Consider the following 230,686-nt stretch of genomic DNA (forward strand, 5'->3'; position numbering starts at 1 on the left):
GTTTGACCCCCACTTATCCTCCTTTGATTCCTCTGAGTCTTGAATGGGGGTCTTACTGCCCGTTAGACTGCGATAAAGCTGGGAAATCTGGAAAAAGAATGTACGTTAGAACAGCGGACAAGGGGGTACACATGGGGTATGCAAACAAATAATAATGCGCAGTTTTTATACATCTAGTGAAGTGGAGGTCTTCCCATGTTTGGGTATGATGATTTTTTGAAGTTCATGCAAGCCTTTTTTGTGGTATTCCCAATAGTGACACTCATTCATTTATTGGGTCATATATTCTTTGCAGCCATTTTTGGCGGGAAAGGGATCCGGGTTATAATTGGCACAGGTAAAATACTATTCTCAATGAGGTTTTTGGAGGTTAGGCGGTTTTACTTCTGGTATGGAGGGTGTGAGTACACTTCTTTAACATACAGCAATAAATTGACCAAATCGCTTATCTTTTTAGGAGGATCTATTTTTAACATTGCCAGTATTTTTCTTGTGAATTACTTGATCCGAATCGGCATTCTGGATGCTAATATGCTATGGTACCAATTTGTCTATTTTTCCTTTTATTACGTCTTTTTCGCCCTGCTGCCAATGGATATGGCAGATGGAACGCTTAGTGACGGGAAGGCAATGTACAAGCTCTGGGTTGATAAAAATGAAGATGATTCCTCAGCAGACTGCCAGCTGGTTGATGAAAAAAAATAATATGCATTCAAAAGGAAGCCCCAATCACCGGAGCTTCCTTTTTTGTCTGTTTTTCATTTCATAATTGCTTCTTACAGCAAGGGCCAATGGTGATGAAATTGCCTGATAAACAGTTTTTTCGGCACATGAAAGAATTCTTTCCTGCCAATACTAATGGCGGAGGTGAAGTGTGATATGTATTTCTCATGGATATTAGGGGTTATGTTATTAGTTCAAACACAGACTGCTGGACTTCCAGAAGGTTTATCCATCGAAAATAACGGCGAATCCATTTCAAATATCAGCAGAATAGACTATCAAATACCTTTTCCCGGACTCCCTCTGGTAGATAGTGAACGGTTCATTCAGCTGCTTGAGAAATTGGATCGTCAGACGTATATTCCGCCTATGAACGCTTATATAGGTGATAGCGGGCGGATCGTTGCGGAGAAACCCGGCAGAATACTGCATCGTAAAGCATTCACAGATATTTTTTATTCATATTTTTATCATAAAGGGCCGGCCAGAATTGAAATTCCGATGCTCCCCGTTTATCCACGAGTCGATCGGGACCTTCTTTCCCATATCCGGGTTAAAATGATCGGCCAGTATGTTACATATTTTAATCCAAATAACACCTCACGCTCTCATAATATTCAGCTTGCAGCCGAAGCCCTTGATAATACAGTTGTTTTTCCGAATGAAGTATTTTCTTTTAATCGTGCTGTCGGCAAAAGAACGGCGGGGAAAGGCTATATGCGCGCTCCAGTGATCGTTAGAGGGGAGTTGTCGGAAGATATCGGAGGCGGGATCTGCCAGGTATCCTCCACTCTGTTCAATGCAGTTGACCGGGCAGGCGTGAAGGTGCTCGAGCGTTATTCCCATAGCAAAAAGGTTCCATATGTACCGTCCGGACGGGATGCAACGGTAAGCTGGTATGGCCCTGATTTCACCTTTAAGAACCGTTACAGCTCACCACTGCTTATACGGGCAAAAGCCCTGCACGGTCAGATGGTGATCAGAGTATACTCATCTGATGAAATAGATTATGAGCCCCGCCAGGTACCAAAGGCTTCTACAATGCTGCCGGAAGAAATCAGCATTGAAAAGGAAGCGGTTAAAGAGGATTGAAAGCCTTCATTTCATTCGAAATTACGACAGTCTATAAAAAAAGACCAAGGAGCATTATTACCAGCCCAAAAATCGCAGAGACCCGCTTCACGCTTCTGTTCTGCCGGGGCTTCAGGAATAAACTGATCACAAAACCAACCGGCAGAACAATGCCATTAAAGCTAAAAGTAAATGTCCCTAATAGATAATAGCCAATCAGCTTCAGCACCAAGTGTTCTTCTTCCTCTTTCCTGCTGCGGAACAAAAGATAAATGCCGGCTGCCCATAAAAGCAAAAAGATTATAATCATGTTATGCACCCCCTTTAGATACGGTATTCTGTGTTAAGCAGGAAGGTGCCAAAGATAGAAAACACCCGCTCATAAGCGGGTGTTCATCTTTAAATAAGTGGTACAGAAGAGACAATCACTCCATCTTCATCTGCATATACATAATCACCCGGCTTCCAGTCAATCCCGCCAAATGTAACAGGAATGCTGCGGTCCCCTTTTCCCTCCTTTCTGCTTTTTAAAGGGTTGCTGCCAAGTGCCAGGATGCCTGTATCGAGGCTTCCAAGCTCCACAGTATCCCGAACGCATCCATAAACAATTACACCGGCAAGCTTTCTTGATTGAGCTATCTCACCAAGCCTGTCCCCCATTAGTGCACATCTTTTTGAACCTCCGCCATCCACCACCAGCACACTTCCCTCCGGAATGGACTCCAGCGCCTCTTTGACCAGCACGTTATCTTCAAACACTCTAACAGTAGAAATGGGACCGGAAAATTTGCTTTTTTGCCCATAAGATTTAAACTCCTGCTGGCAAATACGCAGCTCCTGGCTATGATCATCACATAAGTCCGCCGTTTTAAAATCCAAAAGAGATCTCCTCCTTTAGCGTTTTTGGCTGTAAACCTCTTTATGCCATCTTTCAATACTTCGATATGCAGCAGCCTGTTCCCTTCCTTTTTTCATAATCGAAAGGGAAAGATTGCAGATTTCAGGCATATATCTTTTAGTAAGGAAACTCTGCGCTAATAGAAAAGGGAGGTTAAAGGATGGCTTTAATGTGGGCTATTACAATCGGTTTTATTGTTTCATTGGGGCTTGTCGGATTTATGCTTGTCCATTTTCTAAAGGGTGCAATGGATTCCCGCGATTCCACGACTGTTGACAGGATTCAGAGTGATTCGAAAGAGTAGTGAAAAGAGGCTGCCGGAATGGGCAGCCTCTTTTCTAGCTTTGACAATTTGCACAATAGAACGTTTTTCGTGAGGATATTTCTTCTTTGACTATAGGGCTGCTGCAGCGGAGGCATGGTTCTCCTTCTCTGTCATAGACCCTGCACTGCTCATTATAACCCCCGGTTTTGGCATCTCCTTTAAATAAGGGCTCTTCCATATAGCCCCCAAACTGAATAGCCCGGGTTAATACGCCCTTCATGGACTGATACAGAATTTTTATTTCATCCTCATCCAATTCATCTGCTTTTTTCATTGGCAGCAGTCCGGCCTCAAAACAGATTTCATCGCTGTAGCAGTTGCCGATTCCGGAGAGAAACTTTTGATTGACAAATGTCGTTTTCAGCATTCCTCTTCTGCTTCCGATCAGTTCCCGGAAGGCCGGAAATCCCAATATGTGATCCAGAGGCTCCGGCCCCAGATGGGAAAGCTCCTTATCCACCTCTGCGTCTGTCAGCAAATGCAGATAGCCAAGTCTTAATCCAATAAAATAAAGCTTTTTATCACCAAAAGAAATAATAACCTGTTTGGTTCGGTCAGGATTGTCCGCTTCGCTGCCGATATACATCCATCCCCCGAGCATAAGGTGCAGCAGCAGATTTTTACCGGAGCTCAACTTAAAAATAAGGTACTTGGCCCTTCTTTGGATTTGCGTTATTTGCACATTAATCAGCTGACTTTTGAATTGGGCAGGCTGCACATTTATTGATTTTTCGCGGTTTACCTCTACATCAGTAATGACTTTAGGGACCAGTTTCTCCGTTAACAGCCTTCTGTAGGTTTCCATTTCCGGAAGCTCAGGCATGGTGTGTCAGCTCCTTCCTAAAATACTGTTACCTTAGTATTTAATGGAAGGATTCACTTCATTCCTGAAAACTGCACAATCCATTTTTTTCGTTTGTTCAACTTTCCGTAACAATAGTTTCCAATATTTTGATGTTAGAAATGGTACGATGATGATATAGGGAGGTTTTTCCATATGCAAAAGAACCATTCCAGCAATCAGGCTTTAATGTTTTTTATCATTTATATGGCGTTATTAGGAAGTTTAATTTTTGCGGCTGTCACATTCAAACCCACTTTTCAACAGGAACAGCCTTCAGAAATTTCTTCTGCTTTCTCCAAAGAACTCCAGATTCAAAAGCACAATCAGGAAAAGAAAGCAGCTGAGAACGAAGGAAAATGGCAGCCATCCAATACTTTTGTGATCACAGCCATTTCCATCGGCTCATGTCTTGATATCATCGTTGTACTTCTCTGGGCCCGGCATGAAAATAAAAAGAAGCAGCAGGGGCATTTCTCCAATCTGAATAGGTTGGCCAATAAGAAGTGGTTCTGGTACCTGGTTTCAATGGGCATTGTTTTGCCCAAGAATGGCAAGTTGACTTTCAGTCTGAAAAACTTCATCTTAACTGTTATTTTTTTGGTTTTATTGAAGTTTTGGCTGTTTGACCAGCTCGAGAATATCTAAGATCCTCACAGACTCCGATTAACAGCCTCATTCAGCTGTGCAATAATATCATCCGCATGTTCAATGCCAATGGATATCCTTACCACCTGCTTGGTAATGCCGAGCTCCCAGCACACTTCAGGAGGCAGTGCCCGGTGGGATGTTGTCAGGGGATGGGATACGGACGTTTCAACGCCTGCAAGTGTCGGCACAATTTTTATCCATCCAAGCTCTTTGAAAAATTTATTCACATCTGCACTCTCACACAATTCAATTGTGACGATGGCGCCGAACCCTTCTTCACCGTGCTGAAAAGGATAATAGACTTTGTTTACTTCCTGGTTTTGCTCTAATGCGCTTGCCACTCTTCTGGCATTGGCAGACTGCTGCTTCATTCTGAGAGCCAGCGTTTTCGCTCCCCTGCAGGTCAGCCAGGCTTCAAACGGACTTAGATTTGCCCCGAGGTTTACAATTTTGCCGCGCGCTTTTCCAACCAGCTCTTCATCTCCCACGAGGACACCTGCAGTGATATCACTGTGTCCGCCTATGTATTTGGTTGCACTGTGGACGACTAGATCAATGCCTTTCAAATAGGGCTGGCAATGATACGGAGTGGCAAATGTATTATCAATCAGGGTAACGAGATGATGCTTCTTCGCCAGGCGGACGACTTCTTCAAGGTCTTCCACTCGCAATAGTGGATTTGTGATGCTTTCTGAGTATAGAAGTTTTGTATTTTCCTTAATGGCCCCCTCCACCTGATGAGGATCAGAAAACGGCACAAAGGTAACTTCTATACCGAGATGTGTCAGCTCTTCCTTAATTAAATGGAAGCTGCCTCCGTACAGGTCATCGGCGGCCACAATATGGTCTCCGCTTTTGACCACAGCAAGCACTCCCGAGAGGATGGCAGATAAACCGGAGGAGGCAGCTGTCCCGGCCGGTGCTCCTTCAAGTCCGGCAATTAATTCACCAAGCTCATCTGTATTCGGATTTCCCACCCGGGAATAAAGATAATTGCCGTTCCCCTGATAAAATCCCTCCAGCTCATCAAGATCGCTGAATGCAAAAGCGGAAGTTTGATAGATGGGTGTGACTTTACTTTTAATTTTGCGATTGCTGTTATTCTTTTTATGCAGAACAGAAGTTTCGAAATTCATTTGGCCTTTCCCCTTTAAAAGAAATAAGTCTGGAGAAGCGCCCAGACCTTTTTAATAATAATTAGCTGAATTTATAAAAAAATTATATCAATACAGCTTTTATGCGTCAATGAATGAAAGGATCGCTATTCTACTTGACTTCCTTCAGAAAGCTTTTAGTCCTGATGCCCGTCCGTCGAATGATTAATGTTGTATCTACATGTATATCTGCATCAGCAAATTTTTCATCCCAGTTATTCTGGACTTTTTTGAAATTCTTATAATCCTGTCTCAGCACAAATTCACCAAAACCAAAAATATCGGTGCCATATTCCTGCTGAACCTTCTCAATCGTTTTTCCAACCATAGCATTAATCTGCTTTTGGGCCATTTCTCCATTTTCAACATATGTCTTTGCCTTATCAAACTGATCGTTGCAATGAGTCCCGTCAATATACGCCTCTGCTCTGATTTTTATATCTATCTTTGCTTTTCCATTTTCGAGTTTACCTTTAACCTTTGTCCTTGTATCATATACTCTAAGCCCCATATACTGGCTTTCATTGCACTTAACGGTAATGGATGTTTTATTAATTTTATTCTGAATCCATAAGTAATTTCTTGAATCCGTCAATGTCAGAAACCCTTCCAGCTTATCACCTTTGAATATTGCCAGTGAGTCCAGGACGACAAGCGCATCCGGGGTGACCTTCATCATATTTTCCGCACTGGCGCCAGCTTCCGGGTCACCCTTAATCCTGACAGCGGCCATTACAGGCTGGCGTCCCGGGGCGGTCCAGGCTGTAATAACATCATTCATCCTCACTCCTGGGTCTCCACCCCAATCCTTCATCATGGTGTCCAGCTGCGTGTGCAATTTTAAAGAAGTTGATTTCTGGAATTGATACGTCACTTTTAGAACATCAGAGCCCTTGGCCCCTCTTGCAATCAAAATATTAAAATCATCCCGAATTTCTCTGTTTCTCTCCAAGAAATCAATAAAGTCAATAATGCCTTCTTCTGCAAGCTCTTCTCCGATAATCAGAGTGCGCATGTGGGAATAGATCAAATGCCTGGATATCCCTTCGTTCACTCTATAAGTCAGTTCAGCCAAAGAGTTTCCTTCAGCAGAATAAACAATGGATGGAGCATAGCCGCTGGCGGTGCGGTTATTCAACTCTGTTGCATTAATACCTTCAACAGTCAGGGTATATTTACCATCCTCGCCCTTATCCACAGCCATTCCTGTCACAACGGTTATTTCACCCAGCTCTCTCTGGTCCCAGCATCCAGAGAGCAATATAACCGTCAAAACAATGGCGGACATCACACCAAATTTTTTCAATTGGGCTGCTCTCCTTTCATTGGGGGAGGAGAAGGCGACCCTGTCTTTGGAAATTTTTCAGGATTCTGCGTTTTTAAATAAGCAGGCCTCTTCCTCATGCTCCAAATCGGGAATCGGAAAAAGACATCTTTCTGCTGCTCAATGATAAATGGAGCAACTGGTGATAGATACGGAACACCAAAGGATCTGAGAGAGCTTAAATGGGCGACAATAAAAACAAGAACAATCAGGACTCCATACAGGCCAAGGAAAGCCGACACGATAATCAGCAGGAATCTTAGCAGCCTTGCTGCAGCAGCAAAACTATAAGTGGGTGATACAAAATTGGCTATGGCTGTAATGGCCACAATTATGACCATGATATTTGATATAATCCCTGCTTCTGCTGCTGCCTGTCCGATGACGAGAGCGCCTACAATTGATACTGTCTGCCCGACAGCCCTTGGCATCCGGACACCTGCTTCCCGCAGAATCTCAAAGGTAACTTCCATCAAAAGCACTTCAATGACTGCCGGAAAGGGCACTCCTTCCCGCTGTGCAATAATCCCGAGAAGCAGTTGTGTCGGAAGAAGCTCATGGTGAAAGGTTAAAATCCCGACATATAAGGATGGCGTAATCAATGCGATCATAAAAGATAAATACCGGATCATTCTTAAAAAGCTTCCCATCATGAAGTTTTGATAATAATCTTCTGCAATGGAAAAGAAATCAACCAGAACAGCCGGAACCACCAGCACAAAAGGAGTCCCGTCAACAAGGATGGCAATTTTCCCTTCAAGCAAATTGGATGCCACCGCATCAGGCCTTTCTGTATTCAGCGCCAGCGGAAAGGGTGTAGCGGATTTGTCTGCAATCAGCTCTTCAATATTTCCAGATTCAAATATGGCGTTTACTTTAATTTGGCCAAGCCTTTTGCGGACTTCCTGGACGATCTTCTCATTCGATATCCCTTCCATGTACCCGATGTATACAGAAGTATTAGTCTCAGATCCAATGATAAATTTTTCAAAGCGAAGCTTTCTATTTTTAATTCTTCTCCTCAGCAAACTAACATTTGTTGATATCGATTCCACAAAACCATCCTTAGGCCCCCTAATAACCGTCTGGGTGCTTGGCTCTGTAATGGAACGGTCTTCACCTGAGGCCATAGAAAGGGAAAGCGCTTTTTCCATATCTTTAAAAATGATAATGATGTTGCCATAAAGAAGTGCAGTAATGATATCATCGAATGACTCAACCAGCTGGTAGCCTGCCCCTCCGAATTTCTCTTTGCATAGCGATTTCAAATCGTCCTCCGTTGTTAATTCAATGCCATCCTCCTTCCCGCTGAGCGATTGCAGGATCGTTTCTTTTAATAATTTTGTATCAATCATTGTTGTAAGATAGATGAGTAAAGCATCTTTTCCTTCTGTTTTCAGCTCATCCATGCTTAAATCAACCGTGCTGCCGAACTCTGCATTTATTCTTTTTTTCAGCTGTTCCAGACTCATGCTTTTTAAGTCTGGGCCAGTGTCCGCAGCTTCCGCAGGCTGAACAGGATATTCTTTCTTTTTGTGCATTTTTAAAAGTGATTTAAGAATACTCAAAACTTCATCCCCTTCACGCCGGGTTTAGCCTTTTTCTTTCTCCGCTTCCATAAAACTGCAATCAGCAGAAGTGATGGCAGTCCAAACTGCAATGGCAAGTGCAGGAAGTATGGGACCATCTCAAGACCCTCCTGCCAATGATCACCGAAATTTACTGATATTAATATAGAAAAAGATGAAACAATCATGGCTACCGGCAATGAAAAATACCGGTAAGGAAGCCGGAAGGTATACTCCAGGCCTTTCAATCCAGCAAACAAAAACACCGATCCCTTGACCAATATCCCCAGCATCATAATAAAAACAACGAGTGCATCTATTCTTTCAATAAAATTCCCGATGGAGACTTCGCGTGCAGAACTGAGCATAGGAAAATTGGAACGCTGCAAAGCATCAGCTCCAAGTGTGACAATCATCAGAAACATCGCAAATAATAAAAGAGCACCTGCAATTCCCACTCCCATCAATGAAACACGCAAACAATATTTAAAGTTGGTTACAACCGGAAGAATGAGTGTAAAGGCAATTAGCTCACCAAAAGGGAACACGATCAAAGTGGGAAATAGTGCATTCAAAACAGGCTTTAGACCATCTCCAAGTACAGGCTTAATCTCATGTAAATTGGCATTGCCGCTTGCAAATAATAGGATGGTTAGAAGAAACAAAAATCCGAATAAATACGGAGTAAAAATTTCCGATGTTCTGCCAAGGACTTCAAGTCCGAGATATAAAATATAAGCCATCAGCAGACAGATGGTCAGCGAGATAATTTCTATTGGTGTCGACGGCAGAATGGCCGAAGCAATCAATTCTCCAAAATCACGGACCACCCTGCAGGCAAGGTATAGGAAATAAACCACGTAAGAAATAGAAAAAATGATTGCAAGCGGCCTTTTAAAGCCAAACTCCATCAGCTCGAAAAAATTTTTTCCAGGCACCCGGCTTATTAAGAAATAATAGAAAAGCATGATACCAAATCCAATCAGTATGGCGGCTGCGATTGCAATCCAGGCATCTTTTTTGGCATCCCCGCCTACTCCGACAACAATGGCGCTTCCTAAAAGGAAATTGATCAACAATGTCAGCAGCTGGCTGAGAGAGATATTCTCTTTTAACATTCCATCACCAATCCCTTTTAAAATGTATGTTCTTTTAAGCATGTCCAAGCTTTCTCCGCCAACATATCATCGGGATGATCCTGATTTTTTCTTTGCTTTAAAAAGACGAAAATCAATGACTGCACTTGAAAGCATTCCAATAAGTACAGAAACAATAATGATCATTCTTCCAGTGGCAATCTCCGTAAACAGTAAATTCCTCAAAGCTTCCCAGATCGTATAATCAAATATTTTCATATCAAAAAGTGCAGCTAATATAGTCAATAACAGAAAAATGCTCAGATAGCTAAATGTAATCATGACTGTACCCCATTATCATTCAATACTGTATATCCTTTCTCAGCCTGCACATTTTATCCAAAAATGATGGAAAAAACAGCAGAGAACCGGATTTATCATTCCCCTGATTAATTAACAATTTAATGGGTATGGTTAGAGAAGGAGAAATTGTATAGAAATAGGGTTTGCAGGAAAAATTATGTACGAATATAACGTAGGAGGACAAATATGACGACATCCAACCACAACACACCCCAATATCCTGAGCCATATTGGAGGGAAGAGGAACTTCCTGCCTTTGACAAGCTCAGAGAAGATGCTCATACGGACATTGCGATTGTCGGCGGAGGCATTACCGGGATAACGGCAGGGTACCTTCTTGCCAAGGAAGGCTTTAAAGTGGCGATTCTTGAAGCAGGCAATATCCTGAACGGCACCACTGGCCATACAACAGCCAAAGTGACGGCACAGCATGGCTTAATATATGATGAATTGATCAGCCACTTTGGCGTGGAAAAAGCCAAGCTCTATTATCAGGCTTCGGCTGATGCACTGAATTTCGTCCGGAACACAGTAACTGAAAAACAAATTGAATGCGACTTCAGTAATGAAGAAGCAATCATCTACGCTGTATCGGAAGAGTATGCACAAAAAGTCGATAAAGAGCGGCAAGCCTATGAAAAACTCGGAATCCCACACGGAATGAAGGAGAGCATTCCGTTTAACATCAACACGACTGCCGTGCTTTCCATGTTTGACCAGGCCCAGTTCCATCCGGTTAAATACTTGAAAAAGCTGCTTAAAGACTTTGTGGATTTGGGAGGAATTGTATATGAAAATACAACAGCAGCAGATATTGAAGAAGGCAGTCTTCCTGATGTTGTAACAAGAGATGGGCATCGCCTGAAATGCAAATATGTCATTGCGGCTTCCCACTTCCCTTTTGCAGATATGAAAGGGTTTTATTTTTCCAGATTATCTCCGGAAAGATCTTATGTACTTGGCGTAAAAATTAAAGAGGACTTCCCTGGAGGCATGTATTACAGTGCCGATTCACCGACCCGCTCGCTGAGGTACACACCCTTTAATGGAGACAAGCTCATTTTAGTGAGCGGCGACAGCCACAAAACAGGACATGGGCCGGATACAATGAAGCACTACGACGCCCTGGAAGTCTTTGCAGAAGAGGTGCTTGGTATTACCGATTATCCTTATCGATGGTCTGCCCAGGATTTATACACACTTGATAAGGTCCCTTATATCGGCCCGATCACGTCCAAACAGAAGAATATCTTTGTCGCAACAGGCTACCGGAAATGGGGTATGACAAACGGGACAGCAGCTGCCATGCTGATAAAGGATCAGATTATGGAAAGAGACAACCCTTATGCCGACCTGTTTACGCCATCCAGATTCCAGGCTGACCCAAGCATCAAAAAATTTATAGCAGCCAATACAGATGTTGCCGGACAGCTGATCAAAGGCAAGCTTGAATTCGTGCCAAAAGAAACAGGAGATCTGTCAAAAGATGAGGGCGGCGTCGTGATGATCAAAGGCAAACGGACAGGGGCATACAGGGATCCTGAAGGCAGCCTTCACCTTGTGGATACAACCTGCACCCACATGGGATGTGAATGCGAATGGAACCATGGTGACCGCACATGGGACTGCCCATGCCACGGCTCCCGCTTTTCCTATGATGGGACCGTTGTGGAAGGTCCGGCGGCCAAACCGCTGAAGAAAGTGGAAGAATAATAATATTTTATAGACAGTCTCCTATGGGAAACTGTCTTTTTTGTGGAATTTGCGGTAATTGATCGGATTCCCATCCATTTATGTGCGGAAAAACGTATTTTCTGTGAGGATAGCTGAATTTTATGTGCGGATAAGATTTTTTCTGTGCGGATAGCCCATTATTATGTGCGGTTAGACATTTGGGCTGTAAATATGGCTTCCTTATAGATGTTGAACTGCTGGAGCCCGCTTTTACCTTCTGATAACTGGATATTACTTGCAGATAGCTCATTTTTATTTTCGGATAAACCGTTTTACTACCGTATAGCTCATTTTTATTTTCGAATAGCGGCAGCAAAAAAAATCCCCCTTTAAAAAGGAGGATTGTTCATCAGTCCTGCACGTTGTTTTCTTTCTTTTCTTTACTGCCGGTTGTGAATTCAACAAGCTCTTCGCTTGTTCGCTGCGGTCTGTGTTTATTGTTATTGCGCTGTGCATTGCCATTTCCAAGTTTGGTTCTGCCCATATTCTCATCTGCTCCTTTTTTGTTTTATCAGGAGTAGTATGAGTCAATTATGAACCAGTTATTCTGATGCCGGCACTCCAAGTTCAGGTGCTTTCCTATGACTCGTAGCCTGTTCAAAGGCATAAGCAAGTTTGATCAGGAGCGGCTCACTATAGGCAAGCCCTGTAAATGTAATGCCCACCGGCTCTCCTTCCGGGGTATACCCGGCCGGTACTGTGATGGATGGATATCCCGCTTTTGCCGGGATGCCTGCTCCATAATTATTCGGGAACACGATGGCATCCAGATTATGCTCCTGCATTACATAGTCAATGCCCTGCTCCCCGGAAAAATAGATATCCTTCTCAAGTGCTGATATATAGGCCATTTCTTTTAAATCTCCGCTTGTTTCCTCCGCTTCAATCAGAATGGATTGACCGTATTTCAAGCACTTTTCACTGTTTTTTTCATTAAACTTAATGACATCGGACAGGGTGCGAATATGAAGGTGCGGGGCGACAGTCCGCAGATAGGCATTCACATCCGCTTTAAATTCATAAGTCAGGACGTCATAGCTCCACTCAGTTTTTGTGGAAGGAATCACTATTTCGTCGACCACCTCTGCCCCCAGTTCATTTAACTGGGCTACAGCTTGATTCATAACGGCGAGCTTCTCAGAACTTAAGTAGTCAAAATAGGTCTCTCTGGCAATGCCGATTCGTGCGCCATGCAGTCCATTTTCATCAAGGAAAGCGGTAAAATCCTTGCCCTGCAGATCCTGATTTGTCAGGGTAACCGGATCATTTTCATCAGAGACTGCCAGCACGTTCAATAATAATGCTGCATCCTTTACCGTTCTTGCCATAGGCCCTGCAGTGTCCTGGCTATGGGCAATTGGAATAATTCCGGTTCGGCTGACAAGTCCCACTGTCGGCTTTATTCCAACGAGAGAATTCTGGCTGGCAGGGCTTAGTATGGAGCCTGATGTCTCCGTTCCAATGGCTGCAGCTGCAAAATTAGCGGCAATAGCGGCTCCGGATCCTGCGCTCGAACCTCCTACATCAAATTTCCCAGGCCCATAAGGATTTAAGGTCTGTCCGCCCCGTGAGCTGTATCCGCTCGGCATCCCTTCTGTCATAAAATTGGCCCATTCTGTCATATTCGTTTTTCCGATAATGACGGCTCCCGCTTTTCTTAATTGAAAAACCACAAATGAATCACTTTGTGCATAGTGATCCTTCAAAGCAAGTGACCCGGCAGTTGTCTGCATCTTGTCTCCTGTATCCATATTATCCTTTAACAATATAGGTATTCCATGAAGAGGGCTGCGCGGCCCCTTCTTTTCTCTTTCCGCATCAAGAGCAGCTGCAATATGCAGTGCATCCGGATTGAGTTCCAAAACAGAATGAATGTTTTGATCCAGCTGACCAATTCGGTTCATATACATTAATACAATTTCTTTGGAGGTGATTTCCCCATTCTGCATTTTTTCCTGCAGTTCTTCTATCGTGGCTTCAAGCAAATAATCATCATGAAAATTCTTTAGCCTTGGATTCTCCATCATTGATTTCCCCTTATTCTTTAGTGAAATAAAGTTCCACTTACTAATTCGCTTAGAAAAGGAGAAATTCCTTTTTATAAAAAAATGCCAGGCACCAATTGATATAGGTGCCCGGCACTTTATTTTTAAACGATTTGGCCGCCGCGCATGACTTTCTTTTCGGCAGTGAGGCCCAGTTCTTTCGCCATTTTTTTAAGTTCTCGCTCTTCTCTTTCAGTGACGAGAGAAATAACGGTTCCGCCTGCGCCGAATCTTCCTGTTCTTCCCGAGCGGTGGACATATTGATTCATATCCTTCGGGAAGTCAAAATGTACGACATGGGTGACTCCCTTGATGTCCAGCCCTCTTGCCGCAACATCTGTGGCAATCAGCATATTCGTTTTGCCCGTGCGGAAGTTCTTGATGGCTTTCTGCCTGTCAAATTTGCTCAGGTCGCTGTGCAGAGTGCTTGAAGAGATATTTTTAAAATCAAGCTTTTCGGCCATTACCGTGAGGTTGCCGATATCCTTGACAAATACCAGTGCCTTTATATCTTCAAGCCTTGAGACCTTTTCGAGCATTTTGATTTTGTCCCGCGCTTCTGCCACAAAATAAATATGGTCCACACCCGCAGCCTGAATGGTTTCATCCTTCTCGACACGAATGACTTCAGCATCAGCTGTCAGTTCTTTTGCAAGCTGCTCAACAACCGGCGGCAGTGTCGCTGAAAACAGCAGGACCTGGCGTTCTTTAAGTGTAGATTTAACAATGTTTTGAACCGTCTGAGTGTGTTCCTTAACGAGAAGCTGATCACCTTCATCCAGGACAACGGTTTTGACTTCATGCATTTTCAGCTTTTTTTGTTTAATCAGCTCGAGCACCCGTCCCGGCGTTCCTAAAGCAATGTGCGGATGCTTCTTTAATTTTTCAAGCTGCCTTTTCACATTGGCTCCGCCGATAAAAGAAGCTGCTTTAATTCCGCTGCCTTCAGCCCATTTTTGGATCTCGCTTAATATCTGCATCACAAGCTCCTGTGAAGAGGCTAAAATGACAGCCTGTACCGCCTGTTTATCCGGATCAATTTTTTCCAGGACCGGCAGCAGGTAAGCAAGTGTCTTGCCTGTTCCAGTCGGAGACTCGGCAATAATATCCCTGCCCTCCAAAGCCGGAGGAACCGCTTCTGCCTGAATGGTCGTCGGCTGAGTAAACGCAGACTTTTTCCATGCCTCCAGGATAAATGGTTTCATATTTTCAATAAAAAATTGTGTCATATGTTACTCCTTTAACTTTATTGCGTGTAATCAGATAAATTATTTTTAGTATAGCCGAAAAATCGGAAAAAACTAGTATCGGTAATGATACTAGCTTATAGGCAGGAAGTTGTCCACCCTTAACAGGAAAAGGCACGAAGCCATTTCTGGCATCCGTGCCTTAATACTTACTTATGAATCCATACAGCTCCGGCAGAGTTGTCCTTGGCTTCACCGACCACTTGGAATTTCAAGCCGTGTTCAGGAACAATTCGTCCTGCATCAGGAATCAGACTGTTGATGTACTTGTTGGAATCATCAAAAACTGAAATTCCTTTAAGGCCAGGGTAGTCATAATCCCCGCGGGTTGGCGAACTTACTTCCCATGCTGGTGCTTTGTCCAAGGAGAACGCAGCATCCGCAATCTGATATCTTGTGCTTTGAGATACTGTTTCTTTGCCATCTAACAGACCGGTAATGGCTTCCGGATGTGAATCCACCACTCCAAGAAAACCTTCTCCCGGATGAACGCCAACCCAGTTGTCTGTGTGGCTGTCATCAGCATACCAAACAACTAAACCAGTGTTGTATTTTACACCTCTTGATTGGGCAAGGGCTGTATCGGAGCCTGCGTAATTTCTCCATTCAAGGTAATAATGGTTCTTCGCAAAGCTGATTCCGTTGGAAACAATGAATCCGTCAAGTGCCATCTGAGAGGCGCCTTCAGCATCGTCTGAGAAAATCACATTTCCATCAGCTGTTACAGTGATTTCATCCATCGCAAATCCGTCCAATGCTAAGCCGCCATCTGTTACATATTCGAATTTCAGGCTAACTTTTTTACCGGCAAATCCGCTTAAGTCATATTCCTTATCCACCCATTGTCCTTTTGAAGATTCTGCACGGGCATCGCCGTCTGTATCTTCATCACCAATTGTATCAATTACTGTTTCTGTGCCATCGGATGTTGCAGTAACTGTCAGATAATCATAATCAAACTCAATATCATAATAAACTTTCGCATTGAAGACAGCAGCTTCCGCAGTTGTTAAGTCGAATTCAGGCGTCGTCAAAGTGGTATGAAGGTCATCACCTTTCGTGCTGTAGTAATATTTCTCTCCAAACGCAGGTTCAATTCCCTTCACTTCTTTTTCAGGAAGATTTACTTTTACAATTCCCGGGTTTTTAGATTTGGTTACACTTTGGTCAATAACTGTTGCCAAACCTTTTTTATCAATATCTTCATAATTTACTTCCATAATATTGGCCCAGTTTCCGCCCATTCCTTTTTGGAAAAATTCTTTGTTTTGCGGTGAGAAGCTGGTTGGCTCTGTACCAGCTATTTTGCCGTTCCAGCTGCCTCCGCTCATGATGGACCAGGAAGCAACCGGCTCACCTTGACCGGTGTATTGCGTATCATACTCGTCCGGCAATCCTAAATCATGTCCGAACTCATGGGCAAACACCCCGACAGCTCCATCTTCAGGCTGAATCGTATAATCAAATGCGCCCATTTTTCCGCCCCAATAATCTACCTTGGCAGTTGTATTCGGAACTGCAAATACTCCGCCAAGCGTCCAGCGGTGAGACCAGATGGCATCATCACCGAGCGCACCTCCGCCAGCTTCCTGTCCTGTACCAGCGTGGATAATCATTAGATGGTCAACCAATCCATCAGGCTCGTTAAGGTTTCCATCTCCATCTAAATCATATAGATCAAATTCATCGTATTCTGAAAGATCCATCCCAGCGTCTACAGCTGCTTTTAAAGCCTCTTTTACTAAGTCGCGAGGTCCTAGAGGAGATAAATTGTCATGGCCTCCGGTAGGGTTATCATCACCATAATCGCCCGCTTTTCCAGGGACCGTCAGCCATTCAGACACAGTGCCGTCCACCGTATAGCTGCCTCCGGACTGCTCTTCATAGAATTGCTTAAATGTTTTTACTTTATCTCCATTAAATAATTCAAATTCAGTATCGCCAAACATCAGTTTTTCATAGTGCTCTTTGCTGAAATCATCAGCGTACATGTAGCCCTCTTCCTGTGTTACATTGTTATGCTTGAAATCTTCAAATTCAGTTAAAAGCACAAGCACTTTGTCTGTTCTGACATCACCATTGTAGTTTGCTTCTTTGGCCGGATCTACTTTTACATATCCGTCCGGTTTGCCCTTTTTAAAGTTTTTATGACCCTTATTCAGCTGCTTTGACAGCTTGTCTTTTTGTTTGGTTAAAAAATCTTTTGTTTTTTTGTCAAACTCATCCTTATGGTCATGGCTATTTTTTGTACTTCCAGGCTGCTTTTCACCTTGCTTTTCTTTTATGTACTCCTTAACTGCCTTTTCTATTTCTTTAGAGGAAGCATCCTTTTTAACCAATCCTCTGTCTTTTAATGCCTTCCCCAGCCGGTCTTCATTCACAATGTTCAAATCAATCGGTGCTGAAATTTCTTCTGCTGAAGCTTTTGAAGGAGCTGCTGTTGTCCCGGCAAAAGATCCCGCAAATAGTGCAGCTGCCATCATCGTGCTGGCTGTAATGGAAGATACAACCTTAAAAGGTTTATTCTTATTACTCATCTTATAGCCTCCTATTTAGTTTTTCTGAATTTTCGAAGTGCGAGATTAATTCTATCAAACTAACATAAAGTTTTTAATAGTCTAACAATACTGTTATTTTAATATTTTGATAACATTTTAATAGGTAATTGTGTTCAATTTATTCAGCGCAAAAAAATAACTGGGTATTAATGCTTATTCATGGGTATAAAAAAGAGAGCATCAGACTGCTCTGATGCCCCCTTGCTTTTATTTATTCAATTTGGTAATTCTTCCTTCAACCACTGGGTTTACTTCTTTCTGTTCTTTGATGTAGTTGAGTAAAGCATCAAGGTCGACGATATCCACAGTGCGGTTCTTGCCGTTTAACAGGGCGCTGTAACCGTCTCCCCCATCAGCCATATAATTGTTTACTGTCACAGAATATTCTTGTTCTGCAGTGATTGGCGTTCCATCGGTTTTTACTAAAGAAACGATGCGATCTCCAGCAGCTCTCGAAGAATCATACGTCACCTTTAAACCGGAAACATGCATAATTCTTTCTTTTGAACCCCACTGCTGTTCGAAAAGTTCTTTAATCTGCGCACCGGTCAATGTCAATGTCACAAGGTCATTTCCGAAAGGCTGTACTGTAAAAGCTTCTTTCCACGTAATATCTCCTGCATCAATGCCTGCACGGACGCCGCCTGAGTTCATGAAGGCAAAGTCAGTATTGGTCTGTGCAATCATGGAGTCTGCAATCAGGTTCCCCATCGGAGACTCTCCGTCAGCATTTACATCCCTCGAAATACCAGTTGAAGTATGGCCGATAACCTCATTTAAAATTGGAGCTGCATCAGCAACATAAGCATCCAGCATCTCCTTGATTACAGCATCTGGTTCAATATCACGTGCAGCGTTTACGATCTCAGCTTTTTTAGCAACAATATCTCCGGAAACCGGATCAATTGTTAAATCTACATCAGAGAAAGCTGTACCATATGAATAGGATTGAACAAGCAATTTTCCGTCTACTACAGTGTTTGTGTACTTATGATTGTGCCCGCCGAACATCACATCCACTTCATCATCAACCGCATTTGCAATTTCTGCGAGTTCTTCTTGAGGATTAGCCCCATCCAAATCAGACACTGCAGGATTGTGAGTAATGACCACAATCGATTTAACGCCCTGCTCCTTCAGATCTGCCGTGTACTTGTTGATCGCTTCCGCTTCGTCTGTGAATTCTACTCCAGCTGTTCCGCTTGGCGTTACGATTCCAGGAGTATCGGAATAGGCAATGCCAATAAAGCCGATAGGCACTCCATTTACTTCTTTAATAACATATGGATCAAGGATTGGTTCCTTTGTTGTTTCATCGACTACATTTGCTGCAACATACGGAAAGTCTGCTCCTTCAAACTCACCATACTTCTCCACCGTTTTAGGATGGGCACCGCCATTGATGAGACGGAGCATTTCATCTACCCCTTCATCGAATTCATGGTTTCCGACTGTACCTATATCAAAACCGATCTCATTAAGCATATTAATGGTAGGCTCGTCCTGAAGAAGGGCAGAAACAGGGGAGCTCGCCCCGACTGCATCACCGGCATGCAGCATGATTGTATTGGGGTTCGCTGCTTCTCGCTGTTTTAAATGTGCAGCTAAATATTCGACTCCGCCCGCATTCAAGCCGGCATTAAATGTATCAAGCTGGCCATGGAAATCATTGATTCCCAAAAGCTGGACTTCAAAAGGCTTTGGCTCCGGAAATTGAAGCGAATACTTCGAAAAGCCATTGCCTGCTTCACCGGCGTAGCCGATTCCGCTGCCTTCAGCAATTGCATTCTTTGCATCCGGTGAAGATTCAAACGTTACATTTACTTCATCGGCAACCGGTGCAAATGACCAATTGGCATCTGCAGAAGGATCGATGGTTTGTTCTTCACGGATATAATCAATGATTGCCTGGCGGTTTTCATCCGGATAAAGCTCTACTGCTGTGTTGTTTCTGACTCCAGGGAAAGTGCCGCTGGCCCGATAATTATTTGTTACAACGATGAATTCCTGATCTGGATCAATAGGTGCTCCGTTATACTGAAGATTTTTGATTCTGTTTGCATCAGCATTAATCTGCTTGCCATCCTTATCATACTTAGCAGGTTCTGTTACATCGATCTCATATGTCACACCATCGATTACATCATAGTTATAAGTAGGGAAATCATTATTAATGAGAGACTGTTCTCCTGCTTCATTTTCTTTTATCTGATTGAACTGCCCTGCAGACATTTCAAGCCATTCTTTCACATCTGCACCTTTAATTTTTACCGTAGCGACTGTATTGGGATACAAATATAGATCAGCTACATTTTTGATGGCGATTGTGCCTTCAGGGATATATGTGTAATAGCTCGCCCCGTTGCGGCCGCCTGCTTTAAAAGGGGCTCCCGCTGAAAGCACGGGTGTATTTTCATCCGGTGTTCCTATTAATTGCTTCTCGATATACCACTTTTGTGCATTCGTTACAATTTGAATGGAAGGATCATCTTTTACAAGTGCAAAATAGCTGTGGATATCCGCTGTTGTTTCCCCGACAGGCTGGCGGACATAATTCACGGTTCCTTCATGCTCTTCCTTTACAGCTTTCAAAATAGCAGGATCTGCATCTGCCAGGCTTTCCTTGACGGTCGCGCCGGATTCATTTTTATAGCTTCTGAAAATAGACCTTAAAGATGACTGGGAATCCTTAACCTGCCACTTGCCCTTTACCTTGGCAATGGTCAGGTCCATAACGCCAAGCTGGTTGCCCCAGCTGCCCGGCATGATGAACGGCACCCCGTTGACCGTTCCCTTTTCTGTATCTACTCCAGGAAGATCGGTGAAATCTCCCGGAAAATTCTTATGGTTGTGTCCGGAAATGACCGCATCAATGCCTTCTACTTTTGTTAAGTCGTAGGCTGCATTCTCTTCCATTTCAGCATATGCTGCATCCCCCATGCCGGAGTGTGCAAGCGCAATGATAATGTCCGCACCTTCTTCTTTCATTTTAGGAATATTAGCTTCTACTGATTTTACAATGTCTTTTGTGATGATTTTTCCATCAAGATTGGCTTTGTCCCATTGTGTAATCTGCGGAGTCACAGCACCGATAACCCCAACCTTAATAACCTGGTTTCTGCCTTTTTCATCAACCATTTTTTTCTTGATGATTTTATATGGCTTAAAATAATTTTTATCATTTTCCGGATTTAGATCGTGGTCATCTTTGTAGACATTGGCATTCACATAAGGAAATGGCGAATCATCCAGGACCTCATCCAGATAATCGAGCCCATAATTGAATTCATGGTTTCCTACCGTAGCGGCATCATAATCTAATAGTTCCATAGCCTTGAAAACAGGGTGCACTTCCCCATCCTCAAGCTTATCTACTTTTGCTTTATAATCGCCAAGCGGATTTCCTTGAATTAAGTCGCCATTGTCGAATAATAATGTATTCTTTGCTTCTTTTCTTGCCTGTTTGATTAAGGTAGCTGTTTTAGCCAGACCAAATTCAATGGTTTCTGCATCTTTATAGTAATCATAGTTATAAAGATGTGTATGTATATCTGTTGTTCCCAGTATCCGCAGGCTTACTTCATGGCTGAATTGATGTTCAGGTTTTCCTGTATGATCAGGCTTTGCTGCCATTACAGAATCATATGAAACAGGAGCTGCCAAGACAGATAGGGACATAGTTGCAGCAAGAATTGTTTTACCTAATTTGCGCGCAGGATTTTTCAAATGGATACATCTCCTCGATATTAGTAGATTAGGATGATAACATTCATAATTCTATCTATTTTTAGACTTATTTGAGAATGAGCAATTAGTCGGAATTAACATGGAAAAATTATTAAATTTCTGTAAAAAAGTAGCCTATTTACCTAAAAAAATACAGCACCCTCATAGGGTGCTGCACAATTTCGGATTGTATTATCATAATATCAGTTACTATTTTCCGGGTCTGCCCTGTACATGGAATGACATCCCTTAAATTCGCTTATTGGGTTGGCTGCTCTATAGGAATAGTAAGGTTTACAATTGTCCCTTTCCCCTTTTCACTTTCAAACGTGATTCCCGCCTTGTGTTCATCCAAAATTTGCTTGGTAACCATCAGTCCTAAACCGGTTCCATCCGGTTTAGTTGTATAAAATGGATCCACGACCCGTTCCATATTTTCTGCTTCTATCCCGCAGCCTTCATCTTTAATGCTGATCAAAACCTGATCATCCTCCGCCACTTTGGCCGAAATCAGGATCGTGCCGCCTTCTGTCATAGATTCCATTGCATTCTTGACCAAATTAATAAAAGCCTGCTTCAGCATATTTTCGTCGCAATGAACTTTAGGAACAGATTCCAAATTTTTTGTTTCAAGACGGATGTTCTGGTTGGCTGCCTGTTCATGTATGATTGAGATGACATAGTTAATCACTGCGTTCAGTTCAACTTTCTTAAACATAGGCAGCCTTGGTTTGCTCAGGATCATAAGGTCATCGGCAATCAGATTAATGCGGTCGATCTCCTCAATCATAATTTTATATCGATCCCTATCTTCAGTGTGCTTTTCCATCTGCAGCTGAGTAAACCCCCTTAATGCTGCTAAAGGATTTCTCACTTCGTGGCCCACTGCCGAAGCCATCTGTCCGACAGCAGCCAGCTTTTCCGTCTGGCGGAGTTCCTGGAAAACATGTGTCAGCGAGTGAATATATGAATAGAAGCGGTTCAGCAGAACATATGAAACACTTGAAAAAATGATCAAAAGCACGATTGGCACCATTACCTTCTGGCTGCTCAGTATCAAACCAGCCAGAAGATACTTCGCAACCATCCCCCCGGTTACAATCCAAAAATAGCGCTTATTCACAAAAATCGGTGCAAATATAATAAACAAAAGTTCTACTGCGCTTCCGCTCTGGAATTCCTTCGATTCACCAAAATAAATCAGCATGCTGCTGCTAAAATCAATCAGGGAAAAACCTGCAAAAAATAAGTATTTTACGAGAAAAGGCCGTTTCGTCCTGATAAAATAAAGCCCAAACGGCAAAAGACCGGTAATAGCCAGATAATAGCCCCATCCGAGCCCTCCATCCGGGAGCCCGGCAGTGCCGCCTGTATTAAGTGGAAGCAGATAATAATAAAATAAATCATAAAGCGTTAAAATAATATAAAACAGCCAGATAAAAAGGGTGACTGCTTTTGTTTCTTCTTTTATCAAAGTATCTTGATTAAAGCCTTTCATTTACATGCTCCTTGGTTAACTCTATTAATTGTATGCCTTTAGCACTATTATATACGTTTGTGTCGAAACATGTATATTATGTTATATTCTTAAACTTCAAAAAACCGGCCAAGGTATTTCCTGGCCGGTTTGTGTATTATAGCTAAGGTTTTAAGATGACTTTGATGCAGTCATCTTCATGGTCATTAAAAATCTTATATGCACGATCTGCTTCTTGGAGGGGAATTTGATGAGTTATGATCGACTTTGGATCAAATTCCTTGTTCGTGATTTTTTCGAACAGCTCAGGCATGTAGTGAACAACAGGGGCTTGTCCCATTTTAATCGTAACATTTCTCGAGAAAAATTCCTCCAGCGGGAACATATTATAAGTCAGCCCGTAGACACCTGTCAGCTGGACGGTTCCAAATTTACGGACGGCTTTTGTCGCAATTTGAATCGGGCCAAGCGTTCCTCCCTGCAGCTTCAGCTTCTGTTCGATTTTTTCAACTGCGGATTTCTTTCCATCCATGCCCACACAATCGATGACCACATCAGCTCCACCCTGGGTGATTTCTTTCAGATAAGCTCCCATGTCATCATATTTAGTGAAGTCATAGACCTCTGCATCATTGGTGAGTTTGGCATGGTTCAGACGGTAATCAAGATGATCGACCGCTATTACCCGCTTAGCACCTTTCATCCAGGCAAATTTCTGGGTCATTAACCCGATGGGGCCGCAGCCGAGGACGACGACCGTGTCTCCCGCTTTTACACCTGAATGCTCCACACTCCAATAAGCTGTCGGCAGCACATCTGATAAAAAGAGCAGTGACTCATCCTCCAGCTCGCATGATTCCGGTATGACAAAGGGCATAAAATTGCCAAATGGCACCTTCAAAAACTCTGCCTGGCCGCCAGGATGATTTCCATATTTCTCTGTATAGCCGAAATAGCCGCCTGAATCATTATGCGGGTTCGAATTATCACATTGGCTCTCCATATCATGCTGACAGTAGAAGCAATGCCCGCACGACACATTAAATGGAATGACCACCCTGTCGCCTTTTTTGACCCGTGTCACATCAGGGCCTGTTTCCTCAACGATTCCCATCGGTTCATGCCCGATAATATACCCGGGCCGCAATGGCATGTTTCCCTGATATAAATGAAGGTCCGATCCGCAAATGGCTGTTGACGTGATTCGGACAATAACATCATCCCGTTTTTCAATTCTGGGATCCTCCACATTTTTCACTTGAATATCTTTTGCTCCCTGGTAAGTTACAGCTCTCATGCTTCACACTCCTTTATTGACTTAATAGGCTATACCCTCCTCCGTGCTCAAATAACTCCATTTATATCCAATTTATAAGTTGAAATATTTACCTCAAAAGTTAATTTTCTTTTAATTTAGAAAAATAGTACAAAAGACCAGTTTAACTATTCTGAATTTTGTAAATATAATAGAGTCACAGCTTTTCCGGCTGTGGACAATACATATTTTGAGAGGAGATTTTGGATGAAGAAAAAAAGAATAATTGGATCAGCGGTATTAAGTGTCGCAATGGGGCTTTCTGTATTTGCATCAGGGGCTTTTGGCCAGCAGGTTGAGAGCAATGAAACCTACCGGGTCGTTATTCAGGGACCAAGTGCGGAAAAGGCAAAGGCAAAATCGAACTACGGAGTACGGTGGGATTTTGGACAGAAAGGTTTTACTACAACAGTCAATGCTAAACAGTATCAGGCACTTTTAAAAAATAAAAACTTAAAGATTGATAGAGTAGATGAAGTTAAGAATGCACCTGTGACAGCTGCAAAACCTGGATCGGAGGCTGCATCAGCTCCAACAGACGGTACACCTTGGGGAATTGAGGCCATATACAATGACAGCTCCATCCAAAGCACTTCAGGCGGAACAGGGGTAAAAGTTGCTGTGCTGGACACTGGGGTAAATACAACGCATGCTGATCTTGCTGGACAAGCTGAACAGTGTAAAGACTTTACACAAAGAAAGTCACCTTTAATTGACGGAAGCTGCGGGGACAAGAACGGACACGGCACACATGTTGCTGGTACTGTACTGGCTCATGGCGGTGCTAACGGACAAGGTGTTTATGGGGTAGCTCCAGACGCAGATCTCTGGGCATATAAGGTGTTAAATGACAGAGGATCAGGGTATTCTGATGACATCGCCGGAGCTATTAAGCATGCGGCCGATGAAGCGGTCCGCACAGGATCTAAAGTGGTCATTTCCATGTCATTAGGTTCAAGCTCTAAGAGCACGCTGATTGCAGATGCAGTTGATTACGCCTACAGCAAAGGTGTCCTGGTAGTTGCTGCTGCCGGAAATGACGGTCCTGCCGATAACACGATTGGCTATCCTGGCGCACTGGTGAATGCTGTTGCAGTGGCCGCTCTTGAAAATGTTCAGCAGAATGGTTCATACCGTGTTGCAGATTTCTCATCAAGGGGCAACCCTGCAACTGATGGCGACTACCTGATCCAGGAGCGTGATGTCGAGCTGTCTGCACCAGGCAGAGCAATTGAATCCACATGGTATGATGGCAGTTACAGCACAATCAGCGGCACATCCATGGCAACTCCTCATGTATCCGGATTGGCTGCTAAAATCTGGGCTCAGAATCCATCCATGAGTCATACACAGCTTCGCACCGAGCTTCAGAACCGGGCCAAGCTGAATGATATTCTTGGTGGAACAGGCGCTGCAGCTGGTGACGATTATGCGTCAGGCTTTGGCTTCCCGCGTGTAAAATAAGAGAATAATAGAAAAGCTTGGACATTTACGGTCCAAGCTTTTTTGTGCTTTGGTTTTAATTAAAATTACTGCAAAACAGCCTGCTTTTTCTGCTTTCTGTTATATATGATTTTGGACAGGCTCACACTCGCCTCGTACAGGAGCAGGAGAGGCAATGTGACCAGTATATCTGAAATAAAATCAGGCGGTGTGACTAGGATCGCAACCACAATCAGCACGAAATAGGCATACTTCCTTATCTTCTGCAGCGAATAGGGATTGATAATGCCAAGGCTGGTCAGGAACATAATCACAACCGGAAGCTCGAACAGAAAGCCGAATGGCAGTGTTAAATGCAGCACAAATTGAAAGTACTTTTCTGTTGTAAAAAAGGCGGTGAACATCTCTCCGGATAAGGTCATTAAAAAATTCAGAACCAGCGGCAAAAGGATGAAATATCCGAATGCTATACCGGTAATGAACAGGAAAAATAACGCGGGAATATAGGATAAGGCCACCTTTTTCTCCATTCCGGTAAGCGCCGGACTGACAAACAGCCAGATTTGATGGGCAGCTACCGGGATGGCGGCTGCAATGGCTACAACAGACGCAAGCATAAAATAGACCCATAGAATTTCAGATGGACCGAGAACAGCTAATTTAAAGTCCAGATCCTTAACCAGCCACTGGTAAATGTCGCTGACGAAAATAAAGGATAGTGCCAAGAACGCGATAAAGACAGCAGCTATAATCATAAGCCTCTTCCGGAGCTCCTCAAAATGCTGGAGAACATTTACTGCCTCATTGTTCATATTAATCACCTCAATAGAAAAGCGCAAGCGCCTTGCCCACCCCCGACAAGCACAAGACGAGCCTCCCGGAAAGGCGTTCTTTGCCTTTTTGGGAGGATTGGCTTGTGACCTCGAGGGGGTAGGCGCTGGAGCTAGACACTTATCGACGTTCAAAAATTATATGCTTTCTTATCTTTATATAAAAGGAAGGAAGATAACTCTCCCTTCCTATTCATTCTTACAGCAATTCTTTTTTCTTATCTTCCGGCTGTTCGTCTGAAACAAGTTCGCGTGTGGATTTCTTGAATTCCTTCAGGGTGGTGCCGAATGCCCTGCCGATTTCAGGAAGCTTGGATGGGCCGAAAATGATCAGCGCCAGCACTAGAACAATAATCAATCCTGGTATCCCGATATTTGATAGCATAGTAACCTCCTAGTATTTGAAGCCTGTAATTGCCACAACTCCCGGACGCGGCATGGTGTCTCCCTTGCGGTGCGGCCATTTGCTTGTCAGATTGTTCAGGTCTTCCGTCTCTTCTCCCGGGTGCTGAATGGACAGGAACAGGGTTGTCTCGTTTGGTGTAAAAGAGGGTCCAGTCAGTTCTGCTTCAACGGGAGCTGAAGCAAATTGAAAGGCTTCACCTGTATTTTTTCCGATCGTCGGGATAACAAACATGCCATTGTTGGCGAAATGTGTGTAGATTCCTGTATTCAGCTTGCTTGATGACATATCTGTTACAGTCCAGAGATTGCCAAGGCTATCGAAAGTCAGATTGTCAGGTGCACTGAAGCCGCTCTGTTTTCCGCCGGCTGCGAAGATTTCAAAATCAAAAGTAAGTGCCCCCAGGTCATCTCCCTCTTCGATAAATCTGGTAATATGGCCGTGGAAGTTGCCATGTTTATCATTGTTGGTGTGGGCAATGAATACCGTTTTATCGAACGGGCTGATTTCCACATCTTCCGGCCGGTCAGTAGGCGTTCCGCCAACAAGCAGAGCTGCTTCATGGCAGTGAACAGCCACATCGGCCTGTGTTTGGAATTTCTTTAAAAGATCTGCATCCCCCTTGACGGCTTTCTGCACATTTTCGATCGTTAATGGCACCCATTTTCCGCTGCCCATATTAGCCGCATAAAGTGTCCCTTCTTCCAGAAGGTCTGCGTTGGCTTTTCCGCGGGACTTTACATATTTATTTTTGCTGATGAACTTATACACGCATGCATCTTTCTTATCATCGCCCATATAAACCACAACCCGATTGTCATTGGTCAGGCCGACTGCTGCATTTTCATGGTTGAAGCGACCAAGAGCAGTGTGCTTGCGCGGCTTAAAATTCGGATCAAACGGATCGATTTCCACGATCCAGCCATAATGCGCATCATTTAACCCTGCATCCTTTGAGGTAGATTCGAAATTTTCCTCAGCTGATAAGACCGTGCCCCACAATGTTTTGCCTCCGGAACAATTGGCAAAAGTCCCCTGTACATTTGTTGCACTGCCCACTGCTTTTGAACCTTTGGCAGGACCTGTCAGCTGAAACGGAGTCATGCCTGTAATACGGCGCGCATATTTGGAATCCGTGTCCAATTTCCAGGTGCCCTCTTTATCACGGTATACTTCGATAATCGATCCGCCCTGGTTGTAAAGCATTTTTTGAATTTGCGCTGCGGAGTACTTGCCATTTGCCGGCCTTGCACCATGAACAAATAGATCGCTTGAATATTCATGATTCACCCATAAAAGACCGCGCTTGTCCCCATCAATTGGAAAATATAAGGTAAAGTCATTGTTAAAGCCGAATGTATCACCTTTTTTATTAATGACATCTCCATAGGCTGCCACAACATCGTATTTGTAACCACGCGGCAAAACAAGGTCATCCTTGTCTGTCGGGTCAATAGGCTTAAAGTTTAATCCGGATATTTTCTTCTGAAATCCGAATAAATGGGAGGCTGCTTCAACGCCCTTAGCTTCCGCTTTTGGAACCATTGCCCCCAAACCTGTCGAAGCTACAGTTAAAGCTCCCACACCTGTACCTACATACGTTAAAAACTTGCGGCGATTCAATTCTGACATCCTTAGCACCTCTTCTTTTATATTGTTTGCAGCGTTTATATGTATCAAACCCAAGTACAATACTAAAAGATGAATATTAAGAGAATGCTAAGAAATAACCTGAAAATTGTAAAATTAGTATAAAGATTGTAAAAAAAATGCCCGGCATCAGCCGGACATCCCTTATCTTTCTATTAAGATACTTTTTCTTCCTGCGGCTTGTATTCCTCTTCCCAATACTCAGCATTTTTAATGCCTAGCTTCTTGGAATTGAATACTGGATCAAGACCTTGTTTCTTCTGGGCCTCATAATCTTTAAGTGCAATCAGAGCAGGTTTTCTTAGAATCACGATGGCAATTAAGTTCAGCCAAACCATTAGTCCCAAGCCAACATCTCCGAGTGCCCACGCCAGGCCTGCTGTTTTAACAGCACCATAGAATGTTGCGGCAAGCAAGACTATCTTCAGAATAAACATCGCCAGCTTGCTGTTCTTGCCGCTAATCAGGTAAGCTACGTTTGTTTCAGCCATATAGTAGTAGGCCATGATGGTTGTGAAAGCAAAGAAGAAAAGAGAAACAGCAACAAATCCGGCACCGAAGCCTGGAAGCACAGATTCAACAGCTGCCTGAGTATATCCAGGTCCAGCTTCCACTCCTGGAAGGTTTTCTACAATTGGAGTCTTTCCATCAGCGCCGACTGTATTGAACATTCCAGTAAATAGGATCATGAAAGCTGTAGCGGAACATACGAATAGCGTATCAATATATACTGAGAATGCCTGTACAAGACCTTGCTTAGCAGGGTGGGAAACCTCAGCAGCTGCAGCAGCATGCGGGCCTGTACCCTGACCAGCTTCGTTTGAATAAATTCCGCGTTTTACACCCCATGCGATTGCGCTTCCGATAATTCCCCCAAACATGGAGTCTGCGCCAAAGGCACTGCTGAAGATTAACGAAATTACGCCAGGCAGCTCACCAATGTTCATGGCAATAATAATTAAAGCGACTAAAATATAACCCACTGCCATAAAAGGAACGGTATATTGAGCTACAGTTGCAATACGCTTAACACCGCCGAAAATAATCAGGGCAAGTAAACCGATAATTATAAGGCCTGTTACTGTTTTGTCTATGCCAAACGCATTTTCCATTCCAAGCGCAATTGAGTTTGACTGGATGCCAGGCATTAAAAGTGCCATAGCAAGCAAAGCAGAAATTGCGAAAAGGACGGCAAACCATTTAATTCCGATTCCCTTTTCAATATAATAGGCCGGACCGCCTCGGTATAGCCCGTCTTTTTTCACTTTGTAAATCTGAGCCAGCGTTGATTCAACGAACGCACTGCCTGCTCCGATAAAAGCAATGGCCCACATCCAGAATACAGCACCAGGTCCACCCATTGCGATGGCAGTGGCAGTACCTGCAATGTTACCAGTTCCTACACGGCCGGAAAGAGCAATAGATAAGGCCTGGAAAGACGAAACGCCCGCTGCGGAACTTTTCCCTTGAAACATTAACAGTACCATATCCTTGATATGGCGGACCTGTAAAAATCGAGTTAAGACTGAGAAGAACAACCCTATTGCAAGACAGATGTAGATAACAGGTGTACTCCATAAAATACCGTTTAGCTGATTAACAAAAGCTTCCAAACAACTTCCCCCTTTTTAATATATATTCTGAATCTTTTTCCTATTAGGAATTATAGAATAAATCCTGTTATAAGACAATGTTTTTTTAACGGACTATGGTAATAATGTCATAGAATTTTCTGGATTCCCTGAGTAAAGCGGTTTTTATCATATTTGAGAGGATATATAAAAATTAGAGTGATAGCATAACCCTTCCTATTTTTTGTAATTTTCGTTATTATATATTTAGGGAAACGAAACGTTGACCGGAAAGAAGTGTTTCAAATATGGTAAAACAGACGAAAAGAAATTTAATGATTATGTGGTTTGCCAATTTTTTTGTGGCAGGCAGCATGACGATGGTCCTTCCCTTTATTTCGTTATATATAGAAAGCTTTGGCGACCATTCTCCAACCTATGTGCAGCATTGGTCAGGGTGGACGTTTGCGATCACATTTGTGACTGCGTTTCTTTTTTCACCTGTTTGGGGAAGAATCGGGGACCTTTTTGGGCGCAGGAAAATATTGATTCTGTCCGGAATCGGCATGGGCATATCCATATTCCTGATGGGGTACGTAACAAATGTCTGGCAGCTGTTTTTTCTCAGGCTGTTTACGGGAATTTTTACAGGCTTCATCGGAATGTCACAGGCGTTTATTTCCACGCAAACTCCGAAGGAAATTGCCGGCAGGGTGATGGGGACACTGCAGACCGGAAGCATCACAGGTTCATTGATGGGCCCTCTTCTCGGCGGAGTCCTTGCAGATTTATTCGGATTTTCAGATACCTTCAAATGGACCTCCATCGCCATCTTTGTTTCCGCTTTTCTTGTCTTTTTCACAAAAGAACACAGAATCCAAACTCAAAAGGGCGAGAAAACGCGGTATTCAAGCAAGGCGGTCATTCAGCATATTATCAGTAATCCCATCCTGCTGACAGTTATGCTGATATCAACGCTTGTTCAAATCGCCCACTTCAGCATCCAGCCTATCCTATCCCTATATGTCAGTGAATTGCACGGACCGGAAAATCTGGCGTTTTTTGCGGGGATTGCTTTTTCAGCTGCAGGGCTTGGCAACTTGCTGATGGCCAGGCAATGGGGAAAAATTGGGGATCAGTACGGCTATATTAAAACATTGGTTGTTCTCCTCCTTCTTGCAGGCGTGTTTTATCTGCCGGGAGGATTTGTCTCAAACATTTGGCAGCTTGTTCTTGTCCGCTTTGCACTTGGTGTCACCATCGGAGGCATAATTCCTGTCCGGATCGCCTATATCCGCCAGGAAGCGCCGGTTGCTATGCAGGGTGAAGTGCTTGGGTACAACACAAGTCTTCGCTTTTTCGGGAATATAATCGGACCCGTTATCGGCGGTATGATCTCCGGCTATTTGGGTTTTTCTGCCGTCTTCGTGGTCACAAGCCTTCTGCTTATCCTGAGCGGACTGATTCTTCTTGGTGCCATGAACCGCCACCCGAAGCTGGCGAAGGACTCTTATTAATAACTGTAAAAGCTGCCCTAAAAAGGCAGCTTTTCCTTACTCCTTAAAATGGCATACGCCAAGCTTATTGCCGTCAGGATCTTCAAACTCAAACCACTTTACCGTCCCATCATCCTGGATTGGACTTGTTTTCACTTTATGCCCTGCCAGATGCTGATGTGCTTCTTCAATATCGGGAACATAAAAGTTAAATGGCATATGGGAGGAGGGAATTACTTTTTCAGAATGGACAAGGGTTAAAGGCGTTTCCCCAACCTCCAGGGCTGCATATCCTCCCTGCTCATCCTTCCACCTTACCGGGAAACCCAGCACTGTGCTGTACCATTCAATGGCTTTTCCTAAACCAGTTACCTGCAGAAAAACTGTATCAATTCTTGTAAACATTTCAGCCTCCATAAAAGGGATTGGATATGGACTATATTCAACACCTTCTTACAAAAACCTCCTGCGAAAATTAAAAAGCCAGCGAATTCCGCTGACTTTAATCTATTACTTTGCTGCATTGCTTGCGATATGGACAGCATCCCAGACACCCGCAAACGGCGGAGCATAACAAAGATCCACCATGCCAAGCTCTTCTGCTGCCATCTTATTGTGGATGGCAACGGCAAATACATCAATTCGAAGGACCACTCCTTTATTTCCGATGGCGTGGGCTCCGAGTATTCGGTTTGTTCCTTTCTCACATATCAGCTTGATCCAGATAGGAGTCTGATTCGGGTAGTAGTCCGGATGATCGGCCGCTTTTACAAATTCAGTTGTGTAGCCAATATCAAGCTTTTTGGCATCCTCCTCGGAAAGCCCCGTTCTCCCAAGCTCCATATCAAAAATTTTAATCGCGGCACTCCCCAAAGTTCCCACATATTTTTCATGACTGCCGGCTATATTGGCCCCAGCCAGACGGCCGCATTTATTCGCGTTTGTACCCAGCGGAATATAATCATTTTCTTCAAGCACCTTGTGATAAACCTGGGCGCAATCCCCTGCAGCATAAACACCTTCAATATTTGTCTTCATTTCACGGTCGATGATGATGGCTCCATTTTCCGCCATCTCTATTCCCGATCCTTCAAGAAACTTCGTAGCAGGCTTTACACCAACAGCAACAAGCACTAAGTCTGCTTTATAAGTGCCTTTATCCGTTTTGACGCTCTCCACTTTCCCATTACCGCTGAAGCTCTCTACCTTTTCACCCAGATTCAGTTCTACTCCGTTATCACGGATTTCTATTTCAGCTATATCGGTTATTTCCTTGTCAAATGGAGCCAGGATTCTCTCCCCCATTTCAATAACACGGACATTTTTACCGAGGGTTTTCATCGCTTCAACCACTTCAATACCAATATAGCCACCGCCGACGATAACAACATCTTCCACTTCAGGTTTGTGGGAAATTTCTTTTAATACCATCCCATCTTCGAGTGTCTTCAGCACATGAATGTTCTCGAGTCCGGCTCCCGGAAATGGGGGCATGATCGGAAACGTGCCTGTTCCGATCATCAGCTTGTCGTATGTATCCGTAAAGGTTTTGCCTGATACAAGGTCTTTAACCGTTACTTCCTTTTTGTTTGTATCCACTTTTAACACTTCATGCTGCAGATGTGTTTTAATGTTCCTCTCAGAAAATTGCTCCTGTGTTCTAGCGATCATTTTCCGGTAATCATCATTTTCTCCGGAAATATAATAAGGAAGACCGCAGGCACCGTAAGATAAAAACTTGCCTTTTTCATACACGGTAATCTCCGCTTTCTCATCCATTCTCCTTAATTTCGATGCGGCTGACATACTTGCAGCCACCCCGCCAATTACCAGCAATTTCATTCGGAATCTCTCCTCACGTTCAATAAGGTATTCTAGATAGGTTTCGTTAAAAGGTTGAAATTATACAGAATTCTATACCCTTATAGCTATCCTAAATTCGCTATTTTAAAACGTTTCTCAGGACTTCTTCCGTGACTTTCCGAACGATATTTTCGATCAATTCTTCCGGCAGCGCGGAAGCTGTCCAGATTTCCTTATCACTTTTCGGTACCGGTATTCCACCCGTATGAATGCCCATTTTTTCGCGGATTGTGATCAGCTCTGCAATTTGTTCTGTACTAAGTTCGTTTGACTTTTGAATGATGTGTTCAGAATATATCAGCATGAGTGCATAGTGTTCCAATGACTCCATCCGAAAAAAGGCCTCAGTTATGTTTCTTCCCCAGGTTAGCGCGCCATGATTCGCTAAAAGGACAGCATTGTAATCCCTGCAGTATGGAGCAATGGAATCCGGTACTTCCTGTGTTCCGGGGGTGGCATACGGGGCTACCGGAACTTTGCCAAGCAAGACTATCGCTTCCGGTGATACGGGTTTTTCAAGGCTGATTCCGGCTATGGCAAATGAAGTTGCAACAGGCGGATGGGCATGGACAACAGCCTTTGCTTCAGTATTTTCCTGATACACTCTAAGGTGCATCTTAACTTCTGAAGAAGGCTTCAGCTCTCCTTCCAGGACATTACCTGAAAGGTCCATCTTAACCATCATATCCGGTGTCATAAACCCTTTGCTCACTCCGGTTGGTGTTGTCCAAAGTTCACGGTCGTTCACTTTAATAGAAATGTTTCCGTCGTTTGCAGCAACGAAGTTTTTATTGTATATTCTTCTGCCGATTTCGCAGATGAATTCCTTTGCTTCCTGGTCATTAAGATATGTATTATGAACAGCCATGGCTGCCAGCTCCCTTCCTATTCATCCACTCCCTATTGTATATTCAAAATAAATTTGTTTCAGCATTTTCTATTAGTTTTCTTGTTTCGCCAAAATTTGATCATTTCCGCGGAAATATTAAAAAAACCGCCTGATGAGAGATCAGACGGTTATCGGGGGTATGATTCTGTTCGTTTATTTTACACGTGGGTATCCGAAGCCTGACGCATAGTCATCACCAGTTGCTGCTCCGTATCCGCCTTTTATGTCATATTGCTTGGCACGATTTTGAAGCTCTGTGCGAAGCTGAGTGTGGCTCATGGATGGGCTGGAAGACCAAATCTTTGCGGCAAGGCCTGCTACGTGAGGTGTTGCCATGGATGTTCCGCTGATCGTGTTATAGCCTCCGTTATACCACGTAGACTCGATGCTTGCACCAGGTGCAGACACTTCCACGTCTTTTTCCTGAATGATATAGTCACCGTCCGTGTTAGGATTTCCGCGGGATGAGAAGTTGGCTACACGGTATGTACCGTTTTGCTGAACGTTTTCAAGAGCTGCAACCGCGATCGCATTCTTTAAAGCTCCAGGATAGCCGATTGTATTAGCGCTGTAGCCTGAGTTTCCTGCTGCAGCAACAACAAGGACACCTTTGCTGTATGCGTAATCAACCGCACTGCTGATGAGGGAGTCCTTGCCGCTTGAACCAAGGGACATGTTGATGACCACTTTAGAACCAGTACGGGATGCTTCGTCCGCTACGTGGCGGATTGCTCCTGCAATATCATCTGAATATCCCGAACCATTATCTCCAAGGACTTTATATGCCCATAACTTCGCCTGTGGAGCAACTCCATAAATCCCCTGGCCATCATATCCTCCATGTGCCAAAACCGTCCCGGCTACATGTGTTCCATGGCCCTGGCGATCCGTACAAGAACCATTTACAAGCGGAGTGGATTGAGTGAAGTCTTTACATTGCTCCGCAGAGCCTTCCAGGTCAATATGACCGGTATAAACGCCCGTATCAAGAACTGCAACCTTAATGCCGCTTCCGCCTGACGTACTCGTAATGCTGCTGTTATTATAGATTGAAGCAATTCCCCATGGTGTTTGATCACTAGGATACCCTGCTGCCTGAATAGAAACTGAATCTTTCTTGGACGCCTCTGTTCTGGCAGTATCAAGAGTAACTTCGCTTACCTTTTCAATCTTTAAGTTCTTATTTTTCAGAAGTGCCTGGTATTGCTTTGCATTGACTTCTGCAGTCATGCCATCGCTGCCAAAATCCCAGCGCTTGTCCACCTGTGAATTCACAGATGCTTTAGCGTTTGATGGCCCCTGGATCAATACCCGGTAGGTTTCGTTTTGAGTATCTGGTTCTTTTGCAAATGCCCCCGCTGTGAAAACTGATAAACCCATGGTCATACTTAGAAGTGCTGCTCCTAATGCCCTTTTTTTCTTCATCCTTTTTCTCCTCTCGACTCTATATTTTTTCTGTCGTTTCTTGTTGTATTTAAAGTATATTTAAAATATTCAAACTCTAACAATATGCTAAATTATTTAATTATCAGACTTTAGAATCAGGCACAGAAACATAGTTTCTCAAAAAGTATCAGGCATTTTGGAGGGTTTACAAATAGTTTCTACTATTCACATATTGTTTTCTTCATAAAATTTCCATAAATAAAAGAATTACCCCAAATAAAATAGTACATTTGATTGATAAAAAGAGTTAAATTACACTCAATTTTTATCGTAATCAGGGATATTTTCCTAGTTAAACGCTTTAAAGATATGAAGTATAGAAGTGCAAGCATGAAAATGCCTCCTGACCACTTGGCCTGGAGGCAGTATTCTTCCTATTTAAACATCTTTGACAGACTTTCATTGAACGGTGCATAAGCTATGCCATTCTCCGTTATTATGCCTGTGATCAGTTCATTATCTGTTACATCGAATGCGGGATTATAGGTTCTTACACCCTCTGGCGCCATCGGCTTTTCGTACCATTTAGAAGTAATCTCTTCCGAATCTCTTAATTCAATATGGATGTCGTCCCCTGTTTTGCATGCAAGATCAACTGTTGACAGCGGAGCACAAACATAGAAAGGTATATTATAATGTTTCGCGAGAATCGCAACGCCGGATGTTCCAATCTTATTGGCTGCATCACCATTGGCTGCAACACGGTCACAGCCGACAAGTACAGCTTGAATCTTGCCTTCTTTCATGACGATGCTGGCCATATTATCGCAGATCAGCGTGACATCCACACCTGCTTCTTCGAGTTCCCATGCGGTCAGGCGGGCCCCCTGCAGAAGCGGGCGGGTTTCATCGGCGTATACTTTAAAATCATATCCCTTTTCCTGCCCTAAATAAATCGGAGCAAGAGCTGTCCCATATTTAGCTGTGGCAATCGTACCGGCATTGCAATGCGTTAGAATGCCCCATCTAGGCTCAAGAACAGAAAGCGCGTGCTGTCCGATCGACTCGCACACCTTTTCATCCTCAGCGCGTATTTTTTCTGCTTCCTTTTTTAGGGCTTGCTTTATTTCAGCTGCTGCTTTGCCTTCTTCCTTCTGGAAACGGGCTTCCATGCGGTCGAGCGCCCAAAAAAGATTAACCGCAGTTGGCCGTGATGACGCCAGGTATTCCTTCGCCTTTTTAAAATCCTGATAAAGTTCTTCATAGCTCGCTGCCGCTGATTGCTTTGTGCCCAAATAGACACCATAAGCCGCCGCTATTCCAATGGCAGGTGCACCGCGGACCTTTAAATGATAGATTGCATCCCAAATATCCTTTAATTCTTTCAAATGCAAAAAGTTCTTTTCATTCGGCAGAACTGTTTGATCTAATAGAATGAGTGTGTCGTTTTCATCGTCCAATCTGACAGACTGGATGACATCCACTGGTTTTCCCATCATGCTGCCTCCTTTAGAATCTTTTTTCACAGTCTTTTAGAACACGTACAAAATCCGCTCCTGTTTTAAAAGATTCCCTATCCATAATAAACATTTTTCCGGCTGCCAGACAAATTTTTTCCGCTGCAGCTCTGCTGCTGTACTCTTCAATGGATGTGACATCCTTTACAGATGCCAGCCCGATAATTCTCCTGCACAGTTCAAGTCCTGTGACTGCTGCTGTCTCACGCAGAATTGTATCAAGATAGTATTCCTTAAAGCCTTCATAGCTGGCTGTTTGTTCAGTTGCTTTCTCATCCCAGGCCTGCAGGAATTTCGTTTGGAACAAGTCGATAATATCTTCTATTGTGTTTTCAAGATAACCAAGCTGATCGGTTCTTGCTTCATCTTCAGTGATGGTATATTTCGCATTCACATAGGCGAAAATCAGGTTGGCAATCACGTTTCCGACATCGTATCCGGCCGGGCCATAAAAGGCGAACTCAGGATCAATAATTTTAGTAGAATCTTCTTTTACAAAAATTGAACCTGTGTGCAGATCGCCATGCAGCAGGGACTGGGCATTGGTCATAAACTCAAATTTAAGCTTTGCCGTTTCAAGCTGAAGCTTTGGATCCTCCCAAATTTCCTTTTTGGCAAATTCCCTGGTGCCTTCAAACACTTCATTTCTCACACAATCGTAAAACGGTTCTGTGAAGACGAGGTCCTCTGAAATTTCGCATAGTTCCGGGTTGATAAACTTTTTGACGAGCTCTTTCTTTTCCTTATGCCCCATTACGACATCTGAAGTAAGCAATAAGGTATTTACCAGAAAAGTCGAGATATGGTCAGCAAACAGCGGGAATTTTTCATGCTGCATTAAGGCTGTTCTCATAATAGTGTAATCTGACAGATCCTCCATTGCGGTACAATTCATTACTGGATCGTAGTTAAACACTTGTGGCACGAAGCCAGAAGCGAGCTTGTTTTGCAGATCAAGAATTTCATATTCAATACGGTTGCGGTCAGGAGACAGCTTAAATTCATCTGATATCCTGGCAACCGGTCCGGCCTGCTTGATAATCAGCGACTTCTTGTGTTTATGGTCAGTCAGCCTGAAAACATAGTTCAAATTGCCATCGCCAATTTCCCTGCAGTCCAATTCAGCATCTGGAGCAAAATAATTCAGCCTTGTCTTGGCATATTCAATGGCTTCCTGTTCAGTCATTGTAAAATAAGCGGATGTAAAAACAGTCATGCAAAAAGCCTCCCATACGAATCTTTTTAATAGTATCTATAATTTTGTTAATTTAATATATTGGAAAATATCTAAATACTATCATGTGACTTGGGGTTCGACAATTGTTTTTTAAATATTCTACTTTCTAATTTTATAAAAAAAAGCCGCTTTATGAGCAGCTCCATTCATTACCATTATTTAATGCTTCTAATCGCCTGCAGGACGTTCGTGTATACTTCAAGGGATGACAAGTCAATGCCAAGGACAACGGCATTTTTTGCTAAATCCGGTCTCACACCTGTTGCAATGGTCTTAACACCTATTAGTTGGAGAATATTCCGGATATCAAAAATATGATTGGCAATTTCAACATCTATATTCACCGTGCCGGAAAAATCGATAATTAGGGTTTCAATTCCCAGCTGACTGACCCGAGGGACTGTCTTCTCAATGATGATTTGAGCTCTGTCATAGTCTATGCTGCCGATCAATGGAAGGATTGCAATGCTGTCCTGAATCGGTACAATGGCTGCAGCAAGCTCATTTACCTGAGATTGCGTCTCTCTCAGTTGTTCCTCGGAGTGCCGTTCAAAGGCAAATACGGTCTCATTGATGCTGATATCCAGCATAAAGTTCACTTTTTTAACAATAGAAATAATCTCATCAGCCGTTAATTCAAACTTCTCGCCAATATTCTTTAATCTATCAGTAAAAACGAGGCGGGTGTCCGGATACCGGATGACGATATCAGAAATTTTCCCTCCCTCGGAGGCAGCCCGTTCGCCATTTCCTTTGCTCCATTCAACCAGCCCTTCAGGAACCATGTCACTGCTGCTTGCAATCATGGTTCCCAGGAACTTCATAAACTCCAAATACATCGAAACGGCAGCCTCAAATTCCGGTTTGGGGATTTCGAAACCAAATCGCTTTACGATTTCTTTAACCAGTTCTCTAGATAAAACCTCTGCATTTTGAGTAAGATACGCTGAAACTTTATGAATAGGCTCCATTTATGTATATATCTCCCCTCTTATGTCTTTCTTCGATTATATCGTACTATAACTTCAAAATGACAGAATGGGAAATAAATAGGAGGTTTTCCCTAAGAGGGAAAGTCATTAGCTATAGTTTTTAAAACCACTCCTCATAATCCTCTTCCCTTATATCACTGATCAGAATTGATTCAAACCTTTTGTAAAGCTCCTGGATGCCGGGATCGTTGTTAATCAGCGGCAGCTTGCTTTGATAGTCCTCTTCCGACTTAAAAAAACTGATTTCTGTCCACTTTGTCTCATCTTTTTTATTTTTTAACATTTTAGTCTGAGCCTCGATGTAATTCCGGTAGATTTTACCAGATTTCCGTTGGACCAGCATCAGTTCCTGTTCGTTTTCCGGGCGGATATGATATTGATAGATTTTAATGTACATGGCAGCTCCTTTGGTTATTCGCGTTATGGGCGGAATTTGGGATGTTATGAGCAATTTTTGTATTTATGGGCGAAATTCCTATTTTATGAGCGATTTTTTTGTGTTTATGAGCGAAATTCCCATTTTATGAGCGAGGTTTTTGTGTTTATGAGCGAAATCTCCATTTTATAAGCGAATCCAGTTTTTGAGTGACATTCAGATAAAAAGGTTCTCAGCCGGCATCAGTTATTCAATCTCCCAGCTTTTTATAGAAGCCCAATGATTCTATTAAAAACTCCCGATTATACCCTGTCTTTTGATGAATACGGTCTGCCCATTCTTCAATAGATTCAGCAGGGACATCATGGTACAGGCCTTCTGTGGTACTGAGGAAGCTTTTCCAATTGTAAAATTCCCAGTGAGCGGTTTCGTTTTTATAGAGAAGCCGCTGCTCCAGTAAAGCTTTAGGATAAATAGAGTTTTGCGATCGTTCTGCTGCTTCCAAAAAGGAATTCAGTTCAACCGGATCCGTATCATAACTCTGCTGCGATATTTTTCCGTTGGGGCGGTGATAGATAATTTCCAGCTGCCCGCTTTCAGATGAAACCTGGACATCTGCTGCCGGGAAAAATCCGCTTATTTTTTCGGGAGTAAAATCCCGGGCCTTTGAATCAATTAATATGGGCTGCAGCCATTGGTCGCCCAGATCACATAGAAAGCGGCGGCCTTCTTCATCCACCGCCACCACTGCTGCATGTGCAGAAGGTGTTTTCAAATCGTGGCCAACTGGATAGGCCTGAATTCCTGCCTCCTTAAATTCATGGAGAAGCCAAATCGCGAGGTCAAAACAGTTTCCGGCAATGCCATATTGGGCACGGTGCTCCTTCATTAAAGAAACATCTCTCTGCTTTTTCGTTCCTGCTTTATCGTAGTACCATGCTTTTGTCAGTGTTTCCATCGGAAAACGATCAAAGATTTTCCAGACTGACAATATCGAATGGGGTGCGTTCAACCTCATCATCCTCTCCTATATGTACCTTTTACTATTCTTTTTCCCATGCAAAATTCCTCTTCCTTTTGTTTAGAAGGCAAATTATGATAGAGTATTTTCAGGAGAAAACATATAGAGGAGGCTTCATATGACCAAGTACAGAGGATACATAGGCACATACACAAAGGGTGAAAGTGAAGGGATATATTCATTTGTTCTGGATACAGAAGCAGGTAAAATTTCCGATGTCAGGACTGCAGCACAATTGGATAATCCCACCTACCTGACAATCAGCCGGGATAATCAATTTTTATACTCGGTAGCTAAGGAAGGCGAATCCGGCGGAGTGGCTGCGTATCGTCTTGAAAGCAGCAGCGGTTCACTTGAGAAAATCAACAGCCAGGTTTCTGCCGGATCCCCTCCATGCCATGTCAGTGTGGATTCTTCCGTGCGCAATGTTTTCAGTGCAAACTACCATAAAGGGACAGTCGAGTCTTACTTAACAAATGAGGACGGCTCATTAAATCCTGCTGTTTCGGTTATGGAGCATAGCGGATCAGGTCCTGACAGCAGGCAGGAAAAACCGCATACTCACTATGCCGGGCTGACTCCGGACGAAAAATACTTAGCTGCAGTTGACCTGGGAACAGACCAGGTGATTACGTATGAAGTGAATGAAGGAATCCTGAAGGAAAAAAGTATCCTGTCTGTAAAGCCGGGCAGCGGTCCCAGACACCTTGTGTTCCATCCAAATGGAAAGTATGCCTATGTGATGACCGAGTTTAGCTCTGAAGTTCTTTTGCTTCAGTATCATGGAGATGGAAACTTCGTACAAAAGCAGGCTATAACCACGCTTCCGGAAGGCTTTACGGAAAATAACCAGGGAAGCGCCATTCATATCTCTTCAGACGGCCGCTTCGTTTATGCGGGCAACCGCGGGCATGACAGCATTGCTGTTTTCTCCGTCAATCAGGATAATGGAGAGCTTGCATTTGTGGAGCATACCTCCACAGAAGGAAACTGGCCGCGAGATTTTGTACTCGATCCATCTGAAAAATTTGTGATCGGCTCGAACCAGAATTCAAGCAATATTGTTTTGTTCTCGAGAGATGAAAATACAGGGAAGCTAACATTGCTTCAGTCTGATGTGAAAGTGCCGGATCCGGTTTGTGTGAAGTTTTTACATGTATAAGAAAAGGGTGAGATTCTGCTTTTTGCAGGATCTCACCCCTTTTTTTATTCGCTGATTTTGAAAGCAATTTTCCCCCATTGCTCCGCGTTTGCGATTTTTTCAAAAGCTTGTTCATATTGTTCCAGGTGAAATGCCTGATCCAAAACCGGCCTGATTTGATGTTTTTCAATAAACTGGAGCATTTCATGGTATTCCTCTGCACTTCCCATTGTTGAACCAAGCAGGTTTTGCTGAGCGTAAAAGAGACTGCGGAGATTGAGCTCCAGCACATCCCCTGTAGAGGAGCCAAATGTTACGATGGTACCGCCACCCCGAAGGATTTCCAGAGATTTATTAAATGTAGCCGGGCCAACAGATTCAATGACAAGATCCACCTTTTCCCCGCCAAGGGTTTCCGTCCACTCTTCGCTGCTGTTTAAGGCTTTATCTGCACCAATTTCTAAAGCTCTTCGGCATTTTTCCTCTGAACGTGAAGCCACATACACAGATGCCCCTGCCGCTTTTGCGAATTGCATTAAGAAGGTTGCCACACCCCCTCCAATTCCGGGAATGAACACCTTCATGCCTGCCTGAAGCTTTCCTCTAGTGAATAATGCTCTGTAGGCGGTTAGTGCTGCCAGGGAAAGGACACCCGCTTCCTCCCAGGTTAAATACCCTGGCTTGGGTGCAGCGTTTTCAGCCGGAATTATGATGTATTCCGCAAATGTCCCATGAAACGGCAAGCCGACGATTTCAAAGCCGGCTGGGGGTGCCTCGCTTTTTTCCTTCCAGCCGAGTCCGGGATTGATGATAACTTCATCGCCTGACTTCATGTCTGCAACGCCATCTCCGACTGCGTCGATAACTCCCGCTCCGTCTGAACCGATGACAAGCGCAGGATCTTCCGGCTTGTGGCGGTTCAGGACAAATAAATCCCGATGGTTCAGCCCTGCCGTCTTTAATTTCACCCTGACTTCGCCGGCACCCGGCTCAGGCTTTTCAATTTCACCATAAGATAACCCGGCAAGACCGGCTTTACCTTCATGAATGACCGCTTTCATTTCCTCCACCCGCTTTTCTTTAAAAATTTCGTCTATTCTATCATATCTTGAAAAGGATTGGGGAAAAAAGAGATTTGCCTAGTTCAGCCTCAGTTTCACATACTTCCTTTTTCCTGCCTGTAGAACTAATCCGTCTGTAATTTTCACGAGCAGCTTTGCATCGCTGACTTTTTCTCCGTTTAAACGGATGCCGCCTCCTGCAATCATTTTTCTTGCTTCTGTTTTGGATGAAAGCAGGCCAAGGCCGGCAATCAGGTCGGTAATGAGCATTTCACCCTCACCCCTCCATTCGGTTTCCGGGATCTCATCCGGCATGGCTCCTTTTTGGAAAATGGTTTGGAAATGCTGTTCGGCTTTCTCGGCTTCAGCTGCACCATGGTACATGCGGACAATTGTTCTTCCCAAGAGCATTTTGGCGTCACGCGGATGAAGAGTTCCGTTTTCCAGTTCTTCCGCGATTTGCTGTTTTTCGGTCACCGGCAAATCCGTTGCGAGATTGAAGTATTTTACAATCAGCTTATCCGGTATGGACATCGTTTTGCCGTACATATTATTCGGATCCTCATCGACACCGATGTAATTGTTTTTCGATTTGGACATTTTCTCTTTGCCATCCAGGCCCTCAAGGAGCGGCATCAGGATGACGACCTGCTTTTCCTTTTGAAAATGTTCCTGCAGATGGCGTCCCATCAGGACATTGAAATGCTGGTCATTTCCGCCAAGCTCGATATCACTTTCGAGAACAACCGAGTCGTGGCCCTGCATCAGCGGGTAGAAAAACTCATGAAGCGAGATCGGCTTACCTGTGGCCAGGCGCTCTGAAAAGTCATTTCGTTCGAGCAGGCGGGCAACCGTTATGCTTGCAGACAGGCGGATAACGTCTTCAAGCTGGAGGTCAGAAAGCCATGCTGAGTTGTAGTGAAGATCGACTTTATCCATGTCCAGCACTTTGCTGAATTGCTCGAAGTAGGTTTTGGCATTATGCTTCACTTCTTCATCTGTGAGCTGATTTCGGGCTGCCGATTTCCCTGTCGGGTCGCCAATTTTTCCTGTAAAATCGCCAATGATCAGCTGAATGACGTGGCCGTTGTCCTGAAACTGCTTTAATTTATTCAGAACGACCGTGTGGCCGATATGGACATCCGGAGCAGAAGGATCAAGACCCAGCTTAATTTTTAAAGGCTGATTTTGAAAAATGGATTTGGCTATTTTATTCTTCAATTCGGCTTTTGGCAGAATCTCCTGGACACCATTGCAGTACATCTCAAGCTGCCTCTCTGTTTCAAGCTTTTGCTGGGCTGTTAATTTTCCAAAAAAATTGTCCATGATTTCCATCCTTTCTGTTTTTGGAATACAAAAAACCACGCCCCTAAAGAAAGGGACGTGGTTAACGCGGTACCACCCTTATTGAAGATTGCTCTTCCACTCAGCGGATTAACGGTCCGAGCCGTCCCCTGCTACTTCTGTTCACAGAGAAAGTTCAAGAAGGTAATTCACTGTTATCTATGTGCTGATTTTCACCGGGCATCAGCTCTCTAAAACAGGGAGAAAACAGCTACTGATTTCTGTCATTACATTAAAATTTGAAATTTTTATTATTCTAGCGGAATGCTTTGGAATGTTCAAGTGTTTTTTTAAATAAATCTTAAAGTAATAAAACCAGGAACATACGATGCCCCTGGTTCATGATTATTTCGTTAAGATAATGGGTCCTTCTTTTGTGACAACAACGGTATGTTCACATTGGGCGACATGGCTTTTATTAGGTGTGACAAACGTCCAGCCGTCGCTCATTTCTCTTACTTCTTCATCTCCGCTTGAGATAAACGGTTCGAAGGCTACAACCATTCCTTCTCTTAGCAGCTGCTTATCCCATGGATCAAAATAGTTCAGGATATGGTCCGGCTTCTCATGAAGGGAACGGCCTACACCGTGGCCGGTCAGATTCATGATTACGTTGAATCCATTGTTTTTTGCGACTTTATGAACCGTTTTACCAACGAGGCTCAGCTTGCCGCCCGGCTTTAATTTTTTCAGGCCTTCGTCAAAAGCTTCCTGTGCCGCATCACATAACTTTTGCAGCTTCTCGTCTTCACCAACGACAAATGATAGGCCTGTGTCTGCGAAATAGCCATCCTTTGATCCGGAAACATCAATGTTTACAAGATCGCCTTCTTTTATTATGCGGCTTCCGGGAATGCCATGAGCCACTTCCTCGTTCACGCTTATGCAAGTAAAGCCTGGAAAGTCGTATTCTCCTTTAGGGCCTGAAATCGCTCCGTGCTTTTCAAACAGCTCTCCGGCTAAATCATCAAGCTCTTTGGTTGTCACGCCTGGCTTGGTTTTTTCAATCATCGCATCGCGAATCTCCGCGACAATTTTACCGATTTCCTTCAGTTTTGCTAATTCTTCTTGGTTTTTTACAATCATACATAATCCTGCCTTTTCTTTTGTTGTATTTCTCTATTATAATCTAAATGCAGCGCGCTTAATAAGATTTCGGCTTTTCTCTTGATAAAAACCTAATAATTAGCAGGAGAGTGATAAAGCCAGTTAAGGAAAACAGCAAGATTTCAAACATATAGCCTTCACTTTCATTTTCTTTAACAGGGCTTGGTATTCTTGCTTCTTCTTTTATTATTTTTCCGTAATAGTCCTCATGCCCTGATACAATTCTGTCATCCTGCACTTGAACCATTCCATTGGGGCCAGCAACGGGAACAAGAAAGCGTGCTTCCTTTGTTTTTTCCAAAAATAACAGAAACTTTCCGCCATCCTGCTGAAATTCCTCAGCCCATCCATCATCGAATATTTCAATGCCTGCCGTGATGTTTTCTGCTGCTTCTCCTTTATAAACCTTTTCAACATGAAACTGGCTTCCATAAAAATTACTCTTGCCTGATTTTGGTTTACTTTTAAAATTATATGTTCCCAGCACAATGACTTGTGAGCGGGATTCGACCTCTTCCGGATTTAGTTCCGCCCATTTTGTTGCCATTATTGGCGAACCGCCTGACAGCGTAAGCAACATCAGTATTATAAACACCTTTTTCATTGGTTTCTTCCTTGAATTTCTTCGATCCCTGGCCATAATAATTTCCAGTTCTTTTTTTCAATTCGCTCCAGGTAAACTCCAAATAACTTGCTGTCTTCAGCAAACATAGGTGTTGGCTTTATTTTAAGGGCAAGCAAGTCCTCGATCCCCCATGGAGCAGTTAATATAATATTGTTTTTGTCATCAAGCTTTAATCCAAGGGCAGTCGCCGTTTCAGGAAATTTTGAGATCGCATCCACTGATGATATATATGGGGAAAGGTCATTAATGAGATGCATTCTTGCCTCAATTTTCACTGACCATGGCACTTTGGGCAGAAGGTATTTAAGCTTAGACTCCAGTTCTTTTTCCGTTTCTTCGCTAAGGTCACACTTGTTATAATAAACGACATCCACATCCGGCAAGTGAGTTCTTTTACTGAATCCATGAAGAGTATCCCAGACTTTTGCCCTCACAAAGCCGGCACAGACCCACCAGTCAGGGAGGTCTAGAGACTTTGCAGCTGTTAGGATGGCCATCATCCATTTGTCCTGCTTTACCATCTTCACTATATCTTCTTCAGTCTTAATCAGCATGTTCCCTCTCCATCTCCCGAATTGAATGCAGTACGCGCCTGTAATAGTAATCCTCATGCGGAACAAAGTCCTCTTTGCGCACTGTAATGGCAGAGGTGATTCTTTCGTCTCTTTCAACCTGAAACCCTTCTGCCTTAATATGTTCTCTTGCTTCAAACCAAAGCTCATAGAAGTCCTCCAGAGCAATCCGGTAGATTCCTGTTACCTCTTCCAGCTGCGGGTTGAACTCCTCCAGTGCATGGACGCTGTCATAAAGAAATACATGCGCCAGTTCTTTGTCGATAAAATTTTCTTTCTCTGCAATATATTCAATGACACCCAGCGGCACCAAGTCCGCAAAATCAACATGAATCCCCAGTTCTTCCTCCACTTCCCTCATGCCGTCCAAGACAGATTCATGACTCATAAGGTGGCCTGCAGCGGTTATGTCCAGAAGTCCGGGGTAATCCTTTTTGTCAATGCTGCGGTATTGAAAATAAATATATTCCTGTTCATGCTCCCTGCTAACAAACCAGCAATGGAAAGTTTCATGCCAGTGGCCTTTTTGATGGACCTCTTCACGAGAAGCTACACCGATTTGTTTTCGGTTATCATCAAAAATATTGAGAATTTCTGTGTCCAATTAATTGGCCTCCTCTTTTTAGATAAACTATATTGAAGGGATACCCGGCTTCCAGTTTCCCCTGTTACTGCTTTCCTGATTGATTATGATAATTACGCTGCACCATTCCCGAAGATTTGATCATTCCGAACTTTTCATAAAACGGCTGTAATTCAGGGTCGTACATAATATCGATCATGTAAATGCCGTCCAGCTCTTCAAGCATTCGGGTGACCAGCTTTTGGCCGATTCCCTGCTGCTGGTATTCAGGCAGTACTTCAAGCAGGGGAATGTAGGCAGATAGCACTCCATCGCTGATTGCTGTGATGAATCCGGCCACTGCATGTTTATCGCGGTCAACAGCAAGCACAATCTTCGTGCTGTTTTTTAAAAGCTTCAGATGTTTTTCAGGGCTCGGCGGATTTGGCCCCCCGTCAAAAAATCCGTCCAGCATATCTGGTGATATTCCTTCTATATCCACTTTATATTCGATCATTTTGTCAGCTCCATTATTATCGGAAAGAAGCAGTCAAAAAGCCTGCTAACAAGATATTTTCGACAATTATTTATAAAAAGCCTGCGATTTTTTTGAAAAATTCAAACAGGCCATTTTTCATTTACACTTTAATCTATTAGAATGATGATAATAGACTTGGTTAAAGGGGCATAAGGGATGCTTGAACTGCTGATTACAATGCTGGAGCGGCTTGGAATCATTGTCACGATTGCGCTGGTTCTGACAAGGTTCCGCTTTTTCAGAGAGATGATTTATGGTGAAAGATTAAAACGGCAGCAAGAGTATAAAGCCATTCTTTTTTTTGGTTTCTTTGGCATCATTGGAACTTATTCCGGGCTAGCATTTAATACAGACACACTCCAGTTTAACCGCTGGGCATCCGAGCTTGCTTCTGATGAAGCCATTGCCAATTCCAGGGTGATCGGGGTCGTGCTCGCCGGATTGCTTGGCGGCCCTAAAGTAGGAATTGGCGCAGGAATTATAGCAGGATTCCACCGGTTTACGCTTGGAGGCTTTACCGGGATTGCCTGCGGGCTGGCGTCCATAGTGGCAGGGCTGCTTGCCGGCTTTTTCCGCCGAAAGAACGAACATGTGAAGCTATCATCGGCCTTCTTCATTGGTGCTGCGGCTGAGGCTGTGCAAATGCTGATTATCCTTGGAATATCACGGCCCATGGAAAAGGCAGTGGCACTTGTCGAAATGATTGGAATTCCTATGATAATAGCAAATGGGCTTGGCAGTGCCTTATTCCTGCTGATAATAAAAAATGTCATAAACGAAGAAGAAAAAGCAGGTGCTTTTCACGCACAGAAAACGCTGCGGATTGCAGACCAGACCCTTGCTCACCTTCGGGAAGGCATCAATCATAAGTCCGCTCTGGCAGTCTGCCTGATTTTACATAAGGAACTTCAGATGAAAGCAGTTGCAATCACCAATCACACTGAAATTCTTGCCCATGTCGGCTTTGGAAATGACCACCACCGTTCCGGAAGCCCGATTCAGACCCGGATCACACGGGATGTCATTCAACACGGAGAAATTGCGGCTGCCAATGACCAGTCCATTCACTGCCGGCAGGAAAACTGCCCTCTTGGTGCAGCCATTGTCGCTCCTTTAAAGCTTCGCGGCGAAACGATCGGAACATTGAAGTTTTACTTCACTTCTGAAAAAGAAATGACAAACCTCGTGATGGAGCTGATTTCAGGACTCAGTGTACTGCTCAGCAATCAGCTTGAGATCGCTGAAGCTGACAAAGCCTTCCAGCTGGCAAAGGAAGCTGAAATTAAAGCGCTGCAGGCGCAAATATCACCGCACTTTTTATTTAATTCATTAAATACGATCATTTCCCTTGTGCGGATTGAGCCTGCCCAGGCACGGAAATTGCTTGTATCACTCTCCCATTTTTTGCGGCAGAACCTGACGGCCACAACTGTCAGCTGTACAACCCTTGAACAGGAGCTTAGACATGTAAAGGCCTATCTATCAATTGAGGAAACCCGGTTTGTGGATCGGCTCCAAGTTATATATGACATTGAAGAAGATGCCCTTTTGGAGAGAATCCCGCCGCTCACTCTGCAGCCGATTGTGGAGAATGCAGTAAAACATGGGATTCAGAACAAGGAACAAGACTGTATCATTATGATTAAAATTCAGAAACAGGACGGAATGACTATAGTAAAAGTGAAGGACAATGGACAGGGCATGAGCAAGGAGAGAGCTGAACAGATTGGGAAGGAAACCCTGCAGTCAAAAACGGGATCAGGACTTGCATTGTACAATGTAAACCGCCGGCTGACCATGATGTTTGGCGAGGAAGCTTCGCTGCAAATTGCAAGCACGCCAGGCATAGGCACTGACATTCAATTCGCCATTCCGAAAACGGAGGAAGAAAGCTGATGGAAAAAACGATCCGAGCCTTAATCGCTGATGATGAACGCTACAGCAGAGATGAATTAAAGCATTTACTGGAGGAATTTCCTGCAATTCAGGTTATCGGCGAGGCTGAATCAGGCGAAACAGCGGTGATGAAAGCCATCCAGCTTCAGCCGGATGTTGTTTTCCTTGATGTCGAGATGCCTAAAATGAACGGAATGGAAGCGGCCAAGTCCCTGCACGAGCTGAAAAAAGTACCGCTTATCATCTTTGCAACGGCCTACCCGCAGTTTGCTGCTGAAGCCTTCCGCTATGAAGCAACCGATTACTTACTGAAGCCCTACGACGAGGAACAGCTCGAGCAGACCATCAGGCGTGTGGAAAAATTGATTGGCGCCAAAAAAGAAAATGACATCGGCAAGCCGGCCGGCAAACTGGCTGTTGAAGAAGATGGGGAAATTTTATACCTGGAGCCAAAAGAGATCCTCTATATCGGCCGGGATGAAAAAGTATCCCGGATTATCACCAGGACCGGAGAGCATGAAACCAAAACCCCCCTGAAGGATTTGGAGAGCAGGCTTTTACCCTTCTCTTTTTTCAGGATTCACAAGAGTTACCTGGTGAATCTGGATTATGTAACTCGATTGACCCCCTGGTTTAACGGTGCCTATCAGCTTGAGATGGAAGGCCGGGAAGAACTCTTGTCTGTGAGCAGGAACTATGTGAAAGCACTGCGGGTGCGATTGGAATTGTGAAAAAGCATCGGGACGGTGCTTTTTTGTTTTTTTGCTGCTTGGGGATGCGAGTGCACTTTGAATTAGGTTTGTACTGATCTCGAGGTTAATTGCGCTTGATCTAAAATATGCACCCTACCCTTTTTCCAATCATAATATAATGAATTTTCAAACACACTTACGTTTTTCCATGCATCTTAATCCCCCTTCATTGCCTTTTAATCTTCATTTTTTACATGTTGAACACAAATTGTTCAAATTTTCTCCTTCTTTTATATAATTAATGTAAACGCATTCATAAAGGGGGATTAATATGATTACTTTTTTAGTCTGTATTGCACTTTTAATTGTAGGTTATTTTACGTACGGCAAGTTTGTTGAAAAAGTTTTCGGTGTGAAGGAGGCACGTACAACACCTGCCTATACACATGCTGACGGTGTGGATTACATCGCCATGAGTACGCCAAAAAACTCGTTAATCCAGCTGTTGAACATTGCTGGCACCGGCCCGATTTTCGGTCCGATCATGGGAGCTCTTTACGGGCCTGCAGCTTTTATCTGGATCGTGGTCGGCTGTATTTTTGCCGGTGCTGTTCATGACTATTTAACAGGAATGATTTCTATCCGCAACCGCGGCGCACATTTGCCCGAGCTTGCGAGCAAGTTCCTCGGGAAAGTCATGAAGCATGTTGTGAACGCTTTCGCTGTACTGCTTCTGTTATTGGTTGGTACGGTGTTTGTTACGACTCCGGCTGATCTGCTTTATGTGGTGATGGATCAGAAGGTATCTGTAACCCTCATCATTGCTGCAATTTTCATTTATTACATTTTGGCGACTTTACTGCCTGTTGATAAAATTATTGGCCGCTTATACCCATACTTTGGAGCATTGCTTTTAATCAGTGCACTTGGTGTTGGTATCGGTTTAGTTGCGACCGGCGCTAATATTCCCGAAATTTCACTGCAGAATTTCCACCCGGCTAATGCACCTATTTTTCCATTGCTGTTTTTCACGATTACTTGCGGTGCTCTTTCCGGCTTCCATGCAACACAGACACCGATTATCTCCCGTACAACTCAGAATGAGAACCAGGGACGCAAAATTTTCTATGGCATGATGATTGCAGAAGGAATTATCGCGATGATCTGGGCGGCTGCTGCAATGAGCTTGTTTGATGGCTATAACGGATTAAGTGATTTCCTTGCAAACGGAGGTCCTGGAGCAGTCGTCAGTGAAGCTTCCACTATGATGCTTGGTGCGATCGGCGGAACACTTGCTGTCCTTGGAGTTGTTGTCCTTCCAATCACTTCAGGAGATACGGCTTTCCGAAGTGCACGGATGATTATTGCTGATTATATTAATTTTGCTCAGAAGAAATTCTCAAGCCGTTTGTGGATCGCCATTCCTTTGTTCGCGGTTTCACTGGCACTAACGCAAATCGACTTTAACATTTTATGGAGATACTTCAGCTGGGCTAACCAATCAACAGCAGTTATCGCACTGTTTGTCGGTGCCATGTACTTGTATATCGCAAAGAAAAATTACTGGATTTCGCTTATTCCTGGCACATTCATGCTGCTGATGGTCTTAACGTATATCTTAAACGCACCAATCGGTTTCGGATTATCCTGGAGTACTGCCTGGATTGGCGGTGCAATCGGCACAGTTGCTCTTGTAGCCCTGTTCTTCTCCGCGGCTAAAAAAGCTCGGGCGAATAATCTGCCGCTTGAAGAGGATATTTCCGGCTGGAAAAGATCTGCTTAATGGGCTGCTGCAATCCCAAATACCGGGAAACGGTAAATGAGGAAGAGAAGAGAATAAACGCGAAAGGCGAGGATTCACTCTCTCATTCTGCCAAATTAATTTTAGCAGCAGTTATGTTATCAGGAACAGGCATCTTCTTCTATTTAACTTAACAATCTGGCAAAGGTGCACGTACATGCGTGCACTTTTCCATTTAATCAAAGGGAGGCACTATTGTATGAGAATATTGGTTGTTGGAGCCGGAGCCATTGGGGGCTATTTTGGCGGAAGACTTTTGGAAAAAGGTGAGGATGTTACGTTTTTGGTAAGGGAGACAAGAAAGCAGCAGCTTGAGAAATATGGGCTGCTGGTGGAAAGTGTTTATGGGGAAATGGTGTTTTCGGGACCAAAAACGATTCAGGCTGGAGAAAAGGCAGAATCATTCGACGTCATCCTGCTCTCTACCAAAGCTTATCATCTTGAGGGAGCCATCAGGGATATCCGTCCATACACAGACAATAAAACTTTGATTCTTCCTCTCTTAAATGGAATTGCTCATATGGATCAGCTGACAGCTGCTTTTGGAGAAGAGAACGTTCTGGGCGGCCTATGCTTTATTGAAACCACTCTTGGTGAAAATGGGAAAGTGGTTCAGACCAGCCCTGTCCATGACTTGGTTTTCGGGGAGCGTTCCGGTGAGAAAACGGATCGGATTCTGCAGCTTCAAGAAGTTTTTTCAGGTACAAAAGCAAACTTCCGCCTCTCTGAAAATATTGAACAGGAGATGTGGCATAAGTACCTGTTTATCTCCACACTTTCCGGCGTAACCTCCCTGTTCCGCTCACCTATAGGTCCGATCCGCGAGCAGGCTTTCGGATTAAATTCGATTAAAGAGGTACTAAAAGAGGCATCTGCCATAATGAAAGCGCTGGGTGCTCCGCTAGCTGAAGGGATTAAAGAAACTCAGGTTAAAAAAATACATGAAATGGGCTATGAAATGAAATCTTCCCTGCAGCGGGATATGGAAAAGCAGCAGGCTATTGAAGCGGATCATTTCTTCGGATACTTGCTGAAAAAGGCTGAACTGCTGAATTTAGATGCTCCTGTTCTTGGAGCGATTTATGCAAACTTGCAAGTATATGAGAAAAATAGTCTTTAAACAAAAATCCGAGCAGGGTAGCCTGCTCGGATTTTTAGTCTATTATTTTGTACTGCTGTTCGAATTATAGAAGAATTTCGCTGTGATAGATCCATCCGCATTTTCTTTAATGTCTGTTACATGAATTCCGGAGTCAGCCGGTGTTGAGCTGTTGCCCTTCCAGAAATAGTAAGAGCCAGTATGAACATTTCCGGAGACAGGTGTGATTTGGCTGCCTGATTTGAAGAAATCGCCTGCATCCCCGCGGTTTAGATTTTTCTCCAGGTCATACTTGCCATCAGCCTGCAGAACAGATAAGCCGTAGTGTGTTACGACTGTTCCGTCACTAGCTGTTTCCGATTGGTTGTACTGGAAGCGTTTGTTCATCCAGTTTTCCACATTGTTTGGACGGAAGCCGGCTGTCTGGTACAGGTTGATGATGTTCTCATCTACATGCCATGCCACTAAGCCTTTAGCGTCTTCACCCTGACGGATAAACCCTTTGTTAAAGCCGTCCTGCTGAACGTTTTCAAATAGGAAGTATTCAGTTCCGTTTGAGCCTGGCACTTCCATTTTGACAATGCCGTTGTCAGCATCCGCTTTATTGATTGGAGGCAATGTAATAGTTTTCGTGTCCCCTGGCTTTACTTCAACCGGATTTACCCACCCTAAGAAAATCTTAGAGAACGGGTCAAAGTGTGCCGGAGAGTTTCCGCCATATTCAGGTTTATTCGGATAGCGCAGCCATGATCCGCCTGCCATCATCGAGTAGTTCCCTACCCCCTCAGAGCTATAGACCGTATCATAGAAGTCAGGCAATCCCAGTGCATGTCCAAATTCATGGGCATAAACCCCAGTTTGTGCCGGAAATGGACCTGTTTTTGCTTCATCTTTATACGTATTTGTTGCTGCATCAAATCCCGCCACGTTACCGCCGATTCCTGGCTGGATGTTGTAGTTGTTGACTACTACCCCATCATATGTCATATCTTCAGCAACTGTTTTGTTAATCCATTCACCTTGGGACATGCCAGCATGAACATCTGCAGGTTTGCCAGTTTCATAGTATTTTCCGTAGTACAAAGCACTTAGAAGGCTCCACTTATGAGACCAGAACTGTGCCGGGTCACGGCTGAATTCAGCTCCTGTACCTTCATGAATGACGAAGATATTAGGCACTTCCCCGTCCTCGGCATACATTGAAAAATCAACCTGCTCGTCTGCTGCTTTCAGTAAGTCACGGATGAACTCGCCTGTATGGGCATCACCATTAACGTTTCCAAGCTTATACTCTCCGCCCTCGGCATATGTTCCCTCTTGGTCTAAGTAATAGGAAGCTCCTCTTGGCATCTCAACCCATACAAATTTGGTGTTTTCTTTGCGGACAAGATTTGTCTTTCCATAACTGGATTCTTTGTAAGCATTTTGCATTGTACGGTCTTTTGGCACATCTGGTCCGTCATATTTCTTGAATTGCTCAAGTTCATACGGGTTGTATTCTGTACCAAAGATTAAATCCTCATAATATTTAGCCGGAACTTGTCCAGGCATATCGCCGACCGGCTCATCGCCTTCCGGATACTTTGCCAGAAGAACCAGAACTGGAATATCCCCTGTTGCCTCTTTATACGCAACATGGTTGTCGCCAGGCTGCTGGAACTTTGCACCTGCCTTAGCTGCTTTTTCAGCCGGGTCAACCTTCGATAGGTCAATTCCCAATTCTTTAGCTTTTGCAGCAAGCTCCGGAGACGCACCGACATGATGTGCAAGATTGATTTGATACTTGCTTTCCTGCTTAGCCTGAGGATCTTCCGGCCCTGCTCCTGCAAAAACGGCACTTCCTGCTAAAGCAAGGGTTAAAGCTGAAGTTGATAGAACTTTTAACAATATACTCACTCCCTATAATCTATTTCTGTAATCTAAATATTATAAAATATTCAGTATTTTCTAAATAGGAGGAAAGCATGGTTTCGTATAGAATTTCGTGATACTAAAGACTTATTTTTCAGAAAAGTTACAGGTGAAAAGATTATTTCTCTGAGAAATTTCCTTTAATAGGTTAATGATTTATAATAGAGGGATATGTAAATAAAGGAGACTATAACATGACTCATATAGAAGATAATGCACCAAAAAAGATCAGCCTTAAAGAAGCAATGAAACAGCAGCTTATGAATAAAAAGCAGGGGCAGTCAGGCGGAACGTTCAATAATGCCCCAGTTAAATCGACGAAAGCGCTGAAAAGCCAGCAGACAAAGAAGACCAATAATCAGCGGAAACGGACGGGTGTGTAATGGAAGGTCAGAATCGCGCTGCCATAGCGCCAGGATTAAAGGTGAAGATCGTTCTTAAAAAAGATCAGCGGACAGGTGCGCTGACAGAAGGAATCGTGAAAGACATTTTAACGAAGTCCCCTTCCCATCCGCATGGCATTAAAGTAAGGCTTGAAGATGGTCAGGTTGGCCGGGTAAAACAAATCCTGCGCCCATAAGGAGCGGCCTTTTAATTTGATAACTCACGGAGGAGACTATTGGTTACACTGATTAAACCTTTACTGGTAAATATAACGATACTATTTTCATTTACGTTTAACGGAAATTTGCTTTTTCCCTATCAGACAAAGGCCCCCCTTACCTTTAAGCAAAAATTGATTTACGGCCTGCTTGGCTCATTCGGGGCACTTCTGTGTATGTTTTACCCCATTGAAACACTGGGGGAAACCCATTTTGATTTGCGCATGGTCGCGATCATGATTGTGACACTGTATGTAGGGTGGCTGCCGGGATCCATTGTGATGCTGAGTACCGTCATTGCCCGCTATGTAATAGGCGGCCAGTTTATTTATATTGGAATATTGGTTTCTATTTTATCCTTTGTGATTACATTTTCCTTAAGAAGAGTGTTTCTTAATTCTAAACACCGGTTGATAACAGGTTCATTTATTCTCTTTTTTTATTTTTACTTATATATAGCCATTCTTGCGACAGCCGTCATGTTTCTGGACACTTTTTTTTATCTGACCTATTTCGCGGCGTTTTATCTGACATTTATTGCTCTTGTTTTTATAATCGAGAGTCTTTTCAGAACGAATAAACAGATCAGTGAAATGGTATATATGGATAAGCTTACAATGGTCGGACAGCTGGCAGCTTCGATTGCCCATGAAATTAGAAATCCTTTATCCACTGTGAGGGGCTTCATTCAATATTTGAGCCAGGATACTGCGGATGAGAACTTTAAAAAGTTCTCCCCTCTCATAATTGAAGAACTGGATCGCACAAACAGCATCATTACCAACTATCTTAAAGTTTCAAAGCCCGAACAGTTCCAACTGGCTAATGTCCCCCTGCATGAGGTGATTCAGGATTGCGTTCTGCTCATGAGGCCGCTTGCCTCTTATTCAAATGTAGTGATTGAGTACGGGAATAAAGGGCCATTTTATGTGAGAGGTGATGAAGACCACCTAAAACAGGCCCTCATGAATATAATCAAGAATGGAATTGAATCGGTTCAGGAAAAAGGAAAAATCTCAATCATTACTTCAGCAGATTATTTTCATAATACCGTTAAATTGACAATTACGGATAACGGACGGGGCATGACCTCCGAGCAGTTGGAAAATATCGGTTTGCCTTTCTACACAACGAAAACAAAGGGTACAGGCCTGGGGAGCATGGTTACGAACAAAATCATCCGTGAAATGCAGGGAACAATAGAGTATGATAGCGAAATCGGCAAGGGGACGACAGTGAACATCATACTGCCTTTGTTGAAAAATGAATAAGAAAAAGAGTGCCAAAGGATGCACTCTTTTTCTGTATAGACTTTTAGCCAAGCCGGCCCTGAGCTGCTGGCTGGTATTTTCTCATTGGTCCTTTTGCAAGAACATCACGCATATAGAAGTCACCGGCCGGATTTCTTTTTTTCAGCAGTTCTAAGAGGTATGTAATATCATCCATGGCGCGGTGTGTCTGACTGTCTGCGATCCGGTGGGATTGAATAAGCGTCAGCAGCCTGCTGTCTGTAAAGCCATATTCTTTCCAAGGAACACTTCTCATCGTGCAGTACCATTTTAATTCGTTAATATCTTCAGGATACATCCGGTATAAAAAGCTGCGGTCAAAGGATGCATTATGAGCGAAAATCGAATCAGCGTGAAAGAAGTATTTTTTTATTTTGATATCATCAAAGCTTTTTCCGCTGACAGCTTCATAAGGAATCCCATGGACTCTGAATGCACGGCTGTAATTGTTTTTGGCGGATTTGCTGATGGGTTCCCGCAGGAATGAGGATTTATCCTTTATATCAAGAATCTCCCCTGTGTCGCCACGGTATGAAAATAGCTTTAATGCCAGTTCAATGATTTCATCGGAATTTGGTCCTAGCCCCGTTGTCTCCACATCCAGCAGCAATCCCATCTTTTCCTGGTTTTTCATTGCCTGCCTCCTCTATTGATTTTAAATTAAGCATATAATAGAGGAGTGCTGAATGCCAGCGGAACCGCTCTTAGATCTTTTTATCGTTTTTCAAGCGGTCCACATAGTCGGCATGGTAATTCTGATGCATGTATTCGCGGTTTTTCATGGAATAGAAATATCCTGTTGAAAGCGAAAGAAATGCGAACAGAAAGCCTACCCCAAAGCCGAAGTTGTGGTAGCCCATGACAATGCTGACAACGGTAGTGATCAAGAGCGCTACTAATATATAGAATAAAATGTTTTTGTTTTTCAAGGGTGTGCCTCCTCTTACTTGAAACTAAAAAGCTGTCTTATTATTATACCAAAACCGAAACAAAACGGCCGCTTTATCCGTAAAGAATAACAAGGAGGTTTTTGCCATGATTGGACTTGTCATTACACAGATTTCTGTGATTCTGCTCTTCCTGATTCTGGGATAGGCTGTACGAGTCAAAAAAGCTTACTGGCTCATTTCCGGATTCGCCTCGCGGCCGGAGATTGAACAAGAACAATTAATTAACAGCGGTTATCCGCAAAAAACCGGCAGCCTGCTCATTGGCACTGCTATCGGGATGCTGGTGCTACTGCCTTTATCATTCACCGGATTCAGATTTGCAATGGAAGTGCAGTTCGGCTTTATGATGATTGTTTTGCTTGGGGGATTCATCTACTTATCGAAATATGAAGTGCCGTCTAAAAGAAAACGAAGTTATATCATCGCTCTCATTCTTTTTATTGTGACACTTGGCCCCCTCATTTACCTGACTGTCTCCAGCCAGAAAGGCTATGAAATGGCATTAACAGAGGATTCATTTGAAATCTCCGGAATGTACGGAGACAAATGGGATTATCGGGATATTCAGTCTGTTCAATTATTGGAGGAGATGCCTGAGGTAACCTGGAAGCAGAATGGAATCGGCCTCCCCACCCTTTCACAGGGGCATTTTAAAGTGACTGGCTATGGCAGCAGCTTATTATTCATACAAAAAGGCCATACGCCGATTCTATACATTGAACTTAAAAATGAGAAAATCTTTGTGAACAGCAAAGATTCCGCAGAAACAGAAAGCTGGTATAAGGTAATGAAAGAAGAGGCGGATATCAAATGAATCCGCAACGGCTTTTAATTGAATCCATAATTGGGTAATCATAGTAAAAACAGGAGGTGACTCGTTAAGGTGTCATATATACTTTTAATTATTGGATTTTCTTTATTGATTGCAGGGGCAAACTTTTTTGTGGATGGCGCTTCAAAAATTGCGGGGTTCCTAAAGATTTCCCCGCTGCTGGTTGGGCTGACAATCGTTGCATTTGGAACGAGTTCACCTGAAGCCACTGTCAGCATTCTGGCTGCGCTGGATGGAAATGCCGATGTGGCTATAGGAAATGTTGTCGGCAGTAATATTTTTAATATCACGCTGGTGGTCGGTGTGACCGCCATGATTTTTCCTTTAAAAGTCGAAAGTGCAACCATCCGCAAGGAGATTCCCTTTACTTTGCTTGCCACAGCTGCTCTTATGATTTTCATCAATGATGCATATCTTGACTCTATCAGCAGCAATATGGTTTCCCGCAGTGATGGTCTCGTGCTGCTGCTGATATTTGCTGTATTCATGTACTACTTATTTGAAGTGGCCCGGGAGAACCGAAGCAGCACAGGGTCTTCTCCTGTCAAAACAAGTACTGCCCAATGGACAAAGCAAAGTCTTTTGACGATTGCCGGATTGGCTGCCATTATTTTTGGCGGCGACCTGGTTGTTAAAAGCAGTACGGAAATTGCTTTATCATTGGGGATGAGTGAAACATTGGTCGGCTTAACGATTGTAGCCATCGGGACTTCTCTGCCCGAGCTGGTGACATCTGTCGCCGCAGCCATAAAAAAAGAGAGTGAAATTGCTTTAGGAAATATCGTAGGAAGCAATATCTTTAACATCCTTTTCGTCCTTGGGGCATCGGCTTCCATCTCCCCGCTTCCTGTAGACCCTAAAATGTTCATCGATATTACAATCTTAATTCTAATTACATTCGTGCTCCTTATCTTTTCAAGAAGCCATTATGCCGTGGGAAAATATGAAGGGGGTTTTCTCGCAGCCTCTTACATTATGTATTTGATTTATATCATAATGCGTAATTAATATCAGTGCCGGTCCTTTTGGGTCGGCGCTTTTTTTTAAGCGGACGTTGTTTCTGAAAAATACTGCTGCTTCCCCGGCTTTAAAAGCTGCAAGCAGACATATAGAGAAAGAAGTAAATTCAGGGCTGCCAAAATGACAATCGTATAGCGGAGCGGAAACAGATCACCAAGAACACCGATACCGATGAGCAGGAAAATCTGGGCAATGCTTTGAATGACACCGATCACGCTGGTCATTCTGCCCATGATTTCAACAGGCACATTATTTTGGTAAAAGGTTTGATATCCCGCACTTAAAAAGGCATTAAAAATGCCGAGTACAGTAAATCCAATAACAACCATCATAAAGGAGTCTGCCACTGCATAAATCAGATAACCTGCCGCTGTCAAAAGCATGCCATAGCCCATGAGCTGTTTGATGCTGAGCATTTTTGAAACGATGGTGATAAAGAGAGCTCCGAGCGCAAAGCCAATTCCGCTGATGCTGACAAGGAAACTATAATCCGCTTCTGTCAGCCCCACAACATCCTGAATATAAACAACCTCCTGGGAATCCATTGCGAGAGAGAACAAACCAAATGCCTGGAAGCAACCGTAGACAGAGATGAAAAAAGCCTCTCTCCTGCCAAATGCAATGACCTGCTTCCAATCATCCCGGAGAGTTTCATAGGCTGATGTTTGTACTGAAGGGGACTTTAACTCTTTATCCATGTCCGGCAGCAGCCATATGATGACAGCTGAAAAAACAAAGGAAGCCGCATTTAAAAAGACAGCTGTGTCAATGGTTCCAATCAGAAATAATCCGCCTGCGATGGCTGGTCCCACGATAAAAGCACCTGAAGCAACAAGACTGTTGATAGAGTTGAACCTTTTTCTGCTTTGAATCGGAACCAGCTTGGCTATATACGTGGCGGAAGCCGGCATGAATAGTGCCTTCGCTATACTGATGAGAAAAAGGGCTGCATAAATGAAGCCTATGCTTCCGAGAAATGGTATCAGAGCTACACCCAGGGCTCTGGCCATATCAGTCCAAATCATAATGCTCTTTTTGTTTTTCCGGTCAATCATGCCTCCGCTCCATGAATTGGTTATAACGGAAGTAATGGGACCTATAATCCATAATCCTGCCACAGCAGCTGCTGATCCGGTAATGTCATAGACAATCAAATTAATAGCAATCAGGTAAATAAAATCTCCTAATTTGGATATCCCTATTCCCGCCAGCAGCATTGACGCCAATTTCCAGTTAAATTGTTTCATAGATCACCTGTATAATTTTAGAATTTTCCCAATTATTAGTGTACCATAAAAAAACCCTGAAGAGTGATCTCCAGAGCCTCAATCATCAGCCAGCTGCTGATTTTTTATGATAAGGAACTTTTGTGCCGACACTTCTTAACCCGGCAAAAAACCTTGCGGTGAAGATGATCGCAGCCAGAACGATAAAGATTCCGCTAACGGCGCCAACCTGATCGGACAGCACCCATTGCGGCAGGTGCTCTGCCCATCTTCTTGGTGCACTGATTCCGCCGGCATAAAGGAAAGAGCCTGCCAGACCTGTAAAAAATGCAAAATAGAGCGCAATGGTGAATGTATCGATTCCCCTATGCTGCTGATTGCCTTCGGTTTTATTGAAATAATACATAAATCCGATAATCATAGCGACTACTCCCATTCCCATATATGTATGGAAATGTCCAGGAACCCATTTCGTATTATGCATTACATGATTGACAACAATGGTGGCATCAATGATGGCCGGAATGGCTCCTGCCACCCATCCGAACATGGAAAGGAAAAACAGGCTTGAGGCAAAGTCCCACTTCATCCGCGAGCGGTAGACAATCATAAGCGCACCGTAGGCCGTTACGACCATAACGGGCAAGCCGTTAGCATAGGAAAACACCTGCCCGATGATGAGCATCCATTTTGGCACCGCAAAGTCCATCAGCAGATGGTGCGTATAAATCATTAAGGTGAAAAGTGTCGAGCAGTTCCAAGCAATTAGAAAAACTTTATTAGCTTTCCACGGCCGTTTTGTATATTCTGACAGGACCTCATAGACGGCAATAACAGCCATATAGATGGTGCAGTTGGCAAAGATATGGCCAAACGCATAGGTAAGATGCTTGGCAAGCAGCGGATCTATCGTAATGGCCGGATTGATAATATTCACCAATGATGCAGCCAGCACCGTGGCACCTGCCAGCAGTGCAGTCGAGTTGGTGATGATAACCATGGCCGTCGCCACGACAGCAGCAGGCGGCCCGTATCCTTTCTTTCCCCTGAAAATGATATCCCACCCGAGCGCCTTTCCGAGGCCTCCATAAACTGCTGTCAGCCTTGCAGCCAGATACATGTACAGAAGCAAAAAGCCAATGCCGAGAATCAGCATGCCTGATAAGAAGAATACTGCCCCTGCTGCCCCGTACATTTTTGCTGACTGGGCAGGAAGCGGATATAAGAACGTCCATCCATCTGAAAAGTCAAAGACAAAAATAGCGATGAGTACCATCGTGACTCCGGTTAAAAAAAGGCCGAAGTTTACAATGAGGACTGCCGGGTTCAGTTTTACGTATTTAGACAGGAAGTACCATAGAATGGCCGTTCCGCCCAATGCCGCGATGCCAACCATGCCTGTACCGTGTGCAGTCATGATTTTATAGAACCACTGCGGTGTGATGCTGATCATTTCCCCCTGATTCATCAGCATGATAACACCAAAGATCATCATAAGAATTATAACAAGTGCCGTCACCGCCAGGTGCCATATCACTGCTTTCCTTGCTAAAGGGTGAATCGCTTCATTCATGAGATGCTCCCCCTTCCGGTTCGACAACAATTTCTTTGACCATCACATGATGGCCGGATGAACAGTATTCAAGACATAATATCTGATATGTTCCAGGCTCTTCAAAGGTATAGTAAACGGTATTTGTATATTCAGGCATGGCCTGAGTTTGTGCGACAAGCTCCATTTTTTCATTGTATAAGCCGAAACCATGTGTAACATCCGAGGCTGTAACATTAAATTGAACTTTATCCCCAACCTTAAACCTTTCCTCACTCATCTCCCACGCATATTGGATTCCAGTTACCTTCACTGCCTTCGTTTCACTAAACCCTTCCGCTTCTGCCTGATTGCGGTCATACGGCAGCCTGCCAAGCGTCACAACAGAGGCAAAAGCCATAATGGCAACAAGTCCGAGAAAATAGAATTTCCTGATTTTATATCCTTTTTCCTGAATGGCGCTATATTCACCGCTGCGCTTGGATTCGCCGTAAACAAACGCAAAAGCCAGCGCCAGCAGAAAAACAAAGAAAACAGTCGCATACATGGCGATAAGCTGATACATTTCTACCCCTCCCATAAAATATTCAACAATCCCCCAAACCCTATTTTATGGAAGCTTAAAAATTTATTCGGTGATATATGTCCTATTCGACGAATTTTTTTGAAATTTCCCCACAAAAAAATGCCCTGGATTATCAGGACATCTTTTTCTCTATCGTGTACATCATCCAAAAACCTATATCTTCAAATCCGATGCGTTTATAAATGGTACCTGCTGCCGGGTTATCATAAAACAGGCACAGCTCTTTATTTTCCGAAAGAAGCTGGCGGCAGAGCTTGACCATGCACTGAGTGGCATATCCCTTCTTCTTGAGTTCACTGTCTGTTGCTACGCCTACAACCATGGCTGAAAGGGAATTTTCAGCTGTCGTTGAAGCAGTGCTGACCATCTTCCCATCCTCTTTAATAAAAAAGGAACGGGATGAGCCATCCTTTAGCACCCTCCGCTTGCGTTCAACTGTAATGGCGGAATCGCTGAATTCCGGAATGCTGTTCAGAAGCTCAACAAGCTGTTCTGCATCTTCAGGAACAGCCTGGCACACTGCTGATACTTCAACACCTTCTGCATTTAACTTGGTACATTTTGCATAATAGGTTTCCCGCTTTCTTTTTATGCGGTGTGATACAAAAGGTTCAATTTCCGCCGTTACAGCTTTTAAGCCGGACATCATTCCAAAGTTCGGGTCCTCAAGCATTATCTCCGCAAATCCCTTGGCGTCAAAGTCTCCTGCTGTATATGGGATGAAATTTTCTTCATATTTTAATAAAACGGCCTTTAATTTGCCATCTTCCCCAAAGTCCCCCCACACCTTTTGAAAGTCCTGTTCATAGCCGTATGCTTCAATATCTCCAATAATGAACAGATTCTCAGCCGGCTGCTGTTTTAAAAGACTGAAACACATTTCATGATCTTGTTCAGTAAGTTGTCTAATCATATTTAATTAATCTCCTTCCGATCAAATTGGCTGATACAGGCGGGAGATTCAGGTCCCTTGCCCAGACTGACAGCTGTCCAATGTGATGGATTTCATGGGCAATCACATGGTTCAAGATGTCTCCCTTTTTATATTGCTTCTCCATCCATGGCGGTGTAACAAACTCATTGTATGGAACTGGCCATTCCTCCTGAAAAAAGCGTTCTAATCCCCTGCGGTATTCTTCAGAAAGTGCCATTACTTTATCCAATTCAGCATAGTCGGAAAACAGGGGATCTTTCACTTCCTTGCCCTGTAATACACAAATCCAGCTGTATTCTACATCTGCGATATGAAAAAGGGTTTCCAGTATGCCCCCAACTCCTCCAGTCCGGCTGGCTTTCAACTCTTCGGCTGAGAGCTGACGGCACCATTCAAACCACTCATCACGCACTTGCCAGTTATAGCGGAATAATGTCAGCAAATCCACTTACCTCCTTGTCCAGATACCTATGAATTTCGCCAGCATATGGGAATTTCCTGCAAATTTATGTTTCAGCCGCATAATTACTGGCTATATATTTAATCCTAAAGGAAGCAGCATGAGAAGAAAGGGGATTGCATGTGAAGAAAAGCTTAATGGTTTTCTATATATCGGCCGCCATTTTATTATTGCTTGTTTTATTCGGTGTTTTTGTCCCGGATTCACTGGAGAGTGTGACAGCAAATGTACAGGCCTTTATCACCGATAAATTCGGCTGGTATTATTTGATTCTTGTTTCGTTTATTGTCATTGTTTGTTTATATTTTTTAATCAGCCCTTTAGGAAGAATCAAGCTTGGGAAGCAGGATGATAAACCGGAATTTACCCGCCCTACCTGGTTTGCGATGCTGTTCAGCGCGGGGATGGGAATCGGGCTGGTTTTCTGGGGTTCAGCAGAACCGATTTATCACTATGCAGTGGGGTCTCCTACCGGCGGAGCAGTAGGGACGGACGAGGCGATTAAGAATGCGATGAGATATACGTACTTCCATTGGGGGATACATGCCTGGGCCATATATGGAATTGTCGCACTTGTGCTGGCTTATTTTAATTTCCGCCATGGGGAACCTGGTTTAATCAGTGCCACTTTAAAACCCATATTGGGAGACCGTACACAGGGGATGACAGGAAAAGTCATTGATATTCTATCAGTAGTAGCAACTGTTATCGGTGTGGCCACGACACTTGGGTTTGGAGCTGTGCAGATTAACGGAGGATTGTCATATCTATATGGCCTTCCTGTTAATTTCACCGTACAGCTTGTGATTGTCGCTATTGTTACAGTCCTGTTTATTATTTCGGCCCTGTCCGGTCTTGGAAAAGGCATTAAAATTTTGAGTAATGCCAATATGATTCTTGCGGGTGCTCTATTTATTCTGACGTTCTTTCTTGGACCGTCATTATTCATTCTGAATCTGTTCACCAATACGCTTGGAAGCTATCTTCAATATTTGCCGGGCATGAGCCTCAGGATTGCCCCTCTGAATCCGGAGGTCAGGGAATGGATTAATGGCTGGACAATTTTTTACTGGGCCTGGTGGATTGCCTGGGCGCCGTTCGTTGGCATTTTCATTGCCCGTGTTTCCAAAGGAAGAACCATCCGGGAATTTGTCTTTGGGGTCCTGCTTATTCCGTCGCTAATTGGATTTATCTGGTTTGCCACGTTTGGGGGAACCGCCATTATGCAAGAGCACCAAGGCACAGCGAAAATCTCGGAATTGGCTACTGAAGAGGCACTATTTGGCGTATTCTCCAACCTTCCAATGGGTACAGTCCTCTCGATCATCGCCATTTTGCTCATTTGCACGTTCTTTATTACTTCTGCCGACTCCGGCACCTATGTCCTGGGAATGATGACGACTAATGGTTCACACCATCCCGGCAACAAGATTAAATTAGTGTGGGGAATATTGCTTGCTGCCATTTCATTGGTTCTGCTCTATTCCGGCGGGCTTCAAGCTCTGCAGAATACGATGATTGCAGCAGCTCTTCCCTTTTCCGTTATTATGGCTTTAATGACCTTCAGTCTGATCAAGGCTCTGCAGAAAGAAGCGAAGGAGCTTGGTATTGGGAAGATCCCGAAGAAGAAAGTGTAGATGAAGAAACCTGCAGATCTGGCATCTGCAGGTTTTTTGATGGTTATTTTACCGGAATCCAGATCTCTGAATAATAATCCGGACTGGACGCATCACCTGATGTATAGACCTCCAATTCAGGTGCATCAGCATGTTCATAGCCGCTTGATGGAAACCATTCCGAAAAGATTTTTTTCCATGTGTTTTGCATGGCATGCGGCATGGCGCCATGTACTTCAAACACCGCCCATTTGGAGGCCGGGACTTCCATGCTCTCGAAGCTGTCAGGCTCATCACCTTTGAAGCTTGCGGCAATCCAGTAATCCATGCTGTCAGGCTTCTGGCTGCGGTTATCCACACACACACCTAGAATTCCTTTGATATCCCCATTATTCAGCTTGAATAGCTTACCGGAGGTGCCGTTACTGTTTACTTCATCCCACAATTTCGGGATGCCGGCCAAATTTTCTTCATTGACCAAAGAGAACTCCTTTTTGATGCCCGCTACTTGAAAAGCTTCTTTTTCGACAATTGCATATTGCATTTGTTCCGCCCCTTTCAGACTCACCTGGATCACCAGGCGGTTATATGATTTCAGCTTTCCGGAAAAATTTCTGGCTTCCGTCGGTGTCATGCCATGCTGTCTGCGGAAAGCCTTTGTAAATGCTTCGGGAGTGTCATAGCCATATTTATAGGCGAGGTCAATCACTTTGAGGTCTGTACAAACCAGGTCCTGTGCGGCGAGCGTTAATCTTCTGCCCCGGATATATTCTCCCACCGGCATATCTGTCAGAATGGCAAACGTGCGCTGAAAATGAAATACGGAGGAGTTCGCTGCCTCCGCAGCTCTCTGGACTGAAAAATCCTCATCCAGCAAATGCTCCTCTATATAATCAATAGCCTTCTGCAGCGATTCAATCCATGACATTACTGATCACTCCCTTATGTATATCCTATCTTTATCTCTTTTTGGCTGCCTGTCATTTTTTGCTTTGTTTTGGCAGGCAGATATTAAAGAATTCTTATTATAGGCGGAGAATCCTGCTTATTGGGGAATCTTTGATTCGGATGCTGGCGGGCTTGGGCAGAATCAGGAAAATACCGGCCGAAATGAGGGATATACAGGCCTATTTGTGGTTTCGCCGGCCAAGGTGGGGCATTTACAGGCCATAATTAAAGATTTATCGGCCAAACTCAACGATGGCCGAACAATTTTCCGTTTATCGGTCACTTCATCAGCTTTATCGGTCATTATTTTAATTTATCGGTTTCTTTTCAATTTTGTCGGTCAGTTTCTGCATTATTTCGGCCACTTTTGAAATTTAACGGTCAGTCCTTATTCTATCAAGGAATCAGAAAAAAACCAGCCGCCCGATAACGGGCAGCTGGCATTGATTTTATATAGCACGGCCCCAATGACGGTGCATGGCAATGCTATTAATTAAATTCTCACTGGAGGAAGCATCGCCGCTTTTGATTTCGACGATTCCCATATCGGAAAGAGTTTGGGATTGCCCCAGCAGGTTTAAAGCTTCTGCAGGCAGCAGTTCGGCTCCTTCACCGCCAAACGCAATGGTTTTGAAATGCTTATAGGCTTCGCTGATGAATTCCTTTGCCTGCGGCATCATTTTCAGAGCATTGGCACTTTCTTTTCCTCCTGCCACATAGATGGCATCATACATAACGGAGTGTGAAGTCAGGAATGTTTTCATAACTTCCAGTTCTCCGCCGTCTCCTTTGATCATACCGAGGTTTTTGCTGACAATTTCAGGCATAATCCCAGCACTTTTCAAAGCTTCCATTACGCTATTGACTTCAGTATAGCTGAAGCCATTATCAGCAAGGATGGCGACTTTTCGGGTCTTAGGTGATTTGGCTGTGTTCATTTGGCTTAATGCTGGTGACGAGAGCGTCACTTTGGATTCATTTGCAGCATCAGGCACGATAGCGCCAACTCCTAAGGCAATTTGCTCGGCCAGGAAATGATCCACATTGCTGAACATGTCGACAACCTGCTGCTTCACATCTTTGTTCTGAACCTTTCCGACTTCAAAGCGGAACGCCTCGATCATATGCTGTTTTTCCACTTCAGACATGCTGTTCCAGAACAATTTCGCCTGGCTGTAGTGGTCTTTGAAGCTGTCGCTGCGCTGGCGCACTTTGCGCCCTTCGATCTTTTCCTGATAGTGAACATAGCCGCCCTCTTCTGCTGTGGCAGGGCTTGGATCATTATTCTGCATCGAGTTTTTATGATAAGCAACCGGCCCTTTGTTGATCGTCATGCGATGATAGCCGTCATACTGATTATTGTGGAATGGACATACAGGACGGTTGATCGGGATTTCATGGAAGTTTGGACCGCCTAGGCGGATCAGCTGTGTGTCTGTATAGGAAAACAGGCGGCCCTGCAGTAATGGGTCATTTGAAAAATCAATGCCCGGCACCACATGCCCAGGGTGGAACGCGACTTGTTCTGTTTCAGCAAACACATTATCCTGATTGCGGTTCAGGGTCATTTTTCCTATGATCTTCACCGGAACCATTTCCTCCGGCCACAGCTTCGTGGCATCCAGAATATCAAAGTCAAAGGAGAATTCATCTTCTTCATCAATCATCTGGACACCCAGTTCAAATTCAGGGTAGTCCCCCATTTCGATGGCTTCCCAAAGATCACGGCGGTGGAAATCCGGATCCTTTCCGGCGAGCTTTTGGGCTTCGTCAAAAACCAGGGAATGCGTGCCCAGAACAGGCTTCCAGTGAAATTTCACAAAACGCGCCTTCCCCTGCTCGTTCACAAATCGGAACGTGTGAACACCAAAGCCCTCCATCATGCGGAAACTGCGCGGAATGGCACGGTCTGACATCGTCCACATGATCATATGGGCTGTTTCAGTATTGTTGGCGGCAAAATCCCAGAACGTATCATGGGCCGTTGAAGCCTGCGGCATTTCGTTATGCGGCTCCGGCTTGAATGAATGAACGAGATCCGGGAATTTGATGGCATCCTGGATGAAGAATACCGGGATATTATTGCCGACTAAGTCGTAGTTGCCCTCTTCCGTGTAAAACTTGGTGGCAAAGCCGCGGGCATCACGTACAGAGTCTGCCGAGCCGCGGGAGCCGGCAACGGTCGAGAAACGAACAAAGACCGGGGTCTTGACAGATGGGTCCTGCAGAAACTTAGCCCTAGTGTATTCTGCCATGGATTCATACACCTGGAAATAGCCATGTGCGCCAAACCCGCGGGCATGAACAACCCGTTCAGGGATGCGCTCATGGTCAAAGTGCGTCATTTTTTCCCTGAAGTGAAAGTCCTCCATCAAGGTCGGACCGCGGGAACCAGCTTTTAACGAATGTTCATCCTCCGAAACCTTGACTCCCTGGTTCGTTGTCAGCTTCTTGCCTGTGTTATCCATGCGAAACTCCTCAAGCTGCTTGTCCTTGCTGTGCTCATTTACGCTTTTATTTTGCGGATCTTGTTTCAAATGTCCTTCCTCCTTATATAAAGAAGCAATTGCTTCGGGGTTACGATGTTATCTATGTATCTATAAGTTGAAATACCCCAGAATAAAGGCGGTAAACGGCAAAATAAAAGAAAGCAGCGGAAAACTGCTTTCTCTCAGGCTTGTGGGCTAATCTCAGTTTTAGGCTGATCCGCGTCTCTCAGCAGCTGGATAAAGGTTCTTTTTTGCAAATGATACAGGATTAGCACCAGAATACTGCCGCCGGATGCAGCCATTAGGATCCAGACAGGCAATTTTTCGAGTAAAAATCCAAAAAAGATAAAGCCCAGTGGTGTCATGGCACTTGCTCCTGTTTCAAGGAGTGACAAGACCCTGCCCCGATAGGCATCAGGCGTGCCTTTTTGCAGCAGAACCATTACTGGAATGTTGATTACCATGATAACTGAAGATAGCAGCAGGACCAGACCTATTAAAAAAGGAAACATGATGCTGTTTGAAATGCCCATTAGGCCAGGAAAATTCGGGAGGCCAAGCAGAGCAATGATAAGGGACATGGCCATTACGCCCCCAAAAATGGTCACTTCTTTTCTCTTTACCTCGGGACGGGCAGATAGAACGACCGACATGATCAGCATCCCGACGGAAAAGGCTCCTTCAATGATGCCCAGCTGGAGTGAACTCATTTCCAGCACAGTCAGAACCAGATAAGGCATGGCAACGGGAAAAACCGCAAACCAAAAGTTCAGCCAGATGCTAATGATAATGAGATTTTTTATAAACGGCTGATTTTTCACATATGAAATACCCATTTTCAGATCGTAGATCATTCCATTTTCTTCTGGTCTTTCTTTTTTTTCTGCAAATAGATTGTATTGAATAAGCAAACTGGTGATGCCGGAGACTGTGAAGGCGATGATGTTAATAAGCATGAAGACTGATAGATGAAAGATGCCAAAGAAGACGCCCCCAAGAACGGGTCCCAAGATGGAGGATGATGAAGCTGCGGCCTGATTAAGTGACATTGCTTTTTGCAGAGTATCAGGACCGACCATGTTGTAAATTGCTGAAGTGACTGCCGCTGAATAAAAAGTATTCAAAATGCTTAAAACGGCTGTGGCTGTGTAAAGGAGCCAGATTTCCTGTGTGACCAAAAGGTACAGAAGAAAAATGGCAATAAGCCAGACGGCACAGGCGAAATCGGAAATAATGATGATTTTTTTGCGGTCCCATCTGTCACTGAGTGCGCCGGCAAAAGGAGAAAGCAGGATTCTTGGCAGTGCACTAAGAATGAGGGTTATGGCAAAATTCAGGCTGGACCCTGTTTCTGAAAGGATATATAAGCCAATAGCAAATCCGTAAATGGAGGAACCGAGCACCGCTGTCAATTTCCCTGACAGAAACAGTGTTATATTTCTTTTAATCTGTGCTTCCATCTATTCTTCCTCCTCGAAATCAAGCAATTTGAAGCTGCAGGAAACCTCATAAGAATTGCGCTTTAGAGCTCCCTTTACGCTCTTTTCCATGTATTTAACCATCAAATCATAAAAATCGTCCTGAAATCCCTTTAATTCTTCTTCTGTGAGGGAGATGTTTATTCCCATGGTGCTGCAGCTTTCTCCTTTCTCCTGTCCGCTTTCTTTCAAGTTGAATTGGGTCGCTTTTGAACGGTAATACTTTTCGATAATTCCCCTGTTTTCTTTCGTCTCCTCAATCTCGAGTATTCCGCCTTTATAAAGCTGCTGAATATGATAATGAATGCTTCCAGCAGACTTCCCAAGCTCTTCGGCAACCTGTTTGGCTGTCATGGGACTTTTAGCAAGAAGATATATAATTTTAATCCTTAACGGGCTGGATATCAGCTTCTGCTGTTCAAGATTGATCTCCATCGTTTTCTTGATTAAATCCAAGATGGTTCACCCTTTCTAATTCATATATTCTAATTTTATTATACGTTCTAAAAAATTAGAATGATACATTTTTTTTAAATGAAAAATACAAATCCGTTGCAACAGTTTATCTTTTTACATGAATTCTTCGTCCCACCCTCCACAATTTCGTATTTTCTGACAATATTATATAAAAAAAGCAAATGAGTATTGTCATAAATAGTAAAACAATATAGAATTTTCTTATAACCTCACGAAGAGGCAGGTGAAACGATGGAAATTACAAAGCATCTTTTCTTTAATCTATCGCTCTTGATCGTTATCTTGTTTGTTGTGCTTGTATGGGCGGAAAAAAGTTCTAAATTCCGATTTTCCAAAGGCTGCTCTTTTGTATGGCTTTTGTTCATGATCTGGATATGCTTTCAGTTTTCCTTTCAGACAAGCCCCCATTATTTTTTTGATTTACGATTGATACCTGTCATCATCGGCGGTTTATATGCCGGGCTCGGTCTCACCTTGGCCGGGACTGTGATCTTGATGAGAAGTTTTTATGGAATAGAGCCTGGGTTTTATTCTAATATTCTTTTATATTTGCCCCTGGGGATCATTCTTTGGAAGCTCTATCCCTGGTTTTGGAAGCAGGTGCCCCGAAAAAGGATTCGCTTTTCGGTTTTCATTACTCTTATTTTAAGTGTGCTGACCGTTGTGGTAATGGAATTAACGGTGCCGCCTCAGAATCGGTTTGATGCCTGGTTTGCCTACCTGGTGATTCCGCCATTGGGTGTCTTCATGATTTCATATGTTTTTGAGTTTGCCAAAAGAAATCTGGATATCCGTGAAAATCTCGTCCGGGCAGAGAAACTTGAAGCTGTCGAGCAAATGGGAGCAGCCATCTCACATGAAATCCGCAATCCCCTGACGGCTGCAATTGGATTTGTGCAGCTATTGCAGGAACAGCGGCTGCCACCGCGAAAAAGGGTTGAGTATTTGGCTATCGTGAAAGCCGAATTGGAATCGGCGGAGCAGGTCATTCAAAATTATTTAACCTTTTCCAAGCCATCCTTAGATAAGATCGAAGAAATTAATGTAAAAAAAGAACTAATGCAAGTCATGAATATATTAAAACCGACTGCCAACCAGAATTCCGTAGAGATCAATGCCCATTTTGCCCTCCTCGGATCGATTAAAGGTGATCGGCAAAAATTCCACCAATGCTTTTTGAATGTGATAAAAAACTCAATTGAGGCCATGCCGCGCGGCGGGCAATTATACATAGAAACGCACTATAGCAGCAGCCAGATCACCATCGAAATAACAGACACCGGTGTCGGCATGACGTCCGATCAGCTTCAGCGTTTAGGCGAACCCTACTATTCCACCAAAGGCTCCAAAGGGACCGGCCTTGGAATGATGGTCGTATTCAGTATTGTAAGAGCTATGGATGGCAATGTCCGGGTCAAAAGCGAAGTCGATAAAGGAACTGTTTTCAGCTTTACTTTTCCGAATTATAAATCGGAACTACATAAGGATTAACAAAAAACAGCAGGGGCAACACTGCTGTTTTTCTTTTTTCCAGTTTTTTTGGAACCTCCAGCCAGTACCCCTCGTCTAAGTGTTACCAACGAAAGGAGCATAAACATGCTGGTAAAAATAACAGACAATCAAGGGCCGCCCCTTCAATCCGATACAGAGTCCAAAGAAGAGAAGCTTATTTGGCTCATGGATAAATATGGGGACATGGTTATCAGGGTTGCCTTCTCCTATTTAAAACAAAAGCAGCTGGCTGAAGACGTATCTCAGGAAGTTTTTATTAGCTGCTATCAGAACCTTGAAGGTTTTCAGAAGAAAGCTGCCTATAAAACCTGGCTTTACAGGATCACTGTCAACAAATGCAAGGATGTTTTAAAAAGCTGGTCTTATAAAAATTTATTTTATAAAGAATGGATTGGATCCCTGCTTGCAGACCGAATGGATTCTGTTGAAACTGAGCTGCTTCATATAGAAAATAACGAGTATCTGTATAGCAGAGTTCTTAGGCTCCCTTTGAAAATGCGTGAAGTCATTATCCTTCACTATTATGAAGAACTAACGCTTGCCGAAATTTCCGACCTCCTGAGCATAAATATGAATACAGTCAAAACGCGGCTTCACCGGGCAAGAAATTCCTTAAAAGACGTTCTTTCAGAGAAGGGAGATGAACAGACATGACCAATCATTTTAAATACCCTGATAATCAAATTCGATTCGAGGATAGACAGAAAGAAATGGTATTAAAAGCTGTAAGACCTAACTCATATTCTTTTCAAAAGAAAGAAAGAATAAGCCGGAAAAAGAAATGGGCTTATGCAGGTACAGCTGCAGCAGCTTTGTTCATTCTTTTTATCGGGACAGCTTATTTTTCTCCCGGAATGGCAAAGGTAGCCGCCAAGATTCCTTACTTTAGCGTATTTATAAAACAGGAAGAATACAAATATGCTTTATATGATGTCATTAGTGATACTGCTAATAAGCATCGCTATGACTTGAGAAGAATGGATGCCTCCATCCCAGATAAAGAGTTAACCGTCTGGCTTGGAGGAACAAAGGAGGATGTAAACAGCATTAAAGGAGATGTAAAAAAAACCTTCAGCCACTCATTAAAAGATCATAACTTTGGTGCGTATGATATCAGAATAAAAAGGGACAAACATGATAACACGATACCAGAAGAAACCCCTGAAATGAAAAAGCAGCAAGCTGACAGCCTGGAGCTGGAACAAAAAATCATTAAAGCGCTTGAAGCGAATAATTTCACGATGGCCTTCCCAGTTCAGGCAAGGATAAATGAAATTGAGAAATACATTTTTGTAGCTATTCCGAAGACCGAAGAAAGGACTGACGAGCTTAATAGTTTATTGAATTCCATTTCAAGTGAATATGGAAAGGGGTTCAAATATGACATTAGAAAGATTGATATTGAAGCTAGAGAACAGGAACAGCGTTGGGATGAAACCGGAGTCATTCACGTGATCGCAAGCGGCTTGATGGAAAACAAAGAATTCAAGGTAAAGGGGTTTTCATACTCTTTCCATCCTCTCCCGCTGCAAATCAAGGTGAAAACATCCGTGAAAGCAGATGACCCGGATGCAAATGTGCTGGCAGAACGTATAGAAGAGGAAATCAAGAGCTTCTTACAAACACATGAAAAAGCAGAGGATATTCGAAATGACCCATATGAGCTGACGATCTTAAGTAAAGATAAAAAGAAAATAAATTAAAATATGTACAGGTAAGCTTTATTTAGAAGATGCCTCCCGTTTCGGGGAGGCTTTTATTTTTTCTCCCGGGAAAAGCCTGCGATTCCGCCTGTCCGGCCTCTATGGCTTATGCTTCTTTCATTATGATTCGATCTGCTCCGCCTCCAGATGCTTCGTGCAGTTATACAGCTCACAGTTCCACTTGCTTTCTTTTATTAACAGTTCCGTGATGGAAGTGTTCTTCGGCGGAGTGGAAAGGTCTGTATGCGGAACCAGTTCTCTTAACAGATGACGAATAAAGGCGCCATGGCTTACGATCAACACGTTTTCACCCGGATGCTTTTCTGTAATCTCCTGCAGGAAACCAAGCCCTCTTTTTATAACACTTTCTTTCGGCTCGAAACCAAGGTCCATTTCACGCCAATTCTTGCCCCATTTTTCAAGGCGTTCGGCTTCGGTTGTGCCTTCAATCATCCCGCCGCCTACTTCTCTAATCCTCGGATCGAGGTGAAGGGGAATGGAGCCGATTTTCTCCTGGATTGCTACTGCCGTCTGCTTTGCCCTTAAGAGATTACTGGAGTAAATAACATCCCATTTTTCGCCGTTAACTCGTTCGGCTAGGCGTTCTGCCTCAGCCAAACCTTCTTCATGAAGGGGAATATCCGAGCTTCCCTGTGCCCGTCCCTCCTTATTCCAGGGTGTGATTCCGTGCCGGATTAATCCGATTCTTGTCATATGTAAAAACATCCTTTCTTTTGAATAGATTGTTATGAGTTGCCTTATCTAAGTAAAAGAGCGGTCTTTGCGCCCTATCTAATCTACTTTTCTCATGCTTGTAAAAGGATACCAGACAAATTCACTGACGCCGATGATGCGCTCTTTCTCAATAAAACCGAGCCCATTTCGGCTGTCCAGGCTGACAAGGCGGTTGTCCCCCATAACGTAATAGTGATTACTCGGAACCGTGAGAGGGCCGAAGTCACCGGTCAGTTTGCTGACAATTCCATCTGCTGCTTCGCGATTTTCGTCAAGGTAGTCTTCATTCCATTGCTGGCCGTTAATATACAGCTGGTCATTCTTCATTTCCAGTTCATCGCCAGGAAAGCCTATTAATCTCTTTACATAGTTCTTTTCATCGCCCCTGATGATGACAATATCGCCTCTGTTCAGTTCTTCAAATTTATTAACAAAGATTTTTTCCTCGTCATGAAGGGTCGGATCCATGGAGGCTCCTTCCACATAGTAGGGTGAAAAAAGAAAGACCCTGATGACCAGTGCGATTCCAAAGGCAATCAGAAGAGACTTGAGCCAGCTCGCTATTTCATGCTTATTCATGTGCTCCTCCGAAGCTTTTAGCACCCATATACCGGTCTTTGATTAAGGTGCGGTGGTGAAGTTCATGTCCAGCAATGATATAGGCAATGGCCCGGGCAGTTACCCCAGTGCCGTTCGCATTTCCTCGCCCAAGCAGTGCCTCATCATCCAGGCTTTTCAGTAAAGAAATCGTATTTTGGCGAACCTGGGACAGCTGTGCTGAAAGCTCCCCAATGCTGAAGCGGTTGAATTTGCCATTCTTTACATACTGGTTATCATCATAGCCCGGCAGCTCAGCCATCTCCCCTCTTCCAATGCAAAGCAGACGGTAGCTCATGATGCGTTCAGTATCTGTAATATGGCCGATCACTTCCTTAACCGTCCATTTTTCCGGAGCATAGCGGAAATGCGCCTGATCTTCATTCAGATCTTTTACCAGATTGATTGTCTCCTTCATTTGTTCATCAAGGATCTGCAGAAGATCCCCTTCCGGTACAGAGCTGACATATTTCTTATAATACGGCGCATACTCATCCAATCCAGGTTTCTTTAACATCTCGTTCCCTCCCATTCTATTCCCTTATTTTACTAAATTTTCATATAAAGAGCCAACTTCAGGTCTGAAAAAGCTCGCCCTTGATTGCTTTAACATACCGTTCGGCTGACCGCTGCACTGCAAGGTCTGCCTCTTTTTCTACCACTCTGTGAAACGCATTGTAAATCCGGTCAAATGACAGCGGTTCGATTTTGCCGGCCATCCTTTCAACCGTTTCAGCGGGAAGCGGAATGAGGTTTGGGTAGCTGTACATGAAGCTGACCCATTCCCTGTCCGCAACGACCTGAATGATGTCGCCGGTAAGCATGACGCCTTTGCCCCCATTCCCCTTTTCCCAATGAAGGACAGCACCGCCTTTAAAATGGCCGCCGATGCGGTGGATGACCAGGCCATCATGAATCTTAAAACTTTCTCCGCTCCAGAAAATGATGTGGTCACTTTCCCTCATCACCCACTCCCTGTCGTCTTCATGGATATAGATCGGCGCATTAAATGCTTCCGCCCATTCAACTTGTGCTGAATAATAATGAGGATGGGACAGTGCGATCGCGCTAATACCGCCCAGTTCTTTTATGGCTTCAATCGTGCACTCATCCAGGTAGGTGATGCAATCCCACATCAGATTAAAACCGTTTTGCTGAATAAGATAGGCTGTCTGGCCGATGGCAAATTCCGGAGCTGTTTTCAAGCTGTAAAGATTGGATTCCTCCCGCTTTATTTCATTCATATAATTTTGGCTTTCCGTCATTTCATGTAAAGTAGTCCACTCCTGGCCGCCAGGTCTAACATACTGGCGCTCTTCCATGCAGATCGGGCAGCTTTCAGGCTGATGATTGCATGGTGGAAATTGCGTTCCGCACGTTTTGCATATATATTTTTCCATAGATATTGCCTCCGTTTCTCATATTGGTTATATTAACCATTTTACTATTGGAAACGTACTGTTAAATCGCCGTTTCGGCTGAAAGCGGCTACAGCTTTAGACTGAGGACTTATACTTTAAGCTTTATGTGAAAACCTCAGCCAGCTTCAAAAAGTCATTCCAGCCGTCATTTTCATATAACTGAAACAACTGAGCCTGATCCGGTATAGCCAATTCATATTTGATCATAAAAAAACTCCTTCGTAAGGCAATGCTAATCCTATTCTGGCTCGGGGCGAAAAAGTCCTCTTTCTTTTAACGATTATCCAGCATCGAGATACAGGCTTCTTCGTTATGTTCCGTATCCTCCATTACAAACTCATATGTGGCAGCGTCCTCTTTTTCACAAAACTGAACGACATCTCCAAACCACTTCTTTTTTCCATAGTAATAAATGATGTTCGGTTCATCCTTGAAAATGACATAATAATGGGTATGGTAGAAGTCATGATTGATGTCCATATTAGGTAGGTTATAGCTGTGCTTTTGAAAATCACTTTTGCTATAGCCTGTTGCATCCAGATGCGCCGTCACTTCATGTGTTATCCACTTGTTCATGACCGGATTTCCATTATTCAATACATATAGAAAAAGGGCGGGTGAAGTCAGAAATAACAAGCTCGCTAAAATTAACAGTAATTTTTTCATATATTTGACACTCCCATTTTCATTATAGTGTAATTTTACACTAATAGAAACTTAAAGTGGTAGTTTTTTCTTTATGAAACTTTTTTGCTTTCCGCCCGTATTAAATACTAACGAACTAATTTTAGGAGAGATTCATAATGGGAAATATTTTTATTTTTTCACTGATTGCCGGACTGGCGATTTCGATCCTGCTGATTCCGTTCAGCTATAAACCGAAGGCGAAGGAAAAGGAAGGCAGGAAACTGGGAACCGGAATCATGGCTGCCACTGCCGCTGTATCTGTGCTGCTTGTTTTTGCCGTGTATTACTTCACCAGCTTGGACCGGAACTTGACCAGTTTGTGGCTGTTTGCGGTTATCGCTTCTGTAATCGGTGCAGTTTTTGCGACTGGCCGAGAGCGTATGATCAAAACGGGTGTGTTTGTCCTTAGTTTAGCTGCAGGGGCTTTCTTTCTGACAGCTTTCCTGTTTAATGCGGACGATAAGTATGAAAGTGCCAAAATGAAGGAAAAAACGGAGATTGAAACATTTGATGAAAAAGAAACACCGGCTAGCGTTCCGCCTAAGTTTGCGCGCAATAAGATGAAGAAAGCTTTCGGGCAGGTTCCGAACACAAGTTATTATGAACTTGGCAGCCTGCAGATCCAGAAAGTCAATGGAGAATATGTTTATATTGCGCCTGTAGAGTTTTCGGGCTTTTTCAAATGGTTGAATGGGGATAAGACACCAGGCTATTTTACAATTAGCGCGACTGATTCCTCAGCTAATCCAAAATTCGTGAAGAGCGATATGGTGTACACACCATCCTCTTATTTTAATAAAAATATAGAGCGCCATATCCGGATGCAGTATCCGCAGGCCATCTTTAACGGAGATGTTCAGCTGGAAGTGGATGACGAGGGCAAACCATTTTATATCCGTTCGTATGGAGAATTTATTTCGGCGAGAAATGGCTTTGACGTTAAGGGAGTGGTCATGGTTGACCCGCTGAGCGGACAGACGAAGTCTTATAAACTCGCGGATGTGCCGGTCTTTATTGATGGAGCAGTTTCCCCTGAAACGGTCAGTCTGCAGAACAGCTATTTCGGAAATTACGTCCATGGCTTCTGGAACAGCAAATTCGGAAAGTCAGATGTAAGGCTTCCATCGGATGAGGGAACAGAAGCCAATGTGAGTCCGATTTTTGATGAAAATGGCGACATGTACTACTTCACTGATTTTACAAGTCCAAAAGAAGGTGTCGATTCGATGCTGGGCTATTCTTTGACAAATTCAAGGACGGGCGAAGCCACCTTCTTTACAGGCAATCTTGAGGAATCTTATATGGATTCGCAGGGTGCCCTCCAGATTATCGAGAAAAAATTCATCGAGAAGAAATGGAGCGGGGAAATGCCTGTTCTGTATAACTTCTACGGGGAAGCGAGCTGGCTGACGCCTGTTCTTGACGCCAACGGATTCCTGCAGAACTACTTCATTGTATCAGCTGCCAATCCGGAAATATCCGCTTATGGAACGACGCCAAATGAAGCATTGCGCTTGTACAAAACCGCTCTGCAGCGGGGCGGAGGCACTGTAGACGGAAGCTCGAAAGCAGAGGAAAAACAGATAAGCGGCAATGTGGTGCGGGTGTACAAGGAGAAATCTGGTGACTTCACTGTCGTGTCATTCCTTCTGGACAACCGGCAAAGCTATGTGGTTTCATCCGAAACCGTGCCGATGGCCATTTATCTGCAGGAAGGCGATCAGGTCGACGTTAACTATCTGGATACAGGTGAGGCATTCCTGCCTGTGAAGGAAATGAGTATTAAAGGATTGGAATAGATGCAAAAACACGATGAAGACTGTCTTCATCGTGTTTTTTATTAGCCTGCTATTATGTTCGCTGATTTAATGGCGCTCGATAGCGTGGATTTGATGCTGACATGTTCAAAGGACAGCCCGAGCTGTACTGCTGTCTGGGCAATTTCCGGTCTTAAGCCGGAGATTGTAGTCTTTACGCCGATCAGGCTTAGCGCTTCGATCAGCTGGAATAGCTGATGGGCTACCATGGTATCAATCATGACTACGCCTGAAAGGTCAAGGAACAGCTGGTTGACGCCTAATTTATTGCATTGCTGAAGTGTATTTTCAAGCATGATTTTCGCTCGTGCTGTATCAATATCCCCGACAAGCGGCAGAAGTGCGATATCTGCTGTCAATGAAATAACCGGAGAGCTGAGCTCAAGGATTAAAGCCTGCTGAGCCTGCAGCCTCTTCTGGGAATGTTTATTGTACTCTTCCGTGAACCAGGTAACCACTTCCCCAATGGTTCTGATGATCATTCTGCGCCATAAGGCGATTTGTTTTTCATTATAATGACCCTGATTGATTGCAACGAACTGCTCAAGCAGATTCAAATACTGTTCCTGGGTGTTAAAGAACTCCTTCAGTATCATCTCAAGAGGTGTGCGGAGATGTTCATCATCCTGCGCCACTTTGACAATCCAGCCTTCCAAATCATTAAAGAACGCTTCTTCTTCTTTATGGAAGACTTCGGAGAACTGCTTGTGGAATTCATAATTCTGCTTTTTGACTTGTTCAATTACAGCGGGGTCTTCTGAGGTATAAATCCCGCCGCTCTCTTCTTTGTTTACATTTTTATACCATTCTTCTGTTAAGTCCCATGTTTTCTCAAGGAAAAATTGATATAGATCATGATTACGATGCATGCCCGTCTCCCCTAACCGAACTGTTATTTCAATATTTATATTTTAACCGAAGAGAAATAAAGTGTCATTTTTAAGCTCCTACCTATTTTAGGCCAATTCCCTGCTGTTTGCATACTGATAGTCTGCCCCCTGCCTTGGAAGCATTATGCTTAAGGCTGATGCGAATACCAGAAGAATGATGGATGCAATGAAAGAACTGTCATAGCTGCCTGTCAGATCAAATAATACACCAGGGACGAATGAACCGAGAGCTGAACCCAGCTGATGGCTCAAATAAATCCAGCCGATTACGGCTCCTGCGGACAGATGTTTGAAATATTCTGCAGCCAATTTCATGGTTGGTGCGACGGTGGCAAAATTGACAATCCCAAAGCTGATGGCAAACAGAATGAGCAGATGGGACTGAGTGACGAAAAAGCCAAACAATGACGCATCATTTACGATGATGAGCAGAAGAACAATGGTTAACGCCCGTACTCCATAGAGAAAGGCAAGGATTTTTCTGCAATTCCACTTGTCTGCGAGGAACCCCGAAACGACAGTTCCAAGAATATTAAAGCCGGCCAGCAGGCTGACAGCAGCTCCCGTTACACCAGGCGAAAATCCGCAATATTGAGCAAAGGGAATCAGATGCGTATCCATCAGGCCAGTGGTAGTGACGCCGCACACGAAAAACGGGAGCATGAGAAACAGGAATTCTTTCCGCTTTAAGAGCTGAAATATGGAAAGCGTTCCTTTTGGTGCTTCCTTTTTTCCCTGCCTCCCCTTTTGACTGTCACTCACGTTTGCCCCATAAGCATCGATTTGCAGATCGGCCGGTTTCGAGCGGATAAAGAGCAAAAGCAGCGGGAAAATGATTACAATCAAAAAGAAGCCGAGCACAAGTACGGTTGTCTTCCAGCCCAGCAGATCAATCAGGAATAAGGACAGCGGGACGAGAATAAGCTGTCCTGCGGCTGTGCCTGCAGACATCAGTCCCATTGCCATACCCTTTTTATCGGCAAACCAGGTCGCCACTGCCATCGTTCCTGCAACATTGGATGCACCGCCAAAGCCAACGGAGGCAATCACACCATAGATAATCATCAGCTGGACGGGATTGGCGGTAAAAAAGGTCAGAAGTGTTGAAAAGCCAATAACCAGTATACTGAAAGACAGAATATAACGGATGCCGTATTTATCAATCAGCCGTCCGACATACGGCTGTGAAATGGCAAAAACAATATAGCTGACAAAGGCTATAAACGATATAACACTGCGATTCGCGGAAAACTCATGCTCCCATGGCGCCATAAACGCGCCGAACGACAATCGGACACCCTGCGCGGCAAGCAAGGCCAAAAAAGTCAGCACTAAAATTATCCACGCATAATGAACCTTTAAGCGCTTCACGATGTGAACCTTCTTTCCGGTGACAGGCACCTATACCATTTGGACCAACTGGTAGAGGTGCCTGTCACTGTTTTTTTAAAATAATATACCATATAATTTTTAAAACTTTCTAAATTTTGTTTTCCTTTCGTGTTTTTTCAACAATTTACTTTTCAATCAAACGTTTGATTGAAATCAAATGAAAGTATCCTCATATCTGATTTTTTCCCGGGAAATAGCTGCAGGAATTGTCGTCAGCTAAGCGGTGGTTTCGACAATTAATGAGGAAAGGCCATTCCCCTTATCGGAGAATAGCCTTTTCATTTATACTGCCTGCTTTTGCTGTTCCTGCTTCATTAATTTCATTTCACTGATGGCTCTCTTCGCCTTATTTTCATCAAACTCATTTTCGCTCTTTGCTACAACCATCGTTGCGATTCCATTTCCGATCAGGTTCACGATTGCTCTTCCTTCACTCATGAAGCGGTCTACGCCAAGGAGAAGCGCCAATCCTTCAAGAGGAATAACCTGAAGGGCTGCAAGCGTAGAGGCCAATACGATAAATCCGCTGCCTGTTACACCCGCGGCACCTTTTGAAGTCAGCATGAGCACTAATAGAATGGTAACCTGCTGGCCGATTGTCAGATCCACTCCGAATACTTGTGCAAGAAAGACAACTGCCATTGACAGATAAATGGATGTACCATCCAGGTTAAAGGAGTAACCTGTTGGAATGACGAGCCCCACAACCGATTTGGAGCAGCCGATCCGCTCCATTTTATCCATCATTCTCGGAAGCACTGATTCTGAAGAACTTGTGCCTAATACGATTAGTATTTCATCTTTGATAAATCTTAGATAATTCCATAAGCTAAATCCGTACATTTTGCAGATAATATTTAACACAACAAAGATAAATAAAAACATTGTCACGTACACGGAAATCATCAGTTTGCCAAGCGGAACAAGTGATGCCAATCCGAAATGGCCAATTGTATAGGCCATGGCGCCAAAAGCACCAAGCGGAGCTGCCTTCATGACATAGCCGATAATTTTAAAGAAAACTAATGATAGCTTATCCAAAAACTCAATGACGATTTTGCCTTTGTCCCCAAGAGCCGCCAAACCGACACCAAATAGAACAGAAAAGAATAATACCTGCAGGATATCTCCTTTTGCAAAGGCATCTACCATGTTGGAAGGAACAATATGTGTCACAAACTCAATCCAATTGATGCCCTCTCCGCCATTGGCTGTGTACTGTGAAACATCTCCTTTTTCCAATTCATTAAAGTTCAGGCCTGCACCTGGTTTAATGACATTAACGACGATCAGACCGATCATTAAAGCAAGTGTAGTAACCACCTCAAAATAGATGAACGCTTTTCCGCCCACTTTGCCGACTTTTTTCATATCGCCCATTTTAGCGATTCCTAGGACGATGGTCAGGAAAATAATCGGGGCGATGACCATTTTGACTGCGTTGATAAAGGTGTCGCCGACCGGCTTCATTTCTTTTCCGACTTCCGGCCAAATCAGCCCGACCATAACACCGATAAAAATAGCCGTTAACACCTGAAAGGTTAAATTCTTATAAATCCGCTGCTTCTTCACTTTTATCTCAGCTCCTTTTTTCTAACTATTCATTCTATTAGGAATGATAGCGTTTTCAGATAAAAGAGAGAAGTTTATGGTCATAACGGATGTTTTGTTCATTTTGGTCTCAAGGAATGCAGCTAAACGATGACATACCGATTAACTGGCCTGCCCACGCCTCCGTACTGTACATCCAGCCGGATCGCACCTCTTTTTTCCAGATAATCAAGATAGCGGCGGGCGGTGACTCTGGCAATACCGATGCCGTTCGCCACTTCTTCGGCAGAGCGGGGTTCGGTCTGCTGTTTCATAAAGGCGGTAATTTCATTTAAAGTGAATTCATTCAGCCCTTTGGGCAATACGTTTTCTTCTTTCTTCGCCTGCTTGGCATAAAGCAGAGCATCGAGCTGCTCCTGTGACAGAGTGCCCGATTCCTTCAGGCTTTCCCTGTAATGGCGGTATTTTTCGAGGGCCTGCTGGATCCTGTTCAGCTTAAAAGGCTTGATAATATAATCCCTGGCGCCGTTTTGAAGCATCAGCTTAATGGTTTCCTTATCCTTTGCGGCGGATACGACAATGACATCAGAATCAAGGTTTTGCTTCCGGAATTCCTGCAGGGTTTGGATTCCATTTTTTTTCGGCATGAAAATATCCAAAATCACAAGGTCAGGCTGCAGCTTTTTCGCCAGGGCAATGCCTTCCTCCCCATTCCCGGCCGCTGCGATAATCGTAAATCCGGGCACACTTGCAATAAATTCCTTATTCACTTCCTGGACCATTGGATCATCTTCAATCAGCAGCACACTGATTTCTTCTTTAACCGCCATATGTTTCTCCCTCCGCTTCCATCGGAAAAACGATTGTAAAAGAGGTTCCTTCATCCCTGTTTGTTGAAACCTCGATCGCTCCCCCGCCTTTTTCTGCAATTTGTTTGACAAGGTAAAGCCCGTAGCCTGTCCCGCCAGATTTATTGGCGGTAAATCCTTTTTCATATATTTTCGGCAATATCGCTTCCTCTATCCCGCTTCCGTTATCTTCCACCAGAACCGCACAAATCTCCTCGGTCTGTTCAATGCTGATGTCAATTTTTCGATCTTCCCGGTCAATATGCTCAAAGGCACCGAAAGCATTTTCAATCAGATTCCCCAGAAGCAGAACAAAATCATGATGATCCAGCCGGTCCGGGAACTCCTCTAGGCTGCTCTTTGGGTCGATGACCACCGAGATGCCCAATTCCTTTCCGCGCCTTACTTTGCTTAATAAAAGCCCTGCAATGGCATCGTTCCTGATTTTATCGCTGAGGAAATTCGAGAGGTTTTCCTGCTCTTCAGATGCATCAAACGTCAGCTGGAGTGCTTTGTCAGCTTTCCCGAGCTGAATCAATCCTGCAATGGTGTGAAGCTTGTTCATATGTTCATGGTTCTGCACCCTGAGCGCCTCAACAAAGCTTTTTACACCGGTCAGCTCTTCTGCAAGCTTCGTAACTTCCGTGCGGTCCTGGAAGATGGCCACAGCTCCGATCTTCTCATTGTCTTTCCGGATGGGAATTCTGGTGCTCAGGATGACCTTGCCGCTTACAATGATCTGTTCATTATAGACGGCTCGATTACTTTCTACAATTTCCGGAAGCCTTGTGTCTTTTAGCACGTCTCTGATTTTTTTGCCTGCGACTTTGCCTGATACATTAAAAATTTTCTTTGCCTTTTCATTGAAAATCGTAATGTTTTCCTGGTTATCGATTGCAATTACGCCTTCATTGATCGAGTGGAAAGTGGCTGTCCTTTCCTCCAGCATCCGTTTGATTTCATGGGGCTCCAGCTGGAACATCTGCTTTTTAATATGATTGGCGAGCATTAAAGAACCGATCAGTCCAAATATGAGCGTCAAAAGCACAATGATGCTGATCTCATCTGCCAAATCTGTGATAATTTCCGTAATCGAAGGGATCTTATTGCCGACAACAACCACACCGATTTGATTGAGGCTTTCATCTTTAATCGGTATGAATGCGCGTATAAAGGTGCCGACCTCTCCCTCAGCCTTGGAAAAATAAATATGCTCGGCAAAAGCAGGTTTCTCATCCTCACCTGATGAAGGCCTGCCGATCAGCTCCCGAACCGGATGGGAATAGCGGATACGCTCCATATTCATGATCACGATATAGTCGGTTTCATTGATAATCCGGATTTCCTCAGCAACTTTGTTAACCGTCTTCCAGCCCAGCGGCTGCAGGATTCCTTTTTTCACATCTGACAGCTCTGCCACCGTTCTGGCCGTATTCATCGAGCGTATCCTCAGTTCTTTTTCTTCCTGCTCCTGGATGTTTGCAATCACGACAATTCCGCCAATCAATAAAGAAAAAATAACGACTGCATAAGACAATATGGTAATCTTCCAGCGGATGGGCAGCTGATTCACAAAGGGTCCCTCCCTTCTGTCTTTACGGATAGAATTCTTGTAAGTATGATAACATTAATAGTTTTAAAAAGGAGGATTCAAATGAAAAGCTATGTTCTCCTTGCCGGCATGGTTTTGCTGCTGGCTGCCTTCTTTGGCTATCGAAGCTTTTTTCCGGGGGAAGAGATGCCCTACGATGATGACCAGGAAGGGCTCAAGGATCAAATTGTCTTCAAGTTCAGCCATGTGGTGGCTGAAAATACGCCGAAGGGCCTTGCCGCTCAAAGGTTTGCAGAGCTTGTCGCCGAAAAATCGGATGGCCATATAAAAATAGAAGTGTTCCCAAACGGCAGCCTCTATTCTGATATTGAAGAAATTAATGCGCTTAAGGAAGGGCAGGTTCACTTTATTGCCCCTTCCACCTCTAAGCTTGGGATGCTTTCCCCAAAGTGGGCCGTGCTGGATTTGCCTTTTGCCTTCCCATCGCGCAAAGCGGCTCTTGAAGGCCTGAATGGGGATATCGGCGAGCAGCTGCTGGATTCACTTCAGGGGGACGGCATTAAAGGGCTCGCCCACTGGCCAAATGGATTTAAGCAGCTCACCACGAATAAAGGGCCCATTCAAAAACCCGAGGATCTGAAAGGGCAATCCTTCCGTATCATGCAAAGTGATGTGATATCGGCCCAATTCAGCCGCCTGAAGGCAAAGGCTATTCAGGATTCCTTCAATTCCACTTACAAGCTGCTGGAAGAAGGTGAAGTGGATGGTGAAGAAAATACGGTTTCCAATATCTACTCAAAGAAATTTTATAACCTTCAAAAACATATGACAATCAGCAATCATGGCTATCTGGGATATGCGGTGATGATGAGCGGGAAGGTCTGGAATGAGCAGAGTGAGGAAACAAAGAAGATTCTGCTCGAGGCAATGGAAGAAACAACTGCCTGGAACAGCCGGATGGCCTTTGACATGAACGAAGAACTGCTTGAAAAAATCAGGCAGAATTCCTCCATTCAGATTCATGAACTTACACCGGAAGAAAAACAGGAATGGCAAGCTGTGCTGGATCCCATCTATGAAGACTTTTCACAGGATATCGGGAAGAACCTGGTGGAAGAGATGAAGGAACTGCGGGGTAAATATGAATAAAAAGGTGACAGGTACCTATAGCAGTTGACTGAAGTGGTATAGGTGCCTGTCACCCCTTTTTTACAGCTTCTGTATGAATGCTACTTTAAGGTAGTCTCCTTCTTTGAATTCCTTAATGGTGCGGAAGTCTTCAGGAAGGGTGAATTCCTCAAGAATTTTGTAGCGGTCCCCAGTCTGTGCGAATGCTTTTTTGATAAAGTCTTTGAATTTTTTCATGTTGAATGTGCTGCAGTTGGATGAGGCCACAATGATTCCTTTTTTTTCTGTAATCTGAATGGCCTGCGCAAGCAATTCCGGATAATCTTTTCTGGCGCTGAAAGTATGCTTTTTGGAACGGGCAAAGCTTGGAGGGTCCAGGATGACCATATCAAATGTCAGCTGCTTCCGGACAGCATATTTGAAGTAGTTGAACACATCTTCCACAATGATATCCTGTGCCTCAAAATCAATGCCGTTGACGCTGAACATTTCAATGGTTTTGCTTTTGCTGCGGTTGGCAAGGTCGACACTGGTTGTTTTCACTGCCCCCCCTAATGCGGCAGCAGCTGAAAAAGCGCCCGTATAAGAGAACGTATTCAGGACCTTTTTTCCTTTTGCATACTTGTCCCTGATCGTCTTCCGGACATGCCTCTGATCAAGGAATACACCTACCATGGCGCCATCATTCAGATAAATGGGAAAGCTGATTCCATTCTCCTTCACCATCAGCGGAAAAGAGGCCCGTTCTCCTGCTGCAAAATCATCGTCCTCTATATAAGTGCCTTTTACAGCAAACCGTTTCTTTTCATACAATCCTTTTACATCAGCACTGTTCATGAATGCCTGAATCACCGTATCCCTGAACGTATAAATGCCTTCACTGTACCAGCTGATCACATAAAAGCCATCATAATAATCAATCGTGATGCCTCCGATTCCGTCTCCTTCTCCATTAAAAACCCGAAAAGCGGTTGTATCGGGATCACGGAATAGAGCTTCCCGTCTCCTTAACGCTTCTTGGAATTTCTTCGCAAAAAATGCTTCATCAAAGTTTTCCTGAGGATTTCGCGACAGTATCCAGCCCCTGCCTTTATTCTGCTTTCCATAATATCCTTTGCCGATAAACCGGCCGCTCTCGTCGGTCAGCTCAATGACCGCACCCTCTTTGATGCCATTCGGAATCCGCAGCACCGACTCCTCCGTCACAAGCGGATAGCCATCCCTAAAACTATTCTTATATTTAGAAGCCGCGATTAATTTGATAGCATTACTCATAAATTCACCCAATCATTTTGTTAGTATAGCTATCATTGTAACATTAAAAGTGACAGGTACCTATACCACTTGGTTGAAGTGGCATAGGTGCCTGTCACCATCTCTTCACTGACGGGCAGAAGCTGCCGCTGTTTCTTTCAGCATGGTTCCATTTTTTGCAAAGTCTGTGTGCCAGGAGAGTGCCTTTTCCAGTACGTGCGGTGTTTGGCCGCCTCTTGTGAGAGCTTCCCGGTAATAGTCGCGAAGCTGGTCGCGGTATAACGGGTGTGCGCAATTTTCGATGATCAACTCCACGCGCTGCCTTGGAGCCAGCCCTCGCAGGTCTGCATAGCCCTGTTCTGTTACAATGACATCGACATCATGCTCGGTGTGGTCGACATGGGAGACGAATGGGACGATGCTTGAAATCTTGCCGTCTTTGGCAATAGACTTCGTCACGAAGATCGCCAGTCGCGCATTTCTGGCAAAATCGCCGGATCCGCCGATGCCATTCATCATTTTCGTTCCAAGGACATGGGTGGAGTTCACGTTTCCATAAATATCAAGCTCCAGTGCTGTATTGATCGAAATCAAGCCGAGGCGGCGGATGATTTCAGGATGGTTGGAAATCTCCTGAGGACGCATGATTAAGCGGTCCCTGTACCGGTCAAAGTTCGTGAAAACCTCTTTCATCTTTTCATCTGATAATGTGATAGAACAGCAGGAAGCAAAGTTCACCTTTCCGGCATCCATCAAATCAAATACGGCATCCTGAAGCACTTCTGAATAGACTTCCAGATTCTCAAACTCAGAGTCAAGCATTCCATGAAGCACAGCATTCGCCACAGACCCAATCCCCGACTGCAGCGGTGCCAGGCTATTTGTCAGCCTTCCTGCTGCAATTTCCCCGCGGAGAAACTGAAGCAGATGCTGTGCCATGATGGCGGTTTCTTCATCCGGCGGCACGATCGTCGAAGGCGAGTCCTGCTGATTCGTGAATACGATTCCCCTCACCTTATCCAGATCCACATTAATTCCTGGAGCGCCGATACGGTCGTCCGCTTTCGTCAGCGGGATCGGATTACGCTCCCCCTGCCTGCCAGGTTCATATAAATCATGCAATCCTTCCAGCTGTGTGGATTGGGCCAAATTGATTTCAACAATGATATGTCTCGCATTTTCAGCGAAAGACAGTGAGTTTCCGATAGAAGTAGACGGAATGATCAGCCCGTCCTCCGAGATAGAAACCGCTTCCAAAATAGCGAAATCAATAGGATCCATGACATTAGCGCGGATAAGCTCTGCCGTGTGAGATAAATGCTGATCGACAAATAGAAAATCCCCCTGGTTAATCCCTTTTCTCATGGTCGGATCGGCCTGAAATGGCAGCCTTTTTCCCAAAATCCCTGCTTCCGCAAAAAGCTTATCCACATCAGATCCCAAAGAAGCGCCCGTGTAGACATTCACTTTAAAACTCTCATGTTTGGCACGGTCTGCGAGCGCAAATGGCACCGCTTTCACATCACCTGCACGTGTAAAGCCGCTTAGCCCCAGAGTCATGCCATCCTGAATCCAGGATGCTGCTTCTTCGGGTGTAACTACCCGGTCATGCAGGCGGCTATCGCGAATCCGTTCTAAATGTTTCTCCATGATGCTCATCCCCTTTATCAAAGATATATGTAATCATTTTACCTGGATAAAGAGGGAGCCAGGATTTTTCCGGTTATCTTACGGAAAATTCCGATAAAACAGCGAATTTCACCACTGAAACAGAAAGAATTTTCTAAAAACCGAGTAATTTCCTGAAATAACTGGAATAGGACTGGCTGACAGGCACCCGGTCCCCATTTTTCATGACGAGGAGAAAGGTGGAATGGGTATCAGGAAAGATTTCCTTGATATGATTAACATTTACAATGAATGAGCGGTGGCAGCGAATGAAACTGTCCTTAGGCAGCGAATACTCAAAATCCTGCAGCGAGTATTTATGGGTGCCTGAATGGCCGCCTGTATGTACATAGGTCTTCTTATCCTTTGCCTCCAGGCAGATAACCTCGGAAAAAGGAATCGGAATCCAGCCATCATTCGTTTTCATCGTCACAACCGATTTGCCGTCCGTCAAAGCCGGGAAAATCGCCGTTACACAGCCTTCCAGCTTCCCTTCATGCAAAAATGGCACAGCCATGCCGTGATACGGAACACCGAACACATCACGGTCTATAAACTCCGACACCCTTTGCTGTGTCCCTAAAGCCTTATAGGCGATGGTCCCTTCCTTTACCATGTCCCCCGGCCTGATTTTCAAATCGATGCGCTTGCTCGGCCTGTAATAAATATATTCACTCGTATTGGAAACCGCTATGGAAATCTCATCGGAAAACAGCTCTCCAATTACATCCAGCAGCGATACAACTGTAATGCTTTCCACGTTCTTTTCAGCACCTTTCATGATGATTGCTTTTTCTTATTTTACAAGTTTTCGGAGGGGGATTCACTTAATTTCTTATCATTGCCGAAAAGGCACCGGCATAGAATAGAGAAGGTTATGGGGTAAAGGAGGATGCTCGTATGCTGATTCGCCATCAGATGGTGGAGAAAAAAGATGTTCGGTTTTGTGATGAAACCTTTAATTTGGAACAGGCACTGCAGTTTTTAAATGAAACTGGCTACCGCTGTGTCCCTATACTGGATGCGGCACATACAAAGTTTGTCGGCAATATTTATAAGGTTGATATTTTAGAATACAAGGAGAATCATTCTTTGGATGAGCCGATTACGGCACTGGCTAAAGACCAGCAGACCATAATTGATGAGGATGACTCCTTCATGAAAGCCTTTTTCACGCTGAAGAGATATCCTTATCTTCCGGTTGAAAATGACCAGGGGCAGTTTGTCGGATTGCTGACCCATGCGGCCGTACTGGAGCTGCTGGAGGAAGCGTGGGGATTGAACCGCGGAAGCTATACGCTGACTGTGGGCAGCTATGGCACACAGGGAACATTGAAAAAGATAAGCAGTATTATCAGTAAGTACAGCGATATCCAGGGAGTCATCTCATTGGATTCATCCAACTTCCATGTCAGTCTGATCCGCCGTATCCTCTTTACATTGCCGAAGGATACGACTGAAGAAACCCTGGATAAAATCAAGAAAGAATTAGACGCAAATGGCTTCCGTGTGATCGGGGTCGAGTGTCATAATGGAGAGTGCTGATAAAGTGAAACTTCAATCAGTGGGGGTTTTCCTTATCCCCACTGATTGTTAGTCGCGTTCTAGTGTCGCTAAGATCTCCGCTAGCGCTTCGATCAATCGACACTACGAACCCGATTGGTTCAACTAAGCCTCTGCCTGCGCCTCGGCAAGTTTCACTGTATCTCACCAATCGGGCCTTTACGGGCAGTTTGACCCACACTTATCCTCCTTTGATTCCTCTAAGTCTTGAAGTGAGGGTCTTACTGCCCGTTAGACTGCGATAACAGATGAAAAGCCGTTCCTTGATGGAGCGGCTTTTTCTTACCTGTGATTCCTATGAAAGAATTCCTGATAGCCATAAATTATCCATGCGTAAGAGGTGAAGAACAGGAAAATATGTTTGGGCTTAAATTTTACGAGCTTGTACAAGTTAAACCTTTGATACAAGTAATTAAGCGGGTATGCAAACAGCAGATCCATGATGGCATTTACTGCCAGGTACTTCTTGAAACTGCCGAAGGTGAAATGGAAGATCCAAAGGGTCCCAATAAAGAATGGTCCCATTATGAAGGTTAGATCATTAAGCAATTTCTTGAAGTGTCCACCCTCCACTGTCCACCATTTAAAGGGGATGGCCAGTGTGCTTAAAATCAACACTAAAATACCTGCAAAAACCGAAACGGTTGAAAATTTATTGAATGACTTTTTAGGCAGAAAAACGATGGTCAGCCAGGGTATGACCAGGTGCATCAGCCTTATCACAGTTGTGGCTTTCATATAAAAATCCCCCTTCTTCCATATTATGGTTTAGGAGGATTTGAATTATTCTCCATTTTTTTATTAAACAGCTGATTCCATCTTAAACATTCCGTCCATCTTCCTCACGATCTCTTTTCCGATCTCTATGGACGCCGTCGCGGCCGGAGATGGTGCATTTAAAACATGGATGGAGCGCTTGCTGGGCACAATGAAAAAGTCATCGACTAATGAACCATCGTCCTTCAAGGCCTGCGCTCTGACACCGGCAGGCCCGGGTACAATATCATCCTTCTGAATGTCCGGCATAAGCTTCTGGACATTTTTCATGAAAAGCTCTTTGGATGCAGAGCGGATCATTTCTTCCACTCCCTCTTTCATATATTTCTTTGCAAGCTTCCAGAAGCCTTTATAAGCCATAACCTCCATCAGGTCTGCCACATTCAGGTCTGTCTTTTTATAGCCTTCCCTTTTAAAGCTTAGAACGGCATTTGGCCCCACATCAATAGCTCCGTTAATCATGCGGGTAAAATGGACCCCAAGGAACGGGAAGTTGGGATTTGGCACCGGGTATATCAGATTTTTGACGAGACTGCTTTTCTCCGGTTTGAGCATGAAATACTCGCCCCTGAATGGCACGATTTTAACATCCGTCTTCAATCCGGCAAGCTTGGCAATCCGGTCTGACTGCAGGCCGCCGCAGTTTACATAGTAAGCTCCCCTTACCTCTCCCCTGCTGGTCTGAACGTTAACTTCCTGAGTATTTTCATCAATAGCCAAAACTTTATGATTCAGCAGGATGTCCCCGCCTTTTGCTGTAATGATCTCCGCCATTTTTTCCGAAACCTGCTTATAGTTGACAATTCCGGCCATTGGCACATGGATGGCCTTTTTTCCGTTCACATGGGGCTCGATTTCATGCAGCTCCGACTGGTCAATCATGCGTATTCCAAGGCCGTTGTCCAGCCCGCGCTGATATAAATCGTCCAAAAGCGGCAGCTCGAAATCTTCGCTCGCGACAATGACTTTCCCGCAGATATCCACTTCAAGCCCATGCTTCCGGCAAAATTCTGTCATGGACTCACTGCCCTTTTTGGCAAGCCTGGCTTTATAGCTGCCAGGCTTATAATAGATTCCGGAATGGATGACTCCGCTGTTATGGCCCGTCTGGTGGGCCGCAACGTGGCTTTCTTTTTCCAGGATGGCCACTTTTGCTGATGGAAACCGGTTCAGCAGCTCCATTCCTGTTGACAGGCCGACAATGCCCCCGCCAATAATGATGTAATCATACATGATCCTCCATCCTTTCTCTTATTTATGATAAAGTGAAACTTCAATCAGTGGGGGTTTTCCTTATCCCCCACTGATTGTTAGTTGAACCATCGGGCCTTTACGGGCAGTTTGACCCCCGCTTATTCTCCTTTGATTCCTCTGAGTCTTGAAGCGGAGGTCTTACTGCCCGTTAGACTGCGATTAATCCCGCAGGCTTCTGCCAGTAATTCGATGATATGGACCACACGCACCTTGTCTTCAACCCCCTCGCGTTTAACCCCGAGGCACATCTGCAGATGGCAGCCAGGGTTGGACGTTACGATGGTATCAGGCGATATTTTTTGGACATGTTCCATTTTGGCGTCGAGTATTTCCATGGACTCTTTATAGTGAACAATATTATAGATTCCGGCCGATCCGCAGCACATATCCCCTTTCGGAAGCGGAACATATGTAATGCCTGGTATGCTTTCGAGGAGCTGAACGGGATCATCCGCCACCTTCTGCACATTTAACAAATGGCAGGATGGCTGATAGGTCACAGCACCTGAGAGTTCCCGGCTGAAATTGATTCCGAGTTTGTTCAGTATTACACTTACATCTTTATTCTTTTGTGCGAACACCCTGGCACGCTCTGCCCATTCCGGGTCTTCTGCGAGAAGGTGATCATATTCAACGAGCATCGCACCGCAGCCGCCAATCGCATTAACCACAAAATCAAAGTTCCCTTTTTCAAAAGCTGCAATATTTTCCTTCGCCAATTTCCTGGATGTTCCCGTATCTCCGCTATGATTCTGAAGTGCCCCGCAGCAGGTCTGTTCCTTGATTACGGTGACTTCGCACCCGGCATGCTGAAGCAGCTTGATGCTAAGGTCATTGATTTTGGCAAAAAACACATCCATAATACAGCCTGTAAAAAATGCAACACGGGCTTTCGGCTCGCGCTCTGGCAGAAGGATGCCTGTTCTCAGCTGTTTATTTGGCATTTCCACAGCCGGAGCGATCTCTTCAAAAGCCCTAAGCTGTTCTGGAAGAATGCTGAGCGCCTTGCTTTTGCGGGCAATCGAATCCATGCCTGTTTTCTGATAGGCCCGAAGTGAAGCTCTCATGGATGCGAGCAGCTTTTTATTGGGCAATGCTTTTTGCAGAGCCATGTTCTCCATGAAAGGAGCTGGTGCGTCAGCCCTCTTTACTTGCTTAAAAGACTCGAGGATTTTGCCGTATTGAACATTGGTTGGACATGCCGTCTCACAGGCGCGGCAGCCAAGGCAGAGCTCCAGCGATTCGGTAATTTCATCGATGGTTATTTTTCCTTCCGACGCCATTTGCACAAGATTGATCCGGCCCCTTGGTGAGTGCCTTTCTTTCCCCAAGCTGGCGTATGTGGGGCATGCAGGAAGACAATAGCCGCATTGGACACAGTCAAACGTTTCTTTATAGGCGAGCTGGCTAGTCATGGACTAACACCAGCCTCTGTCCTTTTGTCTCGGGAAAAATTTTGCCCGGATTCATAATGTTGTTTGGATCCCAAGCTTTTTTCATTCGTTTCATCATGTCCAAGCCCATTTCACCAAGCTCCATTTCCATAAACGGTGCCTTCATTGTCCCGATTCCATGCTCGCCTGAGAGGGTTCCTCCCAATTCAATTGCTGCCGTAAAAATCTCCTCCACCGCTTTTTCCACGCGCTTCATTTCTTCTTTATCCTGCTTATCAGTTATGATATTCGGATGCAGATTTCCATCACCCGCATGGCCGAATACGACTAAGTCGATTTCATATTTTGCTTTAATTTCCTGAAGCCTTCTAAACATTTCAGGTATCTTGCTTCTTGGAATGGTGGCATCTTCGGAAATTTTCGTTGGCTTTTTCCTGACGATGGCCGGCGAAACAAGTTTTCTCGCTTTCCATAGATTACCGGCAGATTCTTCATCCCTGGCAATGATGGCTTCTCTCGCCCCAACTTCCAGGCACACCTGCTTCACCTGCTCGCTTTCATCCCTGATGGCAATTGGATGGCCATCAAGCTCTATCAGGATAATGGCATCTACATCTGTCGGGAGCCCGATCGGCTGAAACTCTTCCACCGCCTGGATAGAAGCCTGGTCCATGATTTCCATTTTGGATGGCAGGATGCCTGATGTGAGTACCGCCGATATTGCTTTTCCGGCATCAATAATGTCATCAAAAATAACCATCATCGTCTGAGTGGCCTGGGGTCTTGGTATCAGCTGAAGGATGGCCTCTGTGATGATGCCGAGCGTCCCCTCGGATCCAACGATCAGCTTCGTCAGGTCATAGCCTGTAACGTTTTTGACCGTCCGTCCGCCTGTCCGAATGATGTCCCCTTCCGGCGTGACGATCTCCAGACCCAGAACGTAATCCTTTGTTACCCCGTACTTTAAACCGCGTGGCCCGCCTGCATTTTCAGCGAGATTCCCTCCAATTGTGGAAACATGGGAGCTGCTTGGGTCTGGCGGATACATCAGCCCATGCCGCTGTGCTTCACGGTCAATATCAGCAGTAATAACACCTGGAGATACAATCGCGACGGTATCCTCCGGGTCAATGATCAGCTTTTGGGTCCATCTGGAATAATCAAGGACCATCCCCCCGTGGACAGGGAGCGGACCTCCGCTCAGACTTGTACCCCTGCCTCTTGGATAGACGGGAATTTTCAGTTCATTAGCGAGCTTTACAATACCAGCCGTTTCCTCTGTCGAAACCGGCTGCAGGATGATCTCTGGAATATAGGCTCCAAATGAGCCGTCGTATGAATAAGAAACCAGGTCCGCTTTTTCAAGCAGAATGCGTTTTTCTGATCCCATGATGCTTTTAAGCCGTTCAACAATCTGTTCGGTAATCACAACGGCACCTTCTTTCCTTCCCTTTCGTTCACCTTCAATTTATTTGTCACATTCTCAAGATGAACTTGCATCGCCTTTGCTGCTTTTCCTTCATCCCGTTCTTTTATAGCCGTAAAAATGCTCATATGCTCCTGAAATACCTGCTCGCGCTTTGCCGGAAGACCCACGTTTTTCTGAAGGGAAAACGCAATTGCTTTCCGGTACAGATCATCGATGTTTTCCATTACCTGTATCATGAAGCGATTTTTCGTTGCTGCAATCAGGTGTTTATGAAAATTCACGTCAGCCTGGTCGCCAACTGCTTCAGGGTTCGTCAGTGTGATTTCAAATTGATCAAGCGCCATTTTCATATTTTTCAGGTCGTCCTCATCACGACGCAAGGCAGCAATTGCTGCTGCCTGTGTCTCCATAACCATCCTCATTTCCAATAGCTCAAATACCTGTTCCACGGGAATGTATTCAATCGCTAACGAACCAAGCATCTCTGCCATATTAACCTCTTTAACGAAGCTTCTGCCGCCTTGCCTGGACTCAATGATTCCGCTGGCAGATAACACACTCAATGCTTCTCGAACAGGCGCACGGCTGACGCCAAATCGTTTGGCCAGTTCATTCTCGGATGGCATGGGCTCATTTGGCGGGAACTTGCCTTCTTTTATCATTTCCTTCAGCTGATCCAGCACCTGGGCCGAGATTTTTTTCCGCTCGATTTTCATGGATGTTAGCTCCTTATATGGTGATTTCGACTGAACTGCTTTTCTTTACTCTGATGATATGGAAGAGAATCGCAAACACGCAAAGCCCGAATCCGGCAATATCCGTGATCATGCCAGGTTTAATAAGCATTAGTGCCCCTGCAAACATTAGGACTCTTTCAACAATCGTCAGCTTGGCATTCAGGTAGTTTCCAAGTGAACTTGCCAGGGCGTAAATGCCCAGTGTGCTTGTGATGACCACAAGCGCTACCGATAAAATGGATATCGTTTCTCCCTCTGCTGCCTGAAGCAGAATGATAGGATTATAGGCAATCATGAACGGGATGATAAAGCCCGGCAGTGAGATTCTAAGCGCTTCCCATGATGTCTGCATCGCATTGGCGCCGGCCAGTCCTGCTGCGGTATAAGATGCCAATGCCACAGGCGGTGTAATGTTGGATAATGCACCAAACCAGAACACAAAGAAGTGTGCCGCGATCGGGTTAACGCCAGCTTCTACAAGGGCAGGAGCTGCTGTAACGGCAACGACGATGTAAAGTGCTGTGGATGGAAGCCCCATACTTAAAACGATACAAGTGAGCATGACGACGATTAAAATCAGCCAAAGCTGACCGCCCGTTAATTCAACAATATTATAAGCTAATGTAGATCCAATTCCCGTCATGGTGACAACGCAGATGATGATTCCGATGGCGGCACAGGCAATCCCGACCTGAATCGTTCCTCTTCCGCCTTCAATGAAAGCTTCAATAGTTTTAGAGATCGTGATCCTAGAAGATTTATCTTTTGCCAGCCAGCTCGCAATGATGACCGCGCCGATCCCGGCAAATCCGGCAAACAGGGCTGTTTTTCCCATTAAGAGTGTGGTGATAACAACGATAATTGGGATAAGGAGAACCCCGCGTTCCTTCAGGATTTGGACGACATCCGGGATATTCTCTTTGCTGATGCCTTTTAGGCCTTGCTTTTTCGCTTCAATATCAATGGCAAAAATCAAAGCAATATAGTATAGAAAACTTGGAATGATCGCTGCCAGGATGACTGTCGTATAAGAGATTCCTAGGAAACCGGCCATGATAAAGGCCGCAGCGCCCATAATCGGCGGCATAATCATTCCGCCTGTTGAAGCAGCCGCCTCTACTGCACCGGCAAACTTTGGCTTAAGGCCAATGGATTTCATCAAAGGAATCGTAAAAGCTCCTGTTGTCGCAACATTGGCAACCGCACTTCCGCTCAAAGACCCTGTCAGCGCACTGGAAATGACCGCAACCTGAGCCGGGCCTCCGCGCTTTCTGCCTGCAATGGCAAGGGCGAGATCATTGAAAAGCTGGGTGGCACCGCTGACCGACAGGAAGGCACCAAAGAGGACGAACATGACGATGAACGTAGATGCCGTCGAAAGCGTTAATCCCAGCACGCCCTCAGTCGTCATATAAAGACGGTACAGCAGGCGTTCCAGTGAAAAGCCGGCATGTCCGAAGATCCACGGGAAGTAGGTGCCAAACAGGGCATATACAATAGCGCCTCCGCACAGGATAGGAATAAAGATCCCAACAGCACGTCTCGAAGCTTCAAGGAGAACGATGATCGTAATGGCTCCAAAGACATAGTCGATCATAATCGGCTGGGAGCCCCGGTCCACATGAATTGTTGTGTAATTCAGGAGCAGGTAGCCGAGACCTGCAATCGCAAGTGCCGCAAAAACATAATCAGGGGCTGTAAACCTTTTTTGATTGGAAGACTTTCCGGCAGGATAATAGAAAAAAGTCATTACCAAAAGGATGCCCAGGAAAATGAGGTTTCTATAAATCTCTTGAATATTGGATAATCCATTGGAATAAATGGCAAAAGCAGAAAACAATACAGCAATGATGGCAGCCGCTTTTTTGTATGGACCCTCCAGCAGCCGCATGCCGCCGCCAGCTTCTTTATCAAGATCAGCTGGCTGTACAATGGGTTCGCTTGTTGATTTTGTCATTCTTTTCCCTCCTTTATTTCGCTTCCGGCGGAATTAGATTTTCAGGTATATCAAGGCCTGCTTCTTTAAAATATCTGTAGGCTCCGGCATGCAATGGCACAGATACGCCATCAAGGGCCGTTTCCAAAGTCATTTCCTTGGCAGAGCTATGAACCTCATACATTTCATCAAGATTCTCATAAAGTGTTTTGGTTAGAATATAAATCGTTTCTTCATCCATTTCTTTAGTTGTGGATAATAGGTTTGGCTGAGCAATCGTGTTGATATCTTCGTCAATGCGAGGATAAGTGCCTCCAGGAATCACATAACGGTACCAGCTATCCGATACTGCATTGATGGCATCCAGCTGCTCATCAGTTACTTCCAGTATCGATGCTTTGACATTACTTGCATACATATCTGTTATAGCGGAAATCGGGATACCTGCCGGAAGGGAACCTCCATCCAATCTCCCATCACGCATCGCGGAAACCGTGTCACTGTAGCCCAGATACTCAGGAGAAATATCCTTTTTCGTAAGACCGAGACCATCCATCATCACGACTGTGGATTGCTCCGTACCGCTGGCCTGCGGCCCAACAGAAAATTGCGTTCCTTTTATATCGTCGATAGTTCCGCTTTTGATCTTATTGTTCATCAGTACGAAATGTTCCACATTGGGCCAGAGCATGGAGATTGTGCGCAGATCCTCATAGCGCTTTCCTTCAAAAGAGTCGTCACCTGCATAAGCTTGAGAAGATATTAATCCCTGAAGAATAGCAAGCTGTGCTTCCCCTTCACGCAGAAGTTCGATATTTTCAATGGATCCGGCAGAGGACTGGCCGCTCGCCTGGATTTTCTCACCCTTTAAATGGCTGCTCCATACATTGGCCATTCCAACCCCAATCGGGTAATATGTACCTCCTGTTGAAGCGGTGGCAACGGATACGAACTTTTTATCCTTGTTCTCGGCTGCTGTCCGCACGCCAACAATGGCAATAAAGACAAGTGTCAGAACCGATATGATAATCTTCCACTTTTTTTGAATCATAAAATCCTCCCTTTCCAGATAATTATGTAAGCGCTTTTTCGAACTTGTATTACAAGTATACAAGATTACGTGTTTTGAATTCAATTAAAATTCTGATTTTTCTTTTTTGTTTTGTGGAATTGGATGCTGGATTCCTTGAGAATACGGGGGTTTCTGAAGTGAAAATAGGAAAATTTACCTTGTAGGATTTAAAGGTTTATTCTATTAAGTTATATGGACGGCGGGTTCGTGCTTTCTTTGTTTAAAGCGGGAAGGGGTTCGGACTCTGGGTGCACGGTTTCGGCTTTCTCTGTCCAAAGTTGAGCCGGGTTCGGACTCTGGATGCCCGGTTTCGACTTTCGCTGTCCGAAGTTGGGCCAAATTCGGACTCAAACTCCCAGAAATCTTCTATCATTGTCAGAAGTGCCACCTGGGTTAAGACTGCTCCCTATAAAAAAAGGCCATTCCCCTTGTTAAAAGAAAATGACCTATCTGTTATAACAGCTTACCCATATAGTATTCATCGACAAATTCACCGTTTATCAAAAGCGAATGTTTTTTAGTGCCCTCAATCTTAAAGCCGGCCTTTTTGTAGAGTGCGACACCCGCCTGATTGTGGATAACTACTGTGAGTTCCAGCCTGTGGATTTCGTGTTTACTTGCCCAACAGTCAAGCTCTTCAAACAGCTTTGTGCCGATTCCCTGGCCTCTGTGTTCGCTGAGGATGCCTGCAACGAGATAGGCTGAGTGCCGGTTTCTCCGTGCAGCACCGCCAATGGCCATTAAGAAGCCGACCAATTGATTATCTTTTTCCGAGATGATGATAGTCGATTGGTCTTCTTTTTGTATGGCTTCTATTCTTTTTCTTTGTGCCTCGGCTGAGGTCTTTCTTTCACCTGGCTCGAAAAGCATGTATTCTGATTCGTTTTCTACTTGTGTGATCAAGTCGGCCAGGGCCTGGGCGTCTTCTGGTTTTATATCGCGGATGATCATGCGATTGCTCCCTTTTACTATTTTTTCATAAGCCCTTCAACAAAATGTTTCAAAACATGTACACCATATACACAGTCATTTAATGACGTCCATTCCCGCGGATTGTGGCTGATGCCATCCCTGCTGCGGACGAACAGCATGGCGGCCGGCACTTCGGTTCCGACGATCATGGTGTCATGGCCGGCACCGCTTGGGATGTAAACGGGGGTTATATCGAACTTCTCAAGCGATTCTGCAATACCAGCCTGCAAAACTTCACTAATTGGCAGAGGTTTAATTTTGGCATTCAGGTTCATTTGCACTTCAATACCTCGTTCCTCTGCAATTTTCACCGCTTCAGTCTTAATTAGATCAAGCAGCTGATCACGGGTTTCTTCAAAAATATCCCGGATATCCACTGTTAATATTACTTCCTGTGCAATGACATTAAAGCCATTTGGATGCACGTCCAGCTTGCCGACAGTGGCAACAGCTGTATCACTGATCTGCTTTGGAAAATTCTCGATGGCCGCTACAAATAATGAGGCAGCCACTAAGGGATCTCTGCGTCCAGCCATCGGCGTATTTCCTGCATGTCCAGCTTCTCCTGTAAAGGTAACCTCCAGCGAGGCTGGCCCTGCAATGCCATTTACCACTCCAACTGGCTGATTCTCTCTTTCCAGCACCATTCCCTGCTCGATATGGACTTCCACAAAGGTTTCGAATTCACGCCCGTATCTTCCTGCCTTTAAGCACTCTTCCGCACTGCTGCCATATTCGGTCAATACTTCCCGAAACGATTTGCCATTTTCATCATGCAGGCTATCCATTTCCTCCGGCTTCAGCTGACCCATAAATGCCCGGCTGCCTGTTAAGCTGCTCTTGAATCTCGAACCCTCTTCATCTGAAAAAATAACAATCTCGTACGGCTTCTCCGGTATGAATCCTGTTTCTCTCCATGACTCGGCAACTTCCAATGCTGAGAGAACCCCTAACGGCCCATCGAAGTGCCCTCCATTTGGAACACTGTCAACATGGGAACCGGAAGCGATTGAGGGTCCTGCTGTTTTGCCTTCCAATCTGCCGAATACATTTCCTGCTCCATCTTCAGTCACAGTAAGACCAGCGTTTTTCATCCACTTGATTACCAGCTCTTTCGCTTCTTTCTCTTCGGCAGAATAGCCCGGGCGGGTCACCCCGCCGCTGTCCATGAGGCCTATCCTTGAAAGCTCATCTAGTCTTGAGGCCAATCTTTCGCCGTTTACACCCGAATGAGTAAGTTCTTGGTCATAATCTTTTAATAACTGTTGATAAAGGTTCATGGGTTTCACTCTTTCTTATTTTTTTGGATACTGTTAATACTGTGAGATTATTGGAATGTTGACTCTGCGCGAAGTGACCGATATATAGGAAAACTGACCGATAAAATAGAATTTTGACCGATATATCAAAAAAGTAACCGATAAATTATTAATCTGACCGATAAATCTGTTAAAGCGGCCGATATCTTTAGAAACAGTGCCCAAATAATGACTTTATGCCTGATTCAGAGCAAAAAACCCGGCAGATATCCACCTGCCAGGCCGCAAATCATTAAATAATTCCCTGCATCCGCAGAATAATCTCGGCAATTACTGCAGATCCAATGAAGGTTCCGAAGAACACGAAAACTGCGACAATAATGCTTCTCCAGCCCAGCTTGGAAAAGTCAGCCCAGTTCTTTCCGATTGAGATGCCTGCATAAGCGAGAATCGGGGTAGCAAGAGCGAGGATATTCACCTGAGTTGTCCATTCGACAACATATTCAGATCCCGGTACTCCCGGAATGGAAACAATGATTCCAATAATTCCGATATATCCGACGCTCGGGATATTGCCTGGCAGCACTTTTTCTAGAATCAGGCCCAGCACACTGATGACAATTAAAACAAGCATGCCAGGAATAGCTGCAGACGGCAGGATATCGTAGCCTACCCAGTTTCCGATCAGCGCTGAAAGACCAAAAATCGCCAATATCAAAAACCATTCAGTGATATTTTTAAGCATGGATATCTCCCCCTTTGTCCGAAGCCTTTTTCTCTTTGCGTTTCATCATGATGCTGTACAGCTTCTCAGTAAGAGGCAATCCAATAAAAATACTGGCATACAGACCCGTTGAAAGTGAAAGCAGGTTACTGGCGCCTGCGAAGGCAACAATCTGCGCCTCCATTTCAGGGAAGGCAGCGACGAGCGATCCGCTGGCTGCCGCCATCATGCTGCCGCTTCCTACACCCGATGCCATCGCGAATGACAGCGGATGGAGCGGGGTAATGGTCGCCAGGAATCCGGAAATCAACCCCAGGAAGGCAGCACCAAACACAGTACCGAAAATATAAATAGCCATTACTCCTCTGCCTTCTGGCGAATCAAATCCGTATTTATTCATAATCAGCCCGACGTTCGGCTCCCGGCCAATCGAGTGGGTCATGCCAATGGCTTCTCTTTTAAAGCCAAGAAAAATGGCCACTGGCAGTGCAAATAAGATCGTTCCCAGGTTACCAAGTTCCTGCAGCAATAAAGATGGCCCCGCTGCAATGATTGCCTCGATTTGCGGCCCAATTGTTACGCCAATTTTTGCAATTAAAAGAGTAACCCCAAGCACGATGAGGGGCTCTGCATTTTTAGCCTGTTTTTCCTTAATAAGCGGAGTGAAGTAAAGACCCAGCCCCAGGAAAAAAGCATAAAGCATAGGCAGCAGCAGAATAACCCCTGCGCCTACTTTAAAGCTGATCTGTCCAATCGCTTCGGTAGCCGCAACCAGAACCAGCACAACGGCATGCAAGCGCCAATCTTTTAAAATTTCTGTCTTTTCATTTTTCATGTTTTCCCCCCTAGATTAAAAGATTACAAGATAGATCCGCACACAGCGGAAGAATCAAGCTTGCCCTTCCCTTGCTCCATCGCCTTTTCATAGATATCGCACACCAGCTGACCCAAAGGAGAGTCTTCGCTATAAAATTCGGCTGTTTCTTTGTATAAGTGAATATCCTTATTCATGTGCTCCAGGCTGAACAGCACATTCCCGTATGTATGCTGAAGGATATTCTCACCGAATACGGTCAGAACGCGATTATGTGCAGACCCGCTTTGAATGACTTCCGCCAGCTGAGATCGGCTGACACCTGCTTTCTCCCCCACTGCAAGGACCTCCCCCAGGCCTGCAGTCGTTAAAGCAACCAGCATATTGTGGCACAGCTTCGCCACCTGGCCTGATCCTGAAGGACCGAGCAGAAAAATATCTTTTCCAACACTTTCCAGGACCGGGCGAATGTCCGGCAAGTATTTATCGTCTCCCCCAACCATTATGGTCAGCGTACCGGCATCAGCACCCTTTGGTCCCCCGCTTAACGGACAGTCATAAAAATGGATGGCGTTCGCCTTTGCAGCCTGATTCAATTCCTGGGCTGTTTTTGGGTCAATGGTGCTCATATCCAGCACAAAACTGTGAGGCTTTAAAGCAGAAAAGACTCCGCTTCCACCCATCATAACATCCTTCACAATACTTGGTCCAGGCAATGAAGAAATTACTAGATCTGCCTGACTTGCTGCCTCGAAAGGAGAAGGCTGGGGAATGGCCCCCAGCGCCTCGCATTTCGCAAGTGCATCCTGACTTGGATCATAAGCATACACCTTATACCCGTTTTTAATTAAATTTTTCACAAGGCCCTTTCCCATGGCCCCGCAGCCAATTACGCCTATGTTTTTCATCCTCTCCCTCCTTAAGGTTTGATATAAACTGTTTTTGTATCAAGCCAGAAATCCAATGCCGTACTGCCCTGTTCACGCGGCCCGATGCTGGACGTTTTTTTGCCGCCAAACGGAAGCTGGTTTTCATAATGGTTGGATGGGATATTCACGTGCGTGACGCCTGTTTCAATTTTCCGGACAAAATCGAATGCTTTTTGAAGGTCATTCGTAAAAATGGCAGATGACAGGCCAAAGTCCGTATCATTTGCAAGCTCAATCGCCTCGTCATAAGAATCCACTTCCATCACAGCCACAACAGGACCGAAAATCTCTTCCTGGGCGATTGTAAAATCCTTTGTCACTTTACTGAAAACTGTCGGAGCAACGAAATAGCCATTTGCCATATCGCCATCTGTCAGCTGCTTTCCGCCATATTCAAGCACAGCTCCTTCTTCGATGGCGCTATTCACATAATGGAGATACGTATTCAATTGATGCTTATTAGCAACCGCACCGTTGTCATATCCTTCCCGAACCCCATTGCCGACTTTTACTTGCTTCGCTTTTTCAACTAATAACTCAATGACCTTTCGCGAAATGGACCGGGGCACAATCACGCGGCTGGTTCCCGTACAGCTTTGGCCGTTATTGTAAAATCCGCTGATGACCACACTCTGGACAGCCTCTTCCAGATTGGCATCCTCCAATATGACCGTCGCGTTCTTCCCGCCCATTTCGGCCTGCATTTTTCCGCCATGTGCTGTCACAAGCTTGCCAAGATGGATCCCCACATCAGAGGAGCCTGTAAATGAGACTGCCTTAATTTCCGGATTGGTTCCAAGCTCTTCTCCTACGACAGAACCCGGGCCCGTGATCATATTCAGCACGCCCGCTGGCATTCCAGCCTTTTCGAACAGCTCGACTACCTTCACTGCGATAAAAGACGTGTCACTTGCGGCCTTATAGATGATCGTATTTCCCGCAAGCATGGAAGGTGCAATTTTATAAATGGCGATTCCGAGCGGAAAATTAAATGGCGTAACGACAGCCACCACTCCCAGCGGCTCCTGAATCGTGCAGGCAAAGGTTTTCGGATCAATTGCAGGCACAGTTTCACCTGAAATCCGGTTAGCCTCACCGCTGAAATGCTTTAGAGCCTGAACCGTTGCATCCACTTCCTTTCGGGCTGCCTCGATCGTTTTGCCTACTTCCTTCGTAATAATTTCTGCTAATTCCTCTTTTTCCTGCTGGATGAGAAAGATCAGTTTAAAAAGGATGTCCCCCCGGCTGATTGGAGATGTATTTTTCCATTCGGGAAATGCTCTCTTTGCACTCTCGACTGCTTTTTGCACATCAATCTCATTCGATTTCTGAAAGTAACCCAGTACCTCGTCTGTATGGGCAGGATTCAAACTGGAATACGTTTCCCCTGTCACAGAAGGAACCCATTCCCCGCCAATATAATTGTAAAAAGTTTCTGCACCAGCATTCCCTTCCACAGTTTTCTGGCTATTAATCTCTGTACTCATCCAATCTCCCCTTATCCTTTTAAGTTGAGATTATTATAATATTTAGAATATTCCATGTACACGTGCCGATAGACAAATATTCCTCCCATTCTTTGTGGCAATCCCTAATTAAGGATTTAAAAAGTCGAAAATCTGGAAGGCCAGGACCACTGTAATCCAATCTTCTTTCCGGGAAAAATCCAGCTGCAGCTCGCTCTCGATTTTTTTCAGCCGGTATGCAAGGGTATTGGGATGGATATGCATCTCTTCTGCTGTTTGTTTATGGCTTTGATTATTTGCCAGAAAGGCTTGCATCGTTTTTAAATATTCAGGCTCCATTCTTAAAAGAGGGCCTATTTTATCGGAGACAAATTTATTCAGCAAACTGCGGTCGGTGTTGAGCCACAGTCTTTCAGCACCAAGCTCAGAATAAGTGATGAAGGTTTTGTGCTGATGGTTTTTAGCAAATGATAAAGCTTCGGCAGCTTCCTGATAAGTATCTGTCATATCTGTTAGAGCAACCTCTCTGCCCAAACCAATGATAGCTCTGCTCACTTTTTTCTGAATATCAGCAGCTAGAAACTGGTCATACTTTTTTCGTCCATTCACCAGGAGAGCAATGATCTGGTTTGATTTCGTAAAAACGATTGAGGTTTCACAGTATTTATTCAGGGTCTGCTCGATTGACAGGATAAGCTTTTCTTTCTGAAGGATGGAAGCAGCATCCCATAGAAATCCAGACTTGCAGTCCACCATCATACAGGAGATGCTGCTTTTCTCATTCATGCGAAACTTTTCCAGAATCCTTGCATTCAGACGTCCGCCATTAATCAAATCATGAAAGACCTCTTCTCTTAGGTGCATCTCTTTTTCAAAAAGCGTATTCTGCCTGACAAACTCCAGTGACAAAGCCGTTGAAGCGTGTTCAAGAGCAGCCTTCTGTATATTTGTCAAACGTTCAACTGGCTTATCAAGGAGAAAATATCCGAAGAGTTCGTTGGAGTTTATGATCGGGAAAGAACTGGATGGATTTATTGGTGACTCTGCAAAGATTACAGAGGAGCCCAATATGTGACTGATCGTATCCAGGATATAGGAAGTTCCCCTCCCCTCCAGCAGAATCTTCGTGAATTTCCGGTGGATTTCAAGGGATTGGCTCAGTTCCTCATTTTTCCGCCTCACTTCTTCGTAAAGCTTCGAGTTCATGATAGCAATAGCCGCCTGGTCTGCCACCACCTCCAGCACTTGAAAGTCGGCTTCAATAAACTGTACATCCTTGTCGAAGTTATCCACCACAAGCACACCAATACAATTCTCCTTATAAACCAATGGGACGACGATACCGCTCTTCACTTCACGTCGGTAGACTCCATTAAAAAAATGAACATAATTTGTCTCAGACATACGGCTCATATGCTCCCTGAACTCATTTCCTGATGCAATTAGGCCCTTTTTAGTCAGAAATACCTGCCCCGTCAAGGATTCACCCGGCTCAAACTTCACCTGGCTCATAAAGCCTGTCTCCACCCCAACCCCGCTGGAAAAATGCAATAATCCATCTTCCTTTAATGTGTAAAGAATGGTTGTGTCAGCATGATCTACTAAATCAAAGGCTGCTTGTACCAGCCTCTTTAGTATCTCCTCCAGTTCAAGAGACTGGGTTAAACTGCGATTAATTTCCAGGAGGCTTGAGATCTTATCCTGCATGATGGTCATAGCAGTTCTCCTTTCTAATAGGCTGGTGAATGTCATACAATCTATTATTGTTCAACCTATCTATTTTTCTGACAAACTATCCTTTTTCAATTAACTGCCTCTCTATTGTCCGCGCCAATATCGCCCCCGCAACAAGTCCCCAAACAGGAGCGCTTATATGAAGAAAGCTCACGCCTGATAAAGTGACGATGAAGGCTGCGAGGGCACTTAGCCTGTACCGGTTTCCGGAAAAGCCCGTTTGCAGGCTGGAATGGAGGACGCCAATCAGGGCGAACCCGGCGAGCAGTGAGACAAATGCCTGCGGAAGCGACTGGATAAAGGGCACGATTTTCCAGGCGAATATCCCAAACACAATCGTAATTACACCTGACACCACTGCTCCCATATACCTTTTCTCCCTGGGCCCTGAATCCGGTCCGGCACAGATGGCGCTCATCATGCCGGCGATATTGGCACACTGTCCGCCAAAGAAGCTGGTGATTACGGAGAAGACGCCGCTTGATGAGACGATTTTCCGAATAGGGGGCTTGAAATCTTCGCTTTCCAATGCCCCGATTCCTGGTGCTGCATCATTGCTCAGAATCAGCATCGCGAGCGGGAGGGCAATGGTTACAATCCCCATCCAGCTGAATTCGGGCATCTGAAGAGACGGCAGAAAATACGCTATCTCTTTGGCCGGATGTACATCGGCTGTCAAAAACAATGCGGCAAAGGCGGCCGCAACTGCTGCGAGCACAGGAGGGAACTTTTTCACATATCTCGTAAAAAGCAGAAAACTGACTAACGCCGCTCCTCCGACAACAGGCATTTCCTGTATGGCAGGCACGAGCTTCACAACATACCCGGCAACGAGCCCGCCAAGCATGGAGGCAATGACTTCTTTCGGCACCCAGCCAATGATTTTTGTAAACAGACCTGAAATGCCTACCAGTAAAATCAGCAGCCCGGACATTACATACCCGCCAATCAGCTCAGGATACGAGTATTGCGCAGTCACCGTCGCCAGAAATGCTGCACCTGTAATCGAATGCCCCCCAGTAATCGGAATACGATATAGAAGCGGCATGAGGATGCTGTAGACACCACCGAAAAAATAAACCGCAAACATCCAGTTAATCGTCTGCTGATTCGTGAATCCACCTGCTGATGCTGCCTGCAGGATGATCAGGGCCGGCCCCGTCATGACCAGCGTACTTGCAATGATTCCCGATGATATGTTTTCAGCATTTAAATCCCTTATAAAGGAACCCTTTTGTTCCGCCTGACTGTATCCGTTATGCCTCTCCTTCGGCAAACCCATTTTTTCTGCCCCCGACTTTCGAATATTTTACTTACTATCATGATTTTAAACGGGGTAATTGTCAAACTATTTAGTTTTCAGAAACAAAAAAAAGAAATACCCTCTCAAGGATATTTCTCTGTTTCGACAAATTTCGGGTGGTGCCTGTCACCCTATATGAGATTTCTGCGTTCTTCCATTTGCGGGGGTTCTTCCATCCAGCCGTTTTGGATCATGATTTTGGCGCCGCGGTGGGCGTATTCGAATATGTCTTTTGTAAAGATGGCGGCTTTGGCCGGAATGTCGTTTCTTAAACTGAAGGCTGTTCCAATGGCATTTTTTCCGATCGAAAAGCTGCAAAACAGGCTGATGCAGTACATCATGAGCTTATCGGAGAACGGGGCAGCAGTAGAACGGGTAGCTTGGCCGCCTGGACCAAGGGGGGTTTGAATTCCATCTTCCAGCAGCATGTCCGTGAATTCGCTAATAATCCCTTTTGCCAGTTCCACGCCTTCTGAAAAAAACTTCCTTACTTCTTTTTCCTGGGCACATTGTGCAAAGCCCGTAATCATCTGCATGCCCATCATATTGGCTTCAATCGTAAAATATAACTGGCTCAGCTCAACCGTATTGATTGTCCGTTTGCTTCCCAGTAAGTTTGTACCCTTTAAATAATTTGTATCCTTTACAAATTCAACTTTTTCAGGCATGGTCACAAAAGGCGCACGGATCAGCAGACCTTTTCCCAGTAAGTATTGGGTGCATTTTTTGGAATATTCCTGGGTCATGGCGGTAAGCTCTCTATACAGTAAGATGATATCTTCCCGGTAAGACATGCTTAAATGCAGAGTGTGCAGCCCCATGCTGATCGATTTCATGAGACGCACAAACATGATATCAAACCCGTTGGCGAATAGGGCCGGAGCATCAGGCACAACATCCTGTTCGGTAAATCCGACAGGAATGGCCGCACCTTCTTCCTTTAATATTTGAGCAATCTTTTGAATAACAACCTGAACTTCTCCTCTTAAATCGGCCATGATTTTCTTGGCCTCTTCTTCTTCCGCTTTTTCAATAAAGTAATCGAGCATTCTAAATAACATGGTTTTCTGCTGATATGTCATCCAGAGTGTAGCCAGTTCATTAGACGTAATTGGTGGTCTTTCAGGCATGATTTTTCCCCCATCATTTAAGTTATTACTATGCTCCCTTCATTTATAAAAATCATGCATTTTTCTGCAAGAAAAAAAGACCCCTTAAGAGGCCCCCAGCTCGTTCCGATTAAAATAGATATTTAAGACCTGCTTCAGGGATTGATCGATCTGCACCCATTCATCAAGCTTATAGTTATTCAGCACTTCTGCCAGGTTTGGCTTTATGCCAATCAATTTGATGATACTGCCTGTCATGAAATTCAATGTTTTAATCAGCTGAGTGAATTTCTCGATGCCTTTCCCTTCAATTTCCCCAACAGCTGTCAGATCAAAAAGAATTTCGTCATATTCGCCTGCAAAAACAGCCTTTAGGCAGCTTTCAGAAATAATGTTAATTTTATCTGCAGTTATATCGCCAAATAAAGGGATCAGGCAAAGTGTTTCAGACAGCGGGATAAACGGCCCGGACAATTGATTCAGGCGGGTCAGCACCTGCTCCAGCTCTTCCTTTTTCTCCAAAAGTTCAAAGTCGGTGGAGGTGAGGCGCTGCTGCAATTGCATCAGTTTATCCATCAGTCCTTCGTTTGAACTGTCCTTGGGCAGAAACAGCATATTGGCATAATCCTCGCTGTCCCATTGGATATGAACCTCAAATAAACAGAGAGGCATTTCCCTGGTTTTCATATTCAGTTCCAGTTTCACAGGATTCACACCGGGCTCCCAGCTGTACTGAATAAGCTTTTCAATGCTTTCTTCATCGATGATCCCTTTTAGGTGCCCCCCGCTCAGGTCAAAGCTTTCCCGTGCGATAGTGGAGTAGCTTACTATTTTTCCGTTCCTGTCAGCTTTTAAAAACGCTAGCGGAAGTGCATGATTAAAATATTGCATTTTGCTGTCCTCCCGCTTCATAATTTTGGAGCCATTTCTTTGTTTCCGGCAAATCTTTAAGGATAACTGTACGATCGGAACAATACGGCAGCAGGTCATACTTCCCTGCTAATCGCCCGCCAAGGATAACAGCCGGCTTATGCGGAAGTTTGGCAAATGCCTCGGCATATTCCTTCAGCTTCGGCAGGTGATAGACGATGGTGACTGACAGGCCGATTACGCTTGGCTTCCAGTCTTTTGCCGTCTTAAGCGCATATTCCAAAGGCAGGCTTGGACCAAAATACTTCGTCTCCCAGCCATGCTCTTCAAAAAGGCTGTTGACCATTTTTAGGCCAATATAGTGCTGTTCCCCATCCAGACAGAGAAACATGGCTTTTTGGCTTGATTGTCTTTTTTCACTTTGGTAAGCGAGTTTGGACAATACAAAATCACATGTAGCTGTTGCCAGATGCTCATCCGCCACTGTGATTTGATTCGTCTCCCACAGGTGGCCGATGTGCTGCATCGCAGGTGTAATCAGATTTTGATAAACCTCGATACGAGACAGCTGCGGGTATTTTCGGATATTTTCCCAAACTTTCACGGAATTACCTTCAAGTAATAAGGAAGCAAGTATTTCTGCCTGCTGCATCCTACGCGCCCCCTTCCGCTGGTTCACCCTTCAAGACAGCGATAGCTTCCGCCAGGTAAAGATGGAACCGTTCTGCCTTCTCCGCAGACTCTTTTTCTTTAGCCAGCACAGTCTGAATGATTTCGAAGTTGTCGATTAGATGCCGGGTTTTCATCCCATGCCTGGTTAATATGCCATTAAGCCAGACTGCATAATCATTGAAAAAAGAGGACTGATCCAGCTCATAAGCTGTCTCCAAATGCTTCATATGATGATGATTATCTTCACGGCACTTCTCTTTCCCCTGTTCGCCAAACCGTTCGAGAAGGGAAGGCTCACGCTCATAAATTTTCTCGGTTACACTATTTACGACCCTATCATGATTCACTTAGCCACCACCTTGTATTGCGCTACTTTTGGAATCACAGCAGCCAGTTCCTGATCCGGATATTTCTTTTCCAAATCATGGATTCTTTTAAAATCCTCGCTCCGGACCCAGTTTAAATAGTTTTCTTTTGTATCAAAAATGAGCTGCACAGTCAGTTCGCCGGCGCGTTTATCATTCTGCAGCAGCAGAAAATCGACAAACCCCTCTGCCTGGTCGACCGACCGCGAGCGATTTTTATATATGCGAATGACTTCTTCCGATTTTTCATCGGGAACGTCAAATGTTGAAAAAACAGTGTACATGAACTCTCCTCCAATTTTGGGAGTTTTATGGCTTCTTCAGTATAACACACTGTTTGTGATTGTCATTTTGAGAGGGTTATGAGTTGGGGGGAGCGGGGATATAGCTGATGTTAATTTACATTTTCGCCATCTGCTTTTGCCACTCCCCTCCGCTCTCAAGTTTGTCGTCCTTAAGCTTCTTATCAGCCTTAAGTCTGATAGCAAGATATGTCTCTGGCTCGTTATGCCTTCTCTTGATCCCGATTAAGATAGTATCTGTAAGAATTGTTAAGTTTTTCCTGCAAACAAGATCGCATTTTGGCGAAATAGGTCGGACGAATTATTGGAAAATTTAAGAAAAAGTAGTTATTACTACCTACTAACCTCTGTATAATTAGATCTTGGGTGCAAATTTTCACTATTAGGGAGTAAGGAGAATGTTAATGAAATTCTTAAAATTGATTGTGCAGAGAAAGATTTTGGTTGCCCTGATGACGGTATTAATTCTCGCTATCGGCAGCTATTCCATTATGGACTTGGATAAAGAGCTGATGCCGCCTGTGACGATGGATGGCGCCTATGTAGAGGTCAGCGCCGGGGAGATGGCAGCGGCTGAAGTGGAGCGATCGATCACCATTCCCCTGGAGCAGCAGATCAGGGGGATTGACGGAGTCGAGTCGGTAGACTCTACAACTGCGATCGGACGGAGCTCACTTCAAATTACGTTCGATGAAGGCCTGGGCGATGAGCTTTTTAATGAAGTAGAGGCAGCTGCCAACGCAGCAAAGGGCGACAATGCCGCGATTACAGATGTTACAGCAGGTCAGTACGGTACCACTCAAAGCTATGAATTTTATATGGATGTATCCGGCGGCAGCATGGAAGAGATGACGGCTTTTGCTGCTAAAGTTCTGGAGCCGCGCCTGGAAGCATTGCCGGAAGTCCGGGATGTATCGCTTGCAGGGGTTCAGGAGCACGAGGTACTCATTGAATTGGACCGCAGCAAATTGGCTGAAAAAGGACTGGATTCAGCAGCTGTGATCGGAGCTATTCAGCAGGTTAACAGCGAAGCCACACTGGGAGAACTCAGCAGTGATGCCAGCTCTCCTTCCCTTCGCTGGAATACGAAGCTGGAAAATGCCGCAGATGTACAGAATATCACAATCCCCTCACAAAATGGATTTGTTGATTTGAAAGATGTGGCAGATGTTAAATTTCAGCCGGTTGAAAGCTCATCCTTTGTATGGAAAAACGGCACGAAAGATTTCATTTTTGTCCAGGTGGGACGCGCAGCTGATTCCACACAAATTGAAATGGCAGCCGCGGTCCGTGATGAGGTGAAGAACATTCGCAAAGACGGTCTGGTAAAAGGCTTTGAACTGAATGAAATGGTGGCACAGGCAGATTATGTGCAGGAATCGATTGACGGCGTGACCGGCAACATTTTAATCGGCGGCGTCATTGCCATTGCCATTCTGCTGATCTTTTTAAGGAATGTAAGGGCCACCTTTATCATCGGTCTGTCAATCCCGACTTCCATCCTGCTGACATTTACAGCGATGTGGGTTTTTGATTACAGCTTTAATATTCTGACACTGATTGGCCTAGGTCTCGGGATCGGAATGATGGTGGATTCCTCTATTGTCATTATAGAGTCCATCTATCGAAAGAAAGAACAGGGCCTTGGCAAGCTTGAGTCCGTGCTGGAAGGAACCAAAGAAGTATCCTCAGCTGTCATTGCTTCGATGCTCACCACAATTGTGGTATTCCTGCCAATCGGCCTGATTGGCGGTGATGCGGGCACATTCATGATCATGCTGTCTGCTGTGGTAGCCATTACGCTCATCAGTTCGGTTATTGTCTCGTTTACATTAATTCCTTCACTTTCGGAAAAAATGCTGAAGCTCCGCAAGCCAAAGAAAGAGCACAAAGAAGGACCGATTATGCGTATGTATAGCCGTCTTGTAGCCTGGGCCATCCGGAAAAAACGCTACAGCTTTGCAGTCATTGCGATTTTCTTCCTGATGTTTGCCGGTTCCTTAACGCTTGTGACGAAAATTCCGATGACGATCATGCCGGACATGTTCAACCGCTACACAGAGCTGATGGTTACCCTGGAAACAGGGCTTTCTCCTGATGAAAAAGAAGACATCGCTCAAGGCATCAACCAGAAACTGCAATCCATTGAAGATGTTGATTCCAATTATGTCATGGACGAGGGCGGGATGTTCTATACGATCATCAATATGACAAAGGGCGATGACATTACAAGAGAACAGAAAGATGTCAATGAAGAGATTATGAAAGAACTTCGCAGCCTGTCCGATACTCTTCCAGTGAAAAATGTTCAGAGTGCGATGTCAGCTGGCGGAGGCTCTCCAGTTCAGGTAACTATCAAGGGAGAAGATTTTGCAGATTTGCAGAACCTTGCCGGGGATTTTACAGAGGATCTGGAAAAGATTGACGGCATCGTCGGTGTGACCAACTCAATGGAACGCACATCAAAGGAGCAGGTTGTTGTTTTAAAAGAAGAAGCAATTGAAAAAGCAGGCTTAACCCAGCTGCAAATCAGGCAGTTTATCGAACAGGCTTTCATGGAAATGCCTGTCGGAGTAATGAGCATAAATGAAGAAAATGTGCCGCTTGCTTTAAAGTGGGCTGAGAAAACAGATTCCAAATCAGCTCTGCTGGACTTAAAAATTCCGACTGCCGAGGGAGAAAAAGCATTATCTTCCTTTATTGATTTAAGAAGTATCGATACACCGAATGAAATTTCCCATAATGACGGGGAGCGCTTCATCTCCATTTCGGCTGACATTGAAGGCAAAGATCTTGGGGCTGTGAATCGCGAAGTTCAAAAGCTGATTAATGATTTTGAAGCCCCTGCCGGCTATAGTGCTGCAGCTGCCGGGGATCTTGAGCAGCAGCAGGAATTAATTATGGATATGGTGTTTGTTTTAGCGATTGCCATTTTCCTTGTCTATCTGGTGATGGCTGTCCAGTTCAACCACCTTGGACATCCGCTGATCGTTATGTCTGTCATTCCGATGACCATCGTCGGTGTCATTCTTGGATTATTCCTGACACAAATGGAGCTGAGCGTGATGTCTGGAATGGGTATTGTTATGCTGATTGGGATCGTGCTTAATAACGCCATCCTGCTGATTGACCGTACGAATCAGCTCCGGAAGGAAGGATTCTCTGTTGAAGATGCACTTATTGAAGCAGGTAAAAACCGCATCCGTCCGATTTTCATGACTACTCTCACTACAGTTGGCGGAATGCTTCCCCTTGCTTTGGCTTCGGGAACTTCCGGCAACTACCAGGCGCCGATGGCAACCGTCATTATTTCCGGACTGCTGTTTGCTACCTTTATTACGCTTCTCCTGATTCCGGCGGTTTACCGCTTGTTCTCTGTTTCCAGTCTCCGTTTTGGCTGGTTAAAGAAAAAGCAGAAAAAAGTTAAAGTGATTCCCGAAACCGTTAATTAACTGTGAACAGCCCCCTCAATAAAGTGAAACTTCAATCAGTGGGGGTTTTCCTTATCCCCCACTGATTGTTAGTCGCGTTCTAGTGTCGCTAAGATCTCCGCTAGCGCTTCGATCAATCGACACTACGAACCCGATTGGTTCAACTAAGCCTCTGCCGCGCGTCGGCAAGTTTCACTGTATCTCACCAATCGGGCCTTTACATTATAAAGCGAGGCGACTTGCCAGGGGTGACAAGCATAAGACGAGCAGCTGGAGGGAAGTGCCTTTCTTCCCACCAGCTGATTGGCTTATGACCTCGAGCCCCTAGGAGCCGCAGCTGGATTGGGCAGTTTGGCCCCCGCTTACCCTCCTTTGATTCCTCAGAGTCTTGAAGCGGGGGTCTTACTGCCCGTTAGACTGCGAAAAATGAGGGGGCATTTGCGGAAATTTTAAGCAATATGGACAAGGGCTCTTTCCTTCTGGTTTCCCCTTCATATATTAGTAGGAGAAAGGAGTGAAACCCATGTGCCATTATTGTGTTGAAGAATATTATTACAAGAAAAAGGTCTGCTGCAAAAAGAAAGAAGAGCCTAAACATCACGGCTGCAAGAAATGTACAAGCGATTTTAAACACCACTGTTCCTGCAAAAAATGTTCCTTTGAGCATAAGAGCTGCTCCTGTAAAAAATGCACACCTGAAATTCATCATTGCACCTGCAAAAAATGCTCATTTGAACGGCATTACAGCTGCTGTAAAAAATGTTCCCACAGCTCCCACTATTAATCCGGTAAAACAGCGGCCAGCACTGCTGACCGCTTTCTTTATTTTTTTGCTGCGCCCTTCAAACCCATCATCAAAAGGCGAATAACCAGAAAAAAGAGGATAAAGCCTATGAACGAATATGTATGCTTCCAATGTATGAGCACAAACATATTTAAGAAGCTAAATAACGGTTCAATGATATAAGCAAACAGGATTCCCAGGACCACTGCTGCAGCCGCATAGCTTTTCCATGTGCTGAAGTACTGATAGATCAGCATTCCTGACACTGGAATGACCACAAAATCTGCCGGCACTAATGGAGGTAAAAAGTGAAACAGTTTATCCGGATATCCCCATAACAGAAAGCTCACTCCCACAACATCGAGGAAACAGGCGAAGATCGCACAGATTAAGCCGAAAGTCAGAATTTCAAATAACCTGGTCTTATCCACCAGCCTCCACCAAATAAAAAATGGCAATATGCTCGCAGCCAGCAGCAGCCACCAATGAAAACTGAACAAATCCTCATGTACCCAATGTTCAAGAGAAATATCTCTTAATTTCTCCCTAAGGGTTTGCTCATCTTTATATGAAGGAATGCGGCTCATCTCATCACCTGCCATTTTGTGTTGGTATCTTGTTACACATTTTCCCCTATGTAGGAAGTTACATACAGTAAGCAGATGGTTTTAGTGAACTATTGGCGAAAAGGGGTATACCAAACTTAGCGATCATATGAATCCTCATTAGCTTGGCGGACGGAGCAAACTTCAGTCCCATAAAAAAACGGCCGGCAGAGCCAGCCGCTTTCACACCTATTGCTGTCCAGTATAGATCTTGATTGCATCCCTTAAAAACTCAGCGGCACCCGGCTGAATTTTATCATAATAAGCTTTAAACCTTTCATCTGCCACATACATTTCCGCCAGGCCGGCGTGGGCCTCTTTGCTGTATTCGCTCCAATAATATGTGATCCATTGCTTATGCAGGCCGGCTGCTTTTTGAGCAAGCTCTCCTGCCGGATCATCCGTTTCCATGGCCTGCTCCAAGGTGCTGTTTATCTCTTCAGCCAGTTTGGTAACGGCCTCATGCTCCTCCCGCGTCATGTTCATAAGTTTGGCATTCGACTTCTCAACCGTCTCCTCACCATATTTTTCGCGGATTTCCTTTCCGTATTGCTTCTCATTATCTTCAATCATTTTCTTTTTGAACCCTTCAAACTTTTCTTTATCTGACATGGTCGTTCTCCCTTCCGCTGACGCGATCGTTTTTTCTACATTCGTAATAAGCAGATCGAGCTGCTTTCTTTTCTCAAGGAGTTTCTCGCGGTGCTCCTTCAGTGCATCCGCAGCATCGAAAGCAGGTGCTGTGATGATTTCCTTGATCTGATCAAGGCTGATGCCAAGCTCTCTATAAAATAGAATCTGCTGAAGTCTGTCAACTTCCTTTTGGCCATAAATCCGATATCCCGATGAATTGGTTCTTGCCGGCTTAAAAATCCCAATTTCATCATAATACCTGAGGGTCCTCGAGCTGACCCCGGCCAGCTGCGCGAGCTTCTGCACTGTGTATTCCATGCGATGGTCCTCCTTTCTAGAAAAGCGGAAGCGCCTTCAGATGAACTTCAACTAAAAACCGCCACGTCCTGTGGCGAACGTTGAAGTCAGCACATCCTGTGCAAGCCCGGCAGGCATAAGACGAATCACGCAGGAAACCTCCCAAAGCAAGCTTTGGTCGGGCGATGCAACGCTGCCGAAGCTTTCCTTGTCCTGATTTCTGGAGTGATTTGGCTTATGACCCCGAGCTGCTCAAAGCATCATTCTTCGAATCATGCTCCTCGCAAGTAATTCAGGGGAGGAAATTCATGAAGAAAATACTGGCTAGGCGCTGCAGCTAGACAATGAAGTTATAGAAAGTACTTTCTGTTACTAACGATACACCTTTACGCAGCGTGAAGGTCAACCATATTTTTTAAAAAATTAATCCAGCTTTTTAATCAGGAGAGCGGCGGTTGTCCTGGAGATTCTGCATCCTTCCAGGTCAGCTTCCTTAATCAATCCAAGATCCATCGCGGATTTTATTTTTCCTTCATCCGGACGCTTTTGAATCAGATCGATAAGATTCAGCTCCTCGAGTTTGTTAACAGTTGGAACTGGGTCGAATTTCTCCGTCCTTCTAATCTGCCTCTGCAATTTGTAGCTATCAATCTTAACTTCCCCTTTTTCATTCTGTCCTACAGCTGTATCGAAATACTGATGAAACAGGTCTTTCAATTTATCCAATTCTGCTTCCAGGTCCTTTTTCCTGCGGTTCAGTTCATCAAAACGGACCAGCATCTCTTTTGTAACCATGGTTGAATCGCCTCTTTTCTTGGATGATACTTCATCTTATTTAGGAAGCGGAGGATTTATGCATATTTAAAGAACGTATGTTCTTAAATACATACTCATTAGAGATGTTGTAAAATGGAATTAACTAGGAGGAGACTTAATGTTTTTGATGATTTTTTGGGGAATTGTCGGATTGTATGTTTTGTTTTCACTTCTCATTCTACCCATGCAATACCGTTTTTTGGTCAACCTTAAAGAGATGGAGGCCAAAAATAAAGCGAAGGGGAAAACACAGGGAGAAATGTATGACAGCATGAGAGTGGATGAACTGGTTCTGCATGAGAACATGCAGGGAAACCCGATCTTTTTTCTGGCCAATTTGCTGGCATCGGTTATCTATCGAATTAAGCATTAAATAGCCTGGCAGGCTTCCGCCAGGCATTTTTTTATTGCAATTCCTCCAGCGCAATCGTCTGGTAGGCTTGAAAAAAGGAATCGCAGAACATATCCCACTCTTCAGCCGCTTCCATGGAAGCTTCGCTCACTTCCCCGCACACCGGGCGCTGCAGGAGATCCGTCAGCTGCTCCGCAAATCGATCAATCGTTTCCTTAGGAGCACCTGCAAGCACATTTGACACGAATTCACCCGGCGGATACCAGTCAGCCACTCTCTGAATATCCCGGTAAATTTGCGTCAGCAGCAGATTGCGCGGGCCTTCCCACTGCTCATTGACGACGACATCCCGGAAGATGCGCGGCAATGACGAGAATTCCTCCATGACACCATGGCCGGCAAAGACAGAGATAGCATCGCGCAGCACCTCTGCTCCTTCGTTTGTGGCACAGATTTTCTGCAGCAGCACAATCTCCCTCAAGTTAAAGAGCTGTTTTCTCCGTTCGAGCGGCTGATCCACCGGAATCCCGGCATTCAGCGGCTGGTCAAGGCGGAGGAATAGATCATAGATTTTAAAAGCGCCTGCAGCTGTCCGATGGGCGGCATTTTCTATTTTTTTCAGCGTTCTCGCTGATAACGGGTAATCTTTTACCTTTTTGCCAAAAACAGTCCGGAAATCGCCATAAAGATTGGCTTCCCGGGCTGCACGGAGCATAAAGGCGGCACAGGCGATGCCGATTTCAAGGCGGGATAGGGTCAGAACGATGCCGGCTGCAACGGCCACCCCTTTTCCTGCCGAGCCAACCGGGTAAGCAAGAGCCCCATTATACTGAAATTCCCCTGTCGGCAGCTCGGCCGTACCCATTTTCCACTTGATCCGGTTGATTTCATAGACATTGCGCTTTTCCTTCTCCTTATCACCAGGCAGCCAGGACGGCACAATGAAGGTGGACACTTTATCAGTGCCGGATATCTTTGCAGTGACCACGGAATAGTCGGCATGTGCAACCGAGCAGAAAAATTTATTGCCATAAAGGCGATAGTTTTTACCATCTGGGTCCGCCTCAAGCACATTGGCAGGCAAATCGGATCCTCCCTGTATCTCCGTCATGAATTGGGCACCGATGGCAAAATCCCCGTCAAGTCCCTCTTTCGTATGCTGTAAAATTATCTCCAGCTCAGGAATATCTTCATTCGGATATTGTTCAAGGAGTGCAATTAATCCAATCGTGCATGTCAGCGGACAGGCGACACCCGCTTCCCCCAGCTGGTGAATCAGCATCCGCTTCACGAAACTTTCCCAGGACGGCATGCGGCTTGAAAAAAGGCCCTCCCCAAACACTTCTTTTTCCAGCTGATGCGTTTCCATTGGTCGGACGACACGGTCAATGCGGTGATTGAAGGCATCAAAATGAAGCATATACGGACGGGATTCAGGCCTTGCTGCACTTTCTGCAAGCGTGTTCCATCTGGACGAAACAGCCGGAGAAAAATCCTGCAGTTCATTATGTATCTGTTCATATTGCGAGCCTGCATATTTTTTTAAGGCCTTTTGCAAAAAGGGATCATCCTTATACCAATCCTGGTTGGCACGCCGATCTAAAAACTCATCAAATGTGTATGAATTCCTGCCTCTTATCTGCTGGTCCCGGGAAGTTATCGTCATGGAAAAATCACTCCTTTTTTGATTGACAAATAGTAATTTTCAGAATTATTAACTAAGCTAACGTTAACGTCAACTAGGAGGATAGATAATGCCAGAAGAAAAGATTTTTACCATCAGCGAGCTTGCGGCAATGTTTGACATCAGCTCCAGGACGATCCGCTATTACGAGGAAATTGGAATGCTGACTTCGGAAAACCGTGACAGCATGACCAAGCAGCGCACCTATACCAATCGGGAACGACGGCGCCTGAAGATGATTCTGCGGGGGAAAAAACTCGGCTTCGGCCTTCAGGAAATCAGAGAAATGATTGAGCTGTATGAATCGAACCCGGAAGGCGAAGCGGAGAAAAGCAGAATTATTGCATTTGCTGACAGCAAGCTGAGGGAAATCGAAGAGCAGATCATGCAGCTGCAAATGCTGCGGGAAGACATTTTGACGTACAAAGCAAAGTATGAAAACAGCCGGGTGAAGACATAAATTCATTTTTAATAAGGGGCTGAGTATAGTGGGAGCAACCATTCACGGAGTATTGGAGAGAAATGCAAGGAAGTTTCCAGAAAAGGACGCCTTTATGACGGTGTCGAACCGCCTTACATACGGAGACATGAACCGCTTATGCAACAGGCTGGCACGTTATCTTCAGAATGAAGGAGTCCGGAGGGGCGATCGGGTTGCGGTAATGTCCCGCAATACGGAGCACTTCTTTTATGCTTTTTTTGCCTGCATGAAGATCGGCGCGATTCCGATGCCGATGAATATCCGCCTGACACCGAAAGAATTGTCGGCTATTTTCCAAAGTGCGAATGCTTCAGGAATTCTATATGAGGATGAGCTTGCTGAAACGGCTGCGGCGTTAAAAGAGAATGTAAATTTCTATTTTTCGATTCAGGATGCAGTTGAAGCTTCTGCTCATTTTTCTGAGGATAATCTTGATGTGCCGATTGATTCGCGGGACGTCTGTGAGATTCTTTTTACATCCGGAACAACCGGGACGCCAAAGGGAGTTGTGTTCAGCCATGAACGCATTCTGGCGATCGCTTCAGCTGTTTCGGTTAATTTTAGCTTGTCGCATAATGATTCCATGCTCACCCTGATGCCGCTCTCCCACTCTGCTCCTTTGAATACCTTTTTCATGAGCGGGCTTTATTGCGGAGCATCCCATGTGATCGGCGACTTTACTCCAAAGGACTTCCTGAACTGGATTCAGCAGGAAAAGACGACCTTCTCATTTGCGGCACCTGTTGCCTATTTGCTTGCGGCCAAGGATCCGGATTTGGCTTCCTATGATTTGTCCGCCATGCGTGTCTTTGCCTATGGCGGCGGCCCGCTGGCTCTTGCCTCCTATCACCATGTGAAAAAGGCGTTCCGCAACGAAAACTTCTATCAGGTATACGGACTGACGGAAGCGGGACCAAATGGCATTCTCTTATACCCGGAAGAGCACCTGGAGAAGGCTGGAAGCATCGGCAAAAACCCGACGGTGAACATGGAAATACGGGTCGTCCGGCCGGATGGCACCGATACGGCTCCAAATGAATATGGCGAGATTCTTCTGACTGGCGACAGCCTCATGCTTGGTTATGACAATAATCCGGCTGAAACGAATGCTGTGCTGAAAGGCGGCTGGCTCTATACCGGCGACATTGCCTACCGGGATGAGGATGGCTACTTTTACATCGTGGACCGTAAAAAGGATGTCATTATTTCGGGCGGCGTCAACATTTATCCGCGTGAAATTGAAGAAGTACTCGCGAAGCATGACGCGGTTTTGGAATCCTGTGTCGTCGGTATGCCTCATGAAGAATGGGGTGAGACCGTCAAAGCAGTCGTTGTGCTGAAGGGCCAGGTGTCTGAGGAAGAATTGCGGGCGTTTACAGCCGAACATCTCGCAGAATTTAAGTGTCCGCGGATCTATTCCTTTGTGGATGAACTGCCGCGGAATGCGAGCGGAAAGATTTTGAAGCAGCAGGTGAAAAAATTGGTGCATGCTTAATTGCGGCGAAAATCAGGTGCTTGGGATGGCGCCTGATTTTTTAGATTCACCAGCAGGAATCCGCCCCTAAAAAAAGTAACTTAATAGTATAACCAAACAATCAGGAGGCCACATGAAGTCAAGAACCGAAACCGAAATGATGAATCTGATTCTATCAACTGCCAAGAATGATGAGCGGGTTCGTGCGGTGATTCTTAATGGGTCGCGCGCGAATTCTAATCTAAAGAAAGATATCTTTCAGGATTATGATATTGTGTACATCGTGAGGGAAATGGAGTCCTTCACCTGTGATCATAGCTGGGTGGATGTGTTTGGCGAGCAGGTGATGATGCAGATGCCTGAGGAGAAGGTGCTGCCGCCTGCCGATGGAAACGGCCGCTTCCCTTATCTGATGCAGTTTGTGGACGGGAACAGGATCGATCTGACGCTGATTCCGGCTGAAAGGATAGATGAGCTGCTGGAGCCTGACAGCCTGAGTGTGCTGCTTCTTGATAAGGATGGGCTGATTGGGTCCCTGCCGCCAGCCAGTGATCGGGATTACCACATCAAGAAACCTGATGCCAGAGAGTTTGCAGATCTGTGCAATGAGTTTTGGTGGATTACGATGAATGTCAGTAAAGGACTTTGGCGCAGGGAGCTGACTTACGCGATGTTTATGCATGAGCAGATCAACCGCAATGTGCTGATAACCATGCTGGAATGGAAGGCCGGCATCACAGCAGATTTTACAAAGAGCGCAGGCAAGGCCGGCAAGTATCTTCCCGATTTTCTTTCTGCCGGGGACTGGGAACAGTTTCAGGCTACGTACTCAGACGCCGAATTTGAACACATTTGGGATGCCCTTTTTACCATGTGCTCCCTTTTCAGAAAAACAGCGGTCGAGGTAGCCGAGAAACTCTGTTATGAGTACCCATTTGAAGATGATAAGCGTGTGACAGGATTCTTAAAGCATATCCGCAGCCTGCCTGCAGACGCCCAATCCATCTATTAAAAAAAATCCCCTAGGCTCAGGGGATTTTTCTAGTTGTTCTTTAATTCCAACTGTTCGAACGCAGACCAGTTCACCATTTTTTCCAAAAGAATGGAGATCAGGACGCCCATCAGCAGCCCGTTTGAGATAAATGGCTGAATCAATACAGGGAATTCCGCGAACACGGCAGACGGTGTATTCATCAGGCTGATGCCGATCAGGACGGGTGCCGCTAAACGGAAGATGGTGTCTGAGTTGAACACTTTTCCGCTTAAGCTATTGAAAGCAGTCCCGAACAGCTGCAGATACGCGACAAACAAAACGGCGTTCCCGACTGTTACCGGCATGCCGGCGAGCCATGAGCCCAAGTGCGGGACCAGGCCAATTACAGTTAAGAGCGCTCCCCCAATGAAGAAGGGTGTTCTCATCAATACTCGGGTACTCTGCAGGAATCCGATCGATGAGGTGAATGGCGTATACGGCACAAGGCCAAACCCGCTTCCAATTACTGTGAAGACCGAGGTAATAAAAATCGAGCCGCGGTACTCGCGCTTCCCGGATTCCTTTTTAAACAAGAGGTCACCGGAACTGATCGAAGCGACTGTGTTGCTAAGGTTCATCAGACACGCAAAGAAGGCTACTGCCACAATTCCGATTTCCAGGTTAGGCTGTCCCAGCGGAAAGAGTGTAAAGCTCACATCTTCGGATGCCGTCGCCTGTACCGCTTCACCGGCAAACAGGAGATCATAGCCGATCCACCCTGCCAGCAACCCTATTAAAATAGAAAAATTACTGATGAGGGCATTCCCTTTTAATTTTAATAAACTCACAAAAATGACGAGAGCAAAGGAATAAAGCGTAATCGGCACATCAATGGTGCCCTGCTCGCCGACCTTCATCATGCCTTTAAAAAAAATGAAAATCAGCTGGAAGGTTAATAGAAACAAATAAACGGACATCACCATCGGGCTGAAGATTGACTTCAGCAGTGAAATGCCGTTGAATGCTGCGAGGATTAGCGTGACACCCGAAGCGAGCATTACCCCTGTCGCAATTCCGCCTCCGATTTCTGTAAAACTCATGCCAAGGGAAGATGCGGACAGGCCAAGGTTCAGGATGACTCCCCACAGCAAGCCGGAATGACCTTCCATAAGCGGATAGCGATGCCCTTTCCAGCCCTGAAAAATGGTCGCCAGCCCCGTAAAGATAAGCGAGGCTCTCAGCATCATCGCAATCGTTTCACCCGGAAGCCCGAAGACGGTTCCTACTGAAATCGGGACCATCACGGTATTTGCAAAAATAAAAAATAGCCATTGAACAGAAGAAAATATCGTCACGGTACCAAACCGTTTATCCAAGATGCCAACACTTCTTTCTATTATTTCGTTTCTCTAAAAATAACTAGCTACTATTATAGTACAAATTTCGAGAAATTTCTTTGGGTTTATCTTGAAGAAAAGTAGAAATAGGGAGAAAGTGGAGGCGAATAGGAAAAGCCCGCAAAATCTTGCGGGCGCTGCTCCATTTTTATATAAGTCCGGAAAACCATAGTCCAAGCGCAGTGCCGACATAGTTGCCGATGATATAGCCCAGTGTTCCTACTACGAGAATCGGTCCAATCAGGTCCTTCCAGCCCTTGGCGATGGCCATGGCGGCAGCGGTGGTTGGGCCGCCGACATTGGCATTGCTGGCCAGGAGGATTTCTTCGAGATCATATTTTAATAGTTTGCCTGCCGTTAAAGATACAGCCAGGTTCACTACGACGATGATGAACACAAACACCAGCAGCAGCGGGGCATTCTCGATTATGAGCGGGATTGATGCCGGAATGCCGATCACGACAAAGAACAAATAAATCAGGAACGTTCCGATTTCCTGGCTTCCATTAATAGACTGAAAGTATCTCGGGAACATGGCCAGAGCCAGGAATGTCAGAGTAGTAAGCATCAGATACTTGTCTCCAAACAGCCCATTTACAAGATTTATAAAGAAAGAGACTTCATCCCCGGAAGGAATGGCCTTATCCAGGAATTCAGCAATCTTAAAAGCTATAATCACCAGTAAAAAAGCCGTTCCAGCGGATAAAGCGATATCCTTTAATGAAATGTCCTTTCGCTTCCAAAAGCTTTCCGCAAGTGTCTTCCCTTCTTCTCCTATACTTCCGCTTTCTACCTGATCTGCATGCGGCGTTTTAAACCGGCTCCGGAAAAATCCAATGGCTGGCACCATCATCAGAACAACGAAGTAAACCGCCATCATTAAATTATCGGCGACAACTGCGGCGGATACCATTTCTCCAGGCGTCTCGAATTTCGCCGCCATGGCTGCAAAGTTCACTCCGCCGCCAATATAGGATGCGCTGAGCATCGCTCCCAGTTTATCGAGCACGGGAATATGATCTTTCAGCAAGAAAAAGCTGATGATCACACCTGCCACTGTTCCAATGGAGCTGATCAGAAAGATAATCAGCAGACGGCCGCTTTCCTGCCAGATTCTTTTAATATTCACATGAAAAAGAAGCAATGGAATTGCGAGCGGAATGATAAATGTCCAGACTGCATCGTAAACCGGTGATGCTGTCGGAATAATTCCCGTATTAGATAGAATGATAGCGCCAATCAGGGCAATAATCGCCCCTGAAATTTTCGCAGCTAAAGCGTATCGCTGCTCCAGATAGATGCTTGCCGAAGCCCAGACCACAATAATTCCCCAAAGTGTTACATAATCATCGGCTTTAATAAGTGACTGCTCCAATAACATTTCCTCCTTTTTTCAGTAGCACTCCCCACCATATTAGCTCTATCTCTTATAAAATTCAAAATATTCAAATTGAATAGGCTGATTCGACAAAATTCGAGTGGTGCGTGTCACCAAAAATTATTTTATTAATTTTTGAATCCGAAAGTGCCCTTTCGTACGTCTAGATGGCAGACACTTTTTTAGAAGGAAGGTTATTGCGTGATAGAAGTTAGAGAGTTAAGCCATGCGTTTGAGATTGGCAAGAAAGAAAAGAAGACGGTTATTCCTGTATTGGAGAATGTTTCTTTTTCAGTGGAAAAAGGCGAGATTGTTACGATTGTGGGCAGGAGCGGTTCCGGGAAGTCGACACTCTTGAATATCATCAGCGGGTTTATTAAGCCAAAGCATGGAGAGGTCCGGATACATGGCAAGAAGGTCAGTGACTATAACGAAGGCAAATTCGCTGATTTCCGCCTGGCGAATCTCGGATTCATTTTCCAGAGCTTTCAGCTGATTCCGAGCATGACGGCTTACCAAAATGTCGAGCTCCCTCTCATTCTCAAAGGGATGGCTGAAAAGGAAAGACTGCAGAAGACGGAAGAGACGTTAAAGCGGGTAGGCCTTATCGAATATAAAGATCATTACCCAAGTGAGCTTTCCGGCGGACAGCAGCAGCGTGTCAGCATCGCCCGGGCGCTTGTCGTGAATCCTCCCCTCATTCTGGCGGATGAACCGACTGGCAGCCTGGACAGCGAAACAGAAAACGAGCTGCTGCAGTTCATTCAAGAGCTGAACCGTGATCTGGGCATTACGTTCCTGATTATTACGCACGACGAAAAAGTGGCAGCCATCGGCCATAAGACAATTGAAATCACAGATGGAAGGGTTATGGAGGGTGTATTGGCATGAATGTAAAAGATCAATTCCGATTTGTAAGGCAAAATATGAAGAAGAATAAAACAAGGCTGTTTATGACAATTTTAGCCACAGCGATTGGATGTACCTTCCTGATTGTGCTGGCATCGGTCGGATTCGGTCTTCATAAATCGATTATCCAGGATGTACTGGAAGACAGCCTTGTGACGGAAATCCAGGTTCACGGCAAGGAAATGGGCGAAGAAAATTTCCAGGGCATAAAAGATGAGGATATCAAACATTTTCAAGAAATCACCGGGGTAAAAGCAGTCACCCGCAGGCAATCTCTGCAGCAAAGCCCAATCTTTAAAACAGATGAATATACCGCTCAATCAGAGACCGTTTCGGCTTATTTTCCGGAAGAAGTGAAAGCAGGATTCGAGCTGTCTGAAGGAAGACTCCCGGAAAAAGAGAATGAAGTCGTGGTTGGCTCCTCCTTTGCGGATGGTTTGTCTCTGGAGCCGAAAGAAGAAGAAAACACCTTTAATGAGGATGGCTCTATAAAAGAAGAATACGCCTACAAGGGTGAGTTAGTCGGAAAGACCATTGAAATGGAAGTGGTCAAAATGGAGGATGGCAAGGAAATCAAGAAGTCCATTCCGCTAACCATAACCGGGGTCACGAAGAAGCCTTCTAAAGAATGGATGCAGATCCGCACGGTTTTCATTTCTGAAGACATTTTTAAGGAAGTGGAAGCATTCACCGGTACACCTGGCGGCAGTCCGGAACAAGTGGAAGGAGCATCCGAGGATACCGGCCGAATATACGATAGAGTCAGCCTTTACGCTAAAGATGTCGAGGCTGTTACAGGGATCAATGACAAATTGAAAGACGGCAATTATATGGTTTATTCTATCGTGAATGAGATGAAGCAGATTAATATGGTTTTTACGATTCTAAAAATCGGCCTTCTCTTCATCGGAACCATCGCTTTAATTATTGCTTCCATCGGCATTTATAATACAATGACGATGGCCGTTACGGAGCGCGCCCCCGATATCGGCATCATGAAAGCGATCGGCGCCCATCCGAAGACGATTAAGCGGATCTTTGTCCTTGAAAGCAGCTATATCGGACTGCTTGGCGCCCTGTTTGGCACGATTGTTGCTTATGGAATCAGCTATGCGGTCAACCTGGCACTTCCGCTCGTGCTGGAAAGAGTATTTGAGGAAGCTCCGCCTGAGGGCCTTATGCTTTCTTACATTCCATGGTCCCTTACTCTGATCAGTGTGGCGATTTGCCTGACTGTCACCATCTTCTCCGGCTGGCGTCCGGCCAAGCGCGCGACACAGGTGGATGTGCTGAAGGCAATGAGACGGGAAGTTTAATAGAAAAAACATCGCTGGTTTTAGCCGGCGATGTTTTTATTATAGCTTGAACGCTTCCTCGCGAACCTTCTGCAGGAATTCCTCTACCACCTTCAGGTTGTTTTTATCGCCGCCAAGCTTCAGCATGGCCCTTCCAACGAAGTTGACCCCTTTATTTTTCCCTTCATAAATAAACCTGGTGTGGGAGTCATCGATTTTGACCAGTGTAAATGCCAGGGTAATTTCAAAAGCCTTTCCCAATACAAAATGGATCTGCTTATGCTTTTTATCCTCTGAGTTCTCATAAGCCAGTGTTTCGACAATATAAGTCTCCAGGCGCTTGCCTTCTCTGTAGGTTTGCCTGTGTTTTGCCCCTGCTTCATCTTCCCTTTTTTCGATCAGAGTGTGCTCTTCGACCTTGGGCATGATTTTCTTTATGTGCTGGTCGGAAAACAAGATCCACACCTTTTCAATATTTCTTTCAATCATGATTTCTTCTTTCCATTGAATCACAATTCTTCCTCCTTCCCCGAATCCAAAAAGGCATCAATTTCATCTATTTGACCTTGAAGCTCCTCCATCTGCTTCTTGATCAGCTTTCTTTTTTGATCAGCAATGCTTCCAGATTGGCGAATGATTCATCCTCCATCACAGAAATCATTTCCTGAATGGTGAAGCCTAATCTTCTTAGCTTTAGTAAAAGGATAGCCAAAAAGTAGCTGCCGTCATCGTAATACCGGTAATTGTTTTTTGAGTCAATAAAAGCGGGCTCCAGCAGCTTTACTTCTGCGTAATATCGCAATGTTTCCTTCGTTAACCCGGTCATTTCCGAAAACTCGCTAATCTTGTACATCGCTTCCTCCTTACTATCTTAAAGTGTGGGGTGCACCACATGGTCAATGTTTTTTTAAATAATATTTCGTATTATGTATATCACAATGCACATCAGATAGAAAGAAATAGAAAAAGCCTCTGGCGGCATGATCCGCTGAGGCTTTTTTCCATTATAGATTTCAACTAGTCTCCAGGAAACGCATACTTCGTTCTTCCTAATAGTTTTTTGCTATGCTCGCCATTATAGGATTAGAACAAGAACATAAAAAAACATCGCCCTCAAGCGGCGATGCTTCCCGGCTTACCCATTTAAAAACAAGGTAGCCGTTACATATTTCTTTGTCAGCGACTTGTAGTAGGCCGATAATACGGTGAGGGAGGCCGTTACAAGAATATTCGAGACGATGTCTTTCTGCTGATCCGTAAAATCCTGAAAGCTATCCAATGCCTGCAAGGCTTCCTGCTTGATGCATCTCTCAATGCCATCATGCATGTTTTCGCCTAATATATTATGATGATGGGCTTTTTCAAAAATAGCCGCGTAAGCAGAATAAAATGGGATCGGCTCAATTAAATCGTCTGACCTGTCATCGAGATCATTAAAAAGGAGAGCCAGAATTTTCCGGATAGAATCGAAATCGAGTGTCGCTTTCAGATCCTCCACGATAAAAAGCATGGCAGCTTGGTCTACTGAATATTTCTTGCCGATCTGCGGACTGCCAATCAGGTTCTTCACATCCCGCTTCACCCAGTTTTGAACGGCAGTCGATGATAACTGGGTGAATTCAATCTGGTTCCCCAGTGCGACAATTTCATTGATGGAAAAGCCGATTCTCTGCAAATCTGCCCGCAGCAATTTTTCAAATATGGCCGGCATTTTCGTATCGAGAAAAGCTTCCGTTGATATTCCTTTTTTTGCATGAGCGGCTGCCCATGCCTGCTGAAGGATTTGTTTGGGTGAAAGCTCCCCATCCCCCTTCAGCGACAGCAGGAAATCAGCCATGCTTTTCCTTGATAGCTGGAATAATTCCAAGGTAATCAGCCCCTGCGTTCTCTATTCAATGCTTTCATCCTAATCGTTTCAATGATTACAGTCAATGTCTATTTCAGCTTAGCCTAGTTATGACTTGCCATTTTTATAGAAAAATTATATTATATAGTCAGATGACAAGTTCACATGAACTCAAAATAGATAAAAAGGGTGAGGAAATGGGTAAACGTATTTTTTACTTTTTATTGACGAACGTGCTTGTTCTTTTGACAATCAGCATTATTTTCTCGCTGATTGGCGGGGGTAATTACATTAATGCCCAGGGCGGCATTGATTTCGGCTCATTGCTTGTATTCAGTGCGGTCATTGGCTTCTCTGGCTCCTTCATTTCTCTGTGGATGTCCCGCTGGATGGCCAAGAAAATGATGAATGTCCAGGTGCTGGATCCGAACGGGGCCCTTTCAGGAGCTGAACGGGACATCGTGGAGAAAGTTCACCGTCTTTCAAGAGCGGCAGGCTTAACACATATGCCGGAAGTCGGGATCTACCACTCTCCTGAAGTAAACGCTTTTGCGACAGGTCCTTCGAAAAAACGCTCGCTTGTGGCAGTTTCAACTGGACTGCTGCAGGAAATGGACGACGATGCCATTGAAGGTGTCATCGCCCATGAGGTGGCACATATTGCGAACGGGGATATGGTCACAATGACCCTTCTCCAGGGGGTTGTCAACACATTTGTTGTCTTCCTTGCCAGAATCGCGGCGTGGGTAGCATCCCGTTTTGTCAGAGAAGAAATGGCACCAATTGTGCATTTCATCGCGGTAATCGTGTTCCAGATCGCCTTCTCAATCCTTGGAAGTCTTGTCGTCTTCGCTTACTCCCGCCACCGTGAGTTCCATGCGGACCGCGGCGGTGCTGACCTGGCCGGCAAAGACAAAATGACTCATGCCCTGCAGATGCTGAAGGCCTACTCGAGCCGCATCAAGGGAGAAGAACAGACAGCGATTTCCACATTGAAAATTAATAATAGAAGCAAAGCTTCCCTATTCTCAACCCATCCGGATTTGGATGAGCGCATCAGACGATTGAGTGCGAAGTAAGTAAAAAAGCGCAAAGTGCTTTAACCGGAAATTTAAAAAGCTATCCTTTTTCGGGATAGCTTTTTCTCATTTTTGTGAATGTTTTCCTCTAATTGGAGAGGTGTTTCCCTAAATTACTGAGTCTTTACCTCAAATTAAGTGTTTGTTTCCCCAATTTCACTATTCTTTTTCCCAGGTACACATTTTGGGCATCCTTTTTATTTCTCCAACTCTCTAAAAATTGTTTGCCCCTCCAATAAAAGGGTAATTTCTTAATATATAGCAGAAAATAGCATCGGAGTAAGGCTGTGACGGTTTGTACCGATGCGGGCACGCTGTATGATTACTCATATTAAGGAGGACTAGAACATGAACGGATTCCAGCGTATTGCACTTGTACTAACGATTATAGGAGCCATTAATTGGGGGCTGATTGGATTTTTCCAATTTGATTTAGTTGCCAGCTTATTCGGAGGACAGGATGCAGTGTTATCAAGAATAGTCTATGGATTAGTGGGAATTGCCGGTTTGATCAATCTCGGTCTCCTCTTTAAACCAAGCCGCGAATATGACAGAGAACCTGAATCAAGGCCTGTACGATAAAGTGAAACTTCAATCAGTGGGGGTTTTCCTTTCCCCACTGATTGTTAGTCGCGTTCTAGTGTCGCTAAGATCTCCGCTAGCGCTTCGACCAATCGACACTACGAACCCGATTGGTTCAACTAAGCCTCTGCCTGCGCGTCGGCAAGTTTCACTGTATCTCACCAATCGGGCCTTTACGGGCAGTTTGACCCCCACTGATCCTCCTTTGATTCCTCTGAGTCTTGAAGTGGGGGTCTTACTGCCAGTTAGACTGCGATAAAAAGAAATTCCCCCATCCTTGTGGCAAGGGGGATTTTTCAATCAAACGTTTGATTGAAACGATAGACCAGGAAACGCTCGTTATCATCACCCTTAAGTGCCACCTCTTTGATCAGCTCAAAGGGGGTGCTGTTTTCCAGATAAAATAAATAATCCTCTGAAGGGTAGTAAAGAATAATATCCATTTTGCGCGGGCTGCCTTCGGCTGAGCGGAGTATATTATTGACGACTTTCATAAAAATTTGCACCGAAAACGGATTGAAAAAGTAAAAATGAGTGTCCTGCTGAGTGATTTCATACTCCTGAGCCAGGATGTTATAAAAGCTGATTCCTGCTTTTTCCCCTTTGTACGTCCGGAGATTTTTCATAGCCTCATGGTAGAAGTCATCACTCATTTCCACACCTGCAGCGGAAGCCCGAAAGGTATGGTGTATGTAAAACGGAAGCCGGCCCTTTCCGCAGCCGAAGTCCACGAGGCGGTCACTGCTTTTCAGCGTGTATTCACTGAACAGTTTTTCCAGGCCCTCATAAGGAGTAGGTTCGTAGCGGTGATAGTGAAAGGATTTGTGAAACCCTTTTTGGTCGCCGTGTGTTTGGATATCCAGCCAGTCGTCAAAGTCCTTCATCTTGGGCTCCTTTTAAAAAATGCCTGCCGCGTTCCAAAAAGGACAGCGGCAGGCAGATTTATATGTACTATTTTTTAGGTTCAATCACTAAATATTCCCGTAAGGTCTGCTGCAATGTTCCCTTTGTTTCCGCCTGGCTCTCGAACGAAACACCAGCATGGATCATTTTGCGGACAAGCTCAGCTCTAAGACCGGTAATTACTGCATCACAGCCCATCATCCTAATGCCGCTCAAAATCTTTTTGAAGTGGACAATAACATCAACTTCCATATCTGCAATTCCGGAAAGATCCATTATTAAGGTCTGGATTTTAATCGATGAGATATCCATCAGAACTTTCTCTTCAATCGTCTGAATCCGGTACGAATCAATCATGCCAATCAGCGGCAGTACAGCGACAGACGTGCTGACCGGAATAATCGGCACGGACAAATGCTCCACCAGTTTGCGCTGTGATTTAAGCATTTCATCTTTATAATCAGAATAGCTGATGAAGAAGTTATTTAAAAATTGGTCAACATGGTCATTTACATTCTTTTCCAGATTATAAAATTCCTCTCCTACTTTTTGCTTCCCTTTAATTCTGTCATATTGGAATAAGAAGTGCCACAAAGTACGCCGGATCGCCTGCACCCATTCCAGCTTAAATGCCAGCGTCAGGGAATGCTCCGCCCAGGCAACGCCTTCCTGTCTGGCAAAAGCAATCAGCTCTTCTTCTTCATTTTCGACAACATATAAAGCCAATCTCTCAGCATTTTTTAAAAGATCGATATTTCCTCTCTGGAGGATTTCATTGATTTTTGAGGCTACATTCACAGCCTCGGATAATAATTTTTGCTGAAAATTCTCACGATTTGCGACAATAAACCCTGCTATATCTTTGGTATCCTTGTAAGTTGCTTCCATTTTAAGCATACGCCCCTTTGTTTTATATACTATACACTTTCGTTTTTATCTCAAAAAGTCCTTCTCTTGAACTTAAATATGGAAGATATCATCATCATGCTTCCAGACCCCAAAGTTTTTATACCCTTTTTAATTTGCCCATAAACCTTTAATTTGATTTTTTTATAACGAAAAAAAGCGCCGGAATTGGCGCTTCTTTTTAAAAAATTCCGGATGTGCTGATAAACACAACAACAATCGTTGCAGGAACCAATACTTTCATCAGGAGGCTCCAGGCTGTGTACATGGCTGGCGAAAGATCGCTGCCAAGCAGAAACTCCTCTTTTACAAGCTGTTTTTCCATTCTAAAAGAAATAAACAGGGCAATCAGCAGGCAGCCTAGCGGAAGCAGGATATTGCTGACCAGGTAGTCGGTCGCATCAAAGATATTTTTCCCAAAAATGGTGAAGTCCCCAAGCAGGCTGAACGACAGCGCAGCAGGAATTCCGGCGGCAAACATGACAATTCCGGAGATCCAGGAGATTTTTTTCCGGGAATGCTTTCCGTTCTCGATGAATGCAGAAACGATGATTTCCAGCATGCTGAACGATGATGTTAAAGTGGCAAATAAGAAAAGCAGCAGGAAGATTGCCAGGAACATTTCTCCTAATGGGATCTGTGAAAAGACGGCAGGCAGGACCATGAACAAAAGTCCTGGGCCTTCCGCAGGTTCAAATCCGAATGCAAACACAACCGGGAAAATCGCCAATCCTGCTAAAATGGAAATTATGATGTTCATGATGACAACTGAGCCCGCTGAATTTGGGATGCTGACTTTTTTGTCCAGATACGAGCTGTAAGTGACCATGCATGAGAAGCCGACTGCCAGTGCAAAGAAAGACTGTCCCAATGCATAAAGGGCCGATTCCCCTGTGATTTTGCTGAAGTCCGGGTTCAGGAAGAACTTGACTCCTTCCATTGCTCCATCCAGTGTCAGTGCGCGTACCACAAGCACGATAAAAAAGATGAATAATAGCGGCATCATATATTTGCTTGCAGCTTCAATCCCGTTTTGGATTCCGAATGTGATGACCACAATGTTAATTAGCAGAAAAGCAGCCAGTCCCATTAGTGTCCAGCTTGGTGTAGATGTAATCATGCCAAACAGTTCCGGATATACTGCACCTGGCGTGATGATTTTGCCGCCAATCGACAGTACTGTATAAATCAGCACCCAGCCCCCAACAACCGAATAAAAACTCAGCAGCAGGAAGCAGCCGACAACGCCAAGCTTGCCGGTAATGGTCCACGGACTGTTTGGCGCCAGTTTATAATAAGCAGACACCGCTTCTTTCTGTGCCCCTCGCCCGATAATAAATTCTGAAATGAGCATCGGAAGACCAATCAAAATCGTAAATGCGATAAACATCAGCAAAAAAGCGCCACCGCCGCTCGTTCCGGCCACATACGGGAACTTCCAGATCGCTCCCAGGCCAATCGCGGCACCGGCTGAGGACATGATAAAGCCGAATTTAGATGACCATTGCTCTCGATTTGTACTCATAGTACCCCCCTGTTCTCTATTTTTATGTAAGGCCCGATTCAGGAAGACTTTCGGGCCCCGATTCCCCTTTAAATCCCAGATTACAGCTCTGTGCGGATATCCCAAAGTTCAGGGAAGAAGCGCTGATCCAATACTTTTTTCAGATAGCCGACACCTGATGAACCGCCTGTGCCCATCTTGAAGCCGATGATTCTTTCCACCGTTTTCATATGGCGGAAGCGCCACTGCTGCAGCCAGTCTTCAATATCCACAAGTTTTTCCGCAAGCTCGTATAACTCCCAGTACTTTTCAGGATTTTTATACACCGTCATCCAGGCTGCACGGACCGAATCATTTTCTTTGTATGTTCTGGTTACATCTCTGTTCAAAATGTCTTCATCAACCGGTAGGCCAGCTTTGTGAAGCGCGCGGATGGCTACATCGTATAGGCCGGGCTTTTCGAAAGCTTCGGTTAATTTCGCATGAAGCTCGGGATCTTTTTGATAGATTTTCAGGACATGCTCGGTTTTGTAGCCTAACGCAAATTCTACCATACGATACTGGTAGGATTGAAAGCCAGATGCCTGGCCAAGGGAATCACGGAACTCCATATATTCGGAAGGTGTCAGGGTGGACAGCACATCCCATGCCTGAATAATCTGCGATTGTGTCTTTGAAACGCGTGACAATCTTTTCTGTGCTGTGGATAAATCATTGTTTTCAATTGATTCGATGGCTGCGCCCATTTCGTGAAGAATCAGCTTCATCCACAGCTCGCTCACCTGGTGGATTACGATGAACAGCATCTCATCATGATGGCCGGAAAGCCTGTTTTGCGCGGATAAGATTTTATCAAGCTGAAGGTATTCACCGTATGTCATGTTATTAGTAAAGTCTGTATGGATGCTTTTTTCAGAGGTTGTTGCGTTTACGTCCTGGTGTTTTTCGTTGATCATGTTGGTTCCTCCTTGGGATTGGTTCTTATCGTTCTCGATTCGGCCGGTATATCAGCAGCTGACCGATATATCTGGAAAGTGACCGATATATCTGGAAAGTGACCGATATATTGAAAATCTGACCGATATTGTTATGTGATTGACCGATATATTATTTTTTTGCCGATATACCCGCTGCTGCTTGCAGCCGAACTTCAATTGGCCGGTAAATCCCGCAGTTTGGCCGGTATTTTATTGAAATTGGCCGGTAAATGTAACAGTTTGGCCGGTATTTCTTTAAAATCGGCCGGTAAAGGCTGGCCCTGCTGTTCCTGCAAGGCAAAAATTTAGCAATTTGCCGATAAACCTGGCCGTTCGGCCGTTAAAAATGATAGTTTGGCGTTAAATTTCCGTATTGGCTGTTAAATACAGGATTTGGCCGTTAAATTTAAATTTCCGTATCGGCCGATAAATTCAGGATTTTGCATTCCCCGCTTAAATCGGGCGAATAACTGCCCGCACCGGGCTCCCGTCTCCGTCTTTGATCGGGAGCGGCAAAGCAATTAGTTCATAATTTCCTTCTTCTACCTCATCCAGCATGATATTTTCCAGTATATGAATGCCATTCCGATATAAGGCATGATGCGTTTCCATCTCTTTGCTGTCGAGCTGATCGACAGATGGCACATCCACTCCGAGCAGGCGCACCCTTTTGCTGCCAAGGTAGTCTGCCATATCCGCGGTCAGTTCAGGGATCCGATTCGGAAACACTTCCGAATCATTCGGAACCGAAGTCCTAAGGAGCACACGTTCTGTGCCTTCGAGATCAAACTTTTTCAGAACCTCCGAATCCACCTTTTCATACCCAGATACATCGATCACCCTCGCTGGCCCGATATACAGCTCAATGTCCAGATCCAGAATCTTTTCGCCTTCATCATTAAAATGGAACGGCGCATCGACATGGGTGCCGGTATGCAGGCTTGTCGTAATCCGGCCGATATTGACAGAGCCGGTTTGTTCTTTTGTAAAAGCCGTTTCATAGCTGAACGGGGTATCTCCGGGCCAGTGGGCGATGCTATTAGTCAGCGGCTGTGATATATCGATCCATCCCTTTTTCGTCATGCTACGACTCCCCGCTTATTTTCGAATTGCTTATATTTTTCCTCTTCCATGATGCCTTTTAAAATTTGTACGGTTTTCCACACATCTTCAAACGTGTTGTATAGTGCAACCGGCGCCAGCCGGATACCATTTGGCGCGCGAAAATCCGGGATGACTCCCTCAACCTTCAGCGCCTTGCAGATTCTTGCTGCTTCAGGGTGCTCCAGATAAATATGGCCGCCCCGCTTCTTTTCATCAAGCGGATTGCGCAGGACAAGACCATGTCCTTCAAGCTCATGCTGAATCAGCTCGATCATATAGCCTGTCAGCTGAAGAGACTTTTCACGGATTCGTTCCATACCGACTTCATTAAACATGCTTAGTGAGCCAATAATTGGCGCCATGCTGAAAATATTCGGTGTACCGATCTGGTAAGCCCCCGCATCCTCAGCCGCAGTCAGCACATGTTCCATATCAAACTGCTTATCCTTGCGGGAGCTGAACCAGCCGGAAAGTCCCGGAACCTTTCCAAAGTGGCGCTTGTTCACAAACAGCCCGCCCGTTGAGCCTGGACCGCCATTCAGATGCTTATAGTTGCACCAGAACGCGAAATCGACATTCCAATCACTTAGGGAATGGGGGACAGATCCAACCGAATGGCATAGATCAAAGCCGATCTCAATCCCGCGTTTATGCGCCTCAGCAGTCAAATACTCCATATCCAGCACCTGGCCGCTACGGTATAAAACACCAGGCAGGACAATCAGCGCGATTTCATCCGTCATGGCCGCGACAATGTCTTCTTCCCTCAATGTATGACCATCCGCGCTTTTCACCCGGACAAGATGCTCATCGGGATCAAAGCCCTTCAGCTTCACCTGGCTTTGCAGCGCGTAAATATCACTTGGAAAATTGAGCTCGTCTGCCAGTATCTTTGTTCTTTTTCCTTCCGGCTTATAAAAAGTGGAGACAAGCTGGTGAAGGTTAACAGTTGTGGAACCGCTTACAACTACTTCCTCCGGATTTGCCCCTACGATTGGCGCCAGCTCTCTACCCAGTTTTTCAGATAGATAGAACCAGGGATTATCCCCTTCTGTCCAGCCGTCAATGGCATGGTGTTTCCAGGATTCAAGCAGGTCAAGGAGTGATTTCTCCGCACGTTTTGAAAGCAGGCCAAGTGAATTGCCATCAAGATAAATTCCATCTTCTTTTATATAAAACTCTTCCCGGCAGGACAGGTCATTTTGTTCATCAAGTCTGACTGCATACTCTTTTGTTATATCCATATATTTCCAACCTTTCAGAATATTTATTATTTACGAAAATTATATTGTTTGATTGACACTATGTCAATGATATAATGTCAGTAATAGTAGAAAATATAAAAAGGAATGAAATAGATGAAAAATTCCATAGATCAATTGCCTGCGAGACAGCAGCAGGCCCTGAAAACACGCCAAAAGCTTCTCCAGGCCGGAAAAGAAGTTTTTCTCGAAAACGGCTTTCAAAAAGCGACCATCTCCCAAATGATCAAAAAAGCCAAAACAGGCTACGGCACGGCGTACGTCTATTTTAAAAATAAAGACGAGCTTTTCATTACCATAATGGACGATCTCATGAACCAATTTTACGAAGTGGCAGAGATGCCCTTTAAGCCGCAGGCCAAAGAAGAGGCCTATGAAAATATTAAGAAGCAGGTCAGGCTGTTCCTGCAGCTGGCCTTGGATGAGCGGGACATGATGAAGGTCGTAAAAGAGGCGATCGGCATCTCCCCTGAGATAGAGGAAAAATGGTATGGAATTCGCGAACGCTTCATCGAGCGCATTTCCGTCGATATCCGCTACGCCCAGTCACAAAGGCTTGCCAAAGAGAACCTTGACCCTGCCCTCACCGCGAGAGGCTGGTTTTATTCGAATGAGATGTTCATGTGGGAGCTGGTGATGAACAAGGAGAAGTATCAGATGGATGATGTAATTGTGAACTTGACGAGGATGTATACAGGCGGATTGTATGAATAGAGAAGAATTTTCCGCGGACAATTAGGGGCATTTTACATTTATGCACCACTTTCATAGATTTGTGCATCACTTTTTCGATTTATGCTTCAGGTTTGTTCATTTATGTACCACTTTTCGATTATATGCACTACTCCCTATTCTACCGTCTTTCTTAAGAAACAAATAATGTTAGCCAAAAAGGTGCCTCTCCCAAGAACTGCAATGGGCAAAGCACCTTTTTTACAAGTTAGGCTGCATACGATTATTTACTAGCTTACGGTTTAAAATATTCTCAGAAAGTTCCGTCCCAAAATCTTTTCTATATCTTCCGTCTTGTACCCTCTATCTGCCAATCCCTTAATCAATTGACCCAGGTTTCCATGTCCGTCAATCACGTCGAACGGTTTCCGAGGCATGCTGGCTAAATCCTCTGCGGACACATATTTGAAGAAATCATCACATAAATCAAGACCTATTCCGACATGATCAATGCCAACTAGCTGAACCATATAATCAAGATGGTTAATCAGCTGGTCCAGATTACTGTTTTCGTCTTCTGCCGCGACAATGATGCTGACCGCGTTTATTCCGATAACACCGCCTTTGGAGGCAATGGCTTTCATTTGGTCATCCGTTAAATTGCGCATCGTATTCGAAAGAGCCCTCGCATTTGAATGGGAAGCAATAATAGGCTTTTTTGAAATTTCAATGACATCCCAAAAACCTTCATCATTCAAATGGGAAACATCAATCGTCATTCCCAGTTGTTCTGCTTCTTCAATTAACTGGACACCAAAAGAGGTTATGCCGCCTTTCCTGCCTTCCCTTATTGGGCTGAAATGGCTTCCATCACCGACAGCATTTCTTCTGCTCCACACCAAGCCCATGTTTCGGACACCCAATTCATAGAATATCCTTAACAGGCTTAAGTCGGTCCCAATTGGTTCTGCACCCTCAAGAGAAAGCAGGAAACCGATTTTGCCTGATTTCCGGGCCAGCAGCATGTCTTCACTATTTTTGCAGATCATTAACTTATCTGGTGATTCCTGTACTTCATCATAAATTGCACTTACTTGATTCAAGGCTTTCCGCAAGGCCATTTCCGGCAAAAAACTGCTATCAATAAAAATAGCAGCAATGATGATATTCACGCCGCCTTGTTTAAAACGCGGCCAATAATCTGTTTCAATCACCTTCCTTCTGCCGCGTTCCCTTTGAATTGCCACGTCCATCAATAAGTCGAAGTGGCCATCAATAATAAGAGCATGATTTTTAATCTGATCTATATATGTTTCTGTTTCCATTTGATCTTCCTCCATACTAAATATTACTGTTCCACCTGTCCATCCATCATGAGTAAAAAGCTCTAGCGATAGACTAGAGCTTTTACAATATCGGCCAATCCTACACTAACTCATTCACTTCCAGACGGGCTAAATCTCCTGCAGCTTTTACGCGAATACGGGTTGCATTGCCAGGCATGTAGGCAAGCGGAACATCTTCTATATCTACAATGACCAGACTATCAGGATCAGCGCCAGCATTGATTGCTTCCGACATAGCCTTTTCTTTAGCGAGTTGAAGCGCCTTTTCTCTTCCGATTTCAGCCAGGGCATATACCTTTTCAATTTGTCCGCTGACTTGGGAAATCGCTGCTCCGATGGCATTTGCTACTCCTGAATGCTCAGGCCGAATGACCTGTGAAGCGCCTTTTAAATTTTCCGGCAGTAAAATGCTTCCTCCGCCAACAAGGATGACCGGTACCGGCGCCGCACTTGTTTTCATCTTATCAATCGCTTCTTCAACAAGCTCGACCATTTTATCATAGACTTTATTCAATAATGTTTGGTCAAGATGTGCTACCTTTGAAGAATCGCCAAGATTCACTTTGCCTAGTGCTACTGCAACATCTGTGGCGGTTAACGTGTCCCCTCCAAAAATAAGGCTTTTTTCCGGTAGCCGATATCCGACGCTGTCAGGTCCAACTGTGAAGCCTCCATTTTCTTGAATTCTGATAATAGTTCCGCCGCCAAGTCCAATGGAAATCAGATCCGGCATCCGGAAATTCGTGCGGGCTCCTCCAATTTCCACAGCCAGGGAGGATTCCCTAGGGAATGACTGAACCAGAACCCCGACATCAGACGTTGTACCGCCAACATCCACAACGATAGCATCTGAGGAATCGCTTAAATAAGATGCACCGCGCAGTGAATTCGTTGGGCCGCAAGCAATTGTGAAAATCGGGTATTTCACCGCATACTCAACAGACATCAGGGTGCCATCATTTTGTCCGAAAAAGACTTTTGCCTCGATACCTTCATTTTTTAAAGCATTGATAAATCCGTCCGCGGCTGTTTTAGCAACATTGACAACAGCAGCATTCAGAATGGTTGCATTTTCCCTTTCCAGCAATCCTACTGATCCAATTTCGGATGATAAGGAAACAGAAATATCTTCTCCGAGCACTTCTTTCATGATTTCACTTGCTCTTTGCTCATGTGCTTGCGAGACTGGCGAGAAAACAGAAGTAATGGCAACAGAATCCACATTCCCTTTAATTTCCTCTGCAATTTGATATAAATGCTCTTCATCTAAAGAAACGATTTCGCGTCCATCAAATTCATGTCCTCCCCGGATCAGGTAAACATATTTTCCGAGTGCATCACGCAGGTCATCAGGCACTCCGATCAGCGGCTTAACCGCGAGGGTTGCAGGGGCACCAATACGTATTGCGGCAATTTTATTCAGTCTTTTTCTCTCAACGATTGCGTTTGTACAGTGTGTTGTTCCCAGCATGGCATATTTAATTTCTTCCCGCGGAACATTTCCATCCTGTATAATTTTTTTCATTGCTGTATAAATGCCCGTTGCCACATCTTCTGTTGTCGGTGATTTTGTTTCCGAAATGACTGTATTATCCTGATTTAAAAGCACTGCATCTGTATGGGTTCCCCCAACGTCTATTCCAATTCGATAAACACCCATTATGCTGTCACTCCTTTTTTGGCTAGTTCTTCAACAGGGACATATTCCACATCATATCCAAAATACTTTGGACCAACTGTTTCAATCCCCTTCCCTGTTCTCCATTTTGGATGGCAAGGCATTCCGATAATGACACATCTCGCACCGTATCTAATTCCCTCCGTTGTGATCGGAAGGCCAGTTTCTGCATCAAGTACCGCAATCAGGTCAGGTGTGACACAAAGCAGGCGCTGATCCGTCTGGGCAAGAAGATGTTCATTCTGGAATCGAACCTCCAGAGTCTCGCCTTTATACTCATTGATTCCTTCGAAGGTTGCCACTCCTCTTGCAAAACCTGTTTCTGTCTTCCGATTAATGTCGCTGACTTTGCCGCGGAACAGTTCAAACCCTTTAGCCTTTTTCAGGACTTCGCTTATCGGGTCAGCATTATATTCCTTAGCAAGCCGGATCGCTCTGCCGATTTCCTCTTCAAGTTTTAAGATATTGCTAATACCGCTTTTCTTAATCTCCTTGCCGGTCATTGGATAGATGGCAATCATGGAAGAACCGCCCATTTCAATCGTTGCAGCCCGGGCTATCCTTTCTGTCCAGACATTATTGATCGTCGACAATAGTGTTGTGTTTCCTTTTTCATCTGCGATCACCATAGGAGTAGCAGAAATTCCATCCAAGTAGAATGTGACCATCTGCAGTTCAGGGAACGCTCGTCCCATCCCATCCACATCTACAACCGGAAGGCCAAGTTTGGCAGCAAGGGCCAAAGGCAGCATGGAATTTAATCCCCCAGCTTCAATTGGCATAGTCGCATAAATCTCTTTCCCTAAATACGATTCAAGGTTTTTGAAAGCTGCAGCTGCCTCCTCACCGCTTGGGGCCTTTTCAAGCATAACGGTTGGCGCTCCCATCATGGCCGATGGGACAATTAATGCATCATCCGGCACCTCATCTGGATCTAAAAGTGTAATTTCCCCATATTCTTCGATCGCCTGCAATGCCATGAGCTTTCCAATGTAAGGGTCTCCCCCTCCGCCGGTTCCAAGTAAGGCGGCACCTACTGCTATATCTTCAATCTCCTGCTTGCCTAATTTTCTCATTTTTTAAAACCTCCTAATATTCCAAAAATTTATGATGCAATATGTTCTTTAACCTCTTTATTGCCGGATATGGTTTTCATAGCTATTACACCGAGGTAATAGATGATAGCGCTTATTAACAGCGAATTAATGGATGGTATTCCTAGCGTTATATAATACCCGCCTGCAAATCCTGCAGCCCAGGCGAATAAAGTCACTGGATTTAATTTCTCCGGCTCTGATGGCAAGATGCCTTTTTCCCTGCTTTCATCAAGTGCTTTACGATATGTTTTTAACACGAAGTAATCCACCACCATAATACCGGCAATAGGAGGAATCATGATTCCAAGCAGAACGAGGAAATCCACAAATCTGTCCAGGATGCCGAGAATGGATAACAGTGTTCCGACCGCACCAATGATAAGGGTAATGAGCCCGCGATTTACTTTCACCTTGAATACGGAATCAATGATATTTGTAAATCCCAGTGAAGAAGAATATAGATTTAAGTTATTAATTTTCACGGTTGAAAAAACAACAACTGCAGCTCCAAGCCAGCCCGATGTTTGAAGCATAATGCTGACAACATCACTTGTTTTGGCTGCATGGGCCATAAGAACCGCGATCATTCCGACACCAAGCTCGCCAACAAGGGTTCCGATGGTGGTCATCCAGAATACATCCTTGCCGTTTCGGGCAAAGCGGCTGAAGTCAGGTGTGATGACTGCACCAATCATGAAGCCTCCCGCAACCATTGTTGCACCTACCCCGATGGAAAGTCCTTCTCCGGGAGGAGGAGTACTCATAAGGTTAAATATGGAGTGGTCGCTTAATACTTGGTAGATTCCCACTCCTACTACCAATAGGAAAGCTGGTACGGCAATTTTCGCAGTCATGCTCAAAAGCTTAAATCCAAATATAACCAATACCGTCACACCTAATCCCGTGATAGCAGCTGCGACTGGCAGACTCAATTTTCCATCTGTCGCCTGAACCAGTCCATTGGCAAAAACGGAGTTCTGCACACCAAACCAGCCAATTGTGCAAATGGCGATGACAGCTCCGATAATGGTCGAACCGTATCGGCCGAATCCTGTCCAGCGAGACAATAGACTCGTAGAAAGCCCTTCACGCGCCCCCGCATAACCGATTAGAAAGCTTACGACCTGCAATATAACACTTCCGAGCATCATGGCCCAAAACGCCTGCCAAAATGTCATTCCGTATCCCAAAGCAGCCCCAAGCATAAATTGAGAGAGTGTCGCCAGAGCACCAACACGGACAAGCATGATATCCCACATTGGCAAACGTGCTGACTTCGGAACTCTGGACAGAGAGTAATCGTCTCCTAACTTTGAATGATCTTCCATGAATTTCAACCTCCTTTTTAAATTATTTCTCCTCTGCCTTGCATGTTTTTGTTCGATTTAGAGAAAAAGTAAAATGCGATATAACTAAGCTCATTTTTCTTATGAACTTTTCACTCGCTTTTTAGATGGAGGTGTCATGTAAGTCAGGCGGCTTTGTTTTACTCCCATCGAAATCAGGCTTTCAAGTAGTTTCGTAGCGGCAAACACCGGATCGATGACCGGAACATCGTACCCGTTCTGTTTTAAGCGTTCCTGCAGTTCCGCTGCCACCCCCATAAAGCCTGTACAGCCTAATACAAGTGCGTGTGCATGATCTTGCTCGATTGCTTTAATCATTTCCTCGTATAATTCTCTTTTTAGCCTATCTTTATCGTGAACTTCCAAAACGGGAATATTCACATAGCGTACTGAAGCCAAATTTCCGTTTACCCCTAAAGTCTTGCTGATATTCTCAATCATTGGGACAACATTCGGAAGCACAGTTACCACTGAAAAAGATTTTGCAAGAGAGCTTGCGAACAGCATAGAGGCTTCACATGCACCCACAACCGGAATATCCAAAATCTCTCTGGCAGGCTTTACACCCGGGTCTCCGAAGCAGTCGCTAATAACGCCTTGAAACCCTTCTTCTTCTGCCTCTTTTGCTTTTTCTAAGAAATTAGGTACACATAAGGCCTCATCATATTCGCTTTCAACAGAGGCAGGCCCATAATCCAGACTTGTAACTCCCACTTCAGTTGTATCGCTTGCATAGTATTTAACTTCCTCTTTAATTTCCTCATTAAAAATATCCGATGTAATAGGCATGATCACTTTGATTTTCATTCATGTACACTTCCTTTATTAAATTTGACATTGTCTATATTTAAAATGGAGAGGACACATCCTATCAGGCCAATTCTCCTAAAGCCTTTAACCGAACTCTTAATACTTCGCCTTCCAGATAATCAAATGGGAATTCTTCCAATGAAACAAGCTCTATGCTTTCTTTTTTTGCTCCTTTTTGCAGAAGCTGCTGAAAAAGCTGTTCTTTTGCCCGGTCAATGACTTCTTGTTTAGTAATGCCATTTAACCAGAAAACTTTATCTATTTCTGCAGATAGAGGAGCAAAGCATGCTCCGACAGCATTGCAAATATGGTAGCCAGCCGGATGCAATACCTTCTTATATCTGCCAATTAACCGATTAGCGAGAAGCGGACTTCCGCCTCCAACAAGAATGACAGGCAGATCCTCGACACTTGGCTGGAGTCGTGAGATTGACTCCTTTATATCTTTTGTTACCATTTGAATAACTTTTCTGCAGTCTTCTTTTGATAAAAGGTCCAATCCTTTCAGCTGTAAAGTTTCATCTTGAAAAGAATCGGGAAATAGTTTAAGAAAGGAGTCGGTTAACGTCCATGTATGGCCTCCCCATGCCATCCCCTGCTGTTCGATATCATTTGCAATCGTTTCCTTGATTTCCGCTAATTCGTTTTCAACCGTGATAAGACTCCCGCCCCCATATGGCAAAGAATGAATTTGCGGAACACGGACATTAACTTGAATATCAAAAATAGAAGAAGAACCTACAGAAACTTCGGGCTGTCCATTTATGATTTTTCCAATATCGATTGTGCTTCCGCCAGCATCCACAACAATGCAGCTCTTTAAACCGCTTAAGATACTGGCGCCTCTAATACTATTGCTCACACCAGAACCAATCGTCAGGATGGGATATTCCGAAGCCTCATGAATCTCCATAAGTGATCCGTCATTTTGGGTCAGCCAATATGGGCAATTTAACGATAGATTCTTAAATATTTTTGATAAGTCAGTCATAGCCTGCCTTATAACTTTTGATAAAATGGCATTTAATAAGGCTGCATTTTCCCTTTCTATAAAACCGGTACTTCCAATTTCATGTGACATCGTAACCGGTATTTCAGGATAATGTTCCTTTATGATTTTCCGGATTTCTCGTTCTTCCGTTTCATATAAAGGGGAATAAGCTCCCACAATACAAATGGATTCCATGCTGTATTTTTCAATATCGCTGAGCAGCTTGTTTATTTGGCCAGAATTCGGATTTAAAGAATCATCCTTATTCCCCTTGTAATCACACAAACCCTTAAAATCATACACTTTCCCAATATACTTCTTAAGATTCGATGGCCATTGTATGGCAGGTTCAATTAAAGAAGGAATCTTGGTCATGCGTATCAGCGCTGTTTTTGCCAGATTGTTAGGATAGTATAAGGCATTGAGCACATGAGTCGTCCCCAGGAATACACCATCAATTTTTTCTGGCGGAATATTCGCTTCCTGTAAAGCTTCGTATGCTGCTAATTTAATGCCGGTAATGATATCCTTTGTTGTTAAGTGTTTCGACCAGGAAAGAAGCTTGCCGTCGTTCGTTATGACTACTGCATCTGTGTTTGTACCGCCTACATCAATTCCAAGTTTCATAGCCTGAATCCCCCTGAAATGGTTTATAGGAACAGGCTAACCCATAGCTATTCGGACCGACTAGCTCCAGCATGTCTTTTGTACGAAGAATATTAGGCGCAGGGACAGCGACTATAGTGATGGAAAGACCTGATTGAACTTCAGAAACATTGTAAGGAATTAAATTCTCCTCATTTAATACCAGGATGAGATCAGGTGCTGTACAGATGTATTGGCCATTTTTTATGGATATAAATTCATTCTTGAATTCTATTTCAATCCGTTGATCTGAAAATGCAGATCGCCCTTCAACAAGGAACTTTCCTACAAGTGAGCCTTTTTCAAACCAGCGGCGGACCTCTGTTACCACTCCGCTAATGATTTGCTGAGGCTTCCCATAAATGGAGTTCTCAAACACGTGTATCATATTTTTCATTTTAACGCCAGCTGATGTTTCACTTTTAAGGACATTGCCCAGCCTGAAAATTAAATTTAATGTTCCGGGAATCATAGACGTCTTCATTTTCCGTCCTTTAGCTCCATATCCAACTAAATGGGCATGACCTCCATTTTTTACAGTAAAAACCTTTGCCATTTCTGCTGTGTAATGAGGATTTTCCGCGTCATAAATAACCCTGTTCGTGTCATGTGTTTGTAAAACCATCGGTGATAACGGAATTTCCGATAAATGAAAGGCAGTCATAAATAACTCCGGAAAGGCTCTTCCCATTCCATCCCCGTCTATGACGGGCAAATTCGCTTGGATTGCTATTACTAAGGGAATTAAGGAATTAACACCGCCTATTTCGATTGAAATAAGGGCTCCTACATTCTTGCTTATGACGGATTCATAAAGCTTTAAAGCCTGGACTCCTTCACGGCCGCTTGGAATATCCTCATTAAATAAAACAATGGAACCCATAATTCCTGCCGCAGCCACCCATTCATCCCCTAGATCTGAGATGGATTTGACCGCAATGACATCATCTTCTCTCATAATGGACATCAACAGATTTTCTGCTGTTTTCGTATCACCGCCCCCGCCGCAGGATAATACCTTTGCTCCTAATGCTAAAATGGGAATGTCATTCTTTCTAATCTGCCAAGACATATGATGTGCTGCCCCTTTCAAATTTTATAAATGCAAGAACTGTGCCAGAAAAGAGAAAGCCCCTCAGGCATGAGGAGCATGGGATTGATTGCCTTTATGATTTTTTCAAATGCAAAACTGTTGATAATGAGAAAGAATTTAAAGATAAAAATCATAATAATTTAAACGACTTTCTCAAGTTTTCTCGTTTTTTCTCATTTTTTTGACTTTTTATCATATTTTAAACCCTTTTATTTCAACTGAAGAATCATTTAATTTTCATCTTGCTAATCCTTCTATACAATGTAGGAAGGCTTATGTGCAACTGTTCAGCTACTTTCTTTTTGCCTGCCGTATCTCTGCCAAATTGATCCAATAGCTTTAGGATTTGCTCCTTTTCATCTGAATGTTTCTTTCTTCTGCCGGATGTTACAGCCGGTATTTGCTGAAGAGCATTCATGTTTACCTGGCTTTTATATAGGTCACTTAGATAGACAGGCAAGCTTTTAATCGTGACCAAATCACCGATCTCCAGCTGCATAAAGTGATGGACAACATTTTGGAGTTCCCGTATATTACCTGCCCAATGATAATGCAGCAGAATTTCATTGACATCTTTAGATAATCTCTTTGGTGATCGGAAGAGCTTTTGAGAAAACGATTTTAAGAAGTATTCGACGAGAATAGGAATATCTTCTTTTCTTTCTCTGAGGGGAGGAATGGTAATTGGAATTACATTTAGCCTGTAATATAAATCCTCCCTGAATTGCCCTTCGGAAACTAATTCTTCCAGATTGCGGTGAGTAGCTGTTATAATGCGTACATTTATAGGAGTGGTTTTCGTATCCCCAACCCGTTCAATTTTTCTTTCCTGAACCACTCTTAACAATTTAGCCTGGAGATGAAGAGATAAGTCACCTATCTCATCCAGAAATATCGTTCCGCCATTGGCCATCTCAAATCTTCCTGGTTTATCTGCGTTTGAACCTGTAAAAGCCCCTTTTACATGTCCGAAAAGCTCACTTTCCAACAGCGATTCAGGTATGGCTGCACAATTAATGGCGATGAATGGGCCGTCTCTTCGATTGCTCGCCTGATGTATGGACTGGGCGAATACTTCCTTCCCGGTACCGCTCTCACCTCTAAGTAAAACGGAAGAATCGCTTGGAGCTACTCTTTTTGCTATTTCAACCACACGTTGAATGGCCTCGCTTGTCCCTTTAACATCATGAAAGGAGTACAGAAATTTTTTATCCTCTTTTTTCAATGTTTTTAAAATGGGATTCAACTGGATAAGAAATGATTCGATTTGTCCAGCTGATAAAATAGGCTTTAATCGGGCCAGGTAGGGTTCTGACTTTCGTACGGTTTTACTTGTATGGAGAGAGACTTTCATTTCCTGCTGATTGGCTATTTTGGCCATCTTCAGCCAGTCCGGAACCGAAATGACTTCTGTCATATGTTCACCTATTAATTCTGCTTGAGTTTTATTCAGCATGCTGCACAGCCTATTGCTGATGTTATGAATGGTTCCGTCCCTGCCAGCTATCAATATAGGCTCATGGATAAAATGAAATATTCCATTTATCTCTCCTAAAAACTGATTATTCTCCTTTTTCATTTCATGATTTTCTAGTTTCGTACCTGCCCATTCACTGCATAAATCAAGCTGAAGCTCTAGAATGTCCAAATTATTTTGCAGCCACTCCCTCTGTTCTTTTATGGGAGTAATTAATATAATCCCTGCCACTCTTTTTTTAATGAAAATAGGAGAAAATGCAGCAGTTTCAATTGAACAATGAACTTTTGCAGAACAAGACATACATGTACTATGATCAGATTTCTGCTTTACTAGCGCATTGATTCCGGTCTTCCTGATCTTAGAGGCAATCTGACATTTTTGATGAAAATTCTTCCATTCTATTCCTGTCAGCAATACATCTGCTTTAACAGGATACGATTGAAAAAATTTTGCGGCACCCGACTTCATTTCTGTCAATAATTCCTCCAGCATAGCCAATCACCCCCAAATATTTATAATTTTATCATAACAAAGGCAATATTCTGAATTGAAATTTCATTGAGGCAATAGGCTCGACTATATGAATCTTTTATCCATTAGCGTGCAGCTTTTTACATTTACGGTCCAAATTAATTCATTTATGTGCTGCTTCCCACTCTGCAATCGGTTAAAAGAACCAAAAATATTCGATACAGCGCACACCAAAAAGGTGCCCCTTCCCTCAGGAAAAAGCACCTTTTTTCAATTCGAAACCTGCTCGGGTTCATTCGATGTAACCGTAATACTCCCTTTCGAAAGCTTCACAACCTCATCCGAATCTCTCGCAATGTCGGGGTCATGCGTAACAACGATCACGCATTTCCCTTCTTCATGGGCCAGCGTCCGTAAAAGCTCAACAATCTCCTTGGCGGTGTCTTCATCCAGGTTGCCGGTCGGCTCATCCGCCACAATCAGCTCGGCGTCACAGCACAAGGCCCGTGCAATGGACACACGCTGCTGCTGGCCGCCGCTTAGTGTAAGCACTTTTTGCCGGGCCTGGATTTCAGAAATCCCGACCCGCTTCAGCATCTCCACAGCAATCGCCTTTTTATTTTTCACAGAGGAACCGGTAATTTCCATCGCCGTCAATACATTCTGCAGAGCCGTCATATAGGGAAGCAGATTATAAGATTGAAAGACAATCGAGACAAATTTGTTCCGGAACCGAGTCAGCCCGATTTTTCGGATATCCTTTCCTTCGTAAAGGACTTCTCCTTCTTTCGGAACATCCAGGGCACTGGCCAGAGCAAGGAATGTCGTTTTCCCGGATCCGGACGGCCCAATTATGCTGTAAAAATTCCCTTTTTCAAAACTCACATTAATATTTTTCAAGATATCGTGTTTTTTATTTTCATGTTTATACCAGTAGCTGATATCTTTAAATTCCAGCAATGAACTCATTTTTCCATCTCCTTTTAATCCTGCTTGCTTAGAATGGCTTTTGGCTGAAGGCGCAATACGGATAACGAAGGCAATAATGCCGACAATGCTGCAATCACGAGGCCAATTAGCGCAAGGAAGCCAAGATCCTCCCCTGTCACCTGGACATTCATTTCATCTACCGTTTCCACTGTTTCCTGAGTCTGCATCATTCCCGGACCGAAGCCGCCCAAGCCCCTTCCTCTGAAGGATTCCGGTGTATTCGTCTGTTCCGCTGATGCCAATTCCTGATTCAGGAGCTGGTCGCCAAGCGGGCTCGCCACCACATTGCCGCTCGCTGTGGCAATGCCAAGTGATAAAACGGCCACGACTAAAATTTCGGCCATAAATTGTCCTGCGAGCTTCCACCTTTTTTCACCGATCGCTAGCAGGACACCCATTTCATACTTCCGCTCACGGATCGACATCATGACGATTAGACCTAATATGATGGCTCCTGCAATGGACACCAAATACACAATATTTTTCGAAAAGCCGGCTACATTCTCAATCGGGCCGACCATCTGCTGATAAAGCTGGTCATCGGCGTCAAGCTTGAACGTTTCGAAATCGATGCCGCTCTCTGCTTTTGCCTGATCGATAAAGCTCTGCATATCAGCTGGATCATCTATGTAGTAGATGGCGCTATCGATTGTATTTTCGTAGTCAAATCCTTTTAGTGCTGCAGCAGCAGTGTATGGAAGATACAGCTTGTTATAAGGATTCAGTGCTGTAAAATCCATTGCCTGATCAGATCCGGCAGAAGCTGTCTGATAGATTCCGATTACTTCAAGCTCTATTACAGCCGTTTCATCACGCGGATTCGTGACGGTCATCTTATCGCCAACAGCAAGCTCATTTTCTTCCGCCAATGTCTGTTCAATCAGCGTGACATTTTTCCCGATATGCTCCTCTGTGATCCCGGTTCCTTCAACAATCGAGGAGGTCCCATCCATAAACTCCGCAACCGAGTCTGTAAACGCAACACCCTGCAGGCTCACATCCCCCTGCATCATTCCGCCCGGCATGCCTCTCCCAGGCTCCTGCCCTTCACTGCTTTCATCAGATGTGTCTGAGGCAGCCGACTCACTTTCAATCGGCTCAAAATCGGAGGCCAGCCCAGTGGTAGATGAGTAAAAATTATACCCTTTAATCTGGTCATAAGAAGCCAGTTCCTCTGCTGCATCAAGCGGGACAGGCACTGACTGGAAACGTACCCGCTCCCCTCCGCTCTGCTGCTCGGACATCGCCTGCTCTCTCAATTTTTCCATATCTGCCTGCAGCGTGACATCTGCCCCAAGCTTCTGCCGGGCGAGATCACCCGACTTTTCGGCAGCTGTCTGAATCGACAGTCCTGCCAACACTAATACACAAATCACGGTAAATACGAAGATCTGCAAAATGCTTTTCCCTTTCCTGGCCTTCACGCTTAAAAACGCTCGTTTTAAAAAATTCATCTCAAGATTCCCCTCAGCCCTCTAAATAATTCTTAATCTCATATTCTTCGAATTTCTCTTCCAGCCATGCGGTGTATTCGGTCTGCATCTCTGTTTCAAATAATGTATCTTTAACCTCTTCTTTCACATCTTCATAGGCTGCTTCTTTTGCTGCCTGCTTTTCTGCCACTTTGATTACGTGATAGCCATATTCGGTTTTAACAGGATCGCTGATTTTTCCCGGCTCCAGCGAGAAAGCGACCTCTTCAAATTCCTCGACCATGTCTCCCTTTCCGAAAAAGCCGAGGTCCCCGCCAGCATCTTTGTTGCTTTCATCTGTCGAGTATTCAGCCGCCAGCTCTGCAAAATTGCCGCCATCATTCAGTTTTCCGATGACTTCCTTTGCCGTTTCCTCATCCTCTACTAAAATATGACTCGCTGATACCTGTTCCTCCTGGGCAAAGCTTTCTTTGTTTTCGTCAAAATAGGTTTTCATATCTTCTTCTGAAATCTCAATCCTTGGTTCCAGAAGCTTCTTCGCTGCCAGGTAGGATTCGATATCCTCCTCAAAATCAGCCATCGAGAGACCGCTTGATTCCAGTGTCTGCTTTAAAGCATCCTCCCCGCCGTATGACTCCGCATATACAGCCTTTTCCTCATCAATTTCTTCCTGTGTCACTTTCACATTTCCTTTCTTCGCTTCCTGATCAATCACTTTCTCGGTGATCAGCGAATCCAGAAGCTCCTGCCCGTACTGGTCAACGAGACGCTCATGCAGCTCATCCTGGCTGATTTTTTCCCCGTTTACGGTCGCAGCAGCCTCTTCGTCTTTTATTGTAAAAAAGATGGCCGCCGCTGCTCCGATTGTTAATACACTGCCTAAAATCCAATAGAATACTATCTTATTCTTCATCCTGTTCCCCTCTCCTAATTCACTTTCTGATTGCTTGTCAGCGTGACTTCAGCTGTTTTCAATTCTCCCCCCCGGTAAAATTCAATCTTCACCTTATCGCCAATTGAAAAACCGCTGTATAAATGCTTGCGCAAATCTCCTGAATTCGTGATTTGCTTTCCGCCAATACTGACGAGAATGTCCTCTACTTGAAGTCCAGCTTTGGCAGCGGCCGAATCCGGATCAACATTCGCCACGATTGCCCCGCTAGTCACGCCGTCAGGGAGATTTCTTAAATATTGAGGCGGCACTTCTTCAAAGCTTGCCAGGCCAACACCAAGATACGGGCGGACCACTTGTCCATTTTCAATCAGCTGATCAATCAGTGTTTTGACCTCGTTGCTTGGGATGGCAAACCCAAGGCCTTCCACCCCGCTGTCCGCAATTTTCAGGCTGTTAATCCCAACCAGCTGGCCGGATGTATTCATCAATGCGCCGCCGCTGTTGCCCGGGTTTATCGCTGCATCCGTTTGAATGACATTTAAGTTCCATTCCCCCGCAGATGTGCTGACTTCAATCGAGCGGTCGACCGCACTCACGATGCCCTGTGTCACCGTTCTGGATAAATCCAGGCCAAGCGGATTGCCGATCGCCAGCACCTGGTCGCCCGCTCTCAGCTTGGAAGAATCGCCAAACGTCATGGCTGCAGCGTCTACATCCCCTTTGATTTTCAGCACCGCAATGTCTGTCAGCGCATCTGTTCCGACCAATTCTGCTGTTGCCTTCTCACCATCATGCAATGTCACCTGAATCTCACTCGCATTTTCTATCACATGGTTATTTGTCACGATGTAGGCCGCATCATCTGTCTTTTTAAATACAACCCCCGAACCCGTACCGCTTTCTGATGCTTCACTTGACTGACTGAATGGATTATTATTTTGCTTCTGCATATTCACAACGCCGACAATCGCCTTCGATGCCTGCTCAATTGTATCCGCCAGGGAATTGGATGTGGCAGATACCGGCGTCACATCAAGATTGGATGAGCTTTCAGCTTGTCCAGTTTCTTCCGGAACCGTTGCCTGCGGTGTGTCTTCCTGGAAATACGGAACGGCTGTCAGCGTAAGCGCCGAACCCAGGACACCTGCTGCCACGGTTGACAGGAATCCTTTCCATACCGGCTTTTTCGCTGCCCGGTTCTCCGTTCTGCTTTCTTCGTTAAACTCTGTCATGATTGAACACTTCCTTCTTATCTATTTTGAATTTGAATTAGTTTTCGTTTGCCTTACAAGTCATACTTTAAAGGCCCAATGTGTCAGGAAAATGTCAAAGGCATTTTTTTAAAAAAAACTTGTTCCACTCTTGATAAAAAGGGATGGGCCCAGCAAAACGCTTGTTCCTGAGGATCCATTAAATAAAAGACGCAGGACTAAGACTTTTATTGAGATCCCCATTCTTAGGCTCAAAAAAAAACACACATGGGGCAGAGGCTCGCACATGTGTGTATAAAACTTATTTAATCGTTACTTTTTTTCCGTCGAATTTGATTAGCGTAAAACCGTTAAAACGCTCATTAAAGGATGAGCTGTAATCCCGCAGGAGCCCAATGGCTACTGCTTCACCAAGCTTTAGCCCTTCTATGCCATCAGAACGCCAATGAACACCTGCAGTGTCTCTGCCAAGGGAAATATTCACACCAAGCTTATTAAGCTCGCCTCCTGCTGTCAGAGGGGTGCCCGGATAAGGAAGCAGGGAGAGTCCATCCAAACTTGCTTCCACCGGATCCGGAATCACAAATGATTCGTTGAAGAATGCTTTAAGGATCGTAACCCCTGCACCTGCGATGCAGGCATGGCCGGCAGGGTAGGCTGGATGAGTTGGACAGCCTTCCGGATAAGCCATAGGCAGAAGATAAAAGCCATATCTGCTGTAAACCTGAGTAAGCACGCTGGATTCAAGGAGCTCTGAGTGGATCGGGTATTTAGCCGACCCATTCATATGGTTATGAACACGCCCGCCAAATTCTTCGGGACGGAGCCTGCGGTGGACGAGGAACTTTTGGAACCAGGCCGCTTCGAGTGCCATCCTCCCTGCTTTTGTGACCATATCCAATATATGAGCAGCCCCGAAGGTAATGAATCCTCCCTGGGTAGCCGACTTAAGATAAGGGTTGTTTTGGTCAAGTGCATCGGGCCCATAACTGAGCATAATTAAACAGGCAGAAAGCGGACATTGAAATGAAAAGTCATAATGTACATATTCACCTAAATCACGGCCATTGCGGATATAGCGGGGTACCGGGTCTTTTATCGGTTCTTTGGATGGAGAGCCATTTTGTATGTCCAGCCATTCTTCATAAGAAGTCATATGATCAGACCCAGCCAAAGTGGTGCTGTATTTCTGAGGATTGTCTGCAGCACCAAATGGAATGTCCTTCCAAAGAAATTGTGAAACATAAGGACCTGTAAGATTACCTGGAAACTCACTGCGGAACAATGTTTCAGGAGTGACCTTCCCGATAACTTTCGGTCCTCGAAAATCAGAAAACCCTGATAGTTCACCAGCAGCCGCAGCAATCAGGGGATCACTTTCATACGCCCTGAAAGGAATATCCCTGGTAAGTGCCTGCCAGTATAACTCTGCCATTTCTCCCGCCTCCCAGGCGCTGCTGAAAGCTGGAGGCTTGGACAAATTCAATTGATGGCAATCCGGTCCTATTAAATCATACACATAGGAAGCCTGTGGATTTGAAAGCTTCACCTTCCCTCCCATTGGGATCGATTCAAAATCTTGTGGATTTCCGGACTTTAAAGCTTTCACGTACTGTCCATACGCCTGGAACACAACTTCTCCAAGAGAATTATGGGGAAGCCCCTTTGAGTAGCTGCCGATTTTCCCGGGAAGCTGTTCATCTCCATTGCATGGATGTTCTTTCGGCGGCAGAAGCAGGTGAGAAGCAGCAGACATAAGGCGAATGCAAAAGGCTGCCTTCATGCGCTTCCACCCAGTTTTTGGAGCTATTAAGCAGCCTTTTTCCTTATCATAGTAAATTTTCTTTTCTTCCATAAAATCTCCCCTGTAACTTTTATTTGGTTCTTTATGATGATCATTTCATTATATTCACAGGGCAGCTGCAGGCTTGGGTATCATACTAGAATCCCCCTATCCATTTTGGAAAACGAAAAAGAAAATGGATGCCTGATTCCACAAAAAATGCGCAGAGAGACTTTCTCTGCGCATGTCACGAATCCTTTTCAATCCCAAATCGTATTATAATATGACTAACTAAAAAGCGAGGTGTGGAGAATGTTTGTTAGACTTTTTCATAAATCAAACCGCTTCGGTAAAATCGCCATTTTATCAAGTTCCATCCTTTTATTAATAGGCGGATTGACGGCACTTATCCTTTAGCTGAACCCGGGCGATTTGTTCTGGGTCCCCGCTGCTAGGAAGGGCTTTTCTCCAATTTCAAGCTTTTCAGGATGGATTTAGGCGCTGTCCTCAAATAAACTTCTTTTATCAAGCCTTCTGCCTCATGCCACTCTATTTCAAGATCCCCCAGAATCGATGTCCAGCCATGCTGTCCAATATAGGGTGTCTTGAAAAAGCGGCTGCCTTCCTGCAATAAAAATTCCTGTGTTTCTTTCGATGTTTTCATGGCAATGGACGGAATGCCCTCTTCGTTTTCTCCCAAAATAACAAATGGCTTATCTTTTATCCTGAATGAAGTGTGGCCAAACTTATCTATATGCTCGGCGGTTTCAGGAAAACCAATGGCAATCTCCCTTACCTTTGTCAGAATCTCTATGCTTTTTTGTGATTTTAATTGTTTATGGATCATCTTAAAGCTCCCTTGTCTGTTCTTTAATGACACTATTCAACACTATATTAAGAAACCCTTGTCTAAAAAAGAAAGTTTCTGGCTGTTATGATAGTTATTTGCCAAAATTTCTTTTCAAAACTTCATTCATATCTCACATTCTCCTTTTAAGATATGAAAAGAAGTTTAACGAAGAGGAGCTTTGATGACATGGAAACGGTTAAAGAAATGACTGATATACAAAAACAGCCGCAGACTAACACCTCTCTATACAGAACGGTTTGGAGATGGCATTTTTATGCGGGCATTGCCCCATTTCTTTTTATTCTGGCGGTAACCGGTGCAATCTATTTGTTTAAGCCGCAAATTGAGGGTGTCCTTTATCAGGATTATTATGAAGTCACCCCTCAGGATGAAAAAATTTCAGCTTCACAGCAGATTGAAGAAGTGAAGAAGCTTTATCCGGATGCAGCAGTGACAGTGTACCGTCCCGGGGAAAGCGCCAATCGTTCAAGTGAAGTCGGCATTGTGAATAACGATGAATCACTTACTGTTTTTATTAATCCTTATACCGGTGAGTCCCTCGGGGCCTTAAACAGCGAGGACCGGATTATGAATAAAGTTGAAGAGTTTCATGGGGAACTGATGGCTGGCACAATGGGAGACCGAATTGTCGAACTGGCTGCATGCTGGGCGGTCGTGCTCATTGTTACTGGGATGTATTTATGGTTTCCGAAGAAAAGGCCTGGCATGGGGGGAGTCCTTTTTCCGCGCTTAAAAAAAGGGAAAAAGACTTTCAGAAGAGATCTGCATGCAGTGCCTGCCTTCTGGGTCACTGCCGGGATGCTCTTTTTAATCATGACTGGACTTCCTTGGTCCGGATTCTGGGGCACGAACTTTCAATCGATGGCGACCAATACCGGGGAAGGATACCCTCCTTCGATATGGGTTGGAAGCGGACCCCAATCAACCATTCAAACGAAAGACATTGCCGATGTCCCATGGGCAGCCGAAAATCTGGACGTGCCTGCTTCTTCGGAGATTCAGGGATTCATCCGCCTTCCGATTGATGATGTGGTATCTATTGCGGAACGTGAAGGAGTGCATCCAAGTTATTCAATCTATATCCCGCAGGATAAATCGGGTGTATACACTCTTTCCGCCTTCCCGCCAAAAGCGCAGGATGAGATTACGATGCATATCGATCAGTACACAGGTGCGGTTTTGACGGATTACCGCTATGAGAATTACGGCTGGATCGGAAAAATGGTCGCGTGGGGTATAACACTTCATACCGGAACTCAATTTGGCCTGATCAATCAATTAATCAGTCTTGCCATTTGTTTAGGCATCATCCTTGTGGCCGTAAGCGGCTATTATCTGTGGCTCAAACGCAAGCCGAAAAAGGAACTGGGCGCGCCAAAAACAGCTGGCTTCAAAAACACAAAGGGATTCTTCCTGCTGCTAATTGCCATGGGATTCCTATTCCCATTAGTCGGATTAACGATCATCGCTGTATTGATGTTCGACTTAATCTTGATCCGGAGAATATCTGCGCTGAAGAGGTTTCTGAATGCGTAAGTTTAGAATAAGGGAGTCTAATGCCTTGAAAAAATATATCTTTATGGTCCTGCTGCTGTCATTGCTGAGTGCATGCTCACTGGATGAGAACGCAGCAGAGCTTTACAAACAGGAAACTCCGCTGAAGCTGGAAATACAAACGCCTGACAATTTCACAGCAGGAGAACAGGAGACGATTAGAGCAACTCTCATACAGGACGACAAGCCTGCTGATCATGCCGACTTTGTTCATTTCGAGATCTGGAAACAGGACGGCACTGTCCAATATGGGATGGAAGAAGCAGTCGATGAGGGCAGCGGCGTTTATAGCATCAGCAAGGATTTTGACAAGGATGGACTTTACTTTGTAAAAGTACACGCCCAGCAAGACGGCAGCCTGATCATGCCGCAAAAGCAATTTATTGTGGGAGAGCTATCTAAAAGCGACGTGGAATTCCTGCATGAAGGAACAGGCAGGCAGGAAGCGGGGCAGGGCCATCATCATTAAGGAAAGATTGAGAAATATGGAAACAAAAGGGCAGAAATGACAGTAAAGACTGTCACTTCTGCCCTTTAATATAATTTCTAAATGTATTCAATTAATCTACAACCGGAAACCATCCCGGAGTGTTTACAATTGCCTGCCAGAGCGGATCCGGGATAACCAGTTTCTCCTGATCCTTTTTGGATAAAGTGGTGACAATTTCCGACTCTTTTCCTTCCTGCACCTTTTGCACCCAATCCGGCTCCATAATCAATTCCCGGCCAAGAGCAACCATGGCCACTCCTGTTTCCAGTGCTTTCACAGCTTCATCAGGAGTATGGATCGACCCTACTCCGATAAGCGGGAGGCGACTATTCATTTTTTCTAACAGTTGCTGAATTCTCGGCTTAGCTTCATCAGCCCCGCGTCTTGGCTTGGACCAGAACTCCATCAGGGAGACATGAAGGTAGTCCAGCCCTTTATCTGACAGCACATCGACTAATTGAAGAGTATCTTCCATTGTGATCCCTGGATCGGTCGGTTCTTCCGGAGAAAAACGGTATCCGACAATGAACGGCTCCTTTGCATGTTCTTTTACCGCTTTTTGAACTGCATCTACCACAGCAAGAGGGAACGTCATGCGCTTCTCAAGACTGCCTCCGAATCGGTCCTCACGGCGATTTGAATGCGGAGAAAAGAACTGCTGAATTAAGTAGCCATTGGCGCCGTGAATTTCAACGCCATCATAGCCTGCCTCGATGGCCCGGCGGGTAGTCTCGCCGAAAGCAGCAATGATATCCTCCACTTCTTTTTCCGTCAGTGCTCTTGGCGTATTGCTGCTTCCTTCAGACGCAACCGCACTCGCACTTACTGTTTCGCCATTTGGAACGAGCTCAGGAGGGCATTCCCTCCCGCCATGAAAGATCTGCAGAATGGCTTTGGCACCCTGTTCTTTAATGCTGGATGCCAGTCTCGAAAGACTTGGAATCATCCCGTCATGATCGCCGCCAAATTCACCATGGAATCCCTTTCCGTTGGCTGTCACATATGTACAGGCCGTAATCACCATTCCGGCCCCTTTGGAACGGCGTACATAATAATCGATCTCAGCATCTGACACGGTTCCATCCGGATGGGAAGCGAAATTTGTCATCGGCGCCAGGACCACCCTGTTTTTGATTTCCACCCTATTTTTTAACTGCAATGGTTCTAATAGTGGTTTATAACTTGGATTCATATAAGTCACTCCTTTTTTTTCGTTCACACCTAGTTTGTTTAATGTTTACACAAAATAAACTGGCATCAAACTTACTGTAATACTATAAGTTACAGTTAAGGCAGTCAATTATTTGAATCGCAGCGTTCCCAAAGGAACAGAGGGACACGTCCCATGTCCCTCTGCTAAAGACTTATTCCTGGTCCCAGGATATATTTTCAATGACCACATCCAGCTGGCCGCTTGGAATCATAAGTGACGTTTTTTCTCCCAAATTTTTCAACAGAAGCTGCCTGCCTACAGGAGACAGGAACGAGATACAGCCATTATCCGGGTCTGACTCTTCCGGGAGGCAAATATGATAAACTTCCCGATCATCCTCCCCGTCAAATAATACGGTAACCTTTGTTCCAATCAATACTTTCCGCAAAGGCTGTTCCGCCGGCGCCTGATTACAAAGCTCAATGTATTGCTCTACTTCCCTTACATAAACACTGAGAAAATCCTTTCTCCGCTCCTTCAGCGGAGTCGAAGAAAGGTAAAGGCCATTCATGTCCTGATGATTTTCATCAATATACGTCAGCTGTTTAACAAAGAATTCTTTTTCAGTGAGAGCCTCTAGACTATGGTTCATAATAGATAACCCCCCTGCTCGGATCAAACACCCTGCAAAACATCAATTTTACTGTCATTTTCCATGCACCATCCTTTTTTGAATATATAAAAAGCAGACCTTTCCCATTTATAAAAGAAAGGTCTACTATATATTAACAACATAGCATATAAACACCTGAAAAGCCAGCTGACTTATGCGATCATTGGCAAACCCCGAGCGGATTCCCATCAGGATCGAAGAATGTAAAAAATCTCGTGGTCCCTTCCCCGCCAATTGGATTTACGTTTACACCCTTCTCAAGTAAAAGCTTATGAGTTTCTTCAATATCTTCCGGAATGAAGTTATAATATTTTCCCACGCCAAACTGATTTTCCGGAAACTTCATCGGCTGATGAGGACTGATTCTGACAAGACAGACGACAGTTTGCGCATGATCCCCAATCCGCATGACAGCTGCCTCTTTTTCCATGTAAATCAGCTGAAATCCCAATACCTCTTCATACCAGCCTGCTGATAGCTCAGGGTTTTTGACCGGTATAAAAATTCCTTCCATGCCTTTCAGCAGCGGCTTGCTCATTAGAATCTCTCCTTTTAAATTTTAATGATATTTACCTATTACCTTAGCCATCTTATTACTTCTCCCTTTTGTATTATTTTTCCTTTTAAATTCAGGCAATCTGCTCATTTCTGCAAGAAAAAACGCTCCTGTTTTTGCAGGAGCGTTAGATTTGGACTGATTCTCTTGTATTCCCGCTTCTTGTGTCCGAAGTTGATCCATGTTCAGACTCTTCCCACTGCTTTCCCGCTTTTCCTGTCCAAAGTTAGCTCGGCTTCGGACTCACCTGCACCGATTTCCCTTTGGCCTGTCCGAACAGAGAGACCGGACCCGCTCTGAATACTTTTCCCAATTTTAAGCACTCTAATTGTGTATGGGAGGTGAAGGATTTGACGCGTCAGAACAATAATTCAGAGAAACAGAAAACAAATTCCGCAGCAGTAAACCGTCAGGGTTCAGGATCAGAATATGAAAAAGAACGTGCCGGGAATGTGGAAGGGTACGGTCAGCCCTACCCGGAAAATGGAGCTAAACAGTAATCATGGATAAGAGTGAATTAAACGTTAATTCACTCTTTTTAGATTGCCTTCACCACTTTGGATGCCTTCTCTGCTGGCTTTTTCCACAGCAGGGTTAAACCGATCCCCACTGCAGTGATGAGAGCTGCGAAATAGTAAGGGTAGTTAATATCGATATCAAACAGCATTCCCCCTATAATAGGTCCGCTGATATTCGCGAGGCTTGTAAACATCGAATTCATTCCGCCCACAAAGCCCTGTTCATTGCCGGCGATCTTGGAAAGATAAGAAGTAATAGCCGGACGGAATAAATCAAATCCTACAAATACAATGAAGGTTACAAGCAGTATCGCAAAATAGGAATGAACAACGGTCATTAAAAACACAAGCAGGCCGGATAATAGTAAGCTGTAGCGGATCAGTTTGATTTCGCCCCAGATGCGGGTGAGGCGGTCAAATAGCAGAATTTGCGATACTGCGCCAAAAATGGCTCCGCCCGTTATGACAATAGCAATATCCGCTGGTTTAAAGGCAAACTTGTGATCGACAAATAAGCTAAAGAAGGATTCAAAAGCAGCAAGCCCGAATGAGGCAATAAAAATCAGAATAAAGGCAAGGAGGTACTTTGGTTCCATCACCCGCCTGAAGCCGCTCTTTCCTGCTTCGGCTCCTTCATTATTTTCCTCATTGCGCTCAGGCTCTGTTAATAAAATCAGGGAAAGCACAGCTGCAAGCGCACCAAGTCCCCCCGCAAAGAAAAATGGCACCCGCGTTCCGAACTCTGCTAAGAATCCGCCAATGCCTGGACCGATGATAAAACCGGTGCTGATGGCCGCTGACATATACCCGAGTGCCTTCGGGCGGGTTTCAGTCGTGGTAATGTCCGCAATAAAGGCTGTAACGGCCGGCATAATAAAGGCCGCACTAATCCCGCCTAAAATCCGCGAAACGAACAGAACTTCGATTTCTTTGCCGAACCCGAATAAGAATTCTGATAGGCCGAAAATAAACAGGCCGGTGACAATCATGATTTTCCTGCCCCATTTATCGGCTGCTCTCCCTGCAAATGGAGAAACAATCAGCTGGGCTAAGGCAAATGCGGCTGTCAAATAGCCGACCGTTGTGCCCGTTATGCCTAATTCATTCATCAGCGTAGGCAGGACAGGAATGACCAGGCCAATTCCCAAAAAGGCAATGAATAAATTCGTCAATAATAATCCTAATGTGATTTTTTGTGTTTTCATCTATATCATGCTCCTTACAAAACAGTCAAACTTGATTTATTTATACGATCTATCCTAGTGTATATAGTAACTATATAGTCAAGGGCAGTGATGTAAAAAATGAGTAAAAAAGACGGCAAATATTTAACGACAGGTGAATTCGCGAAGCTTTGCAAGGTTAACAAGCAGACCATTTTTTATTACGATCAGATTGGAATTTTATCACCGGTCATGAAAAATGAAAAAGGATACCGCTATTATTCCATTCATCAATTAGAGTTGTTTTTTGTGATTGATTTATTGAAGGATCTTGGCATGTCGCTTAACGATATACAGCAATACATGCAAAATAAATCGCCCGAAAGCTTTTTATCCATCATGTACCGGAAAAAAGAAGAGATTGTGAAGAAGCGTCAGGAAATCGAAATGAAGGAGAAAATGATTGAAGCCAAAATAGCCATAATGGAAGAAGCCTCCCACCTTGATTTTAACCGGATTACGCTTCAGCGTTTGCCGGAAGCAACCCTTTATTTAAGCAGAAACATTCAAAATATATCGGACGAAGAATTTTTAGAGGTCATCTCTGATTTTATTAATGAATTGCAGATCTCGCAGCTTGATTCAGGCTACCCGATCGGGTCCATAACGAAGCGTGAGCAAGTGCTGAAGGGGGAATACGCCAATTACAGCTATTTGTATATCGAGCAGCCCAATCCAAAGGAAGGCCATCCCTATTTCCGGGCCGTTAAAGGGGATTTCCTCATCGGCTATCATGTTGGGAGCGAAAAAACGATCGGCGATACGTATAAGCGGCTTTTTTTAGAAATGGAACGACTCGGTTTAACCTTGGGAGAGCATGTATTTGAAGAGTACATTTATGATACTGTTGTCCGGAATGATAAGGAGCATTATGTTACGAAAATTATGATGGAGGTGGACCGGGGATAAGATACTAATCATTTGCCCTGCTTATTAGTGAGCGGGGTCCCATAAGTTCACAAAAAAACAGGCCCATAAAGGGCCTGCTCTGAGTTGGTTTAAAATTAAGCTTTGCGAACGTTAGCTGCTTGAGCTCCACGCTGGCCTTGCTCAACGTCGAAAGTCACTTCTTGACCTTCTTCTAGAGATTTGTAGCCTTCGCCTTGGATAGCTGAGAAATGAACGAATACGTCTTCTCCACCTTCACGCTCGATGAATCCGAAGCCTTTTTCACTGTTAAACCATTTTACTTTACCGTTTTCCATGTTTGTTGCCTCCTTGTGTGTAAACCACACATTGTGTTACTATCCTTGCTCTCAGTGATCATCAAGACGTAAAGTTATTACTCAAACTATCCTTTACACCGAACAAAAATAATTCTTATTCAGCATAACACTTTTCAGAATTATATGCAAGAAAAGTCGTAAAGTCTTCCATATAAGCATTGCACGAGCGTCGAATATTAAGCATTAAAAAACTGCTATTTACTTCATAGCAGTCATGGATAGTGCCTTAAGAAGTAATCGAATATCCTGATGAATGCTGTTGCATACTTGATCATCGCTACAGTTCTCATAATCAGCCTGTAAACGTCCAAGTTCTCGAATGAATAGTAAGTTTTCTTCCTTACTAAGCATAGTGTATTCGCTCCTTTTTACATAGGAAAAACACTATGTCGTTCAAGGTTAACACTATTGCATTTTATTTACAATCTATCAGCAGGGCTTTAAAAAGAAGAATTTCCACTTTCGCTGTTGAACCCTTTTCAAGATCAAAGTATGATAAACTGAAATTGCAGGCATAAAATGTCAGAATTCTATGGGGTGCAAATTTGGAAAGTATACAGGTAAAAGAAGTCCATGAAATTCAAGCTCTTACTAAGGGACATGTATTATATTTTTTCAAGAATCCGGACCAATATATATCAAATGTCATTGAATTTGTTCTTTCGGGCTTAGAACGAAATGAATACTCCATCATTATAGAAAATGATCGAATGACTCCATTGATTAAGAAAAGTCTCACAGAAAAGTTGAATAATAACTGCCAGGAAAAGGTAATGTTCGTCAATAATTATGACTTCTATTATGCCAAGGGGGACTTTAGAGTTAATTCTATCTTCGATTATCTTCCGAAGTTAATTGAAGGTTATTCAGACCAGGATTTAGCTGTTCGGAGCTGGGCTCATGTCGAATGGCGGGATGAACCGGAAGTCAGTAAAAAATTATCTGCATCTGAAAAAGAAGCTGATTTAATCGTTGCCAAAACAAAACTTTTATCTGTTTGTGCTTATGATTCAGAAAGGGTTAGTCATGAATTAAAAGAAAGTCTTCTGCTGTGCCATAACTTTCTTATAAATGAATGAGTGAAGAAATCCAGGCTGGATTCACTGTAAACAAATTAGTCTCACCCTTTAAAAGAGAGACTAATTTGGATCCCCCAAGATGTTTTTACTGCTTAGTAAAAACGAGGTATTTCTGCCCCATATAATTGATTGCAGTATAAATGCCAGCCCCCAAAAGAACCGCAAGCTCTTCAGGCGATGCTTCATGTCCGAAAAGCGTAAAGCCCTTTATACTCTCTGCAGCCATGCCGCTAATTGAATAAGATAAAATATAGCAAAAAAATAAAATCAAAGCGAAGCGCACAGCACTGCTTTGAATGCTGATCCCGCTCCTGAAGGTGAATGTTCTGTTCAGGAAAAAGCTGACCGCCGCCCCCGTACTGTTCCCCAGGAATGTAGCTGTCCAATATGACATTCCTGCTAAATCCAGCAGTATAAATATCATAGATAGCCCGACTAATGTATTGACTGTTCCAACGATCAAAAAGCGAATAAGGGTATTAGTTCGTTTCAGATAATGTTCCAAAATGAATGTCCGCGAACTCATCATCATGGTCTCCGTCCGTAATCAAATGTCGGGAAATCGGTAAATTAAACGCATCTACTTCAATCGAAAACTTAGGTCTGCGTTTTGTCTCTTTATAGATTTTCCCAATATATTCCCCAACCAGTCCAATGGCTGTCAGCTGAAGTCCTCCCAGCATCCAGATCGAGGCGATTAACGATGTCCAGCCAGTTTCCGTTTCTCCAAAAAAGCGCAAACCTAGAAAGTAGAGGCCAAATAAAAAACTGATAAAAAAAGATCCGATCCCTAATGCCAATACCATCCGGATTGGCGTCACGGAAAAAGAAGTGATTCCTTCAAAGGAAAAGGCCAGCATTTTTTTCAGCGGGTACTTCGTTTCCCCGGCAAGGCGTTCCTTGCGGTCATAGTAAACACTGGCTGTTTTAAAGCCCAGCATGGGCACAATTCCCCGCAAGAAAAGATTGGTCTCCTCATAGCGCAGCAGCTCCTCCAAAGCCCGCTTGCTCATCAGGCGGAAATCAGCATGATTATAGACAAGATCTACGCCCATTTTCTCCATCAGCTTATAAAATCCCTGTGCAGTGCTTCTCTTAAACAATGAATCACTGTCCCGCTTTCTTCTAACTCCATAGACAATATCATGCCCTTCCCGGAACTTCAGGATAAACTTCCGGATCACAGCAATATCGTCCTGAAGGTCCGCATCGATGGATACCGTACAATCCGAAGCCTTTCCTGCCGCTGTTAAGCCCGCAAGCAGCGCATTCTGATGTCCCGCATTTTTGGCAAGCTTCAGCCCCCTCACTTGCGGGTTATTCAGGCTCTGCTTATAGATAATCTGCCAGGTCCGGTCCCTGCTTCCATCATCCACAAACAGGATTTTGCTTTGATCCGAAACAAGATCATCATCCACCAATTCTGTTAGCAAGCCACCGAGCTGATCAATTGTATCCGGCAGTACCTCCTCTTCGTTAAAGCAAGGAACTACGATGGTGAGTACCGGGTTGTTCATTCTTAATTCCTCCTGATTTATATGGCTTTATAAAGGTAGATTTTCCACACAGAGCTTTTTGATTCAAAAACCTTCTCCAATACAAGCTGATTATCTTCGGCATTGTCGATGGGAACAGATGAAAAAAGATAAGAGCCTCCCATAGCCTTAAAGGCGTCTGTATTCAATTCCAGGTTCTTCAGCCTTTTTTTCGTGCGCTTCTTGAACATATAATGCTTGCCAAGCTCGTCTGTAAAGATATAGCATCTCCCACCCCACTCATCATAATAGGTGCGGATGGTTTTATTTTTTTCAAGCTCTTTTTCCATGATTTTTCGAAATTGATATTTGTATGTTAAGGGGTAGAAATTATTATAGGAATCCAGCGTGTAGAACCCATTATACTGGGCAATAGCCGGATGAAGCCCAATGCTTGCGACCCGGTAACCCTCCTGAGGAAGCCCAATGTAGTCTTTAATAGCCGAGAACTGCTCTTCTGCATAAAACTGTTTGAAAGACGGCTTATTCTGAAAAAGAATTTCCTCGTTAAAAAAGGACGCGGCAATCACCTGGGCAAGCACAAATACAGGGACCATCCTCCTCCATAACCTCCCGTATGACCAAACAATTTTTAACGATAGCGCAAACAGCAGATAAACCACCAGGGGCCTTAAAAAGTGATATCTGGCAAAGTTGAAAGTATCAAGCACGTGAAAACGCTCTGTAAGGGGAAGCCAGCCTTTGTAGAACCAGAAGGCATACCATGCAGATAAAGCAAAGTTCAGGAAAAACAGGAACATAAACACCTTCTCTTTTTTCCAATCCTTTTTCCTCAGTACCATAAAAAGGGCCAATAACATGATGGGCAGAATGATCAGCGTATGAATTGTGGCAGCATGATGGTGCCCGATAGCAAAATTCTTGAATGTCAGCCTGACGCAATGCCAAAAGGTGAGCCTCGCATGGAAATATTCATCCCGGCTGTTCGGCTCATCGTCAAATAGGAAGGAATAAACGAGCCTGTATTCCACGATGAAAAAGATTCCGGTCATATAAATAATTGATAAGAGAAATGGCCAATTCCATGTTCTTTTCCGGATCAAGTCTGTCAGCCAGAATAATCCCATGGCGCTCAGGAAAAAGAAAAAGCCAAGGACGATGCTTGCATATAAAGGCAACAGGGTGAGGACAAGGACATTTTTCCACGACCTTTCCCCTTGCCTGATATTCAGGAAAGCCCAAAGCGCAAGCGGCATTCCAAGCGTGCTCAGCATACCGGAAGGCCAGAATGGCGTGAAAGCAAAAGCAAGGGCTGTCCCAATCGTTACGGGCGCCCACTTTTCACCTATTAGAAAGTGCTTTTTCAAGAGCAAATACATCCCGATAAAAGCAAACACTCTTGTGATTGTCTGGCTGAGTGCATACGCAATCATTGTCGGAAAAAGGGCATACAGCCAAACAATGATGGTCCATTCAGATCCGAACGCATTGCGGGATAGATTTCCGTTCATAATTTGCGCAATGACAGCATCTATTGGCCCTGTAAGCTGCCCGCTTTCAGCAAGAACTTTATACCACGCCAGATTACTGTCAAGATTATCATGAACGCGTATATGTGCATTTTCACCTAATATGTATAAAGGGGAAACAAATAAAGCTAAAGCAATGCCCGCCAGAATAAGGAGATTTTTCTCGGCTGCCAATTTTTTTAGAAGCAATCTCTACACCTCTGGGTTGAAGAATATTTACAATTTTAGGGTTCACGAAGAGGGGCAAATTATTCAGGAAGGGATAATACAACCTTCCTCCTACATAAAAATAGAGTGGAAAGGGGGATTTTATGATTAAAAAAGCGGTCATTCCAGCTGCAGGCCTCGGAACCCGCTTTCTGCCGGCCACGAAGGCACAGCCGAAGGAAATGCTCCCCATCGTCGATAAGCCCGCCATTCAATATATTGTGGAGGAAGCCATTGCTTCAGGAATTGAAGATATTATCATCATAACGGGGAGAAACAAACGGGCCATTGAAGACCACTTTGATAAATCGGTTGAAATGGAGCTGCTGCTGCAGAAAAGCGGAAAGTTTGCAATGCTTGAGGAAGTGCGCGGAATCACCAATCTGGCGGATATCCATTATGTCAGGCAAAAGGAGCCGCTCGGATTGGGGCACGCCATTTTATGCGCGAGAAAGTTCATTGGCAGGGAACCGTTTGCCGTCCTCCTTGGCGATGATATCATCGACGGAGAACCACCTGCCATGCTGCAAATGATGGAGCAATATAATCAAACGGGGGCAAGCATCCTTGGATGCAGTGAGGTTCCTATGTCTGAAGTCAATAAATATGGAATTGTAGGCTATTCGGAACAGAGGGGCCCATTATACAAAGTGAATAACCTCGTGGAAAAACCTTCTGCTGAAAAAGCCCCTTCTGCACATGCCATTATTGGCCGCTATATCTTAACACCTGCAATATTTGAAATGCTTGAGAACGGAAGCCCGGACAGCAAAGGCGAGCTGCAGCTGACAGACGCTCTCCATGCCTTGCTTTGCCGGGAAAAAATTTATTCCTACCTGATCCAGGGAAGCCGTTATGATATTGGAGATAAATTCGGCTTTCTTAAAGCCTCGATTGATTATGCCCTGCAAAGACCTGAGCTGAAGGAAAAGCTTTCCCTATACTTAAGGCAAGCTCGCTTATGATTTGTGATATCCGTCAGGATGGGATCGGTGCCAGCTCCAGGCATCCTCGACGATCTGGCGGATACTTGTTTTTTGCGGCTGCCAGTTCAGCAATAACCTTGCTTTTTCAGATGAAGCAACCAGTTCTGCCGGGTCTCCTGGCCTGCGGGGAGCAATCGTTACTTTAAAATGTCTGTCTGTTGCCTCCTCTGCAGCTTCAATCACCTCTTTTACAGAGATCCCTTTGCTGCCCCCCAGATTAAAGATATTGCTTTCCCCTCCATCTTCCAGGTAACGGAGTGCAAGCAGATGGGCTTCAGCCAAATCCTCTACATGAATATAGTCTCTTATACAAGTGCCATCCTTTGTTGGATAGTCATCTCCAAAAATGGAGACGGATTCTCTTTTTCCAAGTGCCGCCTGCAGGGTGATTGGAATTAAATGTGTCTCATTCTGATGGTCCTCGCCCATCTCCCCTGAAGCCTTTGCCCCTGCAGCATTAAAATAACGCAGCGACACGAACCTTGCTCCTGATGCCTGCGCCCACCAATGGAGCATCCGTTCAACGGCAAGCTTCGTCTCACCATATGGGCTCGCAGGCGCAAGCGGTGCATCTTCCCGTATTGGCTGGCTTTTCGCATTCCCATATACAGCTGCTGTTGACGAAAATACCAGCTTATTTACCTTATGCGCTTCCAAAGCCTTTAAAAGGCTAAGAGAACCAAGTACATTATTATGATAGTAATTTAGCGGATCTTTCATCGATTCCCCTACAAGGGATGACGCCGCAAAATGAAATACTCCCTCTATACGCTCACGGCAAAGGACACTATTTAGAAAATCCTGCGATCTGATATCCCCCTCATAGAAAGCTGCCTTCGGATGGACCGCCTTTCTATGGCCAGTAGTCAAATTATCGGCAACTACTGTTTTGTACCCTTTTCGCATGAGAAGATCTACAATATGCGAACCAATATAACCTGCTCCTCCAGTAACCAAAATTGCCATTCCATCACTCCTGCATATAGTTTCGTTCCCTTTTCTATATGCAGGCGGGATCTTGAGTATGATATATAAGAAAAGCGGCAGTGCTAGCCTGCCGCAGTGAATACTCCCTATTCTATAATTAACTCCAATCCTGAATATTTAATTCAATCATTAATCAGACCGCCGCCTGAATCTGCTTCGTATAGAAAAAGCGCACAATGAAGAAGTAAACCACCTGGATGGCCAGGAAAACACTCAGAACAGCGACAGATTCTTTAAACAAGTTAAAGTAGAACAGATTTGATAACGCAGTCAGGGCCACAGCACCATGAATAAGAGCGACGAGGATAGGGGCGAAAAATAGAATCATCGTCTGTCTGTTTAAGACCTTTTTCAGCTCTTTACCGGTCAGCCCCATCTTAGATATCGACCTGAATTTTTGTTTATCTTCATCCAGGTCCATGTAAAGCCTGAAGTACAGGAAGCTGCCGGCTGATACGAAAAAGACAATTCCGATAAACAGACCGACAAATAATATGGGCCCGTAGCCTTTCATTATTTCATTTATTTCGTATTCTACGGATGTAATTTCATATCTTGGCAGTTCCTTGTAGAGCTTTTCAGAAGCAGCCATCACCCGTTCCTCGCCATTTGTTGCCTGCCAGGCATAATAGCTTTCTTCCCAAGTCGGTTCAGGAAGTTTTTTAAAGTCTTCATCAGACATGATAAAATAGGAATCTATTGCCGGCAGGGCTTTCGAATGAATAGCTTCTTTCGGTTTCAAAACTGTGCCGGACGTCAGTGTAATAGTTTCATTCAGGAGGTCCTTCGATTGCCCGAGGTTGGTGCCTTGATACTCCACCACCACTACTTGTCCTTCTTTTAAAATAACGGGATCTTCGCCAATAAGGGAGGCAAAACGGTTAAAATCGGATTGGCTGGCAATCTGAGTGGAATTTCCGCCCACTTCAAAGCTCTGCAATACAGTATGTGCCGATTCGGTTTCAATGTTTTCTTCCTTCAATATTCGGTCGATAGCCGCAACATTTTTCTCTTCTTGATCTTCACTTGTTTTATAGGAAAACGTTGTGGCATTCAGATCTTTGATACTGGAGGTCAAAACCGTCTGAAATCCGAACAGCGTGCCGATTGCACTAAAGGCAACCGTTGAAACCATGGCCACCATGAAGAATGTCCGCGCATTATCCTTCATGCGGAAAGCTAAATCAGAAAACAGCAGCATATTCGTCTTAAACCAGAAAACCCGCTCATTCTTCTTTAATCGTCTAATGATAAATACGCTTAATTGCGTAAATAACAGGTAGGTCCCAATGCAGACAACGATGATCACCGGCACCATCGCCGCTACTACCATCACACCTTTTGCGAGTAAAGCGACTGCATACCCCGCTCCTAATAAAAGGACCGCCAGCATCGTTAAGAAAAGGTTCGCTTTTGGTTCACCCTTTGACATCTTATTTCCTTTAATTAATTCAATCAGCTTTTTGCTGCGCAGAACATACGTGACAAACAAGGAAATAAAGAAAAATAAAATGATGAAAGATATAAAGGTAACCAGAATGGCTTTCACCGGAAAATAAAAAGAAAGCGTACGTTCAATAATCAGCACATTCTCAGCCAGCAGCAAAATCCCTTTTGCAAACACAAGGCCCAGGAGAATACCGCCCACGGTTGCCAATAAGCCAATCAGCATATTTTCCAAAAAGACCATGAGGCGGATTTGTTTCATGCTCATGCCCTGTATCATTAATAAGCCGAATTCCCTTTTTCTGGACTGCAAAAATGAGCTCATCGAATACAACACAAAAAAGAACGAAAACACATAGATAATTCCGGCTGCTGCATTCATTCCCTTCGTGACAGTTGAGTTCATCGCATCCCCGCTTAATGCAGGATGATTTGCAAAAATCGAGAAGGTAAAGAAGACCATGACCGTAAATAAACTGCTGAGAAAATAGGCTGCATACAGCCGCTTGTTGCGAATGACGTTGTTAAACGCGAACTGACGAAAGGTCATGTGCATCCCCTCCCAGCAGCGAAAGTGTATCGATGATCTTTTGGAAAAAGGCCTGGCGGTTATCGCCGCGGTGTATCTCCGAATAGAATTTTCCGTCCCGGATGAAAATGACACGGTTGCAATAGCTCGCCGCCTGGGCATCATGGGTGACAAGCATCATGGTGGTCTTCTCCGTTTTATTAATCGATTCAAGCATTTCCATTACATCCTTGGAAGACTTGGAATCCAGATTCCCTGTCGGTTCATCTGCCAATAGCAGCTTTGGCGTATGAATCATCGCTCTTGCCACAGCCGCTCTTTGTGCCTGTCCCCCGGATATTTCATACGTCCGTTTATTCATAATGCCGGTAATCCCCAGTTTTTCAGCAATTTGATACGCTTTTTCCTTCATTTCCTTCACTTTTTTTCCGTCCAATGTCAGCGGAAGGACCATATTTTCTTCAACCGTCAAGGTATGAAGCAGGTTGAAGTCCTGAAAGACAAACCCCAATTCACGGCGCCGGAATTGAGCAAGCTCCTCTTTTTTTAAGACATGTGGATTTCTTTCATTAATCAGGATTTCCCCTGTGGTCGGTTCATCAATGGTGGCAATCATGTTCAGCAGCGTCGTTTTCCCGCTTCCCGAAGGACCCATGATTCCGACAAACTCCCCTTCTTCAATCGTTAAGTTAATATCGGTTAACGCACGATAGGCGATCTTTCCTTCATAAATCTTGCTTACTTGTTTTACTTTTAGCATCACAAGTTCTCCTTTCACATTCTGTTGACTTGTGATCAGTATATCGTCTATTCCCAGTTCCAAAAATCGATTTTTCTTTCACTTACCTTACAAGATTGTAAGGTTCTGTGTTTTTCCGAAAATCAGCCGGAAAAGAGACCCTTCACCAAGTGTGGATTCCAGTTCAATCCGATGGCCAAGGTAGTCGGCCGCCTCCTTCGTCAAGTACAGCCCCATACCTGTGGACTCTCTGAATTTCCGCCCATTTTCACCGGTATAAAAAGGTTCAAACACACGGCGCTTATCCGCTTCCGGAATGCCGGCGCCAAAATCCTTCACTTCTAAGACAGCTTCCCCGTCTTTTTCATAGACGGAAATATCAACCCTGCTGCTCTTTCCCCTGGAATACTTGACCGCATTATGGATCAGCTGAGAAAGCATAAAGAACAGCCATTTCTCATCTGTCTCCACGATTATGTTTTCTTTTTCCTGCAGAAGATTCGGATACACTCCGTTCCGGATATAAAACCGTTTGTTTTCGCCATTTACTTCATGAATGATTTTCGATAAGTGTACAGGTTTGATATGAAAATCCTGTTCGATTGTCCGAAGTCTCGCCATATAAAGGATCGTGTTCAAGCCCGTTTTCATCCGGTCTGTTTCTTCCCGGATGCTTGATGAATCCGGTTCATCCAGGTTTTGTGCAATCAGCTCAATGACAGAAAGCGGTGTTTTCATCTGATGGACCCATTGATCCATGAACTTCAGGTGCTCATCCTGCCTGGATTCCAGCGCTTTGATTCTTGTTTGATAGTGTTTATACTGGGCCTTCATCAGTTCATCAAGAGCCCTGGATATGGGGGAGTTTTCCGTTGTCTGAAAGGAATCGTCAAGAGAAGAAAGCTCATTTGTCAGCCTCTTATAAAACTTGCGGCGGCTAAAATAGTGGTAGGCAAGGTAAACCGTGAGAAAGAATAGTCCGAGAAATATGCCATAGAGAGCCGGCAATAGACGCTGGTAGCCATCAAGCCAGTAAATAGCCAGGACCACAAAAAATTGAACAATCTGTACAGCAATTAATAGCGCGTGCTCTTTAAAAAATAATTTCATGTCTCTCCAGCCTTTCACCAGGTAACAATCAAACGATAGCCTGCCCCTCTCACGGTTTCGACCGCTCCTGAAAGCCCAATTGCCTCAAATTTTTTTCTTACCCTCGCCATATTTACATTCAGTGTATTTTCATCCACATAAACCTGCTCATCCCAAAGCTTTTCAAGAAGATCCTCACGCCCGGCCACTCGCGGGTGCCGCTCCAGGAGACTTTCGATAATATCCGCTTCTTTTTTAGACAGCTGGACCGCTTTATCACGAAATGTGAGTTCCATTCTTTCCGGAAACAGCTTTAACCCTTCTATTTCAATTATCCGTTCCTGTGCCTGCGGGGCATACTCCCCGTAAGCCCGGCGCAGCTGGCTGCGGATTTTCGCCATCACAATTTCCGGGTGAAACGGCTTCGTGATAAAATCATCCCCGCCATTTTCAAGCGCCATTACCTGGTCCATCTCCCCTACCCGGGCGGAAATGAAAATGACCGGACAAATGGACTCCTTTCGGATTTGCCTGCACCAGTAATACCCGTCAAAGCTCGGAAGATTAATATCCAAAAGGACAAGATCCGGCTTCTGCTTATGAAACTCTGCCATTACATCATCGAGCTGTTCCGCCATAACTGCCTGGTAGCCATACTTCACTAAATAAGATTGCAGGTGCTCCGCAATTTTCGGGTCATCCTCAATAATGAATACTTTCTGCATCCTCTCACTCCTTTATCTTAGAAAATTATGCCATAGGGGGGACGTGAAAAAAAGAGCTGCGTGTGCACCCCTTTCTGAACTTCATGCAAACATTAGATAAAATAGAGCACTGCTCCAATACCACCTGCTAACATTAACCCAATGCCCTTTTTAAAGTATCTTTGTCTGAAAGCGCCCACACATCCAGAAACGAACCCGCTGAACATTAAGCCTGCGCCTACATGCTGCAGGAGTTTTATTTCTGAGATATTGCCGGTAATAAACACCTGGAAACCAATACAGGAGAAAACAAACAGGAGGAACGAGGGGTTCTTCAACTCATCTTTAACATCCTGCTTTTCTTCATTATCCATTTTTTTATAAGTTTTTCTTATACTGAAAATAGGAATCGCCCATATTAAAATGATGATACTAGCCTGGATGATTTTCATATTAACTCCTCTTGAAAGATAGTAATCTATTACTAAGTAATCATACCATATTTTAACAAAAGGAGAGCGCCATCCAATGGATAGGCGCCCTATTAAAATACTTATGATAAATGCTTTATTTTCCTGTCAATCGGTGTGCGTTCCTTCGCTTCCGGCAATTCCTCAGGGAATCCCACTCCCAGAATACCGACTACATCGTAATCATCAGGGACATTTAAAGTCAATCTGGCTTTAGCTGAAGTACCGAGAGAAGACCAGAATGTCCCCACTCCTGATTCCCAAGCCATCAGCATGAAGTTCTGGATAAAGCAGGATACGGCAGCCATATTCTCTGTTCGCTCAAGAGCTGTTGCTCCATGTTTGGACAGAATCGCCAGCACAACAGGGGCACCGCCGAAATCGGTTTTATGATTCAGCTTGGCTCTTGTTTCCGGACCAGCAAATAATACTTCCCATGGCTCTGTCATTTTATGGTTGGGTGCCATGCTTGCAGCCTCCAGCCAGGATGTGATTAAACTATGCTCTACTTTATCAGATTTGAATTTTTTTATGTTGCGGCGTGTTGTAATGATTTTCTGTATATCCACTGTGTATTTCCCCTTTTTGTTTATTTACTATATATATTACTAGATTAATTGGATTTTCGGTAATCCCTGGTCCGGACAGGCTTTTTATTTGAAGCTCAATGTTTCTCTACCACCCCAGGCTCAAGGTTTCCTTCAGAAGCTTTTGAGGACCCTATCAATACGCCAATTCCAAGCAGCAAAAGAAAAACCCCCAGCCAGGAAGTCATGTTTAAAGATTCCCCTAATAGAAAAACGCCTAATAAAGCTGCAGTTAAAGGTTCTGCCAGCGCAAGTGTGACCGCCGCTGAAGAGGAAACATGGACAAGCCCCTTTGAAAACAGAAAATAGGCAATTCCCGTAGTCAGGATTCCCAGGTGCAGACTGACAGTCACCCCCCGAACACTCGCAAGCCAGGACATGTCAAAAATAAATAAGAACGGCGACAGCAAAATGGCACTTAGTGTGAATACAACAGCTACGACTGATAGGGATGAATAATTTTCAACCAGGCCCCTGCTGACAAGCGTATAACCTGCAAATGTCAGACCCGCCCCCAATGCCATTAATAGGCCAGCCGGATCCATATGAACCGAACTTTTGTTCATAAAAAGCAGAACACAGCCAAAAATGGACATGGAGGTAGACCACCACCAAATGACAGAAGGGCGTTTTTTTAGATACATCCATTCAAGAAAACCCGATAAGACCGGCGCACTTCCGATCGCTGTCACGGTCCCAATGGCCACCCCTGTAAAGGTCACGGTTGAGAAGAATAATGGCTGGTACAGCGCCATGCAAAGCGATGCCATAATGGTGTTCTTAATAGGCCAATTTTTCAGGTTCAATTTCCCCGCCATCAGAACCATGCATAATAAAAATAAACCGCCTGCCGCCAGACGGGCAGCCCCGATGGCAATCGGGTGTGCGTTTTCCGGCGCGAATGCCTGCGTGGTACCCGTGGTCCCCCAGAGCACTCCGGCAAGCAATATATAAAACGGAGCTATTTTCACACTCATGTTCTCACCTCCATAAAAAAAGATAAAAGGAATCATTAAACTTATTTTAGAAAATCCCCTTAGAATTTTCTTTACCGAGTTTAATATCCCTTTTATCCATTCTTAAGGATCCTGGTTTAAAAATATTTAAAGTTTTTCTTCCTTTGTTATTTTTTTATACCTAACAAATCAATTTATCCAAAAGGGTCTGTTCATTCAATGCGATTTCAATTGAATATTTCATATAGCTTTCCTCAATTAAATTAGCTGAAGAAGGAATAGACCAGTCTTCACCAGCAACTTCAAATATAAACCTGCCTCAGAACTAATCACTTTAATAGTAGAGACCGTTTGAGACGCAATACACTCTAAAGACCATTGCTTGAAGTAACTTCTTGTTTTAATGATTCATCAGGGAGATTTTTTAATCCAGTTTGTAGCAACTGCCTCAAATTTCGTGATTTCAAAAAATTTGCTTAAGGAATGATACATCTTAAGACACCTCTCCATTTATCGTCATAATAACATTTTCCCTTTTATTAAAATTACCTCCTCGTTTTTTCTATAAAATTGATTAACCCTTCTATTCACCATCATATTCCTCTTTAGCAGTGTTAATTAGATTATCTACATTTAAAATATTGATAGGCTTCCCTCCAATATCCTTAACAGTAGCACTATTAATAAGTAATTCTTTTAATTCATGAGGTTTAATTGTTGGATGTTTGCTAAGGATTATTGCGGCTACACTTGATAATATAGGGGCAGCTGCAGAGTTCCCTTCAAATTCGATAGATTTATCACTATTTGGCACTATTGTTTCTAGTTGATGACCTAGAGCAAAAATATTAGCCAGCCCAATATCAGATTTGTTTAGAACATCTCCACTACTATTAATTCCCCCTACACTAATAACTCCATCGTATGATGCTGGATAGTATTTTTTATTACTACTTTTATTTCCATTTGATGCAACTATTACAACACCTTTATTCAATGCGTTCTTTACCGCGGCCTGTAATTCAGGTCTATTCTTAGTAGTACTTGAGCTAATATTTAGGATTTTCACACCTTTACTAACAGCAAGATTTATAGCATCTGCGAGCTGTTCAGAAGTCATTCCCATGTCCGTCCCTGCTTGTATTGATATAACTTGAGCTTTTGGAATTAACCCAGATGAATTAGCGATCATAATCCCGGCTACCATAGTTCCATGATATTGTTGTGAATATTTTGAAGTCTCATCTAAAAAATATTGCGAAATATGGGCATTCTTAAAGGACTGATGGGTAGTTTGAATACCTGTATCAATTATCCCTATCTTGGGTGTAGTCTTATTATAAGGAAAAATATTTTCTCCATTTATAATTTTAAAATGATTAGCCCCTCCCTGAGTTACTAAAATAAATTTATATAATGCAAAAGTTGAAATTAATATAATTACTGATACTGTAAAAAACTTTCTATACATTGATTTTACCTCCCTAATGTAAAGCTTACTTGACTGTAAAGTTCACTTTACATTATAATAAGATTAATACGAAGTTAAAGAGTAGGTGATATTTATTGAAGGGAAATCAAATTCTTTATAACAATATTCCGACACTTAGACAAGAAAGAAACATAACTCAAGAACTGTTAGCAAAAAAAGTTGGAACGAGTAGACAAACAATAAATTCTATTGAAAAAGGACGATACTGCCCATCATTGCCTTTAGCTTTAAAAATTTCCAACGTTTTTAATTTAAAAGTAGAAGACATCTTTAAATTTAGCAAGGAGGAAAAAAATGAATAAAAGAATAGCTTTTACTTGTGTCGGTGTACTCTTTAGTATTTTTTCTTTAATCATGATATTGGCTGCAGTTATGGATACCTCAAGTAATGAACTTAATTACAATTTACTTACTACTATAGCGTTAGCAGTTTTCTCATTTACACTTGCTTATTTGTTACCTGAAATTCAAGATTATGATGAAAGAGGTAAATTAATTAGAACTAAAGCTATAAAAGGTACATTCATATCTGTCGTTGTTACCTTAGTATTCATTTTAATAGGATACGCCTTGAATCTCGTTATCTTAGATACAATGTCAATTATAATAATCATTATGTCCGGTACAATTATCTTTAGTTCTATCTGGCTACTGATTATTGCTCAAAAAAACTAAATGCAAACTAAAAGCTTGCTACATTTGTAGTAAGCTTTTAGTTTGGATATGCACTTTTTGTAAGAATTGCACAATAAATGTTAATTAGATATTATAATCCTTTTCCCTCATACCCGCTCCAACACAATACGAAATTGTTCCGCTAGTGACACTACCAGCGGCAAGTAAGCATCCTACGCATGCTGCACCTGCTGTTGCTATGCATGCTGCCCCACAAAGAAATCCGAGTGCTGAGACTATTGCCCAACTAATACCTTTACTGCTAAGGCAATCTTGGAATACTTTCCATGACCATTGTGGTTCAACGTCAGGTTTATCAAATTTGACATCATCTACTAGGTCACCATTTAACCATGTTTTTAGCTCTGCTTTTTCTTCAGTTTGCATTTCTAAATTTACCTCAACTATAGAATCAATATTTTCTTCTTGATTGAAGATTATAGCAACTGAGTTAAAGTTCTCTACTTCATTTTTCCCTTTATTAGCAACTCTCACAAAAAATTTACCATTTTCTAAAACCTTTACCAATGCATTATTAAAATCTAAATTATTATGCTTCAAGATAACTAAATTTTCTTTCTCTTTTAAATGTTTCTTAGCTTTGGATAGTAAGTTCTTCTCTTGCTTTTTTCCTACGCCATTTGTCTGCTCGTTGAATTGCTCTACGATATGTGATAAGAATGGTGCTTCATCATTTACATTTTTTATTGCAGCTGCAGGTTTAGAAAAAGAATAGATAGGTAATGTAACAATTAGTATAGATACCGTAATAATTTTTAACATCAAAGGTAAAAAGCTGTTTTTCATAAAAAAAACTCCTTTTATTTGTTTTCACCTACTTTTTATTTTTTCAATGCTTGACCAATACACCAGCCGATTGTCCCACCAGAACCAGCAGCTCCAGCATACAAACAACCTACACAAGCAGCTCCTGCTGTAAAGAGACATGCAGCACCACATAAAACACCAAGAGCAGCAATCACAGACCATGCAATTCCTTGACTTGCTAGGCAATCATTGAAATAAGACCATGACCATTGTGGTTCAACGTCAGGTTTATTAAGTGTTACATCCGTTACCCTATCCCCGTCTAAATACGTTTGTAATTCAGCTGTTTTATCAGAAGTCTCTTTAAGAATTACTTCAAATGTTGAAGTTACTTCTTTACTCGAATTAAGCGTTAGTGAAACTCCATTAAACTTTTCTACATCGCTTTCTCCTTTACTTGCTACCTTTACGAAGAAATCCCCATTATCTAAAGATTTTACGATTGAACTTTTAAAGTCTAAATCATTAAAGGCAATGGAGGATAAAACTTTCTCTTTCTGCAAATGTTTTTTTGTGAATTTGATCAGATCTTTTTGGGTCTTCTCACTTACATTATCTGTTTGTTCTTCAAAACTTTCTGCCATTGTTGCAATATGATTTGCAACCCCTTCAACTTTTTCCTCTTCAGCTCCTGCAACCCCACTAAAAGAGGATACAGTAACTGCTACTGCCATTACACAACTAGTTACTAGTTTCAGAAATGGCGAAAAATCACTCTTTTCCATACAAAACACTCCCTTTTTTGGATATTTCAACAAAAATATTAACATATTTTTCTATAAAAATTACAAATAATTACTATTTTTGTAATTTCAGTTAAAATTACCTAGGTTACAATTAGTAAAATAGTAATTTATTTTTTTCAGTCCTTGGTAGTGAAAAAGTGCTAGTTGATCCATTTTATATTGAGAGGCAAGTTCACATTGCCGATTTATCATTCTATTTTTTTTTGCCCTGGCGACAGGGTTATCGTAGTAAGGATAGCCGATCGTTTTGTCCACATTTTCCTTGAAACAAGCGGGTCTCCATCACCATCCTTCAAAGGAGCGGTTCCACCTGGTGCATTCATGTATGCGGTACCTGCCAGAACTTTCTAAACCGAACCGGGGGGGGGGGAGAAACACGGTGTTTTTCGGATCCATCTTTTTTGGCCTCTTCATTCAAGAACAAAAATTTTTCTGTTCTTGAAGCTTATTTCCGTTAAATATTGCTGTCTCTCCTAATTAAGCTGCTCCAATTCAAGCAGAGTCTGCTTCATTTCAATGCCCCCGCGGTAGCCGGTTATCGCACCATTTTTGCCGATGACACGATGGCATGGGACCGCGATTAACAACGGATTGGCACCGATTGCTTTCCCTGCTGCCCGGACTGCCTGCGGCCTGTTTATTTTCTCTGCGATGTCAGAATAAGAGACTGTTTTTCCGTAAGGAATCTGCGCTAATGCCCCCCAAACTTCTTCTTGGAAAGGAGTCCCTTTCACATCAAGGTCCATTGAAAAAACTTGTCTTTTTCCCTGAAAAAATTCCTGTATTTCCATCATGTATGGCTGCAATGCATCTTTATTTTCCGCAAGCACTGCAGCTGGGATATATTTCTTCAGGGAACTTTCAAATTCCTCAAACTCCGGGTCAGATCCAATATAGCAGAGACCCTTTTCTGTTTTCGCCAGATAAAGGCTCCATTCCCCTTCCTGCAGGTTCGCCCATTCAATGTTCATTCTTTCTCCTCCCTTGTTTTGTTTCTATATGCTGCAGGGGTTGTGCCGAGCTTCTTTTTAAATAAAGAGATAAAATAAGGGGTGCTGGGGAATCCTGCTGATGCACCGACATCGGCAACCGAATGCTCCCCAGTCTCCAGCATATGAACCGCTTTTTCGAGCCGGATATCCTGAATATACTCTGTGGGCGACTTCCCGGTGACCCGTTTGAACACCCGCTGCAAATGATAGGGACTTCCATGAAAGAGGTCCCCCAGTTGATGTAATGTAATCGAGTCTTTATAATGCTGATCGATCCACCCGGTTATTTGTTTAATCCATTCTTCTGCAGGCAGGCTGATCCCTTCCGGTTTACAGCGCTTGCACGGTCTGAAATTTTCCGCCATTGCTTGATCAGCATTTTTAAAAATAGCGACATTGCCGATATTCGGGACTCTCGATCGGCACGATGGCCTGCAGAATATTCCTGTCGTTTTAACGCCATAAAGAAAGAGATCGTCATAGGATTTATCGCAATCCTTTATTGCAGTCCAGTATTCTTCCGGAATCTGTTCATAAGCCACATGCGCTCACCTCTGCTAAAAAGTATACACAAAAAATACTCATCATCAGCCATTTCCTATATAAAAACGCAAGATAACGTAATCCTGAGGACTTACAATAAAGAAAAGGGGGAATCAAAATGAGCTTTCAATTGGTTAACTGGAAAGATGCTGAAAATGGTCTGGTGCTTTTCACTCCGCCTGAATTCAGCTTTTCCGAAAACCTGCGATACTTGTCACGTTCGGCAAATGAATGCCTTTATGAGATTTCCGGCGAGGCCATTAGACGCGCTATTTCCATCAGAGATGAAAAGCTGCTGCTAGAAATAAGCGGTGAGTCAGATCAGTTCCTGGCCGTCAGGATTCATAAGCCTGTCACGCATCAAATGAAAGCGGAGATTGCGGCATATATTCATGATTGGTTCGACCTGGGAACCGGCCTGACTTCATTCTATGAAATGGCGAAAAAGGATCCCTTGCTTAAAAAGCCTGCTGAGCAATTTTTTGGACTGAGAGTTATGGGAATTCCCGATTTATTCGAGGCTCTGGCCTGGGGAATCCTCGGGCAGCAAATTAACCTTACATATGCATATACACTAAAACGGCGGCTCGTTGAAAAATATGGGGAGTCGCTGGAAAACGGCGGGAGCAAATACTGGCTCTTCCCTGCAGCGGAAACGATTGCCGGGTTAACCATCGAAGATCTGGCCGACTTAAAAATGACCGTTAAAAAATGCGAATATCTGATAGACACAGCCCGCTTAATTACAAACGGCGAGCTGTCGAAAGAGGACCTGCTTAAAGGCGATGTAAAAGCTGCAGAAAGAAAACTAACGCGAATACGCGGCATCGGACCCTGGACAGCTCACTATGTCCTCATGCGGTGCCTGCGGTTCCCGAACGCTTTTCCAATCGATGATGTCGGGCTGCATAATGCGATTAAAGCGATCACAGGGTCTGAAAGGAAACCGGCGAGAGAGGAAATCCTGAAATTTTCAGCTCGCTGGGAGAATTGGGAGGCGTATGCTACTTTTTATTTGTGGAGAGTGTTATATTAAATTATTTTGCACTGTGCCATTGCCGCAAATCAACGTGAAGCGGAGTGGCAGATAAAATATAATTCTTGCCGATTTACTTTTGAAAGTGACCGATAAAATAAAAATCTGGCCGATTTCAGCAGCCGATTGACCTATAAAATGATCAAAAGCACAGTAAAAGGCCGTCAATTAACGGCCTTTTTACTACTTATATCAAGTTCAAGCTTGTAAATGAGATCAATCATCCGCGTCCCGATCATCTGGCAGATCACCGCATAAACAATAACCTTCCAGTCCACGACAACCCCTGTAAGCAAAAGCAGACTGCCATTTATGTAAAACAGCGTCCGTCCCGGCGCACTTCCTCTTGCTTTGGAAATGATTAACGCGAGGATATCCATGCCCCCTGACGAAGCGCCCATCCGGAATAAGATGCCGACTCCAACTCCAAAGACTGCTGCTCCAAGCAAAAGATCCAGGAGAACCGGATTCAGCGGTTCCGTTATGTATGGAGTCAGAAAATCAATCGTAACCGAAGTAACCGAAACACAAAACAGCGTCCAGATCACACTGCTTTTCCCGAGCCATTTGGCCGCTGCCAGCAGCAGGCCCACATTCAAAATCCACAATGTCACCGAATAAGGGGTGTCCAATAGATAATTGAATAAAACTGCCAGACTCGCCGCTCCGCCGGAAGGGATAAAATGCGGAAACAAGAAAAAGGTCATCGCGATTCCCTGGATGCCGGCAGCTATTCCTAAAATCAAAGATTTATAGAGTACGTGCATAACAAAAACTCCTAACTTTTTTCCTCACTCTATCTTATAATATTTTCATAGAAGACGAAACTGCGAGAGGTGAATAGAATGACCATTCCTTTTGAAACAGACCGGCTCCAGCTCCGGACCATGCAGGCCGATGACCTGGATGCAATTTCTGAGATTTGGGGCAGTCCTGAGGTAATGAAACACTGCGGCGGCGCCAGTACAAAAAGCCGAATCCAGCGCTCCATTGACTTTTACCGGAGGCTGCAGAATGAAAAAAGCTACTCTGTTTATACTGTTTTGCTAAAAGAATCCTCCTCCATCATCGGGGTTTGCGGGTTTAACCCGACTGAAAATGAACACGAAGTCGAGCTTCTCTATCATTTTAATCAGCATTACTGGGGCAAGGGGTATGCTGCTGAAGCTGCGGCTGCGTGCGTGGCCGCTTTAAGGAAAAGTTGCCTGAATGTGCGGAAAATATCCGCGGCAGTGGATCCGGCCAACCCTGCATCCGGAAAGGTGCTCGAAAAAATCGGCATGACTGCGGCCGGCATGAAGTGGTTTGAAGATACACAGCAGGAAGAACTCTGTTATGAAATGGAATTTACATAAACAATTGTCCTTCTTAAATAAAAAACGAGTCTGCACTTGCTGCAGACCCGCCTCTTCTATTCTATTAAAATCCAACCGCTTTTCTTCCGCCCACAACAGGAAGACTGATATAACTTTGCCCCATTTTTACTTCAAATGTCGCGCCTGTTGTTGAAGGAATGGCACGTCTCCGGTCACTTCCGGCGATGATGATGCCAATTCGGTGACCTTCCTTAAATACGTAGTCTTCGGGCAAAACACCCCATTCAAACTTATAATTCTTGCCCTCTTTTAAAGGGTCGTCCTGCTCAATCGTTTTCCAGTTCTGCGGATCAAACCATCCTCTTGTCACAACTTCATATGGTGCTGTGTGAGTGGTTTTCTCTGTTTCTTTGTAGCAGGCATCATCTGTTGAACTGCTTTCTCCCCAGCAGGTTTCTGTATCAAGTGTCCGGACACCCTCTCCTGGACCTTCATGATTGATGCGGGTATCTGTTCCATAGTCTACAATGAGAACTGTTAAGTTGGAGTCTTCTTTATCTACCTTTGCCCGAAGTGAAATTTCAGGTATGCCGCTCAAACGGACGTCTTCTTTAAGCTGTGGAGATAAAAATGCCAGGCGATCGCTTTTGACAGCCGTTTCATTCGTGACCATCTGCTGCTCCGTTTGTGTTGGGTTATCTGTAAAAGATTGTTTAAAATTGCCCTTCACAGGTCCTGTTGTCAGCGTGCCATTTGTCTGGTCATTCTCGCCTGGTGCCAGACGGATCTTGACATCTGCCGCATTTTGATCCGGCCAGGAAGCTTGAGTTTCCCAATTATCCGCGCCTCTTTCAATATCAACAGCGGGCTCATCCATAATGCCATTCTCCATATCCATCAGCCAGTAATCAAACCAGCGGTGAAGGGTATCCACCCACTCTGCCCTGCGGAAGTCAAATGGATCGACATGGCCGGTTTGAGTGAGCCATAATTTACGCGGTACATCTTCTTTCGCAAGTGCTGTCCACCAGTCCGCAAGGTGATTCATTTTCACATTGTAATCGTTTAATCCATGGACCGCAAACACACTTGCTTTTACGTTTTTAACGTCTTTCACGTAATTTCGTTCATCCCAAAACTCAATATAATCGCCTGATGGATCATCCGCTTCTGAGTTCAAACGATCGAACACCGGCTTGCAGGCCTCTTTGCGGGAGCTGCTTGCAACTCTGCTGGCCAGGCCGCCTGGCCCGTTGTTGTAATATGTAAGTCCCTCATAACGGTAATAATTGTACCAGCTGCTTATGGCTCCAATTGGAACAATGGTCTTTAAGCCTTCTACTCCTGTAGCGGCAACCCCATTTGCCAGTGTACCATCATAGGACTTTCCAATCATGCCTACATTCCCGGTTGTCCATTCTGCTTTCACTTCGTTATTATCTTGATCCCATGCCTTTGCTCTGCCATTCATCCAGTCAATTACAACACGGATGCTCTCAATCTCTTCATATCCGCCAGTTGTCGGGCAGCCATCAGAATTGTTCGTTCCAACCATCTCGGGCAATGCTACAGCATACCCTCTTGGAACAAAATAATTATCATAAAATAGAGGAAACTTCTCGTTCACGCCATCCTTGTCCCGGTCTTTCACTTCACTTTCATTTCCGCGCCCAAGACTCTCATAGTACGGGCTCGCATCCATGATCACGGGAACCTTCAATCCCTCTTCTGTTTCTTTCGGACGGATGATATCTACGGCAATCCGGTCTGCTTTTCCGTTTTCATCCGAATCAAGTGTGGACTCGACATAGACTGTCTCACGAATCGCCTCTTCATATGAATAAATTGGCTGAGACTTTACATCCTCGATTTGTGCTGCCTGTACAGGCTCTTCTTTCGCAGCTGCATTTGAAGGCGTGTAGGCAAGTGATGATAGAGTCATAGAAATGACCGCTAACACAGCTGCAGGTCTGAGAAGCTTTTTCTTTTTCATATAATCCCTCCTCTACTATTAGCCACTCATTATATTTCGAGAGCAGAAATATTAATAGATTACTTTTTCCTAAAATTCAATATTTTTCAAAAAATGTTTTTTATAAGGAATAGGAGGAAAGTCTTGTAAGTGTGAGCTTCGCCAGTTTTGCTGAAGTTGAATCTGAGGGAGGGAATTGGCAGGAGCTTACCGCCAGTTTTAACAAAAAAAAGCCTGGCACTCATCAAGAGCACCAGGCTATCCATTAACAAACCGAATCCGTTGATTTCGGGTTTTTCAATCCAAACAGCGGACGGATGAACAGAGCAACGCCGGTTCCAAGCATCGCCATGATCGCCCATACCCAGCCGTGCAGGCTGAAGGATGCAATTCCGCCGAAATAGGCGCCGATGTTACATCCGAATGCGAGACGGGAACCATATCCCATCAGCAGTCCGCCGACAATCGCAGCACCTGCTACACCCGGCTTAATTTTCCCAGGCTTGAACGTTCCCTGTGATGCCGCTGAAATAAAGGCACCCAGGATGATGCCGAAGTTCATAACACTTGTAGAATCAGCAAGAACAGTGTTTTTCAAAGCCGCTAAATTGGGCTCACTTGCAAAATAACCCCATGAGGTTACGTCGATGCCCATTGCCATCAGCGTTTTTCCACCCCATAATGCGAACGCGGATGTGATGCCCCAAGGCGTTCCGCGGACTGTCAGAGTCAATGCATTCAGTAAAGCCAATACGATTGCCGCTGCGAATAATGGCCATGAGCCCCGCAGGATTTTTTTCCAGCCGGCCGTTGTAGGCAAGGCTTTCATCATTGGCGCTTTACGCTTTTTCGCGATTTGCAGGGTCACCCAATAGATTAAGGCAAACAACGCAAGCTGCAGAACCAATGCTCCGCCGTATCCGAGTCCCGTAGAGGTAGCCAGGGAGATTGGCGGCAATGACGGTGTTTCTTCCATCCAAAATGAAAAGTGGTACGCTCCAATCGTGGAACCAGCGATGAAAGAAATCAGTGTCAGGATCATGGAGGATTGCCCTCCGCCTACAGAATATAAAGTACCGGATGCACAGCCATTCCCAAGCTGCATCCCTATTCCAAAAATAAAGGAACCAAACAGGACGCTGACTCCTACAGGAGAAACATATCCTTTAGGCTCAATTCCTGTAAAACTGAAGCCTGTGCTTAAAATAATTGCAAATAAAGCTGAAGCAACTGCCAGCATCAGCATATGCGCCTGCAGGCCCTGCCCGTTTCCGACGCTTGCAAAGCGCCTGAATGCAGATGTGAAGCCGAAGCGGGCATGAAGCAAGGTCATGCCGAGTGCAATTCCAATAATAAATAGAACTCCCTGTGTCATGTTCGCTGCATTTATAATGGAAATGAACAAAATGATAGCTGCAAGAACGCCCGCTGCAACAAAAGGCTTTTGAATCGGATTTAAGTTTGAAACAACTGTTGTTGGTGCTGAAACCCATGATTTACTTTTAACTTCTACTTGAGCCAACCTTATTCACTCCTTTTCTTATCACTTTAGTCGGATTAAAGTGTTATTCTATACTATATTTTTTTAAAAGTAAATGGTGAATTTTTCTCCAGCCCGAAGATTTCCTGATATAATTATATATTTGGAGAGTCATAATTTTAAAGACAGGAAAGGAAAGGATATCATTGCTTAAGCGGTTAAAATGGCCATCATGGGTATTATTCAGCATCTTCATTGCAGGCATCTATTATTTCATCAGCTCTGGAGCTGACACCAGCCTGCAGGCCTTTTCCAGAACAGAAACAACTTCCCCGGCAGCTTTCCCCGGATTAAACCTAGAAACCCGGACAAAGGAAACGAAATCTTATACCCTTGCGATCAGTACTCCTATAACTAAAATTGAGAATTTAAACAAACCCATGAAAGAGTGGATTCAGGCTCAGGAAATGGAATTCCTGGAACTTGTGCAGGCAAACCGGCAAGTGCTGGACAGCGAAGAATTCCGTGCCCATCTCAATATCAAAGCTGAGCCGAAAAAGGCCTCCGATACCATGTACACCCTGGTATTTGAAGCCTACCAGTACACCGGCGGCGCCAATGGGCAGGCCGCGGTCAAAACGTTCACGATCGACCTTGCGAATCAGAAAATGGTGCAGCTTGCCGATGTCATCCATATGGATGAGGATTCCCTGACAACGCTCAGAACGATGATAAAAAACCAAATTGGCCAGAAGGAAGAGCTCCAGGACTATCTGTTTAATGACCTGCTGGACGAAGCGCTGAAAAATCCGTCGAGCTGGAAATGGTCACTGAGCGGCAAGAATTTCACGCTTTATTTTAACGAATATGAAATTGCGGCAGGCGCAGCCGGAGCGGTCAAGGTGAAAATTCCAATCGAACAGATTCGTCCCCTCTTAAAGGATGAAATTGCCCTGCATTTGAAGCTCCCTGACATCCAGCTGCCTGAACCCGAAGTCGAAGAACAGGAAGCAGCTCCACTTGATCCAAACGGCAAGTATATTGCTCTTACCTTTGATGATGGGCCGCATCCGAAAGTCACACCGCTTATATTGGATATTTTAAAGAAGTATAACGCAAAGGCTACCTTTTATATGCTTGGCAGTCAGGCGCAATTTTATCCTGCACTCGCAAGCCAAGTGGCTGCGGAAGGCCATGAAATCGGAAATCACAGTGACAGCCATGCGGACCTTTCTTCTCTCGGCGAAAAAGAAATCCGCAAAGAAATGGAAGAGGCCAGCGCCAAAATCAAGGAAGCAAGCGGCCAGCTTCCCGCAACCGTCCGTCCGCCTTATGGCGCCATGAATGAAGATGTGAAAAAAATTGCCGGAATGGCCCATACACCGCTTATTCTTTGGTCTGTCGACTCACTTGACTGGAAAACACTAAACGCTTCATCGATTCAAAAAATTGTGAAGGCCAATACCGTGCCAGGCTCAATCGTCTTAATGCACGACATCCATATGCCAACTGCTCAAGCACTTCCAGACCTGCTGAAGTACCTGGAAAAAGAGGGCTACGAATTCATTACCGTCTCCGAGCTTCTATCCCTGCAGGAACAGGAAGTGACCGGTACGTTTTTTGGAAAAAGATCATAAGCATTCAGCAAAACGCTCAGGATTCTTCCTGAGCGTTACTTTTTAAGTCCCTGTCCCCTTTTCAAAAAAGGGAATGGAGCCGCCGCCCGCCCCGTACACCTCTCCTCGATGCGTCCAGCCGTATTTTTCATAATACCCTTCCAAATCCGTCTGAAGATAGAGTTTTTTAAATCCAAGGTTCGCCGCTTCTTCAATAGCATGATCAAGCAGCCGGGCGCCAAACTGCTTCCCTCTGCAGTCCGGGTCAATGTACAGACATGCCAGCCACGGATGCAAATCCTGCCGGCTATTAAGATCATTGCGGATTAATGCATACGTGCCAATGAATTGCTCATCCTGGATGGCTGCATAAAACCTCGGAATCCCGTCCTCAGTTTTCCCGGAGTGAATCATGCAATCCTGGTAAAAAGTGAAGTTTTCTTCTGTTCCCCACTTCTCCCAAAAAAATTGAACTGCGCTATCCAATAAATGAGGATGTTCGTGAACTGCGATAATTCTCATTGTCATTCCTCCCGCATTACTTATTCCTCCCTGGTTTTGATAATTCCTTTTTTGGGTGGCGGAACTCTCTTGATGACCAGCGGGATTAAGAGGCTGTTTGTTTGCTTGCGGCAGGCTGATTTGAGGGGAATAGTTGGATTGATTATTGCCGTTCACTGGACATTTCACTTATGAAAAGTCGCCTATATTAACACTTTAAAGGCTTAAGATGTCCACCCCTCTCTTTTTTAGCCGAGGGCTAAAACTCCAAATAAATTTTTTAGGAATAAAATTTTCCAGCAAGCGAAAGTTAATAATATTTATGTCTTTACGAAAGGATAACCCGCAATGGAGCGATTTATTAATGAAATAAAAGCAGAGCTTGGGAACAACGGAGATTTTCATCTTCAAAGGGACTATCTTGCCGATGCTGCCGTGATGCTGCTGGGATTTAATACACTCATCGATTTTATTAAAACTAGAACGGTGCTTCACAAACATGCGGAGAGTATCCTTTTGCAGAATCAGCCTGCTGAGGACTTATGGCGGGCCATTGGGGAAGTGTTTGAAGGGGATGTCCAAAAAGCCATTTCATCCATTTATGAAGGCAAGCTGGTAATCCATTTTGAAAACACCGACCGTTTTATCATTATGGAGCCTGTATCCGCTATGCTCGATCGTTCGATTGATTCACCCACAAATGAAAATGTTATTCAAGGGGCATTGGATTCCTTTACAGAAGGAATCGATACTAATATCGGCAGCGTCCGAAAACTGATGAATTCAGACGAAATCAGAATCGACTCTTTTTTAGCCGGCTGCAGCCGCAAAAACAAATTATCCTTGCTGTATTTAAACGGCCAAGCGGATGTGAATCTGGTTAACAGCATTCGTAATCATATTGAAAAAAATATCCAAATGGAAGCATGTGATCTGCAGGGGCTTGCCAAAATGCTGGGGTTTCCGTCTTGGAATGCGATTTCAAAGTTTAATACGACTGAGCTGCCCCATCATGCGGTTCAGAATCTGAAAAAAGGAAAAGTCGTTCTGTTCGTAGATCGATTGCCTTTTGCTCTCATTCTCCCAAGTCTGTTCTGGGATATGTTTGCTATTGAAAATGACCGGAATTTTCCTCTTCCTATTATGTTTGCCATTAGGATTATCAGAATCATCGGCATTCTGGTGACGCTGATCAGTCCTGGGCTTTATGTGGCTTTGGTCTCAGTCAACCCTGAAGTATTGCAGATTCAGCTTGCTTTATCAGTTGCCCAAAGCCGTGAGGGGGTTCCATATCCGGCTTTGGTAGAAATTATTCTCATGCTAGTCATCCTTGAATTAATCCTGGAAGCAAGTGTAAGGCTGCCGAAATCCATTGGCCCCACCATTACAATGGTCGGAGGAATTATCCTGGGACAGGCTGCCGTGGAAGCAAAATTAGTCAGCAATCTGCTGATCATCATTCTTGCCGCCACAACCATTGCCAATTCAACCATCGTCGGATTTCAGAATGCTGTCTCCATTCGGCTGTTCAAATACGCCATTGTGCTTCTCGCGGCAATATTTGGCATCTTAGGGCTGGTTGCCGGCTTGGTTTTCATTGGCGCTTACCTGGCAAGCCTCAATACCTATGGAAAGTCCTATCTCTACTTAAATGTAAAAGGGAATGAAAGCAATGGCGGATAAAAGTTTGCATGTCATGCTGATGTACATCATCAGCCATTTGGGCCTGATTTTCTTTATGTATCCGGGTAATGTGATTTCAAGTACAGAACAGGGCCACTGGCTTCCTGTTCTGGTTGGCGTGATCATTCATTTCATTTTTATCTCTATTTATATGAAGGGACTAAGCTATTTTCCGAAAAAAGACATCATTCGCATCTATGCGGGGATCGGAAAAGGCACAGCGATCCTTTTTATCGCCCCGGTTTTCTTATATTTCAGTATGATTTTATTAATTACGCTCCGGGCCTATGCGGAAATCATTACTATTGTCTTTTTATCAAACACTCCTTTATGGGCCATCATGCTCTTATTGATATCTATTTCGACCTATATAGCAGCCAAAGGAGTCGAAACGATTTTTCGCACAGGACTCCTCCTATCCCTTTTATTTCTTCCCATCATCATCTTTATTTTCTTCACTTCTTTTCAAAACGTGGATTGGAGGTACTTAGTTCCTTTAGATGCAGATCTCGGTTTCATCATAAAGAGAACATACTTGGAAAGCTTTTTTGCTTTTTCCGGAGGCTTTCTATTTCTCGGTTTTGTCCAGCCTTATTTCTCCTATGACAGAAAATATATATTATGGGCCGCTGCCTTTCTTATTCCCTTTTTCCTTTTTTCAGTCTATATTCCGGTCCTGACTTTTGGGCAGGCCACCTCAGCTACAACCTTCCTGCCCTATGTTGTGGCCGTGGATGCCATTAATATTAATTGGCTGATGTTCGACAGGGTCACGATGTTTTTTCTGTTGAGCCTCATCTCCTTTATCATGCTTTACCTTGCCCTTGTATCCTGGAAAATAATCAGAATCTTAAGTCATTACCTTCCTTCCATTAAACCAGTAAAATTGTTGCTCGTCCTATCTGCCGCAGTCTATTTTTCATGTTTTTTAATCCCGGACTGGAAAGATGTCGAGAAATTATTTTGGTGGAATACGTTCCTGAGGTTCTACATTTTGATAGCCATTCCATTTTCAATCTTTTTCTTTGGACGCCGCATGAAGAGGAAGGGTAAAAATGAAACCATTTAATTTAAAATCTAAAGCCCCTATTACTGTCTGTCTCCTTCTGGCAATGATGACATTAACCGGCTGCTGGGATATTAGGGATATCAATCATCGGACACTTCCTGTTGTCCTTGGCATTTCTACTGTTGAAGACGATCAATACAAGGTTTTCCTAAAAATCCCTGAGCCTGTGGAAGGGTCTATGGAAGTAAAGATTGTATCCGGCACAGGGAAGACCATTTCCCACGCGGTTGATGTCATCAGCCGAAACATGGAAACCAGCGTAGATCTGCTTCATGTAAAAGTCATCATGATTGAGCGGAAAACAGCGGAGAAAGGCATGAAAGACATCATCGCCGGTTTCATGAGATCACGGGAGGTATCACCAAAAGCACTAGTCACGATTTGTGACCAGAACATGGATGAATTTTTTTCGATACTCTCAGAATCAAAGAATCTTAAAGGAACCAACATGTTCGATTATTTCGAAAAAAATGCAGGCTGGAATCCGGAGATTGCCCTTACAAGGATATGGGAAGTCTACCGCAGCATCCATTCCTATACACGAGATGTAGCTATCCCCCTGATTGTGACGGGAGAAACGACAACTTACGAACAAGCAGGCTCTGCCGTTATTAAAAACGGAAAGATGGTGGAGCAGATCAGCAATGACGAAACCCTGCTATTTAACGCTTTTAATAATGAAAGCACCCATGGACAAATTGAAGTCCTGAATCATGCAAGTGTCATGATCATCGGCAACTCCATGGACCACCATACTGACTTGACTGATAAACAGCCAGTTTTGAAGAGCCGAATAAACCTAAAGGTTGTTGTACTTGAAACAAGAGGCAAAACATCCAGTGCCATGATCAAGAAAGAATTGAGCCATCTCCTGTCAAGCCGATTCAGCAGCATGTTAGCCAAACTCCAGGAAGGCGAAGCAGATATTTTGGGCTTAGGCCAATTGTATCGCACTAAAATCGACCGAAAAGAGCTGAAAAACTGGCGGTCCATTTACTATCCAAACTTGAAATCTGATATACAATTCCAGATAGACATCCAAAATGAAGGTTACTTAAGAACAACTTGATGGGACAGTGAAGCTGTCCTTTTCAGGTCAGGCAGGAATAAGCTTGATAATTTTGCTGAAATGAGGGAACTAATCGGTTGCGGTTGTGTTGCTCGTCGTCGGTCTACCAATCTGAGGAGCACTATTTTGCCTGATTAATGCCGCTCGCCGTCGGTTTTCCAATCCAAGGGGTAATATTCTGCCAGATTAATACCGTTCGCTGTCCTTTTTCCAACCGAAGAGGTACTATTCCGCCCGATTAGTGCCGCTCGCTTCCCGATTTCTAATCTAAGAGGTACCATTCCAGCCGATTAGTGCCGTTCGCTTACCATTTTCTAATCTAAGAGGTACTATTCCAGCCAGTTAGTGCCGCTCGCTTACCATTTTTCACTCTAAGAGGCACTATTTCTCCCGATTAGTGCCGCTCATTCCCTTTTTCGGCAGCTTAAGTTTGCAATCGTTTCTCCAGCACGATCTTATGCAGTCCTTTGTCATCCGTGTAAGTTTCAATAACATCAAATCCATGCTTAATATTCAAAATCAGCATGCCTCTCCATTTGTTCATCGTCTTCGTCCGCACCATCTTAAATCCCATTTCTGTTAAATATCCATGCTGCTTTTCCATTAGCATGGAAGCAATCCCGTTCTCCCTGTATTCAGGGTCTACTCCGCCTAACCAGCTATAAAAGGTATCATCATCAAGGCGATATCCCATTTTATACCCAATCACTCTTTCTTCCGCCATAGCTGTCTGCACCAGCAAATGAGGTTTATTTTTCATCTTACTGACTAAGTCTTCAGAGTCGCTGAATATGTTCCTATGAAGTTGTATGATTCCTTTTAAGATGTCATCCCCTGGCATTGAATAAAAGATATTTAATTTCATATGTCCCTCCTGCTTAGAAAGCTTCTCTTCTCTTTAAATATAGCAGTTTTAGACTACCGCTGCCCTCTGCTATTCGTTATTACAGGCATCCAGTCTTAGGTCTTCTCTATCATTTTGAATATTTTAAATATTTTATATTTTTAATCCCGAAACAAGATTGTATAATTTACCAGAATACTAGAATTAAGGGAGGCGAAATAAATTGAGGCAATTGAAAAAGTCTTTTATCTTCTTTGTTACATTGCTTTTAATGACCGTTTCTTCTGCGGCTTATGCAGAAAAGCCGGGTCTTGAAGATTTCCCGGAACCCGCAGATGTGCAGTCCTGGGAGCTTCCTGAGGATATGACCTGGGAAGATTACCGGCCGGTGCCGGGAATTGACTGGCGGACAGCTGATATTGAGCCTGAAAGAGTATTACGGGGAGCACTTGTCATTGTCGATTTTCCTGACCGGGAGTTTATTTTAAGTCAGCCGGAAGGATCTGAAGTGGCAGGCAACCCTATTGGCACCGGCAATATTCCGCGGGATGAAATCGGCCAGTTCTGGGTGGATTTCCTGAACAAGCCGCAGCCGCTGAATAATCATCGGACAATCAATGAATATTGGAGAGAAAATTCATATGGCAAATGGGCTGTTGAACTGGATTCATTCGGAACCTATCGGATGGACCACAATGAATTCCAGTACGGACTGAACGAATTCGGGCAGCAGGTCAATATGCCGGGAGAGTACCGGGCAAAAAATTTAAGAACTGAAGCAATGGAAAAGGCGAAAGCGGATATCGCCGCTTCAGGCAAAAATTACGATTTCACCTTCATCCTGCATGCCGGATATGATGAGTCAGGTATCTGGCAGGAATTTGGGGAAATGATGTTCCAGACGGCAGAAGATGTGGCGAAGGAATTCGGTCCGCCTTTTGAAGGATTTCCGAATTCCGCCAATACCCGCTATGTCCCTTGGACTTCGTGGCTTGCCGCGAAAAGCATCTGGTCCAGTGCAAGCCGGGGCGTTTCCATCCAGGGTGAAAACGATGGAATGGGAACCTTCGCTCATGAATTTGGCCATATTATGAATTTGGGGGATAACTACAACAATCCATATGGAAAGCCTGTTTCCCGCTCCTATTCCGGACCTTGGGAATTAATGAGCCGGGGAAGCTTTAATGGTCCTGCAGGGCCTCATACACGCTGGATGGTCCTCCCTACTCTGGGCGGATCAGCGCCGGCACATCACATGCTCCGGAACAAAATCAAGCAAGGCTTCTTATCGGAAGATCAGTACTTGAACATCAGCCGGGAGGAATTGGCTCAATCCGGACCTGTGTTTACTGATATCCTGGCACGTGCGGTACCGGCCGGTGAAGAGTTTGGCCGCAATGCTCTTCACGGCATCAACATCAACATGGAAGATCTGACGCCAAAAAATTCACTTGAGGACGACTGGCGTGCGGACATGCAGCGCGGGGAAAAATGGTACAACAACTATACGGTGGAAGTGGTGGACCGTGTAGGATTCGACTCCTTCACTCCAGATTCCGGCGTTCTTCTTGCCAAAACCAAAAATACGGAAGCAGCACCAAACATCTGGGTCATCGACTCTCATGCAGAAGACATTAACAAGGTTGACTTTAAACGTCCTGACGGAACAGAAGCTATGTATTCAAAAGGGGATTACAGACAGCTTTCCGATTCCCTCTTCAAAGCAGGCACAGCAGATGGGGTTGTCAGCGAATATAAGGACGAGCATAACCGTCTTCACTTTTACATTTTAAATAAAAAGCTTGATAACGAAGGAGCCCTCTCCTATCGTGTCGCCGTCCGCCATATGGATGAGTCCGGCCCGGCCGCAAGAGGCGTCTCAGCCGAAAACAGCAAAGTCCAATTTGCCGCTCCCGGCAAGGTGGCAGCCTATTCCTTCAAGGTAACCAATACGGGCAATGCTGCAGATCTCATCCGCCTGGATGCCAAGACGGAAGCCGGCTGGGAGCTCATGCTTGAGCATAATGTGATTGAAGTGCAAGCCGGTGAAACAGTGGAAGTTCCAGTTTACGTGAAAATTCAAAAAACCAAGCCTGTACCGACAAAGCTTACATTTACAAGCACCTCCGAAACCGATCCTGCCAAAACGGATACAGTTACAAGACGTGTTGGCCCTGGTGCGGGGAAATAAATGATTAAAAAAGGGACAGGCCCGCCTGTCCCTTTTCATTTGCCTACTCTCTTTCATGCAATTGGTTCTTATAAAACTTTAAAAATCCCACAAACACCATGACAGCACCAACCGTGTTGCACGCTACTCTGATCCAATTGATCATCAGAAACTCCCTTGCGGTCTGTTTCAGAAATTCCACTGAATGAACACTCTGCCCCTCAATAAACATAATTTCATTTCTCGGCCATTCAAATAGCATGGAGACGAGCCCCAGTAGAATCATGACAAGAATACTTCCCAGAACCCAGCGGCGGGCAGATTTTAGTTTCCACACCAGAATCAGCGCCCCAGCCCCAGTGACCCAGCTCGCTAACCCAAGCGGCGGGAAAAACGTATGGGGACTCGCTGCCTCCATAAATTCCATAGAGACATCAAATGATTCCGGCACGTTATGAAAAATATTCGGATACACCATAAATACCTCCAATACAAAAGCCCCCAGCATAATCAAGGTGATCCATAAATATGAAACCATAAAGAAATACGTCAGTTTTTGCTTCATTGCTTTTCCTCCCTCATCTTATGTTTCTTCTTATACTGCCAGGCAGGTACCATTACCGCGAATAAGGCAGCCAGATAAAACGGCAGAAATTTAATCCCCACTGGCTGATCGAATACATAGAAACTGATGATTCCAATTAGATTAGATAAAATAACTCCGGCTGTTAATCCGCCTGCTGCACCAGCCAATATCCAAAGCAGCAGTCCTCTATTTTTTTCTTTGGAGCGAACAGACTCCTGCGGCGTCTTCCATACCTTTCGGACCGCAGCCGCGCCTGCCCCGAGAAACAGTACTCCCGCAACCGGGTGAAACGCTCCAAGCCAGCTGATTTTCCAGCCCATATTGGCAGTGAAATACATGGCAAACAGCAGCAGGAAAACGGCCATCATTTCCTTATAAATCCGTTTAAAAAATCCTCCTGCCAGCGCACTCAGCATCATCAGCACCGGAATGGCATAGCCAAACAAATGCACAAACATTTTATGGGCGGCCCACTTGGACGGATCCCCAAAGATCGACATCCCCGCCAGCAAAAACTGAATCAGCAGGCAGCCCAGGTAAACCAATCCCAATCCTATATAACTATTTTCAGCCAATGTTCTTTTTGGCATTTTCTTCGTCCCCTCTCCTGTTTTCTTTACAAAACCCATTCTAAGCGGGGGTTCTAACAGCACTCTTATCAATTTCTTACAGAATTATTAAATCCGGAAATAGAAAAAGAACGCATAGAAATCTATACGCTCTTACCGTTTAAATCGATAGCCCACGCCCCAAACCGTTTCGATATTGTCCGGTTGGGATGGGTCTTTTTCAATTTTCTCCCTCAGCCTTCTGATATGAACTGTCACGGTTGTGACATCCCCATAGAAATCAAATCCCCACACCTGCTCGAGCAGATGCTCTTTGCTGAACACCTGGTTCGGGGAGGAAGCCATGAACAGCAGCAGGTCGAACTCCTTGGCCGTAAGGGTTTTTTCCTCGTTGTTCACAAATACTTTGCGGGTTACCGGCTGAATCAGCAAATCCCCAATCCTGATGTCCTCGTCCTTGCCGGGGCCGCTGGAAGTCAGCCTGTCATACCGTGCTATATGCGCCTTCACCCTGGCGATCAATTGATTGGGGTTAAAAGGCTTGGCAATATAATCATCCGCTCCCCGGCCCAATCCCCTGATCATATCAATGTCCTCATTTTTTGCCGTCACCATAATAATGGGTATCTCTGAAACCTCCCTGATTTTTTTGCATACTTCATAGCCGTCCATATCAGGAAGCATCAAGTCCAATAGCACCAGCCGATAAGCGTTTGTTTTTAAGCGGTCCAGCCCTTCCTGACCCGTTGCCGCAATATCTGCCTCATACTGGTTCAATTCCAGGTAATCCCGTTCGAGCTCAGCAATACTAAGCTCGTCTTCTATGATTAAGATTTTTTCCAATCATCTTCCCCCCTTTTTTTAACGTAAAAAAGATACTAAGCCCCTGTCCGGCTCCGCCACTTGCCCAAACGGTCCCCCCGTGGCCTTCAATGATTTTTTTTACAATCGCAAGACCCAGCCCGCTGCCGCCTGTGGCAGAATTCCGGGATACATCCGTACGGTAAAAGCGGTCAAATAAATGAGGCAGCTCGTCGTGTGAAACGCCAGCACCATTATCCTGAATTTCAACCGTGACGTCCTCCTCTTTTGACGACAGCCTGACCACTAGTTCTTTCTTGCCTTCCTTCATGTATTTCAAGCTATTCTGCACAATATTGCCAACAACGCGATTCAATTTCTCCCTGTCAGCCTGCACCCGATACGATTCATTCGGCTCGTATTCAAGACGGAGACTAACAGGCTGTCCCTCCAGATTAAACTGAAGCTCCTCGAGGTAATCATCAAAGTAGGACGCTAAATCCAGCTCCCTCAACTCATAAGGAACATTCGGCAAATCAAGCTTGGAATACAATAAAAGCTCCGAGATCAAAGTTTCCATATCATCCGCCTTTTTTTCAATCGTACCCAAATATCGTTCCATCTTTTCCGGCGTATTCGCCACCCCATCTGATATACCGCGGATATAGCCTTTAATGCTCGTTAAAGGGGTTTTTAAATCATGGGAAATGCTCGCAATCAATTCCTTCTGATTTTCTTCATACTGCTTTTGAATGGCTGCCGCTTCCTTCAATCGGCTTCTCATGCTTTCAAACGCCATGGCCAGCTCGTTCAGCTCATCCTTTTTCCCGGTAACCTCTATTTCTGTATCCAGGTTTCCTCCGCTAATATCATTTGCCGACTGCTTCAGCCGGAGAAGCGGAGCAATGATGCTTTTCGAAACAAGGAAAGTCAGGATTCCATTGGTCAAAACCAGCACCCCGACCAGCAAATAAATCCGAATCGACCGGAAAAATTCGAGATCCTTCTGATCCACCGTACCTTTCACAGGATAAAACAGTACATACCCAATGACCATTTCCAGCAGCAAAAATAAAACAACAGGGAGCAGCACCATCCCTATATTCGATAAAATCAATCGTTTTTTAATCGACATCCTGTCACTCCTGCTTTTTTAATAAGACGGAAACCTCTCCAGAATAAATATAAGGTTAAGTTCTAACCGAAACCTTATGCATATATTACAAAACTCTTAACAAAGTTTTATGTGCTTCCTATTATTTACTGTGAAAGCATGGGATTCTGCCCCTCTTGATGGTATGCATGTATAGAAATGACAGGTTCACAAATAATATGAAAAAACACAGAGGTATTGCTATGAAGAGAAAGAGCAACCGACTTAATGACGGCATCGGCACCTCCCATTCAATCCATCAGAATTGGGTTGAAACTTTTTCTGATTCAAATGACTTTGTTCATTATCATACTTCATCAATAGATAATCATCCATTTTGGATAGCCTATTTTCGCACGCTTATATCAGCAGACATTCTGCATAAGGATGTTCTTCCATACATACAGGGCCGCCTTTCCTTAATCGAGCTAAAAGACATCATTCCGATTCAGGAAATGATTATCACCAGCGATTCGGATGAAATCATTCAAAACATGATGAACGGCTACATGGCCATTCAATTACATCCTCATGATGAGGATTGTTTATTAGTGAATATCGCAAACAGTAAATTTCGCGATGTAGGAGTTCCAATATTGGAAGCCTCTGCAATAGGTCCTCAAATTGGGTTTATTGAGGAATTGGATATTAATATTAACCTCATCCGAAAGAGATTGCCTATAGCTGACCTTATCGTAAAGGAAATGACCGTAGGAAATTTATCGAAAACAAAAGTAGCCGTTCTATATGTGAAAGGGATAGCAGATCCGGAGAATATAAACACCGTCATTCAAAGAATTACAGACATACAGTATGAACACATCCAGGATAGTTCCTATATCTCGGCTATGATCGAGGACAATTCCAATTCTTTGTTTCCCCAATCTATTTCAACAGAAAGATCAGACAGGGTGGCAGCGGGGCTTACAGAGGGAAAGGTTATCATTGCCGTTGATGGGTCACCCAATCTGATAATCCTGCCCGTCACGTTTATGGAATCCTTTATTGCAATGGAGGATTATAATTATTCATGGATTATCAGTAATTTCTTCCGTTTATTGCGCTTTGCTTCCATATTTATTTCAGCATTTGTCACTCCTATGTATGTGGCGATCATGACCTATCATTACGAATTAATTCCAGCTCGTCTGCTGGAGCCGCTTGTTGGATCAAGAGCAACAGTTCCCTTCCCCCCTTTTCTGGAAGCATTGTTTTTAGCGCTAATGATCGAAATGGTAAAGGAGGCAGGGATCCGATTACCGCTAAAAATTGGGCAATCGTTGGGTGTCGTAGGCGGTATTGTCATCGGCCAGGCAGTGGTGGAAGCCGGATTAACCAGCAATGTGCTGCTGATTATCGTGGGGCTTGGAACATTGGCTTCCTACACATCCCCCGTGTATAAATTCAGCAATACCATCCGCTTTATTAAGTTTCCGATCATTTTTTTAGCCGCTTGGCTCGGCCTATTGGGCGTATACCTTAGCTTAATTTATATATTGATACACATACTAAGGCTGACGTCACTTGGACGGCCATATATAAGCAATTATCCTATGCGGAGAACCGCATTTCAGGACTTATGGATCAGACTCCCTTTTTCCATGCAAAAAGATAACCCCCAAAATTTAAGGCCGCAAAAAAAGAAAAAGTTTTCAGGAAACCAAAAGAATCCTGAGCCATTGAATGATTTTTACGAATAATGATATAGGGTGATTCGTTTGAAAGTGAACATAAGGCACCAGGTCTCCCCTTATTTAGTCTTTTTCATCATTTACAACTCACAGGTGGGTGTGGGGATTTTAAGTTTTCAAAGAACAATTGCAGAAAAAGCGGGATATGATGCATGGATAGGTGTCCTCGCCGCAGGATGTTTGGTTCAGGTCTTTATTTGGGTTATGTATAAATTGCTTGGAAAAGCACAAGGGGATATCATCGATGTTCACACAGCTTCCTTCGGCAATTTCCTTGGAAAATTCCTAAGCTTCTTCATCATCAGCTATTATGCTTTAGCAAGTGTGTCTGTAATGCTTAAATTCATAGAAATTATCCAGGTTTGGATGTTTCCAGCCATACCTTCCTGGATTATTTCCATGTTGATTCTAATACTTGTATATTATTGCATTTCCGGAGGATTTCGCGTTGTTGTCGGCTTGTCATTTTTATCTTTTCTTTTCCCGCAGCTATGGGTCTTAGTCCTCTATATATTTCCATTGAAGCTTGCTCATTTTTCCAATTTGGTTCCCATCATGAATCACTCCGTTATGGACATGCTGGACTCTGTTAAGAGCTCGGTGTACACCCTAGCAGGAACAGAGACACTATTAATGGTTTATCCATTTATCCGGAATCCTGATAAATCCAGAAAGTTTGCTCATCTGGGTGTGCTTTTTACTACATTGCTCTATGCCCTCTCTTCTATTGTGTCTTTCACCTTTTATAGTGAAAACCAGTTAAAAACCACCATTTGGCCTGAGCTTTCACTTACTAAAGTCATTAAGTTTTCTTATTTGGAGCGCTTTGAATATTTATATATCTCTATGTATTCAATGGTTGTCACCGCATTGATTTCGCTGTTGTTATGGTGTTCAAGCAGGGGGTTAAAGAAAATCTTTCATGTGAAGCAAAAGTATGCTTTATGGGGCCTTATTTTATTCAGTGCAGGGTTGAGTCTAATAAATAATGAGCATTTTAATGAGATGCTGGATAAATATATTACGCAGATGAATTTGTACGTCTTTTACGTCTATATCCCTCTGCTTCTGATTTATTTCACTTTGTTTAAAAGGGGGCATCAAGGTGGGTAGCCGCTCAGTATTATCGATCTTCTTCATCCTTTTCCTATCCGGGTGTTCCCTGCTCCCAACCCGTATTGTCAATGAGGTCGGGATGATACAGGGTGTGGGCTATGATTTGGCCGATGAAGGAGAGATTGAAGGGACCGTTGCCTATCCAGTCTTTAAGAAAGAAGGTTCAACAACCGAAGTCAAATCAGCATCCGGATATTCCAGCAAGGAAATAAGGGAAAAATTAAATAATGAAACACAGCTTCGTTTAGTCAGCGGACAGCTCAGGCTGGCTCTTTATGGGAAGTCACTGGCAGAAAGCGGGATCAATGATTTTATCGATACCTTAAACCGGGATCCCTTTATCGGAAGCATCGTTCAATTGGCGATTGTGGACGGGGAAACGAAAGAGCTAATGAACCTGAATAAATATCAGAGTGAGAATATTGCCATTTACCTCCAGGAAATGCTGGATCAAAACATGGAGTTCGGAACGCTTCCAAAAACCAATCTGCAAACTTTTTTATTTCAATTATTTCAGACAGGTCAAGATGCATACTTACCTTTATTAAAAAATGTGAATGGTACCATCAGAATAACTGGTTTAGCGGTTTTTAAAGATGATAGCTTTATTGCTTCCATTCCAAGGGAAGACATATTTATGTTCAAAACATTGCTTAAAAAGAACAAAAACAATGGTACGCAGGCGTTTGTGCTGGAAAATGGGGATAAGGTGGTACTGGAAACCCTTTATTCAAATCCTAAATATAAAATAAATATGGTTCAGGGAAAGCCGGAGTTTTCCATTCACCTAAAAATGAAAACAAAACTTCAGGAATATTCTTCATCTGAGAAAAAAAGACAGACTTTCGATAGTAAGAAATATCAGGATAAAGTAGAGAAGGAACTAGAAAAAAAGCTCTTACTTTCATAAATAGGCTTAAAGAGGAGCAGGTTGATCCTCTAGGGCTGGGAGCAAAATTCAGGGAGCATGACCGTGCCTTTGATGAACAACAATGGAAGATGCATTACCCAAATGTCAAAGTGTCCATAAAAGCCGATGTGGAAATAGAGCAGACTGGAACAATCAATTAACTGGATCAAAAAAAGCTGCCTGATCAGCAGCTGATTATGAAGGCTTTTGTGCCCAAGTGGTACGAAACTTGAACATCGAAATGATCATGACTGAAGATAAGATAATGGCTCCGCCGTCCGGCAGGATCCCTAACACGCCATAAACGTCATTAACTGCTGTCCACATTGATGAAGGAATCATAATAGGACCAGTGGCTTGCGTGACATTAACGATTAAGATGATACACCATAATATTTTTGAGCGGCTATTTAAAGCCAATATACCTAACGCATTTCCAGCAATGTATAAACACCCGACAATCCTAAAACCAAATGTGAATTCGATTGCTTCACCAGCAGGATCCGCTACTCCCGCCATTTGCATCATGGTTTCAATAAGTGTCGGATTTATAATAATAAAATTGTGAATGGCTGTCCCCATGGTAAAAAGAATGGAACATAAAAAAATGGTCATTTGCAGCTTTTGGGTTGCAGCTGAATCTGTTAATTGATGTTTCACTTGTGGCATTTATCTTCATCCTCTTCCTGACTCTTTATATATCAAATGTAACATGGTCCATTTATAGTATCGTGAGCCTCCGGTTCAATTTTTATCTAAGTCTTGGGATTTAGTCTATCGCAGGAAATGGACCAGAAGCTGTTCCTTAATAAAAGCCCTTTTGTTCTAGAAAAAAAAAATCCGCCAATCAGACAGCCAATATTCGCACTTTTTTTGTCACCCATAGAAAAAAGCCTTTCTCAGCGAAAGGCTTCTCTAATCTGCAAAGTATGGCCTATTAGAATCATTACCCTCTATGTTTTATCAGAAATAGGTGAGAAAGTGGGACAGAGGGACAGGTGTAATGTCCCTCCCTAGTTCGGACTCACCCACGAGATTTTCGCTTTTTGTGTCTGAAGCTCCTCCAGCCCAATGGTAAAAAGCATCAAAAAAAGTGCACAGATTCATTCTGCACACCAGCTCCCCGCCTTACACCAACCCTATTTATTTTTGCCTTCCATTTTAAAAAGGATCTGATCCAGCTTTTCTTCCATTCGCTTTAACCTGTCGTTTCTTCTCTTGAAAATAAAAAAGAAGATGACGAGAATTCCAGGAATGGCCAATAAAAAGGCAAAAGCTGAAATATAAAATCTCCGGCATTCCATCCGGCCAGAGCCAATGTGAACAAATTCATGATGGCTCCCCTTTCCGGGATGACATGGTTAAGGTATATAGCTGCCTGAGGGATACTACTAGAGCAAAAACAGCCAAAGCATTGGTTACGGAAAAGAAATCTATGTCCGTCAACATGTTTCTGATCATTAATAATATTGCTATGACAGAAATGATAATGGCCGAATAAAAATCAAACCTGCTGCTATTTTCTTTCAAAACCGGCTCCACCCCTTTTTGTAAGTTTACGATTTTGCAGGAGAGAAAGTTTCATGTTCAGCCATAAAAAGGGACAGGTTCATTTTCCCCCATCCCTCTGGGACAGTTGACCTGTCCCGTTGTCCCACTTGCACTATTTCTCTTTCAACATTGAATACTTACGATAAGCTTTATAGAAACTGATGCAGAAGAACACAGCCATAAAGAGTGGAAGCAGCCTTAAAAGGACAAATGGAGCTCAAATAAAAAGGCTTTCCAAAATAAGGAACCTTCCATACTCCAAAGACCTTCTGCTAAATACAAGCCTGAATCCTTATAAATCATATAAGAAAAAAACAATAACAGTAACCCTAAACCAGATGAATAACCCATCAGCCTTTTATAATAATGACTCTCTGATTGGCGATCCGAGAAGATTTGGCTTTGTCCATCATCCTCTTTTTGCCAATATCGAATTCCGCCAAGCCATGGCCCATCTATATAAGCCCAGCCAAAATCTTCATATAATCCTTTGTAACCTTCAAATTTTTTCTTTGAAAAATAATCCTGATAATCGAGCCGCATCACATATTTCTTGTCTGTTTTTTCGAAAGTGTATATGCCCAAACCGCTAATATTTGTGCAGCGATAGCCTTTTTGCAATTGTTCGTTCAGCCAGTGCTCCTCTTTTTCAATATCAAAAAACATCTTAAATCTTTTCATTCGATTCACTTCCTTCGTACAGGGATAAAATATGCAGCAGCCTGTTTTGTTCGACTTTCAAAATTTTGCTTCCTTCCGCAGTTATCATATAAACTTTTCTCCGGCCTGACTCTCCAACAGGTTCGATCCAGCCATGCTTATTCAAGTTCTCAATCGCACCGTATAATGTACCAGCTGCTAAAATAACAGTGCCATTACTTATCTCTTCTATCTTCTGCATCACGGCATAGCCATGGAGCGGCTCACGCAGAGCCAATAAAATGTAATGCATGGTTTCAGACAACGGTAATAATTTATGTTTCATATTCCCACCCTCTATTCAGTTCAGCTATATAGTTCAACTTAATAACAAGATAATACAGTTTAACTGAATAGTCAACAACCATTTCATCTTAGTCAAAGGAACTTTAAGTAACTATTTAAAAAAGCCGCTTTCCTTACGTAAGGGAAAGCGACTTTTGGTGTAGTTTATTCATTTAAATGGCCCCATTGTTGAACACAAGTTAAACCTTGTATCTGCCAACTTGCTCTCGCTGGTGAAAGAAGAATAAATGGCAAAAATACATCAATCTCTATCAGCAGCCATTGGAGGCTGTTCAAACCATCCTTTTTCAAGCATGATCTTTGCAGCACTCTGGACAAAATGTGAATTTTTCATTGTTGCCTTCAAATAAACCATCCCTACATCTCGCCGGCCATTGACCGCCACTGAATTTCCGAAGGCTCTAAGTTTTATTGAAAACATATCCATCTTATGGAAAATCATGATTTTATCAGAAAAAGGCGAGAAAGTGGAATTGGTTATTAAGTCATCCAGATAAGGTGGAGAAGGCAAATCTTCATCATGCAGTTTTTGCCTATAACTTTCAATATTTGTTGTGGTAATTTCTTTTCCCTTCTCAAACAATTTGCGTATCTTTTCATCCTTTGCCACTTGGGCAAATGCCAAAATGAGCGCTTTACTTGTCACATTATTTTCAATATTATCGTAAAAATGGGCGATTTCCATTGCATGCAAAGGGCGTTTATCTCCAAGGTAGCCGGTTAAAAAATCTTTATGCACAAATTCCGCTTTCTCAGGAACTGGAATGATTGGGGGTTTAATGATCAGCCCTTTATGTATTAATATATCTTTGATTTGCTCCATTAAGTCCATGGTGCTATCCATGCAATGCCTAAAAAATTCCTTTACGTCCTTTCTGTACATAAGAGGGATAGCAATACTATAGATACTCAATCCGGCTTTAGCCGCATACTTTAAATAGTGGACGTAAAATTCATCCATAAACAGTCTGGGAGCACCTAAATTTACATCCTCTTCCGTAAAACCTTTAGGGATGGGAAACCCCTCTTTCTTGAAAATATCTTTAATGGTCTCCAAAAATTCTTCTGACAGCTGCAGGGCATTTTCCAATAAGCTTTTAATGTCTTTATCTTCAACATGCTCCAGAAAATACTTTAAAAAACATGATGCCATGCTGTTTCCCATATATGTGGCCCATAGCTTGCCCATTTCTGCTGATGTTAATTGTTCCGAGCTATTCGGATTATGAGAACTTAATTTAATGAGTTTAATTTTTTTCATGACAATCCCTTCTTTTTTACTTACTATCTCCTTTCTTTAAATTCGTATACTTTAAATTTTGTCATAATTAAAGCTGCTATTTTGGGATGATAGGGTTAGATGTCAAGCAAAAGACAAATTCAATGGGAACAATGATTCGGGTTAAATGAAACTTATTTCAAGGGGAAACCGTACAAATAGTTATAAGCAAAAAGGGGCTGGAAACATTGTTTGAATATAAGTTCGTTAAAATAGAGTTTAAAATACTGTCTGGTAAACCTAAAGAAGATTACCGAGAAGTAATTCAAAGTCATGCAGAAAAAGGATGGCGTTTTATTCAAGTATTCTCTCCTGACTTTGTAACTTCAGGGGTTGCGGCAGGTACTTATTATGAATTAATTTTTGAAAAACCTTTGGAGAAGATGAAAAAGTAACCCGATTTCACACACTTAACTAACTCAGCACTAGATTTTAGAAAATAAATTAAAAATGAATGGAGGATTCCAATATGACAAGTACCACTCTATTATTAATAGCTTTGGCATCTATAGTTATATGGATATCATTATCCATAGAGCTAATGAAGCCTTCAAATGAGCAGAATAGCCGAAAAATAGTTATTTTAACAGCTGCAGGTTCTGTATCAACTTTAGTTCTAACCATTCCACTTCTTCAAAATATCTTTTTTTAGGAAAAAGGAAAGTTAGTATGTACACTTCAAATGGAAACCGCTGTCCATGTCTCAATAAGCCTCAACTTATATAAGAAAAGGGAGCTGCCGATCCCCACTGGATTAACAACTCCCCGCTTACTTATGGAATAGTATCTTCCTGTTATTTGGAAATGAGATATTTTTCTTTAAAATTGACCAAAGACGTGCCTGCTTCGGGCTCTATTTGTAAATTCCGCCTCTCTATTTGCAATTTCATCCTCTCTATTTGCAGGTCCACTCCATCTATTTGCAAAACCATTCTTCCCGCGCTGACTGCACTCGACTATTTGCAAATTCACCCATTCTATTTGCAATTTTGCTCTCTCTATTTGCAAATTTCCCCTCTCTATTTGCATGTCCACTCCATCTATTTGCATATTGATATTCAATTTGCAAAAAAAGCTTTCCTATTTGCAAATTCAGCGTTCTATTTGCAGATCCTCACCATCTATTTGCAAAATCCCCTCCAGCCAGCAGTCACCCCAAAAAGAAAACCCGGCTCCTCCAAGGAAGCCGGGTTTCCCCATACTATTATTTATCTTTCTTTCCTTTCCCTTTACCAGGCTTTGCCGGGCCATCAGGGGTTTCGTGGTTTTGCGGAGGCTGTTCGCCTTTTTTCAGCTTGTACAGTTCGACCGTTTTGGTTGTTTTGTTGCCGGCCAGGTCCTCTGCTTCAAACGTGAAGACGTTTAAGCCTTCTTTCAATGATAGTTTAATCTTTTTGAATTCCTTTTCGATGCCTCTCATTGCATAAGGCTCCTGGAATTCCTGGTAGAATAGTTCGCTGCCGTCCTGGTAGAAGCGAAGCTGGTCAAAGTTATCTGTCACGGTGATGTTGATGACAGGGTCTTTCTTGTTATGCTTAATGTATTTGCTTGAAGGCAGTCCATCAATATCAACCGTCGGGCCAGTCGCATCGACGATGATTGTGCGCTTGAAAGAGATCGCATTATTTGCAGTATCCACAGCCTTCACTTCCAGGCTGTGAACACCATCTTCAAACGTCATCACTGTTTCAAATTCATATTGACCTTTTTCTTCGTTGTAAGTTGTCTCAATAGGTGTTCCGGCAATGGTGAATTCCTTCATGCCAGACTCTTCTTTAATATGGCCGCTGACAGTCAGTTCATTGGTGTTGTACACTTCAAGGGCCTCAGGCTCTTCTAGGTACACGTATGGAACAGTCTTGTCATTGCTCACTTCGCCCACTTCCACAGTTGCTTCGGAAGAGTTGCCGGCAAAGTCATAGGCTACAACCTTAACATTGGCGCCGACTTCCAATTCTTCCGGAAGATCAAATTCTTCTGTATCCCCGCTTAGTGCTTCATCCAGAATAGACTCTTCATCTACGAAAATATCAATATACGAAATGCCTGAGCCTTCAGGGTTGTCAGCAGCTTCCAGCTTTAATGCTGTGTTGCCTTCGATAAGGTCAGCCTGAACGCTTGGCGCAGCCGTGTCCACTTTTACAGGGATTTTCACGGATTGCCATTCTGCCCCTGCATAGTCGATGACAGACTTAATCTCGTAATAGTACTGTCCATCCTCGGCAAGCTGGTTGCTGACTTTTCCATCCCAGCCCCAAGACGGATTTAGCGTATAATTCGCACTCCGGCCGCCATCAAAATAATGCTTGCGGAGGCTGTTTTCCGTACGCAGCTTACGTAACGTTTTTCCATCCTCATCTGTAATCGCGAATTCTACTTGTTTCGCATTTCGCAAGAATGAAAGAACCGGAATCAATTGATCCTGAACTTTGTCCCCGTTCGGTGAAATCGCGATTGTTTCACCGCTGAATGCATCGTTTACCGGATCATATCCTAAGTAAGAATAGCCCTCGGCAGTCTCAGAAACAGCTCCTGCCATTCCGTAGAAGGAACTCTCATCATACTTCATGCCATCAAGGATTGGAGCCTTGTCCCAATCTCCCTTGAAGCCAACATAAGGAACCGTTAATTGCGGGTTCACGTCAGTTGAGTCTGTCAAAGTGACATACCCTTCAACAAAATATCCATTCGGGAATACCTCGTTGATGTCACTAGGAGTTTCCCAGTTTCCTGTCTTCGAAGGATCTAACACTTTTGCATTGCTGACATCCACACTTACTTTAAAGCTTACAGATCCATTCGCAGGAACGGTTACCTCTGCAGAATCCTGGCCTTCCACTTTTACAGAAGCATCTAAAATGTTCTGAGCTTCAAGCTCATCCGCTGCCCAGCCCATTTCTTCATAGGCTGCAAAATCAGTCTGCAGATTCGCTGCTACATCGTAAGCCACATCTTCATTACTGAAGTTTTGTGCTTTTAATGTGAATTCAAATGTATTGCCAACCTCTTTTAAAGCCACTTTCCCTTCATTCGTTGAAGTCTCCGTTACGATAACAGGAGAAGATAATGCCGAATGAAGCTGCATGATGCCGGAACCTTGTCGGCGTGGGGAATAAGGGATATTCCATTCAAATGCACTGTTGACGGTTCCTTTATCAATGACTGGTGCCGCTGTATTCATCATGAGGTTCTTCGCTACGTTGACACGGTCAAAGCCGGTTACGCCAAATTCTGTATCCACACGCTCAAGAACAAGTGCCGCACCTCCGGAAACGTGAGGAGCTGCCATGGAAGTACCGCTCATCATACCGTACTGGTTATTCTCAAGAGTAGAGTAAATTTGTCCGCCCGGAGCTGTAATCTCAGGCTTAAAATCCAGGTTAGGCGTTAATCCCCATGAAGTGAAGGCGCTCATTTTGCCTGCTTCAGGATTTGCTGATTTTGTTTTTTCTCCGTTAAAAGAAAGCGTGACTGTCTCGCCATCCTGAATGGCTGCTGCAAGCTTGTCTCCATCTGTCTTAAGCATGAACAGCTGCGGGATGGTAATGGACGGATCGCTTGCCATGTTGACATAACCGTCAGCATTATTGTAAATAATGACGCCAACAGCACCAGCTGCCTGAGCATTCATCGCTTTATCAACAAATGCCAATTCTCCGCGCTTGATTAATGCGTATTTTCCAGCAACTCCGGAAAGCTCTTCAGGTTTGCCCAGTCCGCCGTATGCCACCTCAAATGTTTTCTGTTCAACATCGTTCGGATGGACATTGCCAGCTGATAAAAACGCAGCTTTTCCGGACTCTTCACCGAATTGATAGTTCACTGCATCGAGATCCATGAAGCTATTTTCAATGGATGCTACTTGCAAAGAATCATAGGATACACCAGGTGATCCGCTAACGCCGATATCCGGGTTTTCACTGCTTGGATTCGCAAATCCATTTCCAAAGTGAGCAGAGTTCCCCGCAGAAATAGACATTAAAATGCCGTTTTCCACTGCTCTGGCAATCGCTTTTTGCTCAGCTGATTCAGGGCTGACGAATCCAGCTGTAGAACCAAGGCTCATGTTCAGTACATCTGCTCCAAGTACAATCGCATCATCAATCGCCTTTACATAAATATCACTGTATGTAGAAGGCATATTCGGATCATTTCCGAATACTTTAAGCGCAAGGATCTGGGCTTCAGGTGCTACCCCTTTAATGCCGCCGTTCTCCTCATCACCATTCGCTCCGACAGTTCCGGCAACGTGCATTCCATGCATGGAAGCATCCGGGCCGATATCACGGATTGTGTCATTTTCATCCATATAGTTGTAACCATATGGTACTTTTTCAGAATAATATTTTCCAAGAAGGCCGTTATCTTTTTTAAACTTGGAGATTTCCGCCTTCGTTAATTCCTTTTCTGATTCATCGGCTAAAACCATATCACGGTGAGAAGGATCCATACCGGTATCAATGACACCGACTACCATGCCCTCACCTTTAAAGCCATAATCACGCCAAGCTTCCTGAGCTTGTACGAGCTCTTTACTGTATAGCATATCCGGTTTTTCCTGCGGCTTTTCGTACTCGTTTACCACTTGTACTTCCGCCACTTCCGGCATTTCTTCTACAAGCTCAATATCGCCATACATCATCTCAGCACTAAAGCCATTTACGATTGTAGTAAAGCTTTCGCGCTCAATCATCTTCACTTTATTCTTTTTGGCACGATCCTTTACCTTCTGCTGTTCAGACAGCTTTTCATTTTTCAGCTTCTGCTTTGTTGCATCTGGAAGTTCTTTATACTTCTTCTTTTGCTTTTGGGCATAAAGGACAGATGGCTCTGTCTTCATCTCCACGATGACCCTGACAATATCTGTTTTCTTGTATTGCTTGTCCAGATCACTTTTCTTTATTTCCTGGATGGTCTTGCGGTTTTCTTCTCCTTTGGTGTTCGGTGTTTTCACAGGCACAACGGCTGCAGATACCGAACTGGAGAAGATTAACATGAACATTAATAAGGCCACTGCTGATCTTTTAATCCTCATTCCCTACCTCCTAGTTATATTATTCTGAATTTTTTTAATACACTATAAAGGTACCAAAACCAAAATTTTCATATAAGGATCAAAAGACCTGATTAGCAACTTTTATAACAGGAAATTAGATCTATTTTTCTCGAAAAATGCTGTAGAAAAATTTCATATTTTAACAGAATTTGAGACTTAGCTGGGACAGAGGGACAGGTTCTTTGTCCCGATAAAGGGCACTGCTAAAAAAGGCATAAACCAGACAGCATCAGATGGGCTGGTCTATTTGCAAGTTTTAAGATTCTATTTGCAGATTCAGGCTTTCTAATTGCAGGTCCTGTCCATCTATTTGCAGATTGATATTCAATTTGCAATTAAAGCTTTCCTATTTGCAAATTCAGCGTTCTATTTGCAGGTCCTATCCATCTATTTGCAAAATCCATACCTCTGCAGATTCCATTTATCAAAACACTCATTAAAATGGATATTTATGTTAATATATTACTTGGGTTCCTTAAACCGATCCAGCTTTATGATATTTTCATGCTGTCTAAAAGAATAAGTACCATACAAAGAATAACAATAAGCATCCAGAACACATCCGCAGCAAAGTTCATACTACTACCACGATTTAAGTATTTGCCCTATTTTAAAAGGAAAGCGGTGAAAAAATTGAGTAAGAATAAACGAATATTACTAAGTCTATTTGCCATCCTCATTTGCCTTGCGCTATTTGTGATTGGAATCCTATTTGCCGAAAAAATGCCTTTACTTACCGTGCTGGGGATCGCCGGACTTAGCGGAATCTATTATGTTGTGTTCCGGCTTGTGAAGACATCAGCGGAGATAGAAAAATAGCTTAGATGAAAAGGAGATACACATGAATACATTTAAAATATCATAGCCACAAAAGAAGAATTTGCGTTTTTTCGGGAGGAAATCGGCCAGCCGAGTGCGCGTGCCGCCGGCAAAGTTATTTCTTTCATCGATGAGCACTGCATTAATTTTATTTCCAAGTCGCCTTTTTTAACGATGTCCACTTCAGATGCAGCCGGGAAATGTGATGTTTCGCCAAGGGGTGATGCCCCTGGGTTTGTGACAGTTCTTGATGAGCAGCATCTATTTATTCCGGAACGGCCGGGCAATCGAAGAATGGATACCGCTCATAATCTTATCGAAAACCCCAATATTGGTCTTCTTTTTCTCATACCAGGGCTTGGAGAAACACTAAGAATTAACGGTAAAGCGTACATATGCCGTGACCCGGAGCTTTTAGAAATGAGTATAGCCAATGGACGCACTCCGCTATTTGGCATTTTAGTAGAAGCAGAGGAATGTTTTATCCATTGTGCAAAAGCATTGATCCGATCGGGGTTATGGAACGGGGAGTCATGGCCAGCAAAAGAAGCCCTTCCTTCTGCCCCTGCTATGCTGGCAGCCCATACCAACCTGCCGAATCAAACCGCTGAACAAGTGGCGAAGGATCTTCAGGAAAGTTATAAACACAGATTGTATTAAGGGTAAATAAACGATGCGGAAAAATGAACCTGAACAGATTTGCTGGTTACATTGTATTTAGCATATTAACTCAAAACAAAAATCGGCAGCTTTTTTTGCTGCCTTTTCTTATGGTTTTTACCCCTCCTCATGTAAAGAGTGTTCCAGGTTACCTAGTGACCCAGATGTTTTTCGTACTGAACAAGTAATCTCATGTAATCAGCTGGCGGTTTTATGTCCGGCTTTAATTGTTTAACGATTTTAAGGGCTGAGTCATGCTTTAATCCATATCTCTGCATATAAAAAGCAGTAATAACAAAACCCAAACGCTCTTTGCCAATGGTATCATGTATTAAAATTCTATGTTTTAACTCCATAAGATGATTTAACTGTTTCATAAGTCTAAGAACCCATTCTATAGTAGGAGCAACCCGAACATTAAGTGGAGCCCAAATCATAATTCTCCCAAAAAAATCAAAAGGAGGCTGGTCTGGTTTAGTTCTTAGATTAACAATTGCAGTTATATTTTTTTTTATAAAATCCCAGTCTGCTGAAGAAATCTTCCCGCCGATATAGAGCCTTTTTGGAATCATTTCAATAAAACTCATTTTTGACTCACCTCTTTTCATCCAACTCCTTCTAAAAAATAAAAAGGCAGCCAAGACTGCCCTTTCTCTACTCCTATTGAGTTTAAAATTAATGCCGAATGCAAATTTACCTAAAGCCCATCAGTATTAATCAAAGTCATTTTCTTCTTCAATTTTTAATACTTTTCCTGTTTTTGCAATAATCTCTACCTCGAATAATCTGTTATCTGGTGTTAAAATAAAAACTTCATAAACTAAGACACCATTTTCTAAATCCATATCTACATGTTGAATTTGTCCCGGTACATTTTTAAGAGCGATCTCTTGAGCCTGCTCCTTTGTAATTCTTTGTCTATATATTGGTTTGGGGTTGCCATAATAATAATTTTCATACATTTGAAAATTCCCTCCTCATCCTTACATAATTCAACCTCTTTTATCCATATGTATGTGACAAACTAAAAGTGCTAATCCATATCTTTTTTAACTTACCTCAGTTTGTTCAAAAAGAAAAAGCCGCCAAAGATGGCAGCCGTTCTTAAAGCAATATTTGTACAATCAAATTTCAGTCTATATCGCTTCTATACTTCTCAGGTAATAACTCCATTACATTACACTTTACCAATTCACTGTTATAAGAAATGATGACATCCGTTTCTTTGCCGTAATCACTAATTAACTCTCGACACATACCACAAGGAGCAACCACCCAGCATTTCTCTATATCCTCGTGTGGGTGAGGATGGGCCACTGCTACTATTGTTTCAAATTCGTGTTCACCTTCAGATATAGACTTGCCAATAGCCATTGCTTCACCACATACAGTTATTCTCCCAACATTCGCTTCAACGTGAACTGCTGAAAATACATTACCAGATGTTGTTCTGACTGCTGAACCAATGTGATGCCGTCCATACCTGTAATTCTTTTCAATCACTTTTTCTGCTTCTTTTATCAATTCATAGTCTTTATCTTCCAAAGGTCTTACTTTTAACATAAAAGATCTCCCCCATCTACTAGTCCACCGTTATCTTAATACATATCCTTCTGAGTAAAATTCCAAAACGCCACAGCCAGGCAGCCTGCCGTCCAAACCCCAAGCACGGTCAGCGAAAACGACAGAGACATCCCTTCAATCGGCGGAGCCTGCCCTTCCAGGTAGTTAATCAGATCAAAGTTCAAGTTCACTAGGTATTTGGAGCTGGTCCAGCTTGAGCCGATGGAAGACAGCAGAGTGCCAGCGATTAACACAGCCATCATGGCCCCAATTCCCGTCGCTGTATTTTTCAACAGGACGGAGATCATCAGGCTTATTGTTCCAACTACCGCTGTTACCACCCATGCAAGCCCAGCTGACATCAGCAGGTATTTCCACATTGGCAGGGTATGAATATACTCCGATGAAAACTTCCCCGATGTAGAAGCTTGGAATCCGGTTAAGATAGGTGCAGTCCAGCCGTCATATCCGAGGACGATCCCTGAAATTCCATAGCAGACGATTACCGTAACCGCCATCAGCATGGAGGTATACAGCAGCACCGTCAGCCATTTCGCCATCAGGATCCGCCACCGCTTAACCGGCCGGGACAGTAAAGTTTTGATTGTGCCATCATTGTATTCCCCGCTCACAATATCTGCCATGATAATGATAATGAATAACGGCAGGACAAGCGTGATTCCCTGTGATAAAAAGATGCGGATAAACGTAGGGGCTCCAGGATAGTTCGGGTTGATATCATTGTCCAGATAATACTGCTTTTGCTTCAGATCAAATTCGAGGAACTGTCTGAACTCGTCCTGAATCCCGCTCGATGCCAGCCGATTTTGCCGGTCGACAATTTCCTGCTGAAGCTCCACCCGCCAATCCAGAGTGCCCTGCTTTTCGATTTTCTCCTGTATCTCCCGGTATTGGGCGTATGTAAACATCGACACCAGAATGACTAATATAACGCCAACAACCGCGAGGCGTTTTTTGGAAGCGATCTTCATCACTTCATTGCGAATCAGGCCAATCATATTCGGATTAGACAATATGATCGCCTCCTGTCAAACGGATAAATAGATCCTCCAAGGTCTGCACTTTCCTTTCAATCGTCCATACCTCAATGCCCGCTTTCATGAGTGCTTCATTGAGGATTGAGGTTTTGCTTTCATCCATCAGCGTATGTATCGTATGGTCATCGGACAGTTCTGCCGCCTGGACATGCAGGGATTCCTGTAAAATAGCTAGCGCACGGAAAGAATCACTGACTCTCCAGTCCACACCGGCAGACAGTGCACCAACCAGATCACTCACACTGCCGACCTTTACGATTTTTCCATGGCTCATAATAGCCACACGATCTGCCAGCAATTCGATTTCACTTAAAATATGACTGGATACGAGAACCGACAGACCCGTTTCATCGACCAGCTTTCTGATAAACAGGCGAAGATCCTTGATTCCCATCGGGTCCAGTCCATTCGTTGGTTCATCCAGTATCAGCACATCCGGCCGGCCCAGCAATGCCTGAGCAATCCCCAGCCGCTGCCGCATCCCTAAAGAATAGGTCCGCACCTGATCATCGATTCTGGCCGTCAGATCCACCAGATCAATGACTTCCTGTATCCGTTCATCATCCACACCGGGCAGCATCCGGGCAAACATCTGCAGATTTTCACGGCCGCTTAAATACTTATACAGCTCCGGATTTTCGACAATCGAACCAAGGCGCTGCATAGCCTGAACGAATTGCTTTCTTACATCAAAACCGCAAATGTGAATCTTTCCGGACGTTGGCTTAATGAGCCCGACAAGCATCCGGATCGTAGTGGTTTTCCCGGCGCCATTCGGACCGAGGAATCCAAAGACTTCGCCTGGATAAATGTCAAATGATATATTATTAATAATTGTTTTCTTTCCAATAATCTTCGTTACATTTTCTAATTGTACTGTTGGCTTTAAACTCACAGCATCACCCCTGTTCTATTCTAACTAAATCTTCGAACAATAACTCTTTTGAATACTCCAGTTTGGAAAAAAATTGATACAATCAAATTAGAAGGAGAGGTCAAAACATGAAAAAATGGATGTGGCCGTTATTTTTCACCCTATCCCTTGCCCTGACAGTTCTGTTTGGATATGGACTTGCCAGTGCCTATATGGATGTAACCAGCCCGCCCCGGGGGAAAAATTTAGAGAAAACAGAAGATAATCCTGCCACACCCGGCGATGCCTACGTCGCCCTTGGAGATTCATTAACAAGAGGTGTCGGCTCGTCGAAAGGAGAAGGTTTTGTCTCGCTTGCTGGAAAAGAGCTTAAAGAAAGCAATATCGTAGATCGTTTTCAAAACCTTGGGGTGCGTGGCGCCAGAATTGAAGATTTATTAACGCAGCTCGAACAGAAGGAAGTCCAGAGATCTATTAAAGAAGCCAAAATAATCTCCATCACCATTGGAGGCAATAACCTTTTTAATAGCGGGAAGATTCTGGAGAAATATTCAGAGGAAACCGCCCTGGGCATCGTAAAGACAGAAATTCCGAATCTGGAGAAAACATTCAAAAGCATTCGCGAAACCAATCCGAATGCCGTCATCGTCTATATGGGACTTTATAATCCTTTCAAGCAATCGTCCAATGGGGACTCATTTGATTCCGTTATCCAAAAATGGAATGAATCCGCCCGGACATTAGGATTGAAATACCGTGTTCAGGTAGCGGATACCTTCAATCTGGTTACAGATGCCAAACGCGACCTGTCCAGTGATGTCTTTCATCCGAATGATGCTACATATCAACAAATGGCGGAAAGCCTGTCACTTGTTTTTGAGAAAAATATCGTTGAATAAACTGAAAGGTGAATCTGCAGCAGATGCGCAGATTCACCTTTTTCGCTATAAATCTACTCTTCACAAATCTCTAATATCCGGTTTATTGGACTGTACCCGGTTGATATTCAAGACCTTTGGATCTGCTGCATCCGTATTGTCTATTTTGCAGATGATACACCATCTGCCTTTTACTTTTGAAGTTAACGGAACTTCTATATCATCCCCGTTGCCGGTTTTGACGAGGACGCGGCCATCGTATCTGGCAAAGTTCTCCCCTTTTGAAATAAAGCCGAGAAACCGGAAAATATTCGTGGCAATGATGACTGAGTCCAAATCCTTCAGTGTTTTGATCGTCAGGTTTTCTGAATTGTTTCCAGACGTGTTTCCGACACCGGAGTCTCGATCAAGCTTAATAAATGGAGAGGCATGGAACCCGCCCTTATTGCCAAAATAAATATGTCCAAACTGGCCTGTTTTGGTTTTATAAAAAGCATGCAGATCCAAATCAACACCCTTTGTCCATTTGAGTCTGACTTTAACATTTTCAATTTTGGCTGCCTTTCTGAGTGAAACCCCTTCTCCTGGCTTATCCAATGTAATTTTTCCAAGCTTAATCGGCTGCTGCTGAGCAGCTGGCTCGGGCACTATAGGCGGTTCGGGTTTTACTGCAGTCTCTTGTAAAATAGGACTTTCTATTTCCAGCGCAGGTGCCGCCTCACAAGCGCCGCTCTCCTGCTCTTCTTCCACTTCAATCCCAAAATGATTGCACAGTGCAGCTAGTCCGCCGGAAAAACCGCCGGTATTGGCTGAAAACTTCCAATCTCCGTTTCTATTATATAATTCCCCCAATACTAAAGTGTTTTCAATCGTAAAAGATCCCAGCTTATATGTAATCAGTTCTTCCCCTGTTGCTGCATTGCTGAATAAAATAGAAGCATTGTTCATTTCTGAGAAGGTCTGATTCTTTTTATCACCTTCATAGATGGTCAGCGTAAAAACAAGCTTTTCGATAGATGATGTTATTAAAGGCAAATTAATGTGAAATATTTCTGTGCTTCTGCCCGTCTCTGCAATCACAGAATGCTGTACAGATTGATCTGTTGAAACACTATTGCCATAAAAAATCATAGAGGAATCATCCGGGCAATAGCCATTTTGGTCAGCCATGAATACAGCTGCATCTATATCAAAAGCTTCAGGACTTTCCCAGCTGATCCGGATAGCAAGCTGCGATAAATCTGGCCTTGTTTTTGTTATATCAATGCGGGAACCTTTTTGAATGTCGGCTGTCATATTTTCTGCTCCTTTATTACCTGTTTACTGATATGATAGCTCATTCGACCAATAACTTCCATATTCAAGGATATCTTCTGCAGGAATTATTGGCAGCTGTCATCTTCACATCGCCCTGTATAAAAAAAGTCTGGTGCCGTAGTTTATTTTTGACCGCCACCAGCCAATGCCCTCTTAACTTCCCGAACAAATCGTTTTTCATCATCCAGCATAATGAGATGATCGGTGTCTTCATAAATGACGATATCCGTAAATGGATGAATTGCCTTCATACGAGAAGCATAATCCAGTGAAAATTCTTTATCGGTATTTTCATTTAAAGCAATCATCAGTGTTATGTGTACTTCTTCCGGGATCCCTGCCGCTATTTTTTCCGGGTTCAGTTCCCATTCTGCCTTCATGTATCCCAGCTGTCCGTCATCATTAATTTTGTATTGATATTTGTTTTCTGCATCATTCCAGACAATTTGATCCAGAACGGCCTGCTCAATGGCTGGGTTCCATAAAGAAGGATTATCCCCCTTCATAAACTCGATAAAGCTGGATTGGCTTTCGAAGATATGATCGGGCATCGTTCCATTTTCAATATCTGACCATGATAAGCCCTCTGTCTTACTGAATGGATAGTATCCTCCATCCACTAAAATTAAATTCTTCACATTTTGATACAGACTTGTATAAACCAGGGCAACGGACGCCCCGATAGAGCTCCCCGCCATACATACCTTACTGCTTAACCCAAGCGAAGCAATTAGCTCATGGATTTCCCTCGATACCTCTTCAAAGGAATAGTGATCTAACGCGTTACTCTTACCATGGCCAGGCAAGTCAATTAAAATTAAATAATAGGAATCTTTCAAGCCATCAACAACGGGTTCCCAAATCTTATTCGTCCAGCATAAACCATGGATAAAAACGATTGGCGGATTTGCCCGATCCCCTGCTGTGACATAATGAATATGGTTTGTCATCATTTAACTCCCTTTCTTTTTTCCTACTGATCTCCCTTTTGCACCAGCTTGATTTCATCAATTCTCCATTTCTCCTCTCTGTCAAATCGTCCTGGCGCCTTAACCATAACAAATTGATAATCCTGTTTAATGTCCTCTGCCGTATGATAGGTAAGGAAGATTTTATCATTTTCAATTCTGAACGCTTTAAGATCAAGAGCCGCATTTGGCACCCATTCAAACCCTTTTTCAAAGAAAAAGCCGCAAGGACAGTTTCCTTCACTATCAATTGTGTAGGATCCTGCCCCGTCTTTTAGGGCAATAAACCCATTCGCCTCCTCAAAGGTTTGTACGGCCTTGTATGTTTCAACCTCCCTTACAGCATCAGCAAATTCTTTATATTCTACAGCAGACCGCAAAGACTCGATTTCCTTTTCCAATTCCGAAAGGGTTACTTCTAAATCCTTATTTTCCTTTCTTTCCTCATCCAGCATACTAGCTTTCATTTCATATTCTTTTTTAAAACTTGCGGCTTCCTCAGCTAACTGATCCTTTTCCTTCCGCAGCACCTCAGCCTTGTTTGAATTATTTAAGCCATCCATGATAGCCAAAACGGCAATCATCAATAGAATAAGAAAAGCATAAGTTTTATAGTTTCTTTTCATAACTTTCACTCCCATCCCAGCCCGAAGTTCCACCAGCTGTGCTGCCCATTACATGCAAAAGAAGCCCTTCCGGACGGAACTGCTTTTCTACCATTTATTATTCCACTTATTCCTGTTATTTTGATATTCGCCCCTGAAAATATAATCGGCACTTTTATCTGAGCTCCATTGTGCCAAAAACGTGGAAATTGTCATAAATATCCCGCCAACAAGAAAACCGGCCATATAATAGCCCATAAAAAATAAAACAAAGGAACCTACAAGGGTTAGAATCATGATCGTAAGCAGCCAATTTATAACTTGCTCTTTTGTTTCATGCTTCATCTTATCCCGCCTTATCGGAAAGTAGAGTTGTATTTATTTTCTAAATATTACCTCTATTTTAACATAAATTCCCTTTCGGGCAGCATAAAAAATAACCTTGACCTCTTGGATCAAAGTTATCAGATTCTTACTCAAACTTCCCGGCACATTCCCGAATCGCTTCACCTTCAAACGTAAAAATGCCGCTTCTTGGTGGTTTCACGGATTGAATCATGGCTTGAGCCAATATTTCTGTCGGCAGCGGTTCCTGAGAACGAAGCAGTCCGAATTTATTAAAAAACTTTACGGCTTTCATTCCGGCAACCTCCATGGTTCTATCACTATTTTTTCGTACCAGCACAGGCGGCTTAAAGATTGTCACACCAGGAAACCCTAAATCTTTTACCGATTCTTCCAGCTGCCCCTTCATCCTTGGATAAAATAAGGGAGAATTAGGCGACGAGCCTCCTGAAGATACCAAAACATAATGACTGACATGGTTTTCTCTGGCTATGTTGGCAAACTGATATTGGTAATCGTAATCGATTTTCCATTGCGCTTCCTTACTGCCCGCAGCTTTTAAGGTCGTTCCCAAACAAGAAAACAAGACATCGCCTTTCACGGAATGCTTCCATTGTTCGGATTGATCAAAGTCAATCACATGCACCTTTAATTTCTCATGCTGGATAGGAAGACCCCGCCTGACAAAAACATCTACCTGATGAAAGGACTCATCTTCCAGCAGCAAATCCAGCAGGTCCCTGCCTGTTGCTCCCGTAGCCCCTATTATTAATGCGTGCATTTTTTTCTCCTTCTATTCTGGATAGTTTCTTTCAATTATATATTACATTCAAATATAGGGAACTAAAGATCTATTTGCTCGCCTGATTCCATCAGTCATTGTCCTAAACCTGAATAAAAGCTTGTTTAAAGGGTAATATAACTCTATAAAACTTTTACGAGGTGAGGGAAATGTCTAACATGATCAATCAAGAAGAAATTGAAACACTGCGAGAGTTAATCAAAGACATTGACACGGCCATGCTTACCACGGTTACGGAGGAAGGACTTGTGTCCCGTCCAATGAAAACACAAGAAGTAGAATTTGATGGTGACTTATGGTTCTTCACGAAAAAAGAGACTGCTAAGTATGAGGAAATTCTTCATGATCAGGATGTTAATGTGGCTTATGCAGGCAAGTCCTATGTTTCCGTCCGCGGAAAAGCGGAAATCGTTGAGGACTTGGAAAAGAAAAAGGAATTGTGGAGCAAAGCATATGAAGAAATCATGCAGACATCTTATGATGATTCCAACGTTGTCCTTATAAAAGTAAAAACGGAAGCGGCCGAATATTGGGAGACTGGCAATTTTACGAAAAAAGCAGCTTTTCTCTTTAAACGCATGACAGGGCAAAACTCTAAATCAACAGATATTAACGAAACAGTTGATATGAATAAATAAAGCAGAAATGGATTGTCTGGATGACAATCCATTTTTGTTGCGACAGATGAGTTCATTTTGACCGATTATGCCCCCCCCCCACTTTTTTGGCTGCCCAAAAAAATATTTTCAGCTTTAGATTTCATTTATCTTAGGAATTAGGAACGGAATTTTCCTTTTCATCATCCGCACTTCCATTTTTAAGGATTTCATTAATTTCCCCAACATCCCCTTTGGCATTAATGATTTCAAATATCTGATTCAGTCCTTCACTTGTTTCCTGATCTTTGTCTTTCATTAGAATCCCTCCATATAAAGTGAAACTTCAATCAGTGGGGGTTTTCCTTATCCCCCACTGATTGTTAGTTGAACCAATCGGGCCTTTACGGGCAGTTTGACCCCCACTTATCCTTCTTTGATTCCTCTGAATCTTGAAGCGGGGGTCTTACTGCCCGTTAGACTGCGATAAAAATCTTTCATTATAGGGTTTCCAACTTTTCCGTTTATATCCAAACAGACACCGTCTCATCTCCCTCCCTGTGATGATGCTTCTTAACCCCCTGAAAATTCCTTTTGACAATTTTAAGTAATCGGAGTAAATTCATATCATAGTATATTCAAATAATCAGATATACAAATTATAAAATTAAGAAGGGTTAGGCATGCAAAACAAATCAATTTTTACTGGAAGATATAGCGGATATTCCTTACAAGGTTTCCAGAAGGATCTTCTGTCGGGTCTTGTGGTTGGCGTAATTGCTATTCCATTAGGTATGGCGTTTGCCATTGCTTCAGGAGTAAAACCTGAATATGGAATTTATACGACAATCATAGCAGGGATTTTGATTTCACTGTTCGGCGGGTCGAAATTTCAGATCGGAGGACCTACTGGTGCATTTATCCCTATCTTGTTTGGGATTGTGATGACATATGGATATGAAAACCTATTAATTGCCGGATTTATAGCAGGGGTTATATTATGTTTTATGGGGATTTTCCGGCTGGGGTCTTTGATTAAATTTATTCCGAGGCCTGTAACGATTGGGTTTACAGCAGGGATCGCTGTCATCATTTTTGCCGGTCAAATTGCCAACTTTTTAGGACTGACAGGTGTTGAGAAGCATGAATCATTTCTTAGAAATATAAATGAAATTATCGTTCACTTTCATACCATTAATGGTTATAGTGTTTTAACAGGCGGGATTTGTTTAGTGACCATCTTACTGACATCTAAATTTTTCTCCAGGATACCCGGATCTCTTGCGGGATTACTGCTTTCTACGCTTGTGGCGATTTTCTTCTATCCAAATCAAGTAGCAACGATTGGATCAACATTCGGGGATATTCCAAGTTCGTTGCCCCATTTTGAGATTCCGGAGATTACGTTTGAAAAAATACAGCTGTTAATCGGACCTGCCTTCATTATTGCTTTACTTGGCGGCATTGAATCATTATTATCTGCAGTAGTGGCCGATGGAATGACAAAAAGTAAGCATAATAGTAATCGAGAACTCATAGGCCAAGGAATTGCGAATGTAATTACTCCATTTTTTGGCGGGATACCGGCTACAGGCGCAATAGCCAGAACAGCCACAAATATTAAAAACGGAGCCATTTCTCCATTTTCCGGAATCATCCATGGAATCGCGGTTTTGCTAATTTTACTGCTCTTTGCCCCTTATGCGTCGACTATCCCTTTAGCAAGTATGGCCCCGATTTTAATGGTCGTTGCTTGGAACATGAGCGAGAAGCAGGAATTTTATCATGTATTAAAAACCAGGACTGGTGATTCACTTGTTTTAGTTGTGACCTTTTTATTAACGGTTTTTGCAAATTTAACGATTGCTGTTGAGGCAGGTCTCATATTAGCTATACTACTATTTACGAAACGTATGAGTGATATGATGGTAACCTCAAAATCACTGCCCAATCATGAAAACAAACATGGAAAAATCCAATCTCACATGGTGACAGATACTCATGACTGTCCTCAAATTAGTATTTATACTGTAGATGGCCCATTATTTTTCGGGGATGCTCAATCGTTCGAACAGTCAGTCATGAATACGTTCAATCATAATACGAGAGTTTTACTATTAAGAATGGGGAAAGTCCCGCTGCTGGATACAACGGGCGAATATTACTTATCCAAAGTTGTAAAGGATTTCTCAAAACACGGGATTATTTTAATATCTGGAATAAAACCTCAGCCAAAACAGGTGCTAAAAAAGACAGGATTATATGAATTTATAGGAAAAGAATATTTCTTTGAACATACTGGTGAGGCGATTAATTTCTCACTTACACACTTAAATAAAGGTAAATGCCTGGGCTGCAAACACTTTGCGTTTAGAGAATGTACAGTCTTTTCTGGTGAAGAAAGTGATAGGCAAGAATTAAGAAAGGCTGCCAGTTCATCTTAAAAAACGATTTGAAAGAGAGGGCCAATAAATTGAACCTTGAAATCCAGCAGTTTAAAGCTGAATTTTTTAAAGCTCTTGCACATCCGTTAAGGATTAGGATATTGGAATTATTAGCGGATGGAGATAAAAATGTTAATGAAATTCAAAGCCTTGTAGGAAGTGAAGGGTCTGCGGTTTCACAGCAATTAACTGTTTTAAGAGCTAAAAACATTGTCACGGGAACGAAAGATGGAAATCGTGTTATCTATTCCTTAAGAGATCCCATGATTGTTGAATTACTTCAAGCAGCACGCCAAATTTTTAATAACCACCTTGTCGATACGATCGAAATGCTAGATAAGTTTAATGATGATGATAATACCGAACAGCCTTAAACGGCGATTATGAAAAAACAGATGAAATCAGGTGACTAAAATGTTAACGGGATTAATAATTGTTGGGGTTTTGATTGTTTTAATTGTGCTATTCTTAAGTGTTATCACAACTTCTAAAGCCTATAACTTTAAGCATACCGTGGACCCCTTAGAAAACAATCCAAATAGAAGCGAAGATCGCCAAGTACAAAATAGTAACAATAAATAATAATAGATGCCACTTCAGCAAAAATAAGGGATAATCCTTCTTGGATCATTCCCTTTTTTATTTGTTTACTATCTTTTACCGTTTCTTTATCAAATCAACTAATCTCACTAATGACCAAGTGAACAATAATAGAGGCAACCCGATTAAAGCCACTACAATTGCTACTCCAATAATGATAACCATTGTTTTTTCCTCATCTCATTTATGAAAAAAAATCAGCCTGGGCAGCAGCTGATTCTTGAAAACCTGGATCTTCATTAAAATATCTATTTCGAAATGAGATATTTCTCTTTGAAGGCTGGACTTAGTTCACTCCACACATCAAATTTATTGCCGTCTAAATCATAAAAGACAAAGTTTCTTCCAGAGTGTCCTCTGTCTTCGATCTCTCCTACTCTTATTCCATTTTGCTTAAAGTCTTTATGTATGGCTTCTAAGGCACTTAATCCATCAACTTCAAATGTAAGCGAAAATCGCTCATTGCCGTAAATATCAAAGAAATTGGCACTTTGACCTTCTTTAGATTTCACAAGAAAAATACTCTGATTGGCAAAATTTAAAATTGCTTTGTCCTGATCTTTGTAGCTTAACTCTGCTCCTAATTTATTTACATACCACTCAGAGGAAAGCTCTACATTTGTTACTGGTATGTAGGTTGTACCTACTCGTAATAATTTCTCGCTCATTTTCGTCATCTCCCAAATTTTAAAATATTTGCTTTTAATGTAAATAAATAAACCGTGAATATATATATGGATGATTCTCCTATTTTGCATGACTGCCTCTGTTCTTACGAGTTCATTCCTGTCCATTTAAAGTATCAATTGTATCCCAGCCGTAAACAAGTTCATAAAGTTTCTTTCCTGCAATCTCAACTTCAATCTTATCAATAACCTTGCCGCCCACGGCCTCATAAAATAACGTGGAATTATTATCCGCTAATACAAAAACGAGCATGGTGTTCATCCCTGATTTCCCCAATTCCTTAGTTACAGATTGAACAAGAGCCTTACCTATTCCTTGCCCTTGAAACTCTTTCAAAATATAGATGGAAGTGAGTTCTCCCTGGAATTCTTTGTACTCCCCACTTCTTTCCTTGCCGCCAGATGAAAAACCAACAATCTGTCCTTCATCATTTTCTGCCACAAAGACAATCCCCTTTGGAATAATATTAATCCATAACTCTTCACGGCTTTGATATGATAAATTCTCTAAGAATTCATCTGGGATAATATTTTTGTATGTAGTTCTCCAGCTGTCAACGTGTACCTTAGCAATTCCGCCTGCATCTGATAATTTAGCTGCCCTAACCTTCATATAACACCCCCCTTTTCCGTTCGTACAATGCAGATTATAGTGAATCATTATTTCTAGGCATTAATTTAATTAATGCTGCTATAAAAAATGCTCTCAAAAGTTTAGGTATGATATTACTTATAATAGAGTCATCAAATATGTACCTAGCCTGGTTTTATGGTTTTTAATTTCCTTCCTGGAATAAAAGCTCATTTAGCATCACACCTTAACCTGCCGGCGGAATAACCCCTGAAATAAGCAGAATAAACAGCACTAATCCAATGAAGAAAAAAATGATGGAGGATGTGAAGACTGGCCCCCTCCTAAACACAAATACTTCCCGCTTTTGGATAAGGCCTGTTTGAGCGCTCGCCTGTGAGGAACTGAAATCGGAAATGACTCCCCCGCTGCTTGAAAAGTAAAAGCTAAGGCCAGCAAAAGCCATTCCAGTAAAAAACATGACCTCAATGAACCTTACAGAGAATGTGGAGGCAACAAAAAGTGTTACACCTACTTCAATCAAAAAAGTCAGAAGCAAAACAATAAAATATTTAGTCCGTATATTTTTCTCCTCCTTTTCAAGTACCTTCTAAACTTTAGTTTAACATATTTTTACAAAAATTACTTTATTCTGAAAATAGAGTACAGGCGGTCAATACACCAAATTTTGAATGGCATGTCCTGTGATTAAACTTTACCTTGCCGAATGGAATTGCCTCCTTTAATCTAGTAGTAAATAAAATTGCCAGAGGTGGCCAAAGTGTCGAAACTTTTTAAATTAAAACGGCCGGGGCTTTTCGGGCAAATGGTTCTGCTTGTTCTTACTGTACTCATACTTTGCATACTGTTAATCATCATTTCTTTTTCCTCCATTATTGATCAAATGATTGAGAGAACAACTGGACAGCAGGCACTGACCGTTGCGGAATTGGTTGCTGAAAACGATTCTATTATTGATGCCTTTGGTGCAGAACATCCGGCACAACTTATACAGCCGATTGCCGAGAAACTTAGAGAGCGGACAGGTGCAGATTATATTGTAATAGCGAACGAGGATGGCATCCGTTATTCCCATCCCTACCCGGATCAAATAGGGAAAGAGACAGAAACACGCAACAAAGCCCCGCTCGCAGGAGATTCTGTTATTTTCATAGGAAATGGCGTCTTAGGAGAAGCAGTTAAAGCGAAAACACCCATTTATGATGAGGCAGGTACTATTATCGGTGTTTCTTCCGTTGGCTTCTTAACGAATGAAGTAGAAAGTAGAATCTTTGTTTATCAGCTGCGGGTAGCAGCTTTCGGCGGACTTGCCCTTCTGATTGGCATACCAGGCGCATTTTATATTGCCAGACGAGTCAAAAGGCTAATATTTAATTTAGAGCCCGAGGAGATTTCCCATGCCTTTTCTGAAAAACAGGCTATTCTGGAGTCGATT

At 43.9% G+C, this 230,686-nt stretch carries 222 protein-coding genes, 2 pseudogenes and 1 other annotated feature (1 of these 225 cut by a window edge); of the genes and pseudogenes, 63 read left to right on the forward strand and 161 right to left on the reverse strand.

Translation table 11 applies throughout. The annotated features are described in order from the left end of the window. The first annotated feature begins 195 nt into the window (after positions 1–195). A complete protein-coding gene (locus tag AC3WTL_RS14590; RefSeq protein WP_492369657.1) occupies positions 196–705 on the forward strand; it encodes a hypothetical protein in 510 nt (169 codons plus the stop codon). Positions 706–879: 174 nt separating this feature from the next. Continuing rightward, complete coding sequence (locus AC3WTL_RS14595; protein ID WP_222498512.1) at positions 880–1,815, forward strand: VanW family protein; 936 nt, start codon at positions 880–882, stop codon at positions 1,813–1,815. A 31-nt stretch (positions 1,816–1,846) separates the two neighbouring features. Here AC3WTL_RS14595 and AC3WTL_RS14600 read toward each other — a convergent pair whose 3' ends face one another. Both AC3WTL_RS14600 and rraA read right to left on the reverse strand, forming a co-directional pair. After that, positions 1,847–2,104 carry a hypothetical protein gene (locus AC3WTL_RS14600; RefSeq protein WP_197247327.1) on the reverse strand — a complete coding sequence of 86 codons (258 nt, stop codon included), beginning with the start codon at positions 2,102–2,104 and terminating at the stop codon, positions 1,847–1,849. A gap of 89 nt (positions 2,105–2,193) precedes the next feature. After that, positions 2,194–2,673, reverse strand: coding sequence for a ribonuclease E activity regulator RraA (gene rraA, locus AC3WTL_RS14605; protein WP_492369658.1), 480 nt, complete (start codon positions 2,671–2,673; stop codon positions 2,194–2,196). A gap of 179 nt (positions 2,674–2,852) precedes the next feature. Between rraA and AC3WTL_RS14610 the strand changes: the two genes are divergently transcribed. After that, entirely contained in the window at positions 2,853–2,996 is a 144-nt protein-coding gene (locus AC3WTL_RS14610; protein WP_175609172.1) for a hypothetical protein, read from the forward strand. A gap of 34 nt (positions 2,997–3,030) precedes the next feature. Here AC3WTL_RS14610 and mutM read toward each other — a convergent pair whose 3' ends face one another. Then, positions 3,031–3,840, reverse strand: coding sequence for a bifunctional DNA-formamidopyrimidine glycosylase/DNA-(apurinic or apyrimidinic site) lyase (mutM, locus tag AC3WTL_RS14615; RefSeq protein WP_492369659.1), 810 nt, complete (start codon positions 3,838–3,840; stop codon positions 3,031–3,033). Positions 3,841–4,014: 174 nt separating this feature from the next. On the opposite strand from mutM, the gene AC3WTL_RS14620 reads away from it, so the two are divergent. After that, positions 4,015–4,506: a hypothetical protein gene (locus tag AC3WTL_RS14620; RefSeq protein ID WP_492369660.1), complete on the forward strand. Its 492-nt coding sequence runs from the start codon at positions 4,015–4,017 to the stop codon at positions 4,504–4,506. A gap of 5 nt (positions 4,507–4,511) precedes the next feature. Here the strand turns inward: AC3WTL_RS14620 and AC3WTL_RS14625 are convergent, their stop codons facing one another. The 5 genes from AC3WTL_RS14625 to AC3WTL_RS14645 form a co-directional block, all read right to left on the reverse strand. Then, entirely contained in the window at positions 4,512–5,645 is a 1,134-nt protein-coding gene (locus tag AC3WTL_RS14625; RefSeq protein WP_492369661.1) for a trans-sulfuration enzyme family protein, read from the reverse strand. Between the two features lie 130 nt (positions 5,646–5,775). After that, positions 5,776–6,969, reverse strand: a complete 1,194-nt coding sequence (locus tag AC3WTL_RS14630) for a Ger(x)C family spore germination protein (RefSeq protein ID WP_248348863.1) — start codon at positions 6,967–6,969, stop codon at positions 5,776–5,778. Next, positions 6,966–8,555 (reverse strand): spore germination protein, encoded by a 1,590-nt coding sequence (locus tag AC3WTL_RS14635; RefSeq protein WP_248348865.1) that lies wholly within the window; start codon positions 8,553–8,555, stop codon positions 6,966–6,968. The genes AC3WTL_RS14630 and AC3WTL_RS14635 overlap by 4 nt, the downstream gene beginning before the upstream one ends. Then, complete coding sequence (locus AC3WTL_RS14640; protein WP_248348867.1) at positions 8,552–9,715, reverse strand: GerAB/ArcD/ProY family transporter; 1,164 nt, start codon at positions 9,713–9,715, stop codon at positions 8,552–8,554. Before AC3WTL_RS14640 ends, AC3WTL_RS14635 begins: the two co-directional genes overlap by 4 nt. Positions 9,716–9,739: 24 nt before the next feature. Then, on the reverse strand, positions 9,740–9,973 hold the full coding sequence (locus AC3WTL_RS14645) for a hypothetical protein (protein ID WP_222498500.1): 234 nt from the start codon (positions 9,971–9,973) through the stop codon (positions 9,740–9,742). A gap of 207 nt (positions 9,974–10,180) precedes the next feature. On the opposite strand from AC3WTL_RS14645, the gene AC3WTL_RS14650 reads away from it, so the two are divergent. Next, entirely contained in the window at positions 10,181–11,707 is a 1,527-nt protein-coding gene (locus AC3WTL_RS14650; RefSeq protein ID WP_248348869.1) for an FAD-dependent oxidoreductase, read from the forward strand. 370 nt (positions 11,708–12,077) lie between these two features. Here the strand turns inward: AC3WTL_RS14650 and AC3WTL_RS14655 are convergent, their stop codons facing one another. The 7 genes from AC3WTL_RS14655 to AC3WTL_RS14685 all read right to left on the reverse strand — a co-directional run bounded on the left by AC3WTL_RS14655 (position 12,078) and on the right by AC3WTL_RS14685 (position 24,078). Continuing rightward, positions 12,078–12,212 carry a hypothetical protein gene (locus tag AC3WTL_RS14655; RefSeq protein ID WP_258549819.1) on the reverse strand — a complete coding sequence of 45 codons (135 nt, stop codon included), beginning with the start codon at positions 12,210–12,212 and terminating at the stop codon, positions 12,078–12,080. Positions 12,213–12,270: 58 nt separating this feature from the next. Beyond that, positions 12,271–13,752, reverse strand: coding sequence for an amidase family protein (locus AC3WTL_RS14660; protein WP_492369741.1), 1,482 nt, complete (start codon positions 13,750–13,752; stop codon positions 12,271–12,273). A 125-nt stretch (positions 13,753–13,877) separates the two neighbouring features. Beyond that, on the reverse strand, positions 13,878–15,002 hold the full coding sequence (locus tag AC3WTL_RS14665) for a DEAD/DEAH box helicase (RefSeq protein ID WP_222498496.1): 1,125 nt from the start codon (positions 15,000–15,002) through the stop codon (positions 13,878–13,880). A 167-nt stretch (positions 15,003–15,169) separates the two neighbouring features. Next, a complete protein-coding gene (locus AC3WTL_RS14670) occupies positions 15,170–17,557 on the reverse strand; it encodes an immune inhibitor A domain-containing protein (protein WP_222498494.1) in 2,388 nt (795 codons plus the stop codon). 228 nt (positions 17,558–17,785) lie between these two features. Continuing rightward, positions 17,786–21,304: a bifunctional 2',3'-cyclic-nucleotide 2'-phosphodiesterase/3'-nucleotidase gene (locus AC3WTL_RS14675; RefSeq protein WP_492369662.1), complete on the reverse strand. Its 3,519-nt coding sequence runs from the start codon at positions 21,302–21,304 to the stop codon at positions 17,786–17,788. Between the two features lie 259 nt (positions 21,305–21,563). Next, on the reverse strand, positions 21,564–22,802 hold the full coding sequence (locus tag AC3WTL_RS14680) for an ATP-binding protein (protein ID WP_248348875.1): 1,239 nt from the start codon (positions 22,800–22,802) through the stop codon (positions 21,564–21,566). Between the two features lie 142 nt (positions 22,803–22,944). Then, a complete protein-coding gene (locus AC3WTL_RS14685) occupies positions 22,945–24,078 on the reverse strand; it encodes a zinc-dependent alcohol dehydrogenase (RefSeq protein WP_222498488.1) in 1,134 nt (377 codons plus the stop codon). 225 nt (positions 24,079–24,303) lie between these two features. On the opposite strand from AC3WTL_RS14685, the gene AC3WTL_RS14690 reads away from it, so the two are divergent. Further along, positions 24,304–25,560, forward strand: a complete 1,257-nt coding sequence (locus AC3WTL_RS14690; RefSeq protein WP_492369663.1) for a S8 family peptidase — start codon at positions 24,304–24,306, stop codon at positions 25,558–25,560. A 65-nt stretch (positions 25,561–25,625) separates the two neighbouring features. Here the strand turns inward: AC3WTL_RS14690 and tatC are convergent, their stop codons facing one another. The 4 genes from tatC to AC3WTL_RS14710 all read right to left on the reverse strand — a co-directional run bounded on the left by tatC (position 25,626) and on the right by AC3WTL_RS14710 (position 30,035). Next, entirely contained in the window at positions 25,626–26,351 is a 726-nt protein-coding gene (gene tatC / locus AC3WTL_RS14695) for a twin-arginine translocase subunit TatC (RefSeq protein ID WP_163140080.1), read from the reverse strand. Positions 26,352–26,568: 217 nt separating this feature from the next. Further along, a complete protein-coding gene (locus AC3WTL_RS14700; protein ID WP_035326193.1) occupies positions 26,569–26,754 on the reverse strand; it encodes a twin-arginine translocase TatA/TatE family subunit in 186 nt (61 codons plus the stop codon). Between the two features lie 9 nt (positions 26,755–26,763). Further along, the gene (locus AC3WTL_RS14705; protein ID WP_222498484.1) at positions 26,764–28,404 is read right to left on the reverse strand and encodes a PhoX family protein; all 1,641 of its coding nucleotides are present in this window, start codon (positions 28,402–28,404) and stop codon (positions 26,764–26,766) included. A 173-nt stretch (positions 28,405–28,577) separates the two neighbouring features. Next, on the reverse strand, positions 28,578–30,035 hold the full coding sequence (locus AC3WTL_RS14710) for an alanine/glycine:cation symporter family protein (RefSeq protein ID WP_206841803.1): 1,458 nt from the start codon (positions 30,033–30,035) through the stop codon (positions 28,578–28,580). A 266-nt stretch (positions 30,036–30,301) separates the two neighbouring features. On the opposite strand from AC3WTL_RS14710, the gene AC3WTL_RS14715 reads away from it, so the two are divergent. Further along, the gene (locus AC3WTL_RS14715) at positions 30,302–31,510 is read left to right on the forward strand and encodes an MFS transporter (RefSeq protein ID WP_492369664.1); all 1,209 of its coding nucleotides are present in this window, start codon (positions 30,302–30,304) and stop codon (positions 31,508–31,510) included. A 36-nt stretch (positions 31,511–31,546) separates the two neighbouring features. On the opposite strand, the gene AC3WTL_RS14720 is transcribed toward AC3WTL_RS14715, so the two are convergent. The 9 genes from AC3WTL_RS14720 to AC3WTL_RS14760 all read right to left on the reverse strand — a co-directional run bounded on the left by AC3WTL_RS14720 (position 31,547) and on the right by AC3WTL_RS14760 (position 40,770). Beyond that, on the reverse strand, positions 31,547–31,894 hold the full coding sequence (locus AC3WTL_RS14720) for a VOC family protein (protein WP_492369665.1): 348 nt from the start codon (positions 31,892–31,894) through the stop codon (positions 31,547–31,549). Positions 31,895–31,999: 105 nt separating this feature from the next. Continuing rightward, on the reverse strand, positions 32,000–33,331 hold the full coding sequence (locus AC3WTL_RS14725; protein WP_222498479.1) for a CoA-disulfide reductase: 1,332 nt from the start codon (positions 33,329–33,331) through the stop codon (positions 32,000–32,002). 100 nt (positions 33,332–33,431) lie between these two features. Next, positions 33,432–34,220 carry a class II aldolase/adducin family protein gene (locus AC3WTL_RS14730; RefSeq protein ID WP_222498477.1) on the reverse strand — a complete coding sequence of 263 codons (789 nt, stop codon included), beginning with the start codon at positions 34,218–34,220 and terminating at the stop codon, positions 33,432–33,434. A gap of 174 nt (positions 34,221–34,394) precedes the next feature. Beyond that, entirely contained in the window at positions 34,395–35,666 is a 1,272-nt protein-coding gene (locus tag AC3WTL_RS14735) for a S8 family peptidase (protein WP_222498475.1), read from the reverse strand. A 395-nt stretch (positions 35,667–36,061) separates the two neighbouring features. Then, positions 36,062–37,123 (reverse strand): S-methyl-5-thioribose-1-phosphate isomerase, encoded by a 1,062-nt coding sequence (mtnA, locus tag AC3WTL_RS14740; RefSeq protein ID WP_222498742.1) that lies wholly within the window; start codon positions 37,121–37,123, stop codon positions 36,062–36,064. A 13-nt stretch (positions 37,124–37,136) separates the two neighbouring features. Continuing rightward, the gene (gene mtnK, locus AC3WTL_RS14745) at positions 37,137–38,360 is read right to left on the reverse strand and encodes an S-methyl-5-thioribose kinase (RefSeq protein ID WP_248348884.1); all 1,224 of its coding nucleotides are present in this window, start codon (positions 38,358–38,360) and stop codon (positions 37,137–37,139) included. Positions 38,361–38,536: 176 nt separating this feature from the next. Next, the gene (locus AC3WTL_RS14750; RefSeq protein ID WP_222498471.1) at positions 38,537–39,352 is read right to left on the reverse strand and encodes an STAS domain-containing protein; all 816 of its coding nucleotides are present in this window, start codon (positions 39,350–39,352) and stop codon (positions 38,537–38,539) included. 121 nt (positions 39,353–39,473) lie between these two features. Beyond that, positions 39,474–39,770 carry a hypothetical protein gene (locus AC3WTL_RS14755; protein ID WP_222498469.1) on the reverse strand — a complete coding sequence of 99 codons (297 nt, stop codon included), beginning with the start codon at positions 39,768–39,770 and terminating at the stop codon, positions 39,474–39,476. A 229-nt stretch (positions 39,771–39,999) separates the two neighbouring features. Beyond that, a complete protein-coding gene (locus tag AC3WTL_RS14760; protein ID WP_457989862.1) occupies positions 40,000–40,770 on the reverse strand; it encodes a hypothetical protein in 771 nt (256 codons plus the stop codon). A 118-nt stretch (positions 40,771–40,888) separates the two neighbouring features. Here AC3WTL_RS14760 and AC3WTL_RS14765 point away from each other — a divergent pair, with 118 nt between their 5' ends. Continuing rightward, a complete protein-coding gene (locus AC3WTL_RS14765) occupies positions 40,889–41,932 on the forward strand; it encodes a lactonase family protein (protein WP_492369666.1) in 1,044 nt (347 codons plus the stop codon). A 44-nt stretch (positions 41,933–41,976) separates the two neighbouring features. On the opposite strand, the gene AC3WTL_RS14770 is transcribed toward AC3WTL_RS14765, so the two are convergent. From AC3WTL_RS14770 to AC3WTL_RS14800, 7 genes are all read right to left on the reverse strand, one after another. Next, positions 41,977–42,972: a zinc-binding dehydrogenase gene (locus AC3WTL_RS14770; RefSeq protein ID WP_492369667.1), complete on the reverse strand. Its 996-nt coding sequence runs from the start codon at positions 42,970–42,972 to the stop codon at positions 41,977–41,979. A 78-nt stretch (positions 42,973–43,050) separates the two neighbouring features. Then, positions 43,051–44,298: a tyrosine--tRNA ligase gene (tyrS, locus tag AC3WTL_RS14775; RefSeq protein ID WP_222498461.1), complete on the reverse strand. Its 1,248-nt coding sequence runs from the start codon at positions 44,296–44,298 to the stop codon at positions 43,051–43,053. Between the two features lie 48 nt (positions 44,299–44,346). After that, positions 44,347–44,553 (reverse strand) — a binding site (T-box leader). Between the two features lie 108 nt (positions 44,554–44,661). Continuing rightward, the gene (gene map, locus AC3WTL_RS14780; RefSeq protein ID WP_222498460.1) at positions 44,662–45,402 is read right to left on the reverse strand and encodes a type I methionyl aminopeptidase; all 741 of its coding nucleotides are present in this window, start codon (positions 45,400–45,402) and stop codon (positions 44,662–44,664) included. Between the two features lie 58 nt (positions 45,403–45,460). Then, complete coding sequence (locus AC3WTL_RS14785; protein WP_492369668.1) at positions 45,461–45,970, reverse strand: hypothetical protein; 510 nt, start codon at positions 45,968–45,970, stop codon at positions 45,461–45,463. A gap of 53 nt (positions 45,971–46,023) precedes the next feature. Further along, entirely contained in the window at positions 46,024–46,602 is a 579-nt protein-coding gene (locus AC3WTL_RS14790) for a nucleotidyltransferase family protein (RefSeq protein ID WP_492369669.1), read from the reverse strand. Continuing rightward, entirely contained in the window at positions 46,592–47,224 is a 633-nt protein-coding gene (locus AC3WTL_RS14795; RefSeq protein WP_492369670.1) for an NUDIX hydrolase, read from the reverse strand. Before AC3WTL_RS14795 ends, AC3WTL_RS14790 begins: the two co-directional genes overlap by 11 nt. A gap of 64 nt (positions 47,225–47,288) precedes the next feature. After that, positions 47,289–47,699, reverse strand: a complete 411-nt coding sequence (locus AC3WTL_RS14800; RefSeq protein WP_492369671.1) for a GNAT family N-acetyltransferase — start codon at positions 47,697–47,699, stop codon at positions 47,289–47,291. A gap of 177 nt (positions 47,700–47,876) precedes the next feature. On the opposite strand from AC3WTL_RS14800, the gene AC3WTL_RS14805 reads away from it, so the two are divergent. From AC3WTL_RS14805 to AC3WTL_RS14820, 4 genes are all read left to right on the forward strand, one after another. Further along, positions 47,877–49,616 carry a sensor histidine kinase gene (locus tag AC3WTL_RS14805; RefSeq protein ID WP_197214333.1) on the forward strand — a complete coding sequence of 580 codons (1,740 nt, stop codon included), beginning with the start codon at positions 47,877–47,879 and terminating at the stop codon, positions 49,614–49,616. Then, positions 49,616–50,347: a LytR/AlgR family response regulator transcription factor gene (locus AC3WTL_RS14810; protein ID WP_197214332.1), complete on the forward strand. Its 732-nt coding sequence runs from the start codon at positions 49,616–49,618 to the stop codon at positions 50,345–50,347. Before AC3WTL_RS14805 ends, AC3WTL_RS14810 begins: the two co-directional genes overlap by 1 nt. 292 nt (positions 50,348–50,639) lie before the next feature. Continuing rightward, complete coding sequence (locus AC3WTL_RS14815) at positions 50,640–52,091, forward strand: carbon starvation CstA family protein (protein WP_048010567.1); 1,452 nt, start codon at positions 50,640–50,642, stop codon at positions 52,089–52,091. 217 nt (positions 52,092–52,308) lie between these two features. Continuing rightward, complete coding sequence (locus AC3WTL_RS14820; RefSeq protein WP_492369672.1) at positions 52,309–53,229, forward strand: ketopantoate reductase family protein; 921 nt, start codon at positions 52,309–52,311, stop codon at positions 53,227–53,229. A gap of 42 nt (positions 53,230–53,271) precedes the next feature. Here AC3WTL_RS14820 and AC3WTL_RS14825 read toward each other — a convergent pair whose 3' ends face one another. Next, the gene (locus tag AC3WTL_RS14825) at positions 53,272–55,095 is read right to left on the reverse strand and encodes a M6 family metalloprotease domain-containing protein (protein WP_492369673.1); all 1,824 of its coding nucleotides are present in this window, start codon (positions 55,093–55,095) and stop codon (positions 53,272–53,274) included. 218 nt (positions 55,096–55,313) lie between these two features. Between AC3WTL_RS14825 and AC3WTL_RS14830 the strand changes: the two genes are divergently transcribed. The 3 genes from AC3WTL_RS14830 to AC3WTL_RS14840 are packed head-to-tail and all read left to right on the forward strand — an operon-like array spanning position 55,314 to position 56,992. Beyond that, positions 55,314–55,502: a hypothetical protein gene (locus AC3WTL_RS14830; RefSeq protein WP_206763088.1), complete on the forward strand. Its 189-nt coding sequence runs from the start codon at positions 55,314–55,316 to the stop codon at positions 55,500–55,502. After that, positions 55,502–55,699, forward strand: a complete 198-nt coding sequence (locus tag AC3WTL_RS14835) for a YwbE family protein (RefSeq protein WP_048010563.1) — start codon at positions 55,502–55,504, stop codon at positions 55,697–55,699. The genes AC3WTL_RS14830 and AC3WTL_RS14835 overlap by 1 nt, the downstream gene beginning before the upstream one ends. A 39-nt stretch (positions 55,700–55,738) precedes the next feature. Continuing rightward, positions 55,739–56,992 carry an ATP-binding protein gene (locus tag AC3WTL_RS14840; protein WP_048010562.1) on the forward strand — a complete coding sequence of 418 codons (1,254 nt, stop codon included), beginning with the start codon at positions 55,739–55,741 and terminating at the stop codon, positions 56,990–56,992. 43 nt (positions 56,993–57,035) lie between these two features. On the opposite strand, the gene AC3WTL_RS14845 is transcribed toward AC3WTL_RS14840, so the two are convergent. Continuing rightward, positions 57,036–57,644 (reverse strand): exonuclease domain-containing protein, encoded by a 609-nt coding sequence (locus AC3WTL_RS14845; protein ID WP_197214329.1) that lies wholly within the window; start codon positions 57,642–57,644, stop codon positions 57,036–57,038. A gap of 70 nt (positions 57,645–57,714) precedes the next feature. Beyond that, positions 57,715–57,939, reverse strand: a complete 225-nt coding sequence (locus tag AC3WTL_RS14850; protein ID WP_048010560.1) for a hypothetical protein — start codon at positions 57,937–57,939, stop codon at positions 57,715–57,717. Positions 57,940–58,120: 181 nt separating this feature from the next. On the opposite strand from AC3WTL_RS14850, the pseudogene AC3WTL_RS14855 reads away from it, so the two are divergent. From AC3WTL_RS14855 to AC3WTL_RS14865, 3 genes and pseudogenes are all read left to right on the forward strand, one after another. Continuing rightward, a pseudogene (locus AC3WTL_RS14855) lies at positions 58,121–58,339 on the forward strand (DUF3784 domain-containing protein); the annotation flags it as partial. Further along, complete coding sequence (locus tag AC3WTL_RS14860; RefSeq protein ID WP_492369742.1) at positions 58,316–58,774, forward strand: PH domain-containing protein; 459 nt, start codon at positions 58,316–58,318, stop codon at positions 58,772–58,774. The pseudogene AC3WTL_RS14855 and the gene AC3WTL_RS14860, both read left to right, overlap by 24 nt. A gap of 69 nt (positions 58,775–58,843) precedes the next feature. After that, a complete protein-coding gene (locus AC3WTL_RS14865; RefSeq protein ID WP_197214327.1) occupies positions 58,844–59,800 on the forward strand; it encodes a calcium/sodium antiporter in 957 nt (318 codons plus the stop codon). Positions 59,801–59,835: 35 nt separating this feature from the next. Here AC3WTL_RS14865 and AC3WTL_RS14870 read toward each other — a convergent pair whose 3' ends face one another. From AC3WTL_RS14870 to AC3WTL_RS14890, 5 genes are all read right to left on the reverse strand, one after another. Further along, complete coding sequence (locus tag AC3WTL_RS14870; protein ID WP_492369674.1) at positions 59,836–61,059, reverse strand: MFS transporter; 1,224 nt, start codon at positions 61,057–61,059, stop codon at positions 59,836–59,838. An 85-nt stretch (positions 61,060–61,144) separates the two neighbouring features. Next, entirely contained in the window at positions 61,145–62,611 is a 1,467-nt protein-coding gene (locus AC3WTL_RS14875; RefSeq protein ID WP_197214325.1) for a cbb3-type cytochrome c oxidase subunit I, read from the reverse strand. Continuing rightward, entirely contained in the window at positions 62,604–63,155 is a 552-nt protein-coding gene (locus AC3WTL_RS14880) for a cytochrome c oxidase subunit II (RefSeq protein WP_492369675.1), read from the reverse strand. Before AC3WTL_RS14880 ends, AC3WTL_RS14875 begins: the two co-directional genes overlap by 8 nt. A gap of 133 nt (positions 63,156–63,288) precedes the next feature. Continuing rightward, positions 63,289–64,089: a GNAT family N-acetyltransferase gene (locus AC3WTL_RS14885; RefSeq protein ID WP_492369676.1), complete on the reverse strand. Its 801-nt coding sequence runs from the start codon at positions 64,087–64,089 to the stop codon at positions 63,289–63,291. After that, positions 64,082–64,552, reverse strand: a complete 471-nt coding sequence (locus AC3WTL_RS14890; RefSeq protein WP_197214322.1) for a DinB family protein — start codon at positions 64,550–64,552, stop codon at positions 64,082–64,084. Before AC3WTL_RS14890 ends, AC3WTL_RS14885 begins: the two co-directional genes overlap by 8 nt. A gap of 140 nt (positions 64,553–64,692) precedes the next feature. On the opposite strand from AC3WTL_RS14890, the gene AC3WTL_RS14895 reads away from it, so the two are divergent. Then, positions 64,693–66,207, forward strand: a complete 1,515-nt coding sequence (locus tag AC3WTL_RS14895; RefSeq protein WP_282956733.1) for a glycine betaine uptake BCCT transporter — start codon at positions 64,693–64,695, stop codon at positions 66,205–66,207. A gap of 43 nt (positions 66,208–66,250) precedes the next feature. On the opposite strand, the gene AC3WTL_RS14900 is transcribed toward AC3WTL_RS14895, so the two are convergent. The 4 genes from AC3WTL_RS14900 to AC3WTL_RS14915 all read right to left on the reverse strand — a co-directional run bounded on the left by AC3WTL_RS14900 (position 66,251) and on the right by AC3WTL_RS14915 (position 71,557). Further along, on the reverse strand, positions 66,251–67,114 hold the full coding sequence (locus AC3WTL_RS14900; RefSeq protein WP_197214321.1) for an AraC family transcriptional regulator: 864 nt from the start codon (positions 67,112–67,114) through the stop codon (positions 66,251–66,253). Between the two features lie 469 nt (positions 67,115–67,583). Continuing rightward, the gene (locus tag AC3WTL_RS14905) at positions 67,584–69,671 is read right to left on the reverse strand and encodes a catalase (protein ID WP_222498428.1); all 2,088 of its coding nucleotides are present in this window, start codon (positions 69,669–69,671) and stop codon (positions 67,584–67,586) included. 134 nt (positions 69,672–69,805) lie between these two features. Next, positions 69,806–71,083, reverse strand: coding sequence for an MFS transporter (locus tag AC3WTL_RS14910; protein WP_492369677.1), 1,278 nt, complete (start codon positions 71,081–71,083; stop codon positions 69,806–69,808). Then, positions 71,084–71,557: an ArsR/SmtB family transcription factor gene (locus AC3WTL_RS14915; protein WP_248348912.1), complete on the reverse strand. Its 474-nt coding sequence runs from the start codon at positions 71,555–71,557 to the stop codon at positions 71,084–71,086. A 252-nt stretch (positions 71,558–71,809) separates the two neighbouring features. Here AC3WTL_RS14915 and AC3WTL_RS14920 point away from each other — a divergent pair, with 252 nt between their 5' ends. From AC3WTL_RS14920 to AC3WTL_RS14930, 3 genes are all read left to right on the forward strand, one after another. Then, a complete protein-coding gene (locus AC3WTL_RS14920) occupies positions 71,810–73,069 on the forward strand; it encodes an ATP-binding protein (RefSeq protein WP_222498424.1) in 1,260 nt (419 codons plus the stop codon). Positions 73,070–73,174: 105 nt separating this feature from the next. Then, on the forward strand, positions 73,175–73,744 hold the full coding sequence (locus AC3WTL_RS14925; protein WP_222498422.1) for a sigma-70 family RNA polymerase sigma factor: 570 nt from the start codon (positions 73,175–73,177) through the stop codon (positions 73,742–73,744). After that, on the forward strand, positions 73,741–74,793 hold the full coding sequence (locus tag AC3WTL_RS14930; protein ID WP_492369678.1) for a DUF4179 domain-containing protein: 1,053 nt from the start codon (positions 73,741–73,743) through the stop codon (positions 74,791–74,793). Before AC3WTL_RS14925 ends, AC3WTL_RS14930 begins: the two co-directional genes overlap by 4 nt. Before the next feature lie 120 nt (positions 74,794–74,913). On the opposite strand, the gene AC3WTL_RS14935 is transcribed toward AC3WTL_RS14930, so the two are convergent. From AC3WTL_RS14935 to AC3WTL_RS14955, 5 genes are all read right to left on the reverse strand, one after another. Then, positions 74,914–75,507 (reverse strand): histidine phosphatase family protein, encoded by a 594-nt coding sequence (locus AC3WTL_RS14935; protein WP_163140013.1) that lies wholly within the window; start codon positions 75,505–75,507, stop codon positions 74,914–74,916. Between the two features lie 78 nt (positions 75,508–75,585). Then, entirely contained in the window at positions 75,586–76,107 is a 522-nt protein-coding gene (lepB, locus tag AC3WTL_RS14940; RefSeq protein WP_163140011.1) for a signal peptidase I, read from the reverse strand. Next, on the reverse strand, positions 76,100–76,642 hold the full coding sequence (locus AC3WTL_RS14945) for a DinB family protein (RefSeq protein WP_248348916.1): 543 nt from the start codon (positions 76,640–76,642) through the stop codon (positions 76,100–76,102). The genes lepB and AC3WTL_RS14945 overlap by 8 nt, the downstream gene beginning before the upstream one ends. Before the next feature lie 58 nt (positions 76,643–76,700). Next, complete coding sequence (locus tag AC3WTL_RS14950; protein ID WP_248348917.1) at positions 76,701–77,525, reverse strand: MBL fold metallo-hydrolase; 825 nt, start codon at positions 77,523–77,525, stop codon at positions 76,701–76,703. Positions 77,526–77,819: 294 nt separating this feature from the next. Next, positions 77,820–78,212: a DUF3139 domain-containing protein gene (locus tag AC3WTL_RS14955; protein WP_492369679.1), complete on the reverse strand. Its 393-nt coding sequence runs from the start codon at positions 78,210–78,212 to the stop codon at positions 77,820–77,822. A 137-nt stretch (positions 78,213–78,349) separates the two neighbouring features. Here AC3WTL_RS14955 and AC3WTL_RS14960 point away from each other — a divergent pair, with 137 nt between their 5' ends. Beyond that, positions 78,350–80,032 carry a hypothetical protein gene (locus AC3WTL_RS14960; RefSeq protein ID WP_248348921.1) on the forward strand — a complete coding sequence of 561 codons (1,683 nt, stop codon included), beginning with the start codon at positions 78,350–78,352 and terminating at the stop codon, positions 80,030–80,032. Positions 80,033–80,073: 41 nt separating this feature from the next. Here the strand turns inward: AC3WTL_RS14960 and AC3WTL_RS14965 are convergent, their stop codons facing one another. The 5 genes from AC3WTL_RS14965 to AC3WTL_RS14985 all read right to left on the reverse strand — a co-directional run bounded on the left by AC3WTL_RS14965 (position 80,074) and on the right by AC3WTL_RS14985 (position 86,304). Continuing rightward, a complete protein-coding gene (locus AC3WTL_RS14965; RefSeq protein WP_248348922.1) occupies positions 80,074–80,919 on the reverse strand; it encodes an STAS domain-containing protein in 846 nt (281 codons plus the stop codon). Between the two features lie 87 nt (positions 80,920–81,006). Then, positions 81,007–82,311: an MFS transporter gene (locus AC3WTL_RS14970; protein ID WP_492369680.1), complete on the reverse strand. Its 1,305-nt coding sequence runs from the start codon at positions 82,309–82,311 to the stop codon at positions 81,007–81,009. Between the two features lie 303 nt (positions 82,312–82,614). Next, positions 82,615–83,904 carry a C4-dicarboxylate transporter DctP gene (dctP, locus tag AC3WTL_RS14975; RefSeq protein ID WP_197204677.1) on the reverse strand — a complete coding sequence of 430 codons (1,290 nt, stop codon included), beginning with the start codon at positions 83,902–83,904 and terminating at the stop codon, positions 82,615–82,617. Positions 83,905–84,026: 122 nt separating this feature from the next. Next, positions 84,027–84,713 (reverse strand): response regulator, encoded by a 687-nt coding sequence (locus tag AC3WTL_RS14980; RefSeq protein ID WP_394582591.1) that lies wholly within the window; start codon positions 84,711–84,713, stop codon positions 84,027–84,029. Then, positions 84,703–86,304, reverse strand: coding sequence for a sensor histidine kinase (locus AC3WTL_RS14985; protein ID WP_248348927.1), 1,602 nt, complete (start codon positions 86,302–86,304; stop codon positions 84,703–84,705). Before AC3WTL_RS14985 ends, AC3WTL_RS14980 begins: the two co-directional genes overlap by 11 nt. Positions 86,305–86,385: 81 nt before the next feature. Here AC3WTL_RS14985 and AC3WTL_RS14990 point away from each other — a divergent pair, with 81 nt between their 5' ends. Next, positions 86,386–87,432: a TRAP transporter substrate-binding protein gene (locus AC3WTL_RS14990; protein ID WP_248348929.1), complete on the forward strand. Its 1,047-nt coding sequence runs from the start codon at positions 86,386–86,388 to the stop codon at positions 87,430–87,432. 60 nt (positions 87,433–87,492) lie between these two features. Here the strand turns inward: AC3WTL_RS14990 and AC3WTL_RS14995 are convergent, their stop codons facing one another. The 3 genes from AC3WTL_RS14995 to AC3WTL_RS15005 form a co-directional block, all read right to left on the reverse strand. Next, positions 87,493–88,686, reverse strand: coding sequence for a class I SAM-dependent rRNA methyltransferase (locus AC3WTL_RS14995; protein ID WP_222498401.1), 1,194 nt, complete (start codon positions 88,684–88,686; stop codon positions 87,493–87,495). Positions 88,687–88,791: 105 nt separating this feature from the next. Then, the gene (scpC, locus tag AC3WTL_RS15000) at positions 88,792–90,315 is read right to left on the reverse strand and encodes a succinyl-CoA:acetate CoA-transferase ScpC (protein WP_048010531.1); all 1,524 of its coding nucleotides are present in this window, start codon (positions 90,313–90,315) and stop codon (positions 88,792–88,794) included. Positions 90,316–90,448: 133 nt separating this feature from the next. Further along, a complete protein-coding gene (locus AC3WTL_RS15005; RefSeq protein WP_435869262.1) occupies positions 90,449–91,114 on the reverse strand; it encodes a LytTR family DNA-binding domain-containing protein in 666 nt (221 codons plus the stop codon). A gap of 119 nt (positions 91,115–91,233) precedes the next feature. Here AC3WTL_RS15005 and cbpA point away from each other — a divergent pair, with 119 nt between their 5' ends. After that, entirely contained in the window at positions 91,234–91,878 is a 645-nt protein-coding gene (cbpA, locus tag AC3WTL_RS15010) for a cyclic di-AMP binding protein CbpA (protein ID WP_252220926.1), read from the forward strand. A gap of 300 nt (positions 91,879–92,178) precedes the next feature. Here cbpA and AC3WTL_RS15015 read toward each other — a convergent pair whose 3' ends face one another. The 20 genes from AC3WTL_RS15015 to AC3WTL_RS15110 form a co-directional block, all read right to left on the reverse strand. Next, positions 92,179–92,634: a hypothetical protein gene (locus tag AC3WTL_RS15015; RefSeq protein ID WP_492369681.1), complete on the reverse strand. Its 456-nt coding sequence runs from the start codon at positions 92,632–92,634 to the stop codon at positions 92,179–92,181. A 63-nt stretch (positions 92,635–92,697) separates the two neighbouring features. Further along, on the reverse strand, positions 92,698–93,906 hold the full coding sequence (lhgO, locus tag AC3WTL_RS15020) for an L-2-hydroxyglutarate oxidase (protein WP_252220923.1): 1,209 nt from the start codon (positions 93,904–93,906) through the stop codon (positions 92,698–92,700). Between the two features lie 119 nt (positions 93,907–94,025). Then, positions 94,026–95,342, reverse strand: coding sequence for a (Fe-S)-binding protein (locus tag AC3WTL_RS15025; protein ID WP_492369682.1), 1,317 nt, complete (start codon positions 95,340–95,342; stop codon positions 94,026–94,028). Then, a complete protein-coding gene (locus AC3WTL_RS15030; RefSeq protein ID WP_082139014.1) occupies positions 95,335–96,750 on the reverse strand; it encodes an FAD-binding oxidoreductase in 1,416 nt (471 codons plus the stop codon). Before AC3WTL_RS15030 ends, AC3WTL_RS15025 begins: the two co-directional genes overlap by 8 nt. Then, entirely contained in the window at positions 96,747–97,466 is a 720-nt protein-coding gene (locus AC3WTL_RS15035; protein ID WP_252220921.1) for a FadR/GntR family transcriptional regulator, read from the reverse strand. The genes AC3WTL_RS15030 and AC3WTL_RS15035 overlap by 4 nt, the downstream gene beginning before the upstream one ends. Positions 97,467–97,479: 13 nt before the next feature. After that, positions 97,480–99,444, reverse strand: a complete 1,965-nt coding sequence (locus AC3WTL_RS15040; RefSeq protein ID WP_048010777.1) for a TRAP transporter permease — start codon at positions 99,442–99,444, stop codon at positions 97,480–97,482. 13 nt (positions 99,445–99,457) lie between these two features. Continuing rightward, on the reverse strand, positions 99,458–100,474 hold the full coding sequence (locus AC3WTL_RS15045; RefSeq protein ID WP_252220920.1) for a TAXI family TRAP transporter solute-binding subunit: 1,017 nt from the start codon (positions 100,472–100,474) through the stop codon (positions 99,458–99,460). Between the two features lie 474 nt (positions 100,475–100,948). Next, the gene (locus AC3WTL_RS15050) at positions 100,949–101,446 is read right to left on the reverse strand and encodes a GNAT family N-acetyltransferase (protein WP_222498386.1); all 498 of its coding nucleotides are present in this window, start codon (positions 101,444–101,446) and stop codon (positions 100,949–100,951) included. Positions 101,447–101,463: 17 nt separating this feature from the next. Then, on the reverse strand, positions 101,464–102,747 hold the full coding sequence (locus tag AC3WTL_RS15055; RefSeq protein WP_252220919.1) for a M20 family metallo-hydrolase: 1,284 nt from the start codon (positions 102,745–102,747) through the stop codon (positions 101,464–101,466). Between the two features lie 271 nt (positions 102,748–103,018). Further along, positions 103,019–103,471 (reverse strand): hypothetical protein, encoded by a 453-nt coding sequence (locus AC3WTL_RS15060; RefSeq protein ID WP_048010782.1) that lies wholly within the window; start codon positions 103,469–103,471, stop codon positions 103,019–103,021. Beyond that, positions 103,464–104,285 (reverse strand): DUF3100 domain-containing protein, encoded by an 822-nt coding sequence (locus tag AC3WTL_RS15065; protein WP_048010783.1) that lies wholly within the window; start codon positions 104,283–104,285, stop codon positions 103,464–103,466. Before AC3WTL_RS15065 ends, AC3WTL_RS15060 begins: the two co-directional genes overlap by 8 nt. Positions 104,286–104,308: 23 nt before the next feature. Then, on the reverse strand, positions 104,309–105,172 hold the full coding sequence (locus tag AC3WTL_RS15070; protein WP_252220917.1) for an NAD(P)-dependent oxidoreductase: 864 nt from the start codon (positions 105,170–105,172) through the stop codon (positions 104,309–104,311). 11 nt (positions 105,173–105,183) lie between these two features. Then, positions 105,184–106,680 (reverse strand): aldehyde dehydrogenase family protein, encoded by a 1,497-nt coding sequence (locus AC3WTL_RS15075; RefSeq protein WP_492369683.1) that lies wholly within the window; start codon positions 106,678–106,680, stop codon positions 105,184–105,186. A gap of 108 nt (positions 106,681–106,788) precedes the next feature. Continuing rightward, a complete protein-coding gene (locus AC3WTL_RS15080) occupies positions 106,789–108,375 on the reverse strand; it encodes a helix-turn-helix domain-containing protein (RefSeq protein WP_252220914.1) in 1,587 nt (528 codons plus the stop codon). Between the two features lie 76 nt (positions 108,376–108,451). Then, positions 108,452–109,675 carry a benzoate/H(+) symporter BenE family transporter gene (locus AC3WTL_RS15085; RefSeq protein ID WP_252220913.1) on the reverse strand — a complete coding sequence of 408 codons (1,224 nt, stop codon included), beginning with the start codon at positions 109,673–109,675 and terminating at the stop codon, positions 108,452–108,454. A 152-nt stretch (positions 109,676–109,827) separates the two neighbouring features. After that, positions 109,828–110,826, reverse strand: a complete 999-nt coding sequence (locus AC3WTL_RS15090; protein ID WP_252220912.1) for a DUF3231 family protein — start codon at positions 110,824–110,826, stop codon at positions 109,828–109,830. Between the two features lie 84 nt (positions 110,827–110,910). Then, positions 110,911–111,696 carry an STAS domain-containing protein gene (locus tag AC3WTL_RS15095; protein ID WP_197204697.1) on the reverse strand — a complete coding sequence of 262 codons (786 nt, stop codon included), beginning with the start codon at positions 111,694–111,696 and terminating at the stop codon, positions 110,911–110,913. After that, positions 111,683–112,327 carry a cobalamin B12-binding domain-containing protein gene (locus AC3WTL_RS15100; protein ID WP_222498370.1) on the reverse strand — a complete coding sequence of 215 codons (645 nt, stop codon included), beginning with the start codon at positions 112,325–112,327 and terminating at the stop codon, positions 111,683–111,685. Before AC3WTL_RS15100 ends, AC3WTL_RS15095 begins: the two co-directional genes overlap by 14 nt. Position 112,328: 1 nt before the next feature. Beyond that, the gene (locus AC3WTL_RS15105; protein WP_222498368.1) at positions 112,329–112,694 is read right to left on the reverse strand and encodes a hypothetical protein; all 366 of its coding nucleotides are present in this window, start codon (positions 112,692–112,694) and stop codon (positions 112,329–112,331) included. After that, positions 112,691–112,996, reverse strand: coding sequence for an antibiotic biosynthesis monooxygenase family protein (locus AC3WTL_RS15110; protein ID WP_048010792.1), 306 nt, complete (start codon positions 112,994–112,996; stop codon positions 112,691–112,693). Before AC3WTL_RS15110 ends, AC3WTL_RS15105 begins: the two co-directional genes overlap by 4 nt. Before the next feature lie 422 nt (positions 112,997–113,418). Here AC3WTL_RS15110 and AC3WTL_RS15115 point away from each other — a divergent pair, with 422 nt between their 5' ends. Further along, a complete protein-coding gene (locus AC3WTL_RS15115) occupies positions 113,419–116,466 on the forward strand; it encodes an efflux RND transporter permease subunit (protein WP_252220911.1) in 3,048 nt (1,015 codons plus the stop codon). A gap of 391 nt (positions 116,467–116,857) precedes the next feature. Here AC3WTL_RS15115 and AC3WTL_RS15120 read toward each other — a convergent pair whose 3' ends face one another. The 4 genes from AC3WTL_RS15120 to AC3WTL_RS15135 form a co-directional block, all read right to left on the reverse strand. Continuing rightward, positions 116,858–117,112, reverse strand: a complete 255-nt coding sequence (locus tag AC3WTL_RS15120; protein WP_197214511.1) for a hypothetical protein — start codon at positions 117,110–117,112, stop codon at positions 116,858–116,860. Between the two features lie 155 nt (positions 117,113–117,267). Further along, positions 117,268–117,816, reverse strand: coding sequence for a CBO0543 family protein (locus AC3WTL_RS15125; protein ID WP_222498364.1), 549 nt, complete (start codon positions 117,814–117,816; stop codon positions 117,268–117,270). A 207-nt stretch (positions 117,817–118,023) separates the two neighbouring features. Beyond that, a complete protein-coding gene (locus AC3WTL_RS15130) occupies positions 118,024–118,785 on the reverse strand; it encodes a MerR family transcriptional regulator (RefSeq protein ID WP_252220909.1) in 762 nt (253 codons plus the stop codon). A 402-nt stretch (positions 118,786–119,187) separates the two neighbouring features. Further along, a complete protein-coding gene (locus AC3WTL_RS15135; protein WP_222498362.1) occupies positions 119,188–119,559 on the reverse strand; it encodes a hypothetical protein in 372 nt (123 codons plus the stop codon). Positions 119,560–119,698: 139 nt separating this feature from the next. On the opposite strand from AC3WTL_RS15135, the gene AC3WTL_RS15140 reads away from it, so the two are divergent. Then, complete coding sequence (locus AC3WTL_RS15140) at positions 119,699–119,953, forward strand: DUF3949 domain-containing protein (RefSeq protein WP_061791365.1); 255 nt, start codon at positions 119,699–119,701, stop codon at positions 119,951–119,953. A 31-nt stretch (positions 119,954–119,984) separates the two neighbouring features. Here AC3WTL_RS15140 and AC3WTL_RS15145 read toward each other — a convergent pair whose 3' ends face one another. Then, positions 119,985–121,598 (reverse strand): acyl-CoA dehydrogenase family protein, encoded by a 1,614-nt coding sequence (locus AC3WTL_RS15145; RefSeq protein ID WP_252220908.1) that lies wholly within the window; start codon positions 121,596–121,598, stop codon positions 119,985–119,987. A gap of 88 nt (positions 121,599–121,686) precedes the next feature. Here AC3WTL_RS15145 and AC3WTL_RS15150 point away from each other — a divergent pair, with 88 nt between their 5' ends. From AC3WTL_RS15150 to AC3WTL_RS15160, 3 genes are all read left to right on the forward strand, one after another. After that, the gene (locus AC3WTL_RS15150) at positions 121,687–122,076 is read left to right on the forward strand and encodes a MerR family DNA-binding protein (RefSeq protein ID WP_197214295.1); all 390 of its coding nucleotides are present in this window, start codon (positions 121,687–121,689) and stop codon (positions 122,074–122,076) included. 28 nt (positions 122,077–122,104) lie between these two features. Continuing rightward, positions 122,105–123,592: a class I adenylate-forming enzyme family protein gene (locus AC3WTL_RS15155; protein WP_252220907.1), complete on the forward strand. Its 1,488-nt coding sequence runs from the start codon at positions 122,105–122,107 to the stop codon at positions 123,590–123,592. 112 nt (positions 123,593–123,704) lie between these two features. Next, positions 123,705–124,583, forward strand: a complete 879-nt coding sequence (locus tag AC3WTL_RS15160; RefSeq protein WP_252220906.1) for an aminoglycoside 6-adenylyltransferase — start codon at positions 123,705–123,707, stop codon at positions 124,581–124,583. Between the two features lie 29 nt (positions 124,584–124,612). Here AC3WTL_RS15160 and AC3WTL_RS15165 read toward each other — a convergent pair whose 3' ends face one another. Both AC3WTL_RS15165 and AC3WTL_RS15170 read right to left on the reverse strand, forming a co-directional pair. Continuing rightward, entirely contained in the window at positions 124,613–125,920 is a 1,308-nt protein-coding gene (locus AC3WTL_RS15165; protein WP_252220905.1) for a uracil/xanthine transporter, read from the reverse strand. 169 nt (positions 125,921–126,089) lie between these two features. Next, positions 126,090–127,316 carry a DUF819 family protein gene (locus AC3WTL_RS15170; RefSeq protein ID WP_492369684.1) on the reverse strand — a complete coding sequence of 409 codons (1,227 nt, stop codon included), beginning with the start codon at positions 127,314–127,316 and terminating at the stop codon, positions 126,090–126,092. Between the two features lie 204 nt (positions 127,317–127,520). Here AC3WTL_RS15170 and AC3WTL_RS15175 point away from each other — a divergent pair, with 204 nt between their 5' ends. Beyond that, positions 127,521–128,210: an ABC transporter ATP-binding protein gene (locus AC3WTL_RS15175; protein WP_252220902.1), complete on the forward strand. Its 690-nt coding sequence runs from the start codon at positions 127,521–127,523 to the stop codon at positions 128,208–128,210. After that, positions 128,207–129,544: an ABC transporter permease gene (locus AC3WTL_RS15180; protein ID WP_222498347.1), complete on the forward strand. Its 1,338-nt coding sequence runs from the start codon at positions 128,207–128,209 to the stop codon at positions 129,542–129,544. Before AC3WTL_RS15175 ends, AC3WTL_RS15180 begins: the two co-directional genes overlap by 4 nt. Before the next feature lie 39 nt (positions 129,545–129,583). Here AC3WTL_RS15180 and AC3WTL_RS15185 read toward each other — a convergent pair whose 3' ends face one another. The 3 genes from AC3WTL_RS15185 to AC3WTL_RS15195 all read right to left on the reverse strand — a co-directional run bounded on the left by AC3WTL_RS15185 (position 129,584) and on the right by AC3WTL_RS15195 (position 131,390). Then, entirely contained in the window at positions 129,584–130,036 is a 453-nt protein-coding gene (locus AC3WTL_RS15185; RefSeq protein WP_222498345.1) for an SRPBCC family protein, read from the reverse strand. Between the two features lie 79 nt (positions 130,037–130,115). Beyond that, a complete protein-coding gene (locus AC3WTL_RS15190) occupies positions 130,116–130,376 on the reverse strand; it encodes a MerR family transcriptional regulator (RefSeq protein WP_492369685.1) in 261 nt (86 codons plus the stop codon). Positions 130,377–130,658: 282 nt separating this feature from the next. Beyond that, positions 130,659–131,390: a DUF1836 domain-containing protein gene (locus AC3WTL_RS15195; protein WP_492369686.1), complete on the reverse strand. Its 732-nt coding sequence runs from the start codon at positions 131,388–131,390 to the stop codon at positions 130,659–130,661. A gap of 176 nt (positions 131,391–131,566) precedes the next feature. Between AC3WTL_RS15195 and htpX the strand changes: the two genes are divergently transcribed. Together htpX and AC3WTL_RS15205 are read left to right on the forward strand one after the other, a co-directional pair. Then, positions 131,567–132,448 carry a protease HtpX gene (gene htpX, locus AC3WTL_RS15200; RefSeq protein WP_248348990.1) on the forward strand — a complete coding sequence of 294 codons (882 nt, stop codon included), beginning with the start codon at positions 131,567–131,569 and terminating at the stop codon, positions 132,446–132,448. Positions 132,449–132,796: 348 nt separating this feature from the next. Continuing rightward, entirely contained in the window at positions 132,797–133,030 is a 234-nt protein-coding gene (locus AC3WTL_RS15205) for a DUF378 domain-containing protein (RefSeq protein ID WP_248348991.1), read from the forward strand. 296 nt (positions 133,031–133,326) lie between these two features. On the opposite strand, the gene AC3WTL_RS15210 is transcribed toward AC3WTL_RS15205, so the two are convergent. From AC3WTL_RS15210 to kynU, 6 genes are all read right to left on the reverse strand, one after another. Then, positions 133,327–133,914, reverse strand: a complete 588-nt coding sequence (locus AC3WTL_RS15210) for a class I SAM-dependent methyltransferase (protein ID WP_248348993.1) — start codon at positions 133,912–133,914, stop codon at positions 133,327–133,329. 67 nt (positions 133,915–133,981) lie between these two features. Next, entirely contained in the window at positions 133,982–134,821 is an 840-nt protein-coding gene (locus tag AC3WTL_RS15215; protein ID WP_222498335.1) for an STAS domain-containing protein, read from the reverse strand. Positions 134,822–135,020: 199 nt separating this feature from the next. Beyond that, positions 135,021–136,364, reverse strand: coding sequence for a sodium-dependent transporter (locus AC3WTL_RS15220; protein ID WP_252220897.1), 1,344 nt, complete (start codon positions 136,362–136,364; stop codon positions 135,021–135,023). 80 nt (positions 136,365–136,444) lie between these two features. Then, a complete protein-coding gene (gene kynA / locus AC3WTL_RS15225; RefSeq protein ID WP_222498331.1) occupies positions 136,445–137,299 on the reverse strand; it encodes a tryptophan 2,3-dioxygenase in 855 nt (284 codons plus the stop codon). A 474-nt stretch (positions 137,300–137,773) separates the two neighbouring features. Then, positions 137,774–138,403 (reverse strand): arylformamidase, encoded by a 630-nt coding sequence (gene kynB / locus AC3WTL_RS15230; RefSeq protein ID WP_048009509.1) that lies wholly within the window; start codon positions 138,401–138,403, stop codon positions 137,774–137,776. Next, the gene (kynU, locus tag AC3WTL_RS15235) at positions 138,400–139,668 is read right to left on the reverse strand and encodes a kynureninase (protein ID WP_048009510.1); all 1,269 of its coding nucleotides are present in this window, start codon (positions 139,666–139,668) and stop codon (positions 138,400–138,402) included. The genes kynB and kynU overlap by 4 nt, the downstream gene beginning before the upstream one ends. 114 nt (positions 139,669–139,782) lie before the next feature. On the opposite strand from kynU, the gene AC3WTL_RS15240 reads away from it, so the two are divergent. Then, complete coding sequence (locus tag AC3WTL_RS15240) at positions 139,783–140,400, forward strand: TetR/AcrR family transcriptional regulator (RefSeq protein ID WP_492369687.1); 618 nt, start codon at positions 139,783–139,785, stop codon at positions 140,398–140,400. Positions 140,401–140,660: 260 nt separating this feature from the next. Here AC3WTL_RS15240 and AC3WTL_RS15245 read toward each other — a convergent pair whose 3' ends face one another. The 14 genes from AC3WTL_RS15245 to AC3WTL_RS15310 all read right to left on the reverse strand — a co-directional run bounded on the left by AC3WTL_RS15245 (position 140,661) and on the right by AC3WTL_RS15310 (position 158,474). Then, entirely contained in the window at positions 140,661–141,683 is a 1,023-nt protein-coding gene (locus AC3WTL_RS15245; RefSeq protein ID WP_492369688.1) for a dipeptidase, read from the reverse strand. A gap of 100 nt (positions 141,684–141,783) precedes the next feature. Continuing rightward, on the reverse strand, positions 141,784–143,364 hold the full coding sequence (locus AC3WTL_RS15250) for a hydantoinase/oxoprolinase N-terminal domain-containing protein (RefSeq protein WP_492369689.1): 1,581 nt from the start codon (positions 143,362–143,364) through the stop codon (positions 141,784–141,786). Continuing rightward, positions 143,364–144,458 carry an S-methyl thiohydantoin desulfurase family protein gene (locus tag AC3WTL_RS15255; RefSeq protein ID WP_061791383.1) on the reverse strand — a complete coding sequence of 365 codons (1,095 nt, stop codon included), beginning with the start codon at positions 144,456–144,458 and terminating at the stop codon, positions 143,364–143,366. The genes AC3WTL_RS15250 and AC3WTL_RS15255 overlap by 1 nt, the downstream gene beginning before the upstream one ends. Positions 144,459–144,487: 29 nt before the next feature. Beyond that, a complete protein-coding gene (locus tag AC3WTL_RS15260) occupies positions 144,488–145,807 on the reverse strand; it encodes a purine-cytosine permease family protein (protein ID WP_163144936.1) in 1,320 nt (439 codons plus the stop codon). 99 nt (positions 145,808–145,906) lie between these two features. Beyond that, on the reverse strand, positions 145,907–146,632 hold the full coding sequence (locus AC3WTL_RS15265) for an aspartate/glutamate racemase family protein (protein ID WP_282173291.1): 726 nt from the start codon (positions 146,630–146,632) through the stop codon (positions 145,907–145,909). A 64-nt stretch (positions 146,633–146,696) separates the two neighbouring features. Continuing rightward, positions 146,697–148,253 (reverse strand): hydantoinase/oxoprolinase N-terminal domain-containing protein, encoded by a 1,557-nt coding sequence (locus tag AC3WTL_RS15270; protein WP_492369690.1) that lies wholly within the window; start codon positions 148,251–148,253, stop codon positions 146,697–146,699. After that, complete coding sequence (locus AC3WTL_RS15275) at positions 148,237–149,343, reverse strand: DUF917 domain-containing protein (protein ID WP_492369691.1); 1,107 nt, start codon at positions 149,341–149,343, stop codon at positions 148,237–148,239. The genes AC3WTL_RS15270 and AC3WTL_RS15275 overlap by 17 nt, the downstream gene beginning before the upstream one ends. Positions 149,344–149,590: 247 nt before the next feature. Then, positions 149,591–151,336: a sigma-54 interaction domain-containing protein gene (locus AC3WTL_RS15280; RefSeq protein WP_492369692.1), complete on the reverse strand. Its 1,746-nt coding sequence runs from the start codon at positions 151,334–151,336 to the stop codon at positions 149,591–149,593. Positions 151,337–151,585: 249 nt separating this feature from the next. After that, on the reverse strand, positions 151,586–152,284 hold the full coding sequence (locus AC3WTL_RS15285; protein ID WP_492369693.1) for an ABC transporter ATP-binding protein: 699 nt from the start codon (positions 152,282–152,284) through the stop codon (positions 151,586–151,588). Between the two features lie 14 nt (positions 152,285–152,298). Further along, a complete protein-coding gene (locus tag AC3WTL_RS15290) occupies positions 152,299–153,759 on the reverse strand; it encodes an ABC transporter permease (RefSeq protein WP_492369694.1) in 1,461 nt (486 codons plus the stop codon). Between the two features lie 13 nt (positions 153,760–153,772). Continuing rightward, entirely contained in the window at positions 153,773–154,651 is an 879-nt protein-coding gene (locus AC3WTL_RS15295) for a peptidylprolyl isomerase (protein ID WP_492369695.1), read from the reverse strand. Positions 154,652–154,665: 14 nt separating this feature from the next. After that, on the reverse strand, positions 154,666–155,865 hold the full coding sequence (locus AC3WTL_RS15300) for a S1C family serine protease (protein ID WP_492369696.1): 1,200 nt from the start codon (positions 155,863–155,865) through the stop codon (positions 154,666–154,668). A 280-nt stretch (positions 155,866–156,145) separates the two neighbouring features. Beyond that, positions 156,146–157,699 (reverse strand): vanadium-dependent haloperoxidase, encoded by a 1,554-nt coding sequence (locus tag AC3WTL_RS15305; protein WP_492369697.1) that lies wholly within the window; start codon positions 157,697–157,699, stop codon positions 156,146–156,148. A gap of 379 nt (positions 157,700–158,078) precedes the next feature. Beyond that, positions 158,079–158,474 carry an MmcQ/YjbR family DNA-binding protein gene (locus AC3WTL_RS15310; RefSeq protein WP_492369698.1) on the reverse strand — a complete coding sequence of 132 codons (396 nt, stop codon included), beginning with the start codon at positions 158,472–158,474 and terminating at the stop codon, positions 158,079–158,081. Between the two features lie 189 nt (positions 158,475–158,663). Here AC3WTL_RS15310 and AC3WTL_RS15315 point away from each other — a divergent pair, with 189 nt between their 5' ends. Both AC3WTL_RS15315 and AC3WTL_RS15320 read left to right on the forward strand, forming a co-directional pair. Then, the gene (locus AC3WTL_RS15315; protein ID WP_492369699.1) at positions 158,664–160,034 is read left to right on the forward strand and encodes a PepSY-associated TM helix domain-containing protein; all 1,371 of its coding nucleotides are present in this window, start codon (positions 158,664–158,666) and stop codon (positions 160,032–160,034) included. A 25-nt stretch (positions 160,035–160,059) separates the two neighbouring features. Next, a complete protein-coding gene (locus tag AC3WTL_RS15320) occupies positions 160,060–160,521 on the forward strand; it encodes a FixH family protein (RefSeq protein ID WP_492369700.1) in 462 nt (153 codons plus the stop codon). A 91-nt stretch (positions 160,522–160,612) separates the two neighbouring features. Here the strand turns inward: AC3WTL_RS15320 and AC3WTL_RS15325 are convergent, their stop codons facing one another. From AC3WTL_RS15325 to AC3WTL_RS15340, 4 genes are all read right to left on the reverse strand, one after another. After that, the gene (locus tag AC3WTL_RS15325) at positions 160,613–161,734 is read right to left on the reverse strand and encodes an NADH-dependent flavin oxidoreductase (protein WP_492369701.1); all 1,122 of its coding nucleotides are present in this window, start codon (positions 161,732–161,734) and stop codon (positions 160,613–160,615) included. Between the two features lie 172 nt (positions 161,735–161,906). Beyond that, positions 161,907–162,347, reverse strand: coding sequence for a GreA/GreB family elongation factor (locus AC3WTL_RS15330; RefSeq protein WP_061791393.1), 441 nt, complete (start codon positions 162,345–162,347; stop codon positions 161,907–161,909). Positions 162,348–162,528: 181 nt separating this feature from the next. Further along, on the reverse strand, positions 162,529–162,906 hold the full coding sequence (locus AC3WTL_RS15335; protein WP_492369702.1) for a VOC family protein: 378 nt from the start codon (positions 162,904–162,906) through the stop codon (positions 162,529–162,531). A gap of 21 nt (positions 162,907–162,927) precedes the next feature. Then, complete coding sequence (locus tag AC3WTL_RS15340; protein ID WP_394582461.1) at positions 162,928–163,107, reverse strand: hypothetical protein; 180 nt, start codon at positions 163,105–163,107, stop codon at positions 162,928–162,930. A 167-nt stretch (positions 163,108–163,274) separates the two neighbouring features. On the opposite strand from AC3WTL_RS15340, the gene AC3WTL_RS15345 reads away from it, so the two are divergent. Then, positions 163,275–163,424: a hypothetical protein gene (locus AC3WTL_RS15345; RefSeq protein ID WP_404357651.1), complete on the forward strand. Its 150-nt coding sequence runs from the start codon at positions 163,275–163,277 to the stop codon at positions 163,422–163,424. A gap of 38 nt (positions 163,425–163,462) precedes the next feature. Here the strand turns inward: AC3WTL_RS15345 and norA are convergent, their stop codons facing one another. Continuing rightward, on the reverse strand, positions 163,463–164,647 hold the full coding sequence (gene norA, locus AC3WTL_RS15350) for a multidrug efflux MFS transporter NorA (protein ID WP_492369703.1): 1,185 nt from the start codon (positions 164,645–164,647) through the stop codon (positions 163,463–163,465). Between the two features lie 99 nt (positions 164,648–164,746). On the opposite strand from norA, the gene AC3WTL_RS15355 reads away from it, so the two are divergent. Further along, complete coding sequence (locus AC3WTL_RS15355; protein ID WP_492369704.1) at positions 164,747–165,574, forward strand: MerR family transcriptional regulator; 828 nt, start codon at positions 164,747–164,749, stop codon at positions 165,572–165,574. Between the two features lie 95 nt (positions 165,575–165,669). Here the strand turns inward: AC3WTL_RS15355 and AC3WTL_RS15360 are convergent, their stop codons facing one another. Then, positions 165,670–165,870, reverse strand: coding sequence for a cold-shock protein (locus AC3WTL_RS15360; protein WP_009335135.1), 201 nt, complete (start codon positions 165,868–165,870; stop codon positions 165,670–165,672). Positions 165,871–166,436: 566 nt separating this feature from the next. On the opposite strand from AC3WTL_RS15360, the gene AC3WTL_RS15365 reads away from it, so the two are divergent. Then, the gene (locus AC3WTL_RS15365; RefSeq protein ID WP_404357645.1) at positions 166,437–166,970 is read left to right on the forward strand and encodes an MEDS domain-containing protein; all 534 of its coding nucleotides are present in this window, start codon (positions 166,437–166,439) and stop codon (positions 166,968–166,970) included. 85 nt (positions 166,971–167,055) lie between these two features. On the opposite strand, the gene AC3WTL_RS15370 is transcribed toward AC3WTL_RS15365, so the two are convergent. Genes AC3WTL_RS15370 through AC3WTL_RS15380 form a run of 3 tightly spaced genes read right to left on the reverse strand, consistent with a single transcriptional unit; the run spans position 167,056 to position 170,184 of the window. After that, the gene (locus AC3WTL_RS15370) at positions 167,056–167,496 is read right to left on the reverse strand and encodes a GtrA family protein (RefSeq protein ID WP_492369705.1); all 441 of its coding nucleotides are present in this window, start codon (positions 167,494–167,496) and stop codon (positions 167,056–167,058) included. After that, a complete protein-coding gene (locus tag AC3WTL_RS15375) occupies positions 167,450–168,487 on the reverse strand; it encodes a glycosyltransferase family 2 protein (RefSeq protein WP_492369706.1) in 1,038 nt (345 codons plus the stop codon). Before AC3WTL_RS15375 ends, AC3WTL_RS15370 begins: the two co-directional genes overlap by 47 nt. 17 nt (positions 168,488–168,504) lie before the next feature. After that, a complete protein-coding gene (locus AC3WTL_RS15380) occupies positions 168,505–170,184 on the reverse strand; it encodes a DUF6044 family protein (protein ID WP_492369707.1) in 1,680 nt (559 codons plus the stop codon). Positions 170,185–170,306: 122 nt separating this feature from the next. Between AC3WTL_RS15380 and galU the strand changes: the two genes are divergently transcribed. Then, the gene (galU, locus tag AC3WTL_RS15385) at positions 170,307–171,167 is read left to right on the forward strand and encodes a UTP--glucose-1-phosphate uridylyltransferase GalU (RefSeq protein ID WP_492369708.1); all 861 of its coding nucleotides are present in this window, start codon (positions 170,307–170,309) and stop codon (positions 171,165–171,167) included. Here the strand turns inward: galU and galE are convergent. From galE to AC3WTL_RS15430, 9 genes are all read right to left on the reverse strand, one after another. Then, entirely contained in the window at positions 171,162–172,154 is a 993-nt protein-coding gene (gene galE, locus AC3WTL_RS15390; RefSeq protein WP_404357635.1) for a UDP-glucose 4-epimerase GalE, read from the reverse strand. The genes galU and galE overlap by 6 nt on opposite strands. 154 nt (positions 172,155–172,308) lie before the next feature. After that, positions 172,309–174,171, reverse strand: a complete 1,863-nt coding sequence (locus AC3WTL_RS15395) for an ABC transporter permease (protein ID WP_248349047.1) — start codon at positions 174,169–174,171, stop codon at positions 172,309–172,311. Further along, a complete protein-coding gene (locus AC3WTL_RS15400; protein WP_048009528.1) occupies positions 174,146–174,910 on the reverse strand; it encodes an ABC transporter ATP-binding protein in 765 nt (254 codons plus the stop codon). Before AC3WTL_RS15400 ends, AC3WTL_RS15395 begins: the two co-directional genes overlap by 26 nt. Positions 174,911–174,997: 87 nt before the next feature. After that, the gene (locus AC3WTL_RS15405) at positions 174,998–175,999 is read right to left on the reverse strand and encodes a sensor histidine kinase (RefSeq protein WP_248349048.1); all 1,002 of its coding nucleotides are present in this window, start codon (positions 175,997–175,999) and stop codon (positions 174,998–175,000) included. A gap of 14 nt (positions 176,000–176,013) precedes the next feature. Further along, positions 176,014–176,703, reverse strand: a complete 690-nt coding sequence (locus AC3WTL_RS15410) for a response regulator transcription factor (RefSeq protein WP_226619540.1) — start codon at positions 176,701–176,703, stop codon at positions 176,014–176,016. A gap of 92 nt (positions 176,704–176,795) precedes the next feature. Next, complete coding sequence (locus AC3WTL_RS15415; protein WP_226619541.1) at positions 176,796–177,134, reverse strand: hypothetical protein; 339 nt, start codon at positions 177,132–177,134, stop codon at positions 176,796–176,798. 101 nt (positions 177,135–177,235) lie between these two features. Then, positions 177,236–177,721, reverse strand: coding sequence for a nitroreductase family protein (locus AC3WTL_RS15420; protein ID WP_135149199.1), 486 nt, complete (start codon positions 177,719–177,721; stop codon positions 177,236–177,238). A 95-nt stretch (positions 177,722–177,816) separates the two neighbouring features. Then, entirely contained in the window at positions 177,817–178,716 is a 900-nt protein-coding gene (locus AC3WTL_RS15425) for an EamA family transporter (protein ID WP_492369709.1), read from the reverse strand. Positions 178,717–179,278: 562 nt separating this feature from the next. Continuing rightward, on the reverse strand, positions 179,279–180,166 hold the full coding sequence (locus AC3WTL_RS15430) for a S8 family peptidase (protein ID WP_222498267.1): 888 nt from the start codon (positions 180,164–180,166) through the stop codon (positions 179,279–179,281). A 95-nt stretch (positions 180,167–180,261) separates the two neighbouring features. Here AC3WTL_RS15430 and AC3WTL_RS15435 point away from each other — a divergent pair, with 95 nt between their 5' ends. Together AC3WTL_RS15435 and AC3WTL_RS15440 are read left to right on the forward strand one after the other, a co-directional pair. Then, the gene (locus AC3WTL_RS15435; protein WP_248349049.1) at positions 180,262–180,489 is read left to right on the forward strand and encodes a helix-turn-helix transcriptional regulator; all 228 of its coding nucleotides are present in this window, start codon (positions 180,262–180,264) and stop codon (positions 180,487–180,489) included. Continuing rightward, positions 180,482–180,862, forward strand: a complete 381-nt coding sequence (locus AC3WTL_RS15440; protein ID WP_222498265.1) for a hypothetical protein — start codon at positions 180,482–180,484, stop codon at positions 180,860–180,862. The genes AC3WTL_RS15435 and AC3WTL_RS15440 overlap by 8 nt, the downstream gene beginning before the upstream one ends. A gap of 84 nt (positions 180,863–180,946) precedes the next feature. Here the strand turns inward: AC3WTL_RS15440 and AC3WTL_RS15445 are convergent, their stop codons facing one another. The 4 genes from AC3WTL_RS15445 to AC3WTL_RS15460 all read right to left on the reverse strand — a co-directional run bounded on the left by AC3WTL_RS15445 (position 180,947) and on the right by AC3WTL_RS15460 (position 183,970). Then, positions 180,947–181,669 carry a hypothetical protein gene (locus AC3WTL_RS15445; RefSeq protein ID WP_248349050.1) on the reverse strand — a complete coding sequence of 241 codons (723 nt, stop codon included), beginning with the start codon at positions 181,667–181,669 and terminating at the stop codon, positions 180,947–180,949. Positions 181,670–181,704: 35 nt separating this feature from the next. After that, entirely contained in the window at positions 181,705–182,415 is a 711-nt protein-coding gene (locus AC3WTL_RS15450) for a hypothetical protein (protein WP_222498261.1), read from the reverse strand. A 494-nt stretch (positions 182,416–182,909) separates the two neighbouring features. Further along, on the reverse strand, positions 182,910–183,407 hold the full coding sequence (locus AC3WTL_RS15455; protein WP_248349051.1) for a methylated-DNA--[protein]-cysteine S-methyltransferase: 498 nt from the start codon (positions 183,405–183,407) through the stop codon (positions 182,910–182,912). Next, a complete protein-coding gene (locus AC3WTL_RS15460; RefSeq protein WP_222498257.1) occupies positions 183,404–183,970 on the reverse strand; it encodes a bifunctional transcriptional activator/DNA repair enzyme AdaA in 567 nt (188 codons plus the stop codon). Before AC3WTL_RS15460 ends, AC3WTL_RS15455 begins: the two co-directional genes overlap by 4 nt. Positions 183,971–184,089: 119 nt before the next feature. Here AC3WTL_RS15460 and AC3WTL_RS15465 point away from each other — a divergent pair, with 119 nt between their 5' ends. Next, complete coding sequence (locus AC3WTL_RS15465) at positions 184,090–185,007, forward strand: DNA-3-methyladenine glycosylase family protein (protein WP_248349053.1); 918 nt, start codon at positions 184,090–184,092, stop codon at positions 185,005–185,007. 164 nt (positions 185,008–185,171) lie between these two features. Here the strand turns inward: AC3WTL_RS15465 and AC3WTL_RS15470 are convergent, their stop codons facing one another. Further along, the gene (locus tag AC3WTL_RS15470; RefSeq protein ID WP_197246941.1) at positions 185,172–185,774 is read right to left on the reverse strand and encodes a YitT family protein; all 603 of its coding nucleotides are present in this window, start codon (positions 185,772–185,774) and stop codon (positions 185,172–185,174) included. A gap of 78 nt (positions 185,775–185,852) precedes the next feature. On the opposite strand from AC3WTL_RS15470, the gene AC3WTL_RS15475 reads away from it, so the two are divergent. Beyond that, positions 185,853–186,362 carry a GNAT family N-acetyltransferase gene (locus tag AC3WTL_RS15475; RefSeq protein WP_248349055.1) on the forward strand — a complete coding sequence of 170 codons (510 nt, stop codon included), beginning with the start codon at positions 185,853–185,855 and terminating at the stop codon, positions 186,360–186,362. A gap of 64 nt (positions 186,363–186,426) precedes the next feature. Here AC3WTL_RS15475 and AC3WTL_RS15480 read toward each other — a convergent pair whose 3' ends face one another. Both AC3WTL_RS15480 and AC3WTL_RS15485 read right to left on the reverse strand, forming a co-directional pair. Continuing rightward, a complete protein-coding gene (locus AC3WTL_RS15480; RefSeq protein ID WP_248349057.1) occupies positions 186,427–188,316 on the reverse strand; it encodes a Xaa-Pro dipeptidyl-peptidase in 1,890 nt (629 codons plus the stop codon). A 244-nt stretch (positions 188,317–188,560) separates the two neighbouring features. After that, entirely contained in the window at positions 188,561–189,817 is a 1,257-nt protein-coding gene (locus AC3WTL_RS15485; protein WP_082138966.1) for a YeeE/YedE family protein, read from the reverse strand. Between the two features lie 164 nt (positions 189,818–189,981). Here AC3WTL_RS15485 and AC3WTL_RS15490 point away from each other — a divergent pair, with 164 nt between their 5' ends. Continuing rightward, positions 189,982–191,412 (forward strand): polysaccharide deacetylase family protein, encoded by a 1,431-nt coding sequence (locus AC3WTL_RS15490; protein WP_163144962.1) that lies wholly within the window; start codon positions 189,982–189,984, stop codon positions 191,410–191,412. Positions 191,413–191,454: 42 nt separating this feature from the next. On the opposite strand, the gene AC3WTL_RS15495 is transcribed toward AC3WTL_RS15490, so the two are convergent. Further along, entirely contained in the window at positions 191,455–191,913 is a 459-nt protein-coding gene (locus AC3WTL_RS15495; RefSeq protein WP_048009543.1) for a GNAT family N-acetyltransferase, read from the reverse strand. A gap of 327 nt (positions 191,914–192,240) precedes the next feature. Here AC3WTL_RS15495 and AC3WTL_RS15500 point away from each other — a divergent pair, with 327 nt between their 5' ends. The 3 genes from AC3WTL_RS15500 to AC3WTL_RS15510 are packed head-to-tail and all read left to right on the forward strand — an operon-like array spanning position 192,241 to position 195,713. After that, positions 192,241–193,575 (forward strand): spore germination protein, encoded by a 1,335-nt coding sequence (locus AC3WTL_RS15500; protein ID WP_492369710.1) that lies wholly within the window; start codon positions 192,241–192,243, stop codon positions 193,573–193,575. Further along, positions 193,565–194,644 (forward strand): GerAB/ArcD/ProY family transporter, encoded by a 1,080-nt coding sequence (locus AC3WTL_RS15505; protein ID WP_492369711.1) that lies wholly within the window; start codon positions 193,565–193,567, stop codon positions 194,642–194,644. The genes AC3WTL_RS15500 and AC3WTL_RS15505 overlap by 11 nt, the downstream gene beginning before the upstream one ends. Then, positions 194,631–195,713: a Ger(x)C family spore germination protein gene (locus AC3WTL_RS15510; protein WP_492369712.1), complete on the forward strand. Its 1,083-nt coding sequence runs from the start codon at positions 194,631–194,633 to the stop codon at positions 195,711–195,713. The genes AC3WTL_RS15505 and AC3WTL_RS15510 overlap by 14 nt, the downstream gene beginning before the upstream one ends. Before the next feature lie 424 nt (positions 195,714–196,137). Here the strand turns inward: AC3WTL_RS15510 and AC3WTL_RS15515 are convergent, their stop codons facing one another. Continuing rightward, positions 196,138–196,578: a GNAT family N-acetyltransferase gene (locus tag AC3WTL_RS15515; protein WP_492369713.1), complete on the reverse strand. Its 441-nt coding sequence runs from the start codon at positions 196,576–196,578 to the stop codon at positions 196,138–196,140. Between the two features lie 202 nt (positions 196,579–196,780). Here AC3WTL_RS15515 and AC3WTL_RS15520 point away from each other — a divergent pair, with 202 nt between their 5' ends. Further along, on the forward strand, positions 196,781–198,748 hold the full coding sequence (locus AC3WTL_RS15520) for a M6 family metalloprotease domain-containing protein (protein WP_492369714.1): 1,968 nt from the start codon (positions 196,781–196,783) through the stop codon (positions 198,746–198,748). 43 nt (positions 198,749–198,791) lie between these two features. Here AC3WTL_RS15520 and AC3WTL_RS15525 read toward each other — a convergent pair whose 3' ends face one another. The 4 genes from AC3WTL_RS15525 to AC3WTL_RS15540 all read right to left on the reverse strand — a co-directional run bounded on the left by AC3WTL_RS15525 (position 198,792) and on the right by AC3WTL_RS15540 (position 201,818). Continuing rightward, positions 198,792–199,292, reverse strand: coding sequence for an anthrone oxygenase family protein (locus tag AC3WTL_RS15525; protein WP_095244211.1), 501 nt, complete (start codon positions 199,290–199,292; stop codon positions 198,792–198,794). Continuing rightward, entirely contained in the window at positions 199,289–199,903 is a 615-nt protein-coding gene (locus tag AC3WTL_RS15530; RefSeq protein ID WP_286137290.1) for a DUF5957 family protein, read from the reverse strand. The genes AC3WTL_RS15525 and AC3WTL_RS15530 overlap by 4 nt, the downstream gene beginning before the upstream one ends. Positions 199,904–200,035: 132 nt before the next feature. Continuing rightward, positions 200,036–200,725: a response regulator gene (locus tag AC3WTL_RS15535; RefSeq protein ID WP_095244209.1), complete on the reverse strand. Its 690-nt coding sequence runs from the start codon at positions 200,723–200,725 to the stop codon at positions 200,036–200,038. Next, the gene (locus AC3WTL_RS15540; protein ID WP_142301771.1) at positions 200,691–201,818 is read right to left on the reverse strand and encodes a sensor histidine kinase; all 1,128 of its coding nucleotides are present in this window, start codon (positions 201,816–201,818) and stop codon (positions 200,691–200,693) included. Before AC3WTL_RS15540 ends, AC3WTL_RS15535 begins: the two co-directional genes overlap by 35 nt. Positions 201,819–202,039: 221 nt before the next feature. On the opposite strand from AC3WTL_RS15540, the gene AC3WTL_RS15545 reads away from it, so the two are divergent. The 3 genes from AC3WTL_RS15545 to AC3WTL_RS15555 are packed head-to-tail and all read left to right on the forward strand — an operon-like array spanning position 202,040 to position 205,553. Next, positions 202,040–203,536: a spore germination protein gene (locus AC3WTL_RS15545; RefSeq protein WP_492369715.1), complete on the forward strand. Its 1,497-nt coding sequence runs from the start codon at positions 202,040–202,042 to the stop codon at positions 203,534–203,536. Positions 203,537–203,560: 24 nt separating this feature from the next. Then, positions 203,561–204,640, forward strand: coding sequence for a GerAB/ArcD/ProY family transporter (locus AC3WTL_RS15550; RefSeq protein WP_286137298.1), 1,080 nt, complete (start codon positions 203,561–203,563; stop codon positions 204,638–204,640). Then, positions 204,633–205,553: a Ger(x)C family spore germination protein gene (locus tag AC3WTL_RS15555; RefSeq protein WP_492369716.1), complete on the forward strand. Its 921-nt coding sequence runs from the start codon at positions 204,633–204,635 to the stop codon at positions 205,551–205,553. Before AC3WTL_RS15550 ends, AC3WTL_RS15555 begins: the two co-directional genes overlap by 8 nt. Positions 205,554–205,748: 195 nt before the next feature. Here AC3WTL_RS15555 and AC3WTL_RS15560 read toward each other — a convergent pair whose 3' ends face one another. The 6 genes and pseudogenes from AC3WTL_RS15560 to AC3WTL_RS15585 form a co-directional block, all read right to left on the reverse strand. Beyond that, a complete protein-coding gene (locus tag AC3WTL_RS15560; protein ID WP_095244205.1) occupies positions 205,749–206,222 on the reverse strand; it encodes a hypothetical protein in 474 nt (157 codons plus the stop codon). Between the two features lie 529 nt (positions 206,223–206,751). Next, positions 206,752–206,886, reverse strand: coding sequence for a hypothetical protein (locus AC3WTL_RS15565; protein WP_286137289.1), 135 nt, complete (start codon positions 206,884–206,886; stop codon positions 206,752–206,754). Next, positions 206,883–207,083 carry a hypothetical protein gene (locus AC3WTL_RS15570; RefSeq protein WP_095244204.1) on the reverse strand — a complete coding sequence of 67 codons (201 nt, stop codon included), beginning with the start codon at positions 207,081–207,083 and terminating at the stop codon, positions 206,883–206,885. Before AC3WTL_RS15570 ends, AC3WTL_RS15565 begins: the two co-directional genes overlap by 4 nt. A 133-nt stretch (positions 207,084–207,216) precedes the next feature. Further along, positions 207,217–207,785: pseudogene (locus tag AC3WTL_RS15575) on the reverse strand (DUF2812 domain-containing protein). Continuing rightward, complete coding sequence (locus AC3WTL_RS15580; RefSeq protein ID WP_095244203.1) at positions 207,772–208,089, reverse strand: PadR family transcriptional regulator; 318 nt, start codon at positions 208,087–208,089, stop codon at positions 207,772–207,774. The pseudogene AC3WTL_RS15575 and the gene AC3WTL_RS15580 overlap by 14 nt, the downstream one beginning before the upstream one ends. Before the next feature lie 261 nt (positions 208,090–208,350). Continuing rightward, positions 208,351–209,370, reverse strand: coding sequence for a DUF3231 family protein (locus tag AC3WTL_RS15585; protein ID WP_095244202.1), 1,020 nt, complete (start codon positions 209,368–209,370; stop codon positions 208,351–208,353). Positions 209,371–209,576: 206 nt separating this feature from the next. Between AC3WTL_RS15585 and AC3WTL_RS15590 the strand changes: the two genes are divergently transcribed. Together AC3WTL_RS15590 and AC3WTL_RS15595 are read left to right on the forward strand one after the other, a co-directional pair. After that, positions 209,577–209,783, forward strand: a complete 207-nt coding sequence (locus AC3WTL_RS15590) for a DUF4177 domain-containing protein (protein ID WP_095244201.1) — start codon at positions 209,577–209,579, stop codon at positions 209,781–209,783. Positions 209,784–209,857: 74 nt separating this feature from the next. Further along, the gene (locus AC3WTL_RS15595) at positions 209,858–210,040 is read left to right on the forward strand and encodes a hypothetical protein (protein ID WP_095244200.1); all 183 of its coding nucleotides are present in this window, start codon (positions 209,858–209,860) and stop codon (positions 210,038–210,040) included. 552 nt (positions 210,041–210,592) lie between these two features. Here the strand turns inward: AC3WTL_RS15595 and AC3WTL_RS15600 are convergent. Beyond that, complete coding sequence (locus tag AC3WTL_RS15600; RefSeq protein ID WP_492369717.1) at positions 210,593–214,423, reverse strand: S8 family serine peptidase; 3,831 nt, start codon at positions 214,421–214,423, stop codon at positions 210,593–210,595. A gap of 645 nt (positions 214,424–215,068) precedes the next feature. Between AC3WTL_RS15600 and AC3WTL_RS15605 the strand changes: the two genes are divergently transcribed. Both AC3WTL_RS15605 and AC3WTL_RS15610 read left to right on the forward strand, forming a co-directional pair. Further along, the gene (locus tag AC3WTL_RS15605) at positions 215,069–215,263 is read left to right on the forward strand and encodes a hypothetical protein (RefSeq protein WP_370460153.1); all 195 of its coding nucleotides are present in this window, start codon (positions 215,069–215,071) and stop codon (positions 215,261–215,263) included. A gap of 39 nt (positions 215,264–215,302) precedes the next feature. Beyond that, entirely contained in the window at positions 215,303–215,923 is a 621-nt protein-coding gene (locus AC3WTL_RS15610; protein ID WP_492369743.1) for a pyridoxamine 5'-phosphate oxidase family protein, read from the forward strand. A gap of 152 nt (positions 215,924–216,075) precedes the next feature. On the opposite strand, the gene AC3WTL_RS15615 is transcribed toward AC3WTL_RS15610, so the two are convergent. The 5 genes from AC3WTL_RS15615 to AC3WTL_RS15635 form a co-directional block, all read right to left on the reverse strand. Continuing rightward, a complete protein-coding gene (locus AC3WTL_RS15615) occupies positions 216,076–216,531 on the reverse strand; it encodes a dual specificity protein phosphatase family protein (RefSeq protein ID WP_095244196.1) in 456 nt (151 codons plus the stop codon). A gap of 105 nt (positions 216,532–216,636) precedes the next feature. Beyond that, positions 216,637–216,885, reverse strand: coding sequence for a PepSY domain-containing protein (locus AC3WTL_RS15620; protein ID WP_095244195.1), 249 nt, complete (start codon positions 216,883–216,885; stop codon positions 216,637–216,639). Between the two features lie 169 nt (positions 216,886–217,054). After that, positions 217,055–217,486 (reverse strand): cytidine deaminase, encoded by a 432-nt coding sequence (locus AC3WTL_RS15625; RefSeq protein WP_492369718.1) that lies wholly within the window; start codon positions 217,484–217,486, stop codon positions 217,055–217,057. Between the two features lie 35 nt (positions 217,487–217,521). Beyond that, positions 217,522–218,505: an ABC transporter permease gene (locus tag AC3WTL_RS15630; protein WP_492369744.1), complete on the reverse strand. Its 984-nt coding sequence runs from the start codon at positions 218,503–218,505 to the stop codon at positions 217,522–217,524. A 7-nt stretch (positions 218,506–218,512) separates the two neighbouring features. After that, positions 218,513–219,439, reverse strand: a complete 927-nt coding sequence (locus AC3WTL_RS15635) for an ABC transporter ATP-binding protein (RefSeq protein ID WP_492369719.1) — start codon at positions 219,437–219,439, stop codon at positions 218,513–218,515. 107 nt (positions 219,440–219,546) lie between these two features. Between AC3WTL_RS15635 and AC3WTL_RS15640 the strand changes: the two genes are divergently transcribed. Beyond that, on the forward strand, positions 219,547–220,317 hold the full coding sequence (locus tag AC3WTL_RS15640) for an SGNH/GDSL hydrolase family protein (RefSeq protein WP_492369720.1): 771 nt from the start codon (positions 219,547–219,549) through the stop codon (positions 220,315–220,317). Between the two features lie 60 nt (positions 220,318–220,377). On the opposite strand, the gene AC3WTL_RS15645 is transcribed toward AC3WTL_RS15640, so the two are convergent. From AC3WTL_RS15645 to AC3WTL_RS15665, 5 genes are all read right to left on the reverse strand, one after another. Next, complete coding sequence (locus AC3WTL_RS15645) at positions 220,378–221,592, reverse strand: TerD family protein (RefSeq protein ID WP_492369721.1); 1,215 nt, start codon at positions 221,590–221,592, stop codon at positions 220,378–220,380. A 143-nt stretch (positions 221,593–221,735) separates the two neighbouring features. Beyond that, on the reverse strand, positions 221,736–222,566 hold the full coding sequence (locus AC3WTL_RS15650) for an alpha/beta fold hydrolase (protein WP_492369722.1): 831 nt from the start codon (positions 222,564–222,566) through the stop codon (positions 221,736–221,738). 20 nt (positions 222,567–222,586) lie between these two features. After that, positions 222,587–223,207: a hypothetical protein gene (locus AC3WTL_RS15655; RefSeq protein WP_492369723.1), complete on the reverse strand. Its 621-nt coding sequence runs from the start codon at positions 223,205–223,207 to the stop codon at positions 222,587–222,589. A gap of 87 nt (positions 223,208–223,294) precedes the next feature. Continuing rightward, positions 223,295–223,531, reverse strand: coding sequence for a hypothetical protein (locus tag AC3WTL_RS15660; protein ID WP_076263557.1), 237 nt, complete (start codon positions 223,529–223,531; stop codon positions 223,295–223,297). A 127-nt stretch (positions 223,532–223,658) separates the two neighbouring features. Then, on the reverse strand, positions 223,659–224,312 hold the full coding sequence (locus AC3WTL_RS15665; RefSeq protein ID WP_095244188.1) for an NAD(P)H-binding protein: 654 nt from the start codon (positions 224,310–224,312) through the stop codon (positions 223,659–223,661). 170 nt (positions 224,313–224,482) lie between these two features. Between AC3WTL_RS15665 and AC3WTL_RS15670 the strand changes: the two genes are divergently transcribed. Beyond that, positions 224,483–224,971: a pyridoxamine 5'-phosphate oxidase family protein gene (locus AC3WTL_RS15670; RefSeq protein ID WP_095244187.1), complete on the forward strand. Its 489-nt coding sequence runs from the start codon at positions 224,483–224,485 to the stop codon at positions 224,969–224,971. A 130-nt stretch (positions 224,972–225,101) separates the two neighbouring features. Here AC3WTL_RS15670 and AC3WTL_RS15675 read toward each other — a convergent pair whose 3' ends face one another. Beyond that, on the reverse strand, positions 225,102–225,248 hold the full coding sequence (locus AC3WTL_RS15675; RefSeq protein WP_179288998.1) for a hypothetical protein: 147 nt from the start codon (positions 225,246–225,248) through the stop codon (positions 225,102–225,104). Positions 225,249–225,612: 364 nt separating this feature from the next. Here AC3WTL_RS15675 and AC3WTL_RS15680 point away from each other — a divergent pair, with 364 nt between their 5' ends. From AC3WTL_RS15680 to ytzI, 3 genes are read left to right on the forward strand one after another with little or no spacing between them, the layout of a single operon-like run. After that, positions 225,613–227,373: a SulP family inorganic anion transporter gene (locus AC3WTL_RS15680; protein WP_492369724.1), complete on the forward strand. Its 1,761-nt coding sequence runs from the start codon at positions 225,613–225,615 to the stop codon at positions 227,371–227,373. Between the two features lie 29 nt (positions 227,374–227,402). Then, positions 227,403–227,747 carry an ArsR/SmtB family transcription factor gene (locus AC3WTL_RS15685; protein WP_095244180.1) on the forward strand — a complete coding sequence of 115 codons (345 nt, stop codon included), beginning with the start codon at positions 227,403–227,405 and terminating at the stop codon, positions 227,745–227,747. A gap of 40 nt (positions 227,748–227,787) precedes the next feature. Next, complete coding sequence (gene ytzI, locus AC3WTL_RS15690) at positions 227,788–227,955, forward strand: YtzI protein (RefSeq protein WP_076259822.1); 168 nt, start codon at positions 227,788–227,790, stop codon at positions 227,953–227,955. A 266-nt stretch (positions 227,956–228,221) separates the two neighbouring features. Here ytzI and AC3WTL_RS15695 read toward each other — a convergent pair whose 3' ends face one another. Together AC3WTL_RS15695 and AC3WTL_RS15700 are read right to left on the reverse strand one after the other, a co-directional pair. Next, on the reverse strand, positions 228,222–228,641 hold the full coding sequence (locus AC3WTL_RS15695; RefSeq protein WP_095244179.1) for a VOC family protein: 420 nt from the start codon (positions 228,639–228,641) through the stop codon (positions 228,222–228,224). Between the two features lie 112 nt (positions 228,642–228,753). Then, the gene (locus AC3WTL_RS15700; RefSeq protein WP_492369725.1) at positions 228,754–229,272 is read right to left on the reverse strand and encodes a GNAT family N-acetyltransferase; all 519 of its coding nucleotides are present in this window, start codon (positions 229,270–229,272) and stop codon (positions 228,754–228,756) included. Positions 229,273–230,011: 739 nt separating this feature from the next. Here AC3WTL_RS15700 and AC3WTL_RS15705 point away from each other — a divergent pair. After that, positions 230,012–230,686, forward strand: the start of a protein-coding gene (locus AC3WTL_RS15705) for an ATP-binding protein (RefSeq protein ID WP_492369726.1). Its footprint extends 951 nt past the window's final position; 675 of the gene's 1,626 nt are visible here — the first part of the coding sequence; its start codon is at positions 230,012–230,014; the stop codon falls past the right edge of the window.

It is taken from the genome of Cytobacillus sp. EB106-05-05-XG126, from assembly GCF_058791715.1.

Coding starts and splice junctions, on each gene's coding strand:
- AC3WTL_RS14590 (WP_492369657.1), top strand. CDS start 196: ATGTTTGGGTATGATGATTTTTTGAAGTTCATGCAAGCCTTTTTTGTG.
- AC3WTL_RS14595 (WP_222498512.1), top strand. CDS start 880: ATGTATTTCTCATGGATATTAGGGGTTATGTTATTAGTTCAAACACAG.
- AC3WTL_RS14600 (WP_197247327.1), bottom strand. CDS start 2,104: ATGATTATAATCTTTTTGCTTTTATGGGCAGCCGGCATTTATCTTTTG.
- AC3WTL_RS14610 (WP_175609172.1), top strand. CDS start 2,853: ATGGCTTTAATGTGGGCTATTACAATCGGTTTTATTGTTTCATTGGGG.
- mutM (WP_492369659.1), bottom strand. CDS start 3,840: ATGCCTGAGCTTCCGGAAATGGAAACCTACAGAAGGCTGTTAACGGAG.
- AC3WTL_RS14620 (WP_492369660.1), top strand. CDS start 4,015: ATGCAAAAGAACCATTCCAGCAATCAGGCTTTAATGTTTTTTATCATT.
- AC3WTL_RS14625 (WP_492369661.1), bottom strand. CDS start 5,645: ATGAATTTCGAAACTTCTGTTCTGCATAAAAAGAATAACAGCAATCGC.
- AC3WTL_RS14640 (WP_248348867.1), bottom strand. CDS start 9,715: ATGCTTAAAAGAACATACATTTTAAAAGGGATTGGTGATGGAATGTTA.
- AC3WTL_RS14645 (WP_222498500.1), bottom strand. CDS start 9,973: ATGATTACATTTAGCTATCTGAGCATTTTTCTGTTATTGACTATATTA.
- AC3WTL_RS14650 (WP_248348869.1), top strand. CDS start 10,181: ATGACGACATCCAACCACAACACACCCCAATATCCTGAGCCATATTGG.
- AC3WTL_RS14655 (WP_258549819.1), bottom strand. CDS start 12,212: ATGGGCAGAACCAAACTTGGAAATGGCAATGCACAGCGCAATAACAAT.
- AC3WTL_RS14660 (WP_492369741.1), bottom strand. CDS start 13,752: ATGGAGAATCCAAGGCTAAAGAATTTTCATGATGATTATTTGCTTGAA.
- AC3WTL_RS14665 (WP_222498496.1), bottom strand. CDS start 15,002: ATGACACAATTTTTTATTGAAAATATGAAACCATTTATCCTGGAGGCA.
- AC3WTL_RS14670 (WP_222498494.1), bottom strand. CDS start 17,557: ATGAGTAATAAGAATAAACCTTTTAAGGTTGTATCTTCCATTACAGCC.
- AC3WTL_RS14680 (WP_248348875.1), bottom strand. CDS start 22,802: ATGAAAGGCTTTAATCAAGATACTTTGATAAAAGAAGAAACAAAAGCA.
- AC3WTL_RS14685 (WP_222498488.1), bottom strand. CDS start 24,078: ATGAGAGCTGTAACTTACCAGGGAGCAAAAGATATTCAAGTGAAAAAT.
- AC3WTL_RS14690 (WP_492369663.1), top strand. CDS start 24,304: ATGAAGAAAAAAAGAATAATTGGATCAGCGGTATTAAGTGTCGCAATG.
- tatC (WP_163140080.1), bottom strand. CDS start 26,351: ATGAACAATGAGGCAGTAAATGTTCTCCAGCATTTTGAGGAGCTCCGG.
- AC3WTL_RS14700 (WP_035326193.1), bottom strand. CDS start 26,754: ATGCTATCAAATATCGGGATACCAGGATTGATTATTGTTCTAGTGCTG.
- AC3WTL_RS14705 (WP_222498484.1), bottom strand. CDS start 28,404: ATGTCAGAATTGAATCGCCGCAAGTTTTTAACGTATGTAGGTACAGGT.
- AC3WTL_RS14715 (WP_492369664.1), top strand. CDS start 30,302: ATGGTAAAACAGACGAAAAGAAATTTAATGATTATGTGGTTTGCCAAT.
- AC3WTL_RS14720 (WP_492369665.1), bottom strand. CDS start 31,894: ATGTTTACAAGAATTGATACAGTTTTTCTGCAGGTAACTGGTTTAGGA.
- AC3WTL_RS14725 (WP_222498479.1), bottom strand. CDS start 33,331: ATGAAATTGCTGGTAATTGGCGGGGTGGCTGCAAGTATGTCAGCCGCA.
- AC3WTL_RS14730 (WP_222498477.1), bottom strand. CDS start 34,220: ATGGCTGTTCATAATACATATCTTAATGACCAGGAAGCAAAGGAATTC.
- AC3WTL_RS14735 (WP_222498475.1), bottom strand. CDS start 35,666: ATGAAGAAAAAAAGGGCATTAGGAGCAGCACTTCTAAGTATGACCATG.
- mtnA (WP_222498742.1), bottom strand. CDS start 37,123: ATGGGAAAACCAGTGGATGTCATCCAGTCTGTCAGATTGGACGATGAA.
- mtnK (WP_248348884.1), bottom strand. CDS start 38,360: ATGACTGTTTTTACATCCGCTTATTTTACAATGACTGAACAGGAAGCC.
- AC3WTL_RS14750 (WP_222498471.1), bottom strand. CDS start 39,352: ATGGAGCCTATTCATAAAGTTTCAGCGTATCTTACTCAAAATGCAGAG.
- AC3WTL_RS14755 (WP_222498469.1), bottom strand. CDS start 39,770: ATGTACATTAAAATCTATCAATATCATATCCGCCCGGAAAACGAACAG.
- AC3WTL_RS14760 (WP_457989862.1), bottom strand. CDS start 40,770: ATGATGAGGTTGAACGCACCCCATTCGATATTGTCAGTCTGGAAAATC.
- AC3WTL_RS14765 (WP_492369666.1), top strand. CDS start 40,889: ATGACCAAGTACAGAGGATACATAGGCACATACACAAAGGGTGAAAGT.
- AC3WTL_RS14770 (WP_492369667.1), bottom strand. CDS start 42,972: ATGAAAGCGGTCATTCATGAAGGTAAAGCCGGTCTTGCCGGGTTATCT.
- tyrS (WP_222498461.1), bottom strand. CDS start 44,298: ATGGACAATTTTTTTGGAAAATTAACAGCCCAGCAAAAGCTTGAAACA.
- map (WP_222498460.1), bottom strand. CDS start 45,402: ATGATTGTAAAAAACCAAGAAGAATTAGCAAAACTGAAGGAAATCGGT.
- AC3WTL_RS14785 (WP_492369668.1), bottom strand. CDS start 45,970: ATGGCAACAAAATGGGCGGAACTAAATCCGGAAGAGGTCGAATCCCGC.
- AC3WTL_RS14790 (WP_492369669.1), bottom strand. CDS start 46,602: ATGCTGATTAAGACTGAAGAAGATATAGTGAAGATGGTAAAGCAGGAC.
- AC3WTL_RS14800 (WP_492369671.1), bottom strand. CDS start 47,699: ATGATCGAATATAAAGTGGATATAGAAGGAATATCACCAGATATGCTG.
- AC3WTL_RS14805 (WP_197214333.1), top strand. CDS start 47,877: ATGCTTGAACTGCTGATTACAATGCTGGAGCGGCTTGGAATCATTGTC.
- AC3WTL_RS14810 (WP_197214332.1), top strand. CDS start 49,616: ATGGAAAAAACGATCCGAGCCTTAATCGCTGATGATGAACGCTACAGC.
- AC3WTL_RS14815 (WP_048010567.1), top strand. CDS start 50,640: ATGATTACTTTTTTAGTCTGTATTGCACTTTTAATTGTAGGTTATTTT.
- AC3WTL_RS14820 (WP_492369672.1), top strand. CDS start 52,309: ATGAGAATATTGGTTGTTGGAGCCGGAGCCATTGGGGGCTATTTTGGC.
- AC3WTL_RS14830 (WP_206763088.1), top strand. CDS start 55,314: ATGACTCATATAGAAGATAATGCACCAAAAAAGATCAGCCTTAAAGAA.
- AC3WTL_RS14835 (WP_048010563.1), top strand. CDS start 55,502: ATGGAAGGTCAGAATCGCGCTGCCATAGCGCCAGGATTAAAGGTGAAG.
- AC3WTL_RS14845 (WP_197214329.1), bottom strand. CDS start 57,644: ATGAAAAACCAGGAAAAGATGGGATTGCTGCTGGATGTGGAGACAACG.
- AC3WTL_RS14870 (WP_492369674.1), bottom strand. CDS start 61,059: ATGAAACAATTTAACTGGAAATTGGCGTCAATGCTGCTGGCGGGAATA.
- AC3WTL_RS14875 (WP_197214325.1), bottom strand. CDS start 62,611: ATGAATGAAGCGATTCACCCTTTAGCAAGGAAAGCAGTGATATGGCAC.
- AC3WTL_RS14880 (WP_492369675.1), bottom strand. CDS start 63,155: ATGTATCAGCTTATCGCCATGTATGCGACTGTTTTCTTTGTTTTTCTG.
- AC3WTL_RS14885 (WP_492369676.1), bottom strand. CDS start 64,089: ATGATTAGACAACTTACTGAACAAGATCATGAAATGTGTTTCAGTCTT.
- AC3WTL_RS14900 (WP_197214321.1), bottom strand. CDS start 67,114: ATGTCATGGATTGAATCGCTGCAGAAGGCTATTGATTATATAGAGGAG.
- AC3WTL_RS14910 (WP_492369677.1), bottom strand. CDS start 71,083: ATGGAAGCACAGATTAAAAGAAATATAACACTGTTTCTGTCAGGGAAA.
- AC3WTL_RS14920 (WP_222498424.1), top strand. CDS start 71,810: ATGGAAATTACAAAGCATCTTTTCTTTAATCTATCGCTCTTGATCGTT.
- AC3WTL_RS14925 (WP_222498422.1), top strand. CDS start 73,175: ATGCTGGTAAAAATAACAGACAATCAAGGGCCGCCCCTTCAATCCGAT.
- AC3WTL_RS14930 (WP_492369678.1), top strand. CDS start 73,741: ATGACCAATCATTTTAAATACCCTGATAATCAAATTCGATTCGAGGAT.
- AC3WTL_RS14935 (WP_163140013.1), bottom strand. CDS start 75,507: ATGACAAGAATCGGATTAATCCGGCACGGAATCACACCCTGGAATAAG.
- lepB (WP_163140011.1), bottom strand. CDS start 76,107: ATGAATAAGCATGAAATAGCGAGCTGGCTCAAGTCTCTTCTGATTGCC.
- AC3WTL_RS14945 (WP_248348916.1), bottom strand. CDS start 76,642: ATGTTAAAGAAACCTGGATTGGATGAGTATGCGCCGTATTATAAGAAA.
- AC3WTL_RS14950 (WP_248348917.1), bottom strand. CDS start 77,525: ATGGAAAAATATATATGCAAAACGTGCGGAACGCAATTTCCACCATGC.
- AC3WTL_RS14955 (WP_492369679.1), bottom strand. CDS start 78,212: ATGAAAAAATTACTGTTAATTTTAGCGAGCTTGTTATTTCTGACTTCA.
- AC3WTL_RS14960 (WP_248348921.1), top strand. CDS start 78,350: ATGGGAAATATTTTTATTTTTTCACTGATTGCCGGACTGGCGATTTCG.
- AC3WTL_RS14965 (WP_248348922.1), bottom strand. CDS start 80,919: ATGCATCGTAATCATGATCTATATCAATTTTTCCTTGAGAAAACATGG.
- AC3WTL_RS14980 (WP_394582591.1), bottom strand. CDS start 84,713: ATGGCGGTTAAAGAAGAAATCAGTGTGCTGCTGATTGAAGATGATCCA.
- AC3WTL_RS14990 (WP_248348929.1), top strand. CDS start 86,386: ATGAAAAGCTATGTTCTCCTTGCCGGCATGGTTTTGCTGCTGGCTGCC.
- AC3WTL_RS14995 (WP_222498401.1), bottom strand. CDS start 88,686: ATGAGTAATGCTATCAAATTAATCGCGGCTTCTAAATATAAGAATAGT.
- scpC (WP_048010531.1), bottom strand. CDS start 90,315: ATGGAGAAACATTTAGAACGGATTCGCGATAGCCGCCTGCATGACCGG.
- AC3WTL_RS15005 (WP_435869262.1), bottom strand. CDS start 91,114: ATGAAAGGTGCTGAAAAGAACGTGGAAAGCATTACAGTTGTATCGCTG.
- cbpA (WP_252220926.1), top strand. CDS start 91,234: ATGCTGATTCGCCATCAGATGGTGGAGAAAAAAGATGTTCGGTTTTGT.
- AC3WTL_RS15015 (WP_492369681.1), bottom strand. CDS start 92,634: ATGAAAGCCACAACTGTGATAAGGCTGATGCACCTGGTCATACCCTGG.
- lhgO (WP_252220923.1), bottom strand. CDS start 93,906: ATGTATGATTACATCATTATTGGCGGGGGCATTGTCGGCCTGTCAACA.
- AC3WTL_RS15025 (WP_492369682.1), bottom strand. CDS start 95,342: ATGACTAGCCAGCTCGCCTATAAAGAAACGTTTGACTGTGTCCAATGC.
- AC3WTL_RS15035 (WP_252220921.1), bottom strand. CDS start 97,466: ATGAAAATCGAGCGGAAAAAAATCTCGGCCCAGGTGCTGGATCAGCTG.
- AC3WTL_RS15040 (WP_048010777.1), bottom strand. CDS start 99,444: ATGACAAAATCAACAAGCGAACCCATTGTACAGCCAGCTGATCTTGAT.
- AC3WTL_RS15045 (WP_252220920.1), bottom strand. CDS start 100,474: ATGATTCAAAAAAAGTGGAAGATTATCATATCGGTTCTGACACTTGTC.
- AC3WTL_RS15050 (WP_222498386.1), bottom strand. CDS start 101,446: ATGATCATCCGCGATATAAAACCAGAAGACGCCCAGGCCCTGGCCGAC.
- AC3WTL_RS15055 (WP_252220919.1), bottom strand. CDS start 102,747: ATGAACCTTTATCAACAGTTATTAAAAGATTATGACCAAGAACTTACT.
- AC3WTL_RS15060 (WP_048010782.1), bottom strand. CDS start 103,471: ATGCTTAAAAATATCACTGAATGGTTTTTGATATTGGCGATTTTTGGT.
- AC3WTL_RS15065 (WP_048010783.1), bottom strand. CDS start 104,285: ATGAAAAATGAAAAGACAGAAATTTTAAAAGATTGGCGCTTGCATGCC.
- AC3WTL_RS15070 (WP_252220917.1), bottom strand. CDS start 105,172: ATGAAAAACATAGGCGTAATTGGCTGCGGGGCCATGGGAAAGGGCCTT.
- AC3WTL_RS15075 (WP_492369683.1), bottom strand. CDS start 106,680: ATGAGTACAGAGATTAATAGCCAGAAAACTGTGGAAGGGAATGCTGGT.
- AC3WTL_RS15080 (WP_252220914.1), bottom strand. CDS start 108,375: ATGACCATCATGCAGGATAAGATCTCAAGCCTCCTGGAAATTAATCGC.
- AC3WTL_RS15085 (WP_252220913.1), bottom strand. CDS start 109,675: ATGGGTTTGCCGAAGGAGAGGCATAACGGATACAGTCAGGCGGAACAA.
- AC3WTL_RS15090 (WP_252220912.1), bottom strand. CDS start 110,826: ATGCCTGAAAGACCACCAATTACGTCTAATGAACTGGCTACACTCTGG.
- AC3WTL_RS15095 (WP_197204697.1), bottom strand. CDS start 111,696: ATGCAATATTTTAATCATGCACTTCCGCTAGCGTTTTTAAAAGCTGAC.
- AC3WTL_RS15100 (WP_222498370.1), bottom strand. CDS start 112,327: ATGCAGCAGGCAGAAATACTTGCTTCCTTATTACTTGAAGGTAATTCC.
- AC3WTL_RS15110 (WP_048010792.1), bottom strand. CDS start 112,996: ATGTACACTGTTTTTTCAACATTTGACGTTCCCGATGAAAAATCGGAA.
- AC3WTL_RS15115 (WP_252220911.1), top strand. CDS start 113,419: ATGAAATTCTTAAAATTGATTGTGCAGAGAAAGATTTTGGTTGCCCTG.
- AC3WTL_RS15120 (WP_197214511.1), bottom strand. CDS start 117,112: ATGCTCAAAGGAACATTTTTTGCAGGAACAGTGGTGTTTAAAATCGCT.
- AC3WTL_RS15125 (WP_222498364.1), bottom strand. CDS start 117,816: ATGAGCCGCATTCCTTCATATAAAGATGAGCAAACCCTTAGGGAGAAA.
- AC3WTL_RS15130 (WP_252220909.1), bottom strand. CDS start 118,785: ATGGAATACACAGTGCAGAAGCTCGCGCAGCTGGCCGGGGTCAGCTCG.
- AC3WTL_RS15135 (WP_222498362.1), bottom strand. CDS start 119,559: ATGGTTACAAAAGAGATGCTGGTCCGTTTTGATGAACTGAACCGCAGG.
- AC3WTL_RS15140 (WP_061791365.1), top strand. CDS start 119,699: ATGTTTTTGATGATTTTTTGGGGAATTGTCGGATTGTATGTTTTGTTT.
- AC3WTL_RS15145 (WP_252220908.1), bottom strand. CDS start 121,598: ATGACGATAACTTCCCGGGACCAGCAGATAAGAGGCAGGAATTCATAC.
- AC3WTL_RS15150 (WP_197214295.1), top strand. CDS start 121,687: ATGCCAGAAGAAAAGATTTTTACCATCAGCGAGCTTGCGGCAATGTTT.
- AC3WTL_RS15160 (WP_252220906.1), top strand. CDS start 123,705: ATGAAGTCAAGAACCGAAACCGAAATGATGAATCTGATTCTATCAACT.
- AC3WTL_RS15180 (WP_222498347.1), top strand. CDS start 128,207: ATGAATGTAAAAGATCAATTCCGATTTGTAAGGCAAAATATGAAGAAG.
- AC3WTL_RS15190 (WP_492369685.1), bottom strand. CDS start 130,376: ATGTACAAGATTAGCGAGTTTTCGGAAATGACCGGGTTAACGAAGGAA.
- htpX (WP_248348990.1), top strand. CDS start 131,567: ATGGGTAAACGTATTTTTTACTTTTTATTGACGAACGTGCTTGTTCTT.
- AC3WTL_RS15205 (WP_248348991.1), top strand. CDS start 132,797: ATGAACGGATTCCAGCGTATTGCACTTGTACTAACGATTATAGGAGCC.
- AC3WTL_RS15210 (WP_248348993.1), bottom strand. CDS start 133,914: ATGAAGGACTTTGACGACTGGCTGGATATCCAAACACACGGCGACCAA.
- AC3WTL_RS15215 (WP_222498335.1), bottom strand. CDS start 134,821: ATGGAAGCAACTTACAAGGATACCAAAGATATAGCAGGGTTTATTGTC.
- AC3WTL_RS15220 (WP_252220897.1), bottom strand. CDS start 136,364: ATGAGTACAAATCGAGAGCAATGGTCATCTAAATTCGGCTTTATCATG.
- kynA (WP_222498331.1), bottom strand. CDS start 137,299: ATGATCAACGAAAAACACCAGGACGTAAACGCAACAACCTCTGAAAAA.
- kynB (WP_048009509.1), bottom strand. CDS start 138,403: ATGACGAAAAAGGGATGGATCGATATATCACAGCCGCTGACTAATAGC.
- kynU (WP_048009510.1), bottom strand. CDS start 139,668: ATGGATATAACAAAAGAGTATGCAGTCAGACTTGATGAACAAAATGAC.
- AC3WTL_RS15240 (WP_492369687.1), top strand. CDS start 139,783: ATGAAAAATTCCATAGATCAATTGCCTGCGAGACAGCAGCAGGCCCTG.
- AC3WTL_RS15245 (WP_492369688.1), bottom strand. CDS start 141,683: ATGGAAACAGAAACATATATAGATCAGATTAAAAATCATGCTCTTATT.
- AC3WTL_RS15250 (WP_492369689.1), bottom strand. CDS start 143,364: ATGGGTGTTTATCGAATTGGAATAGACGTTGGGGGAACCCATACAGAT.
- AC3WTL_RS15255 (WP_061791383.1), bottom strand. CDS start 144,458: ATGAGAAAATTAGGCAAGCAGGAGATTGAAGATATAGCAGTAGGTGCC.
- AC3WTL_RS15260 (WP_163144936.1), bottom strand. CDS start 145,807: ATGGAAGATCATTCAAAGTTAGGAGACGATTACTCTCTGTCCAGAGTT.
- AC3WTL_RS15265 (WP_282173291.1), bottom strand. CDS start 146,632: ATGAAAATCAAAGTGATCATGCCTATTACATCGGATATTTTTAATGAG.
- AC3WTL_RS15270 (WP_492369690.1), bottom strand. CDS start 148,253: ATGAAACTTGGAATTGATGTAGGCGGTACAAACACAGATGCAGTAGTC.
- AC3WTL_RS15275 (WP_492369691.1), bottom strand. CDS start 149,343: ATGTCTTGGCAGATTAGAAAGAATGACATTCCCATTTTAGCATTAGGA.
- AC3WTL_RS15280 (WP_492369692.1), bottom strand. CDS start 151,336: ATGCTGGAGGAATTATTGACAGAAATGAAGTCGGGTGCCGCAAAATTT.
- AC3WTL_RS15285 (WP_492369693.1), bottom strand. CDS start 152,284: ATGAGTTCATTGCTGGAATTTAAAGATATCAGCTACTGGTATAAACAT.
- AC3WTL_RS15290 (WP_492369694.1), bottom strand. CDS start 153,759: ATGAATTTTTTAAAACGAGCGTTTTTAAGCGTGAAGGCCAGGAAAGGG.
- AC3WTL_RS15295 (WP_492369695.1), bottom strand. CDS start 154,651: ATGAAGAATAAGATAGTATTCTATTGGATTTTAGGCAGTGTATTAACA.
- AC3WTL_RS15300 (WP_492369696.1), bottom strand. CDS start 155,865: ATGACAGAGTTTAACGAAGAAAGCAGAACGGAGAACCGGGCAGCGAAA.
- AC3WTL_RS15305 (WP_492369697.1), bottom strand. CDS start 157,699: ATGGAAGAAAAGAAAATTTACTATGATAAGGAAAAAGGCTGCTTAATA.
- AC3WTL_RS15310 (WP_492369698.1), bottom strand. CDS start 158,474: ATGATCCATAAACAATTAAAATCACAAAAAAGCATAGAGATTCTGACA.
- AC3WTL_RS15315 (WP_492369699.1), top strand. CDS start 158,664: ATGGAAACGGTTAAAGAAATGACTGATATACAAAAACAGCCGCAGACT.
- AC3WTL_RS15325 (WP_492369701.1), bottom strand. CDS start 161,734: ATGAATCCAAGTTATAAACCACTATTAGAACCATTGCAGTTAAAAAAT.
- AC3WTL_RS15330 (WP_061791393.1), bottom strand. CDS start 162,347: ATGAACCATAGTCTAGAGGCTCTCACTGAAAAAGAATTCTTTGTTAAA.
- AC3WTL_RS15335 (WP_492369702.1), bottom strand. CDS start 162,906: ATGAGCAAGCCGCTGCTGAAAGGCATGGAAGGAATTTTTATACCGGTC.
- AC3WTL_RS15340 (WP_394582461.1), bottom strand. CDS start 163,107: ATGGATCAACTTCGGACACAAGAAGCGGGAATACAAGAGAATCAGTCC.
- norA (WP_492369703.1), bottom strand. CDS start 164,647: ATGAAAACACAAAAAATCACATTAGGATTATTATTGACGAATTTATTC.
- AC3WTL_RS15355 (WP_492369704.1), top strand. CDS start 164,747: ATGAGTAAAAAAGACGGCAAATATTTAACGACAGGTGAATTCGCGAAG.
- AC3WTL_RS15360 (WP_009335135.1), bottom strand. CDS start 165,870: ATGGAAAACGGTAAAGTAAAATGGTTTAACAGTGAAAAAGGCTTCGGA.
- AC3WTL_RS15370 (WP_492369705.1), bottom strand. CDS start 167,496: ATGAGTTCGCGGACATTCATTTTGGAACATTATCTGAAACGAACTAAT.
- AC3WTL_RS15375 (WP_492369706.1), bottom strand. CDS start 168,487: ATGAACAACCCGGTACTCACCATCGTAGTTCCTTGCTTTAACGAAGAG.
- galU (WP_492369708.1), top strand. CDS start 170,307: ATGATTAAAAAAGCGGTCATTCCAGCTGCAGGCCTCGGAACCCGCTTT.
- galE (WP_404357635.1), bottom strand. CDS start 172,154: ATGGCAATTTTGGTTACTGGAGGAGCAGGTTATATTGGTTCGCATATT.
- AC3WTL_RS15395 (WP_248349047.1), bottom strand. CDS start 174,171: ATGACCTTTCGTCAGTTCGCGTTTAACAACGTCATTCGCAACAAGCGG.
- AC3WTL_RS15400 (WP_048009528.1), bottom strand. CDS start 174,910: ATGCTAAAAGTAAAACAAGTAAGCAAGATTTATGAAGGAAAGATCGCC.
- AC3WTL_RS15405 (WP_248349048.1), bottom strand. CDS start 175,999: ATGAAATTATTTTTTAAAGAGCACGCGCTATTAATTGCTGTACAGATT.
- AC3WTL_RS15410 (WP_226619540.1), bottom strand. CDS start 176,703: ATGCAGAAAGTATTCATTATTGAGGATGACCCGAAAATTGCGGAGCAC.
- AC3WTL_RS15415 (WP_226619541.1), bottom strand. CDS start 177,134: ATGAAAATCATCCAGGCTAGTATCATCATTTTAATATGGGCGATTCCT.
- AC3WTL_RS15425 (WP_492369709.1), bottom strand. CDS start 178,716: ATGAGTGTGAAAATAGCTCCGTTTTATATATTGCTTGCCGGAGTGCTC.
- AC3WTL_RS15430 (WP_222498267.1), bottom strand. CDS start 180,166: ATGTATAGAAAGTTTTTTACAGTATCAGTAATTATATTAATTTCAACT.
- AC3WTL_RS15440 (WP_222498265.1), top strand. CDS start 180,482: ATGAATAAAAGAATAGCTTTTACTTGTGTCGGTGTACTCTTTAGTATT.
- AC3WTL_RS15445 (WP_248349050.1), bottom strand. CDS start 181,669: ATGAAAAACAGCTTTTTACCTTTGATGTTAAAAATTATTACGGTATCT.
- AC3WTL_RS15450 (WP_222498261.1), bottom strand. CDS start 182,415: ATGGAAAAGAGTGATTTTTCGCCATTTCTGAAACTAGTAACTAGTTGT.
- AC3WTL_RS15455 (WP_248349051.1), bottom strand. CDS start 183,407: ATGAACATTGAATGGGCGAACCTGCAGGAAGGGGAATGGAGCCTTTAT.
- AC3WTL_RS15465 (WP_248349053.1), top strand. CDS start 184,090: ATGAGCTTTCAATTGGTTAACTGGAAAGATGCTGAAAATGGTCTGGTG.
- AC3WTL_RS15470 (WP_197246941.1), bottom strand. CDS start 185,774: ATGCACGTACTCTATAAATCTTTGATTTTAGGAATAGCTGCCGGCATC.
- AC3WTL_RS15475 (WP_248349055.1), top strand. CDS start 185,853: ATGACCATTCCTTTTGAAACAGACCGGCTCCAGCTCCGGACCATGCAG.
- AC3WTL_RS15480 (WP_248349057.1), bottom strand. CDS start 188,316: ATGAAAAAGAAAAAGCTTCTCAGACCTGCAGCTGTGTTAGCGGTCATT.
- AC3WTL_RS15495 (WP_048009543.1), bottom strand. CDS start 191,913: ATGAGAATTATCGCAGTTCACGAACATCCTCATTTATTGGATAGCGCA.
- AC3WTL_RS15500 (WP_492369710.1), top strand. CDS start 192,241: ATGGAGCGATTTATTAATGAAATAAAAGCAGAGCTTGGGAACAACGGA.
- AC3WTL_RS15505 (WP_492369711.1), top strand. CDS start 193,565: ATGGCGGATAAAAGTTTGCATGTCATGCTGATGTACATCATCAGCCAT.
- AC3WTL_RS15510 (WP_492369712.1), top strand. CDS start 194,631: ATGAAACCATTTAATTTAAAATCTAAAGCCCCTATTACTGTCTGTCTC.
- AC3WTL_RS15515 (WP_492369713.1), bottom strand. CDS start 196,578: ATGAAATTAAATATCTTTTATTCAATGCCAGGGGATGACATCTTAAAA.
- AC3WTL_RS15525 (WP_095244211.1), bottom strand. CDS start 199,292: ATGAAGCAAAAACTGACGTATTTCTTTATGGTTTCATATTTATGGATC.
- AC3WTL_RS15530 (WP_286137290.1), bottom strand. CDS start 199,903: ATGCCAAAAAGAACATTGGCTGAAAATAGTTATATAGGATTGGGATTG.
- AC3WTL_RS15540 (WP_142301771.1), bottom strand. CDS start 201,818: ATGTCGATTAAAAAACGATTGATTTTATCGAATATAGGGATGGTGCTG.
- AC3WTL_RS15545 (WP_492369715.1), top strand. CDS start 202,040: ATGAAGAGAAAGAGCAACCGACTTAATGACGGCATCGGCACCTCCCAT.
- AC3WTL_RS15560 (WP_095244205.1), bottom strand. CDS start 206,222: ATGCCACAAGTGAAACATCAATTAACAGATTCAGCTGCAACCCAAAAG.
- AC3WTL_RS15565 (WP_286137289.1), bottom strand. CDS start 206,886: ATGAATTTGTTCACATTGGCTCTGGCCGGATGGAATGCCGGAGATTTT.
- AC3WTL_RS15580 (WP_095244203.1), bottom strand. CDS start 208,089: ATGAAACATAAATTATTACCGTTGTCTGAAACCATGCATTACATTTTA.
- AC3WTL_RS15585 (WP_095244202.1), bottom strand. CDS start 209,370: ATGAAAAAAATTAAACTCATTAAATTAAGTTCTCATAATCCGAATAGC.
- AC3WTL_RS15595 (WP_095244200.1), top strand. CDS start 209,858: ATGACAAGTACCACTCTATTATTAATAGCTTTGGCATCTATAGTTATA.
- AC3WTL_RS15600 (WP_492369717.1), bottom strand. CDS start 214,423: ATGAGGATTAAAAGATCAGCAGTGGCCTTATTAATGTTCATGTTAATC.
- AC3WTL_RS15615 (WP_095244196.1), bottom strand. CDS start 216,531: ATGAAAAGAGGTGAGTCAAAAATGAGTTTTATTGAAATGATTCCAAAA.
- AC3WTL_RS15620 (WP_095244195.1), bottom strand. CDS start 216,885: ATGTATGAAAATTATTATTATGGCAACCCCAAACCAATATATAGACAA.
- AC3WTL_RS15625 (WP_492369718.1), bottom strand. CDS start 217,486: ATGTTAAAAGTAAGACCTTTGGAAGATAAAGACTATGAATTGATAAAA.
- AC3WTL_RS15630 (WP_492369744.1), bottom strand. CDS start 218,505: ATGATTGGCCTGATTCGCAATGAAGTGATGAAGATCGCTTCCAAAAAA.
- AC3WTL_RS15640 (WP_492369720.1), top strand. CDS start 219,547: ATGAAAAAATGGATGTGGCCGTTATTTTTCACCCTATCCCTTGCCCTG.
- AC3WTL_RS15645 (WP_492369721.1), bottom strand. CDS start 221,592: ATGACAGCCGACATTCAAAAAGGTTCCCGCATTGATATAACAAAAACA.
- AC3WTL_RS15650 (WP_492369722.1), bottom strand. CDS start 222,566: ATGATGACAAACCATATTCATTATGTCACAGCAGGGGATCGGGCAAAT.
- AC3WTL_RS15655 (WP_492369723.1), bottom strand. CDS start 223,207: ATGAAAAGAAACTATAAAACTTATGCTTTTCTTATTCTATTGATGATT.
- AC3WTL_RS15660 (WP_076263557.1), bottom strand. CDS start 223,531: ATGAAGCATGAAACAAAAGAGCAAGTTATAAATTGGCTGCTTACGATC.
- AC3WTL_RS15665 (WP_095244188.1), bottom strand. CDS start 224,312: ATGCACGCATTAATAATAGGGGCTACGGGAGCAACAGGCAGGGACCTG.
- AC3WTL_RS15670 (WP_095244187.1), top strand. CDS start 224,483: ATGTCTAACATGATCAATCAAGAAGAAATTGAAACACTGCGAGAGTTA.
- AC3WTL_RS15675 (WP_179288998.1), bottom strand. CDS start 225,248: ATGAAAGACAAAGATCAGGAAACAAGTGAAGGACTGAATCAGATATTT.
- AC3WTL_RS15680 (WP_492369724.1), top strand. CDS start 225,613: ATGCAAAACAAATCAATTTTTACTGGAAGATATAGCGGATATTCCTTA.
- ytzI (WP_076259822.1), top strand. CDS start 227,788: ATGTTAACGGGATTAATAATTGTTGGGGTTTTGATTGTTTTAATTGTG.
- AC3WTL_RS15695 (WP_095244179.1), bottom strand. CDS start 228,641: ATGAGCGAGAAATTATTACGAGTAGGTACAACCTACATACCAGTAACA.
- AC3WTL_RS15700 (WP_492369725.1), bottom strand. CDS start 229,272: ATGAAGGTTAGGGCAGCTAAATTATCAGATGCAGGCGGAATTGCTAAG.